General features: G+C 71.5%; 202 protein-coding genes, 4 tRNA genes, 2 pseudogenes and 2 riboswitches (2 of these 210 cut by a window edge). Of the genes and pseudogenes, 107 read left to right on the top strand and 101 right to left on the bottom strand.

Going from position 1 to position 226,498, the window contains the following annotated elements:
* Positions 1 to 573, bottom strand: partial view of a dCTP deaminase gene (gene dcd, locus ACIGEZ_RS07410; protein ID WP_365229171.1) — the 5' portion only. Its footprint begins 3 nt before the window's first position; only the first 573 of its 576 coding nucleotides appear in the window; it begins with the start codon at positions 571 to 573; its stop codon lies off the left edge, out of view.
* Between the two features lie 401 nt (positions 574 to 974).
* Between dcd and ACIGEZ_RS07405 the strand changes: the two genes are divergently transcribed.
* From ACIGEZ_RS07405 to ACIGEZ_RS07385, 5 genes are all read left to right on the top strand, one after another.
* Positions 975 to 1,045 (top strand) — tRNA-Gly (locus tag ACIGEZ_RS07405).
* 746 nt (positions 1,046 to 1,791) lie between these two features.
* Entirely contained in the window at positions 1,792 to 1,995 is a 204-nt protein-coding gene (locus ACIGEZ_RS07400; protein WP_392055214.1) for a cold-shock protein, read from the top strand.
* A 313-nt stretch (positions 1,996 to 2,308) separates the two neighbouring features.
* Complete coding sequence (locus tag ACIGEZ_RS07395) at positions 2,309 to 3,835, top strand: DEAD/DEAH box helicase (RefSeq protein ID WP_399826954.1); 1,527 nt, start codon at positions 2,309 to 2,311, stop codon at positions 3,833 to 3,835.
* 46 nt (positions 3,836 to 3,881) lie between these two features.
* Positions 3,882 to 4,286 carry a CBS domain-containing protein gene (locus ACIGEZ_RS07390; protein ID WP_399826952.1) on the top strand — a complete coding sequence of 135 codons (405 nt, stop codon included), beginning with the start codon at positions 3,882 to 3,884 and terminating at the stop codon, positions 4,284 to 4,286.
* 51 nt (positions 4,287 to 4,337) lie between these two features.
* Positions 4,338 to 4,649: an SCO5918 family protein gene (locus tag ACIGEZ_RS07385; RefSeq protein WP_399826950.1), complete on the top strand. Its 312-nt coding sequence runs from the start codon at positions 4,338 to 4,340 to the stop codon at positions 4,647 to 4,649.
* A 104-nt stretch (positions 4,650 to 4,753) separates the two neighbouring features.
* Here the strand turns inward: ACIGEZ_RS07385 and ACIGEZ_RS07380 are convergent, their stop codons facing one another.
* Positions 4,754 to 5,113 (bottom strand): hypothetical protein, encoded by a 360-nt coding sequence (locus ACIGEZ_RS07380; protein WP_399826947.1) that lies wholly within the window; start codon positions 5,111 to 5,113, stop codon positions 4,754 to 4,756.
* A gap of 902 nt (positions 5,114 to 6,015) precedes the next feature.
* On the opposite strand from ACIGEZ_RS07380, the gene ACIGEZ_RS07375 reads away from it, so the two are divergent.
* Positions 6,016 to 6,354, top strand: coding sequence for a MerR family transcriptional regulator (locus ACIGEZ_RS07375; protein ID WP_399826944.1), 339 nt, complete (start codon positions 6,016 to 6,018; stop codon positions 6,352 to 6,354).
* Positions 6,355 to 6,356: 2 nt separating this feature from the next.
* Here ACIGEZ_RS07375 and ACIGEZ_RS07370 read toward each other — a convergent pair whose 3' ends face one another.
* On the bottom strand, positions 6,357 to 6,497 hold the full coding sequence (locus tag ACIGEZ_RS07370) for a hypothetical protein (protein ID WP_399826942.1): 141 nt from the start codon (positions 6,495 to 6,497) through the stop codon (positions 6,357 to 6,359).
* A 419-nt stretch (positions 6,498 to 6,916) separates the two neighbouring features.
* Between ACIGEZ_RS07370 and ACIGEZ_RS07365 the strand changes: the two are divergent.
* Positions 6,917 to 7,493, top strand: a pseudogene (locus tag ACIGEZ_RS07365) (serine/threonine-protein phosphatase); the annotation flags it as partial.
* A gap of 51 nt (positions 7,494 to 7,544) precedes the next feature.
* On the opposite strand, the gene ACIGEZ_RS07360 reads toward ACIGEZ_RS07365, so the two are convergent.
* Both ACIGEZ_RS07360 and ACIGEZ_RS07355 read right to left on the bottom strand, forming a co-directional pair.
* Positions 7,545 to 7,799: a winged helix-turn-helix domain-containing protein gene (locus ACIGEZ_RS07360; RefSeq protein ID WP_399826939.1), complete on the bottom strand. Its 255-nt coding sequence runs from the start codon at positions 7,797 to 7,799 to the stop codon at positions 7,545 to 7,547.
* Between the two features lie 74 nt (positions 7,800 to 7,873).
* Positions 7,874 to 8,293, bottom strand: coding sequence for a hypothetical protein (locus ACIGEZ_RS07355; protein ID WP_399826936.1), 420 nt, complete (start codon positions 8,291 to 8,293; stop codon positions 7,874 to 7,876).
* 370 nt (positions 8,294 to 8,663) lie between these two features.
* On the opposite strand from ACIGEZ_RS07355, the gene ACIGEZ_RS07350 reads away from it, so the two are divergent.
* The 8 genes from ACIGEZ_RS07350 (at position 8,664) to ACIGEZ_RS07315 (ending at position 15,744) form a co-directional block, all read left to right on the top strand.
* The gene (locus ACIGEZ_RS07350) at positions 8,664 to 8,822 is read left to right on the top strand and encodes a hypothetical protein (RefSeq protein ID WP_399826934.1); all 159 of its coding nucleotides are present in this window, start codon (positions 8,664 to 8,666) and stop codon (positions 8,820 to 8,822) included.
* Positions 8,823 to 9,195: 373 nt separating this feature from the next.
* Positions 9,196 to 9,380: riboswitch (cobalamin riboswitch) on the top strand.
* A 229-nt stretch (positions 9,381 to 9,609) separates the two neighbouring features.
* Positions 9,610 to 10,845: an ABC transporter substrate-binding protein gene (locus ACIGEZ_RS07345; protein ID WP_399826932.1), complete on the top strand. Its 1,236-nt coding sequence runs from the start codon at positions 9,610 to 9,612 to the stop codon at positions 10,843 to 10,845.
* A gap of 8 nt (positions 10,846 to 10,853) precedes the next feature.
* The gene (locus tag ACIGEZ_RS07340) at positions 10,854 to 11,954 is read left to right on the top strand and encodes a FecCD family ABC transporter permease (RefSeq protein WP_399826929.1); all 1,101 of its coding nucleotides are present in this window, start codon (positions 10,854 to 10,856) and stop codon (positions 11,952 to 11,954) included.
* Complete coding sequence (locus tag ACIGEZ_RS07335; RefSeq protein ID WP_399826927.1) at positions 11,951 to 13,021, top strand: ABC transporter ATP-binding protein; 1,071 nt, start codon at positions 11,951 to 11,953, stop codon at positions 13,019 to 13,021. Before ACIGEZ_RS07340 ends, ACIGEZ_RS07335 begins: the two co-directional genes overlap by 4 nt.
* Complete coding sequence (locus tag ACIGEZ_RS07330; RefSeq protein ID WP_399826926.1) at positions 13,015 to 13,737, top strand: (2Fe-2S)-binding protein; 723 nt, start codon at positions 13,015 to 13,017, stop codon at positions 13,735 to 13,737. The genes ACIGEZ_RS07335 and ACIGEZ_RS07330 overlap by 7 nt, the downstream gene beginning before the upstream one ends.
* Complete coding sequence (locus ACIGEZ_RS07325; RefSeq protein ID WP_399826924.1) at positions 13,734 to 14,294, top strand: hypothetical protein; 561 nt, start codon at positions 13,734 to 13,736, stop codon at positions 14,292 to 14,294. Before ACIGEZ_RS07330 ends, ACIGEZ_RS07325 begins: the two co-directional genes overlap by 4 nt.
* 371 nt (positions 14,295 to 14,665) lie before the next feature.
* Positions 14,666 to 15,001, top strand: a complete 336-nt coding sequence (locus ACIGEZ_RS07320; protein ID WP_399826921.1) for an ArsR/SmtB family transcription factor — start codon at positions 14,666 to 14,668, stop codon at positions 14,999 to 15,001.
* Between the two features lie 2 nt (positions 15,002 to 15,003).
* The gene (locus ACIGEZ_RS07315) at positions 15,004 to 15,744 is read left to right on the top strand and encodes a cation transporter (RefSeq protein ID WP_399826918.1); all 741 of its coding nucleotides are present in this window, start codon (positions 15,004 to 15,006) and stop codon (positions 15,742 to 15,744) included.
* 358 nt (positions 15,745 to 16,102) lie between these two features.
* Here the strand turns inward: ACIGEZ_RS07315 and ACIGEZ_RS07310 are convergent, their stop codons facing one another.
* The 3 genes from ACIGEZ_RS07310 to ACIGEZ_RS07300 form a co-directional block, all read right to left on the bottom strand.
* Positions 16,103 to 17,377 carry a M23 family metallopeptidase gene (locus ACIGEZ_RS07310; RefSeq protein ID WP_399826915.1) on the bottom strand — a complete coding sequence of 425 codons (1,275 nt, stop codon included), beginning with the start codon at positions 17,375 to 17,377 and terminating at the stop codon, positions 16,103 to 16,105.
* 485 nt (positions 17,378 to 17,862) lie between these two features.
* Positions 17,863 to 18,462: a cation transporter gene (locus ACIGEZ_RS07305; RefSeq protein WP_399826912.1), complete on the bottom strand. Its 600-nt coding sequence runs from the start codon at positions 18,460 to 18,462 to the stop codon at positions 17,863 to 17,865.
* A 2-nt stretch (positions 18,463 to 18,464) separates the two neighbouring features.
* Positions 18,465 to 18,779, bottom strand: a complete 315-nt coding sequence (locus tag ACIGEZ_RS07300; protein WP_399826910.1) for an ArsR/SmtB family transcription factor — start codon at positions 18,777 to 18,779, stop codon at positions 18,465 to 18,467.
* Positions 18,780 to 19,293: 514 nt separating this feature from the next.
* Between ACIGEZ_RS07300 and ACIGEZ_RS07295 the strand changes: the two genes are divergently transcribed.
* Entirely contained in the window at positions 19,294 to 21,951 is a 2,658-nt protein-coding gene (locus ACIGEZ_RS07295) for an OmpL47-type beta-barrel domain-containing protein (RefSeq protein ID WP_399826907.1), read from the top strand.
* A gap of 104 nt (positions 21,952 to 22,055) precedes the next feature.
* Here the strand turns inward: ACIGEZ_RS07295 and ACIGEZ_RS07290 are convergent, their stop codons facing one another.
* Positions 22,056 to 22,571, bottom strand: coding sequence for a DinB family protein (locus tag ACIGEZ_RS07290; protein WP_399826905.1), 516 nt, complete (start codon positions 22,569 to 22,571; stop codon positions 22,056 to 22,058).
* A gap of 210 nt (positions 22,572 to 22,781) precedes the next feature.
* Entirely contained in the window at positions 22,782 to 23,633 is an 852-nt protein-coding gene (locus tag ACIGEZ_RS07285; RefSeq protein ID WP_399826902.1) for a helix-turn-helix transcriptional regulator, read from the bottom strand.
* A 169-nt stretch (positions 23,634 to 23,802) separates the two neighbouring features.
* Here ACIGEZ_RS07285 and ACIGEZ_RS07280 point away from each other — a divergent pair, with 169 nt between their 5' ends.
* Positions 23,803 to 24,594, top strand: a complete 792-nt coding sequence (locus ACIGEZ_RS07280) for an alpha/beta fold hydrolase (protein WP_399826900.1) — start codon at positions 23,803 to 23,805, stop codon at positions 24,592 to 24,594.
* A gap of 56 nt (positions 24,595 to 24,650) precedes the next feature.
* Here ACIGEZ_RS07280 and ACIGEZ_RS07275 read toward each other — a convergent pair whose 3' ends face one another.
* Entirely contained in the window at positions 24,651 to 25,037 is a 387-nt protein-coding gene (locus ACIGEZ_RS07275; RefSeq protein WP_399826897.1) for a DoxX family protein, read from the bottom strand.
* 65 nt (positions 25,038 to 25,102) lie between these two features.
* The gene (locus ACIGEZ_RS07270; RefSeq protein WP_399826894.1) at positions 25,103 to 25,576 is read right to left on the bottom strand and encodes a carboxymuconolactone decarboxylase family protein; all 474 of its coding nucleotides are present in this window, start codon (positions 25,574 to 25,576) and stop codon (positions 25,103 to 25,105) included.
* Positions 25,577 to 25,800: 224 nt separating this feature from the next.
* On the opposite strand from ACIGEZ_RS07270, the gene sigJ reads away from it, so the two are divergent.
* A complete protein-coding gene (gene sigJ / locus ACIGEZ_RS07265; RefSeq protein WP_399826892.1) occupies positions 25,801 to 26,736 on the top strand; it encodes an RNA polymerase sigma factor SigJ in 936 nt (311 codons plus the stop codon).
* A gap of 203 nt (positions 26,737 to 26,939) precedes the next feature.
* Here sigJ and ACIGEZ_RS07260 read toward each other — a convergent pair whose 3' ends face one another.
* Positions 26,940 to 27,452: a hypothetical protein gene (locus ACIGEZ_RS07260; RefSeq protein ID WP_399826889.1), complete on the bottom strand. Its 513-nt coding sequence runs from the start codon at positions 27,450 to 27,452 to the stop codon at positions 26,940 to 26,942.
* An 87-nt stretch (positions 27,453 to 27,539) separates the two neighbouring features.
* Positions 27,540 to 27,986 carry an MscL family protein gene (locus ACIGEZ_RS07255; RefSeq protein ID WP_399826887.1) on the bottom strand — a complete coding sequence of 149 codons (447 nt, stop codon included), beginning with the start codon at positions 27,984 to 27,986 and terminating at the stop codon, positions 27,540 to 27,542.
* A 519-nt stretch (positions 27,987 to 28,505) separates the two neighbouring features.
* On the opposite strand from ACIGEZ_RS07255, the gene ACIGEZ_RS07250 reads away from it, so the two are divergent.
* The 4 genes from ACIGEZ_RS07250 to ACIGEZ_RS07235 all read left to right on the top strand — a co-directional run bounded on the left by ACIGEZ_RS07250 (position 28,506) and on the right by ACIGEZ_RS07235 (position 33,676).
* A complete protein-coding gene (locus ACIGEZ_RS07250) occupies positions 28,506 to 29,330 on the top strand; it encodes an NAD(P)H-binding protein (RefSeq protein ID WP_399826885.1) in 825 nt (274 codons plus the stop codon).
* 293 nt (positions 29,331 to 29,623) lie between these two features.
* A complete protein-coding gene (locus ACIGEZ_RS07245; protein ID WP_399826884.1) occupies positions 29,624 to 31,843 on the top strand; it encodes an MMPL family transporter in 2,220 nt (739 codons plus the stop codon).
* Positions 31,844 to 31,848: 5 nt separating this feature from the next.
* Positions 31,849 to 33,030, top strand: a complete 1,182-nt coding sequence (locus ACIGEZ_RS07240) for a sensor histidine kinase (protein ID WP_399826881.1) — start codon at positions 31,849 to 31,851, stop codon at positions 33,028 to 33,030.
* A gap of 1 nt (position 33,031) precedes the next feature.
* Positions 33,032 to 33,676, top strand: a complete 645-nt coding sequence (locus ACIGEZ_RS07235) for a response regulator (protein WP_399826878.1) — start codon at positions 33,032 to 33,034, stop codon at positions 33,674 to 33,676.
* Positions 33,677 to 33,758: 82 nt separating this feature from the next.
* On the opposite strand, the gene ACIGEZ_RS07230 is transcribed toward ACIGEZ_RS07235, so the two are convergent.
* Complete coding sequence (locus ACIGEZ_RS07230; protein ID WP_399826875.1) at positions 33,759 to 34,325, bottom strand: TetR/AcrR family transcriptional regulator; 567 nt, start codon at positions 34,323 to 34,325, stop codon at positions 33,759 to 33,761.
* Positions 34,326 to 34,475: 150 nt separating this feature from the next.
* On the opposite strand from ACIGEZ_RS07230, the gene ACIGEZ_RS07225 reads away from it, so the two are divergent.
* On the top strand, positions 34,476 to 35,945 hold the full coding sequence (locus ACIGEZ_RS07225; protein WP_399826873.1) for an MFS transporter: 1,470 nt from the start codon (positions 34,476 to 34,478) through the stop codon (positions 35,943 to 35,945).
* A 4-nt stretch (positions 35,946 to 35,949) separates the two neighbouring features.
* Here ACIGEZ_RS07225 and ACIGEZ_RS07220 read toward each other — a convergent pair whose 3' ends face one another.
* Entirely contained in the window at positions 35,950 to 36,780 is an 831-nt protein-coding gene (locus ACIGEZ_RS07220) for a hypothetical protein (protein ID WP_399826871.1), read from the bottom strand.
* A gap of 168 nt (positions 36,781 to 36,948) precedes the next feature.
* Positions 36,949 to 39,777, bottom strand: coding sequence for an ATP-binding protein (locus ACIGEZ_RS07215; protein ID WP_399826869.1), 2,829 nt, complete (start codon positions 39,775 to 39,777; stop codon positions 36,949 to 36,951).
* Between the two features lie 127 nt (positions 39,778 to 39,904).
* On the opposite strand from ACIGEZ_RS07215, the gene ACIGEZ_RS07210 reads away from it, so the two are divergent.
* Together ACIGEZ_RS07210 and ACIGEZ_RS07205 are read left to right on the top strand one after the other, a co-directional pair.
* A complete protein-coding gene (locus tag ACIGEZ_RS07210; RefSeq protein ID WP_399826866.1) occupies positions 39,905 to 40,906 on the top strand; it encodes a GNAT family N-acetyltransferase in 1,002 nt (333 codons plus the stop codon).
* A gap of 38 nt (positions 40,907 to 40,944) precedes the next feature.
* Positions 40,945 to 42,171 carry a glycosyltransferase gene (locus tag ACIGEZ_RS07205; protein ID WP_399826863.1) on the top strand — a complete coding sequence of 409 codons (1,227 nt, stop codon included), beginning with the start codon at positions 40,945 to 40,947 and terminating at the stop codon, positions 42,169 to 42,171.
* A 58-nt stretch (positions 42,172 to 42,229) separates the two neighbouring features.
* Here ACIGEZ_RS07205 and ACIGEZ_RS07200 read toward each other — a convergent pair whose 3' ends face one another.
* Positions 42,230 to 42,421 (bottom strand): antitoxin, encoded by a 192-nt coding sequence (locus tag ACIGEZ_RS07200; RefSeq protein WP_399826861.1) that lies wholly within the window; start codon positions 42,419 to 42,421, stop codon positions 42,230 to 42,232.
* A 95-nt stretch (positions 42,422 to 42,516) separates the two neighbouring features.
* On the opposite strand from ACIGEZ_RS07200, the gene ACIGEZ_RS07195 reads away from it, so the two are divergent.
* Positions 42,517 to 42,978 (top strand): DUF5990 family protein, encoded by a 462-nt coding sequence (locus ACIGEZ_RS07195; RefSeq protein WP_399826859.1) that lies wholly within the window; start codon positions 42,517 to 42,519, stop codon positions 42,976 to 42,978.
* On the opposite strand, the gene ACIGEZ_RS07190 is transcribed toward ACIGEZ_RS07195, so the two are convergent.
* On the bottom strand, positions 42,979 to 44,247 hold the full coding sequence (locus ACIGEZ_RS07190) for an acyltransferase family protein (RefSeq protein ID WP_399826856.1): 1,269 nt from the start codon (positions 44,245 to 44,247) through the stop codon (positions 42,979 to 42,981).
* A 235-nt stretch (positions 44,248 to 44,482) separates the two neighbouring features.
* Here ACIGEZ_RS07190 and ACIGEZ_RS07185 point away from each other — a divergent pair, with 235 nt between their 5' ends.
* On the top strand, positions 44,483 to 45,442 hold the full coding sequence (locus tag ACIGEZ_RS07185) for a D-2-hydroxyacid dehydrogenase family protein (RefSeq protein ID WP_399826854.1): 960 nt from the start codon (positions 44,483 to 44,485) through the stop codon (positions 45,440 to 45,442).
* An 85-nt stretch (positions 45,443 to 45,527) separates the two neighbouring features.
* Here ACIGEZ_RS07185 and ACIGEZ_RS07180 read toward each other — a convergent pair whose 3' ends face one another.
* Together ACIGEZ_RS07180 and ACIGEZ_RS07175 are read right to left on the bottom strand one after the other, a co-directional pair.
* Positions 45,528 to 46,355, bottom strand: coding sequence for a CbtA family protein (locus ACIGEZ_RS07180; protein ID WP_399826852.1), 828 nt, complete (start codon positions 46,353 to 46,355; stop codon positions 45,528 to 45,530).
* A gap of 15 nt (positions 46,356 to 46,370) precedes the next feature.
* Complete coding sequence (locus ACIGEZ_RS07175; RefSeq protein ID WP_399826849.1) at positions 46,371 to 46,601, bottom strand: CbtB-domain containing protein; 231 nt, start codon at positions 46,599 to 46,601, stop codon at positions 46,371 to 46,373.
* A gap of 243 nt (positions 46,602 to 46,844) precedes the next feature.
* Between ACIGEZ_RS07175 and ACIGEZ_RS07170 the strand changes: the two genes are divergently transcribed.
* The 4 genes from ACIGEZ_RS07170 to ACIGEZ_RS07155 all read left to right on the top strand — a co-directional run bounded on the left by ACIGEZ_RS07170 (position 46,845) and on the right by ACIGEZ_RS07155 (position 50,635).
* Complete coding sequence (locus tag ACIGEZ_RS07170) at positions 46,845 to 47,402, top strand: histidine phosphatase family protein (protein ID WP_399826847.1); 558 nt, start codon at positions 46,845 to 46,847, stop codon at positions 47,400 to 47,402.
* 31 nt (positions 47,403 to 47,433) lie between these two features.
* Positions 47,434 to 48,411, top strand: coding sequence for a nucleoside hydrolase (locus ACIGEZ_RS07165; RefSeq protein WP_399826846.1), 978 nt, complete (start codon positions 47,434 to 47,436; stop codon positions 48,409 to 48,411).
* Between the two features lie 107 nt (positions 48,412 to 48,518).
* Positions 48,519 to 50,138 (top strand): ABC-F family ATP-binding cassette domain-containing protein, encoded by a 1,620-nt coding sequence (locus ACIGEZ_RS07160; RefSeq protein WP_399827587.1) that lies wholly within the window; start codon positions 48,519 to 48,521, stop codon positions 50,136 to 50,138.
* Positions 50,139 to 50,167: 29 nt separating this feature from the next.
* A complete protein-coding gene (locus ACIGEZ_RS07155) occupies positions 50,168 to 50,635 on the top strand; it encodes a hypothetical protein (RefSeq protein WP_399826843.1) in 468 nt (155 codons plus the stop codon).
* 1 nt (position 50,636) lies between these two features.
* Here ACIGEZ_RS07155 and cobN read toward each other — a convergent pair whose 3' ends face one another.
* Positions 50,637 to 54,272 carry a cobaltochelatase subunit CobN gene (gene cobN, locus ACIGEZ_RS07150; protein WP_399826840.1) on the bottom strand — a complete coding sequence of 1,212 codons (3,636 nt, stop codon included), beginning with the start codon at positions 54,270 to 54,272 and terminating at the stop codon, positions 50,637 to 50,639.
* Positions 54,273 to 54,312: 40 nt separating this feature from the next.
* Positions 54,313 to 54,447: riboswitch (cobalamin riboswitch) on the bottom strand.
* 161 nt (positions 54,448 to 54,608) lie between these two features.
* Here cobN and ACIGEZ_RS07145 point away from each other — a divergent pair.
* The 3 genes from ACIGEZ_RS07145 to ACIGEZ_RS07135 are packed head-to-tail and all read left to right on the top strand — an operon-like array spanning position 54,609 to position 57,975.
* On the top strand, positions 54,609 to 55,829 hold the full coding sequence (locus tag ACIGEZ_RS07145; RefSeq protein ID WP_399827584.1) for a cobalamin biosynthesis protein CobG: 1,221 nt from the start codon (positions 54,609 to 54,611) through the stop codon (positions 55,827 to 55,829).
* Positions 55,826 to 56,494 (top strand): precorrin-8X methylmutase, encoded by a 669-nt coding sequence (locus ACIGEZ_RS07140; RefSeq protein WP_399826837.1) that lies wholly within the window; start codon positions 55,826 to 55,828, stop codon positions 56,492 to 56,494. The genes ACIGEZ_RS07145 and ACIGEZ_RS07140 overlap by 4 nt, the downstream gene beginning before the upstream one ends.
* A complete protein-coding gene (locus tag ACIGEZ_RS07135) occupies positions 56,491 to 57,975 on the top strand; it encodes a precorrin-2 C(20)-methyltransferase (RefSeq protein WP_399826834.1) in 1,485 nt (494 codons plus the stop codon). Before ACIGEZ_RS07140 ends, ACIGEZ_RS07135 begins: the two co-directional genes overlap by 4 nt.
* A gap of 75 nt (positions 57,976 to 58,050) precedes the next feature.
* Here the strand turns inward: ACIGEZ_RS07135 and ACIGEZ_RS07130 are convergent, their stop codons facing one another.
* Positions 58,051 to 59,610, bottom strand: coding sequence for a serine hydrolase (locus ACIGEZ_RS07130; RefSeq protein WP_399826831.1), 1,560 nt, complete (start codon positions 59,608 to 59,610; stop codon positions 58,051 to 58,053).
* 67 nt (positions 59,611 to 59,677) lie between these two features.
* Complete coding sequence (locus ACIGEZ_RS07125) at positions 59,678 to 60,400, bottom strand: cobalt-precorrin-6A reductase (protein WP_399826828.1); 723 nt, start codon at positions 60,398 to 60,400, stop codon at positions 59,678 to 59,680.
* A gap of 12 nt (positions 60,401 to 60,412) precedes the next feature.
* Between ACIGEZ_RS07125 and ACIGEZ_RS07120 the strand changes: the two genes are divergently transcribed.
* From ACIGEZ_RS07120 to ACIGEZ_RS07110, 3 genes are all read left to right on the top strand, one after another.
* Positions 60,413 to 61,531 carry a cobalt-precorrin-5B (C(1))-methyltransferase gene (locus ACIGEZ_RS07120; RefSeq protein WP_399826826.1) on the top strand — a complete coding sequence of 373 codons (1,119 nt, stop codon included), beginning with the start codon at positions 60,413 to 60,415 and terminating at the stop codon, positions 61,529 to 61,531.
* A gap of 40 nt (positions 61,532 to 61,571) precedes the next feature.
* Positions 61,572 to 62,144 (top strand): GNAT family N-acetyltransferase, encoded by a 573-nt coding sequence (locus ACIGEZ_RS07115; protein WP_399826823.1) that lies wholly within the window; start codon positions 61,572 to 61,574, stop codon positions 62,142 to 62,144.
* Positions 62,145 to 62,286: 142 nt separating this feature from the next.
* The gene (locus ACIGEZ_RS07110; protein WP_391953216.1) at positions 62,287 to 62,361 is read left to right on the top strand and encodes a 50S ribosomal protein bL37; all 75 of its coding nucleotides are present in this window, start codon (positions 62,287 to 62,289) and stop codon (positions 62,359 to 62,361) included.
* 27 nt (positions 62,362 to 62,388) lie between these two features.
* Here ACIGEZ_RS07110 and cobM read toward each other — a convergent pair whose 3' ends face one another.
* The 3 genes from cobM to ACIGEZ_RS07095 are packed head-to-tail and all read right to left on the bottom strand — an operon-like array spanning position 62,389 to position 64,560.
* A complete protein-coding gene (cobM, locus tag ACIGEZ_RS07105; protein ID WP_399826821.1) occupies positions 62,389 to 63,138 on the bottom strand; it encodes a precorrin-4 C(11)-methyltransferase in 750 nt (249 codons plus the stop codon).
* The gene (cbiE, locus tag ACIGEZ_RS07100) at positions 63,135 to 64,376 is read right to left on the bottom strand and encodes a precorrin-6y C5,15-methyltransferase (decarboxylating) subunit CbiE (RefSeq protein WP_399826819.1); all 1,242 of its coding nucleotides are present in this window, start codon (positions 64,374 to 64,376) and stop codon (positions 63,135 to 63,137) included. Before cbiE ends, cobM begins: the two co-directional genes overlap by 4 nt.
* 43 nt (positions 64,377 to 64,419) lie before the next feature.
* Positions 64,420 to 64,560, bottom strand: a complete 141-nt coding sequence (locus ACIGEZ_RS07095; RefSeq protein WP_399826817.1) for a DUF6126 family protein — start codon at positions 64,558 to 64,560, stop codon at positions 64,420 to 64,422.
* A 99-nt stretch (positions 64,561 to 64,659) separates the two neighbouring features.
* Between ACIGEZ_RS07095 and ACIGEZ_RS07090 the strand changes: the two genes are divergently transcribed.
* The 3 genes from ACIGEZ_RS07090 (at position 64,660) to ACIGEZ_RS07080 (ending at position 66,888) form a co-directional block, all read left to right on the top strand.
* On the top strand, positions 64,660 to 65,739 hold the full coding sequence (locus ACIGEZ_RS07090; RefSeq protein ID WP_399826815.1) for an LLM class flavin-dependent oxidoreductase: 1,080 nt from the start codon (positions 64,660 to 64,662) through the stop codon (positions 65,737 to 65,739).
* A 3-nt stretch (positions 65,740 to 65,742) separates the two neighbouring features.
* Complete coding sequence (locus tag ACIGEZ_RS07085; RefSeq protein WP_399826812.1) at positions 65,743 to 66,453, top strand: FMN reductase; 711 nt, start codon at positions 65,743 to 65,745, stop codon at positions 66,451 to 66,453.
* A gap of 63 nt (positions 66,454 to 66,516) precedes the next feature.
* On the top strand, positions 66,517 to 66,888 hold the full coding sequence (locus tag ACIGEZ_RS07080) for a VOC family protein (protein WP_399826810.1): 372 nt from the start codon (positions 66,517 to 66,519) through the stop codon (positions 66,886 to 66,888).
* Between the two features lie 15 nt (positions 66,889 to 66,903).
* On the opposite strand, the gene ACIGEZ_RS07075 is transcribed toward ACIGEZ_RS07080, so the two are convergent.
* Together ACIGEZ_RS07075 and ACIGEZ_RS07070 are read right to left on the bottom strand one after the other, a co-directional pair.
* Positions 66,904 to 67,770, bottom strand: coding sequence for an ABC transporter permease (locus ACIGEZ_RS07075; RefSeq protein WP_399826807.1), 867 nt, complete (start codon positions 67,768 to 67,770; stop codon positions 66,904 to 66,906).
* Positions 67,767 to 68,735, bottom strand: coding sequence for an ATP-binding cassette domain-containing protein (locus tag ACIGEZ_RS07070; protein WP_399826804.1), 969 nt, complete (start codon positions 68,733 to 68,735; stop codon positions 67,767 to 67,769). The genes ACIGEZ_RS07075 and ACIGEZ_RS07070 overlap by 4 nt, the downstream gene beginning before the upstream one ends.
* A 153-nt stretch (positions 68,736 to 68,888) precedes the next feature.
* Between ACIGEZ_RS07070 and ACIGEZ_RS07065 the strand changes: the two genes are divergently transcribed.
* On the top strand, positions 68,889 to 69,380 hold the full coding sequence (locus ACIGEZ_RS07065) for a hypothetical protein (RefSeq protein WP_399826802.1): 492 nt from the start codon (positions 68,889 to 68,891) through the stop codon (positions 69,378 to 69,380).
* On the opposite strand, the gene ACIGEZ_RS07060 is transcribed toward ACIGEZ_RS07065, so the two are convergent.
* The 4 genes from ACIGEZ_RS07060 to ACIGEZ_RS07045 all read right to left on the bottom strand — a co-directional run bounded on the left by ACIGEZ_RS07060 (position 69,381) and on the right by ACIGEZ_RS07045 (position 72,341).
* Positions 69,381 to 69,785: a hypothetical protein gene (locus ACIGEZ_RS07060; RefSeq protein WP_399826800.1), complete on the bottom strand. Its 405-nt coding sequence runs from the start codon at positions 69,783 to 69,785 to the stop codon at positions 69,381 to 69,383. It lies immediately after the preceding gene.
* 73 nt (positions 69,786 to 69,858) lie between these two features.
* On the bottom strand, positions 69,859 to 70,278 hold the full coding sequence (locus ACIGEZ_RS07055; RefSeq protein WP_399826797.1) for a RidA family protein: 420 nt from the start codon (positions 70,276 to 70,278) through the stop codon (positions 69,859 to 69,861).
* Positions 70,279 to 70,430: 152 nt separating this feature from the next.
* The gene (locus tag ACIGEZ_RS07050) at positions 70,431 to 70,901 is read right to left on the bottom strand and encodes an RrF2 family transcriptional regulator (RefSeq protein WP_399827581.1); all 471 of its coding nucleotides are present in this window, start codon (positions 70,899 to 70,901) and stop codon (positions 70,431 to 70,433) included.
* Between the two features lie 105 nt (positions 70,902 to 71,006).
* Entirely contained in the window at positions 71,007 to 72,341 is a 1,335-nt protein-coding gene (locus tag ACIGEZ_RS07045; protein WP_399826795.1) for a PLP-dependent aminotransferase family protein, read from the bottom strand.
* Between the two features lie 124 nt (positions 72,342 to 72,465).
* Here ACIGEZ_RS07045 and ACIGEZ_RS07040 point away from each other — a divergent pair, with 124 nt between their 5' ends.
* From ACIGEZ_RS07040 to ACIGEZ_RS07005, 8 genes are all read left to right on the top strand, one after another.
* Positions 72,466 to 73,302, top strand: a complete 837-nt coding sequence (locus ACIGEZ_RS07040; RefSeq protein WP_399826793.1) for an alpha/beta fold hydrolase — start codon at positions 72,466 to 72,468, stop codon at positions 73,300 to 73,302.
* Positions 73,299 to 73,724 carry a hypothetical protein gene (locus tag ACIGEZ_RS07035; RefSeq protein ID WP_399826791.1) on the top strand — a complete coding sequence of 142 codons (426 nt, stop codon included), beginning with the start codon at positions 73,299 to 73,301 and terminating at the stop codon, positions 73,722 to 73,724. Before ACIGEZ_RS07040 ends, ACIGEZ_RS07035 begins: the two co-directional genes overlap by 4 nt.
* Positions 73,721 to 74,215, top strand: a complete 495-nt coding sequence (locus tag ACIGEZ_RS07030; RefSeq protein ID WP_399826789.1) for a hypothetical protein — start codon at positions 73,721 to 73,723, stop codon at positions 74,213 to 74,215. Before ACIGEZ_RS07035 ends, ACIGEZ_RS07030 begins: the two co-directional genes overlap by 4 nt.
* A gap of 5 nt (positions 74,216 to 74,220) precedes the next feature.
* Positions 74,221 to 75,204 carry an endonuclease/exonuclease/phosphatase family protein gene (locus ACIGEZ_RS07025; RefSeq protein WP_399826786.1) on the top strand — a complete coding sequence of 328 codons (984 nt, stop codon included), beginning with the start codon at positions 74,221 to 74,223 and terminating at the stop codon, positions 75,202 to 75,204.
* Positions 75,205 to 75,221: 17 nt separating this feature from the next.
* Entirely contained in the window at positions 75,222 to 75,458 is a 237-nt protein-coding gene (locus ACIGEZ_RS07020) for a DUF2630 family protein (protein WP_399826784.1), read from the top strand.
* A 91-nt stretch (positions 75,459 to 75,549) separates the two neighbouring features.
* A complete protein-coding gene (locus ACIGEZ_RS07015) occupies positions 75,550 to 77,493 on the top strand; it encodes an FUSC family protein (protein ID WP_399826781.1) in 1,944 nt (647 codons plus the stop codon).
* Positions 77,494 to 77,837: 344 nt separating this feature from the next.
* Entirely contained in the window at positions 77,838 to 79,313 is a 1,476-nt protein-coding gene (locus ACIGEZ_RS07010; protein WP_399826779.1) for an APC family permease, read from the top strand.
* A 27-nt stretch (positions 79,314 to 79,340) separates the two neighbouring features.
* Complete coding sequence (locus ACIGEZ_RS07005) at positions 79,341 to 80,360, top strand: hypothetical protein (protein ID WP_399826776.1); 1,020 nt, start codon at positions 79,341 to 79,343, stop codon at positions 80,358 to 80,360.
* Between the two features lie 35 nt (positions 80,361 to 80,395).
* On the opposite strand, the gene ACIGEZ_RS07000 is transcribed toward ACIGEZ_RS07005, so the two are convergent.
* Positions 80,396 to 82,462 carry a PhoX family protein gene (locus ACIGEZ_RS07000; RefSeq protein ID WP_399826774.1) on the bottom strand — a complete coding sequence of 689 codons (2,067 nt, stop codon included), beginning with the start codon at positions 82,460 to 82,462 and terminating at the stop codon, positions 80,396 to 80,398.
* A gap of 234 nt (positions 82,463 to 82,696) precedes the next feature.
* Between ACIGEZ_RS07000 and ACIGEZ_RS06995 the strand changes: the two genes are divergently transcribed.
* From ACIGEZ_RS06995 to ACIGEZ_RS06975, 5 genes are all read left to right on the top strand, one after another.
* A complete protein-coding gene (locus ACIGEZ_RS06995; RefSeq protein ID WP_399826771.1) occupies positions 82,697 to 84,580 on the top strand; it encodes a VWA domain-containing protein in 1,884 nt (627 codons plus the stop codon).
* A 99-nt stretch (positions 84,581 to 84,679) separates the two neighbouring features.
* Positions 84,680 to 86,287, top strand: a complete 1,608-nt coding sequence (metG, locus tag ACIGEZ_RS06990; protein ID WP_399826769.1) for a methionine--tRNA ligase — start codon at positions 84,680 to 84,682, stop codon at positions 86,285 to 86,287.
* A 156-nt stretch (positions 86,288 to 86,443) separates the two neighbouring features.
* Positions 86,444 to 86,932, top strand: coding sequence for an SseB family protein (locus ACIGEZ_RS06985; protein ID WP_399826767.1), 489 nt, complete (start codon positions 86,444 to 86,446; stop codon positions 86,930 to 86,932).
* Positions 86,929 to 87,576: a hypothetical protein gene (locus ACIGEZ_RS06980; RefSeq protein WP_399826765.1), complete on the top strand. Its 648-nt coding sequence runs from the start codon at positions 86,929 to 86,931 to the stop codon at positions 87,574 to 87,576. Before ACIGEZ_RS06985 ends, ACIGEZ_RS06980 begins: the two co-directional genes overlap by 4 nt.
* Positions 87,576 to 92,201 (top strand): putative T7SS-secreted protein, encoded by a 4,626-nt coding sequence (locus ACIGEZ_RS06975; protein WP_399826762.1) that lies wholly within the window; start codon positions 87,576 to 87,578, stop codon positions 92,199 to 92,201. Before ACIGEZ_RS06980 ends, ACIGEZ_RS06975 begins: the two co-directional genes overlap by 1 nt.
* A gap of 646 nt (positions 92,202 to 92,847) precedes the next feature.
* Here ACIGEZ_RS06975 and ACIGEZ_RS06970 read toward each other — a convergent pair.
* The 3 genes from ACIGEZ_RS06970 to ACIGEZ_RS06960 all read right to left on the bottom strand — a co-directional run bounded on the left by ACIGEZ_RS06970 (position 92,848) and on the right by ACIGEZ_RS06960 (position 94,968).
* Positions 92,848 to 93,813, bottom strand: a complete 966-nt coding sequence (locus ACIGEZ_RS06970) for an intradiol ring-cleavage dioxygenase (RefSeq protein ID WP_399826759.1) — start codon at positions 93,811 to 93,813, stop codon at positions 92,848 to 92,850.
* 73 nt (positions 93,814 to 93,886) lie between these two features.
* Positions 93,887 to 94,096, bottom strand: coding sequence for a DUF397 domain-containing protein (locus tag ACIGEZ_RS06965; protein WP_399826756.1), 210 nt, complete (start codon positions 94,094 to 94,096; stop codon positions 93,887 to 93,889).
* A complete protein-coding gene (locus ACIGEZ_RS06960; RefSeq protein WP_399826753.1) occupies positions 94,093 to 94,968 on the bottom strand; it encodes a helix-turn-helix domain-containing protein in 876 nt (291 codons plus the stop codon). Before ACIGEZ_RS06960 ends, ACIGEZ_RS06965 begins: the two co-directional genes overlap by 4 nt.
* A gap of 163 nt (positions 94,969 to 95,131) precedes the next feature.
* On the opposite strand from ACIGEZ_RS06960, the gene ACIGEZ_RS06955 reads away from it, so the two are divergent.
* Together ACIGEZ_RS06955 and ACIGEZ_RS06950 are read left to right on the top strand one after the other, a co-directional pair.
* Positions 95,132 to 95,584, top strand: a complete 453-nt coding sequence (locus ACIGEZ_RS06955; protein ID WP_399826751.1) for an ATP-binding protein — start codon at positions 95,132 to 95,134, stop codon at positions 95,582 to 95,584.
* 198 nt (positions 95,585 to 95,782) lie between these two features.
* Positions 95,783 to 96,808: a helix-turn-helix domain-containing protein gene (locus ACIGEZ_RS06950; RefSeq protein ID WP_399826749.1), complete on the top strand. Its 1,026-nt coding sequence runs from the start codon at positions 95,783 to 95,785 to the stop codon at positions 96,806 to 96,808.
* A 199-nt stretch (positions 96,809 to 97,007) separates the two neighbouring features.
* On the opposite strand, the gene aspS is transcribed toward ACIGEZ_RS06950, so the two are convergent.
* Positions 97,008 to 98,828, bottom strand: coding sequence for an aspartate--tRNA ligase (aspS, locus tag ACIGEZ_RS06945; RefSeq protein WP_399826747.1), 1,821 nt, complete (start codon positions 98,826 to 98,828; stop codon positions 97,008 to 97,010).
* A gap of 135 nt (positions 98,829 to 98,963) precedes the next feature.
* Between aspS and ACIGEZ_RS06940 the strand changes: the two genes are divergently transcribed.
* Both ACIGEZ_RS06940 and ACIGEZ_RS06935 read left to right on the top strand, forming a co-directional pair.
* On the top strand, positions 98,964 to 101,072 hold the full coding sequence (locus ACIGEZ_RS06940) for a SpoIIE family protein phosphatase (protein WP_399826745.1): 2,109 nt from the start codon (positions 98,964 to 98,966) through the stop codon (positions 101,070 to 101,072).
* 161 nt (positions 101,073 to 101,233) lie between these two features.
* Positions 101,234 to 102,052, top strand: a complete 819-nt coding sequence (locus ACIGEZ_RS06935) for an MBL fold metallo-hydrolase (RefSeq protein ID WP_399826742.1) — start codon at positions 101,234 to 101,236, stop codon at positions 102,050 to 102,052.
* 43 nt (positions 102,053 to 102,095) lie between these two features.
* Here the strand turns inward: ACIGEZ_RS06935 and ACIGEZ_RS06930 are convergent, their stop codons facing one another.
* The 3 genes from ACIGEZ_RS06930 to ACIGEZ_RS06920 all read right to left on the bottom strand — a co-directional run bounded on the left by ACIGEZ_RS06930 (position 102,096) and on the right by ACIGEZ_RS06920 (position 104,946).
* On the bottom strand, positions 102,096 to 103,148 hold the full coding sequence (locus tag ACIGEZ_RS06930) for an AI-2E family transporter (protein ID WP_399826741.1): 1,053 nt from the start codon (positions 103,146 to 103,148) through the stop codon (positions 102,096 to 102,098).
* A gap of 183 nt (positions 103,149 to 103,331) precedes the next feature.
* The gene (locus ACIGEZ_RS06925; protein WP_399826738.1) at positions 103,332 to 104,294 is read right to left on the bottom strand and encodes a pirin family protein; all 963 of its coding nucleotides are present in this window, start codon (positions 104,292 to 104,294) and stop codon (positions 103,332 to 103,334) included.
* Positions 104,295 to 104,421: 127 nt separating this feature from the next.
* On the bottom strand, positions 104,422 to 104,946 hold the full coding sequence (locus ACIGEZ_RS06920) for an SseB family protein (protein WP_399826736.1): 525 nt from the start codon (positions 104,944 to 104,946) through the stop codon (positions 104,422 to 104,424).
* Between the two features lie 114 nt (positions 104,947 to 105,060).
* Here ACIGEZ_RS06920 and ACIGEZ_RS06915 point away from each other — a divergent pair, with 114 nt between their 5' ends.
* The 5 genes from ACIGEZ_RS06915 (at position 105,061) to ACIGEZ_RS06895 (ending at position 111,384) form a co-directional block, all read left to right on the top strand.
* Positions 105,061 to 105,489, top strand: coding sequence for a hypothetical protein (locus tag ACIGEZ_RS06915; protein WP_399826733.1), 429 nt, complete (start codon positions 105,061 to 105,063; stop codon positions 105,487 to 105,489).
* A gap of 6 nt (positions 105,490 to 105,495) precedes the next feature.
* Positions 105,496 to 107,415, top strand: coding sequence for an alpha/beta hydrolase (locus ACIGEZ_RS06910; protein ID WP_399826731.1), 1,920 nt, complete (start codon positions 105,496 to 105,498; stop codon positions 107,413 to 107,415).
* The gene (locus ACIGEZ_RS06905) at positions 107,405 to 107,971 is read left to right on the top strand and encodes a hypothetical protein (protein ID WP_399826729.1); all 567 of its coding nucleotides are present in this window, start codon (positions 107,405 to 107,407) and stop codon (positions 107,969 to 107,971) included. Before ACIGEZ_RS06910 ends, ACIGEZ_RS06905 begins: the two co-directional genes overlap by 11 nt.
* 162 nt (positions 107,972 to 108,133) lie before the next feature.
* Positions 108,134 to 109,972 carry an acyl-CoA dehydrogenase gene (locus ACIGEZ_RS06900; protein ID WP_399827578.1) on the top strand — a complete coding sequence of 613 codons (1,839 nt, stop codon included), beginning with the start codon at positions 108,134 to 108,136 and terminating at the stop codon, positions 109,970 to 109,972.
* 119 nt (positions 109,973 to 110,091) lie between these two features.
* Positions 110,092 to 111,384 carry a M18 family aminopeptidase gene (locus ACIGEZ_RS06895; RefSeq protein ID WP_399826726.1) on the top strand — a complete coding sequence of 431 codons (1,293 nt, stop codon included), beginning with the start codon at positions 110,092 to 110,094 and terminating at the stop codon, positions 111,382 to 111,384.
* 10 nt (positions 111,385 to 111,394) lie between these two features.
* On the opposite strand, the gene ACIGEZ_RS06890 is transcribed toward ACIGEZ_RS06895, so the two are convergent.
* Positions 111,395 to 113,200, bottom strand: a complete 1,806-nt coding sequence (locus ACIGEZ_RS06890) for an NHL domain-containing thioredoxin family protein (RefSeq protein ID WP_399826724.1) — start codon at positions 113,198 to 113,200, stop codon at positions 111,395 to 111,397.
* Between the two features lie 133 nt (positions 113,201 to 113,333).
* Between ACIGEZ_RS06890 and ACIGEZ_RS06885 the strand changes: the two genes are divergently transcribed.
* Complete coding sequence (locus tag ACIGEZ_RS06885) at positions 113,334 to 113,825, top strand: LURP-one-related/scramblase family protein (RefSeq protein ID WP_399826722.1); 492 nt, start codon at positions 113,334 to 113,336, stop codon at positions 113,823 to 113,825.
* Positions 113,826 to 113,834: 9 nt separating this feature from the next.
* On the opposite strand, the gene ACIGEZ_RS06880 is transcribed toward ACIGEZ_RS06885, so the two are convergent.
* On the bottom strand, positions 113,835 to 115,043 hold the full coding sequence (locus ACIGEZ_RS06880; protein WP_399826720.1) for a trans-sulfuration enzyme family protein: 1,209 nt from the start codon (positions 115,041 to 115,043) through the stop codon (positions 113,835 to 113,837).
* Positions 115,044 to 115,107: 64 nt separating this feature from the next.
* Here ACIGEZ_RS06880 and ACIGEZ_RS06875 point away from each other — a divergent pair, with 64 nt between their 5' ends.
* Complete coding sequence (locus ACIGEZ_RS06875; RefSeq protein ID WP_399826717.1) at positions 115,108 to 116,589, top strand: PLP-dependent aminotransferase family protein; 1,482 nt, start codon at positions 115,108 to 115,110, stop codon at positions 116,587 to 116,589.
* Between the two features lie 31 nt (positions 116,590 to 116,620).
* Here ACIGEZ_RS06875 and ACIGEZ_RS06870 read toward each other — a convergent pair whose 3' ends face one another.
* Positions 116,621 to 117,409: a carbon-nitrogen family hydrolase gene (locus ACIGEZ_RS06870; protein ID WP_399826715.1), complete on the bottom strand. Its 789-nt coding sequence runs from the start codon at positions 117,407 to 117,409 to the stop codon at positions 116,621 to 116,623.
* 215 nt (positions 117,410 to 117,624) lie between these two features.
* Here ACIGEZ_RS06870 and ACIGEZ_RS06865 point away from each other — a divergent pair, with 215 nt between their 5' ends.
* The gene (locus ACIGEZ_RS06865; protein WP_399826713.1) at positions 117,625 to 118,452 is read left to right on the top strand and encodes a maleylpyruvate isomerase family mycothiol-dependent enzyme; all 828 of its coding nucleotides are present in this window, start codon (positions 117,625 to 117,627) and stop codon (positions 118,450 to 118,452) included.
* 11 nt (positions 118,453 to 118,463) lie between these two features.
* On the opposite strand, the gene ACIGEZ_RS06860 is transcribed toward ACIGEZ_RS06865, so the two are convergent.
* From ACIGEZ_RS06860 to pdhA (ACIGEZ_RS06840), 5 genes are all read right to left on the bottom strand, one after another.
* On the bottom strand, positions 118,464 to 119,774 hold the full coding sequence (locus ACIGEZ_RS06860) for a nitrate/nitrite transporter (RefSeq protein WP_399826710.1): 1,311 nt from the start codon (positions 119,772 to 119,774) through the stop codon (positions 118,464 to 118,466).
* A complete protein-coding gene (locus ACIGEZ_RS06855) occupies positions 119,771 to 120,412 on the bottom strand; it encodes a GntR family transcriptional regulator (RefSeq protein ID WP_399826707.1) in 642 nt (213 codons plus the stop codon). Before ACIGEZ_RS06855 ends, ACIGEZ_RS06860 begins: the two co-directional genes overlap by 4 nt.
* 117 nt (positions 120,413 to 120,529) lie before the next feature.
* The gene (locus tag ACIGEZ_RS06850; protein ID WP_399827576.1) at positions 120,530 to 121,918 is read right to left on the bottom strand and encodes a dihydrolipoamide acetyltransferase family protein; all 1,389 of its coding nucleotides are present in this window, start codon (positions 121,916 to 121,918) and stop codon (positions 120,530 to 120,532) included.
* A 31-nt stretch (positions 121,919 to 121,949) separates the two neighbouring features.
* The gene (locus tag ACIGEZ_RS06845; RefSeq protein WP_399826704.1) at positions 121,950 to 122,930 is read right to left on the bottom strand and encodes an alpha-ketoacid dehydrogenase subunit beta; all 981 of its coding nucleotides are present in this window, start codon (positions 122,928 to 122,930) and stop codon (positions 121,950 to 121,952) included.
* A 2-nt stretch (positions 122,931 to 122,932) separates the two neighbouring features.
* Positions 122,933 to 124,108: a pyruvate dehydrogenase (acetyl-transferring) E1 component subunit alpha gene (gene pdhA, locus ACIGEZ_RS06840; RefSeq protein ID WP_399826701.1), complete on the bottom strand. Its 1,176-nt coding sequence runs from the start codon at positions 124,106 to 124,108 to the stop codon at positions 122,933 to 122,935.
* A 339-nt stretch (positions 124,109 to 124,447) separates the two neighbouring features.
* Between pdhA (ACIGEZ_RS06840) and ACIGEZ_RS06835 the strand changes: the two genes are divergently transcribed.
* The 3 genes from ACIGEZ_RS06835 to ACIGEZ_RS06825 all read left to right on the top strand — a co-directional run bounded on the left by ACIGEZ_RS06835 (position 124,448) and on the right by ACIGEZ_RS06825 (position 126,737).
* On the top strand, positions 124,448 to 125,107 hold the full coding sequence (locus tag ACIGEZ_RS06835) for a response regulator (protein WP_399826698.1): 660 nt from the start codon (positions 124,448 to 124,450) through the stop codon (positions 125,105 to 125,107).
* 133 nt (positions 125,108 to 125,240) lie between these two features.
* Positions 125,241 to 125,693 carry a pyridoxamine 5'-phosphate oxidase family protein gene (locus tag ACIGEZ_RS06830; RefSeq protein ID WP_399826695.1) on the top strand — a complete coding sequence of 151 codons (453 nt, stop codon included), beginning with the start codon at positions 125,241 to 125,243 and terminating at the stop codon, positions 125,691 to 125,693.
* A 36-nt stretch (positions 125,694 to 125,729) separates the two neighbouring features.
* Positions 125,730 to 126,737: a phosphotransferase gene (locus ACIGEZ_RS06825; protein ID WP_399826692.1), complete on the top strand. Its 1,008-nt coding sequence runs from the start codon at positions 125,730 to 125,732 to the stop codon at positions 126,735 to 126,737.
* A gap of 15 nt (positions 126,738 to 126,752) precedes the next feature.
* Here ACIGEZ_RS06825 and ACIGEZ_RS06820 read toward each other — a convergent pair whose 3' ends face one another.
* The gene (locus tag ACIGEZ_RS06820) at positions 126,753 to 128,435 is read right to left on the bottom strand and encodes a protein kinase (protein WP_399826689.1); all 1,683 of its coding nucleotides are present in this window, start codon (positions 128,433 to 128,435) and stop codon (positions 126,753 to 126,755) included.
* Between the two features lie 274 nt (positions 128,436 to 128,709).
* Between ACIGEZ_RS06820 and ACIGEZ_RS06815 the strand changes: the two genes are divergently transcribed.
* From ACIGEZ_RS06815 to ACIGEZ_RS06790, 6 genes are all read left to right on the top strand, one after another.
* Complete coding sequence (locus ACIGEZ_RS06815) at positions 128,710 to 130,356, top strand: protein kinase (RefSeq protein ID WP_399826686.1); 1,647 nt, start codon at positions 128,710 to 128,712, stop codon at positions 130,354 to 130,356.
* Positions 130,357 to 130,468: 112 nt separating this feature from the next.
* Entirely contained in the window at positions 130,469 to 131,266 is a 798-nt protein-coding gene (locus ACIGEZ_RS06810) for a hypothetical protein (protein ID WP_399826684.1), read from the top strand.
* Between the two features lie 97 nt (positions 131,267 to 131,363).
* On the top strand, positions 131,364 to 131,990 hold the full coding sequence (locus ACIGEZ_RS06805; protein ID WP_399826681.1) for a PadR family transcriptional regulator: 627 nt from the start codon (positions 131,364 to 131,366) through the stop codon (positions 131,988 to 131,990).
* 109 nt (positions 131,991 to 132,099) lie between these two features.
* Positions 132,100 to 132,834, top strand: a complete 735-nt coding sequence (locus tag ACIGEZ_RS06800) for an ABC transporter ATP-binding protein (RefSeq protein WP_399826678.1) — start codon at positions 132,100 to 132,102, stop codon at positions 132,832 to 132,834.
* Entirely contained in the window at positions 132,831 to 135,689 is a 2,859-nt protein-coding gene (locus ACIGEZ_RS06795; protein WP_399826676.1) for an ABC transporter permease, read from the top strand. The genes ACIGEZ_RS06800 and ACIGEZ_RS06795 overlap by 4 nt, the downstream gene beginning before the upstream one ends.
* Positions 135,690 to 135,842: 153 nt before the next feature.
* Positions 135,843 to 136,397 carry a bacterial proteasome activator family protein gene (locus ACIGEZ_RS06790; RefSeq protein ID WP_399826673.1) on the top strand — a complete coding sequence of 185 codons (555 nt, stop codon included), beginning with the start codon at positions 135,843 to 135,845 and terminating at the stop codon, positions 136,395 to 136,397.
* 68 nt (positions 136,398 to 136,465) lie between these two features.
* Here the strand turns inward: ACIGEZ_RS06790 and ACIGEZ_RS06785 are convergent, their stop codons facing one another.
* The 7 genes from ACIGEZ_RS06785 to pdhA (ACIGEZ_RS06755) all read right to left on the bottom strand — a co-directional run bounded on the left by ACIGEZ_RS06785 (position 136,466) and on the right by pdhA (ACIGEZ_RS06755) (position 145,080).
* Positions 136,466 to 137,452, bottom strand: coding sequence for an NAD(P)H-quinone oxidoreductase (locus tag ACIGEZ_RS06785; RefSeq protein WP_399826670.1), 987 nt, complete (start codon positions 137,450 to 137,452; stop codon positions 136,466 to 136,468).
* Positions 137,453 to 137,523: 71 nt separating this feature from the next.
* Positions 137,524 to 138,609, bottom strand: coding sequence for a potassium channel family protein (locus ACIGEZ_RS06780; RefSeq protein ID WP_399826669.1), 1,086 nt, complete (start codon positions 138,607 to 138,609; stop codon positions 137,524 to 137,526).
* Entirely contained in the window at positions 138,606 to 140,252 is a 1,647-nt protein-coding gene (locus ACIGEZ_RS06775) for a molybdopterin molybdotransferase MoeA (protein ID WP_399826666.1), read from the bottom strand. Before ACIGEZ_RS06775 ends, ACIGEZ_RS06780 begins: the two co-directional genes overlap by 4 nt.
* Entirely contained in the window at positions 140,249 to 141,127 is an 879-nt protein-coding gene (locus tag ACIGEZ_RS06770; RefSeq protein WP_399826663.1) for a DUF6457 domain-containing protein, read from the bottom strand. Before ACIGEZ_RS06770 ends, ACIGEZ_RS06775 begins: the two co-directional genes overlap by 4 nt.
* 364 nt (positions 141,128 to 141,491) lie before the next feature.
* Positions 141,492 to 142,889, bottom strand: a complete 1,398-nt coding sequence (locus tag ACIGEZ_RS06765; protein ID WP_399826661.1) for a dihydrolipoamide acetyltransferase family protein — start codon at positions 142,887 to 142,889, stop codon at positions 141,492 to 141,494.
* Entirely contained in the window at positions 142,889 to 143,920 is a 1,032-nt protein-coding gene (locus tag ACIGEZ_RS06760; RefSeq protein WP_399826658.1) for an alpha-ketoacid dehydrogenase subunit beta, read from the bottom strand. Before ACIGEZ_RS06760 ends, ACIGEZ_RS06765 begins: the two co-directional genes overlap by 1 nt.
* Positions 143,917 to 145,080, bottom strand: coding sequence for a pyruvate dehydrogenase (acetyl-transferring) E1 component subunit alpha (pdhA, locus tag ACIGEZ_RS06755; protein WP_399826656.1), 1,164 nt, complete (start codon positions 145,078 to 145,080; stop codon positions 143,917 to 143,919). Before pdhA (ACIGEZ_RS06755) ends, ACIGEZ_RS06760 begins: the two co-directional genes overlap by 4 nt.
* Positions 145,081 to 145,273: 193 nt before the next feature.
* On the opposite strand from pdhA (ACIGEZ_RS06755), the gene ACIGEZ_RS06750 reads away from it, so the two are divergent.
* Positions 145,274 to 145,810: an Lrp/AsnC family transcriptional regulator gene (locus tag ACIGEZ_RS06750; RefSeq protein ID WP_399827574.1), complete on the top strand. Its 537-nt coding sequence runs from the start codon at positions 145,274 to 145,276 to the stop codon at positions 145,808 to 145,810.
* A gap of 233 nt (positions 145,811 to 146,043) precedes the next feature.
* On the opposite strand, the gene ACIGEZ_RS06745 is transcribed toward ACIGEZ_RS06750, so the two are convergent.
* Both ACIGEZ_RS06745 and ACIGEZ_RS06740 read right to left on the bottom strand, forming a co-directional pair.
* Positions 146,044 to 146,637, bottom strand: coding sequence for a TetR/AcrR family transcriptional regulator (locus ACIGEZ_RS06745; RefSeq protein WP_399826654.1), 594 nt, complete (start codon positions 146,635 to 146,637; stop codon positions 146,044 to 146,046).
* Positions 146,634 to 148,196 carry a 3-hydroxyacyl-CoA dehydrogenase gene (locus ACIGEZ_RS06740; RefSeq protein ID WP_399826651.1) on the bottom strand — a complete coding sequence of 521 codons (1,563 nt, stop codon included), beginning with the start codon at positions 148,194 to 148,196 and terminating at the stop codon, positions 146,634 to 146,636. The genes ACIGEZ_RS06745 and ACIGEZ_RS06740 overlap by 4 nt, the downstream gene beginning before the upstream one ends.
* 121 nt (positions 148,197 to 148,317) lie before the next feature.
* Here ACIGEZ_RS06740 and paaN point away from each other — a divergent pair, with 121 nt between their 5' ends.
* Positions 148,318 to 150,015: a phenylacetic acid degradation protein PaaN gene (gene paaN, locus ACIGEZ_RS06735; RefSeq protein ID WP_399826649.1), complete on the top strand. Its 1,698-nt coding sequence runs from the start codon at positions 148,318 to 148,320 to the stop codon at positions 150,013 to 150,015.
* A gap of 71 nt (positions 150,016 to 150,086) precedes the next feature.
* On the opposite strand, the gene ACIGEZ_RS06730 is transcribed toward paaN, so the two are convergent.
* The 3 genes from ACIGEZ_RS06730 to ACIGEZ_RS06720 are packed head-to-tail and all read right to left on the bottom strand — an operon-like array spanning position 150,087 to position 153,012.
* Positions 150,087 to 150,815, bottom strand: coding sequence for a TrmH family RNA methyltransferase (locus ACIGEZ_RS06730; RefSeq protein ID WP_399826646.1), 729 nt, complete (start codon positions 150,813 to 150,815; stop codon positions 150,087 to 150,089).
* Positions 150,812 to 152,047 carry an HTTM domain-containing protein gene (locus tag ACIGEZ_RS06725; protein ID WP_399826643.1) on the bottom strand — a complete coding sequence of 412 codons (1,236 nt, stop codon included), beginning with the start codon at positions 152,045 to 152,047 and terminating at the stop codon, positions 150,812 to 150,814. The genes ACIGEZ_RS06730 and ACIGEZ_RS06725 overlap by 4 nt, the downstream gene beginning before the upstream one ends.
* On the bottom strand, positions 152,044 to 153,012 hold the full coding sequence (locus ACIGEZ_RS06720; RefSeq protein ID WP_399826640.1) for a DUF5819 family protein: 969 nt from the start codon (positions 153,010 to 153,012) through the stop codon (positions 152,044 to 152,046). The genes ACIGEZ_RS06725 and ACIGEZ_RS06720 overlap by 4 nt, the downstream gene beginning before the upstream one ends.
* Positions 153,013 to 153,124: 112 nt before the next feature.
* Between ACIGEZ_RS06720 and paaA the strand changes: the two genes are divergently transcribed.
* The 6 genes from paaA to ACIGEZ_RS06690 all read left to right on the top strand — a co-directional run bounded on the left by paaA (position 153,125) and on the right by ACIGEZ_RS06690 (position 158,009).
* The gene (gene paaA / locus ACIGEZ_RS06715; protein WP_399826638.1) at positions 153,125 to 154,156 is read left to right on the top strand and encodes a 1,2-phenylacetyl-CoA epoxidase subunit PaaA; all 1,032 of its coding nucleotides are present in this window, start codon (positions 153,125 to 153,127) and stop codon (positions 154,154 to 154,156) included.
* On the top strand, positions 154,153 to 154,440 hold the full coding sequence (gene paaB / locus ACIGEZ_RS06710) for a 1,2-phenylacetyl-CoA epoxidase subunit PaaB (RefSeq protein WP_327375298.1): 288 nt from the start codon (positions 154,153 to 154,155) through the stop codon (positions 154,438 to 154,440). Before paaA ends, paaB begins: the two co-directional genes overlap by 4 nt.
* A complete protein-coding gene (gene paaC, locus ACIGEZ_RS06705) occupies positions 154,437 to 155,162 on the top strand; it encodes a 1,2-phenylacetyl-CoA epoxidase subunit PaaC (protein ID WP_399826635.1) in 726 nt (241 codons plus the stop codon). Before paaB ends, paaC begins: the two co-directional genes overlap by 4 nt.
* Entirely contained in the window at positions 155,156 to 155,695 is a 540-nt protein-coding gene (gene paaD, locus ACIGEZ_RS06700) for a 1,2-phenylacetyl-CoA epoxidase subunit PaaD (protein WP_399826633.1), read from the top strand. Before paaC ends, paaD begins: the two co-directional genes overlap by 7 nt.
* A complete protein-coding gene (locus tag ACIGEZ_RS06695) occupies positions 155,696 to 156,784 on the top strand; it encodes a 2Fe-2S iron-sulfur cluster-binding protein (RefSeq protein WP_399826630.1) in 1,089 nt (362 codons plus the stop codon).
* A gap of 91 nt (positions 156,785 to 156,875) precedes the next feature.
* The gene (locus ACIGEZ_RS06690) at positions 156,876 to 158,009 is read left to right on the top strand and encodes an acyl-CoA dehydrogenase family protein (protein ID WP_399826628.1); all 1,134 of its coding nucleotides are present in this window, start codon (positions 156,876 to 156,878) and stop codon (positions 158,007 to 158,009) included.
* Positions 158,010 to 158,037: 28 nt separating this feature from the next.
* Here ACIGEZ_RS06690 and ACIGEZ_RS06685 read toward each other — a convergent pair whose 3' ends face one another.
* From ACIGEZ_RS06685 to ACIGEZ_RS06670, 4 genes are all read right to left on the bottom strand, one after another.
* Positions 158,038 to 158,382, bottom strand: coding sequence for a rhodanese-like domain-containing protein (locus tag ACIGEZ_RS06685; RefSeq protein ID WP_399826625.1), 345 nt, complete (start codon positions 158,380 to 158,382; stop codon positions 158,038 to 158,040).
* Between the two features lie 86 nt (positions 158,383 to 158,468).
* A complete protein-coding gene (locus ACIGEZ_RS06680; RefSeq protein ID WP_399826622.1) occupies positions 158,469 to 159,332 on the bottom strand; it encodes a hypothetical protein in 864 nt (287 codons plus the stop codon).
* Positions 159,333 to 159,514: 182 nt separating this feature from the next.
* Positions 159,515 to 160,990, bottom strand: coding sequence for a DUF2252 domain-containing protein (locus ACIGEZ_RS06675; protein WP_399826620.1), 1,476 nt, complete (start codon positions 160,988 to 160,990; stop codon positions 159,515 to 159,517).
* A 125-nt stretch (positions 160,991 to 161,115) separates the two neighbouring features.
* On the bottom strand, positions 161,116 to 162,312 hold the full coding sequence (locus tag ACIGEZ_RS06670; RefSeq protein WP_399826619.1) for a hypothetical protein: 1,197 nt from the start codon (positions 162,310 to 162,312) through the stop codon (positions 161,116 to 161,118).
* A 94-nt stretch (positions 162,313 to 162,406) separates the two neighbouring features.
* On the opposite strand from ACIGEZ_RS06670, the gene ACIGEZ_RS06665 reads away from it, so the two are divergent.
* The gene (locus tag ACIGEZ_RS06665) at positions 162,407 to 162,877 is read left to right on the top strand and encodes a MarR family winged helix-turn-helix transcriptional regulator (protein WP_399826617.1); all 471 of its coding nucleotides are present in this window, start codon (positions 162,407 to 162,409) and stop codon (positions 162,875 to 162,877) included.
* A 152-nt stretch (positions 162,878 to 163,029) separates the two neighbouring features.
* Here the strand turns inward: ACIGEZ_RS06665 and ACIGEZ_RS06660 are convergent, their stop codons facing one another.
* The 3 genes from ACIGEZ_RS06660 to ACIGEZ_RS06650 form a co-directional block, all read right to left on the bottom strand.
* The gene (locus ACIGEZ_RS06660; RefSeq protein WP_399826614.1) at positions 163,030 to 163,689 is read right to left on the bottom strand and encodes a response regulator; all 660 of its coding nucleotides are present in this window, start codon (positions 163,687 to 163,689) and stop codon (positions 163,030 to 163,032) included.
* Positions 163,690 to 163,795: 106 nt separating this feature from the next.
* Entirely contained in the window at positions 163,796 to 165,679 is a 1,884-nt protein-coding gene (locus ACIGEZ_RS06655; RefSeq protein WP_399826612.1) for a sensor histidine kinase, read from the bottom strand.
* A gap of 276 nt (positions 165,680 to 165,955) precedes the next feature.
* Positions 165,956 to 166,039 (bottom strand) — tRNA-Leu (locus tag ACIGEZ_RS06650).
* A 388-nt stretch (positions 166,040 to 166,427) separates the two neighbouring features.
* Between ACIGEZ_RS06650 and ACIGEZ_RS06645 the strand changes: the two genes are divergently transcribed.
* The 6 genes from ACIGEZ_RS06645 (at position 166,428) to pknB (ending at position 174,579) form a co-directional block, all read left to right on the top strand.
* Positions 166,428 to 167,312, top strand: a complete 885-nt coding sequence (locus ACIGEZ_RS06645) for an FhaA domain-containing protein (protein ID WP_399826609.1) — start codon at positions 166,428 to 166,430, stop codon at positions 167,310 to 167,312.
* Positions 167,313 to 167,322: 10 nt separating this feature from the next.
* Entirely contained in the window at positions 167,323 to 167,847 is a 525-nt protein-coding gene (locus tag ACIGEZ_RS06640; RefSeq protein WP_399826607.1) for an FHA domain-containing protein, read from the top strand.
* Positions 167,848 to 168,032: 185 nt separating this feature from the next.
* Complete coding sequence (locus ACIGEZ_RS06635) at positions 168,033 to 169,523, top strand: Stp1/IreP family PP2C-type Ser/Thr phosphatase (protein WP_399826604.1); 1,491 nt, start codon at positions 168,033 to 168,035, stop codon at positions 169,521 to 169,523.
* A gap of 28 nt (positions 169,524 to 169,551) precedes the next feature.
* Entirely contained in the window at positions 169,552 to 170,994 is a 1,443-nt protein-coding gene (locus ACIGEZ_RS06630) for an FtsW/RodA/SpoVE family cell cycle protein (protein ID WP_399826602.1), read from the top strand.
* Positions 170,991 to 172,457 carry a peptidoglycan D,D-transpeptidase FtsI family protein gene (locus tag ACIGEZ_RS06625; protein WP_399826599.1) on the top strand — a complete coding sequence of 489 codons (1,467 nt, stop codon included), beginning with the start codon at positions 170,991 to 170,993 and terminating at the stop codon, positions 172,455 to 172,457. The genes ACIGEZ_RS06630 and ACIGEZ_RS06625 overlap by 4 nt, the downstream gene beginning before the upstream one ends.
* 169 nt (positions 172,458 to 172,626) lie before the next feature.
* Positions 172,627 to 174,579 carry a Stk1 family PASTA domain-containing Ser/Thr kinase gene (gene pknB, locus ACIGEZ_RS06620; protein WP_399826596.1) on the top strand — a complete coding sequence of 651 codons (1,953 nt, stop codon included), beginning with the start codon at positions 172,627 to 172,629 and terminating at the stop codon, positions 174,577 to 174,579.
* 145 nt (positions 174,580 to 174,724) lie between these two features.
* Here the strand turns inward: pknB and ACIGEZ_RS06615 are convergent, their stop codons facing one another.
* The 6 genes from ACIGEZ_RS06615 to ACIGEZ_RS06590 all read right to left on the bottom strand — a co-directional run bounded on the left by ACIGEZ_RS06615 (position 174,725) and on the right by ACIGEZ_RS06590 (position 178,978).
* Positions 174,725 to 175,402, bottom strand: coding sequence for a class E sortase (locus tag ACIGEZ_RS06615; protein WP_399826594.1), 678 nt, complete (start codon positions 175,400 to 175,402; stop codon positions 174,725 to 174,727).
* 39 nt (positions 175,403 to 175,441) lie between these two features.
* Positions 175,442 to 176,638, bottom strand: coding sequence for a class E sortase (locus ACIGEZ_RS06610; RefSeq protein WP_399826591.1), 1,197 nt, complete (start codon positions 176,636 to 176,638; stop codon positions 175,442 to 175,444).
* Positions 176,635 to 177,273 (bottom strand): aminodeoxychorismate/anthranilate synthase component II, encoded by a 639-nt coding sequence (locus ACIGEZ_RS06605; RefSeq protein ID WP_399826589.1) that lies wholly within the window; start codon positions 177,271 to 177,273, stop codon positions 176,635 to 176,637. The genes ACIGEZ_RS06610 and ACIGEZ_RS06605 overlap by 4 nt, the downstream gene beginning before the upstream one ends.
* On the bottom strand, positions 177,270 to 177,431 hold the full coding sequence (locus ACIGEZ_RS06600) for a hypothetical protein (RefSeq protein ID WP_383489672.1): 162 nt from the start codon (positions 177,429 to 177,431) through the stop codon (positions 177,270 to 177,272). The genes ACIGEZ_RS06605 and ACIGEZ_RS06600 overlap by 4 nt, the downstream gene beginning before the upstream one ends.
* Positions 177,432 to 177,494: 63 nt before the next feature.
* Positions 177,495 to 178,178, bottom strand: coding sequence for a class E sortase (locus tag ACIGEZ_RS06595; protein WP_399826585.1), 684 nt, complete (start codon positions 178,176 to 178,178; stop codon positions 177,495 to 177,497).
* Between the two features lie 32 nt (positions 178,179 to 178,210).
* A complete protein-coding gene (locus ACIGEZ_RS06590) occupies positions 178,211 to 178,978 on the bottom strand; it encodes a DUF881 domain-containing protein (protein ID WP_399826583.1) in 768 nt (255 codons plus the stop codon).
* A gap of 141 nt (positions 178,979 to 179,119) precedes the next feature.
* Between ACIGEZ_RS06590 and crgA the strand changes: the two genes are divergently transcribed.
* On the top strand, positions 179,120 to 179,377 hold the full coding sequence (gene crgA / locus ACIGEZ_RS06585; RefSeq protein ID WP_399826581.1) for a cell division protein CrgA: 258 nt from the start codon (positions 179,120 to 179,122) through the stop codon (positions 179,375 to 179,377).
* 283 nt (positions 179,378 to 179,660) lie between these two features.
* Here crgA and ACIGEZ_RS06580 read toward each other — a convergent pair whose 3' ends face one another.
* Positions 179,661 to 180,527 (bottom strand): rhomboid family intramembrane serine protease, encoded by an 867-nt coding sequence (locus ACIGEZ_RS06580; RefSeq protein WP_399826578.1) that lies wholly within the window; start codon positions 180,525 to 180,527, stop codon positions 179,661 to 179,663.
* Positions 180,528 to 180,683: 156 nt separating this feature from the next.
* Positions 180,684 to 181,211, bottom strand: a complete 528-nt coding sequence (locus ACIGEZ_RS06575; RefSeq protein WP_399826575.1) for a peptidylprolyl isomerase — start codon at positions 181,209 to 181,211, stop codon at positions 180,684 to 180,686.
* Between the two features lie 165 nt (positions 181,212 to 181,376).
* Between ACIGEZ_RS06575 and ACIGEZ_RS06570 the strand changes: the two genes are divergently transcribed.
* On the top strand, positions 181,377 to 182,042 hold the full coding sequence (locus ACIGEZ_RS06570; RefSeq protein WP_399826572.1) for a DUF5324 family protein: 666 nt from the start codon (positions 181,377 to 181,379) through the stop codon (positions 182,040 to 182,042).
* A gap of 152 nt (positions 182,043 to 182,194) precedes the next feature.
* On the opposite strand, the gene ACIGEZ_RS06565 is transcribed toward ACIGEZ_RS06570, so the two are convergent.
* Together ACIGEZ_RS06565 and ACIGEZ_RS06560 are read right to left on the bottom strand one after the other, a co-directional pair.
* Positions 182,195 to 182,608, bottom strand: a complete 414-nt coding sequence (locus ACIGEZ_RS06565; protein ID WP_399826569.1) for a DUF6344 domain-containing protein — start codon at positions 182,606 to 182,608, stop codon at positions 182,195 to 182,197.
* Positions 182,609 to 183,043: 435 nt separating this feature from the next.
* Positions 183,044 to 183,116: transfer RNA gene (locus tag ACIGEZ_RS06560), tRNA-Ala, on the bottom strand.
* Positions 183,117 to 183,245: 129 nt separating this feature from the next.
* Here ACIGEZ_RS06560 and ACIGEZ_RS06555 point away from each other — a divergent pair.
* A complete protein-coding gene (locus ACIGEZ_RS06555) occupies positions 183,246 to 183,794 on the top strand; it encodes a helix-turn-helix domain-containing protein (RefSeq protein ID WP_399826567.1) in 549 nt (182 codons plus the stop codon).
* Positions 183,795 to 183,848: 54 nt separating this feature from the next.
* Positions 183,849 to 185,180, top strand: coding sequence for a serine/threonine-protein kinase (locus ACIGEZ_RS06550; protein ID WP_399826566.1), 1,332 nt, complete (start codon positions 183,849 to 183,851; stop codon positions 185,178 to 185,180).
* Positions 185,181 to 185,187: 7 nt separating this feature from the next.
* Here the strand turns inward: ACIGEZ_RS06550 and ACIGEZ_RS06545 are convergent, their stop codons facing one another.
* The 3 genes from ACIGEZ_RS06545 to ACIGEZ_RS06535 form a co-directional block, all read right to left on the bottom strand.
* The gene (locus tag ACIGEZ_RS06545) at positions 185,188 to 186,480 is read right to left on the bottom strand and encodes a hypothetical protein (RefSeq protein WP_399826564.1); all 1,293 of its coding nucleotides are present in this window, start codon (positions 186,478 to 186,480) and stop codon (positions 185,188 to 185,190) included.
* A gap of 217 nt (positions 186,481 to 186,697) precedes the next feature.
* Positions 186,698 to 186,832 carry a DLW-39 family protein gene (locus ACIGEZ_RS06540; protein WP_003958712.1) on the bottom strand — a complete coding sequence of 45 codons (135 nt, stop codon included), beginning with the start codon at positions 186,830 to 186,832 and terminating at the stop codon, positions 186,698 to 186,700.
* Between the two features lie 359 nt (positions 186,833 to 187,191).
* Positions 187,192 to 188,022 carry an alpha/beta fold hydrolase gene (locus tag ACIGEZ_RS06535; protein WP_399826561.1) on the bottom strand — a complete coding sequence of 277 codons (831 nt, stop codon included), beginning with the start codon at positions 188,020 to 188,022 and terminating at the stop codon, positions 187,192 to 187,194.
* A 151-nt stretch (positions 188,023 to 188,173) separates the two neighbouring features.
* Here ACIGEZ_RS06535 and ACIGEZ_RS06530 point away from each other — a divergent pair.
* Positions 188,174 to 188,322 (top strand): annotated as a pseudogene (locus tag ACIGEZ_RS06530) (site-specific integrase); the annotation flags it as partial.
* A 55-nt stretch (positions 188,323 to 188,377) separates the two neighbouring features.
* On the opposite strand, the gene ACIGEZ_RS06525 reads toward ACIGEZ_RS06530, so the two are convergent.
* The 9 genes from ACIGEZ_RS06525 to dnaA form a co-directional block, all read right to left on the bottom strand.
* Positions 188,378 to 188,454: transfer RNA gene (locus ACIGEZ_RS06525), tRNA-Ile, on the bottom strand.
* A gap of 98 nt (positions 188,455 to 188,552) precedes the next feature.
* Entirely contained in the window at positions 188,553 to 189,152 is a 600-nt protein-coding gene (locus ACIGEZ_RS06520) for a DUF3566 domain-containing protein (protein ID WP_399826559.1), read from the bottom strand.
* Between the two features lie 96 nt (positions 189,153 to 189,248).
* Positions 189,249 to 191,858 carry a DNA gyrase subunit A gene (gyrA, locus tag ACIGEZ_RS06515; protein ID WP_399826556.1) on the bottom strand — a complete coding sequence of 870 codons (2,610 nt, stop codon included), beginning with the start codon at positions 191,856 to 191,858 and terminating at the stop codon, positions 189,249 to 189,251.
* 41 nt (positions 191,859 to 191,899) lie between these two features.
* Positions 191,900 to 193,930, bottom strand: a complete 2,031-nt coding sequence (gene gyrB / locus ACIGEZ_RS06510) for a DNA topoisomerase (ATP-hydrolyzing) subunit B (RefSeq protein WP_399826554.1) — start codon at positions 193,928 to 193,930, stop codon at positions 191,900 to 191,902.
* A gap of 475 nt (positions 193,931 to 194,405) precedes the next feature.
* Positions 194,406 to 194,969 carry a DUF721 domain-containing protein gene (locus ACIGEZ_RS06505; RefSeq protein WP_399826551.1) on the bottom strand — a complete coding sequence of 188 codons (564 nt, stop codon included), beginning with the start codon at positions 194,967 to 194,969 and terminating at the stop codon, positions 194,406 to 194,408.
* The gene (gene recF, locus ACIGEZ_RS06500; protein ID WP_399826549.1) at positions 194,966 to 196,087 is read right to left on the bottom strand and encodes a DNA replication/repair protein RecF; all 1,122 of its coding nucleotides are present in this window, start codon (positions 196,085 to 196,087) and stop codon (positions 194,966 to 194,968) included. The genes ACIGEZ_RS06505 and recF overlap by 4 nt, the downstream gene beginning before the upstream one ends.
* Positions 196,088 to 196,143: 56 nt before the next feature.
* Positions 196,144 to 197,022 (bottom strand): phosphogluconate dehydrogenase (NAD(+)-dependent, decarboxylating), encoded by an 879-nt coding sequence (gnd, locus tag ACIGEZ_RS06495; RefSeq protein WP_399826547.1) that lies wholly within the window; start codon positions 197,020 to 197,022, stop codon positions 196,144 to 196,146.
* Positions 197,023 to 197,121: 99 nt separating this feature from the next.
* On the bottom strand, positions 197,122 to 198,252 hold the full coding sequence (gene dnaN / locus ACIGEZ_RS06490) for a DNA polymerase III subunit beta (protein ID WP_399826544.1): 1,131 nt from the start codon (positions 198,250 to 198,252) through the stop codon (positions 197,122 to 197,124).
* A gap of 927 nt (positions 198,253 to 199,179) precedes the next feature.
* Positions 199,180 to 200,997: a chromosomal replication initiator protein DnaA gene (dnaA, locus tag ACIGEZ_RS06485; protein ID WP_399826542.1), complete on the bottom strand. Its 1,818-nt coding sequence runs from the start codon at positions 200,995 to 200,997 to the stop codon at positions 199,180 to 199,182.
* A gap of 381 nt (positions 200,998 to 201,378) precedes the next feature.
* On the opposite strand from dnaA, the gene rpmH reads away from it, so the two are divergent.
* The 9 genes from rpmH to ACIGEZ_RS06440 all read left to right on the top strand — a co-directional run bounded on the left by rpmH (position 201,379) and on the right by ACIGEZ_RS06440 (position 208,144).
* Entirely contained in the window at positions 201,379 to 201,516 is a 138-nt protein-coding gene (gene rpmH, locus ACIGEZ_RS06480; protein ID WP_005482975.1) for a 50S ribosomal protein L34, read from the top strand.
* 21 nt (positions 201,517 to 201,537) lie between these two features.
* Positions 201,538 to 201,909, top strand: a complete 372-nt coding sequence (rnpA, locus tag ACIGEZ_RS06475; RefSeq protein WP_399826540.1) for a ribonuclease P protein component — start codon at positions 201,538 to 201,540, stop codon at positions 201,907 to 201,909.
* Positions 201,906 to 202,232, top strand: coding sequence for a membrane protein insertion efficiency factor YidD (yidD, locus tag ACIGEZ_RS06470; protein ID WP_073908712.1), 327 nt, complete (start codon positions 201,906 to 201,908; stop codon positions 202,230 to 202,232). The genes rnpA and yidD overlap by 4 nt, the downstream gene beginning before the upstream one ends.
* 3 nt (positions 202,233 to 202,235) lie before the next feature.
* Complete coding sequence (gene yidC / locus ACIGEZ_RS06465; protein WP_399826536.1) at positions 202,236 to 203,561, top strand: membrane protein insertase YidC; 1,326 nt, start codon at positions 202,236 to 202,238, stop codon at positions 203,559 to 203,561.
* A 29-nt stretch (positions 203,562 to 203,590) separates the two neighbouring features.
* Complete coding sequence (locus ACIGEZ_RS06460; protein WP_399826533.1) at positions 203,591 to 204,100, top strand: protein jag; 510 nt, start codon at positions 203,591 to 203,593, stop codon at positions 204,098 to 204,100.
* A 120-nt stretch (positions 204,101 to 204,220) separates the two neighbouring features.
* The gene (gene rsmG / locus ACIGEZ_RS06455) at positions 204,221 to 204,934 is read left to right on the top strand and encodes a 16S rRNA (guanine(527)-N(7))-methyltransferase RsmG (protein ID WP_399827571.1); all 714 of its coding nucleotides are present in this window, start codon (positions 204,221 to 204,223) and stop codon (positions 204,932 to 204,934) included.
* Between the two features lie 259 nt (positions 204,935 to 205,193).
* The gene (locus tag ACIGEZ_RS06450) at positions 205,194 to 206,282 is read left to right on the top strand and encodes a ParA family protein (protein WP_399827569.1); all 1,089 of its coding nucleotides are present in this window, start codon (positions 205,194 to 205,196) and stop codon (positions 206,280 to 206,282) included.
* Complete coding sequence (locus ACIGEZ_RS06445; protein WP_399826531.1) at positions 206,279 to 207,370, top strand: ParB/RepB/Spo0J family partition protein; 1,092 nt, start codon at positions 206,279 to 206,281, stop codon at positions 207,368 to 207,370. The genes ACIGEZ_RS06450 and ACIGEZ_RS06445 overlap by 4 nt, the downstream gene beginning before the upstream one ends.
* Positions 207,371 to 207,526: 156 nt before the next feature.
* Positions 207,527 to 208,144 carry a GNAT family N-acetyltransferase gene (locus tag ACIGEZ_RS06440; protein ID WP_399826529.1) on the top strand — a complete coding sequence of 206 codons (618 nt, stop codon included), beginning with the start codon at positions 207,527 to 207,529 and terminating at the stop codon, positions 208,142 to 208,144.
* An 80-nt stretch (positions 208,145 to 208,224) separates the two neighbouring features.
* On the opposite strand, the gene trxA is transcribed toward ACIGEZ_RS06440, so the two are convergent.
* From trxA to ACIGEZ_RS06405, 7 genes are all read right to left on the bottom strand, one after another.
* Positions 208,225 to 208,560 carry a thioredoxin gene (trxA, locus tag ACIGEZ_RS06435; protein WP_399826526.1) on the bottom strand — a complete coding sequence of 112 codons (336 nt, stop codon included), beginning with the start codon at positions 208,558 to 208,560 and terminating at the stop codon, positions 208,225 to 208,227.
* A 45-nt stretch (positions 208,561 to 208,605) separates the two neighbouring features.
* Positions 208,606 to 209,571, bottom strand: coding sequence for a thioredoxin-disulfide reductase (gene trxB / locus ACIGEZ_RS06430; protein ID WP_399826524.1), 966 nt, complete (start codon positions 209,569 to 209,571; stop codon positions 208,606 to 208,608).
* A 130-nt stretch (positions 209,572 to 209,701) separates the two neighbouring features.
* Positions 209,702 to 210,595, bottom strand: a complete 894-nt coding sequence (locus ACIGEZ_RS06425) for a hypothetical protein (protein WP_399826521.1) — start codon at positions 210,593 to 210,595, stop codon at positions 209,702 to 209,704.
* Positions 210,592 to 211,296 (bottom strand): RNA polymerase sigma factor SigM, encoded by a 705-nt coding sequence (gene sigM, locus ACIGEZ_RS06420; protein WP_399826519.1) that lies wholly within the window; start codon positions 211,294 to 211,296, stop codon positions 210,592 to 210,594. Before sigM ends, ACIGEZ_RS06425 begins: the two co-directional genes overlap by 4 nt.
* A 25-nt stretch (positions 211,297 to 211,321) precedes the next feature.
* Positions 211,322 to 213,031 (bottom strand): serine/threonine protein kinase, encoded by a 1,710-nt coding sequence (locus ACIGEZ_RS06415; RefSeq protein ID WP_399826517.1) that lies wholly within the window; start codon positions 213,029 to 213,031, stop codon positions 211,322 to 211,324.
* Positions 213,032 to 213,148: 117 nt separating this feature from the next.
* Entirely contained in the window at positions 213,149 to 215,362 is a 2,214-nt protein-coding gene (murJ, locus tag ACIGEZ_RS06410) for a murein biosynthesis integral membrane protein MurJ (protein WP_399826514.1), read from the bottom strand.
* Between the two features lie 45 nt (positions 215,363 to 215,407).
* Positions 215,408 to 217,792 carry a DUF6049 family protein gene (locus ACIGEZ_RS06405; protein WP_399826512.1) on the bottom strand — a complete coding sequence of 795 codons (2,385 nt, stop codon included), beginning with the start codon at positions 217,790 to 217,792 and terminating at the stop codon, positions 215,408 to 215,410.
* A gap of 212 nt (positions 217,793 to 218,004) precedes the next feature.
* Here ACIGEZ_RS06405 and ACIGEZ_RS06400 point away from each other — a divergent pair, with 212 nt between their 5' ends.
* On the top strand, positions 218,005 to 219,450 hold the full coding sequence (locus ACIGEZ_RS06400) for a CCA tRNA nucleotidyltransferase (protein WP_399826510.1): 1,446 nt from the start codon (positions 218,005 to 218,007) through the stop codon (positions 219,448 to 219,450).
* 111 nt (positions 219,451 to 219,561) lie between these two features.
* Here ACIGEZ_RS06400 and ACIGEZ_RS06395 read toward each other — a convergent pair whose 3' ends face one another.
* The 3 genes from ACIGEZ_RS06395 to ACIGEZ_RS06385 form a co-directional block, all read right to left on the bottom strand.
* Entirely contained in the window at positions 219,562 to 220,821 is a 1,260-nt protein-coding gene (locus tag ACIGEZ_RS06395) for an MFS transporter (RefSeq protein ID WP_399826508.1), read from the bottom strand.
* A gap of 80 nt (positions 220,822 to 220,901) precedes the next feature.
* On the bottom strand, positions 220,902 to 221,984 hold the full coding sequence (locus ACIGEZ_RS06390; RefSeq protein ID WP_399826505.1) for an inositol-3-phosphate synthase: 1,083 nt from the start codon (positions 221,982 to 221,984) through the stop codon (positions 220,902 to 220,904).
* A gap of 47 nt (positions 221,985 to 222,031) precedes the next feature.
* A complete protein-coding gene (locus tag ACIGEZ_RS06385) occupies positions 222,032 to 222,712 on the bottom strand; it encodes a helix-turn-helix transcriptional regulator (RefSeq protein ID WP_399826503.1) in 681 nt (226 codons plus the stop codon).
* A gap of 392 nt (positions 222,713 to 223,104) precedes the next feature.
* Between ACIGEZ_RS06385 and ACIGEZ_RS06380 the strand changes: the two genes are divergently transcribed.
* Together ACIGEZ_RS06380 and ACIGEZ_RS06375 are read left to right on the top strand one after the other, a co-directional pair.
* Positions 223,105 to 225,849: a transglycosylase domain-containing protein gene (locus ACIGEZ_RS06380; protein WP_399826501.1), complete on the top strand. Its 2,745-nt coding sequence runs from the start codon at positions 223,105 to 223,107 to the stop codon at positions 225,847 to 225,849.
* A gap of 144 nt (positions 225,850 to 225,993) precedes the next feature.
* Positions 225,994 to 226,498: the start of a glycosyltransferase family 87 protein gene (locus tag ACIGEZ_RS06375; RefSeq protein WP_399826499.1), read on the top strand. Its footprint extends 1,052 nt past the window's final position; 505 of the gene's 1,557 nt are visible here — the first part of the coding sequence; the start codon lies at positions 225,994 to 225,996; the stop codon falls past the right edge of the window.

The following is a 226,498-nucleotide window of genomic DNA, read 5'->3' as shown; positions in this document are numbered from 1 at the left end:
CACCTGGGTCCGATGGAAGTTCATGTACGAGCGGGAGGCCGTCGGGCCCCGCTGGCCCTGGTACCGGGAGCCGTAGCGCTCGCTCCCGTACGGGAACTCGGCGGGCGAGCTGAGCCGGAACATGCACAGCTGCCCGATCTTCATGCCCGGCCACAGCTTGATCGGAAGGGTGGCGAGGTTCGACAGCTCGAGGGTCACGTGCCCGGAGAAACCGGGGTCGATGAACCCGGCGGTGGAGTGCGTGACCAGCCCCAGCCGCCCGAGCGAACTCTTGCCTTCGAGCCGCGAGGCGATGTCGTCCGGCAGCGAGATGACCTCGTAGGTCGAGGCGAGCACGAACTCGCCCGGATGCAGGATGAACGCCTCGTCGCCCTCGGGCTCGACCTCACGGGTGAGGTCCAGCTGTTCGACGGCGGGGTCGATGTGGGGGTAGCGGTGGTTCTCGAACACCCGGAAGAAGCGGTCAAGCCTCACGTCGATGCTCGAGGGCTGCACCATGGATTCGTCGTACGGGTCGATGCGCACCCGTCCGGCGTCGATCTCGGCCCGGATGTCCTTGTCTGAGAGAAGCACGCTCCCACGATACGCAGAGGGCGCGGAGCTGCCCCAATCGGGCAGACCCCGCGCCCGGACATCCGTCAGCGCCGCTCGAGCTCCACGGGCACGGCATGCCTCAGCCGCGCACACCGCGGACACCGAACGAGCCGCCCGGGCCCGATCCGCCCGGCATCGAGCTGCTGCAGCGGAAACGAAGCAGTACTGAACACGTGCCCTTCGGCACAACGGACGACGGTGCGCTCCATCGAACCCATCGAACCCATCAAGTCCCTTCCCCGACAAGTGGTGGACGAGACAGCCACATTAGGGGATCAACGGGACACGACTCCACGCGGCACTCCGCGAACCGACGCACGCTCGGCATGCGCGATGGGGTACAGTGTGCAACGATGCCGGATCGATCTTCGAGCGGCAATGCGGATGTAGTTTAATGGTAGAACATGAGCTTCCCAAGCTTATAGCGCGGGTTCGATTCCCGTCATCCGCTCTTGAACGAAGGCCCAGGTCAGCGACCTGGGCCTTCGTCATTGTCCAGACCTCTCCGCCCTTGCCGCGCCCTCCACGTGCCCCAACTCGCAGGAAGGCCCTGGCCGGAGCTGCCTTCGCGCCCCACTTCCACCTCACAGACCCTCCTCAGCGCCGCATCGCGTCAGCGCCGCATCGCGCGAGGCGTCCTTCATGACCTGCCTCACAGCCGACCCGGGCGGATGAATTCGCTTCCCCGAAGCGGCGGTTGACCCCGCCACTGCCCGCTCAGGGCCGGTGGGTACGTGGGGTGGCCCGGGCGGGGAAGGAAGCGCGAGGGAAAGATGGGGAGACCGGTCTGCCGGGTGCGAGACGCTGACCAGGCAGGGCGCTCCGGACCCGTCCACAGACCACGCTCCGATGAAGTGCCAACGTCCAGAATGGCGGATACCCGTCCCCTCGAAACACTGCACTCGGGGTGAGCCAATATCTGCCGCGGCGGTCTAAGAGTTTAACGGGCCCCGCAGGAAGAGTTTTCGCCGCACCGCACAGGGCGAGAATATTTAACACACGCAAGCCCCTGCAGCATGCTACTGTCGATCTCGGTTGCAGTTTTGGTACCCAAAAACTTCAAGCGCCTTCATCGGCCTCCGAGGCCATACGCAAGCGCTTTATATTCCCGGATCATTCTCCGGGCGGGGCATCATCGCGGCGACACGCCATCCGCACCATGCGGACGCTGGTGTACTGCCCCGAAGGAGATATGACATGGCTACTGGCACCGTCAAGTGGTTCAACGCGGCAAAGGGCTTCGGCTTCATCGAGCAGGACGGTGGCGGCGACGACGTCTTCGCCCACTTCTCGAACATCGCCGCCCAGGGCTTCCGCGAGCTGAGCGAAGGCCAGAAGGTCAGCTTCGACATCGCGCAGGGCCAGAAGGGCCCGACGGCCGAGAACATCGTTCCCGCCTGACACTGACGCGCATCTTGCAGCTGGGGCCCGCATCCCTCGGGGTGCGGGCCCCAGCTGCAGGCATTTCCCGCGGTGTGTCACCCGGAAGAAGCACGGAGGGGACGCGCCCTCCCCAAGGTCCACACCCGAGCAATTCTCGTGATGGCGCGCGTCCATACGACGCCACCCATTCCAGCGCCTGCGCCGCACCCCATGCAGTTTCTTCCGGGCCGGCCGCGCTATCGTATTCCATTCGGCCCGTTCTTGCGATTCTCTGCACTGCTCTTCTACTGCGGGAATTCCTTGGTACGTGCCGTATCAAGGAAGGTTCTGAATGAACCCCATCCGTACGAACAACCGCTCCGCTCGCACCCGCAGCCGTACCGGCGGCCCCGCTTTCGCCGCCGGCGCCGGATCGGAACGGGGCGGCCGCTTCGGGGCGCCCTCCGCGAGTCGCTCCGGGGGCCGTTCCGGCGGTCCGAGCCGTTCGGGCGGCTACGGCCGCCGGCCCGCCGCGGTGCGCGGTGAGTTCGCCCTGCCGAAGACGGTCACTCCGGCGCTGCCGCCTGTCGAGACCTTCGCCGCTCTGGACATGCCCGCCGAGCTGCTGGCCGCACTGCGTACGCAGGGTGTGACGGCGCCGTTCCCGATCCAGGGCGCGACGCTGCCGAACTCCCTCGCCGGCCGTGACGTACTCGGCCGCGGACGCACCGGCTCCGGCAAGACCCTCGCCTTCGGCCTCGCCCTGCTGGCTCGCACCGCCGGGCAGCGTGCCGAGCCCCGTCAGCCGCTCGCGCTGGTCCTGGTACCGACGCGTGAGCTGGCCCAGCAGGTGACCGACGCCCTCACCCCGTACGCCCGCTCGGTCAGGCTGCGGCTGGCCGCGGTCGTCGGCGGTATGCCCATCGGGCGGCAGGCCGGCGCGCTGCGCGGCGGTGCCGAGGTCGTCGTCGCCACCCCGGGACGGCTGAAGGACCTCATCGACCGTGGGGACTGCCGCCTGAACCAGGTCGCGATCACCGTCCTGGACGAGGCCGACCAGATGGCCGACATGGGCTTCATGCCGCAGGTCACGGCCCTGCTGGACCAGGTGCGTCCCGAGGGGCAGCGCATGCTGTTCTCCGCCACCCTGGACCGCAATGTCGACCTGCTGGTGCGCCGCTACCTCACCGACCCGGTCGTGCACTCGGTGGACCCGTCGGCGGGTGCGGTGACCTCGATGGAACACCACGTCCTGCACGTCCAAGGCGCCGACAAGCAGCGCCTGACGACCGAGATCGCGGCGCGCGAGGGCCGGGTGATCATGTTCCTGGACACCAAGCACGCCGTGGACCGCCTCACCCAAGACCTCCTCGACAGCGGGGTCCGCGCCGCCGCCCTCCACGGAGGCAAATCCCAGCCCCAACGGACCCGCACCCTGGCCCGGTTCAAGACCGGCCACGTCACCGCCCTGGTCGCCACCAACGTCGCCGCCCGCGGCATCCACGTCGACAACCTCGACCTCGTCGTGAACGTGGACCCGCCGACCGACCACAAGGACTACCTCCACCGTGGCGGGCGTACCGCCCGCGCGGGCGAGTCCGGCAGCGTCGTCACTCTGGTCACCGCCAACCAGCGCCGCGACATGACACGTCTCATGGCCGCCGCCGGCATCGTCCCCCAGACCACCCAGGTCCGATCCGGCGATGAGGCACTGAGCCGCATCACCGGCGCCCGAACGCCTTCCGGTATCCCCGTGACCATCACGGCGCCGATGTCCGAGCGGACCGAGCGCAGCGCCGCACCTCGCGGCCGGCGAAGCCCCGGATCAGCTGCCCGGCGCGGCAGCGGGCGGCGTTCGGCCTTCGGAGCGGCGGCCTGACAACCCCGTGATCAGGAAACTGACCCATATCTTCAGGAGGCACCTCGTGACGCTGGTACAGATGCAGCCCCGATCAACGAGGTCCGTGCCTGCGGCCCGGACCGTGGAGAAGGCCATGGGGGCGCCCGGGCCACAGGTCTGCGACGACATGACGGTCGAGGTGGCCCTGTCCGTCATGGCCAGTGCCCGTACCGGATATCTGCTCGTCTGTGACAACGACGGCCTGTGCGCCGGACTGGTCACCCAGGCCCGGCTCGCCGCCTTCCGCGACGGTGACGCGTATACGGACCGGGTCCGACTGCGCGACGTCCTCGGCGACCGAGGGCCGTTCGCCTCACCCATGACCATGATGGCCGAGGCCGAGCACGCGGCGCGCTACCGCCGGCTCGACGCCCTGCCCGTCGTCGATGAGCAGGGCACCGCTCTCGGCGTCCTGACCCTCGCCCGCTGAACGACCTCGGCACGCGGTCGGAGCAATCCCCTCTTCTCCTTGTGAGGCATCATGCGCTGCGTCATCGCCCGCTTCCCGTTCGACCTGACCAAAAGCGGCGTTCTGGAAGCAATGAAGGGCGTCAAGCCCGAGCAGGCCGCCGGTGAGTGCGTGATCATCGGGCGCCGTACCTACCCCGTCAAGCAGGTCGGCCAGGTCATCACCCGCCAGGACCGCCGTGACTTCAGCGCCGGTGAGGTCATCCGGGCCATGACCCGCCTCGGGTTCACCTGCCGCGGCCTTCCCGGGGCCGCAGCCCCCACGCGCGACCTCAGCCCGCTCCAGGAGGCATCCGACATGCTCGGGCATCCCGTCACCGTCTGACCGACGGCCCGGCGCGAGCCGACCCGCCCACAGCAACGAGGGCCCGACCTGCTCATGCCGGTCGGGCCCCTGCTGCGTCAGGACGCTCTCTGCGCGGCGCGGCGTCAGTGGTCCGAATAGCTGAAGTCGCCCACGGTCCAGGCGCTGACATCGGCGATCGAGACGCGGTACATCCCACCCGTCTCCGGGATCCCCACCGTTCCTTGCAGGATGCGGGCCACATGGAAGTGGAGGTGGGTGGGAGTCCCGTCCCGGCGGGGCGTGGCGGTGAAGGTGGTGGAGAACTCGGCCAGGCGGGCCGAGTCCGTCAGGACCTCCGACACCCGCTGCTTCCACACGGCTTCGGGAGCCAGGCGGCCGGTGATGACGGCACCACTGGTGACCACGGTCAAGGACATCTGGTTGCTCTGCCCGGACTCCACCAGAGCGGCGACATCAACGAGCAACTCGTCAGGCTTCGACATGGGAACCGATTCTATTCACGGGTCTCCACCCGCTCCAGCGGTCGCGCCACCGGGCGGGAAGTGCGCTCACCGTCCCGCCGGAGGCCCGTCGGGTGGCCGCGGTCGCTCAGGCGGGGCGGTTGGCCGCGGGCCGGCCGGACCACCCTGGGCAGCTCGTCGCGGCCGACGGGGTGTGGGGTGCCCGGAGCCGAATACCTCATCACTCGCCACGCGAAAATCTATCACGGCTGGAGTAGACATTGAGGTGCGGCATGGCTATGTTTTCTCTCGTAGCCCAGAGAGGAAATGAGGCCTGGCAGAGACGAACTGCCGGGCAGCGGTATCCGCAGTCGCAGTGCGCAGGACGGTCCGGTGGTGGAGTTCCGAAGCCAGGTTTGTGCAGGACGGCGACGGGGCTGGCGACCGGACCGGGTGGCCCGCAGTGTCAGGGGCCGCCTTGAGCAGTGCCCAGCAGTGGAGTACCGGGCAGGACCCCGGTGAAGGCGTCGGCTGCGGACGCGCGCACCGGGTGGTTCGGCAGTGGGATTCCAAGCCAGAGCAGACGCAGGACGGGCGACGGGGCCGGCTGCCGAATGGTGGCGCCGACAGAGGCCACCAGCAGTACAAGCAGTGAGTGCAGTATGCGCAGTGAGCTAGTTGATCACCGAGGGAAGAACGGAGGGGCCCAGCACCATCAGGATCGCCCGGGCGGAAGTCCGAGCCCGGGTACCGCAGGACATCGACTGTGAGGTGATCTACGGTCAAGCAACCGCGATCCCCGTATTCCCGGCAGCATCGTGACCGGGTTTGCGGAAACAGAAGGCCGGTGCAGGACTGGGGCCGGCAGATGGTGTAGTTGTTCCTTCGGGGCCCTGGTGCCATAGGCGCCAGGGCCCCTCCACGCGTTCCATGAGAGAGGTTCAGTGACAGCAGACGATTCGTTCGGCCGCCTCGACGACGACGACTACCCCGCCTACACGATGGGCCGGGCCGCCGAAATGCTCGGCACCACCCAGGGCTTCCTCCGCGCCATCGGCGAAGCCCGCCTCATCACCCCGCTGCGCTCGGCAGGCGGACACCGCCGCTACTCCCGCTACCAGCTGCGCATCGCCGCCCGGGCCCGGGAACTAGTCGACCAGGGCACGCCCATCGAGGCCGCCTGCCGCATCATCATCCTCGAAGACCAGCTCGAGGAAGCCCAGCGCATCAACGCGGAGTACCGCCGCGCCGCCGAGTCGTCCGACCCGTCGACCCCGGCCTGAGGTCAACGTGCCCGGCCGGTGGCCGCGAGCCGGAAGCCGGACACCGCAGACCGCGCACGGGTCAGCGGGACGGGCGGGGAGCGCCGCAGCCGCACGACGAGGTACACGACGTACAGGACGAGCACCGCGATACCGATGCCCAAGAGGAAGAACAGCCCGTCGGCCGTGGCACCGATGAGGCGAGGCCGAAGAGGAACGCGGCTGATCCTCTCCGGCAGAGCAAGGCCGGTGCCTTGGCCCGGGGCCGATGGCGCTTCCCCTCCGACCGGGGCGGCAGGCTGACAGCCTTCGCGAGAGCCGGCCATGTGGCGTACCCAGCAGCCGAAGAGCATGCTGGAGGCCACACCGCCAGTCCGGCCTCCTGTGTCCGCGGAAGGGCAGAACCACCGATGGACGCCGTGCCAGTGGGCGGCCTTCGCGCCCCGTCCGGTCGGGCTTGCCCTCCCCTGCTCGGCACGTCGCGTGCGGAGCCGTCGATGGCCGGTCACTGCGCAGGCTGCACGGACGTACGCGCCTGATGAGGGCCGTGTCGCCCGCCGGCCGGCCGGTTGGAGGCCACAGGATGACCGTCGGACGGCGCGGGGATCCGGACCGCTCCGAGAGCTTCGGGGAGGAGCTGCTGGGGGTGCTCCTGGACCGGGCCCACGAGCTCCCGCCCCATCTGGTCGGCCCGCTCGTCGCCGATACGGTGGCCCGGCTGGGGCCGCGACCTGCAGATCCTGCTTCAGGACTACGGGCAGCAGCAGCTGGTGCCCCTGCCCCGCGCGGGGCTGGCGGTCGGTGATCCGCAGCCCGTCGACCGGTCCGAAGCCGGCCGGTGCTTCCTCACGTCACGCCCGGTCGAGCTGGTGCTGGCCGACGGCGTACGGGTCCATCTGCCGCTGCTGGACGGCGGTGATCAGGTGGGCGTTCTCACCGTCACCTTGGACGGGGTCACTGACGACGATCGCCGCATCCTGCGCAGGATCGCGGGCTTGGTCGCCGACATAATGCAGACCAAGAACCGCTACACCGACCTCTTCTTCCGCACCCGCCGCCGCGAACCGATGGGCGTCGCCGCGGAGATCCAGTGGTCCCCGCTGCCGCGCGTCGCGGTCGCCGGAGTCCTGGAGCCCGCCTACGACGTGGCGGGGGACACGAAGGCACCTACACAGCCCTCTTGGGGCTCGCGTGCGTTCGCTTCTCCCGCGTCAGTGCAGTGGGCCCGCAATGGCGGCGAGAGCGACGAGGTGGCGCCGGTAGGCGGTCAGCCCTTCCTCGGTCAGGCGCAACCAGGTCCGCGGCCGGCGTCCCACCTGCCCCTTCTCAACCGCCACCCAGCCCGCTTCCTCCAAGCGCGAGACCTGTTTCGACAGCGCCGAGTCGGTGATCTCCACGAGATCCCGCACATAGGCGAACTCGGCCTTCTCCACGGCGGCAAGAGCCGCGACGATCGACAGGCGCACAGCCGACGCCAGAAGGGGTGCCAGATCATGTCGAGGGTGGGGATCCCGCCCCGCGCCCGCCGAGCCTTCCGCCATCACGCGGCACGTCCCCCCCGCCGAACCGCGGCGGCAGCGGCCGGCAGCGCGCACACGAGAGCAGCCGCGGCCGAGAAGGCGACACTGCCCACGAAGGCGGTGAAGCCGACCACGAGAGCGAGGACGTAGGCAACCGCCCAAGCACCGATCACCCTGAGGTGCCGGCCCGCGAAGCCACGAGGCACCACGGGCTGCCGCGCGGCGAACACGGACAACCCCATGACCATCAGGGCGTTCGCCAGCGTACTGACGATCACCCCTGTCGGTCCGCGCCACAGCAGCACCGCGGGAACGAGGATGAGCTGCCACGCCGCGAAGACCCACAGGTAGCCGACGTACCAGCCGCTGCGCCCCAGCGTGGTCGCCTCGATCCGGGCAACGCCCTCCAACGACGCGACCGCATCCGCCTGTTCACTCACCACTACTCCCCCTGTACAGCTTTGGACATCCATGAGCATGTCCAATCGGAAATTACTTTCCACCTTAGCAACTATTTGCCAAGGGTGGCAGCGCACGCTCTGCGGCTACGCCACCGCGCCGGTCCATGCCATCCCCCACCCGGCCGACGCCTCCCCCGGCGAGAATGATTCTGCGTCACCTCCCGGGGCGCACCCGAAGAACGCCGCGTGCGGGTGCACCTCTCGCCGGTGCCTACCCGCGGCCGACCTGCAGCGGCGGTAACCGGTCGGCAGAGTCCAGCAGGTACAGCAGCTGGGGCGGGTCCGATGGCGCGCCGACCCTGACCTGTGGCCGGACCGTCGCTGGTGGAGGCGCGCCCAAGCCGGTCTGATGACGCTCGGGCTCCTGGTGTCCGCCGCCGTGCTCTTCCGGGTGGGGCTGACGGACACCCTCAGAGCACTGACCTTCGGCGGGCGGGTCATGGGGGTGGTGTTCCTGGCCGGCGCGCTGGTGGAGACGGTCGCGGCGGCGGCAGTCTTCGACTACTGAGGCAAGCGGGCCACCCGGTACGCGGGGCAGTGCGTGCTGCTGGGGGTCGTCATCGTGGCCGTCACCAGTCTGATGTTCCTGATCCCGCAGTGGGAGGGCGGCTATCACGCAGGGCTGTTCCGACTCCGGGTCTGCCTGGTGGCGTGGTCCGTCTGGGCACTGTGGGAGGTGAGCCGGCACATGGTCTGGCGGGGGATTCCGCACCAGAAGCCCCCGCAGCGCCGGCACCCGCGCGGTGATCCGGGCCCGTGCAGGGGCATCGTGGGGACGTCATCACGCCCGCCTTCCTGTGCCGCATCCCGTTGGCGCGGGTCACCTCAAGGCGACACCTCGTGTGGCTGGTCGCACAGTTGTGGGTCTGGCGTGGCCGTGGCCGGTTCTGCGATGCTTCCGTCCGACCAGCGACGGCGGAACGAGGAAGCCGGTGAGATTCCGGCACGGTACCGCCACTGTGTAGGGGGAGCGACTCCGCCATGGCCACCGCCCCATCCGGGGGTGGGAAGGCCGGAGAAGCTTTGATCCCGAGTCAGGAGACTCACGCCGTCGCACCTCGATGTACGGGGCGGATTTCCCCAGGAGAGGCGGTGGCACCCGTGTGCCTGCGTACCCACGGCGGCAGCTCTGCGCTGCCCGAGGCCCTGTGGGGCCAACCTGCCCGGCTTGACGCACGAGCCCGCTCCCTCAGGGTCTGACGGCCTCCTCCCCCAGCGGGTCCTTCCCGTACGCCGCATCACGCGCGCCCCGGATTGCCGGTGCGCGCTGCCCACGTATGCCACCAGGAGTCACCTTGTCCGTACGATCCGTCATGCCCGGCCGTCGTCAGGCCGCCGCGGCAGCCTTCCTCACGGTCGCCCTCACGCTCACCGCGTGTGGCAGCGACGCCGGCCCGCCCGCCGACGCCAAGGCCCACGCCGCCGGGGAGGGCTGCGTCAAGGACTTCGACCCGGCCAAGGACTATTTCCCGGTCAAGTCGACGGTGAAGCACGCCAAGAACTTCACGCTCCGGTACGAGAAGAGCTACCAGGTCCTCACCGTCAACGAGCCCTATCCCAAGGGCAAGCCGGAGTCGTACGTGCTGGTCAAGTGCGGTGCGCCGAAGCCGGAGCTGACCGGTGAGCTGGCGTCCGCGCAGCAGGTCACCGTTCCCGTCAAGAGCCTGTACTCCGCCTCCACCACTCACCTGCCGCTGCTCACCGAGACCGGCACCCTGGACGTCCTGACGGGTGTCGCGAGCGTCGCGAACATCTCCTCCGCCCAGGTGATCGAACGGGCGAAGGCGGGCAAGGTCACCGAGTACGCCAAGGACCGCACCCTCAACGCCGAGACAGTGATCGGCGCCAAGCCGGACGTGCTGATGACCCAGGGCACCGACGACCCGCAGTACCCCAAGCTGCGTCAGGCCGGTATCGCCGTGGTCGCCAACGCCGAGTGGCTGGAGTCCAGTCCGCTCGGCCGCGCCGAGTGGGTCAAAGCGATGGCCGCGCTCACGGGAGCGGAGAAGCGCGCCGGCGAGGTGTTCGACACCGTCGAGGGCGACTACCGGAAGGTCGCCGAGAAGGGCGCGCAGGCAGTCGCGGCGGGCAAGCCCGTCGAGGTGCTGCCCGGCACGATGTACCAGGGCACCTGGTACATGCCCGCCGGCGGCAGCTACGCCGCCCAGCTGATCAAGGATGCGGGCGGCACCTACCCCTGGGCCGGTGAGGCGGGTACCGGCAACCTCCAGCTGAACTTCGAGGCCGTGTATGCCAAGGGCGGCGAGGCCCCGGTCTGGATCGCCGACCAGAAGTGGACGTCCACCGCCGACGCGGTCAAGGCCGACAACCGATACGGGCAGCTGAAGGCCCTCACCGGCGGTGCGGTCTGGACGAACACCAAGGCGCTCGGCCCCGGCGGCGGCAACGACTACTTCGAACGCGGCGTGCTGCGCCCCGACCTGGTTCTCGCCGACCTCTTCGCGCTGATCCACCCGGACCAGGCGAAGGACCATGCCTTCACCTTCTACACGCAGGTACCCAAGGCGTGACGACCCACATGGCAACCGCGCCGACCGCCTCGCCTGACGTCCCGGACGCCTCCCGGGCGCTGCGGCCGGGGCGGCGGCGCCTCGCTGTCGTCCTCGCCCTCGCCGCCGGCACGGCCGCGCTGTTCGTGCTCACCATCGCGACCGGCTCCCACCGGGTGCCGGTCGCGGACGTGGTCCGGGTCCTGTTCGGCGGCACCGCCACCGACCCGCGCTGGACGGTGATCGTCGAGCAGGTCCGGCTGCCGCGCGCGCTGACAGCCGCCGCCGTCGGCGCCGCCCTCGCGGTGGCCGGCGTGCAGATGCAGACGCTGTTCCGCAACGCGCTGGCCGATCCGTTCTCCCTCGGGGTGAGTTCGGGCGCCAGCATGGGCGTCGCCGCCGTGGTCGTCGGCACGGGCGGAGTCGCCGGAAGCTTCACCGGGAACCTGGCCGGCCTGGGGCGCCTGGGCGTCGTCCTCGCCGCCTCGCTCGGCGCCGCCGCCGTACTGGCCCTCGTCCTGCTCCTCGCGCGGTGGGTGCAGTCGGCCGTCACCCTGCTCGTCATCGGAGTCATGATCGGTTCGGCGGCCACCGCGGTGGTCGGAGTGATGCTCGTCTACGCCCGGCCCGAGCGCGCCCAGCAGTTCGTCATGTGGGGCCTGGGCAGCTTCAGCGCCACGACCTGGCCCGACCTCCAGGTCATGCTGCCCGTCATCGGCGCGGGCCTGCTGACCGCGCTGCTGACCGCCAAGCGTCTCAACGCCTTGCTGCTCGGCGAGGACTACGCCCGCACCATGGGCCTGAACGTCCGCCGCAGCCGAGATCTGGCGCTGTTCGGGACCTCGCTGCTGGCAGGCGCGGCCACCGCGTTCTGCGGCCCGGTCGCCTTCCTGGGCCTGGCCGTCCCGCATCTGACCCGGGTGGCGCTGGGGACTTCCGACCACCGGGCGCTGATCCCGGCGTCGATGCTCGCGGGAGCGTTTCTCGCGCTGTCGTGCGCGCTGCTGAGCCAGCCGCCCGGCACGGACTCCGTACTGCCGCTCAACGCCATCACCTCGCTGTTCGGCGCCCCCGTCGTCATCGCGTTCCTGATCCGCAGCCGCCGCGGCGTACAAGGAGTGGCCTCATGACCGACACCATGACCGAACCCGTCAAGGGCACGGCCGGCGGACCGGACCACCCCGGCGGCCTGGCCACCCAGGGGCTCGCCGTCGGCTACCGCACCCGGTCACCGCGCCGAAGGGGAGCCTGCCGGGCCGTGCTGTCCGGGCTCGACCTGGAGGCGCGGGCCGGTGAACTGACCGTACTGCTGGGGCCCAACGGCGCGGGCAAGTCCACGCTTCTACGGACCCTGTGCGGGCTCCTGCCGCCGCTCGGCGGCAGGATACGCATCGGCGGGGCCGACCTGGCGCACCAGCCGCCGGCCGCTCTCGCCCGACGGCTGGCCGTCGTCCTGACCGACCGGGTGGACCCCGGGCTGCTCTCCGTACGGGAACTGGCCGGGCTCGGCCGCCACCCGCACACCGGCTTCACCGGCCGCCTCACGGCCGCGGACCACACCGCCGTCGACTGGTCGCTGAAGGCGGTGGGCGCGGAACATCTGGCGGACCGGCCGGCCGCCGAACTCTCCGACGGCGAACGCCAACGCGTCCTGACCGCACGAGCCCTCGCCCAGGAGCCCGAGGTCGTCCTCCTCGACGAGCCGACCGCCTTCCTCGACGTCCCCTCACGCGTGGCCCTCACCGTGCTGCTCCGCGACCTCGCCCGGGACAAGGGCCTCACCGTCGTGGTCAGCACCCACGACCTGGAGCTGGCCCTGCGCGTGGCCGACGCCGTCTGGCTCGTCGACCGCGGCTCCCGCGTCCACGCGGGAGCGCCCGAGGACCTGATCCGCAGCGGAGCCGTCGCCGCCGCCTTCGACGCCGACCACCTGGCCTTCGATCCGGTCTCCGGCAGCTTCGGGCTGCGCCGCACCGCGCGGGCATCCGTAGCGGTGGATGCGGCACCCGATGTGCTCCCGCTCCTCGAACGGGCCTTGGCCCGGGAAGGACTGGCCGTCGCGGACCCGGGCGACCCGGACGTGCCCACGCGGGTGAGCTGCGACGGAGAGGACCGGCTCACCCTCACCGGACCGGACGGGCAGGTCGTCCGCACACGCAGCTTCCACGAGCTGACACGGACGGTACGGACATGGTGACCGCGGTCATCACCCCCGGCGTTCTGGCGCGGGTCTCCGGCATCGGGCCGTACTTCGCCGTGGCCACCGGGGCCCGTCCTGTGGGCGGCGGTTTCCGGCGGCTGGCGGAGCTGTACGGCGACTCGGACGCGCTGGCGGAGTGCCTACGGATCGTCGCCGAGCGGCTGGGCACCGACCAGCCCCGGGTGGCCGCGTCCACCCTGCACCTGGGCACCGCCTCCCGGCTCTGGTCGATCGCCCTGGCCTGCGCCGCGCTCACCGGCCGCGTACCCGACCTGGGACCCGACCGAACATGGTGGCGCCTGCCCGCCTCCGGCCCCCTCGACCTGTGGCTGCCCGACCCGCGGGAGGTGGACCAGGAGCCGCTCCCGGCCCTGCACCACACCGTCGCCGTCCAGAATCTGGCCCCCTGGGCCGAAGCCGTACGGCGGGTGTCCGGCGCCTCCCCACACACCCTTGGTGGCAACGCCGCATCCGCGCTGGTCGGAGCCCACCGCGTCCTGCTCGCCAGGGAGCCGCACACCCCGAACCCCGTTGTCCCCCTCGTCCGCGGACTGCTGGACCGCCCGCCGCTGGCGGGCGCCGGCACCTGCCGCACCACCACCCCCGACGGGCCGCTCGCCTTCCGCCGCCGCAACTGCTGCCTGTACTACCGCGTGCCGGGCGCGGGCACCTGCGGCGACTGCGTCCTCAACCTCAAGGAGAAGACCGCATGACCACCACCGAGCCGACCGTGATCGAGACCCCCGGCGGCGGCACCCAGCACGTCTGGCCCCTCCCGGTCGACGAGGCCACCCTCCTCGACCTCGTCACCACCGTCTTCACCGACCACTGGAAGCACATCCATTTCGGGCCCATCATCGAGGGCGCCGCCTGGGAGGTCGGCGCCCCCTGCGCCCCCACCGCCATCACCATGAACGACGGCTACGCCACCGTCGACTTCGGCGCCTGGCACTTCCACCTGTGCATCGGCGAGCACACCGCCTCCGGCCCCGAACTCGGCCGCATCCGCCGCTGCTCCCGTGCCGAGTTCTACCGCAGCCTCGGCTCCGACGGCGCCCCCGTCAGCTGGGGAGCCCGCCTCTTCAACGGCCGCGACGAGCAGATGATGACCATCCTGCTCCCCAACCCCTTCCTCACCGACCGCCAGGACATCCTCGACACCCCCGACTTCACCCGCCTCGCCGCCTGGGACACCCTCCGCGACCGCTTCCTCGGCCTCACCCCGGACCCCCTCGACCGCACCGGCAAGGGCTTCCGGCACAGCGCATGAAGTAGCGGCTGCCATCGCATCCACGGGCAGGGCGGGGAGCCGTGCCATAACGTGCCAGCAGAGGCGGTAGACAACGGTAAGCAAGGGGTCTGTCGAGCCACTTGCAACGGGACCACCGGCTAACGTTTTCGCAGGTCAGTGGCCATGCACAGGCCCGAGTGCCGGGTGATTCCCAAGCTTATAGCCCGGGTTCGATTCCCGTCATCCGCTCTTACAAGAAGGCCCAGGTCAGCGACCTGGGCCTTCTTCATTGTCTAGACCTCTCGGGACTCGCGTGCCATGCGTGTGCCAGGCGCGCCCTGACAACACATCAGAGCAGGTATCCAGAGTTCAGGATTCCCTGGATCCAGGAAGTGTTGTACCGTAGCCGCATGCTGACGCTCGCCACCGACCTCGCCGCCCTGACCCGGTTCGGCCGGGCGCTGGCCGACCCGATCCGCTGCCGCATCCTGCTCGCGCTGCGCGAGGCCCCCGCCTACCCCTCCGACCTCGCCGACGCCATCGAGGTCTCCCGTACCCGGCTCTCCAACCACCTGACCTGCCTGCGGGACTGCGGCCTGGTCGTCACCGTGCCCGACGGGCGCCGCACCCGCTACGAGCTCGCCGACGAACGCCTCGGCCACGCGCTGGACGACCTGCGCACCGCTGTCGTGGCCGTCGAGACCGACCGCACCTGCCCGGACGCCGCCGACAAGGGGTGCTGCTGACCATGACCGCGGAGATATCGATATCCCTCGGACCGTCCCCCGCCCGCCGTGACGCCCTCGCCAAGCGCATACGCCTGCTCGTCGCCGCCACCATCACCTACAACGTGATCGAGGCCGTCGTCGCGATCACCGCCGGCACCCTCGCCTCCTCCACCGCGCTGATCGGATTCGGCCTCGACTCGGTCATCGAGGTCTCCTCCGCCGCCGCGGTCGCCTGGCAGTTCTCCGCCCGCGAGCACGCCGTACGCGAAGCCCGCGAGAAGACCACGCTGCGGATCATCGCCGTCTCCTTCTTCGCGCTCGCCGCATACGTGACCGTCGACGCCGTCCGCGCCCTGACCGGCACGGGAGAGGCGGAGCGGTCCATCCCCGGCATCGTCATCGCCGCCCTGTCGCTGGCGGTCATGCCGTTCCTCTCCGCCGCCCAGCGCAAGGCCGGACGCGAACTCGGCTCCGCCAGCGCGGTCGCCGACTCCAAGCAGACCCTCCTGTGCACCTACCTCTCCGCCGTCCTCCTCGTCGGCCTGGTCCTCAACGCCACGCTCGGCTGGTCCTGGGCCGACCCCATCGCCGCCCTCGTCATCGCCGCCATCGCCGTCAAGGAAGGCCGCGACGCCTGGCAGGGCAAGGGCTGCTGCGCCCCCACCGCCTCCACCGCTGCCGCCTCCACCTCTGCCGCCTCCGTCGGCAACGCCGAGACGGACGCCTGCGACTGCAGGCCCGGCTGCGACTGCTGCGGCTGACCGCCTCTCAAGCGCGAAGAGGACCCCGGTGCTTACCGGGGCCCTCTTCGCAATCACTTGAACCATCGCGCGGCTGCCCCGCTCACCTCCACCGGAGGAACCCCACCTTGGAAATGCAATCCCTTTTCATCCAGCCCGCCCGCCTCACGGCACCGTCCGGCCCGGCCTGCCCGTCCCGACGAGCGCTTCTCGCCGCAGGCGGGCCCCAACGTGCCCCGTCGTCCGCTCGTGAACGAAGGCCCTGGTCGGAGACCAGGGCCTTCGTCGTTGTCACGGCCGCCTCAGGCGCCCAGGCACGGACTGCACACCACCCGCGCCCCTCGTCGGCCGGCCGGCCAGCGGCCCGGCCGGATTCGGGTCAGAACTTCAGCACCTCGCGGTCGAGCGGATAGCGCGCGCGGTGGAGTCCGTCGTACGGCGAGGGTGTGATCGGAAGGACGCCGGTCGGCTGCCGGCCGATGTTGTCGTCCCAGATCCGGGGTTCGACCTGTCCGACGACGCGGAACTTCCGGAAGGTGAACGGAGGGCTGTCGGTCGGGAAGAACTCGGGTGTGGTCATCACATGGAAGTGCAGGTGCGGCGTGGAGGAGTATCCGCTGTTGCCGATCTCCCCGAGGACCCGGCCGGGTTCGACATGGTCGCCTTCCCGGACCTTGAGCGAGCCGGGTTTCAGGTGGGCGTAGAGCAGAAAGCGGCCCGGCGCGACTTCCAGCGTGACGTGGTTGCCGACCGTCTCCTCGATCGGAGGGGCCGGCGGCGTGTCGGGGGGCGTGTTGTCCGGGAGTCCGTCCTGGACGTCCACCACTCTGCCGCCGGCCGAGGCCACGACCGGCTGACCGTAGGCCAGGTAGCTGGTGAGCTGTGCGGGGTCGCCTTCCCAGGTCTGGCCCTGCTCGCCGACCCGGTACCAGTCGATCCCGAAGCGCTGCGACACGTAGAAACGACCGTTGATCGGGCTCAGGCCGCGCCGATGGTGGGTGTTGCCGCAGCACGACTCACTGGCAAACCAGGTTCCGGGCCGGACCGGCAGGCCCAGGTTCAGCGGCGGAGTGTCGTCGGTCCGGGTGGTCTGCACCGTCTCCTCGAAGGCAGAGGAGCCGGAGGGGCTCTGGACGGCACCCGAGAGATGGTGTTCGAGGACCTTGGGCACCGGCTGACCGCGGTCGAGGACCAGGTCGAGCCAGATGACCCACTGCTGGGAGCCCGGGATGACGGTCGGCGTCGGCCCCGGGGGCGCCGGGGTGGAACCGTCCGCACCCGGGAGGGGGTCGCCCACCGGGTTGGCGGCGTCGGCCAGCGCCTGCCCTCTCAGCGAGCCGATGACCCGTTTGGTGCGGGCGTCTCGGACGTCGACACGGTCGAGCCGCACCGGCGTGCTGCTGGACAGGGCGTTCGTGGTGAGCAGTTCGTACGAGAGGTGCGTCTTGCCGTCCGTGGCGACGAACGGCGCCGGTTTGGTCATCACGGCCGCCGTCAACGGCGTGAACTGAGGGCCGGGCTCCGGAGTGGTCGGGCCCGTCCCGTAGCCGGGTGCCGTCGAAGCCGTCAGCAGGCCGACCGCGAGCACGGCGGCGGCGAGCCCGCGACGTAGCGGTCTGCGGCCGGTGCGGTTGCGAAATTGGCGCTCTGCCATGGTGCTCTTCCAGTCGTCAGGTCCGGGACCGTGATGGCACCGGCACGCCCCGCGCCGAGGCGCAGGCCCATGTAATCCGGCGAGCGGCACTCCCGCCGGACGGCGCCGGAGTCAGGGGCCGAACTACACCCGTCCAGCCGCACCCGCCCGGCGAGCCTCGCCTCGCGGACGTTTCGGGCCACTGTCGAGCGCCGTTCGACCACATGTGCCGTCCGGGCGTCGCCGGGTCGCTCCCGTCCCCACCGGTGTCCTCGGACCCGGCCGCCCTCAGCTTCCACCCTGTCCGCCGAGACGCCCGTGGGAGCAGTCCCGTCGGATGGCCGCGGACTCCGCCAGGGGGCCGGCACGTGCCCCGTCCGTGCCCTCCAGGACGGTGAACAGCGGTCACCACGAGTGGGAGCAGAGCCTCCCGGAAGGACCCGCGAAGAGGCTTGTCCACAGGTCAGAGGCCGTACGGACGGCCAAAGCAGCGGTGATTCCCAAGCCTATAGCGCGGGTTCGATTCCCGTCATCCGCTCTTGAACGAAGGCCCAGGACCAGCCGAGCGTGGCGTTGAGGACCAGGCCGAGCAGGAGCACGGCGGACAGGTACGTGCACAGGAGGGTCTGCTTGGAGTCGGCGACCGCGGAGGCGGAGCCGAGTTCACGGCCGGCACGGCGCTGGGCGGCTGACAGGAACGGCATGACGGCGAGGGAGAGGGCGGCGATGACGATGCCGGGGATGGAGCGTTCGGCTTCCCCGGTGCCGGTGAGCGCGCGGACGGCGTCGACGGTGACGTACGCGGCGAGTGCGAAGAAGGAGACGGCGATGATCCGCAGCGTGGTCTTCTCGCGGGCTTCGCGGACGGCGTGGTCGCGGGCGGAGAACTGCCAGGCGACCGCGGCGGCGGAGGAGACCTCGATGACCGAGTCGAGGCCGAATCCGATCAGCGCGGTGGAGGAGGCGAGGGTGGCGGCCGTGATGGCGACGATCGCCTCGACGACGTTGTAGGTGATCGTCGCGGCGACCAGCAGGCGTATCCGGCGGGTGAGTACGTCGCGGCGGGCCGGGGAGGTACCGAGGGATGTCGATATCTCGGCGGCCATGGTCAGCAGCAGCCCTTCTCGTCGGCGTCCGGGCAGGTGCGGTCGGTCTCGACGGCCACGACGGCAGTGCGCAGGTCGTCCAGCGCGTGGCCGAGCCGTTCGTCGGCGAGCTCGTACCGGGTACGGCGGCCGTCGGGGACGGTGACGACCAGGCCGCAGTCCCGCAGGCACGCGAGGTGATTCGACAGCCGGGTACGGGAAACGCCGATCGCGTCGGCGAGGTCGGCCGGGTAGGCCGGGGCCTCGCGGAGGGCGAGCAGGATGCGGCAGCGGATCGGATCGGCGAGAGCGCGGCTATCTCGGTGGAACAGGCGCACGAGGCGGTCCTGGATGCTCTCGCGACGCGAGCCGCTGCCATCGGGGAGCAGCGGTGAGTGCGGGTCTGCGCAGCGGTCAGGTCGCCGAGGCAGCCGGGGTGAACGTCCCGCTCTTGTAGAGAAGGCCCTGGTCAGAGACCGGGGCCTTCTTCGTTGTCCAGGCCTCCCGCCCGCAGCGTGCCCTCCGGGCACGCCGGCGCATAGGACGGCAGAGCACAGATAAACGATCAACTACTGGCGCGAGTCACTAGACCAGCAGGGGGAATTGAGGGGGACCAGACGGCGCCCCGCGACGTGGACGCGGCCCCTGAGCGCGCCCTTCCGATAGACACCACCCCATGATCATTGGCAACTGCAGCGGATCGGCGGTCCGCCGTCGATCCGTGCGCCGGGCGGGCTGTCCCTCGCGAGCGGAAGGGGGGAGCCCATGTCGTCGAGACCGTGTCTCCGAGTGAACCGACGTGTGCTGCGTGCAGCGCGAGAGTGGTCGCGAACGGCGGTCGTCGCACTCACCGTGACACTGACCATCGCCGCCACGGCCTCGGGGGCAGCCGCCGAGCCACAGCCCAACGTCCCACCCCGGGCCGGCAGCTCCTCGCAGCCAGCCCTCGACGGGCAGGAGGAGACGCGGGTACAGCCGGACGGTCAGGTGGACACGCGGACCCTGCCCAAGCCGCGGCGCGTCGCCGGAGAGGAAGCGAAGCCCCTCCTGCCCGCCCCGAAGCTCGCGCAGGCCGCGCAACACGTGCCGAGCGTGCCGGTCGCGACCTCGCGCCTGGTCCCGAAGGCAGCCACGGGCGCCGCGTCCCCGAAAGCGGTGCCGTCCACGGCCGTTCTCGAGCGCCTGAAGACCTTCCCGACTCTCGGGAACGTGAACAGCCGCATCCCCTCCGACACACAGCTCGCGGTGGGGCCCACGTACATCATCCAGATGGTCAACCGCAGCGCCCAGATCTACGACAAGGCCGGCAACACCGTGGGCAGCCCCTTCGACCTGGGCTCCTTCTTCGGCTTCGCGGCGAACTCGGGTACCGACCCGCGGGTGCACTACGACGCATCGGTCGGTCGCTTCTACGCTTCCTACGAGTCGAACGTGGCCGGCGGTGACGAGATCCAGCTCGCCGTCAGCGACGACGACGACCCCAACGGCACCTGGACCCGCTACAACGTCGGCAGCAACACCTCGAACGTCCAGCACGACCAGCCCAAGCTCGGCTACAGCAACAACAAGGTCACGCTGAGCTGGAACAACTACAACAAGGCCGACGACTCTTTCCAGGGCGTCGTCACCGTGGTCGTCAACAAGGCGGAGCTGGTGGCCCGCGGCTCGATCACCTTCACGACCTTCGCGCCCGACACGGGCAAGTTCCAGGTCGTCCCGGCCGTTTCGCTGTCCGGCATCGACGACCAGCTCGCCATGTGGCACGGCGAAAGCAGCACGGACGTGCACGTGGTCACGATCACCGGTGTGCCCGGCGATCCCATGCAGCCGGTCGGCCAGACCGACAACACCATCGCCATCGGGGCCGCCGACCCTCCGCCGATGGCTACCCAGCCGGCCGGCGGTGACGCCAACATCAACACCAACGACGGCCGGATGCTGTCGGTCGCCTGGCAGAACGACCACCTCTGGGGCGTCTTCAACGTTTCGTGCACGCCGCCCGGCGACACGGCCGCCCGCGCCTGCCAGCGCTTCCTCCACGTCTCGACCAGCGGGGGGCAGACCCTGGGGACCAACTTCAACCTCGGTCTCGTGGGCGGTCACATCTACTACGGGTCGGTGGCGCTGAACAACGAGGACGATCTGTTCTCCGGCTTCACCGCCTCCTCTCCGACCATGTTCCCGACCGCCGTCGCGATCGGAGTTCCGGGCGGCAACTTCCCCGGGACGACGGTCGGCGACTTCTACGCGGCGGGCACGCAGGCCTACTCCTCGGGATTCCGCTGGGGCGACTACTCGGGCATCGCCCGTGACCCCAGCCACCCCAAGGACGTCTGGACGGCCCAGCAGATCGGTGGCGTGGCCGGCGGCGACTGGGGCACCGCGATGGACCGCGTCACGCTGTCCCCGCCCACGGTCACTGGTGTCACCCCGAACCACGGGCCCGAACTGACGTCGTGCGTGAACACCGTGACGGTGCGGGGTACGGAGTTCCCGACGAGCGGCACCACCGTCAAGTTCGGCTCCGTATCCGCCTCGAACGTGAACGTCATCGGGCCGGAAGAGCTGACCGCGGAGGCACCGCCGCAGGCGCGGGGCACCGTGGACGTCACCGTGACCACCCCCAACGGCACCAGCCCGATCAGTGGCGCCGACCAGTACACGTACGACGCGGACACCTCCGCGCCGACCGTCTCCGCGAGCATCTCGCCGTCGCCGAACGCCGTCGGCTGGAACACCACGAGCCCGGCGACGGTCAACATCAGCGCCGGTGACGGATCCTGCGGCTCCGGCATCCAGAAGATCACCTACAGCGCGAGCGGCGCCCAGCCGATCGCCTCCACCGACGCGTCCGGTGCGAGCGCCGCCGTGCCGATCACGGTGAACGGCGTGACCACGGTGACGTACACCGCCACCGACAACGCCGGCAACGCCTCCGCGCCGCAGACGATCACCGTGCGGCTCGACACCGTGGCGCCGTCGATCACCATCGTCCGGCCGGCGGCCGGCACCTACCTGTACCGCCAGCCGGTCACCGCGTCCTACTCGTGCACGGACGCCACCTCCGGTGTGGCGAGCTGCGTCGGCACGGTTCCCAACAACAGCCCGATCGACACTTCGACCCTCGGCTCGCACACGTTCACGGTGAACGCCAAGGACGTCGCCACCAACCCGTCGACGAAGAGCGTCACCTACAACGTCGCGTACCGGATCTGCCTGCTCTACGACCCGATGCGGCCGGTCCACCTGCTCGGCCAGGTCGTGATCAGCCTGCGGATCTGCGACGCGAACGGCAACAACCTCTCCAGCTCGAACATCACGCTGACGGCCGTCCGGGTCACCGGCCCCGTCACGAGGCCGGTCACGGGCCGGTTCGTCTACAACGCACTGCTCCGTACCTACAGCCTCCCCGTCGGTACGAGGGGGCTCCCGAACGGCAACTACAACCTCGAGTTCACCATCAGCGGAGCGGACACCACGACCCACGTGGCACCCTTCACCCTGCGCTGAGACACATCGGACACCACCGGCCCGGACCCGACCTCGGGTCCGGGCCCTCGGCTTCCCTGGCCCGGCCAAGGGGGTGCAGGCAGTGAGTGATCCGCCGACGGGGACTACACGCCGGTTCGGCCGTCGACGAGCTCTCGCACGATGTCAAGATGCCCGTTGTGTCGGGAGATCTCTTCGATGAGGTGGAGGATCACCCAGCGGAGGTCCACGTGGCGGCCGTCGCTGATGGGGCGCTTGGCCCTTGAGCTCAAGTCTTGGTTGGACAGCAGGCGGCGGTAGCGGTCGCTCTGCTCGCCGTATTCGGCGAGCAGCTGGGGCAACGGAATGCCGACCGCGATCCGCATCTCGGGGTCGGGGTCATCGTCGCTCGCCCGCGTGAGCGGACCTGCGGGTTCCTCCCCCAGGAACATCACTTGGACCCAGTGGTACTCGACCCACCGCAGATGGCTGATCAGCCCAGACAGGGTCATCAGCGGTGAGCTCGGAAGCGGGGCTCTGCGGGCGTCCTCCGCGGAGGCGCCCTCGCACTTGGCTCGCGCCGTGTCACGGGCGTAGTCCAGGAAGGTGATCAGCTGCGTGCGCTCGTCCCAGGTGGGAGGCGTATCGGTTCGTTGCGTCATCGCGGGGATCTTCTCGCGGACCGGAGGGACGGTCGAGCCGTTTATGAACGGGATCCCGTCCAGTGCTGCCTCATCAGCCCTGGTCCGGCGACCTCGACGAGATCCGCCGGACAGGCCCTGGACCTGTCGGGGCCCGCGCGCCATTGCGTGCCGCAACCGGCCTCACGCGACGTCAGGCCGATGCGAGCGCCGGCAGAGGTGCGCTGACCGTCAGCCGGGCGCGGTGAACTGGCCGGTGCCCACGACCTTGAGGAGGGCGAGGCGTTCGGCGGTGTCGCTGCCGACGGGCGGGGTGTACAGGACCACCCGCTGGTCGCCCTCCGGGGCGAGCAGCACCTGGCAGTCCAGTTCGACCGGCCCGATCAGCGGGTGCAGGACCCGCATGCGCGACGCCCGGCGCACGGAGACCTCGTGCCGCTCCCACAGGGCGGTGAACTCCTCGCCGGTCCCCTTCAGCCGCTCCACCAGGCGTGCCGCGGCCGGGTCGCCCGCGCGCCGGCCGACGGCCGCCCGCAGGTCGGCGACGTGCAGCCGGCTGTCGTACTCGTGCTCCTCCGGCGGGTATGCGGCGCGCTGGGCCGGATCGGCGAACCAGCGCCAGACCACGTTGCGGCCGTGCTCGGACACCGTGCACACCCCGCCCAGCAGGGCCTCGGCCATCGGGTTCTGGGCGAGGACGTCACCGAGGTCGCCGAGCACCTGGACGGGTGTGCCGGGGAGCTGCTCCATGAGGTGCAGCAGTCCGGGGCCGACGTGGTCGCCCGAGGTCCGTGCGGCGGGCGGGCGGCGGCCGGCGAGGAGGTGGAGGTGGTCGCGTTCGTCCTCGGACAGGCGCAGGGCCCGCGCGAGGGCGGCGAGCATCTCCGGCGAGGGCTGCGGGCCGCGGGCCTGTTCGAGGCGGATGTAGTAGTCGGCCGACATGCCGGCCAGCTGGGCGACCTCTTCGCGGCGCAGGCCCGGCGTGCGCCGTCGGGGGCCGACCGGCAGGCCGGCGTCCTGGGGCCTCACCCGCTCGCGGGAGCGGCGCAGGAAATCGGCGAGTGCCGCACGGTCGATCTTCATACAGCCATCCTGCCGGACGGTCAGGTGCCCAGCCAGGGACTGCCGATCCCAGGGTAAGGAGGGCTCTCCCGGCCCCTTCCGGGCGGCGGCACCGTTGGTCCGGCCGGAGCGAGAACGCCCCGGCCGACACCGTCGACGCAGTCGACACCGCAGAGATCGGGAGCACTCCATGGCCATCGTCGACGTCAACGGCGCGCAGGTCCACTACGAGAAGACCGGCTCGGGCCCCGCCCTGGTCCTGGTCCACGGCAGCGGATCGGCCGGCTCCGCCGTCAACTGGGGCCGGACCGCGCCCCGGTTCACCCCGCACCACACCGTGATCACCCCCGATCTGTCCGGCACCGAGGCGACCGTGGACGACGGCGCCCCGCTCACCGCCGAAGGCCTCGCCGCGCAGGTCATCGCCGTCATCGAGGATGCGGTGGACGCGGCGGACGGACCGGTCGACCTGCTGGGCTTCTCCATGGGATCCACCGTCGCCGCCACCGTCGCCGCCTTGCGCCCCGACCTCGTACGACGCCTGATCCTGGTCGCCGGCTGGGCCCACACCGATGGCGACGAATACCTGCGCAACCTCTTCACCCTCTGGCAGGACCTCGGCACCTCCGACCCCGCCTCCTTCGGCCGGGCCGTGGCGATGACCGGCTTCAGCCGCGGCTTCCTGAACGTCATCGGCCGCGCGGCGTTCGAGGCCCTCATCCCCAACATGCCGCCCACCGAGGGCACTCTGCGCCACATCGCCTACGACCTGCGGGTGGACATCCGGCCGCTGCTGCCCCGCATCGAGGCCCCCACCCTGGTGATCGGCGGCACCCAGGACATCACGGTCCCGGTCGAGCACAGCCGGGCCCTGCGCGCCGCGATCACCAACAGCTCGTACGCCGAGATCGACGCGGGCCACGTGATGTTCTTCGAGCAGGAGGACACCTTCGTCAAGCTCGTGTCCGACTTCATCGCGTGATCCGTATGAACGGCCTGCGCCCTGTGCCCCTGCGCGGTGGCCCGGTGCCGCGGCGGTCAGCTGATGAAGGACTCGGGTCCGAAGCGACCCCAGGCCACGAAACCGGCCAGGACGAGGTAGATCAGGTCCACCACCAGGTAGGTGGTCTCGTGGCGGCGTATGCGGGTGATCGCAGCGCCCGCCATCATCAGTACCAGACCGAGCGCGGCGAGCGGCACCAGGACCGGGGCGATGTCGAGTACGGCGGGCAGGACCAGGCCCACTGCGGCCAGGACCTCCAGGGCTCCGATCACCTTCACGCCGCCTGCGCTGAAGTCGTCGACCCACCTCGCGCTGGGCCCGCTGGCGGCGATCTTGCCCTTCGGGGTGATCATCTTGAAGGCGCCGCCGAACAGGTAGGCGGCGGCGAGCAGGCCGGCGACGATCCACAGCGCGAGGTTCACGGGTTTGTCCCTGGAGAGTTGTAGGCGGGTCGGATGCGGCAGCCGCCGCGTCGGCGGTCGAGTGGTTATCCGTGCTGTCCGGGCTGGTAGTCGCCGGCAGGCTGCTGGATGGTCACATTCAGGCGGTTGAAGGCGTTGATGACGGAGATCTGGGTCACCAGAGCCGCGAGCTGCTCCTCGTCGTAGTGCTTGGCGGCGTTCGCCCAGACCTCGTCGGGGACGCCGCCGGCCGCGTCCGCGATGCGGGTGGCCTCTTCGGTCAGTTCCAGGGCGGCGCGTTCGGCTTCGGTGAAGACGGTGGCCTCGCGCCAGGCCGCGACCATGTGGAGGCGGACCTGGGTCTCGCCGGCGGCGGTGGCGTCCTTGGTGTGCATGTCGATGCACCCGGCGCATCCGTTGATCTGGCTGGCGCGCAGATTCACCAGCTCGCGCGTCGCGGCCGGCAGTGCCGAGTCCCCGAGCGCCTGGCCCGCCGCGATGATGTGCTTCCACGCCTTGGCCGCGACCGGACTGGCAAAGACGTTCAGGCGAGCGTTCATCGTGGACTCCCTTGTTGTTGTTCGCTGTTGCCCTCTAAGACAGGGCAACCTGGCGGCCTGTGACAACAAAGGATGTGACCTGCGTCTCCCTCGCTGGTGCCGCGGACATGCCGAGGGCCGGGTCGGCCGCCTCGGATACCTTGCCGACGTTCGTGTGGATCTCGGAACGGGCAGCCGCAGGCTCGCCCGAGTGTTGCAGTACGCGAGACAGGGGAGGACATTTCATGACAGGAACAAGGGGTGTGATGGACTCGGTCGCCTATCGGCCGCTGCTGTTCTCCATCGCCTACGGGATGACGGGATCGGTGAGCGACGCCGAAGACATCGTGCAGGACGCGTTCCTCGGCCTGACCCGGGCCCAGCAGGCAGGAACGGAGATCGCCACCCCGAAGGCGTATCTGACCACGTCGGTCACACGGCTGGGAATCAACCACCTCGGTTCGGCCCGCGCCCGGCGGGAGACCTACGTGGGGGAATGGCTGCCCGAACCGGTCGTCGTGACCGGCGATCGGCCCGGGCCGGCCGAGCACGCCGAGCTGGCCGACTCCCTGTCCATGGCGTTCCTCGTCCTGCTGGAGGCCCTCTCCCCCGTGGAGCGGGCGGTGTTCATGCTGCGCGAGGCCTTCGGGTACGACTACCAGGACGTGGCGAGGACCACCGGTAAGTCCGAGGCGAACTGCCGCCAGATCTTCGCCCGCGCCAGGAAGCGCATCGCCGCCGCAGGACAGGGGGCCGACAGCGCACCGCCCCTGGCGCGACGGACGGAGGGCGAGGAACTCGCCCGCAGGTTCTTCGAAGCCGCCGAGGGCGGCGACATGGACGCTCTGCTCGGCATGCTCGCGCCCGACGTGGTGTATCACGGGGACGGCGGCGGAAAGGCGCGGGCGACCAGGAACCCGGTGACCGAGCGTCAGCGCGTGGGACGACTGCTCGTCGGCGGGATCCGCCGGGTCCTTACGCTCGGCGCTGCCCTCCGCCCCGCCTGGGTCAACGGCCGGCCGGGCGCCGTGACGTACGACACCGCAAGGCACGTGGTCAGCGTGGTCGAGCTCGACATCGCCGACGGCGTGATCCGGGCGATCCACTCCGTGTCCAACCCCGACAAACTCGGCCACCTCGGCCCGGTGTCCGACATGGCACGACTGCCGGAGAACGGATGAGCCCTCACCCCGTCGGCCACTGCCCGTGGCCGGTTCCGATCACCACCGAGTCGTATGGCAACGGTCGGCTGCACGTGCGAAAGCGACTCGGGCCACGCCGGTCGGTTCCCGGTTGCTGCGCCCCAGGGGCTCAGGAAGCCGCATGGCCTCACCTGCTGCCGAGCGCGTGCCCCAGCCGTGCCCTTCAGGCCGGTGAACAGCGGTCACCACGGGCTCAGGCGGAACCTCGCGACGAGCCGGGCGAGCCGACGTATCTGCAGGTCAGAAGCCCTATCGACGGTTCGAGCGGCGTTGATTCCCAAGCCTATAGCGCGGGTTCGATTCCCGTCATCCGCTCTTGAACGAAGGCCCCAGGTCAGCGACCTGGGGCCTTCTTCGTCAGTTTCCAGGGGAGCAGGATTTCGCGGATCGTCGATGTCGACCGCGATTTCGAACCCCGCGGTCGAGCTGAAAGTACCGACGTTGCCGGACAGGACCACGGCGAGGAGGCGCGGCCTTGTCCGGGGTAGCGCCTGGGTCTCGAACCAACCGCCGGAAGGGAGCGTGTGGCGGCGAGCTGTACCAGGGGTGGGGTCGCCGAGTTCGGCCGGATCAATGCCGAGATTCGCAAGTTCGACGATCTGGTCGGCGACGGCTTTCACCTCGTCGCGGACGGCCTTCGGGTAGCCGACCTCGTCCTCGGCATGGAAGGCGTACTCCCACACGTCGATCCGCAACCCGCTCGGCCGCCCGACACCGAGCGTTCCATCATGCGCGGCGGGGCCTCGTGGAGTCGTACGCCGTGCCACAACGTGGCGCCCGGCCTAGGCAGTTGCTCCGGTGCGCGTGGTCGGGGGCTGCTCGGTGGCGCAGTGGAGGCACTTGCTCGCCGCCGCGGGCAGGTCTTCCGAGAGGCAGGCGGGGCAGGTCTTGACGGGGCCGGGTTCGCCGAACGCCTTGACGCCGCGGCGGGCCTGGTAGTGCTTGTACGGCACGATGATCACGAAGTAGATGACCGCCATGAAGATGATGAAGTAGATCAGGGCGGAGATGAACTGTCCCAGGTCGAGGTAGGTCGCCTGGTTGCCCTCGTCGCCGAGCTGCCACCCGAGCCCCAGGGACTCGCCGCCCTGGAAGCGGCTGACGATCGGGTTGATCACGAAGTCGGTGAACGCCTTGATCAGGGTCGAGAAGGCCAGCGCGATGACCAGCCCGACGGCGATGGTGATGAGGTCACCGCGCATGAGGAAGTTCTTGAAGCCTTTGAGCACTCTCCGCTTTTCCTTCCTGAGTGCCCGCATGCCCGGCGGGGGTGGGCGCAGCGGGAGCAGTTCTCAGCAGCTAATCGCAGGTCCGGAGGAAGGCAGGGGAGCCACGGCGCAGCGACACACGGACGGCCGCAGCCGCGCCGTCCCGCAGCTGACGACGGTCGAGCAGGGGTGCGCGCGGCCGAGGCCGGCGTCGACGTGACCGGGTACTCGCCTCCGGCGGCATCGCCGACGGCCCTGGAGCCGCGCACCGGTCGGCTCATCGCGCCAGGCACCGTCTGACCACCCTGCGGGCGGCCGTGTCACCTCGTCTCTGCGAGGGCCTTGCCGCGGGCGCTGATCGCCGGCCGTGGCAATGGAGTTGTCAGACCTGCCGGCAGCCGCAAGGGCCCCGTTGACGGTCGGATCGCGGACAAGATCCGACCTACATGCCACTTACTGTCGTCTGCGGCCGGCCAAGGGGAAGGTTCGGCCACCGCCCTGTGCGGTGCTCACCTCCGCAGACAGCAGCAAAGGAGCGACGTGACCATTCTGGTTACCGGTGCGACGGGAACCCTGGGGCGCCATGTGGTCGAGCGACTTCGCCAGGCCGGGCAGGCGGTTCGTGCACTCACCCGCACCCCGGACGACGCGACCGGTCTGCCCGACGACGTCGAAGTGGTGGGCGGCGACCTCACGAAGCCGCACACGTTGGCAGCGGCCCTCCACGGAGTCTCCGCCCTGCACCTGCTCGGAGCCACCGGGCACGACCACGCCCCGTTGCGTACGGGGCCACAGATCATGTCGATGGCCGCCGAGGCGGGTGTACGGCGGCTGACGGTCCTGTCGGCCGGCGAAGAAGGGGAGCTGCGCCAAGCCGTGCGGGACAGCGGCCTGGAGTGGACGTTCGTCTGGCCGATCGACCTCATGTCCAACGCGTTGGGATGGGCTGAAGCCATCCGCGATACGGCGGAGGTCCGAGAGCCGTACGCGCGTCGCCGGACCGCTTCGGCCGACGAGACGGACGTCGCCGAGGTCGTCGCCACCGTGCTTGCCGCGGGCGGCCACATGGGGAGGAGCCTCGTCGTGTCAGGGCCCGAAGCACTCACGCCGGCCGACAAGGTGGCAGCCATCGCGGCGGTGACCGGCCGTGAGATCCGCTTCACCGAGCTGACCGACGACCAGGCACGCCGGCAGTGGCGGGCCGAGGGCTGGCCCGAGGAGGGCATCGAGTTCATGCTGCGCATGTGGGCGACCGTGCCCGAGACGGTGGGCGGGGTGACGTCAGCGGTCGCGGACGTTCTCGGCCGTCCGCCGCGAACCTTCGCGCAATGGGCCGCCGCACACGCCGACGCCTTCCGCCCCTGACGGGAGTCCCGTGGCGAACCGCGCGGTCCGGGCGGCCCGCCCGGGGCCCCGGTACGGAGGCCTGGGCGATCGACTGGACAGGCGGGAGGAGCGGATCAGGTCCTTCCACTCGACGATCGGGCGGCCGTGGTTCTTCTCGATCGAGGGGAGGCAGCCGGCAAGGCGCTTCACCACCACCCGGGCGGGGACGCCGGTATCGGTCGTCCTTCCCCCGGGGTCCACCGACCGGTGGACCCGAGGTTCAGCCGGCCGGGCGTGTCGGGCCCCGCCCCACTCCGACCAGGATCACGGGTATGAGTCAACTCCCTGTACGGATAGCCCGATGGAGCGCCCGGCACGCATGGCGTGCGATCGCCGGCTGGTTCGTATTCGTCGTTCTGTGCCTCGGTGTCGGCATCGCGGTCGGCACCGACGAAGCCGCTGTCGAGGACTTCCGGGTCGGTGAGGCGGGGCGCGCCGAGGCCATGGCAGCCGAAGGGGGCCTGCAACGCAGACCCACCGAGCAGATCATGTTCTCCGCCAAGTCCGGCCCTCTGGACATGGAGGCAGCCGGCTCCGCGGCCCGGGACCTCACCGAGCGGATGCGGAAGCTGCCCGAGGTGGACAGCGTGGCCGCCCCGGTCCGCTCCGAGGACGGCACGGTCCTCAGGGTCTCGGTGGTCCTGAAGGGCCCCGAGCTGGAAGGCAGGAAGAACGTCGCCCCGCTCCTCGAACAGACGGCGAAGGTGCGCGACGACCACCCCGACCTCGTCGTGGAGGAGACCGGCTCCCCCTCGATCAGCAAGGGTGTCAATGACCAGCGCGGGAAGGACCTCGCGCTCTCCGAGCGCATCACGCTGCCGGTCACGCTCGTCACCCTGCTGATCGTCTTCGGATCGGTGGTGATGGCCGGTGTGCCGCTGCTGCTTGCGCTCTCCTCGATCGCCGCCGCCCTGGGGCTGTCCATGATCTCGTCCCATGTCCTGCCCGACCCCGGTGTCGGGACCAACATGATCCTCCTCATCGGCCTGGCGGTGGGAGTCGACTACACGCTCTTCTACCTCAAGCGGGAACGCGAGGAACGGGCCCGTGCCGGTGGCCGGCTCGCCCCGGAGGCCCTGGTGGAGCTGGCGGCGGCGACCGCGGGCCGGGCCATCGTGGTCTCCGGCCTCGCCGTGATCGTCTCCACCTCCACGCTGTATCTGGCCACGGACGTCATCTTCTCCTCGCTGGCGACGGGCACGATCCTGGTCGTGGCGGTCGCCATGGTCAGCTCCCTGACCGTGCTTCCCGCACTCCTCGTGACGATCGGCCACCGGACCGAGCGCCGTGCGGCCCGCAAGGCCGCCCGCCGGGCGAGCCGTGGCAAGCCGGTCCGCACGAAGCGGGCGGAGGCCGAAACGGGCCGGGTGTCCGGCGCCCTGCTGCGGCCCGCGCAGAAGCATCCCGCCCTCACACTGTGCGTATCGGCGCTGGTCATGCTCGCCCTGGCGGCGCCCGCGCTCGGCCTGAGACTCGTCGACCCGGGCAAGGACACCTTCTCCCGCGACATCCCGGCCATGCAGGTCTACGACCGGTTGAACGCGGCCTTCCCGGAGCTTCTGGTCAAGCACGAGATCGTCGCCCGCTCCACCCCGGACCGGGCCGCGGAGGTGAGGCGTGCTCTGGCGGACCTCGGGCGGCGGGCGCAGGCCGATCCCCTGTTCGCCGGGAACGCCGAGCCGAAGGTGCGTACGTCGGCCGACGGCCGGATCAGCGTGCTGGAGCTGGCCGTCCCGTTCCCCGCGCCCTCCGGCGAAGCGATCGAGTCGCTCGGCCATCTCCGGGAGGACTATCTGCCCACCACGGTCGGCCGGCTGCCCGGCGTGGAGACGGGGGTGAGCGGTGACGTGGCGCGGGGCCGCGACTACGTGGATCACGAGAACGGCAAGCTGCCGCTGGTCATCGGATTCCTGCTGCTGGTGACCTTCGTGATGACCGTGTGGGCGTTCCGCTCGGTGGTCATCGGCCTGATCGGCGTCGTACTCAATCTGTTGTCCGCCGGGGCCTCGCTCGGCCTGCTCGTCGTGTTCTTCCAGGGCACGTGGGCGGAGGACCTGCTGGCCTTCGACTCGCTCGGTGCGATCGCGTCCCGGGTACCGCTGTTCCTCTTCGTGATCCTCTTCGGCCTGTCGATGGACTACCAGGTGTTCGTGGTCAGCCGGATCCAGGAGGCCAGACAGAACGGGATGTCGGCCCGCGAGGCGGTGCTGGACGGCATCAGCCGGTCGGCCAAGGTGGTGACCAGCGCGGCGATCGTGATGGTGACGGTGTTCGGCGCCTTCGTCGCCCTGCACCTCACCGAGATGAAGCAGATGGGCTTCTGTCTGGCGGTGGCCGTGCTGCTGGACGCCGTGGTCATCCGGCTCATGGTCCTGCCGTCGCTCCTGCTGCTGCTCGGCGAGCGGGCATGGTGGCCGCTTCGGCCGGCGCGGCCGTCCCTTCCGGCGCCGACCGCCGCCTCAGCCGGCGTTCCGTTCGAGAACGTAGGCTGATGATCATGCTTCAACGGCCACAGCGCGGCGACCCGTTCTGGATCTGGATGCTCCACTGGTGGGACGTCATGTCCTGGACGATCACCGGACTGCTGGCCGTGATCACCGTCGTGGGAGACACCCCCGGCACGGCCAAGTACGGGTCGCTGGCACTGCTGACACTTCTCGGCACCTGTTACGGGGTCGTACGCAGACGCCCCGGCAACCCGGTGCGCGGCGCGTACTCCTATCTGGCCCTGCTGGTCCTCATCCTGGGCGGACTCGCCTACCTCCGCGAAGGCTTCGGGGTGCTCTACACGCTGACGCTTCCACAGTTCGTGATCTTCGCGAACAGCCTGCGGTCCGCGATCGTCTACAGCGGCCTCGGCGCCGTGGCCATCACGGTCGGCGGCAGTCTGCGGGAAGGCTGGAACACCGATGTCCTCACCACCAACACCATCTCCTCGCTCGCCGTCTACGCGGTGAGCATCCTGATCGCCGTACTGACGCCCCGGGCTCTCGGACTGCGCGACGAACGCGCCCAGCTGCGCGCCGAGTTGAAGAGCACCCAGCTGAGCCTGGCCGAGGCGCACCGGCTCCAGGGCGCAGCGGAGGAGCGCGAGCGCCTCGCGCGGGAGATCCACGACACCCTCGCCCAGGGCTTCGCCTCCATCGTCGCGCTGGCGGAGGCAGCCCGCTCCGGCCTCGAAACCGATACGGAGAAGAGCGCCCAGCAGTTGCGGTCCATCGAGCAGACCGCCCGCGAGAACCTCGCCGAGGCGCGCGTCCTCGTCGGCTCGGCCCCCCAGAGCGGCGTGGCCCCCGGCTCGGCGGCCAGAACCCTGCGCCGGACCCTGGACCGGTTCGCCGAGGACACCGGATTCACGGTCACCGCGGACCTGCCGGACATCGAGTGCGACCAGCAGACCCGGATCGCGCTGCTCCGCTGCACTCAGGAGTCCCTTGCCAACATCCGCAAGCACGCGGCGGCCTCCGCCGTCGACGTCGTCCTGGCACAGCAGGCGTTCGGCATCGAGCTGGAAATCATCGACGACGGACGGGGCTTCGTGGTCGAGGAGTCCCAAGGCTTCGGACTCAACGGCATGCGCAAACGCCTCGCCGAACTCGGCGGCGAACTCACCGTCACCAGCTCGGTCGGAGACGGCACCCGCGTCCTCGCCATGATTCCCACGAACGGTCAGGTGTGACATGACGACATCGGCAGACACGCTCCGCATCATCCTCGCCGACGACCATACGGTGATGCGCGCCGGCCTGGTCGCGCTGCTGGCCTCCGAGCCCACCATCGACATCGTCGGCGAAGCCGACGACGGCCGGGGGGCGGTCGAGCTGGTCAACCGCCTGAAGCCCGACCTGGCGCTGCTGGATCTGCGGATGCCGGTGCTCGACGGGGTGGGTGCCACCGCCGAGATCATCGCGGGCCATCCGGGCACTCGCGTGCTGATCCTGACCACCTACGACACCGACACCGAGATCGAGCATGCCGTGGAGGCGGGCGCGACCGGCTATCTCCTCAAGGACGCCACCCGCGAACAGCTCGTCGAAGCCATTCACTCGGCGTCCCGGGGAGAAACCGTCCTGGCCCCGCGCGTCGCACAGCGTCTGGTGGCCAAGATGCGGCAGCCCGCGCCGGTGACGCTCACCGCGCGCGAGGTGGATGTGCTGGATGCCGTCGCCGACGGCCTGTCCAATCCGGAGATCGGCAGGCGCCTCGTCATCGCCGAGGCCACGGTGAAAACCCATCTGCTCCGGATCTTCGCCAAGTTGAACGTCAGCGACCGCACCCGCGCGGTCGTGGTGGCCCTGGAGCAGGGCCTGCTGCACCGGCGTTGACGGCACCCGCGGAACACGCTCGTCACGGTGCCTTCTGCCGTGGCGCCGCGTCCGAGGGCTGCTCGCGGGAACGGGGTCGAGGTCACAGCAATCGGTCGACCAGCGCGTCGATGTAGTCCGGGGTGAGCGGGACCATGCCGAACAGGACGCGGATGTACATCGGGGCCAGGATGTGGTCCAGCACGCCGAGCGCGTCGGGCGCGTGCTCGCCACGCTCGCGGGCGCGATCGAGCATGGACTGCAGTTGCCGCATGCGTTCGTCGCGGATTTCGTCACCGGCCCGCATGCCCTGCCGCCCGCTGCTCGACAGGGCGACGGCCAGGCGCACCACCGCCAGACCGTCGGGTCCGGTGATCTCGCGGGCCACGTTGGCCGCGTACGTACGCAGGTCGCCGGCGAGGCTGCCGGTGTCGGGCATCGGCGACTGCGCGTTGAGGCGGGTGAGCGCCACGTCGGTGAGCAGGTTTTCCAGGTTGCCCCACCGGCGGTAGACGCTGCTGTCGGCCACGCCCGCGCGGGCTGCCACCTCGCCGACGGTGAAGTTGCCGTAGCCGCGCTCGCTGATCAGGTCGGTGACGGCCTGGTGCACCTGCTCGCCGATGCGGGCGCTGCGCCCGCCGGGCCGCCGGGCCCGCTGTCGCTCGTCCATACCTCCCACCTTAACGCAGGAGCCGCTTGCGTTTGTGAGTGGACCCTCCCTATAGTCACCTAACGCAGTGCCCGACTGCGTTAAAGCGCTCGGGTGTATCGCCGTCCGCGTCGACCGCGACCGGGCAACTGACGATGGAGAGGAGTCCCCATGGCTGCATCGCATGCGGCCGGAGGCAGTCGATCGAACCGGGCCGTGCTGCTCGCGGTGACCTGCCTCGGCCAGTTCATGGTCCTGCTCGACAACACGATCGTCGGAGCGGCGCTGCCCGACATGCAGCACCGGCTGCACACCGGGTTGACCGGTCTGCAGTGGATCGTCGACGCGTACGTCCTGCTGGTCGCCATGCTGCTGCTGTCCGGCGGCATCTTCGCCGACCGGTTCGGCCGCAAGCGGGTGTACCTGACCGGCGTGGCGGTCTTCACCGCCGCCTCGGTGGTGTGCAGCCTCGCGCCCTCGCTCAGCTGGCTGGTCGCCGGCCGGGTACTGCAGGGCATCGGAGCCGCGGCACTGAGCCCTGCCTCGCTCGCCCTGCTCGCCGCCGCCCATCCCGTACCGCAGGAACGCATCAAGGCGATCGGGCTGTGGGCCGGATTCAGCGGAATCGGTCTGGCCGCGGGCCCCGTGGCCGGCGGAGTGCTGACCGATGCCTTCGGCTGGCCCGCCATCTTCCTGGTCAATCTGCCCATCGGCGCGGTCCTGCTGCTGGTCGGCCTGCGCCACCTCGGCGAGTCCCGCAACCCGAGCGCCCCCGCGATCGACATCCCCGGCACCGTGCTGTCCGTTCTGGCGGTGGGGGCGCTGACCTACGGGCTGATCGAAGGTGGCGCCCGCGGCTGGACATCGCCGGCGATCCTGGGCAGCTTCACCGCCGCGGCGATCCTCCTCGCCGCCTTCGTCGCCGTCGAGGCGCGTCGCTCCGCACCGATGCTGCCGCTGCGGCTGTTCCGGCAGCGGCTGTTCACCGTGTCCAACACCGCCATGACCGTGGTGGGGTTCGCGCTGATGGGTTCGTCGTTCTTCTTCTCCCAGTTCTTCGTGTACGTCCAGGGCAGCTCGATCCTGCGCGCCGGCCTGCAGACCCTGCCGGTGTCCCTCGCCATGGTGATCGTCAGCCCGTACGCGGGCCGGCTCGCCGCCCGGTACGGCTTCCGCATCGTGGTCACCACCGGCCTGGCCCTGGCCGGCCTGGGCCTCCTCGCGCTCGGCACGGTGCACGCCGACACCGGTTACGGGAACGTGTGGTGGCGGCTGGGACTCGCCGGCATCGGCTTCGCCCTGACCCTGTCCCCGCTGACGGGAGCCGCCATCCAGGCGGTCAGCCCACAGGAAGGCGGCCTCGCGTCAGGCATCAGCAGCACCACCCGGCAGATCGGAGCGGTGCTCGGCGTGGCGGTGCTCGGAGCCGTCGTCCGCACCCGGCAATCCGGCGGCGCCTCCTTCGAGGCCGGCCTCGACAGCGCCTTCGTCGCGGCCGGCGCCATCACCTTGGCCACCGCCGTGCTCACCGGCCTGTGGCTGGCGAGGTCCGAACCCGCGGAAGGCTCCGCAGCCCCGCGCCGTTCCACCGATCCTGATGCGGTCACCACCCCGAACGTGGCACCCGTGAACAGCCGTTGACACGTCATGGCGTCGACCGATGTCGGTGACCCACCTCGCGCGCGAGATCCAGTCCGAGGACGCGGTCGAGAAAGGCGAACGTCTCGAACTTGGCACCTGCCGGCACGTCGGCGCGGGTCGCCAGGGTGACCAGCGCGTTCAGGACGGCGGGGACGTCGAGGTCGTCGGCCAGCGCGGCATGGGCGTCTCGCAGGACATCGGCGGGGATCGGCCTGGACGGCTCCTGTGCCCAGTCGGCCACCAGCTGCCGCCAGTCCCCCAGCATGCGCCGGGCCTCGCCGAGCGCCGTACCGGTGACCACGACCGGCGCGCGGTGGGCGTGGCCGAGCATCAGCATCCTGACGGCCAGCGGATCGGTCCCCTCCGGGGCGACCGCGTCCGGGAGCCCCGGGGCCAGGAAGTGGGCGCGGTCCGTGACGTCGCTCTCCCGGGATGCCGGGCCGACCTGGCCCACGTCGACGAGGACCCCGCCGACCGCGTCCTGTGCGGCGGTCCCGTACGCGTGGACGTGGACGTCGGCAGCGGCGCAGGGCGTTCCGTCCGCGTGGTGGACACCGACGGTGGCGGGCGGGTGGACACCGAGGGCGGACATGGCGCCCCCGAGCGCCTGGGCCTGCTCGTGCGGCAGGTCCGGCCGGCTGAGGTACGTGCGGGACTGCAGGCCGTGCAACTCCGCTGTGCGCGCCAGTACGTCACCGACCAGGAGCGCCCGCAGGTCCGCCAGGCCGATCCCGGCCTCGCCGGCCGGCAGGTGGACGCAGATGCTCAGCAGGTGGCGGCGTACGGGGGGAACCTCCACGAGCCGGCCGGTACGGGTGTCGACGATACGCAGCATGAGGCGAACCTAGTCGTGGAGACCGCCGGCGCCGGCGATTCCCGGGCTTGTCGGGTCACGTGGTCCAGGGCTGCATGTCCGCCCTGAGCCTCCTCGACCTGAGACGGGCGCCGGCCCGGCGCCCGCGCGCGGCCGCCGCGGCGTGACGGGTGCCCGGCACCCGTGGGTTCAGGAGCCCGGAGGACTGCCGAGGAGGGCCGCGAGGTCGTTGCGGGAGGTGATACCGAGTTTGGGGAAGGCCCGGTAGAGGTGGTGGCCTACCGTGCGGGGGCTCAGGAAGAGCTGGGTGGCTATCTGGCGGTTGGTGGCGCCTGTGGCGGCCAGGCGGACCACCTCGCGTTCCTGGGGGCTGAGGCGGCCCAGGAGCGCGTTCGCGCGGTCGTCGGGGGCGGCGAGGGTTTCGCCGCTGGCCTGGAGTTCGGTGCGGGCGCGGGACGCCCAGGGGTGGGCGGCGAGGTCCTCGAAGGTCTCCAGGGCGGCGCGCAGGTGGCGGCGGGCGTCGGTGCGACGGCGTTCGCGGCGGAGCCATTCGCCGTACAGCAGCTCGGTGCGGGCCCGTTCCAGCGGCTGGGCCGAGTCCGCCTCGGCGTGGTGGAGCAGGGCGGTCGTGAAGTGCCGCTCGGCCTCCGCGTCCGGGGCGGTCAGCGCCTCGCAGCGGCCGGCGAGGGCCAGGGCGGCGGGGTGCCGTGCCGCCTTCGCCCACTGGGCGAGCAGCGCTACGGGTTCCTCCGCGCGGTCCCGCCGGCCGGTGCGCAGCGCTGCCTCCACCAGGTCGGGGAGGAGGGAGGCCGCCAGAAGGGGGTGGCCAAGCCGGGCTCTCGCCGCCTCCAGGTGGGTGAGCGCGGTCTCGGCGTCGCCCAGGCCCAGGTCCAGGAGGCCCTGGGCCCGGTGGGCGTGGGCGGCGGCCAGTTCGATGCCGTGGGCGTCGGCGTGCGCCAGGGCGGCCTCGCTCATGGCGGCGCACTGCTCCTGGTCGCCCTGGAAGGCGGCCAGGGTCGCCAGGGTCGCGCGCAGGTACGTCGCCCGGTGATGGCGGCCGAACTGCTCGGCGACGGCCAGTCCCTCCGTGGCGGCCGCACGCGCCTCCTCGTACCGCCCCAGGGACAGTTGGGCCTCGGCCAGCAGGTGCAGCGCGGTGTGCAGCCAGCCGACCACGTCCTGCGCGCGGCAGTCGCGTACGCACGCGGTGGCCGTGTCGAGAGCGGTGCGGTGATCGGCGAAGAGGTGGGCGCGGGAGGCCGACAGGACGCGTTCGGCGAAGCCGCCGTCGGCTCCGGCCCCAGCCCCAGCCCCAGCTCCGGCTCCGGCTCCGGCTCCGGCTCCGGCCGGTGATCCCATGGTGGTCGCGGCGGCGGTCAGCCGCGCCGTCATCGCCCTCGCCGTCGCGTACTCCGGCGTCGCCGGTAGCCGGGTCTCGACCTCGGCCAACAGCTTCCCGTCGGCCGAGGACTGCGCCGTCTGCACCGCCTCGGTCAGGACCGGGGCCAGGTCGGCGGACGGGCCAAGGCGGTCCGCGCATTCGAGGAGGATGCGGGTGGCGCGGCTCGGTGATCCCCGGTCGAGCTCGACGATGGCCCGTACGCGGGCGAAGTCGGCGAGCATCCCCGGGTCCAGGGCGAGCGCGTTGATGCGGTCGGTGAGGGCCGCGGTGCGGTGGAACTGCCCGGCCTCCGCCGAGGTGAAGGCCGCCGCTGCCAGGAGCCGGGCGCGGCCGGCCGGGTCCGCGGTGAGCTGCGCGGCGCGTTCGTACGCGGCCGAGGCCGAGGCCGTACCCTGCCGGCCGCCCGCCCGTTGTGCGACGCCCACCATCTCGGCGGCGACGTCCTCGTCGGCTCCGGTCGTCGCGGCCGCCAGGTGCCAGGCCCTGCGGTCGGCGTGCTCCCCGCCGCCCGGCCCGCCGTCGAACGGGTCGGCCAGCGCGTCGGCCAGTGCCCGGTGGGCCGCGAGGCGGCGGGCCAGCGGGGCGTCCTGGTAGGTGGCCGACCTGATGAGGGGATGGCGGAAGGACAGGGCGTTCTCGGTCAGCAGGACGAGGGTGGCGTGTTCGGCCGGTTCCAGGTCCTCCAGCGTGGCGCCGTACCCGCTCGACGCCCGCAGCACCAGGTCGAGGTCCCCGGAGGCGTCGGCCGCGGCCACCAGGAGCATGCCCCTGGTGGTGTCGGGCAGCCGGCGGATCTGTGCCTGGAAGCTCTCCTGGATCCGGCTGGAGGTGGAGGACAGACCCGCGGGAAGCGTGACCGGATTCAGCTGGCCGGCCCGCTGTTCGGTGGTGAGCGCCGCGGGCAGTTCGAGCAGGGCGAGCGGGTTTCCCTGCGCCTGCTCGACGATCCGGTCCCGGGCGTACGGCGAGAGGTCGGCCACGCGGTCGGTGAGCAGGGCGTCGACGGCCGCGGGGTCGAGGCCGCGCAGCTCCAGCCGCGGCAGGCCGGTGATCTGGCCCCCGGGCACCCCGTCCCGTACGCCGAACAGCATCACCACGCCCTCGGTGTGGAGCCGGCGGGCCGCGAAGGTCAGGGCGTCCAGGGACGCCCTGTCCAGCCATTGCGCGTCGTCGATCAGGCAGAGGAGGGGAGCGACGGGCGTGGTCCGCGAGGCGTCGCCGTCCGCCGCCGCCTCCGACAGGAGCGTCAGGACCGCCGTCCCCAGGGTGAACCGGTCGCCCGCCGCCTCGCCGGACAGGCCGAACGCCGCGTTCAGGGCGGCGGCCTGGGGGCCGGGCAGCCGGTCCAGGTGGTCCGTGACGGGGCGCAGCAGCTGGTGCAGGCCGCCGAAGGCCAGCTCCATCTCCGACTCGATGCCCACGGTGCGCAGTACGCGCCCGGGGCCGTGCCGCGCGGCGAGCCCGGCCGCGTAATCCATCAGCGCCGTCTTGCCTATGCCGGCCTCGCCGTGGATCACCAGCGCCGCACTGCTCGCCGGCCCTCTGCTCGTTGCGTCACCGGCGCACGACAGCATCCGGTGTACCTGGTCCTGCTCGGTCCCCCGCCCGTACAACATGGCTTGAACATACCTAACGCTCCCGTCATCTTGATCACCGCGTTAAGTCATGGCGACCGATGTGCCGGTACGTCAGACCCCCATAGATTCCTGGCATTCGCTGAATCCGATCGCAGGAGTCCTCGCCTTGTCCCAGCAGGCCCACACCCCCCTCCACGTCACCCCGCTGCACCGCGTATCCGTCACCGAAGCCGCCGACTGGCACCGGGTCGTCGTCGCCTCGATGGCCCACGACCTGCCCGGAGTGCCGCCTCCCGGCCCCGGTCAGATCCACGCCCAGCTCACCAAGCCCACCCTGGACAGCCAGCGGCTGACCTGGATCGCCACCGGGGCGGACGGCGACACCGTCGGCGTCGCCGGCCTGCGGCTGTTCTCCTCCGCGGGGCGGGACCACCTGGCCGAGCTCGAACTCCACGTCGACCCGGCCCACCGGCGTCAGGGAGCGGGCTCGCTCCTGCTGGCGGCGGTCGTGGCGGCCTGCCGTACCGAGAGCCGGCGCAGCCTGATCGTCGCGGCGGCGGCCGACAGCCCGGGCGAGGCCTTCTCCGAACGGTGGGGGTTCCGCCGGGCGCTGAGCCTGGATCACCTGCTCCTGCGCCTCGACGAGGCCGGGGCCCTTCCCGCCGCCGATGCCGAGCACCCCGGCTACCGGCTGACCGGCTGGACCGGAACCGTCCCCGACGGCCTCGCCGACGCGTTCGCCGCCGCCAAGAACGCGATGAACGACATGCCCATGGGCGACCTGGACTACGGCAGCATCGCCTGGGACGCCGACCGCGTCCGTGCCATGGCCAAGGTGGTCGCCGAACGCGGCGACACGCTGCTGACCCTCGCCGCCCTCCACGACGACGGCACCATGGCGGGCTACACCGAGATCCTGCTCCCCCAGGGCTCCGGGCCGCGTGCCCAGCAGTACGACACGGCGGTCGTGCCCGCGCACCGCGGCCACGGGCTCGGCCTGTGGCTCAAGGCCGCCATGGTGCGCCGGCTGCGCGCCGAGCACCCGGGCGTCGTGGAGGTCGAGACGGACAACGCCGAGGACAACGTCCACATGCTGGCGGTCAACCACGCCCTGGGTTACCGCTCCTACCGCCGCACACGCGAGTTCCAGCTCGACGTGCCCGCATGAGCAGGAACCACGGAAACCACGGAGAAGAGGTTCACGAGATGCGCGTGTTGTTGATGGCGTACGGGTCGCGCGGAGACGTCGAACCGCTGGTCGGCGTCGCGGTCCGGTTGCGGGCGCTCGGCGTGGACGTACGGATGTGCACGCCACCGGACTTCGCGGAGCTGTTCGAGGCCGTCGGCCTCCCGCTGGTGCCGATCGGCGAGCCGGTGCGCGCGTTCGTGAAGGCCGCGGTGACCGGCAAGACGGCCGTGCCGGCGGAGGGGCTGCCCCAGCGGGCGGCCGCGATGACCGCCACCGCGTACGAGGCGGTCGCCGAGGCGGCCCAGGGCTGTGACGTGGTGTTGGCGACCGGTCTGCTGCCCGCGGTGGCCGGCGCGCGGTCGGCGGCCGAGCAACTGGGCATCCCCTACGTGTTCGTGGCCTACTTCCCGGCCTACCTGCCGTCGCCGCACCACCCGCCGTTCGAGCGGCCGGGCCGGCCGTTCCCGCCGGAGGTGACCGACAACCGGGAGCTGTGGGACCTGGACACCGAGACCATGAACGTCCTGTTCGGCACGGGGCTCAACGCCCACCGGGAGACGGTCGGCCTGCCGCCGGTGGACGACTTCCGCACGTACGTCCTCACCGACCGGCCGTGGCTTGCCACCGACCCGACGCTGAGTCCCTGGCTGGAGCCGGCGGAGCTCGACGTGGTGCAGACCGGCGCGTGGTTCCGGCCGGACGACCGCCCGCTCCCGGCCGACGTGGAGGCCTTCCTGGAGGCCGGCGAACCGCCGGTGTACGTGGGCTTCGGCAGCATCCCCCTGCGCGACGCGGACGACGTCGCCCGGGCCGCCGTCGAGGCGGTCCGCGCGCAGGGCCGCCGCGTCCTGCTCTCCCGCGGGTGGGCCGACCTGGCCCTGAAAGACGAACAGGACGACTGCCTCACCGTCGGCGAGGTCAACCACCACGCGCTGTTCCGCAGGGTGGCAGCCGTCGTGCACCACGGCGGCGCGGGTACGACGACCACGGCCGCCCGGGCCGGCGCGCCGCAGGTGGTGGTGCCGCAGCTGGCGGACCAGCCGTACTGGGCCGGGCGCGTGGCCGCCCTGGGGATCGGCGCGGCGCACGACGGCCCGCACCCGAGCTTCGAGTCCCTGTCGGCCGCGCTCAGGACGGCCCTGGCGCCCGAGACCGCCGCGCGCGCGACGGCCGTGGCCGCCGGGGTCCGGGGGGACGGGGCGGCGGTGGGCGCGAGGCTGCTGATCGACGCCGCCAGGGCGTAGCCGGCCTTACCGGCTCACCGACAGCGAAGGCCCAGGTCACCGACCTGGGCCTGCGTCGTCACCGCTGAGGAGGTTCTTCCGGCCGGTCCGCGCCGAGCTGCTCCCTGAGCTTGTCCTGGGCCGTGTCGACCTGGCCGCTGTACTTGCCCTGCGTCCTTTCGTCGACGTAGTCGCCGGCCTTGTCGACGCCCTTGCCGGCCTGGTCCTCGTGGCCCTTGAGCATCGCCTTGAGCTTGTCCATCACAGACATCGCGGTTCTCCTTGCCGTACCCCCCTGACCAGTCCAGGATCACGGACGACCACCGCGGCCGCATCCCGAGCCGTGTTCCGCCGAAGGGGTTCGTCATGCAGATCCGCATCGAGGCCACCGACCTGCCCGGCCGCACCTGCGCCGCCGCGCCGGGCTTCCCCGGCTACAGCGGCATCCATGTCGCGGTCCAGCGGCGCGGCCGCGGCGACGACCTGCTCGACCCGTACCCGGGGGACGCCCCGGAAGCGGTGTGGACGCTGGAGTGCACGGCGGCGCGCACCGAGGCGGGCGTCGATTTCAAGGGGCGGTGCGTGCAGGGGCGTCCGGGTGCGCGGTTCCTGTACCTGACCTGGGGCGCGGTCGACGAGGCCGGCACCTTCACCATGTTCCGGCGGGCCAAGCTGATGCTGGACGCCGTCGACCCGCAGACCGTCGAGGCCGCCCTGGAATCCGGGGTGCTGGTCGGGCGGTTGGGGCTCACCGACGCCAAGGGCCGGCCGCTGTGCGCGGCGGTGCGGCCACCGCGAATCCGGTGGGCGGCCGCTTCCGTGGCCTGATCAGGCAGTCTGCGAGGTCCCCGCGTACGCGCCCGTGGCCTGCTGCGGCGCCGGCTCGGCCCCGTTCCCGGCCTGACGCGGGATCCGGCCCGGCCCGCCGCTTCCGCCGTTGCCGCCCTTGCCGATGCGCAGGTCCTTCAGTCGCATGGCCTGCCGCTCGACGAGGTGCCAGGAGGTCACGGCGAGCAGCAGGGTGAAGGCGAAGGTGAGCGCCAGGTACGCGGGCAGGCCCCAGCGGGTGTAGCCGAGCAGGGCGAGGGCCTGCTGGACGAGGAAGCCGTAGATGTAGATGCCGTACGAGTAGTCGTGCTTGGCGCCGACGCGGCGGAACGCGGCCGGTAGCCGGATCGCCAGCCAGACCAGCACGTACGCGAAGGCCGGGATGCCGACGACGAACAGGTAGCCGTAGTGGAGGCTGCCCAGGAGTACGGCGAGGGCGGCAACGCCCAGCGGGTCGCTGACCGGGACGCGCTCCTTGTAGAGCTCGATGACCGCGCCCAGAGCGAAGGCGAAGCCGAGGTAGACCAGGAAGGCGGGGTTGATCTGGCCGAACGGCGGGAGCTGGAAGGTCGGCAGGATGTCGGCCGCGTACGGGCCGGTCCAGAAGGCCTTCGTGCTCGCCTGGCCGATCACGAGCCAGCCGAGGACGACGGTGATCAGGACGACCGCGCGGCGGGCCCGCGCCAGGACTCCGACGACCGCCAGCGTGGCCACGGCGAGGTAGCACAGGAACTCGTAGCGCAGGCTCCACAGCGCGCCGTTGAAGGCCCCGTTGTGGACGAGCCCGGCCGAGCGACCGTCCGCCATGATGCCCGATATGTCGAACTGGGCGGTCGCGACCGCCCAGTTCGACGTGAGGTAGTCGAGGGGGCCGTGGGCCCCGCCGAAACCGTCGAGCGTGGAGTGGAGCCGCCAGTACAGCAGAGGGGCGACGGCGAAGGCCGTGACTGCCAGGCAGACCCAGAACCCGGGGAGGATCCGAAGGATCCGGTGCCACAGGAAGCGGCCGAGCGACAGGCGCATACCGCTGCGGGTGACCAGGATCCCGGAGAGGACGAAGAAGCCGTAGACCGAGAGCTTGCCGAGGTCGGTCTGACCGCCGCTGAAACTGTGGAGGTACTCCTTGCCGCCGTAGCCCAGGATCCGGGCGTGCGAGACGACCACCGCCGAGGCCAGGACCAGCCTCAGAAGGCCGAGGCTGTTGTGACGGCCGGTGAGCAGCTCGGCGACGGTGCCATGTGACCATCGCAGCGCGGAACCGCGATGCATGAAGTAGTCCCTCGGTGTTCGACTGGTCGCAGTCGTGTTCGATCGAACCGTCAAACTATCCCGCTCGCGCCGGGTCGCCCTCGCCGAGGGGCGCGACTCGGCGGCCCACCTGCGGCGTACGCGTCTCCCTGTGTGCGATGTCACAGCCCCTTCGGCGGCTCGGGGGGACTTCGACGGGGACTTCGCCCGTCGGCCGGACTCCCGGCCGGACCCCCCATGCGCGATCATGAAGGGCATGAAGCTGCGCTGTGCCGTGCTCGACGACTACCAGGGCGTCGCCCTCTCCTCCGCCGACTGGAGTCGGCTCGACGGGCGGGTCGAGGTGCGTGTGCTGCGCGAGCACCTCGACGAGCGGGGCGAGCTCGTCGCCGCCGTCGGGGACTGCGAGATCCTCGTCGTGATGCGGGAGCGGACGCCCGTCGACGCCGCGCTCCTCAAGCGGCTGCCGCGGCTGCGGCTGCTGGTCACCTCCGGGCTGCGCAACGCGTCCATCGACCTCGCCGCCGCCCGCGCGCAGGGGGTCACCGTGTGCGGTACGGCGAGCAGTTCGGAGCCGCCGACCGAGCTGACCTGGGCGCTGATCCTCGGGCTCGCCCGGCAGGTGCACACCGAGAGCCGGGCGTTGCGGGAGGGCGGGCCCTGGCAGTCGACGGTCGGGGCGGATCTGGCCGGCCGGACGCTCGGTCTCGTCGGGCTCGGCAAGATCGGTGGGCGGGTGGCGCGGATCGGGGCCGCCTTCGGCATGGACGTGGTCGCCTGGAGCCCCAACCTGACCGACGAGCGGGCCGCCGAGCACGGCGTTCGGCGGGCCGGTTCGCTGCACGGGCTGCTGGGCGACAGTGATGTCGTCTCGCTGCACATGGTGCTCTCCGACCGCACCCGCGGGCTGCTCGGCGAGCCGGAGCTGCGGGCGATGCGCCCGGGCGCGTACCTGGTCAACACCTCGCGGGCGGGCCTGGTCGACGGCGCGGCGCTGCTGCGGGCGCTGCGCGAGGGGTGGATCGCGGGGGCGGGCCTCGACGTGTACGAGACGGAGCCGCTGCCCGCCGACGACCCGCTGCGCAGCCTCCCGAACGTGCTCGCGCTGCCGCACCTGGGGTACGTCACCGAGGGCAACTACGCCCGTTATTTCGGGCAGGCCGTCGAGGACATCGAGGCGTTCCTGGCGGGGGCGCCGGTCCGCGAGCTCGGCTAGCGAGCGCGGGAACGGCATCGGCCCCGTGACACCTCGCCAGGTGTACGGGGCCGACGGACGCGCTGGTGGACGCGCTACCGGAGGATCAGGCCGCCGGAGCCGCCTGGACCGCCTGCGCCGCGGCGGGCCTCGGTGCGAGCAGCCGGTCGGCGAGCAGGCCGAAGGCGAGCCCGAAGGCCACCCACAGGACGGCCTGGATGCCGAGGGTCGCGAGCCGGAAGTCCCACAGCACGGCGGCGGGGAACTCGGGCTTCACGGCGTCCTCGTTCGCGGGCAGGAACGCGCAGGCGATCCCGACCGCGGCGACGAAGCCGAGGCCGGCGACGACGGTCGCGTTCCAGTTGCCCAGCCGCGGCGCGAGGCGGCGGCCCGCGACGATCGCGGCGATGCCGAGCAGCACGCTCAGCAGGACCATCAGGAAGAAGAGCGTGGTGCGCTTCCCGATGGTGTCCGGGTTGCCGACGGCCGGCGGGGTGGCCGGGTACTTCAGGAACGGCACCAGGTAGACCGTGGTGAAGGCGGCCGCCGCGACGAGTGCCGCGGTCGCCTTCGGGGTGAACCGGCCCACCCGTCCGAGGACGAAGCAGAACGCCAGGGACGCGATGCCGCCGAGCGCGACGCCGTAGACGAGGACACCGGTGGCGAGACCCGCCGTGGACTGCAGGTCCCGGCTGACGATCTCCTCCTCCTCGGGATCCTCGGCCGCGGCGGCGTGGCCCGCGCCGTGGCTGTGCGCGGCGGCGTGCTCCGCCTTGGCGGCGGCCTCCTCGACGGCGATCGAGGCGTTGACGGACGGCTCACCGGCGACGTACGCGACGGCGAAGGCGAACAGCCCGGCGAGCAGGCCCGCGAGCATTCCGCGGACCAGAAGTCTGCCTACGAGCGTGCCCGTAGGAGCGGTGGTGGCTGACATGTGCGCGGATACCCCTCAGTGGCAGGGGAAGCCGAGCAGGTGGCGTCCGTCGTGGACCCACTCGTGCACGTCGCTGCCGGCGAACAGGGACGTGGCACCCTGCTCGGCGCCGACGAAGTACAGCGCGACGAGCATCAGGATCCCGACGAAAGCGGCCCACGGGAGCACGGCGCCGACCGGCAGCGAGACCGGGACGGCGACGGACGGGGTGGACGTGACGGCGGGCGACGCAATGGCCTCGGCCATGGTGGAACCTCCTCGGGAACGCGCGTCCCATACGGTGGTGCGCGACGACGGTCGTCGGGTCTGACTCCACCTCCCCCGGGGGCACCGGGGCAGGCTCACAGTGGCGCGACCGTGCCGGATTCGCACCGGACTTCCGTCTCGCCGTCGTCGTTCTGTGGAAATGTCGCCTGACCGTACCGCGCCGGTCACTTCGCGCCAAGGGCGCATGGACGGCCGCCCGATGAATTGAGGGATGTATCACCCATGACCGTTCGGCTCTCGCTCGTCGCCCCCGCCATGAGCACCGCCCTGCGCGAGGCCAGGTTCGACGACTCGGGTCCGGTCGAGCCGCTGCCGGAGGGTCTGCTGACGGTCGCGGCAGGGGTACGGGTGGTCGGCTCGCCGTCCGGCCGGTGCCGTGCGACGGCCGAGGCCCTGGGGCTGGCGCACGCGGTCCCCGTGGACGCGCTGGCGGGCTGCGCCATGGGCCGCTGGCGGGGCCGCAGCCTGGCCGAACTCGCCGCCGGGGAACCCGAGTCGCTGGGCGCCTGGCTCTCCGACCCGGACGCGGCCCCGCACGGCGGCGAGTCGCTGCGGGAGCTGCGTGAACGGGTCGGCGCCTGGCTGGACGCGCTGGAGTCGGGCGCCTACCTCGCCGTCGCCGAGCCGGACGTGATCCGCGCGGCCGCCGCCCATGCGCTCGACGCCCCCGCGGGCGCCTTCTGGCGCCTGGACGTGCGCCCCCTGAGCCGTACGGAGCTCAGCGGGCGCTCGGGCCGCTGGAACCTGCGCCTGGGCGGGCCGCTCCGCGCCGCCGGGTGACGCGGCGGCGGTGGTGTGGGACGGTGGGCGCATGCCGGTACCCGTGATCCTCGACTGCGATCCCGGACACGACGACGCCTTCAACATCCTGCTCGCCGCGGCCCATCCGGCCGTCGACCTGCTCGCCATCACCACCGTGGCGGGCAACCAGACGGTCGAGAAGACCACGCTCAACGCGCGCCGGGTGTGCGCCGTGGCCGGGATCCGGGACGTCCCCATCGCGGCCGGCCGGGACCGCCCGCTGCACGCCGACCCGTACGGCACCCCCCGCGTCGCCGAGAACATCCACGGTGACTCCGGCCTCGACGGCCCCGGCTGGTCCCGCTTCGGCGAGGGCGAACCGCCCGTGCCGCAGGACCCGCGCGACGCCCTCACCCTGATGCGGGACGTCCTCGACGCCCACCCGGCGCCGGTGACCCTGGTGCCGACCGGCCCGCTCACCAACGTCGCCGCGCTGCTGCTGGCCCACCCCGGACTGGGTTCGCGGATCGAGCGGATCGTGCTCATGGGCGGGTCGACGGGGCGGGGCAACACCACGCCGGCGGCCGAGTTCAACGTCCTCTGCGACCCGGAGGCCGCGGACCTGGTCTTCCGCAGCGGCATCCCGGTGACCATGTTCGGCCTGAACGTCACCCACCAGGTGCGCGCCACCCCCGACGTGCTGTCCCGCCTGGCCGCGCTCGGCACGCCGCTCGGCCGGCTGTGCGTCGAGCTCCTGACGTACTTCGCCGCGACCTACCGCGAGGTGTACGGCTTCGACGCGCCGCCCGTGCACGACCCCCTGACGGTGGCCCATCTGATCGATCCGTCGCTGGTCAGCCTGGTACAGGCGCCGGTGCGGGTGGAGCTGGCCGGCACGTACACGCGCGGGGCGACGGTGGTGGACCTGGACGGGGTGACCGGGCTGCCGGCCAACGCGGAGGTCGGCATGGAGGCGGACGCCGACCGCTTCTGGGACCTGGTGGTGGAAGCGGTGCGGGTGCTGGGGGAGAGGGCGGCGGCGGGCTGAGGCCCGGCCTCCTCGACCTGACGAGACGAAACGTCTTGCGGAGTGCCGCGGCACGTCGTAACGTAGATGCGAGACGAGACGTCTCGTCTCGCATCGTCTGGTCTCGCATCTACGGTCATCCCGCCTCAGGAAGGTCGCCCTTGTTCCGTGCCCAACTCACCGACGTCACCAAGCGCTACGACGACCGGCTCGTCCTCGACCGCGTCTCCCTCTCCGTCCGCGCCGGCGAACGCGTCGGCGTCGTCGGCGACAACGGCTCCGGCAAGTCCACCCTCCTCCGGCTCCTCGCCGGCCTGGAGGCCGCCGACAACGGCGCCCTCGCCGTCGAGTCCCCCGGCGGCACCGGCCACCTGGCGCAGACCCTGGACCTGCCGGGCACCGCGAGCGTCGGCGCCGCGATCGACCTCGCGCTCGCGGACGTACGGGAGCTGGAGCGGGCGATCCGCGCGGCGGAAGCCGCCCTCGACCGGACCGGCGACCTCGACGGATACGCCGCCCTGCTCGCCGCCTACGAGGCGCGCGGCGGCGCGGACGCCGACCGGCGCGTGGAGAGCGTGCTCCGGCGGCTCGGGGAGCGCGAACCGCTCGACCGGGCACGCCCCCTCGCCACGCTCTCCGGCGGCCGGCGCTCGCGCCTCGCGCTCGCCGCGACCCTCGCCGCCGACCCCGAGCTGCTGCTGCTCGACGAGCCCACCAACGACCTCGACGACGAGGCCGTCCGCTGGCTGGAGGAGCGGCTGCTCGCCCATCGGGGGACGGTCGTCACCGTCACCCACGACCGGGCCTTCCTCGACCGGGTCACCACCGCGGTCCTGGAGGTGGACCACGAGACCCGGACGGTACGGAGGTACGGCAACGGTTACGCCGGCTACCTGGCCGGCCGGGCCGCCGAACGGGCCCGCCGGGAGCGGGAGTACGAGGAGTGGAGGGCCGAGACGGCCCGCTACTCGGCGCTCGCGGACAGCACCATCGACCGCTTTTCCGCCATCCCCCGCAAGGCACCCGCCGCCTTCAGCGGCGCGGGCGCCTTCCGCGCGCGCTCCCGGGCGCACGGCGCGATGAGCCGCATCCGCTCGGCGCGCGAGCAGCTGCGGCGGCTCGCCGGACACCCGGCGCCGAAGCCCCCCGACCCACTGCGGTTCGCCGCCCGGATCGAGGGCCGGGCGGCGGCGGTCGACGTTTCCGGCGTACGGGTCGAGGGCCGGCTGCGGCTCGACGCCCTGCACCTCGACCCGGGCGAACGGCTCCTGGTCACCGGCCCGAACGGGGCCGGCAAGACCACCCTGCTCCGGCTGCTCGCCGGCGAACTCGCTCCGGACACGGGCACGGTGAGCGCCCCGGCCAGGGTGGGCCTGCTCCGTCAGGACACCGCGGGCCCCGACGACCCGCGCCCCCTGGCGGCGGCCTTCGGGCCGGACCGCGAGGAGGAGCTCCTGGCCCTCGGCCTGTTCGCCGCCTCCGACCTGACCACCCCCGTCCGGGACCTGTCCGCCGGGCAGCGCCGCAAACTGGAGCTCGCCCGCCTGGTCACCGCCCCCGCCGACCTGCTCCTCCTCGACGAACCCACCAACCACCTGGCCCCCGGCCTGGTGGAGGAGATCGAGGCGGCCCTCGCCCGGTACGAGGGCACGCTCGTGGTCGTCAGCCACGACCGACGCCTGCGGGCGGGGTTCCGGGGGCGGCGGGTGGAGCTCGAGCCGTGGGTCAGCGCACCGTGTCCGGCGTGAACGCCGGCACGTCGAAGGTGGGCGCCGGGATGACGAGGACGTCGTCGCCCGGCGTGTACGGCGGCGGCATCTCCGGGGTCGGCGACGGGCGCGGCGGGGCCGGTGGCGGGTTCGGGCCCGCGTACCGGTTCTGCGGCTCCGCCGCCGCCTTCTTGTCGACGCCGCCGCTCGACGCCGACCGGTACGGCTTCGGCGAACCCCCGCCGATGCCCGGCGTGATCCGGACCCTCGACGGCGTCGGGCTCGGGGTCGGCTCCTGGGGAGCGGACGGGGTGGCCGAGGGCGACGGAGTGGCCGGCGGGCTGGGCTTCGCCGACGGCGGCGGGGCCGTCGGCTTCGGGGGCGTACCGTCACCGGCCCCGCCCTCGCCCGAGCAGGCTCCCAAGGCCAGGCACAGGCCCAGCACCGCCGCCGTCACAGCTCCGCGGGCACGCATGCCCACCACCCCACCCCAGGTCACGTCCTCGATCCGCACGGATGTGCGGCCGGGATCGTAACTCAGGCGTCGTCCCCGTCCGCCGAACCCTCGAGGTCGCCCTCCGTCTCCAGGAAGACCTGGCGCAGCGCCGCCAGCGTCTCCGGGTCCGGCTTCTCCCACATGCCGCGGGACTCCGCCTCCAGGAGCCGCTCGGCGATGCCGTGCAGCGCCCACGGGTTGGCCTCCTTCAGGAAGGCCTGGTTCTCCGGGTCGAGGACGTACGCCTCGGTCAGCTTGTCGTACATCCAGTCGGCCACCACGCCCGTCGTGGCGTCGTAACCGAAGAGGTAGTCGACCGTCGCCGCCAGCTCGAACGCACCCTTGTAGCCGTGCCGGCGCATCGCCTCGATCCAGCGCGGGTTGACCACGCGGGCGCGGAAGACGCGCGAGGTCTCCTCGACCAGCGTGCGGGTGCGGACCGTCTCCGGGCGGGTGGAGTCGCCGATGTACGCCTCGGGCGCCGTGCCCTTCAGCGCGCGCACGGTCGCCACCATGCCGCCGTGGTACTGGAAGTAGTCGTCCGAGTCCGCGATGTCGTGCTCGCGCGTGTCCGTGTTCTTCGCCGCGACCGCGATCCGCTTGTACGCCGTCTCCATCTCGGCGCGCGCCGGGCGGCCTTCGAGTCCGCGGCCGTACGCGTAACCGCCCCACACCGTGTACACCTCGGCCAGGTCGGCGTCCGTACGCCAGTCGCGCGAGTCGATCAGCTGGAGCAGGCCCGCGCCGTACGTCCCCGGCCGCGAGCCGAAGATACGGGTCGTGGCGCGCCGCTCGTCACCGTGCTCCGCCAGGTCCGCCTGGGCGTGGGCGCGGACGAAGTTGTCCTGCGCCGACTCGCCCTCCAGACCCGCCACCAGACGTACGGCGTCGTCGAGCAGCCCGATCACGTGCGGGAACGCGTCGCGGAAGAAGCCCGAGATGCGCAGCGTCACGTCGATGCGCGGGCGGCCCAGCTCGGCGAGCGGGATCGACTCCAGGCCGTTCACGCGGCGCGAGGCGTCGTCCCACAGCGGGCGGACACCGAGCAGCGCCAGCGCCTCGGCGACGTCGTCGCCCGCGGTGCGCATCGCGCTCGTACCCCACAGGGACAGGCCGACCGAGGTCGGCCACTCGCCGTTGTCGGTGCGGTAGCGCTCCAGGAGCGAGTCGGCGAGTGCCTGGCCCGTCTCCCACGCCAGGCGGGACGGCACGGCCTTGGGGTCGACCGAGTAGAAGTTACGGCCGGTCGGCAGCACGTTGACCAGACCGCGCAGCGGCGAGCCGGACGGGCCGGCCGGGACGAAGCCGCCGTTCAGCGCGTGGACCGCGTGGGTGAGTTCGTCGGTCGTCGCGGCCAGGCGGGGGACGACCTGGGTCGCGGCGAAGTCGAGGACGTCCGCGACCGCCTGGGAGTGACCGGCGGCGACCGTCGCCACCGCGTCCCGGCTCCAGTCCGCCGCCTCCATCGCCTCGACCAGCTCGCGCGCCTTCGCCTCCGCCTCGTCGGCGGTCGTCCGGGTCGCCGCCGACTCGTCCAGGCCCAGCGCCTCGCGCAGACCCGGCAGCGCCTGGGTGCCGCCCCAGATCTGGCGGGCGCGCAGGATCGACAGGACCAGGTTCACCCGGGCCTCGCCGGCCGGGGCACCACCGAGGACGTGCAGACCGTCCCTGATCTGGGCGTCCTTGACCTCGCACAGCCAGCCGTCGACGTGCAGCAGGAAGTCGTCGAAGCCGTCGTCGTCCGGCCGGTCGGCGAGCCCCAGGTCGTGGTCCAGCTTCGCGGCCTGGATCAGCGTCCAGATCTGCGCCCGGATCGCCGGGAGCTTCGCCGGGTCCATCGAGCTGATCTGCGCGTACTCGTCGAGCAGCTGCTCCAGGCGCGCGATGTCGCCGTAGCTGTCGGCGCGGGCCATCGGCGGGACCAGGTGGTCCACCAGCGTCGCGTGCACCCGGCGCTTGGCCTGGGTGCCCTCGCCCGGGTCGTTGACCAGGAACGGGTAGACCAGGGGGATGTCGCCGAGCGCCGCGTCGGGGCCGCACGCGGCGGACAGGCCCGCGTTCTTGCCGGGCAGCCACTCCAGGTTGCCGTGCTTGCCCAGGTGCACCATCGCGTCCGCGCCGAACCCGCCGTCCTCGGCGCGGGCGGCGATCCAGCGGTAGGCCGCCAGGTAGTGGTGCGAGGGCGGCAGGTCCGGGTCGTGGTAGATCGCGATCGGGTTCTCGCCGAAGCCGCGCGGCGGCTGGATGAGGATCAGCAGGTTCCCGCGGCGCAGCGCCGCCAGGACGATGTCGCCCTCCGGGTTGCGCGACCGGTCCAGGAACATCTCGCCGGGCGCCGGGCCCCAGTGCTCCTCGACCTGCGCGCGCAGTTCGGCCGGCAGCTCGGCGTACCAGCGCTTGTAGTCGGCCGCGGGGATCCGGACCGGGTTGCGGGCCAGCTGCTCCTCGGTGAGCCAGTCCTGGTCGTGGCCGCCGGCCTCGATCAGGGCGTAGATCAGCTCGTCGCCGTCGCCGGACACCAGGCCCGGGATGTCCTCGACCGGGCCGAAGTCGTAGCCCTCCGCGATGAGCCGGTCGAGCAGCGCCACCGCGGAGGCGGGGGTGTCCAGACCGACCGCGTTGCCGATCCGCGAGTGCTTCGTCGGGTACGCGGACAGGACGAGCGCCAGCTTCTTCTCGGCGTTCGGGATGTGGCGCAGGCGGGCGTGCCGTACGGCGATGCCGGCGACGCGGGCGGCGCGCTCGGCGTCGGCGACGTATGCCGGGAGGCCGTCCTCGTCGATCTCCTTGAACGAGAACGGGACCGTGATCAGCCGGCCGTCGAACTCGGGGACGGCGACCTGGCTCGCCGCGTCCAGCGGCGACAGGCCCTCGTCGTTCTCCTCCCACGCGGCGCGCGAGCCCGTCAGGCACAGCGCCTGCAGGATCGGCACGTCGAGCGCGGCGAGCGCGCCCGCGTCCCAGGCCTCCTCGTCGCCGCCGGCCTGCGCCTCGGCGGGCTTGGTGCCGCCGGCGGCGAGGACGGTGGTCACGATCGCGTCGGCGCCGCGCAGCTCGTCGAGCAGCTCCGGCTCGGGGGCGCGCAGGGAGGCCACGTACAGCGCCTTGGCCCGGCCGCCGGCCTCCTCGACGGCGTCGCACAGGGCGCCGACGAAGGCGGTGTTGCCGCTCATGTGGTGGGCGCGGTAGTAGAGCACCGCGATGGTCGGGGCGCCGTCCGCGGCCTTGGAGACGCGCTCCAGCGGGCCCCAGGTGGGCGCGGGCGCCGGGGGCTCGAAGCCGTGACCGGTGAGCAGCACCGTGTCGGACAGGAACCGGGCCAGCTGCTCCAGGTTGCCCGGGCCGCCGTGCGCCAGGTAGGCGTGGGCCTCGGTGGCGACGCCGACGGGGACGGTGGACGCCTCCATCAGCTGGGCGTCGGGCGCCTGTTCGCCGCTGAGCACCACCACCGGCTTCCCGGCGGCCAGGACCGCGTCGAGGCCCTCCTGCCAGGACCGCAGCCCGCCGAGCAGGCGGACGACGACGAGCTCGGCGCCTTCGAGCAGGGCGGGCAGGTCGGCGAGCGGGAGCCGGGCGGGGTTGGCGAACCGGTACCGGACCGGGGAGTCGGGCGCGGCGGCGGTGGCCGCTCGGGCGCTGAGCAGGTCGGTGTCGGAGTGCGACAGCAGCAGGAGCATGGCGAGCTCAGGCCCTTCCTCGGGGTTGTCCGCGCCCCGGGTGGTCGTATGGACGGCGGGAGTTCCTGACTCACCGGCCCCGGAACACGGGACCGGCTCACAGTGGCGGGACCGCGCCGGATTCACACCGGGCTTCCTCCCCGGGGTCCTGGGACCCCATGCCGATCTGCATCCTAGATCGTGGCGCGGTCGGTGGGGCGGGGGCGGGGAGTCGGCCGGGTCACACCGCCGGGGGGCGGCGCCGCCGCGCCGGGCCCGCCGCGGCACCTCGCGTCCCCCGCGTCGCGCCCGTCACACCCGTCGTCCGAGCAGGTGGGAGCGGACGTGGCCGTGGGTATGCTCGCCGCCATGCCGGCCACCCCACGCACCTCGCCCGAACCGGGCGAACCTCTCATACGGGACCGCGGCGACGCCTGCCCGGGTGCGCTGCGCCTGCACTCCGCCGACGACGGCCGGCTGGCCCGACTGCGGCTGCCCGGCGGGCGGTTGACGGCGCATCAGGTCGAGGTCCTCGCCGACGCGGCGGAGTCGCTCGGCGACGGGTGCGTCAGCGTCACCTCGCGCGGGAACGTGGAGCTGCGCGGGCTCGGTGAGGGCTGTGGCGGTGCGCTGGCCGGCCTGCTCGACCGGGCCGGGCTGCTGCCCTCCCCCACCCACGAGCGGGCCCGCAACATCGTCGCCTCGCCGGCCGCGGGGCTGGACGGACTCGGGTACGCGGACGTGCAGTTGTGGGCCCGGGAGCTGGACGCCCTGCTGTGCGCCGAGCCCTGGACGGCGGCGCTCTCGGGGCGGTTCCTGTTCGTCCTGGACGACGGGCGGGGCGATGTCGCGGGGCTCGGCGGGGATGTGACCTTGCTCGCAGAAGGGCCGACGGTGCTGCTGCGCGTCGGCGGGCCGGTCCTCCGCATCGCCGCCGCCGACGCGCCCCGTGCCGCCCTCGCCGCCGCCGGGGCGTTCCTCGACGCCGCCCGGGCCGCGGGCAACGGGGCCTGGCGCGTGCGCGAGCTGCCCGAGGGGCACCGACCGGACCCGGCCGGCGCCCTGGCGCGCGCCGGGATCGGCGCCGAGCCCGTACCCGTACTCCCGCGGCCCGTACCCCCGCCGCTCCTCCCCGGACCCCTCGGACCCCGCGCCCTGCACGTCCTCGCGCCGCTCGGGCGGCTGACCGCCGCTCAGCTGCGGGCGCTGCTGCCGGCCGGCGAGGTGCGGTTCACGCCCTGGCGCGGGGTGGTCGTCGCCGCCGGGCACGGACGGCTCGCCGAGCTCGCCTCGTACGGGCTGATCACCCGCCCCGACGCGCCCTCCGTCGGCGTCAGCGCCTGCACCGGTCGCCCCGGCTGCGCCAAGTCGCTCGCCGACGTGCGGGCGGAGGCCGCGCGGGCGCCCCGGGGGGAGCTGCCCGTGCACTTCTCCGGGTGCGAGCGGCGCTGCGGACACCCACACGGCGCCTGGGTCGACGTCCTCGCCACCGGTGACGGCGACTACCTGGTGGACGGCGTCCCCACCCCCCGTACCTCCCTGACCGAAGCAGTAGCCACGGCCCGCACCACGAGATGAGCGAGAACAGGATGTTCGAGTACGAGAAGGACGGCACGGAGATCTACCGCCGGTCCTTTGCCACGATCCGCGCCGAGGCGGACCTCGCGGGCCTGCCCGCCGACGTCGCGCAGGTCGCGGTGCGGATGATCCACGCCTGCGGCATGACCGACCTCGTCCGGGACATCGCCTACTCGCCCGGCGTGGTGGCCGCGGCCCGCGCCGCCCTGCGCGCGGGCGCGCCCATCCTGTGCGACGCGCAGATGGTCGCGAGCGGGGTCACCCGCAAGCGGCTGCCCGCCGGCAACGACGTGGTCTGCACCCTGTCCGACCCGTCCGTCCCGGCGCTCGCCGCCGAGCTCGGCACCACGCGGTCGGCGGCGGCCATGGAGCTGTGGCGGGACCGGCTCGAAGGGTCGGTCGTGGCCATCGGCAACGCTCCGACGGCGCTGTTCCACCTCCTGGAGATGGTGGCGAAGGGCGCGGGCCGGCCCGCGGCCGTCCTCGGCATCCCGGTCGGCTTCATCGGCGCCGCCGAGTCGAAGGACGCCCTGGCGGCCCAGGAGCTGGGCCTCGAGTACCTGGTCGTGCGGGGCCGGCGCGGCGGCAGCGCCATGACCGCGGCCGCGATCAACGCGATCGCCCACGAGGCGGAGATCCAGGAGACCCGGGAGACCCAGGCATGAGCGGGAAGCTGTACGGGGTCGGGCTCGGGCCCGGCGACCCGAACCTGATGACGGTCGCCGCCGTGAAGGCGATCGCGGCCGCCGACGTGATCGCGTACCACTCGGCCCGCCACGGGCGGTCCATCGCCCGGTCGATCGCGGCCGAGCACCTCCGCGAGGACCACATCGAGGAGCGGCTGATGTACCCGCTCACGGTGGAGACCACCGACCACCCCGGCGGCTACCGCGGCGCCCTCGACGACTTCTACGAGGAGGCCTCGGAGCGGCTCGCCGCCCACCTCGACGCCGGGCGCACGGTCGCCGTGCTCGCCGAGGGCGACCCGCTGTTCTACGGCTCGTACCAGCACATGCACAAGCGGCTCGCGCACCGCTACGACACCGAGGTCATCCCCGGCGTCACGTCGGTGAGCGCGGCCGCGGCGCGGCTCGGGGAGCCGCTGTGCGAGGCGGAGGAGGTGCTGACGATCATCCCCGGCACGCTGCCGGAGGACGAGCTCACCGCGCGCCTCGCGGGCACCGACTCGGCCGTCGTGATGAAGCTTGGCCGGACCTTCCCGACCGTGCGGCGCGCCCTCGAGCGGGCGGGTCGCCTCGAGGACGCGCGGTACGTGGAGCGCGCCTTCATGGCGGGGGAGCGGACCGAGCGGCTCGACGAGGTGGACGCGTCCTCCGTGCCGTACTTCTCGGTGGCGGTGCTGCCCTCGCGGATCGACCGGACCCCGCCGGTACGGGAGCGGGGCGAGGTCGTCGTGGTCGGTACGGGGCCGGCCGGGGCGCCCTGGCTGACCCCCGAGTCGCGCGGCGCGCTCGTCAACGCCGACGACCTGGTCGGCTACACGACGTACCTCGACCGGGTCCCGGTGCTGCGCGCCGGGCAGCAGCGGCACGGCTCGGACAACAAGGTCGAGTCGGAGCGGGCCGAGTTCGCCCTCGACCTGGCCCGGCGGGGGCGGCGCGTGGCCGTCGTGTCAGGCGGGGACCCGGGGGTGTTCGCGATGGCCACGGCGGTCCTGGAGGTGGCGGCGGAGGAGCGGTACGCCGACGTGCCCGTACGGGTCCTGCCGGGCGTGACCGCGGCCAACGCGGCCGCCGCGGCCGCGGGCGCGCCCCTCGGGCACGACTACGCGACCATCTCGCTCTCCGACCGGCTCAAGCCGTGGGAGGTCATCGCCCGGCGGCTGCGCGCCGCCGCGGAGGCCGACCTGGTGCTCGCCCTCTACAACCCAGGCTCGAAGTCCCGCACCCACCAGGTGGCCGCGGCGCGCGAGCTCCTCCTGGAGGTGCGCTCGCCCGAGACGCCGGTGGTCGTCGCCCGTGACGTCGGCGGCCCGGAGCAGTCGGTGCGGGTGGTGACCCTGAAGACCCTGGAGCCGTCCGAGGTCGACATGCGCACGCTGCTGCTGATCGGCTCCTCGCAGACGCGGGTCACCGAGCGCGGCGACGGCCGGGCCGTCACCTGGACGCCACGCCGGTACGGCTGAGAGTGCACGGGGCCGCCTCCCGCTGTCGGGGGGCGGTCGCCACGGACAGCGATGATGACGCGTCCTCGGCCGCGGTCACGGAGTCGGGGACCCCGTCTGCCGGGTGAACGTGCCGAGCCCCTCGGTGTTGAGGTACTCGACGGTGAAGGACTTCCCGTCCGGGGTGAAGGTGACCCCGGTCGGGCCGACGGCGTTCTCGCCGGCGGTCTCGAAGCTGAACGTGTCGCCGTCGTAGTGCGTGAGCCGGTACGTCTGGGGCTTCGGCCCCAGACTCAGCGTCAGGGCGCCGTCCCCGCCGGCGACGACCTCCGCCCGCCCGTAGTAGTCGCTGTCGTACGTGCCCGCGTAGGTGTCGGCGGCCTTCGCGGGCTTGGCGCCGGACGGCGGGTGGGCGTAGTCGGTCATCGACCGGCCCGCGTCCGCCTCCTGCGCGTACAGCGCGTCCACGATGGGGATCCAGTCGCGGCTGATGTCACCGGTCTGCGCGATGTCGAAGAAGTCGAGGGCGACGGCGTCGGCGACACCGACCGGTGCGGTGTTGGTCAGGACGACGATGCCGAGCTGCTCGCCCGGCAGCATCGTCACGTTGGTGTGCGCGCCCTCGGCGAACGCTCCCGTGTGCGAGAGCCGGAGCCGGCCCTCGTCGTCGTAACTCACGTTCCAGCCGAGGCCGTAGAAGCCGGTCCTGGCGGCCGGGGCGTGGGGCGGGTTGGCGATCGACTCGGGCCAGTGGGTGCGCTGGAGGGCCTCGGCGTCGATGATCTGCCGGCCGTCGAGCTTGCCGTCGGCGAGCTGGAGGCGCAGCCAGGTCGCCATGTCACGGGCGGTGGAGCTGACACCGCCGGCGGGGGACTGGGCGTCCGGGTCCCGTACGAACTCGGCCTTCCAGGTTCCGTCGGCGGCCTTGACGTGCCCGTAGGCCCGGTCGGAGGCCTTCACGTAGTCCTCGAAGCGCGAGCTGGTGGAGTTCATGCCGGCCGGCTTGTAGAGGGTGTCGGCGGCGAGCTTCTCCCACGGCACGCCCTTCTCGTCGGCGACGGCCTGGGCGGCCGCCGTCAGGCCGAAGTTGGTGTAGGCGTAGCTCGCGCGGAACGGGGAGAGGGGCTCGTAGCGCAGGTGGGACAGGATGTACGCGCGGTCGTAGCCGAGGTCCTCGAGGAGGTCCCCGGCATGGTCGGGCAGGCCGCTGCGGTGCGAGAACAGGTCGGCGACCGTCACGTGGGAGGTGACCCACGGGTCCTTGAGGGCGAACTCCGGCAGGTCGGGGGCGACCGGCCTGGTCCAGCCCTCGGTGCCCACCGCTCCGGAGACGACGGTGGAGGCGATCGGCTTCGAGACGGAGGCGAGCTGGAAGACGGTGTCGGCGTCGACGGGGGCGCTCTCGCCCGCCTTGCGGACGCCGTACCCCTTCAGGTGGAGCACCTTGCCCTGGTACACGACGGCGACGGACACGCCCGGCACTCCGGTGCGCTTCATGGCCGACTCGACGACCCCGTCGATTCGGTCGACGGCCCGGTCCACGTCCGCCCGGTCGAGCTGGGGCGGCGGCTGGGCCGGGGGCGGCGTGGGTCCGGGGGCGGTGGCGCCGAGGAGCGCCGTCAGCCCGGCCGCGGCAAGCCATCGAACGGTGACCACGTCTTCCATTCAAAGCCCTGGGGTTCGCCCTGTCGCGCGGGCACCTCGTGAGCGCCCGGGAGCACGCTCAGCCCCGTAGCCAGGCGGCGGCCTCCTCCGGGGTCGCCGCCGTCCGCACCCCCTGCGGCACCGGGGGGCGGCGGACGACGACGACGGGGACGCCCGCCTCGCGGGCGGCCCGCAGCTTGGGGGCGGTCGCCGCGCCCCCGCTGTCCTTGGTCACCAGGACGTCGATCCGGTGCTCGGCGAGCAGCGTCCGCTCCCCTTCGAGGGTGAACGGGCCACGGTCCAGGAGCACTTCGGTACGGGCCGGGACCGGCCCCTCGGGCGGGTCGACGGAGCGGACCAGGAACCATTCGGGGCGGTCGGCGAAGGCGGCGAGGCCCATCCGGCCGGTCGTCAGGAACACCCTCTTCCCGAGGCCGTCGAGACGGTCCGCCGCCTCGGCCAGGGAGCCCGTCTCGTGCCAGCGGTCGCCCTTCACCGGGACCCAGCCGGGACGGCGCAGCGCGAGCAGGGGAACATGGGCGGTGGCGGCCGCGCCGGCCGCGTTGAAACTGATCCGCTCGGCGAAGGGATGGGTGGCGTCGATGACCGCGTCCACGTGGTGCTGCCGTATCCACCCGGCGAGTCCCTCGACCCCGCCGAACCCGCCGACCCGCACTTCGCCCGCCGGCAGCCGGGGCGCCGCGACCCGCCCGGCGAGGGAGCTGGTGACGCGGACGGTCCCGTGGAGCAGTCCGGCAAGGACCCTGGCCTCGGTCGTTCCCCCGAGGATGAGTACGTGCATGGGAGTCCATCCGTGAGTTCCGGCGGCGGGCGTGAGGCCCAACTCAAGCACACCGGTCTGCGCCCCGGCTGGACGACCGGTGCGTGCGCGACGGCGGCGACGACCGCCGCGTACACGGCGCTGCTGACGGGGGACTTCCCTGATCCGGTGACGATCACGCTGCCGAAGGGCCAGCGGCCGTCGTTCGCGCTGGCGTCCGAGGCGCTGACGGCGGACGCCGCGATGGCGGCGGTGGTGAAGGACGCGGGCGACGACCCCGACGTGACGCACGGGGCGGTGATCCGCTCGACGGTACGGCGGCTGCCGCTGGGCTCGGGCGTGGTGTTCCGGGCGGGCCCCGGCGTCGGCACCGTCACCCTGCCCGGGCTGCCCCTGGAGGTCGGCGAGCCGGCCGTCAACCCGGTCCCGCGGCAGATGATGCGCGACCACGTGGCCGAGGTGGCGGCGGCGCACGGCGGGAGCGGCGACGTGGAGATCACGATCTCCGTCGACAACGGCGCGGAGATCGCCCGCTCCACGTGGAACCCACGGATCGGCATCCTGGGCGGCCTGTCGATCCTGGGCACGACGGGCATCGTCGTCCCCTACTCGTGCTCGGCGTGGATCGACTCGATCCGCCGGGGCGTGGACGTGGCGAGGGCGGCGGGCCTGACGCACGTGGCGGGCTGCACGGGCTCCACATCGGAGAAGACGGTCGGGACCCTGTACGACCTCCCGGAGATCGCCCTGCTCGACATGGGCGACTTCGCGGGCGCGGTCCTCAAGTACGTCCGCCGCCACCCCGTGGACCGGCTGACGATCTGCGGCGGCTTCGCGAAGCTCTCCAAACTGGCCGCCGGCCACCTGGACCTCCACTCGGCCCGCTCCCAGGTCGACAAGCCCTTCCTGGCCGCCCTCGCCCGCACCGGCGGCGCCTCCGCCGCCCTCGCCACCGAGATCGCCGACGCCAACACGGGCCTCGCCGCCCTCCGCCTCTGCGAGTCCGCCGGCGTCCCCCTCGGCGACCTGGTCGCCACCCGCGCCCGCGAGGAGGCCCTGACGGTGCTGCGGGGCGCGCCGGTCGCGGTCGACGTGGTCTGCATCGACCGCGCGGGCACGGTGGTGGGCCGCTCGTCGGTGGCGGGGCCGTAAACCACGCGACGGGGCGCCGGCGAGGCCGCAGAATGCCGGGATGACCGACTTCCTCCACAAGCCCACGCTCGCCGGGGAGCTCGTCGTCCTGCGCCCCGTCACCGAGGACGACGTTCCCGCGTTGCGGCCGATGTTCGACGACCCCGAGATCGGCCGGCTGACCGGGCTGCACACCCGTTTCGACGACGCGGCCCTGCGGGCCTGGTACGGCTCCCGGGGCGCGCAGGACGACCGGCTCGACCTCGCCGTGGTGGAGCGGGCGACCGGGGCGGTCGTCGGGGAGGCGGTGCTCAACGAGTGGGACCCGGCCAACGAGAGCTGCGCGTTCCGGATCTGCCTCACCCCGGCCGGGATCGGCCGCGGGCTCGGCACGGAGGCGACGCGGCTGATCGTGGACCACGCCTTCGAGGGCCTCGGGCTCCACCGCGTATGGCTGGAGGTGTACGCGTTCAACCCGCGGGCCCGGCGCGCCTACGAGAAGGCCGGGTTCCGGGCGGAGGGCGTGCTGCGCGGGGCGCTGCTGTGGGAGGGGGAGCGGGTGGACGCGACGGTGATGGCGGTGCTCGCGCCGGAGTGGGCGGCGGCGGGCGGGGACACCGTCAGGGCCTCCTGAGCCCTCCGCGACGCCCTCGGCGACGGCCCTCGGCACGCCCCCCCCGTGACGCTCGTGCCCGGCCTCCGGCCCGAGGTGCGCCCCCCACCCCCCGAACCTAGGCTTACCAGGGCACAGGTCCCACCCCGGAGGGAGTACAGCCATGTCGAAGCGCGGTAACAAGCGCCGGGCCCGCAAGGGCAAGAAGGCCAATCACGGGAAGCGGCCGAACACCTGACACCCCCCAGGTTCGGGCCCGGGGCGGTCAGCAGGTGTGGCGGTCCCGGGCCGGGTCGTAGAGGTGGCTGTCGCGGAATTCCGAGGCGGCCAGGGTGCGGCCCACGATGATCACGGCGGTCTTGGTGATGCCGGCCGTCTTCACCTGGTCCGCGATGTCCTCCAGGGTGCCCCGCAGGACGAGCTCGTCGGGGCGGCTGGCCATGGCCACGACCGCGGCCGGGCAGTCGGTGCCGTAGTGGGGGGTCAGTTCCGACACGATGCGGTCCACGTAGCGGGCTCCCAGGTGCAGGACCAGGAGCGCGCCGCTGCGGCCCAGGGTGGCCAGGTCCTCGCCCTCCGGCATCGGGGTGGCCTGCTGGGCGATGCGGGTGAGGATGACCGTCTGGCCGACCGTCGGCACGGTCAGCTCCCGCTTCAGCGCCGCCGCGGCCGCCGCGAACGCCGGGACGCCGGGGACGACCTCGTACGGGATGTCCAGCGCGTCCAGGCGCCGCATCTGCTCCGCCACCGCGCTGAAGACGGACGGGTCGCCCGAGTGCAGGCGCGCCACGTCCTGGCCCGCCTCGTGCGCCGCGGCGATCTCCGCCACGATCTGGTCCAGGTCCATCCGGGCCGTGTCGATCAGCCGCGCGTCCTCGGGGCACTGCGCGAGGAGCTCGCGGGGGACGAGCGAGCCGGCGTAGAGGCAGACGCCGCAGGCGGCGAGGGTGCGGGCGCCCCGCACGGTGATCAGGTCGGCCGCGCCCGGGCCCGCGCCGATGAAGTAGACGGTCATGCTCCAGCTCCTGCTTTCGTTACGGACCACTGTGTGACCGGCATCGCCTGCCGCCATCCGGTGAAGCCGCCCACGGGCACGGCGGCGGCGACGGCGAGCCGTACGAGCTCCCCGCCGTGGCGGCGGTAGGCGTCCGCCAGCAGCGCCTCGGACTCCATGGTCACCGTGTTCGCGACCAGCCGGCCGCCGGCGGGCAGCGCCTCCCAGCAGGCCTCCAGCAGGCCCGGGGCGGTCAGGCCGCCGCCGATGAAGACGGCGTCGGGCGTGGGGAGGCCGGCGAGACCGCCGGGGGCGGCCGCGGTGACGACCCGCAGCGTCGGGACCCCGAGGGCGGTGGCGTTGCGTGCGATCCGGGCGGCCCGCTCGGGGTCCTTCTCGACGGCGATCGCCCGGCAGGAGCGATCGGTCCGCATCCACTCGATGCCGATGGAGCCGGAGCCGCCGCCGATGTCCCACAGCAGCTCGCCGGGGGCGGGCGCGAGGGCGGCGAGGGTCGCGGCGCGGACGTGGCGCTTGGTGAGCTGGCCGTCGTGCTCGTACGCCTCGTCCGGCAGGCCGGGGACGGCGCCGAGCCGCAGCGCCTCGGGCGCGCGCACGCAGTCGAGGGCGATCACGTTGAGGGCGTCGAGCCGCTCGTCGTCGGACCAGGTGGCGGCCGTGCCGTCGACGAGCCGTTCGTAGGGGCCGCCGAGCTGTTCGAGCACCCGCATCCTGCTGCCGCCGTACCCCTTCTCCCGCAGCAGAGCCGCGACCTGCGCCGGGGTGTGGCGGTTCGCGCTGAGCACCAGGAGCCGCACCCCGTCGTGGAGCGAGGCGGTGAGGGAGGCGAGCGGGCGGCCCACCAGGGAGACGGTCTCGACGGCTTCCAGGGGCCAGCCGAGGCGGGCGCAGGCGTACGAGACGGAGGACGGGTGCGGCAGGACGTGAAGGCGGTCGGCGCCGACGGTCTCGGCGAGGGTGCGGCCGATCCCGTAGAACGTCGGGTCGCCGCTGGCGAGGACCGCGATCCGGCGTCCCTCGTGGTCGGCGAGCAGTCCGGGGACGGCCGGGCGCAGGGGGGAGGGCCAGACGACGCGCTCGCCGGGGCAGCCGTCGACCCCGTGCAGCAGGGCGAGCTGGCGGCGGCCGCCGATGAGGACCTCGGCGTCGCGCAGGGCCCGGCGGGAGGCCTCGGGGAGCCCGTCCCAGCCGTCCGCGCCGATTCCGACGACCGACACCACCGATATCGCAGCGTTCACGTCCGGGACTCTACGTGAGGCGGGCCGAGGCCCTGCCGGACGGTCACTTCTGGGCGTTCTGCCCCACGTAGAAGAGCAGCCAGACGAAGCCCGCGAACGCGTGCGTCGCGAAGACGTACACGAAGACGCGGAGCATCACGCCCCGCTCCTTCCAGCGCTCGTTGTCGTGCGTGTCCTCGGCCATGCCCTCCAGGGTACGGGCGGAATAGCGGGGAGGGGTGCACCGTTGGACGTGATGGTTTAAGGTTCAACCATCAGTTCCGAAAGGCGAGAGGTGAGCACGATGCAGTTCGGGATCTTCACCGTCGGTGACGTGACGACCGACCCCACCACCGGCCGTACCCCCACCGAGCACGAGCGGATCAAGAACACCGTCGCCATCGCGCTCAAGGCCGAGGAGGTCGGCCTGGACGTCTTCGCGACCGGCGAGCACCACAACCCGCCGTTCGTCCCGTCCTCCCCCACCACCCTCCTCGGGCACATCGCCGCCCGCACCGAGAAGCTGATCCTGTCGACGTCCACGACCCTCATCACCACCAACGACCCGGTGAAGATCGCCGAGGACTACGCCACCCTCCAGCACCTCGCCGACGGCCGCGTCGACCTGATGATGGGCCGCGGCAACACCGGACCGGTCTACCCGTGGTTCGGCCAGGACATCCGCCAGGGCATCCCGCTCGCCATCGAGAACTACGCGCTCCTCCACAAGCTGTGGAGGGAGGACGTGGTCGACTGGGAGGGCAGGTTCCGCAGCGCGCTCCAGGGCTTCACGGCCACCCCGCGCCCGCTCGACGGCGTACCGCCGTTCGTCTGGCACGGCTCCATCCGCTCCCCCGAGATCGCCGAGCAGGCCGCCTACTACGGCGACGGCTTCTTCGCCAACCACATCTTCTGGCCCAAGCAGCACACCGAGAAGATGGTCCGCCTCTACCGGCAGCGGTACGCGCACTACGGCCACGGCACCGCCGAGCAGGCGATCGTCGGCCTCGGCGGCCAGGTCTTCCTGCGCAAGAACTCCCAGGACGCGGTACGCGAGTTCCGCCCGTACTTCGACAACGCCCCCGTCTACGGCCACGGCCCGTCCCTGGAGGAGTTCAGCCGCGAGACCCCGCTGACCGTCGGCTCGCCGCAGGAGGTCATCGAACGCACCCTGTCCTTCCGCGAGTACGTCGGCGACTACCAGCGCCAGCTCTTCCTCGTCGACCACGCCGGGCTGCCCCTGAAGACGGTCCTGGAGCAGCTCGACATCCTCGGCGAGGAGGTCGTGCCGGTGCTCCGCAAGGAGTTCGCCGGCCTGCGCCCGGCCGGCGTGCCGGAGACCGCACCGCTCCACCCCGCCGTGCGCGGCAACCAGGAGGCCTGAACCGTGCAGACCCTCAAGCTCGTCGCCGTCTCCGCCGGCCTCGGCTCACCCTCCTCCACCCGGCTGCTCGCCGACCGGCTCGCCCAGGCGGCCCGCTACCGGCTGGCCGAGCGCGAGTACGCCGTCGACGTCCAGGTGGTCGAACTGCGCGACCTCGCGGTCGACATCGCCCACAACTTCACGACCGGCTTCCCCTCCGGCCGCCTCCAGGAGGCCATCGACGCGGTGACCGGCGCGGACGGGGTGATCGCGGTGACCCCGGTGTTCACGGCCTCGTACAGCGGTCTGTTCAAGTCCTTCTTCGACCTGATCGACCCGGCCGCGCTGACCGGCACCCCGGTGCTGGTCGGGGCGACCGGCGGCACCGCCCGCCACTCGCTCGTGCTCGACCACGCGCTGCGGCCGCTCTTCGCCTACCTGCGGGCCCTCCTCGTCCCGACCGCCGTCTACGCGGCCTCCGAGGACTGGGGGACCGGCGGCGACGAGTACACCGAGGGGCTGCCGGACAGGATCACCCGGGCGGGGTACGAGCTCGCGGACACGGTCGCCGAGAAGGCCGCCGCCCGGCCCGCCCGGCCCGCCCGGCCTGACGACGCGAGCCAGGACGCTGACTCTGACCCTGGCTCTGCCCCTGGCTCTGCTCCTGACGCTGACCCTGACGCGTACGAGATCATCCCGTTCGAGCGACAGTTGGCCGGTCTGCGCCTCGCCTGACCCGCGCCGGCCGGAAGCGGCGTCCGCCATGCGCCCGGGGGGCTCCGGGCGCATGATGCCCCCATGGACATCAAGCTCGAACTGATCGGCGTGCCCGTCACCGACATCGACCGCGCCAAGGCCTTCTACGAGCGGGTCGGCTTCCACGCCGACCACGACGTGACCGTCAGCGACGACATCCGCTTCGTCCAGATGACCCCGCCCGGCTCGGCCTGCTCGATCGCCTTCGGCAAGGGCATCACCGAGATGACCCCGGGCTCCCTCGACAACATGCAGGTCGTCGTCACCGACATCGAGGAGGCGCACGCCGACCTGAAGGGCCGGGGCGTCGAGGTCACCGGGATCGACGACCAGCCGTGGGGTTCGTTCGTCTACTTCACCGACCCCGACGGCAACCGCTGGGCGGTCCAGCAGACCACCCCGCGCAACCGCTGACCGACTGCGGGTCGATCACTTGCGGTTGTAGAGGCGCATCGTCACCGCGCCGAAGACGAGCACGAACAGCGCCGACCACCCGAGCGACCAGCCGATGTCCGCCGCCGGCCGGTTGCCCGCCATCAACTCCCGTACCGCCGTGGCCAGATGCGTCACCGGGCTGTTGTTGACGAAGGCCTGGAGCCAGCCGGGCATGGTCTTCGGGTCGACGAAGACGTTGGACAGGAACGTCAGCGGGAAGATCACCATCATGCTGACGCCCATGACCGACTTCTCGCTGCGCAGCAGCAGCCCGAACATGGTCCAGATCCACGAGAACGCGAAGGAGAACACCAGCAGCAGCGCGACGCCGAGCAGCACGCCCACCACTCCGCCGTCCGGGCGGTAGCCGATGGCGATGCCGACCGTGAGCATGACGGCGGACGCGATCAGATAGCGCACGACGTCGCCGAGCAGATAGCCGACCATCGGTGCGGGACGCCAGATCGGCAGGGTGCGGAAGCGGTCGAAGACGCCCTTCTCGATGTCCGTGTTGACCGAGACCCCCGTGTACATGGTGATCATCACGACGCTCATCACCAGGATGCCGGGCAGCAGGAACTGGATGTACGCCGAGACCGAGCCGGCCAGCGCGCCCCCGAAGAGGTACGTGTACATCAGCACCATCATGATCGGGAACGCCGTCACGTCGAACAGCTGCTCCGGCACGTGCTTGATCTTGAGCATGGCCCGCCAGCCGAAGGTCAGCGAGGCGGAGAGGGCGCTGGGGCGCGGCGGGCGGGTGTGGCCGACGAGGAGCGCGGCGAGCTCGTCCGCCTTGGGCGCGACGAAGTCGAGGGTGTCGGTGTTCCGGGTGTCCTTGCCGGTGGTGACGGTCGTCATGCCGTCGTTCCTTTCCTGTCCGTCAGCGCCAGGAAGACCTCGTCCAGGCTGGGCTGGCCGAGCCCGAAGTTGTCGACCGTGATCCCGGCCCTGGTCAGCTCCGCGAGCGCCCGCGCGGCCTGCTGGGCGGCGCCGAGGTCGGTGCCGTGGCCGTCGACGGTGGCGGTGAGGGCGACCGGGTCCGGTTCGAGCTGGACGGCCGCGCCCAGGGCGGTGGCGAGGATCCGCTCGGCCTCCGGGCGCTGCTCCGGGTCCCGGAGCCGGACGTGCACCGAGCCGGAGCCGACGGAGGCCTTCAGCGCGCCCTTCGTGCCCTCCGCGATGACCCTGCCGTGGTCGATGACGGCGATACGGGAGGCCAGCTGGTCGGCCTCGTCCAGGTACTGGGTGGTCAGCAGGACGGTGGTGCCCTGGGCGACGACCGCGCGGACGATGTCCCAGACCTGGTTGCGGCTGCGCGGGTCGAGGCCGGTCGTCGGCTCGTCGAGGAAGAGCAGGTCGGGGGTGTTGAGGATGGACGCGGCGATGTCGATACGGCGCCGCATGCCGCCCGAGTAGTTCTTGATCTGCCGGTCGGCCGCGTCCGCGAGCCCGAACGCCTCCAGGAGCTGCGCGGAGCGCTCTCGGGCGGCGGCACGGCCGTGGCCGAGGAGCCGGCCGAGCAGGACCAGGTTCTCGGTGCCGGTGAGGTCCTCGTCGACGGAGGCGTACTGGCCGGTGAGGCTGACCCGGCCGCGTACGGTGTCGGCGTCCTTGACGACGTCCCTGCCGAAGACCCGGGCCTGGCCGCCGTCGGGGCGGAGCAGGGTGGCGAGCATCTTCACGACGGTGGTCTTGCCGGCACCGTTGGGTCCGAGGACGCCGTAGACGGTGCCGGCCGGGACCCTCAGGTCGATGCCGTCGACGGCCCGGTTGGAGCCGAAGACCTTGACCAGCCCTTCGGTCTCGATGGCGAGGTCGGTCATGCGCCTGTCCTCCGGGCCGGGAAGCTTTCGTCCAGTCTCCGACGGGCCCGGCGCGGATGCCAGGGGAGGGACGAGACCGTCTCCCCCGTGTGGTGGAGGCGGACCGGACGCCGGGGCGACGCCGCGGGGGGCGGCGGGCGGGAGGCTGAGCGCATGCTGAGGATCAAAACCCTTCCCGATGTGCCCCGTTGGGCGTCCGTCGCCGCACACGCCGTCCCGCTGGTCGTCCTGCCCGCGGGGCTCTGGCGGCTCGCGCTCGCCTTCGGGCTGCCGGTCGTCGTGTACTCCCCCTACAGCGATCCGAACGCGGGCCAGCTGACGTACATGATCGCCCTGACCGTCGGGGCCGAGCTGCTCGCCTTCCTCACGCTGGGCCTGGTCCGCTCCTGGGGCGAGGTCTTCCTCGGCCGCCGGGTGAATCCGCGCGTGGCGACGAACGCCGCCCTCGCCGGGGCGGTGGGGCTCTTCGCGGCGGGCGGCTGGTCCGCGTACGCGCAATGGGCGGGCCTGGCCGGCGACGACATGGTGCTGACCACCGCCCAGCAGGCCCTGTTCCTGGCCTGCTACGTGCCCCTGGTGGTGGTCTGGCCTGCCCTGCTGGCGGCGGTGGCGGTCGCGTACCACCGCCGCCGGGTCAGGTCCTGACTAATAGGGCGCGGGGCGGCCCGCCGCGTCCTCGTGGGTGTAGAAGAGGTAGTAGGCGGCGACGAAGGTGCACGCGCCGATGATCAGGCCGAGCATCGACGACGAGAACACGCTGTGGTCGGAGAGGCTGAAGAGGAAGCCGATCGCGCCGCCGGTGAGGACGGCCCAGGCGACCGCCCGCACCTCACGCCGCAGGGCCCGGCCGTAACGGCGCAGTGCGTAGATGGACACGGCGAGGGCGACGGCGCTGATCACGCCGAGCCAGAACTGCCCCCAGGACAGGGCTTCGCCGCGCCGGGCGATGACCGGGGCGTACAGACCGTAGGCGATGCCGATCGTGGCGGGCAGGCCCCAGCCGTGCGTACCGAGCTGGCGCCGGGCGGGTACCGCTGCGTGTGCGGCCATGGCAGGAGCTCCTTTCCCCGGACCGTTCCTGCACCCTCCAGGGCACACCCGCGCCCGGCGCGCCGCAAGTGGATCAGCCGGCGGGCCGTACCGCGACCGCGTCGATCTCGAAGAGCATGCCGGGCAGGGCGAGGGCCGCGACGCCGCTGAGGGTCTGGGCGGGCAGCCGGTCGCCGAAGGCGGCGTGCAGGTTCTTGCCGAGGACCTCCAGCTTGGCGAGGTCGTGCTCGACGATGTACGAGCCGAGCCGGACCACGTGCTCGAAGCCGAGGCCGGCGCCTTCGAGGGCGAGCCGGAGGTTGGTGAAGGACAGTTCGACCTGGGCGGCGAAGTCGCCGGGGGCGACGGCGCCGGTGCTGTCGGAGGCGTACTGGCCGCCGATGAAGACGAGTTCGCCGGGCGCGGAGGCGGCGTGGCTGTAACCGAAGGGGGTCGGGTCGTGCAGGGTGGCGGGGTTGGTGATCGTGCGCTGGTCGTTCGTCGTGACGCTCATGACGTCTTCCTCCCGTTGACGGAACCGATGACAGAACCGATGACTCGTTCGTGGATCTGGACATGTGATGTCCAGATTTTGCTCGCAGTGCGCCCCACACCCCCGGGGCGCCGTCAGCGCTTGCTTTCAGCGCTTGCTTTCAGCCGGTGCTTTCAGCCCGTGCCGAGCAGCCGGCGGACGCGGTCCGGCGCCGTCGGCGCCTGCCGTTCCGCCTGGATCCGCACGTCGTCCAGGGTCTGGGCGGCCAGCTCGCGCCGCCAGGCCAGTTCGGCCCGGCCCATCGCACCGGCGATGGCGCACTCGGCGTCGGGCTTCCCCGGCGCCGCGCCCGGCCCCTTGCCGCGGATCTCGGTGCAGCGGAAGGCGTCGTCCGGTCCCTCGATCGCGACGACCACGTCCATGACCGTGATCCGGTCCAGCGGCCTGGCCAGCCGGAAGCCGCCCTTGGGCCCGCAGACCGACGTCAGGATCCCGGCCCGTACGAGCGCCTGGAGCTGCTTGTTGAGGTAGGCCGAGGGCAGTTCGTGGTACGCGGCGAGCCGGGCCGCCGTGACGGCCTGCTCCTCCCCGACCCAGGCGAGGTTCAGGCAACTGTGCAGCGCCCACTCCACGCCCTCGTTCATCCTCATAACCTGGACACTACACATCCAGGATCACTCCACGCAAGCATGATCAACAAGCGGAATCCGCAAGTCCGGGCGGGTCACACAGCCGCCTTCCGCCCGGCTTCAGCAGCCCTCCGCCGCCAGGGCCGCCAGTCGTCCCAGCGCCTCGTCCAGGACCGGCACCGGCGGCGACGCGAGGCCCACGCGGACGGCGTCCGGGGCCGAGGCGGCGCCCACCGCGAAGGCGGTGCCCGGGGTGACCGCGACTCCGGCCCTGGCCGCGGCCGCCGCGGCGAAGGTCTCCGAGCGCCAGCCGGCGGGGAGGGTCCACCAGCAGTAGTGCGCGTGGGGCGAGGTGCGCAGGGTGTGGCCGGCGAGGCGGCGGCGTACCACGTCGGCGCGGGCCTCCGTGTCGGCGCGCTTGGCCGCGACGACGCGGGCGACCGTGCCGTCCTCCGTCCAGCGGGTCGCCGCGGCGAGGGCCAGGCCGCCCGCCGTCCACGCACCGGAGCGCAGCGCCTCGGCGACCGGGGCGCGCAGTCGTTCCGGTACGACGAGGTAGCCGACCGTCAGGCCGGGGGAGAGCCGCTTGGACAGGCTGTCGAGCAGCACCACCTGGTCCGGGGCGTACGCCGCGAGCGGGGGCGGGGCGGACGGGTCGAGGAAGGACCACGTGGCGTCTTCCACCGCGGGCAGGCCCGACTCCGTCAGGAACGCGGCCAGTTCGGCGCGCCGGGCCGGGCCCGCCGTCGCCGCCGTCGGGTTGTGCAGGGTCGGCTGGACGTACACCGCGGCGAGCGGCGCGGCCCGGTGGGCGGCCGCGAGGGCCTCGGGGCGGAGGCCCTCGGCATCGGTCGCGATCGGCACCAGGCGCACCCCGAGCCGCTCCGCGACCGCTTTGACCAGCGGATACGTCAGCGCCTCCACACCCAGTCGGCCGCCGGGCGGTACGAGGGCCGAGAGCGCGGCGGCGATGGCCTGGCGACCGTTGCCCGCGAAGAGGACCGCCTCCGCCGCCGGTTCCCAGCCGGCCCGGGCGAGGACCCGTACCGCCGCCGTACGCGCGGCCGGCGTCCCGGTCGCGGCGGCGGGGCGCGTGGTCGCCTCCGCGAAAACGTCGGGCCGGGTCAGGGCCGCGAGCGCGCCCGCCATCAGCTCCGACTGACCCTCCACCGAGGGGTAGTTGAGCTGGAGGTCGACCGGCGCGAGCCCGGTCGCCTCGGCGAGCGCGGGCCCCGGCAGCGGCGGCGCCGCCCGTACGAAGGTGCCGCGCCCGACCTCGCCGACGACCAGGCCCCGGCGGACCAGCTCGCCGTACACCCGTATCGCCGTCGAGCCCGCGATCCCGTGCCGGCGGGCGAACACCCGCTGCGGCGGCAGCCGGTCGCCGGGACGCAGCCGCCCGTCCGCGATCCGCTGTGCGATCCGGTCCGCGATCGCCCGGTAGTCGTCCGCCATGCCCACCCCCCTGCCCCCGCGCATGTCGCCGCCCAGGTGCCCAGCCCGTGCTCCCCTGCCCGGCATTGCACCGAGAGCAAAGATCTTATTGCACCGAGGAGTTGCGGCTGCCTAGCCTCTGACCATGCCTTCCGCAGAGATCAACGGAATCGTCGCCGCCTACGAGGACCGGGGCACGGGCCCCGCGCTCGTCCTCGTCCACGGCCACCCCTTCGACCGCACCATGTGGCGGCCGCAGCTCGACCGCTTCGCCGCCACCCACCGCGTGATCGCCCCCGACCTGCGCGGTTACGGTGCCACCACCGTCGTCCCCGGCCTCACCCCGCTCTCCGCGTACGCCGACGACCTCGCCGCCCTCCTCGACCACCTGGGCGTCGGTGAGTTCGTCCTCGGCGGGCTCTCCATGGGCGGCCAGATCGTCATGGAGTGCTACCGCCGCTTCCCCGGGCGGATCCGCGGCCTCGTCCTCGCCGACACCTTCCCCGCCGCCGAGACCGAGGAAGGCCGTGCCGCCCGCAACGCCACCGCCGACCGGCTGCTCGCCGAGGGCATGCGGGGGTACGCCGACGAGGTCCTGGACAAAATGGTCGCCCCGTACAACACCCACGCCGCGCCCCATGTGCACCGCATGATGTGCGCGACGGACCCGGCCGGCGCCGCGGCGGCCCTGCGCGGCCGCGCCGAGCGCCCGGACTACCGGGCGCTGCTCACCACCGTCTCCGTACCCGCCCTGGTCGTGGTCGGCCGGGACGACACGTACACGCCCGTCGCGGAGGCGGAGGCGATGCACGCGCTGCTGCCCGACGCCACGCTCGCGGTGATCGAGGGCGCGGCGCACCTGCCGAACCTGGAGCGGCCGGAGGAGTTCGACGCGGCCCTGGACGCCTTCCTGAGCTCGCTCACCCGATCGGCCCAGGTGAAGGTTCGGAACCGAACGGACGCTCCGACGATGGGTGCATGAGCCAGAACACCGCATCACCGCAGAAGTCGAGCACCAGTGGAGCCTGGGCCGCCGGCGGCACCCTCTTCGCCGGCTGCCTGATGATGATCACCGGCATCATCGACGTCCTCCAGGGCATCGCCGGAATCGCCGAGGACGACGTCTACGCGCGGGTCGGCGACTACGTCTTCAAGTTCAACCTGACGGCCTGGGGCTGGATCCACCTCTGCATCGGCGTCGTCGTCATCATCACCGCCTTCGGCATCCTGATGGCCAAGGAGTGGGGCCGGATCGCCGGTATCGCACTGGCCGGGCTGAACATCGTCGCCCAGTTCCTCTTCCTGCCCTACCAGCCGTGGTGGGCCCTGTTCTCCATGGCCGTCTCGATCTTCATCGTCTGGGCCCTGGCCACCAACGAGAACTACGGCCGCGAGTTCCTGTGACGCGCAACCCCGGCCGCACCGGCAGCCACACGCGCACCCGCAGCCGCACACGCACCCGCACCCGCTCCGTCAGCGCCGCCGCCGCGCTCCTCGCCCTCGGCCTCGGCCTCGTCCTCACCGGCTGCGACGAGGCCAAGGACACGGCAGGCGACATCGTCTCCTCCGCCACGGCGGCGGTCGCCTCGGCCGCCCAGGAGCAGATGAACAAGGTCAAGGACGGGGTGAACGCGACCGCGGACGTCAAGGCCGGAGCGACGTCCACGGACGGCGACCGGACCGTCGCCGAGATCACCGCGACCAACCCGCTGGACAAGACGGCCGACTACACCGTCATGGTCAACTTCCGTGACCAGGACGGCAATCTGCTCGACGTCGTCGTCCTGAACATCGACGACGTCGCCCCGGGGAAGTCCGCGTCGGGCACCGCGCGCAGCAACCGGACGCTGTCGGGCGACACGAAGGCGGAGGTCGCCCAGGCACTGCGACACTGACCCGTGTGGAACCCCCCGTACGACCCGCGGCCCGGCCCGGGCGGCGCGTCGCCGCCTGGGCCGCCTGGCTGCTGCTCGTCGTACCGACCCTGACGACGGGCTGCCGGCTCCTCGACTCCGACGGGTTCACGCCCGTACCGCAGTTCCTGTCCCTGCTGCCCTGGCTGACCGTCCCCGCCGGGCTCGCGCTGCTCCTGGCCGCCTTCGCCCGCCGCCGGGTGCTCGCCGCCTGGGCGGCGGTCGTCGTGGCCGTCACCGCCTGGTTCGTCCAGCCGTACGGGGCGGACGGGACGACCGCGCGCGGGCCTCTCGTCGCCCGGGTCCGGGTGCTCGCCTCCAACGTCGAGTTCGGGCAGGCGACGGAGGCGTTGATCGAGGCGGTACGGAAGGAACGGCCGCAGCTCGCGTACGTCTCCGAGTGCGACCCGGCCTGCGGGCGCGCCCTGGCCGCCGCCCTCGGGGCCGAGCTGCCGTACCGCACCGCCGTCGAGTCCACCGGGTCGCGTGGCTCGGTGCTGCTCAGCGCCCGCCCGCTGCGGAACCCGCGGGCCGTCCCCGGCCGGATGGGCATGCCCGGCGCCGACACGGAGCTCGGCGGCCGCACCGTCCATCTGCAACTCGCGCACCCCCTGCCTCCGGTGCCCCGCCAGGTGCACCTGTGGGAGCGGGAGAGCGCACGGATCCGGGACTACGCCGCCGCCCACCGCGACGCCGGGCCCGTGCTGCTCGCGGGCGACTTCAACGCCTCCCAGGACCACGCCGTCCTCCGCGCCGTCCTGGACGCCGGCCGCCTCCACGACGCCGCCCGCCTCGCCGGCCGGGCCCGCACCCCCACCTGGCCGCAGGGCTCGCCGGTGCCGCCTTACGTACAGATCGACCATGTGCTGGTCAGCGACGACTTCCGGGTCCGGGGCGTGCGGTTCCTGTCGCTCGCGGGCACGGACCACCGGGCGGTCCTCGCCGACCTCGACCTGCACGCCGCGCGCTGATCGGCCACGCTGAAGGCATGGACAACGACGAGATCCTGGAGAACATCGGCGCCCTCGTCGAGGAGGAGCGCGCCCTGCGGCAGCGCACCGGCGGTCTCCTGGACGAGGAACGCGGCCGCCTGGCCGACCTCGAGGTCCAGCTGGACCAGTGCTGGGACCTGCTGCGGCAGCGCCGCGCGAAGGCCGAGTACGGCGAGGACCCGGACACGGCGGCCGTACGGCCCGCGGCGGAGGTGGAGGGCTACCGGAGCTGACCGGAGCCGAACCGGCCGGAGCCGACCGAAGCCCAACCGGCCGGAGCCGAGCCGACCGGAACCGCCCCCGCCGCCCCCGTACGTTGGTCGCATGGCGAAACCCGCACGGCTCTCCCCGCCCGCCTGGCTCACCGCAGGGCTCCGGCCGCAGCCCACGCCCATCCCCTGGGCGGCCGTCCTGCGTGCGTCGGTGGCGCTCGCCGCGCCGCTCGCCGTAGGGCTCGCCCTCGACCAGCCCGCCTACGGCGCCCTCGTGTCCATGGGCGCCCTCTCCGGAGTCATCGGCGACACCGCCGACGCCTACCGGATGCGGGTCTTCAACATCGCCGTCCCCCAGCTCTTCGGCGCCCTCGGCGTCACCCTCGGCACCCTCGTCTTCGGGCAGGGCTGGCTCGCCGTCGCCGCGCTCACCCTGGTCGCGCTCGTCTCCGGGATGATCTCCTCGATCGGCGCCGTCGCCTCCGTCTCCGGACTGCTGCTCCTCCTCAACGCCGTGGTCGGCGCGGGCCTGCCCATGCCGAAGCCCTGGTGGACGGCGCCGCTGCTGCTCGCCGGCGGCGGGGTCGTCGTCCTCGTCCTCACCCTGCTCGGCTGGCCGCTGCGCCGCGCCGCGCCCGAACGCACCGCGGTCGCCGGCACCTACCGGGCCGTCGCCGAACTCTTCGAGGCCGCGGGCAGCGACACGTACGACGAGAAGCGGCAGGCCGTCACCGCCTCCCTCAACCAGTCCTACGACCTGGTCCTCGCCCGCCGGGCCCGCCAGCACGGCCGTGCGCCCACCCTGGTGCGGCTGCTGGCCCAGCTCAACGCGGTCATCCCGCTCCTGGAGGCCGCGCCCGCCGCCCACTTCGCCGCCCGCCGCTTCCACCGGCCGCTGCCGCCGCGGATCCCGGCCACCGTGCGCGAACTCGCCGCCTCCGTCGAGAAGGGCCGCACCGGCACCCCGGTCGTGGACCTGCCCGAGGCGCGCCGCCCGTCCGAGAAGGCCGTCGACGCGGCCGTACGGTACGCGGCGACGGTCGTCCACAGCGCGGAGCCCAACCCGTACAACGTGGACGACCGGCTCGGCCGGCCCGCCGCCCTGCGGGTCCGGGTCCGGCGCACCGCCCGCAGCGTGCTGCTGTCCGAGGCGTCCTGGCGGTACGGGCTGCGCCTCGCGCTGTGCATCGGCCTCGCGCAGGCGCTGGTCTCGCTGATCGCCGTACCCCGCTCGTACTGGGTCGCGCTCACCGTCACCTTCGTCATGAAGCCGGACTTCGGCTCGGTCTTCTCCCGTGCCGTGCTGCGCGCCCTCGGCACCGCCGGCGGACTGCTGCTCGCCGCGCCGCTGCTGGCCGCGGTGCCGCGCGGCTGGTGGGACGTGCCGGTGATGCTGGTGCTCGCGGCGCTGATCCCGGCGTTCTCGGCGAAGGGGTACGCCTTCCAGACCGCGGCCATCACCCCGGTCATCCTGCTCCTGTCCGACCTGCTCAACCACCAGGGATTCGGCCTCGTGCTGCCCCGGCTCTACGACTCGCTCATCGGCTGCGGCATCGCCCTGGTCGCCGGCTACCTGCTGTGGCCGGAGTCCTGGCACACCCGGGTCGCCGACCGGCTCGCCGACGCGGTCGCCGACACCGCCTCGTACGTGACCCTCGCGTTCGCGTCCGGCGCGGGCGGCGACCCCGGCGCCCGGCACCGGGCCCGCCGCAAGCTGTACCGGGACATGTCGACCGTACGGTCGGAGTTCCAGCGGGCCCTGACCGAACCGCCGCCCGCCGGGGACCTGGCCGCCGCGTGGTGGCCGCTGGCCATCGCCGTGGAGCGGATCGTGGACGCCACCACCGCCGCCCGCATCCGCGTCGACCACGGCGCCCCGGGGCCCGAACCGGCCGAGGTCGCCGCCGTGGAACGCCAGCTGCGGGAGCTCGCCGACGGACTGCGCTCCAGCGAGGTCCTGGTGGAGGTCCGCGCCGAACTGCTCGGCGACGAGGACGACGTGCTCGCGCCGCTGCGGCAGGAGGTACGGGCGGCACGCGCCATCGCGACGCCGTAAACCCGACCAAAGGGGCGTACGGAAGCCGTTACCGGCGGTTGCGGAACGGAACCCTCCCACTGCCGTTACCGGATCCCACGCGGGCGACTACGATGCGCACGAATTCACCGTGATCCGCGCCTCCCCTCCGGCCACAAGCGACCTGGTGGCGGGGTCACTTGCCGCCCGCCCCACCGCCCGCCGCACGTCCCCGCACCCCGCACGTCCCCGTACCTCCCCCGGTACGCCGCTTCACCCTCCCCTCGCACCACCCGCCGCACCCCCTCCCCTCCGCACCCCTCCCTCCCGGCACCCCCTCCCCCTCCCCTCCGCGCCCTGCGCCCCGCGTCCCCGAGGACATCGCCATGCGCACCACCCCCGGCAGAGGTCTCCAGCCCAATGCCCTCGGCACCTTCGACACCATCGTGATGGCCGTGGCCGGCAGTGCCCCCGCGTACTCGCTCGCCGCGACCACCGCCGTCCTCTTCGGCGCCGTCGGCCTCGCCGGGCCCGCCGCGCTGCTCTACTGCGCGATACCGATGCTCGGCATCGTCCTCGCGTACGCCCGCCTCGGCCGGATCGACGTCAACGCGGGCGCCGGGTACTCGTGGGTGGGCCGCACCCTCCACCCCTTCCTCGGCTTCCTCTCCGGCTGGGCCCTCGTCTTCGCCGCCACGGTCTTCATGGTGGCCGGATCACTGCCCGCCGGGTCCCTCACGCTCTCCCTGGTCGCCCCGGAGCACGCCGAGAACACCGCGCTGTCCTGCGCGGTCGGCGCCGGCTGGTTCCTGGTGATGCTGCTCGTCGTCCTGGGCGGCGCCCGGCTCACCGTGCGGGCCCAACTCCTCATGTCCGGCGTCGAATTGCTGATCCTCGTCGTGTTCGTCCTTGCCGCGCTCGCGCACCGCGGGCACGCCACCGCCTTCGACTGGTCGTGGTTCGGCCTCGGCCAGTTCGGCGGGGCCTCCGGCTTCGCGTCCGGCGCGCTGATCGCCGCCTTCTACTACTGGGGCTGGGACGTGACCAGCAACCTCAGCGAGGAGACCCGCGACAGCCGCCGCACCGCCGGACTCGCCGCGCTCGTCGGCGTCGGCGTGGTCTTCCTGCTCTTCGAGGCCTTCACCATCGCCGTCAACGTCCTGCTGAGCGCCGGGCAGATCAAGGCCGGCGGGGCCAACGTCCTGGCCGTCCTCGGGCAGGAGATCTGGCCCGGCGTCGGCGGCAAGCTGCTCGTCCTCGCGGTGCTGCTGTCCACGATCGCCACCCTGGAGACCACCCTCATCCAGGTCACCCGCTCCCTGTTCGCGATGGGCCGCGACCGCACCATGCCGGCCGCGCTCGGCACCGTCCACCGGCGCTGGAACACCCCGTGGGTGGCCATCGCGGCCGTCGGCGCCGCCGCGCTCGTGATGTTCGCGGCCGCGGCGGCCGCCGGGTCGATCGGGCAGGTCCTGGGCGACGCCGTCAGCGCCATCGGTCTGCAGATCGCCTTCTACTACAGCCTCGCGGGCCTCGCCGCCGTCGTCGCGTACAAGAAGCTGCTGCTGAGCTCCGTACGCGACTTCGTCCTGGGCGGCGTGTGGCCGCTGCTCGGCTCCGCGTTCATGCTGTGGGCCTTCGTCGAGTCGCTCGGCGAGCTCTCCCCTGCCGCCCTCGCCATCGGCCTCGGCGGGCTCGCCCTCGGCCTCGTACCGATGCTCGTGTACTGGAAGAAGGGCAGCTCCTACTACCGGCCCGCCCGGCTCGACGCGGCCCGCGCACTCGCCGCGGCCGAACGCTTCACCTCACCGGACTCGCCGCGCGCCCGCCGCGCCGACGAGTCGCTCGCCACCGACTTCTGACGGTCCGCCTTCGAGGGAGGTATCCGGATGGCCGCACTGCGCCGCCCATCGCGCTCGCCGCGTCCGTCACGCTCGTCCCGGCAGGGCCGGTTCGCCCCGGAATTCGACCCGGACTTCGGCGACCGGGCGCTCACCGAGGCCCGGCACGACATGGTCATCGGCCGCTGGCAGGGCGTACGGGACCTGTTGCGGGCCACCGGCGACGACTGGACCCGCCGCACCCACCGGCTGCGGCTCCTGTCGCACGCCGCCGCGGGCAGCTCCACCGTCGAGGCCTGGCGGGCCGCCGAACCGGACAACCCGGACGTGGCGGTGCTGCGGGCGGCGACCGAGGTGGTACGGGTCTTCGACACGGCCATCGCCGCCGGCCGGGGCACCGCCGTCGAACGTGGCCGGATCGACGCGGCCGTCGACGCCTGCCGCGCCGCCGCGCAGGCCGCACCCGCCGACCCGATGCCGTGGGTCTCGCTGCTCTCCGTCGCCCGGCTGTACGAGGGCGGGGTGCCGCGTCGCGAGCTACGGCACTGGTTCGACGAGTTGCGCCGCCGCGACCCGTACAACACCGAAGGCCACACCCAGGTGCTGCGCTACTGGTCGGCGCGCTGGCACGGCACGCACGGCGCCATGTACGACTTCGCGCGCGACGCGGCGGGCGTGGCACCGCCGGGCTCGCCGCTGCCGATCCTGGTGCAGATCGCGCGGGTCGAGGAGTACCGCTACATCGCGGACGGGGCGCTCGGCCGCGGCCCGGTGCGCGGCTTCGACCAGCACTGGAAGCACGAGCTCGCGGTGACGGAGGTGCGCCGCACCCACGCCCGCTGGATCGGCGGCCGCGAACCGGGCCGCCCGGTGGCCCCGGAGGAGGTGGCGGAGCTCAACTACCTGGCACACGCGGCGTGTTACGCGGGGCAGGTGGAGGTGGCACGGGAGGTGCTGACGCTGCTCGGGAAACGGGCGGCGTGGGTGCCGTGGGTGTACACGGGCGAGCCGGAGGAACAGTTCGTGCGGTTCAGGGAGGGCCTGGGAGTGGAGCAGGGGGCGGGCTGACGCCCGCCCCCTCACCCGGAGGCGTCCCGTCGGCGTCAGACGCCGATGTCGCCGCCGTCGGTGCGCCAGACGGCGACGACGGCCGGACGGACGATCTTGCCGGGGCCGTCGGGCCAGACGGAGGCCGGCTTCTCGACGGACGCGCCGTCGATCTCGCCCGGGTGCTGCACGGAGACCAGGACCCGGCGGTCCTGGACGAGCGGGCCGCACGTCTCGGCACCGCGCGGCACCGTCAGGAACTGCTTGAGCTCACCGCGCCGCTCGCCCTGCGTGGCCACACCGAGCAGGCCGTCGTGCGAACCGAGCTGGTTGCCGTCGGTCGAGATCCACAGGTTGCCGTGCGGGTCGAAGGCCACGTTGTCCGGGCAGGAGATCGGGGAGACCCTCTCCTTCGGGAAGCCCGCGAAGTAGGTGGCCGGGTCGTTCGGGTCGCCGGCGACCAGGAACAGGCGCCAGGCGAAACCGTCGGAGGCCGGGTCGTCCCAGTGCTCGGCGAGCTCCAGGATCTGGCCGTGCTTGTTGAGGTTGCGCGGGTTGGCCTCGTCGGCCGGGGCCTTGCCGGCCTTGCCGCGGTCGGTGTTGTTGGTGAGCGCGACGTAGACGCGGCCGGTGCGCGGGGAGGGCTCGACGTCCTCGGGGCGGTCCATCTTGGTGGCGCCGACCCTGTCACCGGCGAGGCGGGTGAAGACGTACACCTCCTCGGCGGTCATGCCGGGCACGTGCGAGACGGCGCCGTCCTTGCCGGCGGTGGCCAGCGGGATCCACACGCCGGAACCGTCGAACCCGCCGTCGGAGGGCAGCTTGCCGGTGCCGTCGATCTCGGCGGCCGGGGAGTCGCCGGTGAGCTTGGCGACGTAGAGGGTGCCCTCGTCGAGGAGCGTGAGGTTGTGCTCGCGCGCGGCGCGGGAGCTCCCCTTCTTCATCCGCTTGCTCGAGACGAACTTGTAGAAGTAGTCGAAGCGCTCGTCGTCGCCCATGTAGACGACCGGACGGCCGTCTGCGGTCAGACGGGGCTGCGCGGCCTCGTGCTTGAAGCGGCCGAGCGCGGTGCGCTTGCGGGGCGTGGAGTCCGGGTCGTACGGGTCGAGCTCGACGACCCAGCCGAAGCGGTGGGCCTCGTTGGGCTCCTGCCTGACGTCGAAACGCTTGTCGAACCGCTCCCACTTGCGCTCGGTGGCGGCGGCACCGATGCCGTAGCGCTTGTCGGTGGCGGAGGAGCCGTTGGCGAAGTACTGGTTGAAGTTCTCCTCGCCGTGGAGGGTGGAGCCCCACGGGGTGGTGCCGCCGGCGCAGTTGTTGAGCGTGCCGAGGACGGTGCGGCCCTCGGGGTCGGCGGAGGTCTTGACGAGCTCGCTGCCGGCGGCCGGGCCGGTCAGCTCGAACTCGCTGGTGGCGGTGAGGCGCCGGTTGAGCCGGTGCCGGCTGACGGGCGTGAGGCGGCCCGTGCGGTGCTCCTCCTGGACCACGACGACGGACAGGCCGTGCGCGGCCCAGGCGATCTCGACCTGCTCGCGGGTCGGGTTCGCGGGGTCGTAGCCCCGGAACATCAGGACCTCGTCGGTGTACTCGTGGTTGGCCACGAGGACCTGGCGGTGGTGCTCGCCGCGGAGCGGGAGCAGGGAGAGGAAGTCGTTGTTGTAGCCGAACTGGCCGGCCTGGGCCTTCGCCGACTGCTTCTCGGAGTCGAAGGCGGGGGCGCCGCGGAGGATGGGCTCGCCCCAGCGGATGACCACGTTCTGGGAGTAGCCGGCGGGGGTGGTGACCTGGTCGGCGGTGTTGGGCGCGACGGGGTCGAAGCGGAGGCCGCGGGCGCCGGTCGGCTTCGGCTTGTGGTGCGAGCCGTGCGAGCCGTGCGCTTCGGCGGCGGGGGCGTTGCCGAGGACCACGGCACCGCCCGCGGCGGAGGCGACGGTGACGACGGCGGCGGCGCGCATCACGGAACGGCGCGAGAGCGCACCGGCTATGACGTCGCCGACGTACTCGTTGTCGCTGGTGTTGGGCACCTCCTGGAAGCAGGCGTCCCCGCAACGGAACCGGCAGGTCATGGCGGAACGGCCGCCTCCGTGCGAGTGGTTGCTCAGCAGCGGCAGCAGTTTGCGCACTTGGTCCTCCTCCGGCGCATGCTGCGCCGACATGGTGTCGGGAATCCGTTCGGCGGTGACGATATGTGCGCACATCTGCACGGTGGGGTCTTAGGAGTGAACGCCGGATGAATGCGCGACGACCGGGGGCGCCCGGGTCGTAGGGACGGGGGGCCGTGGCCGCTAACCTTACGTGTCCGCCCTGGCCAGGGATGAAGGACGCATATCGCCCAACTCATGCGAAGGGGTTCGCCCATGGGTATTCGGAGCTTGCTGCGCAAGGTATTCGGCCGCGACCAGGCAAACGACGCCGAACACGGCCCGGCAACCTCCGTCCCGGCCCAGGCCGCGACCCCGCCGTCGGAAACCCCCGGCGACGACTCCGCCGCGGAACGCGCGGCGGCGGACCTGGTGGCGGCCGCCTTCGACAACCCCCAGATCCCACCGGCCCGAAGGGCGTCGTCGCCGACCACGGGGACGGGGCGTTCGGGCGGGACGGACGAGGTGGTTGTCGCAGAGGCCTCGGGCGGGGCGGACGAGGTAGTCGCGGCGGAGGATTCGGGCGCGGCGGACGGGGCAGCCGCTACGGAGCGTGCGGCCGAGGTAGCCGAGGCGGCGGCGGAGCTGACCGAGACGGCTGACGCGACGGAGACGGTGACCGCGGAGCCGACCGCGACGGCCGACGCCGAGGCGCAGCCGGAACCGGCCGCCGACGCCGACGCGCCTGCGGCGCAGGCGGCGACCGGCAACGCCCTCGACACCGCGCCGGAGGCGACCGGTACGCCGGCGAACGAGCCGGCCCAGGCCGACGCCGACGCGAGCGCTGCCGACTCGTCCGCCACAGCGGACGACGCCACGGAGCGGCCGGCGCCTACCGCGACGGCCGAAGAGCCCACCGCCGTCGACCCGGCCGAGGCGTCGGTCGTCACCGCGGAGCCGCAGCCCGCCGAAGCCGTCCTGTCGGCCGACGCGGAAAGCTCCACCACCGGTGAAGCGGAGGCGGAGCCGACCACGGCATCGGCCGACGAGGCCGGGTCCGTCGTGGCCGAGGCGGAGCCGGAGGCTGCGGCCACCACCGACGCCCCCGCGGGTGAGCCGGTCGCGGTGGCTTCGGCCACCGACGCCGACCCGGCGAAGCCGTCCGGGGCGGAGGCACCTGACACCGACCCGCAGCCGACCGCCGCAGTCGCCGACGCCGAAACCGACCCCGAGGCCGGGCCGGTCGCGGAGCCGCAGGCCGTGGCGCCCGAGGCCGGGCCGGTCGCGGAGCCGCAGGCCGCAACGCAGGAGCCGGCCCCGGCGGCAGCCGACGAGGCACCGGCCGAGGAGGTGCCGGCCGAGGAGGTGCCGGCCGGCGAGCCCGTCGCCGTGGCCGCCGCCGAGGCCCCCGTGGACGAGCCCGCCCCGGCCGCCGACGCGCCCGTGGCGCAGCCGCAGGAGCAGGACGGCGCCGAAGCCGCCACCCCCACCGGCACCGGCACCCCCGCCCTCACCCTCGCCACCGTCAAGGCGTCCGCTCCCCAGCTCGTCGACGCCTACAAGGCCGCCGGTGCCGTGCTCAAGAAGCAGGGGCTCACGGGCACCCGGGCGGCCGTGTACCTGGTCGTGGACCGGTCCGGGTCGATGCGGTCGTACTTCAAGGACGGGTCCGTGCAGCGGCTCGCCGAGCAGACGGTGGCGCTCGCCGCACACCTGTCCGAGGACGCCGCCGTCACCGCCGTCTTCTTCTCCACCGACATCGACGGCACCGCCGAACTCCGCCCCGCCGACCTCGACGGCCGCATCGACGCGGTCAACGCGACCCTCGGCCGGATGGGCCGGACGAACTACCACCGCGCCATCGAAGAGGTCCTCGCCCACCACGAGAAGAACGACCCCGACCGCCCCGCCCTGGTCGTGTTCCAGACCGACGGCGCGCCCGAGTCGCGGACGGCCGCCACGCAGGCGCTCGCCCAGGCGGCGGACCGGCCGGTGTACTGGAGGTTCACGGCGTGGGGCGAGGAGGACGGCAAGGCCTTCGACTACCTCCGTAAGCTCGCCGGCACCCCCCGTACAGGCGTCCACCTGGCCGGCCTCACCCCCGTCGAGACCCCGCACGCCGCCTTCTACCGCGGACTGCTCGACGGCTTCTCCCTCTGACCCGACAGGACACCGAAACCCGGGGCCCGGCGGCCTGACCGCCGGGCCCCGGGCTTAACCGTGTGAAGGCAGCTCCTCCCGGCCGTTAAAATTCGCACCATGGCGGCCACTGGATCCGAGAAGCAGGGCTCGAAGGCGTACTACGTCTCGACCCCCATCTACTACGTCAACGACGCTCCTCACCTGGGCCACGCCTACACGACCGTCGCAGGCGACGTGCTCACCCGCTGGCACCGCCAGCGTGGCGAGAAGGTGTGGTACCTCACCGGCACGGACGAGCACGGTCAGAAGATCATGCGCACCGCCGAGGCGAACGGGGTCACCCCCCAGGAGTGGTGCGACAAGCTCGTCGAGGAGGCCTGGAAGCCCCTCTGGGAGCACCTGAACATCGCGAACGACGACTTCATCCGCACCACCCAGAAGCGTCACACCGACCGCGTCCAGGAGTTCGTGCAGGACCTGTACGACAAGGGCGAGATCTACAAGGGCGGCTACGAGGGCCCGTACTGCGTGGGCTGCGAGGAGTACAAGCTCCCGGGCGATCTCATCGAGGCCGAGGACGGCACCAAGCTGTGCGCCGTCCACAAGAAGCCGGTGGAGATCCTCAAGGAGGAGAACTACTTCTTCAAGCTGAGCGAGTACGGCCCGAAGCTGCTCGAGTTCTACGAGGCCAACCCGGGCTTCATCCAGCCCGAGTCCGCCCGCAACGAGGTCGTGAACTTCGTCAAGCAGGGCCTGGAGGACCTCTCCATCTCGCGCTCCACGTTCGACTGGGGCGTCCCGGTCCCGTGGGACGACAAGCACGTCATCTACGTGTGGGTCGACGCGCTCCTGAACTACGCGACGGCGGTCGGCTACAACGAGAACCCGGCGAAGTTCGACGAGACCTTCCCGGCGGACGTCCACCTCATCGGCAAGGACATCCTCCGCTTCCACGCGGTGATCTGGCCGGCGATGCTGATGGCGCAGGGCCTGCCCGTGCCCGGCCGGGTCGCGGCGAACGGCTGGCTGATGGTCGGCGGCGAGAAGATGTCGAAGTCGAACCTGACCGGCATCAAGCCGCAGGACCTGACCTCGCACTTCGGCGTCGACGCGTACCGCTGGTACTTCCTGCGGGCGATCGCCTTCGGCCAGGACGGCTCGTTCTCGTGGGAGGACTTCTCCGCCCGCTACACCTCCGAGCTGGCCAACGACTACGGCAACCTCGCCTCCCGCGTGGCGGCGATGGTCGGCAAGTACTTCGGCGGCGAGCTCCCGGCGGCCACGGCCGACGGCGACGCGGAGAAGGCGATCCAGGAGGGCCTCGCCAAGGCGGTCACGACGGCCGACCAGAAGATCGGCGAGGAGCTGGACTTCCAGGCCGGCATCCTGGCGATCTTCGACTTCGTGAAGCAGGTCAACGGCTACATCACGGAGCAGGAGCCCTGGAAGGTCGCGAAGGACGAGTCGGAGGAGGGCCGGGCCCGCCTGGCGACCATCCTCTACACGGCCGCCGAGTCCCTCCGCGCGGTCGCGGTGCTCCTGAACCCGGTCATGCCGGAGACCTCCCAGCAGCTCTGGGACTCCCTCGGCGCCGAGCCCGCCCTGGGCGCCCTGCCCACCCAGCAGGTCCAGGACGCGGCCACGTGGGGCAGGCTCCCCGCCGGCGCGACGGTGACGAAGGGCGCGGTCCTCTTCCCGCGCCTGGAGGACCCGAAGAAGGACTGACGCCCTTCCTCACCCCCCGCAAACACGACGCAGCGGCCGCCGCCCCCTCTCAGGGACGGCGGCCGCTGTGTCATGCGGGGGCTGCTCGCCATCACGCATCACATGTCGTCCGAATGTTCGTTGCTCACGAAAATGCGCACATGAAAACATGAGCGAGTGACCGACAACGGGGATGTCGAGGCGAGGCCTCAAAGGATTTCGAGACTCACCGAGTTGGCGGCGACCTCCGCGCCGGTGGGGTCGTCATCGGGGGCGGCCGACGAGGAGCGGACCGACGAAGCGGCTTCTGCGCGCGGCGAGTTCGCGCGTTTGCTGGGCGCGTTCCGGCGTACGGCCGTGCTGGTGCCGTTCGACGAGTTCGGGAGTCTGTGGACGGCGGACTTCGACGGGGTGCGGTGGATCTGCGCGTTCTCGGACGAGGAGGCGCTGGCGCGGTTCGCGGTGGCGCGGGGTGAGGCGGGGCGCGAGTGGACCTACCGGACGGTTCTGGGTGCGCGGCTGCTTGACGTGATGGTGCCGATGCTGCCCGGTCCGGGCGGGGTGGCGCTGGATGCGGGCAGTGCGGACGGGACGGTGTTTCCGCCGGTGGCGGGGATCGTTCCGGACGAGGTGGCGGTGGATCTCGGGGGAACGGGGAAGCAGTGAGCGGGAACGAGCCTGATCTCGCGGCGCCGCCGGCGGCGCTGGCGGAGATAGCGAAGGGTATCGATCTGGCGCATTCCGAGCTGAAGGACCTCGGGATGACCGGCCAGGCGTCGACGGGACGGGGCTTTTCCGACCTGGCCCTCTCCGGGCTGGAGTTGGGCCATGGCGGCCTGGCGTCGGAGTTCGAGACGTTCTGCAACCGGTGGGAGTGGGGCGTACGGTCGCTGACCCTGCGCGGGAACGGGTTCGCGCAGGGGGTGGGCCTGTCGGCGGGCTCGTTCGCGGAGCAGGAGCAGTACATCAAGGACACGTTCAAGATCGGTGTGAACTCCCTGAACGGCAATCCGCACCTGTCCGAGGACGAGGTCAAGCAGATGCGCTGGGACACCGTCCGTGACCAGCACATGTGGGACGGCGCGGACTGGAGCCCGGAGTCGTTCTCCGAGGCCCACGAGGAGGTCGAGCAGACCTGGAGGAACACCGGCTACGACGTGATGGACGCGGAGCTGGACCAGATGGAGCGCTCCGGGCTGATCGACCCGGCGGACCGCGACCTCGTGGACGCGAAGCTCAAGGAGAAGCTCGCCCCTGATCAGACGACGATCGAACAGGCCGAGCAGCCGCGGTGGGGGGAGGGCCGCTGATGGTCGACTGGAAGGGGTGGGGCGACAAGATCGTCGACGGTGTCGACCGGGGCCTCGACAAGGGCAAGGAGCTCGTCGGCGAGGGCGTCGACGCCCTGACCGACAAGACCGGCCAGGTCCTGGACAAGGCCGGTGCGCACGACTGGGCGGACGCGGTCGAGGACTGGGGCGACGAGACCGCCTCCTCGCTGGGGGCGGAGGTCGGGGAGCAGCGGCTCGGGCAGACCGAGCAGGCGGACGAGCTGGTCCACGGCAAGCCGGACGAGATCGCGGCCGCGGTGAAGAACCTGCGGGACTTCCAGCGGGCCTTCGACCTGGTCGGCGGCGGGATGAAGAAGCTGGACTCCGAGCAATGGAAGGGCGCGGCGGCAGACGCCTTCCGGGAGAGGTTCCAGACCCTGCCGACGGACTGGCTGCACGCGGCGGACGCGATGGAGAACGCGGCCAAGGCGCTGGAGACGTACGCGCACGCGGTGACCAGCGCCCAGGGCAAGGCCCGCGAGGCGATCGCGCTGTACAAGGAGGGCGACAACGACACCAAGACGGCGGACAAGACGTACCGCGAGAAGACCGCGGCCTACGAAGCGGCCCGCGACAGCGACAGCCCGCTGCCCCACCCGGGCAAGTTCTCCGACCCCGGCGAGACGAAGCGGAAGCGCGCCCAGGAGATCCTCGACGACGCCCGCAAGACCCGTAACCAGGCGGGAGAGACCGCGAAGAGCGCGGTCCGCGCCGCGCTCGCGCACGCGCCGAAGGAGCCGACGGGGCTGGAGAAGGCCAAGCTCGAGCTGATGGACTACGGGGTGGGCCAGGGCTTCGAGCTGGCCCACTTCGGGGGCGGCATCGTCAAGGGCACGGCCGGCCTGCTCAACTTCGTCCGCTCGGTCAATCCGGTGGACCCGTACAACCTGACCCACCCGGCGGAGTACTACAAGGGCGTCAACACCACCCTCGCCGGCCTCGTCTCCACCGTCGCCAACCCGGACCGGGCCCTGAAGAACGCCTGGGACGCGGCGAAGGGCGACCCGTCGGAATTCCTCGGCCGACTCGTCCCGGAGCTGATCGGCACGAAGGGCGCGGGCGGCCTGAAGTCACTGACGCGGCTCAAGCACCTGGACGACGTGCCGGGAGGCGCCAAGCGCCCGTCACGTACCGCTCAGACGGAAGATCCTCACGGCGCCGGCCGTAGACCGGACGAGAAGTGCGAGTGCGGTGACCCCGTGGACATGGCCACGGGACGGGTCACCCTGCCGCAGACGGACGTCGCCCTGCCAGGCGCCCTGCCGCTGGTGCTCGGCCGGAACTACGAGTCCTCCTATCGCGCGGGCCGCTGGTTCGGACCGTCCTGGGCGAGCACGATCGACCAGCGTCTGGAGATCGACGTGGAGGGGGTGCTCCTGCTCGGCGAGGACGGCAGCCTCCTCGCCTACCCGCATCCGGCGCCCGGCGTCCCGGTGCTGCCGACCCACGGCACCCGCCGCTGGAGACTGGACCGGGACGCGTCGGACGCCACGTACACGGTGACGGACCCGGAGACGGGCACCGTACGCCACTTCGCCACCGTCGGCGACGGGGGCGAGGCCCTGCTCGTCCAGATCGACGACCGCAACGGCAACTGGATCACCTTCGGGTACGACGCCCAGGGCGCACCCACGGAGATCGCCCACCACGGCGGGTACCGGCTCCGCCTCACCACGGACGGCTCCCGGGTCACGGCCCTGCACCTGGGCGACCAGGAGCTCCGGCGCTACGGCTACACCGACGGCCACCTCACCTCCGTCGCCGACTCCGCGGGCCGCCGGCTGTGCTTCGGTTACGACGAGCACGGCCGGATGACGTCCTGGACCGACAGCAACGGCCACCGCTACGACTACGTCTACGACGCCCGTGACCGCTGTGTCTCCCAGTCGGGCCGCGACGGTGTCATGGCCGGCCGCTTCACCTGGGGCAACGGCGAGACGACCTACACGGACGCACTCGGCCGGACGACCCGCTTCGAGGTGAACGACCAGGCGAGGATCACCGCCGAGACGGCACCGGACGGCGCGACCACCCGTTCCACGTACGACGCCCGGGGCCGCCTGCTCTCCCGCACCGACCCCCTGGGCCACGCGACCCTCTTCGCCTATGACGAGGAGGGCCGGCTCACAGCCGTCACCCGCCCCGACGGACGGACCACGACGGCCGAGTACGACGCACTCGGCCTGCCGGTCAGGGTGAGGCGCCCGGACGGCACGACGGTCCACCAGACGTACGACGAGCGCGGCAACCGCACATCGGCGACGAGCCCCTCTGGCACGCGCACGGAGTTCGCGTATGACGACCGGGGCCGGCTCACGACGGTCACGGATCCACTCGGAGGGGTCAGCCGGATCCGCACCGACGGCGTGGGGCTCCCGGTCGCGGTCACCGACCCGCTGGGCGGAACGACGGAGTACGAGCGGGACGGCTTCGGACGTCAGGTCCGCGTCACGGACGCTCTGGGTGCCGAGACCCGACTGGAGTGGACGCCCGAGGGCCGGCTCAGCCGCCGGGTCGACCCGGACGGTGCCACCGAGTCATGGACGTACGACGGCGAGGGCAACTGCCTCACGCACACAGACGCCAACGGCGGCACGACGATCTTCACCTACGGGGACTTCGACGTCCTCGCGTCCCGGACCGACCCGGACGGGACGCACTACTCCTTCGCCCACGACGCGGCCCTGCAACTGACGGGCGTTACCAACCCTCAGGGTCTGACCTGGACGTACGCCTACGACGCGGCCGGTCGTACGGTGTCAGAGACGGACTTCGACGGCAGGACCCTGACCTACGCGCACGACGCGGCGGGTCGCCTGGAGTCCCGCACCAACGGCGCGGGCGAATCGGTCCGCTTCGAGCGGAACGAACTCGGCCGGCTGCTCCGCAAGGACGCGGGCGGCGCCGTCACGACGTATGAGTACGACATCTTCGACGAACTGGCGATGGCGGTGAGCCCGGACGCGACACTGACGCGTCTACGGGACCGGTACGGCCGCCTGACGTCGGAGACGGTCAACGGCCGTACGCTCGCCTTCTCCTACGACGAGCTGGGCCGGAGGACAGGGCGGACGACCCCGGGCGGGACGACGAGCTCGTGGCAGTACGACGCGGCGGGACGTCGCACGGAACTGACCACGTCCGGCCGGACGATGTCCTTCGTGTACGACGCTTCGGGCCGTGAACTGACCCGTACAGTAGGCGACTTCGCATCGCTGGCCTCGACCTTCGACGAGGTGGGACGGCTGACCGCGCACGAGGTGACGAGCCGCGGCCACCGCCTCCAGAAGCGGGAGTACCACTACCGCTCGGACGGCTACCTCATCGGCATCGACGACCACCTCGCCGGGCCGCGCCGCTTCGACCTGGACGCGGCGGGCCGGGTGACGGCGGTACGGGCCGACCGGTGGACGGAGCGGTACGCGTACGACGAGGCCGGCAACCAGACGGATGCCGGCTGGCCCGGCGGCACGGAGGCGACGGGCCCGCGCGCCTACACGGGCACCCGGATCAACCGCGCGGGCGCGGTCCGCTACGAACACGACGCGCAGGGCCGGACCGTCCTCCGGCAGAAGACCCGCCTGTCGAGGAAACCGGACACCTGGCGCTACACCTGGGACGCGGAAGACCGCCTGACGTCCGTCGTCACTCCCGACGGCACGGCATGGCGCTACGTCTACGACCCACTGGGCCGCCGCATCGCGAAGCACTCGCCCACGGAAACCGTCCACTTCACGTGGGACGGCACCACCCTGTGCGAGCAGTCGACGGAAACCCTCACCCTGACCTGGGACCACGCGGGCCTGCGCCCCCTGGCCCAGACGGAACGCCGGCACGACACCGACGAGACCCGCTTCTTCGCCATCGTCACCGACCTGATCGGCACACCGACCGAACTCGTCGACGAGACGGGCGAACTGGCCTGGCGCTCCCGCACCACCCTCTGGGGCACGACCTCCTGGACCAGGTCGGCCACGGCCTACACGCCACTCCGCTTCCCGGGCCAGTACTTCGACCCGGAGTCCGGCCTCCACTACAACTGCTTCCGCTACTACGACCCGGAACCGGCCCGCTACCTCTCCCAGGACCCGTTGGGCCTGGCACCGGCACCGAACCCGTCGACGTACGTCCACAACCCGCACACGTGGAGCGACCCGCTGGGGCTGGCACCGTGCCCCCCTAAGGGGGAGCATTCCAACCCATTCGACCGCCGAGAGGATGCGGAGCGAGCGGCTTTCGAGGCAGCCGGTGTGCCCTACGGCGAGACGCCCCTCGCCGAATGGAAGGTGGTCGGCGACGAGCGTCTCAAATATGAGCCGGGGTACATCTACGCCAAGGACGAGACGCATTGGGGACACTTCCGGCAGTATGAGACCGAACAAGGGTCCCGCGTGATCGTTGAGCACACTCACGACCCTGCCGGCACACATTTCCATGCCGGAATGCCGAAGAACCCGTCCGACAGGTCGTTCGTCAACTTCGGCTGGGACAACGCCAGAACCGTGGGCTCGGACGGCAAGCACAGATACCCCGAGAGCATGGAAAGATACCTCAAAATCAACAAGGAAGGCGGCGACCATCATTTCTTCTACACAGGCTCATGACGACGCCACACCGGAGTGGCAGAAGAAGTTGGAAGCCAGCGGCCTCACAGTGCTGGACCGAGAGGTCCCCCCCGACCTCCCTGCTGTCATGTCTGCGATCTACGCGGTCAACGGAGTAGAAGTCGAACCCACGGTATCCATCGCCGATTCACTGCCGGACGCCTCCGCACAACTGGACCACCAATGGGCAGATCAGGCCGCCGCCAACCACCTCCTCACAAAGAGAGGTGAATTCTATATTCTCACTTCCATTGCGCGTGGAGAAATTACCTGGATTCACGTGAGGGACCCTATCGGAGCCGCCCTCCCGTCCCGAATTCGCGCTGGCACCGGAAATGCTGAATTCTTGACGGTGTCGGAGGATGGCCGAGTGATGTGCGCGGTCTCGACGGAGGAATCAGAGACGTGGATCGTCACACATCGCTTCTCTTAGTCAGACCACCGGTTCGGCCACAGGGAGCCGGGCGAGCCAGGGCATCAGCCCTCGCACGTTCACGTGAGACCGTTTGACAACACAGGACGTGAACGAGTCGGCCGGCGCGCATGACGGCCGACGCTGCCTCCGCCACACTGCACGCCACGCCCCATCGCGCCATGGCTGAGGGGACGGCCGAAGTCCCAGGCGTCCACGCTGTGGATGCGGAAGTCAGGAGGTGGACGCCGAGGCCGACGCGCCCGGCTGGGCCGCGGCCTCCGTGCCCGTGTGGGTTTCGGCGGGGGCCATGCCCATCGTGAGGGTGGCGGGGACGCCCTTCGCTATGCGGCCCTTCCTGTACTTCAGGGTGAGGAGGCCGCCCGCCGTGCCGTTGTCCGGGTAGATCGTGTCCTCGTCGAGGGTCGTGCGCTCGGTGGTGCTGGTGGAGTACGGAGCGACCTTCGCCGCGTCCAGGACCGCGGACTCCGCGAAGAAGAGCTGGCCCGTATGGCAGGTGTGGCCGCCCTCGTAGCCGGCGGAGGTGAGCTTGCCGCCGACGTGGACCTTGGTGTGGACGTGGACGCACCGGCCCCGGTACCAGCCCGGGAAGACCGTCGTGAATTCGACGAAGCCTCCGCTGTCGGTCAGTTGCGTGCCGCGCAGGTAGCGCTTGTCGTCCGTCGGTTCCTCGTGGCCGCCACCGCCTCCACCGCCGCCGCCCGGGCCTCCGGTGGGCGGGGTGCCGGTCGGCTGGTCGGTGGGCGGCGGGCCCGTGGGAGGCGTATCCCCGCCGCCCGTGCTCAGGCTCTCGTAGCCCGAGTAGATGCCGAGCGCATCGCAGTGCCAGATGTCCACGGCCGCGTTCCGCAGCGGCTTGCACGTCTTCGCGTCGATCACCTTCAGACGGAGGGTCATCGGGATGCCCTCCCGGTCCTCGGTGATGTCCCTGCGGATCTTGTCCGCGTCGATGTAGTACGGGCCCTCGGTCGTCTCCGACGTGAGGACGTAACAGGCCTCCCCGGAAGCGCCCTTGCCCGCCGTCGCGCTCTTCTTCGCGCCCTCCGACGCCGAGGCGATCGCGCCCGCCCCGACGCCCGCCGCGACCACGACGCCGCCGCCCGCGAGGAGGGCCCGGCGCCGGGTCATGGTCCGGCGGTGCTTGCCGCCCTGACTCTCGTGGTTCTCGTTCTCGCTCATGAGCGAGGACGCTAGGCAGCCAGGCTGTCAGGGGACGTGGGTGGCGGCTGTGGATTGCTGTGTGCCGTGCGCGTCAGCGGCCCGAGGCGTACGACACGAAGCCCGCCCACGCGGCCGGCGCGAGCGCGAGCCGGGGGCCGTCGGCGACCTTGGAGTCGCGTACGTGGACCGTGCCGGGGGTGGTGGCGACCTCGATGCAGGAGTCGCCCTCGCTGCCGCTGCTGTAGCTGCTCTTGAACCACGCCGGTTCGGGGGCGTCTCCGGCCGAGGTGTTGCGGATCATGTCTCTCCCAGCAGTTGCTCGATGAGGGCCGTCGACTCCCGTGGCGTGAGAGCCTGGGCGCGGATGATGCCATAGCGCAACTCCAGGATATGCAGCTGCTTCCGCTCGGTCACGGGTCGGCCGTTGGCCACCACAGGAGAGCGCCCAACCGCCGATCCGTCCACGAACTTCAGCACCTCGATGCCACCGTCCACTCCGGCGTGCTCCTCGCGGTCCATCGGCATCACCTGCAGCTCGACGTTCCGCAGCCGTCCGACCTCCAGCAGGTGCTCCAACTGGGCTTGTAACAGGGCCCTTCCGCCCAGCGGCCGACGGAGCGTCCACTCCTCCAGGACGAAGCTGAGCTCCGGTGCGGGGTCGCGCTCGAACACCGACTTGCGGGCCATGCGGCCCGCCACCATCCGCTCCACCTCGTCCTGCGTGTACGCCGGGCGTCGCATCAGGAGCAGCCCGCGCGCGTACGCGGGGGTCTGCAGCAGGCCGTGGATGTTGAGCGGGTCGTAGAGCTGGATCTCGACCGCGCTCGCCTCCAGCTTCCCCAGCTCCCGCACCTTCTTCGGGTACCGGACCTTCGCCACATCCTCCTTCATGGCCGACAGCAGACCGCCCGCGTCCAGGACCTCGTCCGCCCTGTCCAGGAACTCGGGCCGCGGAATCCGTTTCCCGGACTCGATCTTGTAGACCATGTCCTCGCCGTAGCCGACGGTCACGCCGAAGTCGGCGGCGCGCATGCCCACCGCCTCCCGCCGCAGCCTCAACTGCCGTCCCACCGTGGCGACGACGGCCACTCCCCAGTCGTCGTCCGGATCCACCTCCCAACCCGGCTCGTCCTCCTCGGTCTTGAGCCGCCCTACCTCTTCGCCGACCGACATGCCGCGCCCTTCCCCTCGTCCGTGCGTGCGTGAGTGACGCAACGGCCCTACCCGCCGGCGCCGACCCGACAGCCCGGACAGCAGTGGACAAGCCCCGGACAGTCACCCTACGTATCGGCACAGTCACTGTGCACGGTAGCCAGGGGTCGCCACGCTCAGTGTCGTGAATCAGAAGAACTCCCTTGATTTCCGTGTCCAGTTGTCGCCAACCCCGCGTGGGGCCCGGCTCGCCCGGCTGCTCGCCGCCGAGTGGCTGGCGACCTGCGAGCTGCCGTACGGCGTGGGGGACGCGGCCACGCAGATCGTCGCCGAGCTCGCCACGAACGCCGTCACCCACGGGCGGGTGCCGGGCCGGGACTTCCTGGCGGCGCTCGCGGTGGACACGGGAACCCTTCGCATCAAGGTCACCGACACGCGCGACGACGCCCTCCCGCGCGTCGGGCGTGGGCTCGGGCTGCTGCTCGTCGTGGCGATGGCCGACCGGTGGGGCGTCGAGGTCGGGCCCGTACCCAGGAAGACGGTCTGGGCCGAGCTGGACCTCGGTTCACCGGAGCCCGGAAAACCGTGCGCCGGTGACTCGGGCGATCCCAAGTACCAAGGACCGGAGGGGAAATGACCCCACCAAACCCACCCTTCCCCTCCCGGCGCCGAAGCCATCACTCTTGCCAGTGAAATATGCCAACTTGGCTGGCGTGGTGCCCGGTTGCCTGATCTACGCTCGGCACGACCGACACCACCCGGACATGAGTCGGCCCCCGCCGGGACGGCAATCCCAGTGCGAGGGCCTGACCATCCAGGAAGTAGGAGCTTCCCGATGGATAGCCAGAACACTAGCGCGCGACCGTCCACTCCGTCCCGTAACGGCGGGAAGAACCACTCTCACCGGGGTACGAGCGGCGGCGTCATTCACGAGAACACCCGCCACACCGAGCGTTTCACCATCGTCGGCAACCACCTTCTCCAGCACGGAGAGCTGACGGGGCTGGCCATCGGCATCGGCAGCCACATCCAGTCGCTGCCCGAGGGCGCGCCCATCGACATCAAGAGCATCGCCAGGAATCTGCGCGAGGGCACCACCCGGACCGCGCGCGCCATGCGCGAGTTGGAGGCCCACGGCTACCTGCGACGCGAGCGCGTACGCCTGCCGAACGGGCGGATCGTGACGCGGACGGTGTTCTGCAACCAGCCGGACCGCGGCAGGACCAGCGCCGACACCCGAACCGCACGACCGGCGGCGCCGAAGCCGAAGTCGCAGCCCAAGCCCCGGCCCGAGCCGCGTCGCCGCGCCCTGCCCGCCGCGCCGGAGCCCGCACCCACACCCCGACCCGAGCCCCGTCGCCGCGCCCTGCCCGCCGCGCCGGAGCCCGCACCGACACCCCGACCCGAGCCCCGTCGCCGCGCCCTGCCCCCCGTGCCGAAACCCGCACCCACACCCCGGCCCGAGCCGCGTCGCCGCGCCCTGCCCGCCGTGCCGCAGCCGGGGTATCCCGCCCCTGACCTCCTGCTGACCGCCGCCGAGGTCCTCACCGGGCTCCGGCTCCGGGATCCCCGGCTGCTGCTCTCCGCCGCCGACACCGAGCACCTGGCCCCCGGTGTCGCCGCCTGGCTGGAGCGGGACGTCGCCCCGGACGCCGTACGGCATGCCCTGACCGCCGACCTCCCGGAACCCCTGTGGCGCCCCGCCGCCCTCCTGGCCCACCGGCTCGCCGCTCTGCTCCCGGCGCCGCCCCCGTTCCGGGCGCCCGCACCGCAACGCCATCCGCTGCAGAACTGCGACGTCTGTGACCGGGCGTACCGAGGGCCGGAACCGGGCCGCTGCGGGAGCTGCCGCCTACCATGAACGTGACGGAACCCGACGTGGAGGACCAACCCGAAGGCATCATGCGCCGCCCGGACCTCATGCTGATCGCCGAAGCCGACATGTCACCGTCGCCGGCTGGACCATCTCGACCGAGGACCTTCCGCGCTGCGAGAACGAGTGAGGCCCGGACCCGTCGGACGTACCGACGGATCCGGGCCCCCTATCAGCTCCGGCAGGCTTACCGCGCCGCGTCCGGGTGCACCGACTCGGTGACCGGGCGCTCCTCGGCCGGCTTGGTGGCCGCGACCGGCTTGCGGAGCTGGATGTTCAGCTCCTTCAGGCGCGACTCGTCCAGCTCGGTCGGCGCGCCCATCATCAGGTCCTGGGCGTTGCCGTTGAGCGGGAAGGCGATGGTCTCGCGGATGTTGGGCTCGTCGGCGAGGAGCATCACGATGCGGTCGACGCCCGGGGCGATGCCACCGTGCGGCGGGGCGCCGAACTGGAAGGCGCGCAGCATGCCCGCGAACTCGGTCTCGACGGTCTCGCGGCTGTAGCCGGCGATCTCGAAGGCCTTGAACATGATGGCGGGCTCGTGGTTCCGGATGGCGCCGGAGGAGAGCTCGATGCCGTTGCAGACGATGTCGTACTGCCAGCCGAGGACGTCCAGCGGGTCCTGGGTCTCCAGGGCCTCGAGGCCGCCCTGCGGCATGGAGAAGGGGTTGTGCGAGAAGTCGATCTTGCCGGTCTCCTCGTCCTTCTCGTACATCGGGAAGTCGACGATCCAGGCGAACCGGAAGACGTTCTCCTCGAACCGGCCGGCGCGCTTGGCGGCCTCGACCCGGACCGGGCCCATGATCTTGGAGACCTCGTCGAACTCGCCCGCGCCGAAGAACACGGCGTGGCCGGCGGCGAGGCCGAGGCGCTCGGTGAGGACCTTGACGTTCTCCTCGGTGAGGAACTTGGCGATGGGGCCGGTGAGGGCGCCCTCCTCGCCGACGCGCACCCAGGCCAGGCCCTTGGCGCCGAGGGAGACGGCGAAGTCGCCGAGGCCGTCGAAGAACTTGCGCGGCTGGTCACCGGTGTCCGGCACGGCGAGGGCGCGCACGTGCTTGCCCGCGAAGGCCTTGAACTCGGAGTTCTCGAAGACGTCGGTGATGTCGACGAGCTCCAGGTCGGTGCGCAGGTCCGGCTTGTCGTTGCCGTACTTGAGCATCGACTCGCGGAACGGGATCCGCGGGAACGGGGAGGTGACGTGGCGGCCGCCGCCGAACTCCTCGAAGAGCTCGGTCATGAGCTTCTCGATCGGCTGGAAGACGTCCTCCTGCTCGACGAAGCTCATCTCGACGTCGAGCTGGTAGAACTCGCCCGGCGAGCGGTCGGCGCGGGCGTCCTCGTCGCGGAAGCAGGGCGCGATCTGGAAGTAGCGGTCGAAGCCGGAGATCATCAGCAGCTGCTTGAACTGCTGCGGCGCCTGGGGCAGCGCGTAGAACTTGCCCGGGTTCAGGCGGGAGGGGACGACGAAGTCACGGGCGCCCTCGGGGGAGGTCGCGGTGAGGATCGGGGTCGCCATCTCGTTGAAGCCGAGGGCCACCATCTTGGAGCGGATGGCGGCGATGACGGCCGAGCGCAGCATGATGTTGCGGTGCATGCGCTCACGGCGCAGGTCGAGGAAGCGGTACTCGAGGCGCCGCTCCTCGTTGACGCCGTCGTCGGCGTTGATGGTGAAGGGGATCTGCTGGGCCGCGCCGAGCACCTCGATGTCGGCGGCCTCGATCTCGATCTCGCCGGTGGCGAGCTCGGGGTTCACGTTCTCCGCGCCACGGGAGACGACCTTGCCGTCGACGCGGACGACGGTCTCCTTGGTCAGCTTGTCGAGGACCTCGGCCGCGGCGGTGCCGGGGCGGGCGACGAGCTGGGTGATGCCGTAGTGGTCGCGCAGATCGATGAAGAGGATGCCGCCCAGGTCGCGCCGATTGTGCAGCCAGCCGCTCAGCCGGACGTCGGTGCCGACGTCAGAGGCGCGGAGCTCGCCGCAGGTGTGGGACCTGTACCGATGCATCGTCGTTCATCCAGTTCTTCGGGATCCGTGGGGCCGCTTGATATGTCAAGCCCACTCAGGGTACCGGGCCACCCAAGATCGCGATCCGAATACTCTCGGTGGCGACCTGCTGTCCGATCTTCATAAAGTGGGGCAATGCGCACCGAGGACGTCCTGGCCGCGATCGCGACCGGCATGTGGCGCTGGGACAACGCGTCCGGGGTCGTCACCCTCGACGCCGAGGCGGCCCGGCTGCTCGGGCTGCCCGCGGAACCCGTACAGCTCACCGAGGCGGCCGTGCGCTCCCGTTTTCATCCGGTCGACTGGAACGAGATCGACGGGGTGGTGAACCTCGCCGTCGCCGAGGGCACGCTCGCCGAGGCCCGGCTGCGGATCATGGACGGGAACGGCCGGGTGATCCGTACCGTACGGAGCAGGTCGAAGCCGCTGATCGAGGGGGACGACTACCAGCTGGTCGGCACCCTCCAGGAGGTCGCCGAGCAACCCCCCGGCACCGCCGCCCGCACCCCCGTCACGGGCGACTGGCGGCGCTCGCGCGAGGCGTTCCTGCTGGACGCGGGCCGGGCGCTGGCGGAGGCGCGGTCGACGGCCGAGGTGCTGCGGGTGGCCGCGTCGCTGTCCATGCCCGGCTTCTCGCCGGACGGGCTCGCGGTGTTCGGCGTGGCGGGCGACCGGCTGACGGTCATAGGGCACCACGGGCACGGCGAGGGCGACGAGGGGCCGTTCAGCTCGATGACGCTCGACACCGACTATCCGGCGGCCGAGGTGGTGCGGACCGGGCGGGCGATCTATCTGCCGACGCCGGAGGAGTACGGGCGCCGCTTCCCGATGACCTGGCCGCTGGCGCGGCCCTTCGGGCGCCGCTCGTGGGCCTTCGTGCCGCTGGTGGTGGCGGGGCGGACGATGGGCGCGTGGATGGCCGCGTTCAAGCATCCGGTGGCGTTCACCCCCGACGAGCGCTCGGTCCTGACGACGGTGGCGCGGATGCTGGCGCAGGCGCTCGCGCGCGCCGGGGTGGCCGAGTCGGAGCGGGAGCTGTCGCTCGGTCTGCAGCGGACGATGATGCCGGTCCTCGGGCCCGGCATCCCGGGGATCCAGGTGGCCGCGCGGTACGTGCCGACGGGCGGCGGGCTACAGGTGGGCGGCGACTGGTACGACATGATCCGGCTGCCGGGCGGGGCGGGCGCGGGGCGGATCGCCCTGGTCATCGGGGACGTACAGGGTCATGACGTACGCGCGGCCGGGCTGATGGGGCAGCTGCGGATCGCACTGCGGGCGTACGCCTCCGAGGGGCACCGCCCGGACGCGGTGCTCTCGCGCGCCTCGCGCTTTCTGTACGGGGTCAACGACGGCACCGACCGGGCCGACGCGGCCGACTGGGGGGACGGCGGCCCCCGGTTCGCGACCTGTCTGTACCTGGAGGTCGACCTGGACACGGGGACGGTGGAGATCGCCCGGGCCGGGCATCCCGATCCGGCGGTACGGATGACCGACGGAACGGTTCTGCTGAGGCCCACGGCCGGCGGGCTGCCGCTCGGCATCGACCCCGACACCGACTACCCCACCACCCGGCTCACCCTGGAGACCGGCGAGACCCTGATGATCTGCACGGACGGCCTCCTGGAGACCGGCGGCCACGACCTGGACAGCGGCTGGGAGCGGGTCAGGAAGCTTCTCGAGGCCGACGACGGCGAGGACCTGGAGGCGCTCGCCGACCGGCTCGTCGAGGCCGTCCACGGGCCCGGCTCGCACCACACCACGGGCCCGCTCGCCGACCGCCGCGAGGACGACATCGCGGTCCTGCTGCTGTCCCGCCAGGGCACGGCGGTACGGCCGGCCCCGCGCCGAACGATCATGACGGTCGCCCAGGCCGAGCCGGAACGGATCGCCACCGCCCGCGAGCAGCTGCGCCAGCTCCTGCACGACTGGTCGGACGACGACCAGGTCGACTCCGCGGTCCTGATGGTCTCCGAGATGGTCACCAACGTCCTCGTCCACACGGACGGCGACGCACTGCTGGTCGCGGAGATCGTCTGCCTGGAGAAGGCGCGCCGGCTGCGGGTCGAGGTCGCCGACACGAGCGACGAGCTGCCGCACAAGCGCCACCCGGGCGAGATGGCGTCCAGCGGGCGCGGGCTGCTCCTGATGGAGATGCTGGCGCACGCGTGGGGCGTGGACCCGCGCGGCGAGGGCAAGGCGATCTGGTTCGAGCTGCACGAGCCGCCGTCGGAGGCCAGGTCCTAGCGTCCCGACGTCCCGACGTCCCGGCGTCCCGGCGTTCCGGCGTCCCGGCGTCCCGGCGGGCACGCGGTGGTGGCACGCGGCGCCTGGCGGGCGGCCTTCGGGACGCCGGAGGAGACTGGTGGGGGTACGGCCCCGCCTGAGGGGGGACCACGGAGCGCGCCATGGACACCCACAAGGTCGGCAGCGACACCACCGTCCTCGCCGACAGCCTCGAAGTCCCGGGGATCGGCCACATCCCCGTCAACGCCTACGTCCTCACCGCCAGGGAACCCGTCGTCGTCGACACCGGGCTCTCCCTCTCCGACCGTGACTTCGTCGCGGCGATCGGCTCGGTCGTCGACCCCGCCGACATCGTCTGGATCTGGCTCACCCACCCCGACCGCGACCACACGGGCGGCATCTTCGACCTGCTCGTCGCCGCTCCGCGGGCGCGGGTCGTGACCACCTTCATCGGCGCCGGGATCATGTCCACCGAGCGCCCGCTGCCCATGGACCGCCTGTACTTCCTCAACCCCGGCCAGTCGCTCGACGTCGGCGACCGCGTGCTCGACGCCTTCCGGCCGCCGCTGTTCGACAACCCGGCCACCGTCGGCTTCTACGACGAGAAGACCCGGATCTGCTTCAGCTCCGACTGCCTCGGCGGCCCGATGCCGACCGCCGAGCTCGCCGAGAGCGGGCACGCCAACGACCTCAAGCCGGAGGAGCTGCGTGCCGCGCAGCTGCTGTGGGCGCAGGTGGACAGCCCGTGGGTGCAGATCGTGGACCGGTTGAAGTACGGGCTCTGGGTCGACGAGCTGCGGGAGATGAACCCGGAGATCGTGCTGAGCACGCATCTGCCGCCGGCCGTGCGGATGACCGGCGCGATGATCGAGACGCTCACGATGGCCCCCGAGGCGGATCCGTTCGTCGGCCCGGACCAGGCGGCCCTGGAGGAGATGCTGCGGTCCTTCGAGCCGGGCGGCCTGCCGGCGGCGACCTGACCCTCGGGCCGACTCCCCGGCCCGCAGACCGTCTCGCCGGCTCTCATGCCGTCTGCTCGCCCCCGTACCGCTCGCGCAGCACGCCGACCACCCCGAAGAACGCGGCCGTCAGGGGTACGGCGAGCAGCATGCCCAGGATCCCGGCGACGGAAGCCCCGGCGGTGATCGCCAGCATGACCACCGCCGGGTGCATCTGCACGGTCCGGCTCTGGACCATGGGCTGGAGCACGTGCCCCTCGATGACCTGGACCGCGAGGACCACCCCGAGCACCCACAGGGCGATGACGAAGCCCCGGTCGGCGAGCGCGACGAGGACGGCCACGGCGCCGGAGAGGAAGGCGCCGAGGTACGGGATGTAGGCGGTCACGAACACGAGCGCGGCGAGCCCCACCGCGCCCGGCACCTTCAGGACCAGCAGGCCGATGCCGATGAGGACCGCGTCGACGAGCGCGACGAACGTGGTGCCCCGCATGAAGCCCTCGACGCCCTCGAAGGCGCGCCGCCCCATGGCCTCCACCATGTCGCCGGTGGAGCGGGGCGCGAGCGAGCGCAGGACGCCGGCGGCCCGGTCGGAGTCGCGCAGGAAGAAGAAGATGAGGAGCAGGGCGAGGACGGCGGTGGCGAGCATCTGGCCGACCACGCTGAGCCCGGAGATCACTCCGGAGGCGGCGGTCCCGCCGAACTTCTCTAGGAGCTGCCGGGAGTTCCTGGCGAGGTCGTCGAGGGAGGTGCCGGCCGCGCCGAAGTGCCCGGCGATGTCCTCGGCGGCCTGCCGCAGCGAGGTGACGATCTGGTCGCCGGTCTCGATGAGCGCGGCGACGACGATGTACGTGGCGCCGCCGACGACCGCGAGGACGGCGAGCACCGTGAGCCCGGCGGCGAGCGAGCGCTGCACCCGCATCCGCACCAGCCGGCGGTGCAGGGGCCCGAGGAGGGCGGTGCCGAGGAGGGCGAGCAGGACGGGGGTGACGGCCGTCTTGAAGACGATGCACAGCCAGACGAAGACGGCCGCGACTCCGGCGACGAGGAGCATGACGGCGCACCAGGCGGCGGTGCGGCGGGCACCCTCGGGGAGCAGCGGTCGGTCGGTGGGCACGCGTCCACCGGACCACGCGCCGCGGCGTGTCGTCCTGCGGTACGGGACCGGACGGGTGACTGCCCGTCAGGAGCGGATACGGGTACGGGGCGGGCGGCCGCCCACGGGCACGGGTGCGAGGCGGCGACCCCGTACCCGTACCCGTACCCGTACCCGTACCGTCGAGGACTCGGCCTGCTCGGCCTACTCGCCCATCCCGTGCACCGCCGGGATCGTCCCGAGGCGGCCCGCCTGGAAGTCCTCGAAGGCCTGGCGGAGTTCGGCCTGGGTGTTCATGACGAACGGTCCGTAGTGGGCCATCGGCTCGCGGATCGGCTGTCCGCCGAGGACCACGACCTCCAGGTCGGGGGTGTTCCCGTCCTGCTTCTCGTCGGCCCGGATGGTGAGCGCGCCCCCCTTGCCGAAGACGGCGGTCTGGCCCATGTGGACCGGGCGCCGCTCCTCGCCGGCCGTGCCGCGGCCGGCCAGGACGTAGGCGAGGCCGTTGAAGTCCTCGCGCCACGGCAGGGTGATCCCGGCGCCGGGGCGCAGGGTGGCGTGGAGCATCGTGATGGGGGTGTGGGTGATGCCGGGGCCCTGGTGGCCGTCGAGCTCGCCGGCGATGACGCGGAGCAGCGCGCCGCCGTCGGGGGAGGTGAGCAGCTGGACCTGGCCGCCGCGGATGTCCTGGTAGCGGGGGGCCATCATCTTGTCGGACGCGGGCAGGTTCACCCAGAGCTGGAGCCCGTGGAAGAGGCCGCCGCTGAGGACGAGGGACTCCGGCGGGGCCTCGATGTGCAGGAGGCCGGAGCCGGCGGTCATCCACTGGGTGTCGCCGTTGGTGATGGTGCCGCCACCGCCGTTGGAGTCCTGGTGGTCGAAGACGCCGTCGATGATGTACGTGACGGTCTCGAAGCCGCGGTGGGGGTGCCAGGGGGTGCCCTTGGGCTCGCCCGGCGCGTACTCCACCTCTCCCATCTGGTCCATCATGATGAACGGGTCGAGGTACTGGTAGTTGATTCCGGCGAACGCGCGGCGGACCGGGAAGCCCTCGCCTTCGAAGCCGGAGGGCGCGGTGGTCACGGCGAGCACGGGGCGGGACACGGCCTCGGCGGGTGCGGCGACGCGCGGCAGGGTGAGCGGGTTCTCGACAGTCACGGCGGGCATGGCTGGCCTCCTTCGTACGACCACTTTAGTTGAAGACTGAACTTTCTGCCACCCGGAACGCGGAACGCCCGGGAGGAATTCCTCCCGGGCGCTCTCCCTGTCTCCAGGCTCCGTCTGCCAGCGTCGGTCAGCCGTACATCCGGCGCATCGCGTAGTCGACCATCTGCTCCACGGCCTTCGCGTCGAAGACCATCCGGTGGTCGCCCTCCATGTCGAGGACGAAGCCGTACCCGGTCGGCAGCAGGTCGATCACCTCGGCGCCCGTGATCACGAAGTACTTGGACTCCTTGCCCGCGTACCGCCGCAGCTCCTTGAGCGTGGTGAACATGGGGATCACCGGCTGCTGGGTGTTGTGCAGCGCCAGGAAGCCCGGGTTGTCGCCCCGCGGACAGTAGACCTTCGAGGTCGCGAAGATCTGCTGGAAGTCCTCGGCCGACAGCGTGCCGGTCGTGAAGGCGCGCACGGCGTCCGCGAGCGAGGGCGGCGACGGCTCCGGGTACAGCGGAGGCTGCTGGGCGTAGCCGCCCTGCATGCCGCCCTGCATGCCCCCGGGCATGCCGCTCTGCATACCCCCCTGCATGCCGCCCTGCATCGGCTGCTGCGGCGGGCCGTAATGCTGCCCGGCACCCGGATTCTGCTCGTAGCCGTACATGCGCCCAGACTATCGACCCGCGGGCGGCCACAGCACCGTTCGCACTCCTCTTCGCACCGCACCGGCACTCTTGCTAGGTTCGCGGAAGCAATCCGGCCACCACGGGGGTGACAGATGGCGTTGAACGCCAAATGGCAGGAACTGATCGGCGAACAGCCTGCCGCGATGACGCTCGCGGGCGTTCCGGCCGAAGGCGGCGGCGGGGGTACCGGGCCGGACCTCAAGGCCGACGTGGGCCCCTGGCACAGCGCCGGCGGCGCGGCCGGCGAGCTGCGCGTCTCCACGTCGACCTCGCTCACCGACCTCGACACGGCGAACGAGGGCGTCAGCGGCGGCACCGCCGGGTTCGCCTCCTCGGCCGCCCTCACCGAGATCATCGGCACCTGGAAGACCCGCCTCACCAACGTCCGCGAGGAGTGCGGCCGGCTCGAAGGCGCCCTCAAGGCCGCCGGACGCGACTTCGGCGAGCAGGAGGCGGACACCCAGCGCAGGGTCGCGAGCGAGGGCTCCCACCAGTCCGGCAGACAGAAGAAGGAGGACTGACCCGCCATGCCCACTTGGCAGCAGCTGCGCGACGTGAAGCTGAACGAGTACACGGACGCCGCCGACGGATGGGGCAAGGTCAGCTCCCGCTCGAACGCCGACAAGGACCGCGCGGACAACGGCATGTTCGCCAAGATCCACGACACCCAGAAGGGCGAGACCGCCGACAAGGCGACCGCCGACGTCCGCCAGCTCTCCCGCAACTACCAGTACCTGCACACCGAGTGCGGCCTGATACGCACGGCGCTCAACGGCCTCGCAGCCGAGCTGGCCGCGCCGCAGAAGAAGCTGAAGCAGGCGCTGGAGGACGCGGAGAACCTGAAGTTCACCGTGAAGCCCGACGGCTCGGTCGACTACCCGACCCAGTCGTTCGTCCTCGCACCCGGCACCAACACCGCCCACGACGGCGCGCCCGTGCCCTACGCCCCCGGCAAGGGCGAGGGCGTCGGATCCGCCGACGCCAACAAGGGCAAGGCCGAGGACATCGCCCAGCGCATCGGCGACGCCGTCCGCGAGGCCAACGAGATCGACGGCCGATACGCCGCCGCCCTGCGCGAGCTCAAGGCCGAACCGGGCCTCACCGTCAGCGACGCGACCCTCGCCGACGCCGCCAAGGACACCAAGGCGATGCAACAGGCGGCGGGGAAGTACGCCGACGACGACAAGATCCCCCACGGCAAGTCGCCCAAGGAGAACGCCGACTGGTGGAACGGCCTCACCCAGGAGCAGCGCGACGAGTACGCGACGCTCTACCCGGCCTCCATCGGCGCCATGGACGGCATCCCGTCCACCGTCCGCGACGACGCCAACCGGATGGTCCTGGCCGAGACCCGCGCCCAGACCCAGCTGGACCTCAACGCCATCCCGAAGCAGCCGCAGGAGTACATCCAGAACCCGAGCGGCCAGTACCCGGCGGTCATCAAGAACCCCGAGTACATCAAGTGGGACAAGGAGTACGGGGACCGGTACGAGGAGCTCAACGCCCGGAAGAAGGGGATGGACGCGATCCAGGCCCGCTTCGACCGCACCGGCCAGGTGGGCCGCGACGGCGAGCTTCCCACCCCCGAGGCCTACCTGCTCGGCTTCAGCAGTGAGGGCATCGGCCGCGCCATCGTCGCGAACGGCAACCCCGACACGGCCACCCACACCTCGGTGTTCGTCCCCGGCACCGGGACCAACCTGGAGGGGATCGGGGGCAACATCGAACGCATGGAACGGCTCTGGCGCACGAGCACGGCCATGTCCGACGGCGCCGGCGTCTCGACCATCACGTGGCTCGGCTACGACGCCCCGCAGAGCATCTTCACCGACGCGCCCAAGCGCGGGTACGCCGACGAGGGCGGTCCCCTCCTGAACGACTTCCTCGGCGGTCTGCGCACCTCGCACGAGGGCGACCCCGGCCACCTCACCGTCACGGGCCACAGCTACGGCAGCACGGTCGTCGGGTCCGCCGCCCGTCAGGGCACCCTGCCCGTCGACGACGTCTTCGTCATGGGCAGCCCGGGCATGCAGGTCGGCAGCGCCGGCGACCTGGACGTGTCCAAGGGCCATGTCTTCTCGGCGGAGGCGGACAGCAACCCGTACCTCAAGGGTCTGCGCCTGCCCGGCCCGCTCGACGCCCTCACCGACGACAAGTACGGCGGCTTCAACGTCCCCTTCGTCACCAGCGACCCGGTGCCGGACATCGGCGGCTGGGGCCACGCGCCGAAGAAGCTCGACATCGACGTCCTGCCCTCGTGGATCGACGGCGACGGGATGAGCGTCGTGAAGCCGCAGACGCCGACCAACCCCGACTTCGGAGCGACCATCGTCGACACCGACGGTTCCCGCGGCCACAGCGGCTACTGGGACGAGGGAACCGAGAGTCTGCTCAACCAGGCCCGCGTGACCGTGGGCAAGTACGGTCAGGTGACCCATGCCGATTAAGAAGATCCGCCGCGCGCTCACCGTGCCCGCCCTGCTGATCACCGCCCTCCTCACGACCGCGACAGGATGCTCATCCATGGACCAGGACGCACTCGACTACGAGCCGCAGAAGCTGTCGGTCGCCGCGGCCAAGGACCTGGTGCGCAGCCAGTCGAGCGTGATCTTCGACGCCTCCGGCCTGAAGGCGTCCGCCACGAACGGTGCGCCGCACGCCGCCCCCTGCGAGGGCGTGGAGCACGGCTACCGCGTCAAGCACTTCTGGAAGATCCAGGGCCCCTCCAAGGCCGAGCTGAGCGCGGCGCTGCGGCGGCTGCACGAGGAGCTTCCCAAGCGCGGCTGGAAGGTCTACCGCTTCGACAAGGCGGCGTCGAAGAACCAGCAGATGCAGCTGGAGGCGGAGGACACCAAGCAGCACCACACCGTCCTGATCGAGGAGGACTTCGTCCCGACCGGGCCGGATGTCTCGGAGTGGGAGAAGAAGGGGCGCGACGGGCTGTACGTGGCGCTCGACTCCCCGTGCTACGTGGACCCGGACTACACCGTGGGCGACCAGTAGCGGGTGCGGCCCGCGTCACAGATGTCCGGATAGGGGTTGCCCTTATTACCGGTGGGTAGCATCATCGTAGAGAGCGTGAGCTACTCACCGGTAGTACGTGACCGGTACGACGAGTACGCGTACGAGGAATCCGCCTCCCCGAGCCTTTACGGAGCCGTCGCCATGGGGCACTACAAGTCGAATCTCCGCGACATCGAGTTCAACCTCTTCGAGGTCCTCGGCCGCGACAAGGTGTACGGCACCGGTCCGTTCGAGGAGATGGACGTCGAGACCGCGAAGAGCATCCTCGACGAGATCCGCCGCCTCGCCGAGAACGAGCTGGCGGAGTCCTTCGCCGACGCCGACCGCAACCCGCCGGTCTTCGACCCGGAGACCAACACCGCGCCCGTCCCGGCCACCTTCAAGAAGTCGTACAACGCCTTCATGGAGTCCGAGTACTGGCGTCTGGGCATCCCGGAGGAGATCGGCGGCACCGTCTCCCCGCGCTCGCTCATCTGGGCCTACGCGGAGCTGCTGCTCGGCTCGAACCCGGCCATCTGGATGTACTCCTCCGGCCCGGCGTTCGCCGGCATCCTCTACAACGAGGGCAACGAGGCGCAGAAGAAGGTCGCGCAGATCGCCGTCGAGAAGCGCTGGGGCTCCACCATGGTGCTCACCGAGCCCGACGCGGGCTCGGACGTCGGCGCCGGCCGCACCAAGGCGGTCCAGCAGGAGGACGGCTCCTGGCACATCGAGGGCGTCAAGCGCTTCATCACCTCCGGTGAGCACGACATGGAGGAGAACATCCTCCACTACGTCCTCGCCCGCCCCGAGGGTGCCGGCCCCGGCACCAAGGGCCTGTCGCTCTTCCTCGTCCCGAAGTACGAGTTCGACTGGGAGACCGGCGAGCTCGGCGCCCGCAACGGCGTCTACGCCACCAACGTCGAGCACAAGATGGGCCTCAAGGCCTCCAACACGTGCGAGATGACCTTCGGCGACCAGCACCCCGCCAAGGGCTGGCTGATCGGCGACAAGCACGACGGCATCCGCCAGATGTTCCTCATCATCGAGTTCGCCCGCATGATGGTCGGCACGAAGGCGATCTCCACCCTCTCCACGGGCTACCTCAACGCCCTGGAGTACGCCAAGGAGCGCGTCCAGGGCACCGACCTGGCGAACTTCATGGACAAGGCCGCCCCCAAGGTCACCATCACGCACCACCCGGACGTCCGCCGCTCGCTGATGACGCAGAAGGCGTACGCCGAGGGCATGCGCTCCCTCGTCCTCTACACGGCCTCCGTGCAGGACGAGATCGCGATCAAGGAAGCGGCCGGTGAGGACGCGAAGGCCCTGCACGGCCTGAACGACCTGCTGCTCCCGATCGTCAAGGGCTACGGCTCCGAGAAGGGCTACGAGCAGCTCGCCCAGTCGCTGCAGACCTTCGGCGGCTCCGGCTTCCTGCAGGAGTACCCGATCGAGCAGTACATCCGGGACGCCAAGATCGACACCCTCTACGAGGGCACCACGGCCATCCAGGGCCAGGACTTCTTCTTCCGCAAGATCGTCCGTGACCAGGGCGCGTCCCTGAACGCGCTGGCCGAGGAGATCAAGAAGTTCCTCGCGGTCGGCACCGGCGGCGAGGAGCTGGCCGGCGCCCGCGACGCGCTCGCCAAGGCGGCCGTCGACCTGGAGGGCATCGTCGGCGCGATGCTCACCGACCTCACCGCCACCGGCGAGGACGTCAAGAACATCTACAAGGTCGGCCTCAACACCACCCGCCTGCTGCTGGCCTCCGGCGACGTCGTCGTCGGCTACCTGCTGCTGCGCGGCGCGGCCGTCGCCGCCGAGAAGCTGGCCGCCGGCGCGGCGGACAAGTCCGCCAAGGAAGCAGCCTTCTACCAGGGCAAGATCGCGGCCGCGAAGTTCTTCGCCGCCAACGTCCTGCCCGGCGTCTCCGCCGAGCGCCTGCTCGCGGAGGCCGTGGACGGCTCGCTGATGGACCTGGACGAGGCCGCGTTCTGACACGCGCCCGCGTTCACACGAGGAACGGCTCGCTCCCGGGGAGGGGAGCGGGCCGTTCCGCCTTTCCGGGCCCACCGGGGTCCGGTATCCGGACCACGCGCCCTGCGTAAGGTGAAGCCATGAGTAGCGCAGCTCCCCGGTTCGACCGCGGCCACACCGATGACCTCATGACCTTCCTCGCAGCCTCGCCCTCGCCGTACCACGCGGTGGCGAACACCGCCGAGCGGCTGGAGAAGGCGGGCTTCCGCAAGGTCGAGGAGACCGACGCCTGGGACGGGACGGCGGGCGGGAAGTACGTGATCCGCGGGGGCGCGATCATCGCCTGGTACGTGCCCGAGGGCGCCGCCCCGCACACCCCTTTCCGGATCGTCGGCGCCCACACCGACTCCCCCAACCTGCGGGTCAAGCCGCAGCCGGACTTCGGCCGCGAGGGCTGGCGCCAGGTCGCCGTCGAGATCTACGGCGGACCGCTGCTCAACAGCTGGCTCGACCGCGACCTCGGGCTCGCCGGCCGGCTCACCCTGCGCGACGGCAGCCGGCACCTGGTGAACGTGGACCGGCCCATGCTGCGCGTCCCGCAGCTCGCCATCCACCTGGACCGGCAGGTCAACGAGGGCATGAAGCTGGAGCGCCAGCGCCACATGCAGCCCATCTGGGGCCTCGGCGAGGTGCGCGAGGGCGACCTGATCGGCTTCGTCGCCGAGGAGGCGGGCGTCGCCGCCGAGGACGTGACCGGCTGGGACCTCATGGTCCACACCGTCGAGGCCCCCGCCTACCTGGGCCGCGACCGCGAGCTGCTCGCCGGCCCGCGGATGGACAACCTCATCTCCGTGCACGCCTGCGCCGCCGCCCTCGCCGCCGTGTCGGCGCTGCCGGACCTGCCGTACATCCCGGTCCTCGCCGCCTTCGACCACGAGGAGAACGGCTCCGAGGCCGACACCGGCGCCCAGGGCCCGCTGCTCGGCGGCGTCCTGGAGCGCTCGGTCTACGCCCGCGGCGGCGGCTACGAGGACAGGGCCCGCGCGTTCGCGGGCTCGGTCTGCCTCTCCTCCGACGTCGGCCACGCCGTGCACCCCAACTACAGCGAGCGCCACGACCCGACGCACCACCCGCGCCCCAACGGCGGCCCGATCCTCAAGGTGAACGTCAACCAGCGCTACGCCACCGACGGCGCCGGCCGGGCCGTGTTCGCCGCCGCCTGCGAGAAGGCGGGCGTGCCGTGGCAGTCGTTCGTCTCCAACAACGACATGCCCTGCGGCACCACGATCGGCCCGATCACCGCCGCCCGCCACGGCATCAGCACCGTCGACATCGGCGTCGCCTGCCTGTCGATGCACAGCGCCCGCGAGCTGTGCGGATCCGAGGACCCGCACCACCTCGCGAACGCGCTCGTCGCCTTCCTTGAGGGCTAGGCCAGGGCCGTCAGACCCCCTCGGCGTCCATCCCCGCGAGGATCAGCGGCAGACGGGTCACTCCGCCGTCGCCGATCCGGACCGGGACGCCCCAGTCCTGCTGGTGGACGTGGCAGGCGGGGTACTCGTTGTCCGGGTCGTCGTCGCAGGACGCGGCCATCGCCGAGACGTGCAGGACGCCCTCGGTGAGCTCCGGGTTCAGCTCCAGGTCCCGGAAGAGGTCCGTGCCCTTGCCCTCGCCGGCGAGCAGCAGCTCCGGCGGGGTCGAGGAGACCAGGAGCCGGGTCGAGGGGCCGTAGCGCTCGTCCAGCTTCTGGCCCTTCGGGGCCTGGAAGACCACGTCGAGGCGGAGCCCGCCCGGGGCGACCTCGGTGGCCTCGCGCTGGGTGCGGTGGGCGACCGACTCGACCTGGACGGCCTCCTCGGGCAGCCGCAGCCGGGTGAGCCGGTGCCGGGCCGACTCGACGACCACGACGTCCTCGCCGACCACGACCGCGTCGCTGGGCTCGCGCAGATCGGTGGCGAGGGTGGTGACCTCGCCGCTCGCCGGGTCGAAGCGGCGCAGGGCGTGGTTGTACGTGTCGCTCACGGCCACCGAACCGTCGGGCAGCGCGGTGACGCCGAGCGGGTGCTGGAGCAGCGCCTGATCCGCGGCGCCGTCACGGTGACCGAAGTCGAAGAGGCCGGTGCCGACGGCGGTGTGCACCTCGTACGTGTCGCCGTCGGTGCCGATCCACCGCAGGGCGCTCGTCTCGGAGTCCGCGATCCACAGCCGGTCCCCGGTGGCGGCGAGCCCGGACGGCTGCGCGAACCAGGCCTCGGCGGCGGGCCCGTCGACCAGGCCCTCGTTGGTCGTGCCGGCCGCGACCTGGACGGTGCCGGCCTCGGGGTCGTACGTCCAGATCTGGTGCACGCCGGCCATGGCGATCCACACCTTGCCCTGCCACCAGGCCACGTCCCACGGCGAGGACAGGTCGACCTCGAGGGCCGGCCCGGAATGGGGGGAGCCCTGCCACCACTGGCGGCCGGTGCCGGCGATCCGCTCGATCGCTCCGGTGGCCGGGTCGAACAGCTTCAGGGCGTGGTTGACCGTGTCGGCGACGACGACCTGCCCGGACGGCAGCAGCGCGAGGCCCTGCGGCTCGCGGAACTCCCCATCGCCACCGATCCGCCGCACCACCGTCTCGCCGTCCTGCTCCAGCTCGACGAGCTGGTGCCGGGTGGTGTCGGAGACCAGGAGGTTCCCGGAGGGCAGCAGGACCGCCTTGCCGGGAAAGCGCAGATCGGTCGCGACCGGCTCCGGCGGCACGTAGGGGCCGTCGCCGCGGCGCAGCGTCCCCTTGGCCTCGTGTTCGGCCTCCAGCTCCTCGACCAGGGTGCGCAGGGCGTTGGCGTGGCCCTCGCCCGCGTGCTGGGCGACGACGTAGCCCTCGGGGTCGATGACGACCAGGGTCGGCCAGGCCCTTACGGCGTACTGCTTCCAGGTCCCGAGCTCGGGGTCGTCGAGCACGGGGTGGTGCACCTCGTACCGCTCGACCGCGTCGACGACGGCCTGGTGCTCGGCCTCGTGCACGAACTTGGGCGAGTGCACCCCGATGATCACCAGGGTGTCGCGGTGCTTCTCCTCCAGCTCACGGAGCTCGTCGAGGACGTGCAGGCAGTTGATGCAGCAGAAGGTCCAGAAGTCGAGCAGAACGATCTTTCCCCTCAGGTCCATGAGGGTCAGATCGTCTCCGCCGGTGTTGAGCCAGCCACCCTTGCCGATCAGCTCGGGGGCACGGACACGGACGCGAGCGCGCGCGGAGTCGTCGTTCATGGTTCAAGGGTGCCGTACGTCCGGCACGGCGGAAGAACGAGGGGTCCCGGCCGGCCGGGACCGGCCGGCCGATCCGCGCGATCACCCTCCGCGCACCTGCTACTTCTCCGCGTGACGGGGAAGGCATCGCCCCATGAAATACCTCGTACGGGACAAGATCTTCGCCATCGGCGACGACTACTGGATCGAGGACGAGCGGGGCCGCCACGCCTTCCTCGTCGACGGCAAGGCGCTGCGGCTGCGCGACACCCTGGAGCTGAAGGACCCCGACGGCTCCGTCCTCGTCACGCTGCGGCAGAAGATGTTCAGCCTGCGCGACACGATGACGATCGAGCGGGACGACCGCCCGCTCGCCACGATCCGCCGCAAGCGGCTCTCGCTGCTGCGCAACCACTTCCGCGTCACCCTGGTCGAGGGGACCGGACTCGACGTCAGCGGGCGGATCCTGGACCGGGAGTTCACCGTCGAGTACGACGGCGAACTCCTGGCCCACATCTCCCGGCAGTGGTTCCACGTCCGCGAGACGTACGCCGTGAACGTGGTCCGCGAGGACGCCGACTCCGCGCTGCTCATCGCCGTCGCGGTGTGCGTGATCCGGATGGCGGAGCGGGAGCGGGAGGACTAGGGGCGTCTCCTAGAGGGCCTTGGTGAGGGCCTGCTCCAGGTCCTCCCAGAGGTCCTCGACGTGCTCGATGCCGACCGAGACCCGTACGGTGCCGGGTCCGATGCCCGCCGCCTCCAGGGCGTCGGCGTCCAGCTGCCGGTGCGAGGTGGAGGCCGGGTGCATGACCAGGGTCTTCACATCGCCGAGCGAGGCGCTGAGCGAGGCCACCCGGACCGCCTCGACGAAGGCCCGGCCGGCCTCGCGGCCGCCCGCCAGGTCGAAGGAGATCACCCCGCCGCCGCCCCGGGGCAGCAGCCGCGCGGCCACCTCGTGGTCGGGGTGGCCGGCCAGCGCGGGGTGGCGGACGGCGGCGACCGCCGGATGGTCGGCCAGGCGCGTGGCGAGCTCGGCGGCGTTGGCGCACTGGCGCTCGATGCGCAGCGGCAGCGTCTGGAGGCCGCGCAGGGTCAGCCAGGCGGCGAACGGGTCGGTGATGGCGCCCTGTTCGACCGCGTAGTGGCGGATCCGGCGGTACAGCTCCTCGTCCTTGAAGACGGCGATGCCGCCGAGGACGTCGGCGTGCCCGGCCAGGTACTTGGTCGCCGAGTGCACCACGATGTCGGCGCCGTACTCGATCGGCCGGCACAGCAGGGGCGAGGCGAAGGTGTTGTCCACGGCGGTCGGTACACCGGCCTCGTGGGCGGCGGCGATCAGGGCGGGCAGGTCGGAGACTCGGGTGGTGGGGTTGGCGATGGTCTCCAGGTAGAGCAGCCGGGTCTCGGGGCGCAGCGCGGCCCGCACCTCGTCCGGGTCGGTGCCGGAGACGTACGTGACCTGGACGCCCCAGCGCTCGGCGAGGTCGGTGAGGACGGCGTAGGTGCCGCCGTACAGGCAGCGCTGGGCGACGATGTGGCCGCCGCTGGTGAGCAGGCCGAGCAGGACGCCGTTGATGGCGCCCATGCCGGAGGCGTACGAGAGGGCGGCGGCGCCGCCCTCAAGGCGGGCGACGGCGGTCTCCAGGGCGCGGACGGTGGGGTTGCCCATGCGGCTGTAGACGAAGGTCTCGGTCGAGTGGAAGGCCTCGGCCATGGCGTCGGCGGTCTCGAAGGCGAAGACGTGCCCCTGGTGGAGCGGGACCCCGAGCGGCCTGCTGCCGTGGATCTCCGGCTGCGGGGAGTGGACGGCGAGGGTCTCGGGACGGCGGGCTGCGGCGGAAGGGTGCGTGGCGTCTGCGCTCATGACGTCCAGTCTGGGGACGGGGGGCTTGCGGTCACAGGACCAATCCCAGCAGATTGGTCCGCCGATGGAGCCAATACCTCTCTCCCCGGACGAACTCGTCGCCCGGCTCGGCCGCTGGTCGGCCGGCCGTGGCCCGCTGTACCTGCTGCTCGCGGCGCGGATACGGCAGTTGGCCGACGAGGGGCTGCTGCCACCCGGCACCCCGCTGCCGCCGGACCGCCGGCTCGCCGCCGCGCTCGCGGTGGGGCGTACGACGGTGGTGTCGGCGTACGAGACGCTGCGTCAGGAGGGGCGCCTGGTACGCCGTCAGGGCAGCGGTACGCGGGTGGCGCCGGCGGTGCTCGCGCCGGCGGAGCCGCGGGTGACCGAGACCTCGAACCCGATGTTCCTGCACCTGCTCGACCCGTCGGGCGAGGACGGGGTGATCCTGCTGAGCTGTGCGGCGCCGGCGGCCGCACCGCCCGAACTGGCCGAGGCGTACGCGGGACTCGTGCTGCCGGGCGACGACCTCGGCTACCACCCGGCCGGACTGCCCGCCCTGCGGGAGGCGGTCGCGCGACGCTACGAGCGGCGGGGCGTGCCGACCGAGGCGGCGCAGGTCCTGGTCACCACCGGCGCGCAGCAGGCGATCGCGCTGCTCACCCGGCTCCTGGTGGCGCCCGGCGACGGGGTGCTCGTGGAGGCGCCCACGTATCCGGGCGCGCTCGACCTGTTCCGGGAGGCGGCGGCCGTGCCGCATCCGGTGCCCGTCGGTCCCGACGGCCTCGACGTGACGGAGGCGGTGCGGGTGATGGAACGTCATCGTCCGTCCCTCGCCTATGTGATCCCGCGCTTCCAGAATCCGACGGGCACCGTGCTGCCGCCGCTGCCCGGGCGACGCCTGGTGGAGGCGGCGGGCGCGCACGGGGTGCCGCTGATCGAGGACGAGGTGCTGTCGGAGCTGGACTTCGGCGCCGGCTCCGGAACGCCGCCCCTCTCCTCGTACGGCTCCGATGTCATCGGCGTCGGGTCGCTCAGCAAGGCGGTCTGGGGCGGCCTGCGGATCGGCTGGGTCCGCGGCCCGGCCCCGCTGGTCGGCCGCCTGGCCCGGCTGAAGGCCCTGCACGACCTGGGCAGCGACGTTCCGGCGCAGCTGGCGGCGGTCCGCCTCCTGGACGGCTTCGCACCCCTGCTGCGCCGCCGGGTACGGGAGCTGCGCGCCGGCCACGACCGCCTGCGCGCCGACCTCGCCCGCCTGCTGCCCTCCTGGACCTGCTCGCCTGCCGCCGGCGGCCAGACCCTGTGGGTGCGCCTCCCGCACGGCGACGGGGTCTCCTTCGCGCAGGTCGCGCTGCGCCACGGGGTGGCCGTGCTGCCCGGCTCGACGATGGACGCCCTGGGCGGCAGCACCCGCATGCTGCGGCTGCCCTTCCTGCTCCCGCGGGACGTCCTGGCGGAGGGGGTGCGCAGACTTGCGGCGGCGTGGGCGGAGTACGCACCGGCCGGCGGGTCCGGCAGGTCCGGTGGCTCCGCCGGGTCCGGGGCCCTGAACGCCATCGCCGTCTGACGGCGAGAAGACGCCCCGACAGCCCCCGCTCCTACAGCACCCGGTCCTTCAGCACCCGGTCCTTCAGCGCCGGGAACTGCTCCCGGGTCGCGGTGACCTTCGCCGGGTCGAGGACCACCCGCAGGATCTCCTCGTCCGGGCCCGCTTCGGCGAGGACCTCGCCCCAGGGGTCGACGACGATCGAGTGGCCGGCCTGCTCGACGTCCGCGTGGGTGCCGGCGGTGCCGCAGGCGAGGACGTACGCCTGGTTCTCGACCGCGCGGGCCTGCGCGAGCAGCGTCCAGTGCGCGCGGCGGCGGGCCGGCCAGCCGGCCGGGATCACGAAGGCCTGGGCGCCGGCGTCGACGAGGCCGCGGAACAGTTCCGGGAAGCGCAGGTCGTAGCAGGTGGCGACGCCGACGGTGAGCTGCGGCAGGTCGACGGTGACCAGGTCCTCGCCGGCGGCCATCAGCACGGCCTCGCCCTTGTCGAAGCCGAATCGGTGGATCTTGCGGTAGGAGGCGGCGAGTTCGCCGTCCGGGGAGAAGAGCAGCGAGGTGTTGTAGAGGGCGCCCGAGGCGGCCTCGACGATCGAGCCCGCGTGCAGCCACACCTCGGCGTCGCGCGCGGCCGCGGCCATCGCCTCGTACGTGGGGCCCTTCAGCGGCTCGGCCTCGGCGGCGAAGGACTCGTAGGCGAAGGCGCCCACGGGCCACAGTTCGGGCAGGACCACGAGGTCGGCGGCGCCGCCTTCCTCCCGAACCAGGCGGGCCACGCGGGCCCGTCGGGTCTCGACCGGTTCGTCCGGTTCTACCGCGATCTGGATCAGCGAGGCGCGCACACTACCACCGTCCTGGCATTCGAGCCGTCAACACCGGCCTACGATCGTCACACGAAAGCACTGCCGGGGTGCCTTCGGGCAGCGTAACTTAGCGTCCGAGCCTCCCACGCAGTCATGTTTCAGCCCGCCAGCCCGCCGATCGCCGCCAGCCCGCCGACAGCCAGCCCGCCAGCCGCCAGCCGCTTTCGCGCACCGCAGAACCGCCGAGGGGTCCCGTGACCGTCCATCCCAGCCTCCAGAACTACGCCGACGCCTGGACCCACTCCATCGAAGCGATAGCCGAGCTGGTGCAGCCGCTCGTGGAGGGTGAGTGGAACCGCGCCACGCCGTGCCCGGGCTGGTCGGTCCGCGACATCGTGTCCCATGTCATCGGCATGGAGACCGAGATGCTCGGCGACCCGCGGCCGATCCACAGCCTGCCCCGCGATCTCTACCACGTGCGCAGCGACTTCGCCCGCTACATGGAGATGCAGGTGGACGTGCGGCGGCACCACACCGCGCCGGAGATGACCTCCGAGCTGGAGTACATCCTGATCCGCCGGGCCCGCCAGCTGCGCAACGAGAACCGGGAGCCCGACACCCTGATCCGCGCCCCGCTCGGTGCCGAGCAGACCCTGGAACTGGCCTACCGGATGCGCGCCTTCGACTGCTGGGTGCACGAGCAGGACCTGCGCGCCACGCTCGGCGTCCCGGGCAACCTGGACTCCCCCGGCGCGTACATCACCCGTGACGTGCTCCTGGAGGCGCTGCCGCACGTGGTGGCCAAGGAGGCGGGCGCGCCCGCGAGTTCGGCGGTCGTGTTCGACGTGAGCGGCCCGGTGGAGTTCCTGCGGACGGTACGGGTGGACGCCGAGGGCCGCGGTTCGGTCGACGGCGCCCCCTCCCTCGGGCCCGCGGCGACGCTGGCGACGGACTGGGAGACGTACGTCCGGCTGGCCTGCGGCCGGGTCCGGCCGGCCGAGGTGGCCGACCGGGTGAAGACCGAGGGCGACGAGGACCTGGCGCGGGCGATCCTGGACCACTTCGCGGTCACGCCGAACTGAGGCCGCTCCCCTCAGACGGGGACGTGGACGGCCTCGACCCGGCTCGCGACCAGCCGTTCCCGCTCCCTGCGGGCGGTGCGGGACGTGAGGCGGAGGATCTGCACGACGCCGAGCGCCTCCAGGACGAAGACGGAGGCGAAGGCGATCCGGTAGTTGTCGCCGGTGGCGTCGAGGAGGACGCCGACGGCGAAGAGGGTCGTCATCGAGGCGACGAAACCGCCCATGTTGACGATGCCCGAGGCGGTGCCCTGCCGCTCCGGCGGGTTGGCGGGGCGGGCGAAGTCGAAGCCGATCATCGAGGCGGGTCCGCAGGCGCCGAGGACGGTGCACAGGGTGACGAGCAGCCACATCGGCGCGTGGTCACCGGGGTAGACGAGGGTGGTCGCCCACAGAGTGGCGGTCGCGGCCACGGTGCCGAGCGCGAGCGGGGCGCGGGCCGCATGGTGCCGGGCGATGATCTGCCCGTAGACGAGCCCCACCACCATGTTGGAGGCCACCACCAGGGTGAGCAGCTCGCCGGCGGTCTCGCGGCTCAGCCCCTGCGCCTCGACGAGGAAGGGCACGCCCCACAGCAGCAGGAAGACCATGGCGGGGAACTGGGTGGTGAAGTGCACCCACATCCCGAGCCTGGTGCCGGGCTCGCGCCAGGACTCGGCGATCTGCCGGCGGACGAAGACGGCGCCCGCGTGCGAGGGGGGTGCCTCGTGGCCCTCGGGGTGGTCCTTCAGGAAGAGCAGCAGCAGGACGAGGACGACCACTCCGGCCGCGGCGCTGCCCGCGAAGGCGGCGGTCCAGCCGACGCCGTGCAGGAGCCGGGCGATGACGATCGTGGAGACGAGGTTGCCGGCCATCCCGACGAGTCCGGCGAGCTGGGCGATCATGGGGCCCCGGCGGGCCGGGAACCAGCGGCTGCCGAGCCGCAGCACGCTGATGAAGGTCATGGCGTCGCCGCAGCCGAGCAGGGCACGGGAGGCCAGGGCCATGCCGTACGAGGGGGACAGCGCGAAGCCCAGCTGCCCGAGGGTGAACAGCAGGACGCCGATGGTCAGCACCTTCTTGGTGCCGAGCCGGTCGACCATGAGGCCGACGGGTATCTGCATGCCGGCGTAGACCAGCAGCTGGAGTATGGAGAAGGTGGACAGCGCGGAGGCGTTGACCTCGAAGCGGTCGGCGGCGTCGAGCCCGGCGACCCCGAGCGAGGTGCGGAAGATGACGGCGACGAAGTAGACGGCGACCCCCACGCCCCACACGAGCGCGGCGCGAGGCCCGCCGGGCGGATCGCCGGGCAGGCTGACAGCCGCCCCGTACCCGTCCCGGCTCATCGCTCCTCACCCCGGACCAGGACCTTGACCCAGCTGAGGTGCCGGCGCACGCACTGGGCGGCGCCCTCGACATCGCCCTCCCGGATCCGCTCCAGGATCTCGGCGTGCTCGGTGATGTTCTTGGCGATCCGGTCGGGCTGCGACTGCATCACCGCCACGCCCATCCGCAGCTGACGGTCCCGCAGCTGGTCGTACAACCGCGCCAGGATCTGGTTCCCCGCGTGCTTGACGATCTCGGCGTGAAAACACCGGTCGGTGACGGCCACCTCGGCCAGGTCCCCCGCCCCGGCCCGCCGCTTCTGCTCCTCCAGGAGCTCCTCGAGCCGCGCGATCAGCGCCGGCGAGGCCGGCACGGCCCGGCGTACGGCGAACTCCTCGACGAGCAGCCGGGTCTCGACCACATCCGCGATCTCCTGGGCGGAGACGGCGAGCACGAGGGCGCCCTTCTTCGGATAGAGCTTGAGCAGCCCTTCCATCTCCAGCTTGAGCAGCGCCTCCCGCACGGGCGTCCGCGACACCCCGACGGCCTGCGCGAGCTCCCCCTCGGTGAGAAGGGTCCCTCCTTCGTACCGGCGGTCGAGTACCGCCTGCTTGACGTGCATGTAGACGCGGTCGGCGGCTGGGGGTGCGGGCGGCATGCACACAGCTTAGATACAACAGGGGTGCAACAGACAGGCCCGTCCGCATGACGGACGGGCCTGTTTCACGTGAAACGGTCACATCGGGGTGTTACGCCCCGGTGTTCATGCCCGGGCTCACGCCCAGGTGATGAGCCGCTTCGGCTGCTCCAGGACCGCGGCGACGTCGGCCAGGAACTTGGAGCCGAGTTCGCCGTCGACCAGGCGGTGGTCGAAGGACAGCGCCAGGGTCGTGACCTGACGCGGCTTCACCTTGCCCTTGTGGACCCACGGCTGGGGCTTGATCGCGCCGACCGCGAGGATCGCGGACTCACCCGGGTTGATGATCGGCGTACCGGTGTCGACGCCGAAGACGCCGACGTTGGTGATGGTGAAGGTGCCGCCCTGCATCGCCGCCGGGGTCGTCTTGCCCTCGCGGGCCGTGGCGACGAGATCGCTCAGGGACCGCGACAGCTCGGGCAGGGTCTGGGCGTGCGCGTCCTTGATGTTCGGCACGATCAGACCGCGCGGGGTGGCCGCGGCGATGCCCAGGTTGACGTAGTGCTTGAGCACGATCTCCTGGGCGGTCTCGTCCCAGGCCGCGTTGATCTCCGGGTTGCGCTTGACCGCGACCAGCACCGCCTTGGCGATGAGGAGCAGCGGGTTCACCCGCAGGCCCGCCATGTCCTTGTCGGACTTGAGCTCGTCCACCAGCTTCATGGTGCGCGTGATGTCGAAGGTGATGAACTCGGTGACGTGCGGCGCGGTGAAGGCCGAGCCGACCATCGCCGCCGCCGTGGCCTTCCGTACGCCCTTGATGGGGATACGGGTCTCCCGGGCGCCGGCCTCGACGACCGGGGCCGGCACGGCAGCCGGGGCCTCGACGGCCGGCGCCGGGGCCGCGACCGTGGCCGGGGCCTCGACCGCTGGGGCCGGGGCGGCCGCGCGGTGCACGTCCTCGCGGGTGATGATCCCGTCCGGACCGGTCGGGGTGACCGTGGTCAGGTCGACGCCCAGGTCCTTCGCGAGCTTGCGCACCGGCGGCTTGGCCAGCGGGCGGGCGCCCACCGGGCCGTGACCGTTCAGCTGCTCGGGTACGGAGACGGGGGCCGGAGCGGCGACCGGAGCGGCAGCGGCCGGAGCCGCGGCGACCGGGGCCTTGCGGGCCCGGCGCTTGGTGGAGGTCGCGGCCACGCCGTAACCGACGAGGACCGGCTGACGGCCCTCGGGCGCGACCTCGGCCTCCGGCTCCGGCGCGGCGACCGGCTCCTGCACGGGGGCGGCCGGGGCCGCGGGGGCCTCACCGCCGCCCACGTTCACCGAGATGATGACCTGGCCGACGTCGACCGTGGTGCCCTCGGGGAAGAGCAGCTCGTGGACCGTGCCGTCGAACGGGATCGGCAGCTCCACGGCCGCCTTCGCCGTCTCCACCTCGCACACGACCTGCCCGTCGGTGACCGTGTCACCGGGCTGGACGTACCACTTGAGGATCTCGGCCTCGGTCAGGCCCTCGCCCACGTCGGGCATCTTGAATTCGCGGATCGTCACGGTGCTCTCCTCAGAACGCCAGCGAGCGGTCGACGGCGTCGAGCACGCGGTCCAGGCCCGGCAGGTACTCCTCCTCCAGGCGCGCCGGCGGATACGGCGCGTGGTAGCCGCCGACCCGCAGGACGGGGGCCTCCAGGTGGTAGAAGCAGCGCTCGGTGATCCGGGCGGCGATCTCCGCGCCCGAGCCGAAGAAGACCGGGGCCTCGTGGACCACGACCAGGCGGCGGGTCTTCTCCACCGAGGTCTGGATGGTGTCGAAGTCGAGCGGGGAGACCGAACGCAGGTCCAGGACCTCGACCGACTTGCCCTCCTCGGCGGCGGCCGCGGCGGCCTCCAGACAGGTCTTCACCATCGGGCCGTACGCGGCGAGCGTGAGGTCCGTGCCCTCGCGGGCGACCCGGGCCTTGTGCAGCTCGCCCGGGATGGCCTCGGTGTCGACCTCGCCCTTGTCCCAGTAGCGGCGCTTGGGCTCGAAGAAGATGACCGGGTCGTCGCTCTGGATGGCCTGCTGGAGCATCCAGTAGGCGTCGGAGGAGTTCGACGGGGTGACGATCTTGAGGCCCGCGACGTGCGCGAAGAGCGCCTCGGGGGACTCGGAGTGGTGCTCGACCGCGCCGATGCCGCCGCCGTAGGGGATGCGGATGACGACCGGCATCTTCACGGTGCCGAGCGCGCGGGCGTGCATCTTGGCGAGCTGGGTGACGATCTGGTCGTACGCGGGGAAGACGAAGCCGTCGAACTGGATCTCCACGACCGGCCGGTAGCCGCGCAGCGCCAGACCGATCGCGGTGCCGACGATGCCGGACTCGGCGAGCGGGGTGTCGATGACCCGGTCCTCGCCGAAGTCCTTCTGCAGGCCGTCGGTGACGCGGAAGACACCGCCGAGCTTGCCGACGTCCTCGCCCATGATGAGGACCTTGGGGTCGGTCTCCAGGGCCTTGCGCAGCGACTCGTTGAGCGCCTTGGCCAGGGGAAGCTTCTGAACAGCCATGATTACTCGGCCTCTCCGTCCGCGAAGGACGCCTGGTAGGCGGCGAACTGCGCGCGCTCCTCGTCGACGAGCGCGTGCCCGTCCGCGTACACGTTGTCGAAGATCGCCATGTGCTCCGGGTCGGGCATGGCGCGGACGGCCTCGCGGACGCGCTTGCCCAGCGCCTCGCTCTCCGTCTCCAGCTCCTCGAAGAAGGCCGCGTCGGCGTGACCCTCTCGCTCCATGTACGCCTTGAGACGCAGGATCGGGTCCTTGACCTCCCAGGCCTCGCGCTCCTCGTCCCGGCGGTACTTCGTCGGGTCGTCGGAGGTGGTGTGGGCACCCATGCGGTAGGTGAAGGCCTCCACGAGGGTGGGGCCCTCGCCGCGCCGGGCGCGCTCGAGCGCGGAGCGGGTGACCGCGAGGCAGGCCAGGACGTCGTTGCCGTCGACGCGGACGCCGGGGAAGCCGAAGCCGGCCGCGCGCTGGTACAGCGGGACGCGGGTCTGCTTCTCGGTGGGCTCGGAGATGGCCCACTGGTTGTTCTGGCAGAAGAACACGACCGGGGCGTTGTAGACCGCGGAGAACGTAAACGCCTCGTTGACGTCGCCCTGGCTGGAGGCGCCGTCACCGAAGTACGCGATCACGGCCGAGTCCGCGCCGTCCTTGGCGATGCCCATGGCATAGCCGGTGGCGTGCAGAGTCTGCGAGCCGATGACGATCGTGTACAGGTGGAAGTTGTTGCTGTTGGGGTCCCAGCCACCGTTGTTCACCCCGCGGAACATGCCGAGGAGGTTGGCGGGGTCGACCCCGCGGCACCAGGCGACGCCGTGCTCGCGGTAGGTGGGGAAGACGTAGTCGTCGTCCCGCAGCGCGCGGGCGGAGCCGATCTGGGCGGCCTCCTGGCCGAGCAGCGAGGCCCACAGGCCCAGCTCGCCCTGCCGCTGCAGGGAGGTGGCCTCGGCGTCGAAGCGGCGGGTGAGAACCATGTCGCGGTAGAGCCCGCGCAGCTCCTCGGCGCTCAGGTCGATGTCGTACTCGGGGTGCTGGACGCGCTCCCCCTCGGGCGTCAGCAGCTGAACGAGCTCGGGCTCGGAGTTCGGTGAACCCTGTGCCTTCTTCGCGCTCGCGCTTGCGGTGCGCTTGGTGCCGCTGCTGCGTCGCGTCGTCTTGCGCGCGGCAGTGCTCTCCACGGTCACGTGCGTGCTCCTCCGTCGGTCCGGCCCCCGGGTTCGCCGGGCATGGCCAGTGCGGCTCCGCCTTATCCGTACCTTCGCACGGGGTGGGTGCGACGCGGCCGGGGTCGGGCGTGACAGGTGCCCCGGCGAACGCCGTCATAGGCACGTTACCCACAGCACAGCATTCCTGCGAAACCCCATTTGACCTGCGATTTTGCTTGGATTTCCAAGTAAATCGAGAAAAGCGGGACTCGCTGCTGGTCAGCGCGAGGACAACGGCCCGACGCCGTCGTCGGAACATGCGGCACGTTATCCCGCGCACCCCGGGCACGGGAAGAGCGAATATGTGAGACTGACCCCGTGCGCGAAGAGGGAAAAATCCGGGTATTTCTGCTGGACGACCACGAAGTCGTGCGGCGCGGTGTCCATGAGCTGCTCTCCGTGGAGGCCGACATCGAGGTGGTCGGCGAGGCCGGCACCGCCGCGGACGCGCTGGTCAGGATCCCCGCGACCCGCCCCGACGTGGCCGTGCTCGACGTCCGGCTCCCGGACGGCAGCGGCGTCGAGGTGTGCCGCGAGGTCCGCTCCCAGGACGATTCGATCAAGTGCCTGATGCTCACCTCGTACGCGGACGACGAGGCCCTCTTCGACGCGATCATGGCCGGAGCCTCCGGCTATGTCCTCAAGGCCATCCGCGGCAACGAGCTCCTGAGCGCGGTCCGCGACGTCGCGGCCGGCAAGTCGCTGCTCGACCCGGTGGCCACCGCGCGGGTCCTGGAGCGGCTGCGGGACGGCAACAGCCCCAAGGGCGACGACCGGCTCGCCAATCTCACCGAGCAGGAGCGCAAGATCCTCGATCTGATCGGCGAGGGCCTGACCAACCGGCTCATCGGCGAGCGGCTCCATCTCGCGGAGAAGACCATCAAGAACTACGTCTCCAGCCTGCTCTCGAAACTGGGCATGGAACGGCGTTCCCAGGCCGCCGCCTACGTGGCGAGAATGCAGGCCGAGCGCCACTGAGGACGGTGGGATTCCGGAGCCCGGGCGGTTCACCCGTACGGGGGTGGGCGGCCCGTATTCGGGACCTATGTCCCCGGACAACCGGGGCAGGGTCCCCTTTTCCGACCCGGGTCCGGTAGCGGAGAGTGGAACCATGCCCACCGAGGAGATCCGCGCCATCGAACTGCTGGACCGCGTGTCCTACGGCCGGGTGGCCACGAGCATGCGGGCGATGCCGTTCGTCGCCCCGGCCCGCCACATCGTGACCGACGGCCGCGTCCTGCTCCGGCTGCACCGGGGCCTCGGCTACCACCGGGCCTGCAACGGCAGCGTGGTCGCGTACGGCGCGGACAACCTCACCTCCGGCGAGGAGCACCTCTGGTCCGTGCAGTTCACCGGAACCGCGCGGATCGTCGAGCCGACCGACGAACAGGCGGCCGCCTTCGGGCCGGGGCCCCGGTCCGTGGACGGCGAGCCCTTCGACCCGGTCTACATGTGCGTCGAGCCCCAGTTCGTCACCGTGCACACGCTCGACTACACGATCGAGCAGGCCTCCCCGGCCGAGCCCGCTCCCTCCATCGAGCGACATCTCCACCACGTAGCGTGATCTAACATCTGGGGAGTGCCGCGCTCATCTGCACTCATGGCCCCTCCCTACGCCCCTCCCGTCGGCGCCCTGCTGCGCCGTTACGCGGACGCGGGCGAGCCGCTCTCCTGCGAACCCGTCGCCCAGGGCCTCCTCAACCGCGGCTACCGGCTCGCCACCACCCGCGGCTCGTACTTCCTCAAGCAGCATCTGGACGACCGCACCGCCGACCGGGACACCATCACCCGCCAGCACCGGGCCACCCTGCGCCTGCACGCCCTCGGCCTGCCCGTCGCCCCGCCGCTCGCCGACTCCGCCGGCCGCACCGTCGCCGTCATCGGCGGCCGCTGCTACGCCCTGCACCCCTGGGTCGAGGGCCGCCACCGCGACGGCGCCCAGCTCTCCACCGACGGCTCCCGCCGGCTCGGCACCCTCCTCGGGCACGTCCACACCTGCCTGGAGCACGTGATGGGCTCCCCACCACCCGACACCGGGCACGAGAGCGCCCGCCCCGAGGACACCCTCCGGCTCATCGACGACCTGCTGCGCCTGGTCCGCGCCCGTCGCCCCCGCGACGGCTTCGACGAGCTGGCCGAGCACCGGCTCAGGGAACGCCGGGTGCTGCTCCACCAGCACGCCCACCGCCGGCCGCCCGCCGCCGCCGCGGCCGGCTGGGTGCACGGCGACTTCCACCCGTTCAACCTGCTCTACCGGGGCGCCGAACCGGCCGCGATCGTCGACTGGGACCGGCTCGGCGTCCGCCCGCGCGCCGAGGAGGCGGTCCGGGCCGCCGCGATCTTCTTCGTACGGCCGGCCGGCGAGCTGGCCCTGGACAAGGTGCGGGCGTACGCGCGGGCCTACCGGCGGGCCGCCGGCGTGGACCGCGCGGAACTGGCGGCCGCGGTGGACCGGGTGTGGTGGGAGCGGCTCAACGACTTCTGGACGCTGCGCTGGCGCTACCAGCTGCACGACCGGAGGGCCGACCCGCAGTTTCCGGCGGTGTCGGCCCTGGTGGTGTGGTGGACCCGCGAGTACGAGGCGGTGCGCGACGCCTTCGCGGGGTGATCCGGCTTGCTGGGCTCAGCCGCCGGCGCCGGTCGAGGTGCCCGTCGTCGTGCCCGTACCGGTGGTGGTGCCGGCCGACGTGCCCGTCGTCGTCCCCGTACCCGTCGAGGTGCCCGTGGACGTCCCCGTCGAGGTGCCCGTGGACGTCCCCGTGGAGCTGCCCTCGGTCGTGCCCTCGGTGGTGCCCTCCGTGGTCCCCTCGGTCGTGCCCTCGGTGCTGCCCTCGGTGTCCGTACCGCCGTCGGTCGTGCCCGTCGGGTCCGTGGACGGCGTGTCCGTCGGCGTCGGCGGGTCCGTCGGCCGGTAGGTCGGGCGGTGGGTCGGCGTCCAGGGCTGCTGGTTGCCGCCGCTCGACGAGTCGGGGTCCTCGGTCTCCTGCGACGGCTCCTCGGACGGCGTCGGCGACTCGGCCTTCGTGGACGGCGAGTTGGTGACCGCCGGCGGCTTCGTGCCGCCGCCGTTCCCCTTGTCGCCGGCCTTGTCGATGGCGTAGGCGACACCCGCGACCATGGCGATCAGCGCGAGCGCCACGAACAGCAGCAGCTTGGCGCGCGAGCGCCTGCCGCCGCCCTGCGGGCCGTAGCCACCGTCCTGGCCGTAGCCCCCGTGGCCGCCGTCGTAACCCCCGTCGTCCGGGTTCATCGGCGGCAGGATCGGGCGCTGAGCGGTGTCGTGGTGCATCGGGTGGCCGAGCACGGCCGTCGCGCCGACGCCGCCGACACCCCCGACCGGCGTGTGCATGCCGTCGTGGATCTCCACCGGCCCGGTGTTCCACATGCCGGTGTGGCCGCCCTGCTCCTGGAGCATCTGGAGCCCGTACTGGATCAGGCCGCGCATCTCCTCCGCGCTCTGGAACCGGTCGTCCGGGTCCTTCGCGAGCGAGCGCATCACCAGGCCGTCGAGCTCCGGCGGCGCCCCCTGGGCGACGTCGGACGGCGGGACGGGGGTGTCCTGAACGTGCTGGTAGACCACTGACAACGGTGTCTCGCCAGTGAACGGTGGCCGCAGCGCGAGCAGTTCGTAGAGCAGACAGCCCGTCGCGTACAGGTCGGAGCGGTGGTCGACCGCCTTGCCGAGCGCCTGCTCGGGGGAGAGGTACTGCGGCGTGCCCATGACCATGCCGGTCTGGGTCATCGTCGACTGCGCGCCGTGCAGGGCGCGCGCGATGCCGAAGTCCATGACCTTGACCGCGCCGCCGTGGGTGATGATCACGTTCGCCGGCTTGATGTCCCGGTGCACGATGCCGTGCTGGTGGGAGTAGGCGAGCGCCTCCAGGACGCCGGAGACGATGATCAGGGCCTGCTCGGGGCCCGGCGCCTCGGCGCTGATCAGCAGCTCGCGGATGGTGCGGCCCTCGACCAGCTCCATCACGATGTACGGCACGGACTGGCCGTTCACCACGTCCTCGCCCGAGTCGTACACGGCGACGATCGCATGGTGGTTGAGCCCCGCGACGGACTGCGCCTCGCGCGTGAAGCGGGCCTTGGAGACCGGGTCCTCCGCGAGGTCGGCGCGCAGGAGCTTCACGGCGACCGTGCGCCCCAGGCGTACGTCCTCGGCCGCGAACACCTCGGCCATGCCGCCGCGTCCCAGACGGTGGGTCAGCCGGTAGCGGCCGTCGCCGACCACCCCGCCGACGCCGAAGGACTCGGCAGAAGCGTCCGGCAGACCGCCGCCTGCTCCGGATTCGGGTGCCATCAGTCCTCGCCGTCGTCTCTCGTGCCGTGTCCAGTCGTCACGCTACAGGCTCCGTACGACATCACGGTCCGCGATGACCGGTCATCCAACTCCCCGGACGTACGCCTGTGCAAATTCCCTGCCGTTCCTGTCACGCTCACCGGCCCTTTCCTGCGCGGAGGGTCACGGAACGGGCACCGAACGGGCGCCTGGCTTGACGTGTCACTGCCCTCGGGCAGACTTGGCCAGGAAATTCCGGATCAGCGCCGCCACGCGCGTATGGGGGAAGCACGAGATGAGCCAGGACGGCGCACAGGGCCGCTATGCGGGCGGTTCGGTCGCGAACGGCCGCTACCAGCTTCGCGACCTGCTCGGCGAGGGCGGCATGGCGTCGGTGTACCTGGCGTACGACAGCGCGCTCGACCGCCAGGTCGCCATCAAGACGCTGCACACCGAACTCGGCCGCGAACAGTCGTTCCGCGAACGGTTCCGGCGCGAGGCGCAGGCTGTAGCGAAGTTGTCGCACACGAACATCGTCTCGGTCTTCGACACCGGCGAGGACACCCTCGACGGCGCCGTCATGCCGTACATCGTCATGGAGTACGTGGAGGGCCAGCCGCTCGGCTCGGTGCTCGGCGCGGACATCCAGAGTTACGGGGCGATGCCGGCCGACAAGGCCCTGAAGGTGACCGCCGACGTGCTCGCCGCCCTCGAGACCAGCCACGAAATGGGGCTGGTCCACCGGGACATCAAGCCGGGCAACGTGATGATGACCAAGCGCGGCGTGGTCAAGGTCATGGACTTCGGCATCGCCCGCGCCATGCAGTCCGGGGTCACCTCCATGACCCAGACCGGCATGGTCGTCGGCACCCCGCAGTACCTCTCCCCCGAGCAGGCCCTGGGCCGCGGCGTGGACGCCCGCTCCGACCTGTACTCCGTCGGCATCATGCTGTTCCAGCTGCTGACGGGCCGTCTGCCGTTCGACGCGGACTCGCCGCTCGCCATCGCGTACGCGCACGTCCAGGAGGAGCCGGCCCTGCCGTCCTCCGTGAACCGCTCGGTGACCCCGGCGATGGACGCCCTGGTGGCCCGCGCCCTCAAGAAGAACCCGAACGAGCGCTTCCCCAGCGCCGCCGCGATGCGCGACGAGTGCCTGCGGGTGCTCTCCGCGGGCCAGACCGGTGCGCCGGTGATCGTCGCGGGCGGCCCGGTCCAGAGCGGTTCCGGTGTCGGCTCGGCCGTCTTCCCGCCGGTGGGCCAGACCCCGCCGCCGTCCGTGCACGGGGTCCAGACCCCGTACCAGCCGACGCCGCAGCCCAGTCCGTACGGCGTGACGACGCCGGCCCCCGCGCCGGCCCCTTCGTACGGCTACCCGCAGCAGACGCCGCCTCCGGCGCCCGTCTACCAGACCCCGGCGCCGCAGCCGGTGCCCTCGCCGTACACGATGCAGCAGCAGCCGGCCCCGGTCGGCGGGGGCGTCGGCGGCGGAGGCGGCTCGAATCGGAACATGCCGGTCCTGGTCGGTGCCATCGCGGTGGCCCTGATCGCGGTCGTGGGCGTGATCGTCGCGATCAACCTCAACAAGGACGACGACCCCGTCAAGAACGCGGGCGGCGACCCGAGCCAGAGCTCGAGCGTGGCCGCAGGCCACAAGGGTCCGGATCTCACGAAGACCATCGACCCCAAGAAGTGCACGGAGCCGACCGAGTCGAGCGACGACCCGGCGAAGTTCGAGATCCCGAACTTCACCTACAAGAACATCCAGTCGGTGAAGGACTGCATCCAGGCCGCCGGCTGGAAGATCACGACCCAGACCCCGGTGGACGAGAACACGTACGGCGAGGGCACGGTCCTGGAGCAGTACCCGCCGGCCGGTGAGGACGCGACCAAGGACGACGCCGAGTTCACCCTCAAGATCTCGACCGGCAACCCGCCCCAGTAGTCACGCGGTCCGGACCCCGTCCCCGTCCGGCTCCTCCGGGATGCCGGTGCCGATCGGGCATGTGACGCTGAGTTGAACAACTCGGCGGCTCGGCACGGGAGGGGGTCACCCGGTGACTCCAGGACTCCGCACGGCGAGGTCACGGGCGCTCGGTCCCGTGCTCGCCTGCTGTCTCACCTGCTGTCTCGCGCTCTGCGCGATGCCGGCCGCGTACGGGGCGGAGGTCACGCCCACCACGCCGCGGAGCACCGCCCCGCGCGGCGGCCCCGGAGATCCGGACGTGCGCGGCGGCCCCGGCGGGACGGACGCGCGCCGCGGCCCGGTCGGCGCGCCGGCGCCGTCGGCCGCCCCCCTGGTCCCGCAACCGTCGGCGACGCCTTCGGGCGGCCGGTCCCCGACCGTCTCGGGCGCGCCCGCGTCCACCCCCCCACCCGCTCCCGCACCCGCATCCGCGTCGAGCGGCTCGCCCGTGGGCGCCTCAGGGCCCGCCGCCGCGCATGCCTCGGGCTCCGCCTCCGCCTCCGCCGCGCCACCCGGGCCCGGCAGCTCCGCCTCCCTCGCGGGACGCCCGGCGGGGGAGGGCAGGGAACGCCCCGGGCGGCCCGCGGCCTCCCCCGCGCCGAGCTCGCCTGACCCCGCGAACCGGCCGGGGCGGCCCGCACGTACCAAAACGGCAACAGAGGACGAGTCCGCCGAGGAGGCGGAGGACGACCCCGGGGCCGTACCTGAGACGGACGCCCCGGCCGCCCGGCCCTCGGCCGCGGAGCTGCCGGCCGCCGCCCCCGCGATCGGCCCGGAGACCGCCACCACCCTCTCCGACCGGCGGATTCCGGTCCTGACGCTCGGCGTGGGGCTCGCCCTGATGGGCCTCGGGATCGGCTTCCTCGGGGTCCGGATGCGGCGCCGCTGAGCGCTGCCGCGAGGCCCGGGTCCCCCTTGAGACGTACCCGCGGGGTCCGTCTCAGGGCGCTTGGCCGGGGCGGACTTACTCGGTATACATACTCGGTATGTCGATCCGCCACGGGCTTCTCGCCCTCCTCGAACGCGGCCCGCGCTACGGCTCTCAGCTCCGTACGGAGTTCGAGTCCCGCACCGGCTCCACCTGGCCGCTCAACGTCGGCCAGGTCTACACGACCCTGAGCCGGCTCGAACGGGACGGCATGATCGCCCAGGACGGCGAGGACGAGGCCGGCCACGCGCTCTACGCGATCACCGACAACGGGCGCGCCGAGCTCCGCGCCTGGTTCGAGAACCCCGTCGACCGCACCAGCCCCGCCCGCGACGAGCTCGCCATCAAGCTCGCCATGGCGGTCGGGGCGCCCGGGGTCGACATCCGCGATGTCATCCAGTCCCAGCGCCGGCACACCGTGCAGGCCATGCAGGACTACACCCGGCTCAAGTCGCAGGCGATCCTCGCCGTCGAGAGCGGGGGCGCCCGCGAGCGCGACGACGTCGCCTGGCTGCTCGTCCTCGAACAGCTGATCTTCCAGACCGAGGCGGAGGCCCGCTGGCTGGACCACTGCGAGGCCCGGCTGATCCGGCTCTCGGCGGCGGCCGCCACGGAGCCGGCCCCGCCGCCCGCTCCAGCCGCCCAGGCCGTGCGGACGGCGCATGCCGTGCCCCACCGTTCTTAGGCGTGCCCCACCGCTCTCAGGACGTGTCCTGCACGCCCTGGCCGTATTGACCCGCACCGCTTCTCGTACCGCTTTCGACCGCTCCGCAAGCAACCCGGGGGATCCCGCCATGTCCACACAGCAGCCCGTGCTGCGTCTGCAGAACCTCACCCGCGTCCACGGCGCGGGCGCCACCGAAGTACACGCCCTGCGCGGTATCGACCTCGACGTCTACCCGGGCGAACTCGTCGCCGTCATGGGCCCCTCCGGCTCCGGCAAGTCGACCCTGCTCACCCTCGCCGGCGGCCTCGACATGCCCACCTCCGGCCAGGTGATCGTCGAGGACACCGACATCACCACCGCGAACCGCAAGCAGCTCGCCGCCCTGCGCCGCCGCAGCATCGGCTACGTCTTCCAGGACTACAACCTCATCCCGGCCCTCACCGCCGCCGAGAACGTGGCCCTGCCCCGCGAGCTGGACGGCATATCCGCCCGCAAGGCCCGCACCGAGGCCCTCGCCGCGCTGGCCGAGATGGACCTCGGCCACCTCGCCGACCGCTTCCCCGACGAGATGTCCGGCGGCCAGCAGCAGCGCGTGGCCATCGCCCGCGCCCTCGTCGGCGACCGCCGGCTCGTCCTCGCCGACGAGCCCACCGGCGCCCTCGACTCCGAGACCGGCGAGTCCGTGCTCGCCCTGCTCCGCTCCCGCTGTGACGCCGGGGCCGCCGGCGTCCTGGTCACCCACGAGCCGCGGTTCGCCGCCTGGGCGGACCGGGTCGTCTTCCTGCGGGACGGCTCCGTCGTCGACCAGACCGTACGCAGCGAGGCCGACTCGCTCCTGACCGGTCGGGCGGCACAGCAGTGAACAACTGGTTCCACTCCTGGCGTGCCGCGATCCGGATCGCCCGCCGTGACGCCTGGCGCTCCAAGGGCCGCAGCTTCCTCGTCCTCTCCATGATCGCCCTGCCGATCCTCGGCGTCAGCGCCTTCGACCTCACCCTGCGCAGCTCGGAGCTCTCCGCCGCGCAGCAGGTGGAGCGGTCCATCGGCGCCGCCGACGCCCGCTTCAGCGACCCCCAGGTCAACGGGGTGCCGATCTTCCAGGACCCCAAGGGCGAGATGCAGACGCCCGTCCAGGACTACGAGGACAAGCCCTGGCCCTCGGGCCCGACCGATGTCGCCAAGGCCGTCCCGGCCGGCTCGACCGTCCTCACCGACCGCTCGGGCACGGCCAAGCTCACCACCGAGCACGGCCTGCTCCAGACCGAGGTCCGCGAGCTGAAGGCCGCCGACCCCGTCACCCGCGGCATCATGCGGCTCCAGGACGGGCGCTTCCCCGCGAAGAACGACGAGATCGCCGCGAGCACCCACTTCCTGGAGGCCAGCGGCCTGTCCGTCGGCTCCACCCTCTCCGCCCGCGGCTTCGACCGTACGTATGTGATCACCGGTTCGTACGAGCTGCCCGACGACCTCAAGGCCGACCAGGTCAACGCCCTGCCGGGAGCCTTCCTCGACGCCTACGGCAAGGCCGTCGAGAAGGCCGGTCTGCAGGCACCCGACGTCTCCACCACGTATCTGGTGAAGAAGTCCGGCGGATTCACGTGGAACGCGGTCCAGCAGATCAACACCAAGGGTGTCGTGGTCGAGTCCCGCGCCGTGCTCCTCGACCCGCCGGCCGACTCCGAGGTGCCGCTCTACCAGAAGGAGGGCTGGCGCAACTACGAGTCCAGCACGGGCGCCAACGCCGCCGCCCTCGCCGCCGTGGGCACGGTGGTCGGCCTGGCGATGCTGGAGATCTGCCTGCTCGCCGGTCCCGCCTTCGCCGTCGGCGCCCGCCGCTCGCGCCGCCAGCTCGGTCTGGTCGGCGCCAACGGCGGTGCCCGCAACCACATCCGGGCCATCGTCCTGAGCGGCGGCCTCGTCATCGGCGTCGCCGCGGCCCTCGTCGGCACCGTCCTCGCCCTGATCCTGACCTTCGCGCTCCGCCCGGTCCTCGAGGACTACATGGGACAGCGGTTCGGCGGCTTCACCATCCGGCCGCTCGAACTCCTCGGCATCGCCGCCCTCGCCGTCCTGACCGGTCTGCTCTCCGCGATCGTCCCGGCCGTCACGGCCTCCCGGCAGACCGTGCTCGCCTCCCTGACGGGCCGTCGCGGCGTGCGCCGCAGCAGCAGGGTGCTGCCCCTGGTCGGCCTCGGCGCCGTCCTGCTCGGCGCCGCCATCGCCCTGTACGGATCGGTCTTCTCCGACCAGTTCATCCTGGTCGCGGGCGGCTCGGCCATCGCCGAACTCGGCGTGGTGGCCCTGACCCCGGCCCTGGTCGGCCTGTTCGGCCGCACCGGCCGCTGGCTGCCGCTCTCGCCGCGCCTCGCCCTGCGCGACGCGGTGCGCAACCGGGGTCGTACGGCACCCGCCGTAGCCGCGGTCCTGGCCGCCGTCGCGGGCACCGTCGCCGTCTCCACGTACGCCGCGAGCCGGGACGCCCAGGACCTCGCCGCGTACCGGGCGAGCCTGCCGCACGGGGCCGTCGCCGCCCTCGTCATGGAGGACGGCGGCCGGGACGCCCCCGCCGTCCGCGAGGCCGTGCAGCGCACGCTGCCCGTGGACGTCCGCGCCGACGTCTCCCGGATCTCCGTGGGCAAGCCCGGCTGCTCGCCCTACAGCGGCGCCAAGGGCTGCGGCCGGTTCGAGATCGTCATCCCCAAGGCCAACGAGTGCCCGCTGTGGCAGACGCTGCCGGACGGCTCCGACGCCTCGGAGCGGTACACCAAGGAACAGCGGCGCGCGCTCGGCAAGGACTGGCGCTGCAAGGAGAGCGACAGCCAGGGCATCTACGTGGACCAGGGCATGCTCATCGGCGACGCCCAGCTCCTGAAGGTCCTCGGCATCGACGACCCGGGCGCCGCCAAGGCCCTCGCCGAGGGCAAGGTCGTCAGCTTCGCCAAGCCGCAGGTCGACAAGAACGGCACCATCGGCATCAAGCTGATCACCGACACCGAGGCCGCCGACCGCGCCATGGAGCAGAACAAGCCGGTCCCCGGCGAGGTGAAGACGCTGCCCGCCTACCAGGTGCCCGGGGCGGCGAACGCGTACGGCGCGCAGAGCATCCTCAGCCCCGCCGCCGCCAAGGCGGCCGGACTGTCCACGGTCCCCATGGGCGCGTTCTTCTCCACCGACCGCATGCCCAGCGGCGAGCAGCGCCAGAAGCTCGACGGCGAGATCGCCAAGCTCGGCAGCAACGTCGAGCTGACCGTGGAACAGGGCTACGTCAGCCAGAACAGCATCGTGCTGCTCGCGCTGACCGTCTTCGCCGGACTGGTCACCATCGGCGCGGCCGGCATCGCCACCGGACTCGCCCAGGCCGACGCGGAGGCCGACCTGAAGACGCTCTCCGCGGTCGGCGCCCCGCCCCGGGTCCGCCGGACCCTCAGCGGCTTCCAGTGCGGTGTGGTCGCGGCCATGGGCGTGGTCCTCGGCTCCGCGGCCGGCGTGCTGCCCGCGATCGGGCTGCGGCTCACCGAGGAGCGCGAGCAGCTGCGCTACTACCAGGAGACCCTCGACAACGGCTGGGGCGGCGCGGACACCCCGCCGTACGTGCCGATCGTCGTCCCCTGGGAGACGCTCGCGGCCCTGCTGGTGGCCGTGCCGCTCGGCGCCGCCCTGCTGGCCGCCCTGGTCACCCGCTCCCGCGGGGCGCTGGCCCGCCGCGCCGCGCACTAGCCGGACGCGCGGGCGTCCACTGCCGGACGCACGCGGCCGCCCGCTCCCGGACGCACGGGCGTTCGTTGCCGGTCTGTGCCCCTGTACGAGGGTGGATCACCCTCGTACAGGGGCACACCGTGTGGTGAGGCATGCGTGCGAGAGAATGGCGGCATGGAGATGCCGAGGAATGACAGGTCGCAGGAGAGCCCCCAGGTCCTCATCGTGGGCCAGGACGGGATGGCGCTCGGCGGCACTCAGGGTGACGACGAATCCCGCGAGGTCCCGGTGACGGAAATGGTCGAGCAGCCTGCGAAGGTCATGCGCATCGGCAGCATGATCAAGCAGCTTCTGGAGGAGGTCAGGGCGGCACCTCTCGACGAGGCCAGCCGCGTCCGGCTCAAGGAGATCCACGCCAGCTCGGTCAAGGAGCTGGAGGACGGTCTCGCGCCGGAGCTGGTGGAGGAACTGGAACGCCTTTCCCTGCCGTTCACCGACGAGGCCATCCCCTCGGAGGCGGAACTGCGGATCGCCCAGGCCCAGTTGGTGGGCTGGCTGGAGGGCCTCTTCCACGGCATCCAGACGGCGCTGTTCGCCCAGCAGATGGCGGCCCGCGCCCAGTTGGAGCAGATGCGCCGGGCGCTGCCGCCGGGAGCGTCGCACGACGATGACGACGACGACCACGGCCCCGGCCGTGGGCGTGCGGTCGGCTCGGGGCCGTATCTGTAGGCGCGTTCGAAGGACCGGGGCCCGGCACGCGGTCAACGACCGTGTTCCGGGCCCTCGTTCGCGCTCTTCTAGGCGGTGGGCGCCAGCAGCAGCACCTTGCCGACGTGGGTGCCGGACTCCAGCGCCCGGTGGGCCTCCGCCGCGTCCGTCATCGCCACGGTGCGGTCGATGACCGGCGTGACCGTGCCGGCGCCGACCAGCGGCCAGACGTGCTCGCGGACCGCGGCGACCACGGCGGCCTTCTCGTTCAGCGGGCGGGAGCGCAGGGTGGTCGCCAGGACGGCGGCGCGCTTGGCCATGAGGGCGGCCAGGTTCAGCTCGCCCTTCACGCCGCCCTGCAGGCCGATGACGACCAGCCGGCCGCTCACGGCGAGCGCCTTGACGTTCCGCTCCAGGTACTTGGCGCCGACGATGTCGAGGATGACGTCCGCCCCGGCCCCGTCGGTCGCCTTGTGCAGCTCCTCGACGAAGTCCTGCTCGCGGTAGTCGATGAGGATGTCCGCGCCCAGCTCGGCGCAGCGGGCCAGCTTCTCGGGTCCGCCGGCCGTGACCGCGACCCGTGCGCCGATCGCCTTGGCCAGCTGGATGGCCATGGTGCCGATGCCGCTCGCCCCGCCGTGCACGAGCAGCGTCTCGCCGGGCCGCAGGTGGGCGAGCATGAAGACGTTCGACCAGACCGTGCAGGCCACCTCGGGCAGCGCGGCGGCCGTCACCAGGTCCACGCCCTCCGGCAGCGGCAGCAGCTGGCCCACCGGGACGGCGACCTTCTGCGCGTATCCGCCGCCGACCAGCAGCGCGCACACCTCGTCGCCCACCGACCAGCCGGACACCCCGGGGCCCAGCGCGACGATCCGGCCGGAGCACTCGAGACCGGGGTACGGGGAGCTGCCGGGCGGCGGGTCGTAGAAGCCCTGGCGCTGGAGCAGGTCGGCACGGTTGACGGCGCTGGCCGCCACCTCGACGAGGACCTCGCCCTCGGCGGGGACGGGGTCGGGGACCTCGGCCCAGATCAGCGCCTCGGGTCCGCCGGGTTCCGGAATCGTGATCGCATGCATGTCGGCGAGGCTACTCCCGGACTCCGGGTGAGGCCTTGGGCCGTGTCTTTCGGATCAGGGCCGGACGTACCCTAGTCGTCGGTCGGTGTGGTGAGCGGGGTGACCGGAGCGGCCCGCACGATGGTGATCACACGGTCCGTCAACTGCAGCGGGCTGGCCGCGGGATCGTCGTAACCGAGCAGCCGGTGGCCGCGCAGCACGCTCACCACCAGGTCGCCGGTCTCCCGTACGCTCCGGCCCGCCTCCGCCTTGGTGACCGGGCGTTCCACGAGGTCGAGCCCGGAGCCCTGCTGGATCAGGTCCTCCATCACCGTGCCCGCGCTCGGGCTGAGCACCGAAAGGCCGAGCAGCCGGCCGGCGGCGCTGGCGCTGGTGATGACCGCGTCGGCACCGGACTGGCGCAGCAGCGGCGCGTTCTCCTCCTCGCGGACCGCGGCGACGATCTTGGCACCGCGGTTGAGCTGGCGGGCCGTCAGGGTGACGAGGACCGCGGTGTCGTCGCGCTGGGTCGCGATGACGATCTGACGGGCCTTCTGCACCTCGGCGCGCAGCAGCACATCGCTGCGGGTCCCGTCGCCGATGACACCGGTGAAGCCATCGGCGTTGGCGGCCTCGATCACCTTGTCGGAGGGGTCGACGATGACGATCTGCTCCTTGCGCAGCCCCGTCGCGCAGAGCGTCTGGATCGCCGAACGACCCTTGGTGCCGAACCCGACGATGACGGTGTGCTCGCGCAAGGTGCTCCTCCAGCGGTTCAGCCGGAAGTCCTCCCGGGTCCGCTCCGTGAGGACCTCGAGGGTGGTGCCGACCAGGATGATCAGAAACAGCACGCGCAGCGGCGTGACCAGCAGGATGTTCGCAAGCCTGGCCGAGTCGCTGTACGGGACGATATCGCCGTAGCCCGTGGTGGAGAGGGTGACGGTCGCGTAGTAGACGCTGTCCAGGAAGTCGACGGTCCCGTCGGCGTTGTCGTGGTAGCCGCCGCGGTCGACGTAGACGATGAGGACGGTGAGGACCATCACGCCCAGCGCCATGAGGAGGCGTTTGCCCACCTGGCGCAGGGGCTTCTCGACCACACGCCGGGGCAGGCTGATCCGCGGTCCCGCCACCTTCTCGTCGGCCTGCCGGGCCATCACGTCGCGGCTGGGCAGTTTCACGTGAAACACGCGCCTTCGGCCGCCCCGTGGGCAGGGGGGGCCGACCAGGGGAGGTCGAGGACGTCGAGGAGCTGCCCGGGGCGGGCTCCGCCGGGCGGGACCACGGCCATGCCGTCGGCGGCGGCGATGCCCCGGAGCATCGCGGGGCCGTTGTAGTGCAGGGGGACGACCTGGTCGCCGCGGTGGACCACCGGGACGAGCCGGGTGTCGTACGGATGGCCGTGGATCTCCGCGCGCACGGGCACGCGGTACGGCTCCGGGGCCAGGGAAGGGTACGGGGCCACGGCCAGGGACGAGGCCGGGTACGGGGCCGGGGACGGGGCCGGGGACGGGGCCGAGGCCGGGTACGGGGCCGAGGCCGGGGACGAGGCCGGGGACGGGTTTCCGGCGAGGGCGCGGAGCAGCGGCTCGGCGAGCGTGAGGAGACCGGAGACGGCGGCCAGCGGATTGCCGGGCAGGCCCACCAGATAGCGGGCCCGGGCCGGATCCTCGCCGATCCGCGCGAGCAGCATGGGGTGGCCGGGGCGGACCTTCACCCCGTCGACGAGGAGGGTGGCACCGGCCCTGGCGAGCACCGGGTGGACGTGGTCCACCGGACCGGCGGCCGTCCCGCCGGTGGTGATCACCAGATCGGCGGCGGAGCCGGTGACGGCCGCGTGGAGCTCCTCGGCGTCGTCGCCGATCCGGCGGGTGCCGAGGACGTCGGCACCGAACGCGTGCAGCCAGGGGCCGAGCATCGGGCCGAGGGCGTCACGGATCAGGCCCTCGCGGGGGAGTCCGCCGGTGAGCAACTCGTCGCCGAGGACCAGTACCTCCACGCAGGGGCGCGGGCGCACGGTCAGCTCGTCGTAGCCGGCCGCGGCGGCCAGGCCAAGGACGGCGGGGGTCACCAGGCTCCCGGCGGGCAGCAGCCGGTCGCCGGTGCGGCACTCCTGGCCGCGCGGGCGGATGTCCTGGCCGTGGACGACCTCGCGCAGCGCGTGCAGACGTCCGGCCGGATCCGTACGGGAGTGCTCGCTGCGGACCACGGCGGTCGCCCCGGCGGGCACCCGGGCGCCGGTGGCGATCCGTACCGCGTCACCGTCGGCGAGCTCGGCGGCCGGGCCGTGCCCGGCGAGGACGGAGCCCTCGGGGTCGATCCGCCAGGGGCCTGGACCCGCGACCGCCCAGCCGTCCATGGCGGAGGTGTCGAAGGACGGCAGGTCGGTGAGCGCGCACAGCGGCTCGGCCAGGACGTGCCCGAGCGCCCGCCCCAGCAGCAGCCGGATGGATTCCCGGCCGGCCGCCGCGGCCGCCCCGGCCCGGGCGGCGACGGAGCGCGCCTCGGGCCAGGGGGTGGCGCGGTGGCGCTCGGTCCCGGTCTTGGCGTGGGGGCCGGTGTCGGTCTCGGCGTGGGGGCGGGTCCCGGTCTCGGCGTGGAGCCCGGTTTCGGTCGGGCCATGGGGGCGGCCGGTTCCGGTCGGGGCCTCGGCGTCGGCGTGGGGCCCGGATTCCGGCTCGCCACGGCGGCCCGTCCCCGACTCGGCGGCGGAGTGGGGCCGGGCGCGGTGGGAGTCCGTACGGGAGGAGTCCTCGCGGGGGCGCCCGACGAGGGCGAGGGCGTCGTCCACGCCGTCGTCGGGCACGCTCTCCTTCATGGTCATCCGGCCTCGTCCTGCTCGGCGGCCCAGCGCTGCGCGAGCGCGGCGGCCTTGCGGGCGGCCTCCGCCACGGCCTCGGGGCCGCTCCCGGGTCCGGCCTTGGCCGCCGCGTAACCGACCAGGAACGTGGTCAGCGGCGCGGCGGGCCTGGCGACGCCGTGAGCGGCGTCACGGGCCAGGTCGAGCAGCACGCCGGTGTCGACGTCCAGGTCGATGCCCAGTTCGTCCTTGACTGCGGTGATCCATTCGTCCAGCACGTTCCCATGCTCCCTGATCCGTGCCCGGGCCGTGGCGATGTCCTCCCAGGTGTCGCAGTCGAAGGAGGCCGAGGGGTCGGCCGTGACCCGGACGCCGCGCAGTCCCTTGGTGGCCAGCCGCAGGGGAAGACCGGCCAGGGTGCCGTGCCCGGCCGCGACGAGTTCCAGCTCCCGCCGCAGCGCCCCGGCCCGGTAGGCGGCGACGAGCGGCTGCTCGCGCCCGTCGGCGTCGACGGTCACCGCGGCCTCGGCCTCGGGTGCGGCGACGAGGGCGGCCACGAGCCGCTGCGCGGCGCGGGGATCGAAGAAGGGCAGGTCGGCGGAGAGGAGGAGGACGAGGGGGGCGGCCGTGGCGGCCGTGGTCGTGTCCTCGAGGCGCCGCAGGCCCGCGTCGAGCGCGGCCAGGGGCCCGCCGCCGGGCGGTTCCTCCCTGGCCCATGCCACGGGGCGGGCGGTGCTGCGCGGCTCGGCGACGACCACGGTGGTCCCGGCCTCGCGGCAGCCCGCCAGGACCCGGTCGAGCAGGGCCCGGCCGCCCACCTGTACCCCTGGCTTGTCGGCCCCGCCGAGGCGCCGGGCGGCGCCTCCGGCGAGCACGATGGCGTCGTACGCGGTCGTCATCCCAGCAGTATGGTCCGCGCCCGCGCGCGACCGCCCGGCCAGGGCCGGTTGTCTCACGAAGGGAGACGGCCCGGAGCCGCCGGGGGGCGGCCGGAGTGGCCGGGGTGCCGGAACGGCCCGCGGGCGGCCGGGTCGGCCGGAGCCGCAGGAGCCGCCGCAGCGGCCGGGGCCCTGCGGCCGGACCGGTTCGGACCGGCCCGACCACGTCGAACGCGTCCGGGACCCGGCGTGGGGTTGGGTCCCGGACGAACCGCCGGGAGCCGCCGGGGCCCGGTGCCCCGCCCGGCCTCCGCCCCGGCGGAGTCCTGTCGGTCCGCCAATCGGTCCGCGAGTCGATTCGCCAGTCGGTCCGTCAGTCGGTCCGTCAGAGCGTGCGCAGCAGCACCGCCGGGTTCTCGACGCAGTCCGCGACATAGCGGAGGAACCCGCCGGCCGCCCCGCCGTCGCAGACCCGGTGGTCGAAGGTCAGCGACAGCTGCACCACCTGACGTACCGCCAACTCGCCCTGGTGGACCCACGGCTTGGGCATGATCCGGCCCACGCCGAGCATCGCCGCCTCGGGGTGGTTGATGATCGGCGTGGAGCCGTCGACCCCGAACACCCCGTAGTTGTTCAGCGTGAACGTCCCGCCGGTCAGGTCCGCCGGCGTGAGCGTCCCCTGCCGCGCCGACTCCGTCAGCCGGGCGAACTCGGCGGTCAGCGACTCGGCAGTGCGCCCGCCCGCGTCCTTGACCACGGGGACGACCAGTCCCCGGTCGGTCTGGGCGGCGAAGCCGAGGTGCACGGACGGCAGCCGGACTATCTCCCGCGCGGCCGCGTCCACCGTGGAGTTGAGCTCCGGGTAGCGGGCCAGGGCGTGGGTGCAGATCCGGGCGAGCAGTGCGAGGACGGATATCTTCGGCCCGCCCGCCGCGTTCATCGCCGCCCGCGCGGCCATGAGTTCGGTCGCGTCGGCGTCGACCCAGCAGGTCGCGTCGGGGATCTCCGTACGGCTGCGGGACAGCTTGTCGGCCACGGCGCCCCGCACCCCGCGCAGCGGTATCCGCTCGGCCAGGGCGGCCGCGGCGGCCGGCGCCGACGCCGGCGCCGGGACCTGGGTGGCGGCGGGTGCCGGGGCGGGCCGCTCCCGTACCGCGAGGGCGTTCTCGACGTCCGCGCGCAGGATCAGCCCGTCGGGCCCCGAACCGCGCACCTCCCGCAGGTCGAGCCCCTTGTCCCGGGCGAGCTTGCGCACCAGCGGCGAGATGACGGGCACCGGCCCCAGCGCAGCCGGAGCCTCAGCCACAGCCGCGGGCGCGGCCACGGGAGCCGCCACCGGTGCGGGAGCGGCCGCGGGCGCGGGCGTCTCGTGCCGCACGCGGCGGCGCCGGGCGGCGGGCGCGGCGGTGCCGTAGCCGACCAGCACGTTGCCGGAGTGCTCCGAGGACTCAGCCGATGCTGCCGACCCCGCGGACCCTGCCTGGGCGCCACGGCCCGCCTGCGCCCCGGCGGGGGCCGCGTCCTCCGTCGCCGGCAGGCCGCCGACCGCGACGGTCAGCAGCGGTGCCCCGACCGGCAGTTCCGTCCCCTCGTCGCCGAAGCGAGCGGTGACCACGCCCCCGTACGGGCAGGGCACCTCCACCATCGCCTTGGCCGTCTCGACCTCGACGACGGGCTGGTCGATGGCGACGACATCGCCGACGTTCACCAGCCAGCGCACGATCTCCGCCTCGGTGAGTCCCTCACCGAGGTCGGGCAGCTTGAATTCGAGTACCTGGGCCATCAGCTCCCCGCCTCCCACTGGAGCCGTGCGACGGCGTCCAGGACCCGGTCCACGCCGGGCAGGTGGTGGCGCTCCAGCATCGGCGGCGGGTACGGGATGTCGAAGCCCGCGACCCGCAGCACCGGCGCCTCCAGGTGGTGGAAGCAGCGCTCGGTCACCCGCGCGGCGATCTCCCCGCCGGGCCCGCCGAAGCCGGTGGACTCGTGCACGACCACCGCGCGCCCCGTGCGCTTGACCGACGCGCACACCGTCTCGTCGTCGAACGGCACGAGCGAGCGCAGGTCGACGACCTCCAGGTCCCAGCCTTCGGTCTGTGCCGCCTCGGCGGCCTCCATGCAGACCGGCAGGGAGGGGCCGTAGGTGATCAGGGTGGCGCTGGTGCCGCGGCGGCGCACCACCGCCTTGCCGATCGGCTCCACCGCGGCAGGCGCCTCGGGCGACCAGTCGGACTTCGACCAGTAGAGCCGCTTGGGCTCCAGGAAGACCACCGGGTCGTCGGAGGCGATGGCGGCCCGCAGCAGCCCGTAGGCGTCCTCGACGGTCGCCGGGGTGACGACGTGGAGACCGGGGGTCGCCATGTAATACGCCTCGGAGGAGTCGCTGTGGTGCTCGACGCCGCCGATCCCGCCGCCGTACGGCACACGGACCACGATCGGCATCGGCATCGTGCCGCGGGTGCGGTTGCGCATCCGCGAGACATGGCTGATCAGCTGCTCGAACGCCGGGTAGGCGAACGCGTCGAACTGCATCTCCACGACCGGCCGCAGCCCGTACATCGCCATGCCGACGGCCGTACCGAGGATGCCCGCCTCGGCCAGCGGCGTGTCGGTGCAGCGGTCCTCGCCGAACTCCTTCGCCAGGCCGTCGGTGACCCGGAAGACCCCGCCGAGCGTGCCGACGTCCTCGCCCATCACATGGACGGTGGGGTCCTCGGCCATCGCGTCGCGCATGGCCCGCTGGAGCGCCTGCGCCATGGTGGCCGACTTGGCGGCCGTCTTCGCGGCGGGCCGCGCGGTCGCGTGGGTGGTCATGACGTCTCGCTCTCGGCGTCGAGCTCGGCCCGAAGCTGCGCCGCCTGCTCGCGCAGCTGCGCGGTCTTCTCGGCGTACACGTGGGCGAACAGGTCCATCGGCTCCAGCACGGGGTCGGCGTTCATCCGCTCGCGCAGCTGCGCCGCCATCGTCTCGGCGGCCTCGGCCGCCGCGCGCCTGCCGTCCTCGTCGAGAAGTCCGCGCTCGGTCAGCTCCCGCTCCAGAAGAAGGATCGGGTCGTGCGCCCGCCAGGTCTCGACCTCGCTGTTCCCGCGGTAGCGGGTGGCGTCGTCGGCGTTGGTGTGGGCGTCGATCCGATAGGTGACGGCCTCGACGAGGGTGGGCCCGCCGCCGCGCCGCGCGCGGGTCACGGCCTCGGTGAGCACCTGGTGGACGGCGACCGCGTCGTTGCCGTCGACGAGCCGGCCCGGCATGCCGTACCCGACCGCCTTGTGGGCCAGCGACGGGGCCGCGGTCTGCTTGGCGAGCGGCACGGAGATCGCGAAGCCGTTGTTCTGTACCAGGAAGACCACGGGGGCCTGCCAGACGGCCGCGAAGTTCAGCGCCTCGTGGAAGTCGCCCTCGCTGGTGCCGCCGTCGCCGACCATGGCGAGGGCGACGACGTCGTCGCCCTTCAGCCGTGCGGCGTGGGCGAGGCCCACCGCGTGGGGGAGCTGGGTGGCGAGCGGGGTGCACAGCGGGGCTATGCGGTGCTCGTGCGGGTCGTAGCCGGTGTGCCAGTCGCCGCGCAGCAGGGTCAGGGCCTGCACGGGGTCGAGGCCGCGGGCGACGGCCGCGAGGGTGTCGCGGTACGAGGGGAAGAGCCAGTCCCGCTCCTCCAGCGCCAGCGCGGCCGCGACCTCACAGGCCTCCTGGCCCGTGGTGGAGGGGTAGACGGCCAGCCGGCCCTGCTTGGTGAGGGCGGTCGCCTGCGCGTTGTACCGGCGGCCGCGCACGAGCTCGGCGTAGAGGCGGCGCAGCAGCTCCGGGTCGGCGTCGGCCACGGCGTCCGTGCCGAGCACGCGCAGCGGCTCGGTGTCCGGCAGCAGCGGGGCGGGATCGGTGCGCGGCTGCCACGCCGGCGGCGGGGTGGGCCGGTAGGCAAGGGCGGCACCGGGGGGCTCTTGGACTGTCGAACTGCGCTGTTGCAACGAGTCCACCTCCTCGTGGGAGCGGGCATAAGACCCGAAGGCGGGTGGCGCGAAATGTGGCGCGCCTCACCTACCGATTGTTCGGTCGTGGAGGCATTTTGGCTACAGGCACCTTCAGCCTGTGGACAAACGGTTCTCCACAGCTTGGGATGGGTGCAGGTCGTCCACGAGAGAGAGGCGGGGGGACATGGCGGATGAACAAATGGCCGACGTCGAGGAGCGCACGGGCACCGAGCCCCTGAACGCGCCCCCTGGCGCCATCGTCTCCCCGATACCTCCGGCCCGCCCGCTGGACGCGATCGACCGGGACATCCTGCGGCTGCTCCAGGCGGACGGCCGGGCCTCGGTCCGCTCGGTCGCCGAGCGGGTGCACGTCTCGCGCGCCAACGCGTACGCGCGGATCAACCGGCTCATCGACGACGGAGTGATCCGCGGTTTCAGCGCCCGCGTCAACCACGAGCGGGCGGGGCACGGCGCCTCCGCCTACATCACGCTCAAGATCGTCCAGAACTCGTGGCGCACGGTGCGCGAACAGCTCCAGGCCCTGCCGGGAGCCGCGCACATCGCCCTGGTCAGCGGCGATTTCGACGTCCTGCTGCTGGTCCACACCCCGGACAACCGGACCCTGCGGGAGCTGGTGCTCACCCGGCTCCAGTCGATCCCCGAGGTGCTCTCGACCCGCACGCTGCTGGTCTTCGAGGAGACCGACCTGGACCCGGACCCGGACGCCCGCGGCTGAACCACGCGGGCGCCGGACAACGGCGTGCGGGGCCGGACCAGGGCGGGCGGGCGCCGGCCCACGCGTGCGGGCGCCGGGCCACCGCGTGCAGGCGCTGGGCCACGGAGCACCAGAGCGGGCGCTCCGGAGCCGAGCCACAGCGCGCCGGAGCCACAGCACGCCGGAGCCGCGGCGTGCCGGAGCCGGGCCCCGGAGTCGGCCGCACCGCCCCCGGACCGGCCCCGCGAAGGCGCTCAGCCGGCCGCGCGCAGCCCGTCGAAGGCGAGGTGGACGACGGTCTCCGCCAGCTGCTCCCGCTCCTCCGGGGAGTCCGGGTGCGGCCGGTACCACTCGACCAGCGAGTTGATCATGCCGAAGAGCAGCCGGGTCGCCAGCCGGATGTCCAGGTCCGCCCGCAGGTCGCCGTCGGCGGCCGCCGCCTTCAGGAGTTCGGCCACCCGGTGGTCGAACTCGCGGCGGCGCTCCATGGCCCACCGCTCGGTCTTGGTGTTGCCCCGCACCCGCAGCAGCAGCGTCACGTACGGAAGCTCGGCGATCAGCACCTCCACGGTGCGCCGGGTCACGTACTCGACCCGCTCGACGGCCCGGCCGCGGCCCGCGCCCGGCTCGTCGAGGACGGCGAAGAGCCCGTCCAGCGCCCGGCTGACCGCGCGCCGCAGCAGCTCCTCCTTGCCCGCCACATGGTGGTAGATCGAGGACTTGGAGATCCCGGCCGCCTTGGACAGGTGCTCCATGGACGTGCCGTCGTAACCGCGCTCGTTGAAGACCCGGACGGCGACCGAAAGCAGCGTGTCGGGGGTGTACGTGTCGCGTCGCGCGGTGGTCATCGGCTCTCCTCGACCTGTTCGGCGTAACCGCGGCGCACGAGGCCGAGGCTCGGCGCGTACCGCCCGGTCGGGTACCGCTCGTGGAGCTCCCGCAGCAGTGAGCAGGTGCGCCGGGCCCCCAGCTTCGCCGCCCACTCCAGCGGACCCGCCGGATAGTTGACCCCGAGCCGCATCGCGGTGTCGACGTCCTCGGCGGAGGCGACGCCCCGGTCGACGGCGTCGACGGCGACGTCGGCGAGCATCGCGACCGTGCGGGCCACGATCATGCCGGGGACGTCCCCGATCACGGAGACCTGCTTGCCGAGCGCCTGGAAGAGGCCGATCGCCTCGCCGAGCGCGTCGGGCGAGATCCCTTCCCGGGCGGAGAGGACGATCCGGGTCGCCGCCGCGTAGTCGAGCGCCAGGTCGAAGTAGACGATCTCCTCGTCGGGGTACTCGAAGGAGGTCTCCCCGTCCGCGAGGCAGAGCCGAGCACCGCCCGGCAGCTCGATGGAGTCGTTCCCCTTCTTGCGGCGGACCGCGATCCCGGCCTCCTCGAAGAGGCCCACCAGCTGCTCGGCCGGCCCGAGGTCACCGCGGACGGTGATCCGCTCCGGCGCCTTCGCCGGCGCCGCCGTGTGCGGCTCCGGGCGCTCGGCACCCTCCGCGTACGAGAACCAGCCGTGCCCCGACTTGCGGCCCAGCCGCCCCGACTCCACCAGGCGCCGCTGTGCGAGCGACGGGGTGAACTTGGGGTCCTGGTGGAAGGAGTCCCAGACCGAGCGGGTCACGGCCTCGTTGACGTCCTGGCCGATGAGGTCGGTCAGCTCGAAGGGGCCCATCCGGAATCCGCCGGACTCGCGCAGTGCCGCGTCGATCGTCGCCGGGTCGGCGGCGCCCTCCTCGTAGATCCGCAGCGCCTCCGCGTAGAAGGGGCGGGCGACCCGGTTCACGATGAAGCCGGGCGTGTCGGCGCAGCGCACCGGCGTCTTGCCCCAGCTCTTCGCGGTCTCGTACGCGCGCGTGGCGGCGGCCGGCTCGGTCGCGAAGCCGCTGACGACCTCGACGAGCGGCAGCAGCGGCGCCGGGTTGAAGAAGTGCAGGCCGACGAAGCGGCCGGGCCGCCGCAGCCCTCCCGCGATGGCGGTGACGGAGAGCGAGGAGGTGTTCGTGGCGAGCACCGTGCCCTCGCCGACGATCTCCTCGAGGTCGGCGAAGAGCCGCTGCTTGACGTCGAGTTGCTCGACGATGGCCTCGACGACCAGGGCGGCGTCGGCCAGTTCGGCGAGCCCGTCCGCCGCGTGCAGCCGGGCGACCGCCGCATCGCGCTCCGCCGCGTCGAGCCGGCCCTTCTCGACCAGTCGGGCCAGCCGGCCCGCCACCGCGGCCACGGCCTCCCCGGCACGGCCGGGAGCGCTGTCGTAGAGGCGTACGGGATGGCCCGCGAGCAGGGCGACCTGGGCGATCCCCTGGCCCATGGTCCCCGTACCGACGACGGCGACGGTGCGGCTCGGATCGATGGGTCCGGCTCCGTCGGCCGACACCGCGTCGCTCCCCTGGACGTTCGTGTTGGCGGTCATAGGAGTGATCCTCCCCGATGGGTTTTCCACAGGATCGACGGACCCCCTTGTCCCGACCGATCGTTCGGTTACTCTAACTCCGTATGCCTGCCCCTGCCCAGCTCATTGAGGAGTTGCGCCCATGGCCGCCGCTCAGCTGACCACCGACCGTCTGGCCGACAAGCACCGGTCCACCCTCGACCAGGCCCTCGACACCATCCGCACGCGCGCGTACTGGTCGCCGTACCCGGAGCACCCCAAGGCGTACGGGGAGGACGGCTCGCTGGACGCCGCCGCCGGTCTCGCCGCCTATCAGGCCCTGCTGAACAACCGCTTCGAGCTCGACCAGCCCGGCACCGACGGCTGGGCCGGCGGCGAGACCTCGCCGTACGGACCGGCGCTCGGCATCGAGTACCCGCACGCCGACATCGACGTGCTGCTGCCCGCGATGCGCGCGGGCATGGCGGCCTGGCGCGACGCCGGCGCCGAGACCCGCGCCCTGGTCTGTCTGGAGATCCTCGCCCGGATCTCCGCCCGCACCCACGAGTTCGCGCACGCCGTCATGCACACCAGCGGCCAGGCCTTCATGATGGCCTTCCAGGCCGGCGGCCCGCACGCCCAGGACCGCGGCCTGGAGGCGGTGGCGTACGCGTACGCGGAGCAGACCCGCACCCCCGCCGGCCGCGCCGCCTGGTCCAAGCCCCAGGGCAAGCGCGACCCCCTGGAGCTGACCAAGGACTTCACCCCGGTCGGCCGCGGCATCGCGCTCGTCATCGGCTGCAACACCTTCCCGACGTGGAACGGCTACCCGGGCCTGTTCGCCTCCCTCGCCACCGGCAACCCGGTCCTGGTCAAGCCGCACCCGCGCGCGGTCCTCCCGCTGGCCCTCACCGTCCGCGTCGCCCGCGAGGTGCTCGGCGAGGCCGGCTTCGACCCGAACCTGGTGGCGCTGGCCGCCGAGCGGCCCGGCGAGGGCATCGCCAAGGCCCTGGCCGTCCGGCCCGAGATCCGGATCATCGACTACACCGGTTCGACCGCCTTCGGCGACTGGCTGGAGGCCAACGCCCGCCAGGCGCAGGTCTACACGGAGAAGGCCGGCGTCAACACAGTGGTCGTGGACTCCACCGACGACTACAAGGGCATGCTCTCCAACCTGGCCTTCTCCCTGTCCCTGTACAGCGGCCAGATGTGCACCACCCCGCAGAACCTGCTGATCCCCCGCGAGGGCATCACCACCGACCAGGGCCCGAAGTCGTACGACGAGGTGGTCGCCGACCTCGCCGCGTCGGTCGGCGGTCTGCTCGGCGACGACGCCCGGGCGAACGCGCTGCTCGGCGCCCTGGTCAACCCGGACGTGAAGGCGCGCCTGGAGGCCGCGGCGGGCCTGGGCGAGGTGGCGCTCGCCTCCCGTGAGGTGGCGAACCCGGACTTCCCGGAGGCCGTGGTCCGCACCCCGGTCATCGTGAAGCTGGACGGCTCCAAGCCGGACGCGGAGGCCGCGTACTTCTCGGAGTGCTTCGGCCCGGTCTCCTTCGCGGTTTCGGTCGACTCGACCGCCGACGCCCTGGAGCTGCTGCGGCGCACGGTCCGCGAGAAGGGCGCCATGACGGTCGGCGCGTACACGACCTCGGCCGACACGGAGCGGGCCGTGGAGGAGGTCTGCCTGGAGGAGTCGGCGCAGCTCTCGCTGAACCTGACGGGCGGGGTCTATGTGAACCAGACGGCCGCGTTCTCCGACTTCCACGGCTCGGGCGGCAACCCGGCGGCGAACGCGGCGCTGTGCGACGGCGCCTTCGTCTCCAACCGCTTCCGGGTGGTGGAGGTCCGCCGCCAGGCCTGAGCCCAGGCGCCTGGCCTCAGGCCTGAGGCCAGGGCGGTGCTACGGCCCTGTGGCCCCCGGACACCCGGGGGCTACGGGGCGCCGGGCCCAGGAACGGGGACGGGGACGGCGGAGACGTCCGGCACGTCGGCGTACCGCTGCACCCACGCGTGCATCGCGATGGCGGCCGCCGCCCCCGCGTTGATCGAGCGGGTCGAGCCGAACTGGGCGATCGAGCAGACCATCGCCGCGTGCTTCCGGGCCTCCTCGGTGAGGCCCGGCCCCTCCTGCCCGAACAGCAGCACACAGCGCCTCGGCAGCTCGGTCCGCTCCAGCGGCACTGCTCCCGGCAGGTTGTCGATGCCGATGATCGGCAGGCCCTCGGCCGCCGCCCACGCGGTCAGCGACTCGGTGTCCGGGTGGTGGCGCACGTGCTGGTAGCGGTCGGTGACCATCGCACCGCGCCGGTTCCAGCGCCGCCGGCCCACGATGTGGATCTCCTTCGCCAGGAAGGCGTTGGCGGTTCGCACCACCGAACCGATGTTGAAGTCGTGGCCCCAGTTCTCGACCGCCACATGGAAGTCGTGGCGGCGGGTGTCCAGGTCCTCGACGATCGCCTCGCGCGTCCAGTAGCGGTAGCGGTCGACGACATTGCGCCGGTCGCCGCCGGCCAGCAGCTCGGGGTCGTAGTGCCCGCCCCGCGGCCACGGCTGCGGATGCGGCCCGACGCCGACCTCGGGGCCGTACCCCTCGTCGTACTGGACCGGATCGGTCTGCGAGACGCTCTCGACCGGCTGGGACTGTTCTTCGGTGGTGCTCACCCGACGAGGGTACGGGGACGCTGCTCCGGCACCTTCGCGGCGGGAGCCCGCCGCAGCAGCCTGTCCCGGCCCCGCGACGCCCGCGCGCCCAGCCAGACCAGGAACGCGGTCGGCAGGAAGACGGCGTCCGCGGAGATCATCGCGAGCGAGAAGAACGGCAGCCCGAGCAGCAGCGCGATGCCGGCGTGCTCGAGGATCATCGCCGCCAGCAGCACGTTCTTGACCTTGCGGTTGAACAGCGTGAAGGGGAACGCGACCTGGACGATCACGGTGCCGTAGGTCAGCAGCAGCACCATCACCCCGCTCGTCCCCAGCACGTCGGAAAGGGCCGGCCAGGGGGTGAAGTAGTCCAGCTTGAGCGGGTAGTAGAGCGCGGTGCCGTCCTGCCAGCGCGAGCCCTGCACCTTGTACCAGCCGGCCGTGGCGTAGATCAGGCAGACCTCCGCCATGATCACGACGAGGGTGGCGTTGTGGGTGAGGTTGGCGAGCACGTCGAGCAGGGTGCGCGGCTCGTCGGCGGCGTAGCGGCACACCAGCCACCACAGCCCCTGCCCCAGCCACAGCACCCACAGCAGCACCACGAGCCATCCTTCGCCGGTGACCTCGGAGAAGTAGGTGGTGGCGAGCAGGAAACCGCCGAGCACCGTCCACAGCAGCGGCCCGGCGATGTCCCGGCGCGGCCCGGCCACCGCGGTCTCCGCGGGGTGCGCGGGCTGCGCGGCGGTGCGGGCGGCCCGGCGGGCGTCGAGCGACCAGACCTGGCCGCAGCGGGTGAGGACGAGGTACACGGCCATGAGGTGGACGACGTTGTCGCCGCCGTCGCCCATGAAGATGGACCGGTTCTGCAGGGACAGCACGCCGGCCATGAAGACCACCGACACGGCCCGGGTGTGCCAGCCGAGCAGCAGCAGCGCGGCGGAGAGCGCGGCGAGACCGTAGACGATCTCGAACCACAGCCGCCCGTCCGACCACATCAGGACGGAGAAGGAGTCGTTGTCGGCGATCAGCCGGCGGCCCATCTCCCAGGACCAGGGGCTGTCGGGCCCGTACAGCTCGAGGCGGTGGGGCCATTCGCGCAGCAGGAACAGCAGCCAGGTGAACGAGAAGCCGATCCGGACGATCGCCGTCTGGTACGGGCCGAGGGCCTGGGCGGTGACCTTCTGGACGCCGTGGGCGAGCCTGCGGTCGAAGGGGACACGGGGCTGCCGCGCGGGGGCGGGGGTGTGGCTCATCGGCCCGCCTCCGTACGGTTCGGCGCGAGGCCCCGGCTCTCGGCGCCGACGGCCGCGGCCGGCCGGTCGGCGTCGGTGATCTTCCACCACGGGTAGTCGCGGAAGGACGGCGCGGTGTCGATCTTCTCGCTGCTCCACGCGGGGGCCGGGACGGGCGTCGTCGAGGAGCGCAGCTGGATCCGCTCGACCGTGCCGCCGAGCCCGTGCGCGTCGAGCCGCAGCACCACGATCCGCCGCAGGTAGCGCTCGGAGAGCTGCCCGCGCAACCCGTTGGGGCGGTGGTCGTCGGTGTGCGAGTTGAGGTAGAAGTCCCAGGCCCGGCGCAGCTCGTTCTGCTCGGTGTGGCTGGGCAGGAGGCTGCCGCGGATCCGCTCGGCGTCCTCGGCGGACAGGTCGATCCAGTCGGTGGTCCTGCGGCTGCCGTCGGCCCCGGCGACCTCGGCGCGGGCCTGGACGGCGATGTTCTGCTGGAGCGGGTTGGGCGCGAAAAGCTTCCAGTTCTGTTCGAACTCGGGGTAGATCCAGTCGTCGACGGCCTCGCCGTGCTTCTTGGTCAGCGTGTTCGAGGGCGCGACGTGCAGGAACACCATCGCGAGGTGGACGCAGGCGAGGACGCCGATGACGGCGAGCGCGACGGCCGCGACCACCTGGTACGGCATGGGGAGCGCCGCGATGCCCGCGGCGGCCCGCTCGGTCGCCGGCTCGGCCGGCCCGGCCGGCTCGGTTGGCTGGGTCGGCTGGGTCGGCTGGGTCGGCTCGGTCGGCTCGGTCGGTACGGCCCACGCGCTCGGCCCGTCCGGCGCGGCCGGCCATTCGGGTGCCCCGGGCGTCTCGTGCACTCGACCGGCCGTCGGCTCGGGCGCGCGTTCGGGCGGGGGTGCGGCCGCCCGATCGGGCGCTCGTTCGGGTGGCGGGGCCTGCTGCGGTGCGGCCTCTTCCGCGCCCCCGTCGCCATACGCGTCCATCGCGCCCCGCTCCCCGATCGGCCTCAGCAGTTATCCACAGGGTTGACACCATACGGGCCGCCGAACGACCATTGAAGTCATTCAACCGAACGATCGGTCGGTAGGGGGTCCGATGACCGCAGGCACGACAGAGACGGCAGCGACGACAGGGACGATGGCGACCGAGGCCGCCCTCGAAGCGGTGTTCGACGCCGCCGTCGCCGCCGACGAGCGGATCGAGCCCCGCGACTGGATGCCCGACGCCTACCGGGCCGGCCTGGTCCGCCAGATCGCCCAGCACGCGCACTCCGAGATCATCGGCATGCAGCCCGAGGCGAACTGGATCACCCGCGCGCCCTCACTGCGCCGCAAGGCGATCCTCATGGCCAAGGTCCAGGACGAGGCCGGCCACGGCCTGTACCTGTACAGCGCGGCCGAAACCCTCGGCACCAGCCGCGACGAGCTCCTCGACAAGCTCCACTCCGGCCGCCAGAAGTACTCGTCGATCTTCAACTACCCCACGCTGACCTGGGCCGACGTCGGCGCCATCGGCTGGCTCGTGGACGGCGCCGCCATCACCAACCAGGTCCCCCTCTGCCGCTGCTCCTACGGGCCGTACGCACGCGCGATGGTCCGGGTCTGCAAGGAGGAGTCCTTCCACCAGCGCCAGGGTTACGAAGCCCTGCTCGCCCTCTCCCGCGGCACCGAGGCCCAGCACGCCATGGCCCAGGACGCCGTGAACCGCTGGTGGTGGCCGTCGCTGATGATGTTCGGCCCGCCGGACGACGAGTCGACCCACTCCGCACAGGCCATGGCCTGGAAGATCAAGCGGCACTCCAACGACGAACTGCGCCAGCGCTTCGTCGACATCGCCGCCCCCCAGGCCGAGGCCCTCGGCCTCACCCTGCCCGACCCCGACCTGAAGTGGAACGAGGAGCGCGGGCACCACGACTTCGGCCCCATCGACTGGACCGAGTTCTGGGACGTCCTCAAGGGCAACGGCCCCTGCAACGAGCAGCGGCTCACCAAGCGCCGCCAGGCGCACGAGGACGGCGCCTGGGTCAGGGACGCCGCCGCGGCCTACGCCGGCAAGCACCACAAGACCACCGGGCACGACACCGGCCAGGACGCCGGACCGCACACGGACGGGGAGGCACACGCATGACCACCGACGGATGGCCGCTGTGGGAGGTGTTCGTGCGCTCGCGCCGCGGACTGTCCCACACCCACGCGGGCAGCCTGCACGCGCCCGACGCCGAGATGGCCCTGCGCAACGCCCGCGACCTCTACACCCGGCGGAACGAAGGCGTGTCGATCTGGGTGGTCCCCTCCACCGCGATCACCGCCTCCTCCCCGGACGAGAAGGACCCCTTCTTCGAGCCCTCCGCGGACAAGCCCTACCGCCACCCGACCTTCTACGAGATCCCGGACGGGGTGAAGCACCTGTGACCACGCAGCCCACCGCCGCCCCCGCCGCCGCGCTCGCCCTCGGCGACGACGCCCTCGTCCTCGCCCAGCGCCTGGGCGAGTGGGCGGGCGGCGCCCCCGTCCTCGAAGAAGAGGTCGCCCTCGCCAACATCGCGCTCGACCTCCTCGGCCAGGCCCGCGTCCTGCTCTCCCTCGTCGGCGACGAGGACGAACTGGCCTACCTCCGCGAGGAGCGCGACTTCCGCAACTGCCAGCTCGTCGAACAGCCCAACGGCGACTTCGCCCACACCATCGCCCGCCAGCTGTACTTCTCCACCTACCAGCGGCTCCTCTACGGACAGCTGGCCGCGGGCGACGGCCCCCTCGCCGGACTCGCCGGCAAGGCCGTCAAGGAAGTCGCCTACCACCAGGACCACGCCGAACACTGGACCCTGCGCCTCGGCGACGGCACCGAAGAAAGCCACCGCCGCATGCAGCAGGCCTGCGACGCACTGTGGCGGTACACCGGCGAACTGTTCCAGCCCCACGAGGAGCTCGACGTGGACAGCGCCGCGATGGAGCGCGCCTGGCTCGACTCCGTCACCGCCGTCCTCGAAAAGGCCACCCTCACCGTCCCCGCCGGGCCGCGCACCGGCGCCTGGGCCGCCGGCGCCGGCCGCCAGGGCCTGCACACCGAACACTTCGGACGCATGATCGCCGAGATGCAGCACCTGCACCGCAGCCACCCGGGGGCGACATGGTGACCACCACCCCCATCGGACCGGCCGCGCCCACCACGCCGACCGCGCCGACCGCGCTCGAAGAGGACCTCGCCCGGATCGCCGGCGCCGTCCCCGACCCCGAGCTGCCCGTCCTCTCCCTCGCCGAACTCGGCGTCCTGCGCGGCGTCCACGTCCTCGGCCCCGGCCGGGTCGAGGTCGAACTCACCCCCACATACACCGGCTGCCCGGCCATCGAGGCGATGTCCTCCGACATCGAACACGCCCTCCACGAGCACGGAGTGCCCGAGGTCAACGTCATCACCGTCCTCAGCCCCGCCTGGTCGACCGACGACATCAGCGAGGAAGGACGCCGCAAACTCGCCGAGTTCGGCATCGCACCGCCCCGCCCCCAGGGCCCCGCCGGCGGACCGATACCCCTCACCCTGGCGATCCGCTGCCCCCACTGCGGCTCCACCGACACCGAGCTCCTCAGCCGGTTCTCCTCCACCGCGTGCAAGGCACTTCGCCGCTGCACGGCCTGCCGCGAACCGTTCGACCACTTCAAGGAGTTGTAGATGCTGCCCTCAAGCTCCGGACGGGCCGGGTTCCATCCGCTCCGGGTGAGCGAGGTCGAGCAGCTCACGGACGACTCGGTGGCCGTCACCTTCGCCGTCCCGCCCGAGCTGCGCGAGACCTACCGCCACACCCCCGGCCAGCACCTCGCCCTGCGCCGCACCAGCCCGCTCGGCGAGGAGATCCGCCGCACCTACTCCATCTGCGCCCCGGCCGCCGCCGACGGCGAGACGCCCGTGCTGAAGGTCGGCATCCGCCTGGTCGACGGCGGCGAGTTCTCCACCTACGCCCTCAAGGAGCTCGCCGTCGGCGACACCGTCGAGGTCATGGAGCCGATGGGCCGCTTCGTCCTCGCCCCCCGCCCCGGACACTTCGTGGCCGTGGTCGGCGGCAGCGGCATCACCCCGGTCCTGTCGATGGCCGCCACCCTGCTCGCCCGGGAACCCGAGGCCCGCTTCTGCCTGGTCCGCAGCGACCGCACCGCGGCCTCCACGATGTTCCTGGACGAGGTCGCCGACCTCAAGGACCGCTTCCCCGACCGCTTCCAGCTGGTCACCGTGCTCTCCCGCGAGGAACAGCAGTCCGGACTCCCCTCCGGCCGGCTCGACCACGACCGGCTCACCACCCTGCTGCCCGCACTCCTGCCGGTCGGCGACATCGACGGCTGGTTCCTGTGCGGCCCCTTCGGCCTCGTGCAGAGCGCCGAACGGGCCCTGCGCGGCCTCGGCGTCGAGCGCACCCGCGTCCACCAGGAGATCTTCCACGTCGACGACGGCTCCGCCCCCACCCCGGCCCCCGCGGCCGACGCCCCCGCGGACGCCACGCTGACCGCCACCCTGCACGGCCGCTCCGGCAACTGGCCCGTCCAGCAGGGCGAGACGCTCCTGGAGACCGTGCTCCGCGCCCGGGCGGACGCCCCGTACGCCTGCAAGGGCGGCGTGTGCGGCACCTGCCGCGCCTTCCTCGTCTCCGGCGAGGTCCGGATGGACCGCAACTTCGCCCTGGAGCCCGAGGAGACCGACGCCGGATACGTCCTGGCCTGCCAGTCCCACCCGGCCACCCCGGAAGTGGAGCTCGACTTCGACCGCTGACAGGCGCAGCCCGCCCGCCCATTCCCTTCCGGTAGAACCTGTTCTATCTTGACGATCCGTCAGATACGAGCGGGCCGGAAGGGACAGGGCAGTGGACTTCACCTTCACCGAAGAACAGCACGCGGCCATCGAGGCGGCCAGGGCCGTCTTCTCCGGCGTCACACCCGACGCCGTACCCAGCCCCGCCCTCACCCCCGGCGCGGTCGCCGACGACTACGACCGCCCCCTCTGGGCCCGCCTCGCCACCGCCGACCTCCTCGGCCTCACCCTCGACCCCGCACACGGCGGCGCCGGACTCGACCCCATCGCCCTCTGCCTCGTACTCCGCGAATCCGCCCGCGTCCTCGCCCGCGTACCGCTCCTCGAAACCAGCGCAGTCGCCCTCACCCTCCAGCGCTACGCCCCCACCGACACCGCCGCCACCCTGCTCCCGCGCGTCACCCGCGGCGAACTCGTCCTCACCGCCGCCGCCCACGGCCGCACCGGCCACGACCCGGCCCCCCTCGCCGTCACCGCACACCGCGACACCACCGGCTGGACCCTCGACGGCCACACCAGCACCGTCCCCTGGGCCCACCACGCCGACCACATCGCCGTCCCCGCCCACACCCCCGACGGCCGGACCGTCCTCGCACTGCTGCCCCGCACCCACGACGGCCTCACCCTGGCCGACCAGTACGGCACCCACGGCGAACGCCTCGCCGAACTCCACCTCGACGGCGTCCACCTCGACCCCACCGACGTCATCGACACCGAAGGCGCCTGGGAGTTCCTCCGCGACCTCCTCGCCACCGGAACCTGCGCCCTCGCCCTCGGCCTCGGCGAACAAGTCCTCACCATGACCAGCCAGTACACCGGCAAGCGGGAACAGTTCGGCCACCCCGTGGCCACCTTCCAGGCCGTCGCCGTCCAAACCGCAGACCGCTACATCGACCTACGCGCCATGGAAGTCACCCTCTGGCAGGCCGCCTGGCGCATCACCGCCGACGCCACCGGGCCACTCCCCGCCACCGGAGACATCGCCGTAGCCAAGATCTGGGCCTCTGAAGGCGTACGCCGCGTCGTCCAGACCGCCCAGCACCTGCACGGCGGCTTCGGCGCCGACACCGACTACCCCCTGCACCGCTACCACGCGTGGGCCAAGCACCTCGAACTCTCACTCGGCCCCGCCGCCGCCCACGAAGAAGAACTGGGCGACCTCCTGGCCGCCCACCCCCTCGCCTGACACCCGGAGCCCGGCCCGGCCCCGCGGACTACAGCACGTACGCGGGGCTGCCGTCGTCCGTCACCATCGGGCGCCCCGCACCCTCCCAGGCCAGCATGCCACCGTCCACGTTCACCGCGTCGATGCCCTGCTGCACCAGATACTGCGTGACCTGCGCCGACCGGCCACCCACCCGGCACACCACGAACGCGCGCCTCCCGTCCGCCACGGCCTCGGTCACCTCACCGAACCGCGCCACGAAGTCACTCATCGGCACATGCAGCGCACCCTCGACATGACCGGCCGCCCACTCGTCCTTCTCCCGGACGTCCAGGACCAGAGCATCGGCCGGCACGGAGGCCGCGTCCACCGACGGCAGCGGGGCGAAATTCATGGAACTGGCCTTCTCTCTGAAATCTCTGCGCCGAACACAGGCGCCGAACCATCGAAACCTACTGCACCAGCCCCACCGCACGAGCCCTACTGCACGAACCCCGCGAGCTCGGCCTCCCGCTCGGCGACCTGCGCGAGCAACTGCTCGGCGATCTCCTCGAGCAGCCGGTCCGGATCGTCCGGAGCCATCCGCAGCATCGCCCCGATCGCGCTGTCCTCCAGCTCACGCGCGGCCCCCGACAACATCTCCTTGCGCTGCGACAGCCACTCCAGCCGCGCGTACAGCTCCTCGCTCTCGCTCAGCCGCACCTCCGGCACCGGCCCGGCCGCCCACTCCTCGGACAGCTCCCGCAGCAGACCCTCGTCACCGCGGGCATAGGCCGCGTTCACCCGCGTGATGAACTCCTCACGCCGCCGGCGCTCGCCCTCTTCCCTGGCCAGATCCGGATGCGCCTTACGGGCCAGCTCACGGTAGAGCTTGCGCACCTCGTCGGACGGCCGGACCCGCTTCGGCGGCTGCACCGGCCGATCGGTCAGCATCGCCGCCGCCTCCGCCGACAGTCCGTCCGCGTCGACCCAGTCATGGAACAGCTCGTCCACCCCGGGCATCGGCATGACCGCCGCCCGAGCCTCCTGCGCCCGCCGCAGATCCTCCGGATCACCGCTCCGCGCCGCCCGCGCCTCCGCGATCTGCGCGTCCAGTTCGTCGAGCCGCGCGTACATCGGGCCCAGGCGCTGATGGTGCAGCCGGGAGAAGTTCTCCACCTCGACCCGGAAGGTCTCCACCGCGATCTCGAACTCGATCAGAGCCTGCTCGGCCACCCGCACAGCCTGCTCAAGGCGCGCCTCGGGCCGCTCACCCTCGGGCCGCTCACCCTCGGACCCGCCACTCACGCCCTGGTCCACGCTCACGTCCACGCCCGTCCACGTCCTCGTTCCGGCTCGTCCCATCCAGCCTACGGTCCCTCTCGGGGGGGTCCCCCTCCCTCCCCCCTCCCCTCCTCCCCACCCCCGTGAAAACCAGCCCCGAACCGCCCCGCGAAGCAGCGCGGCCCCAGGAAGCCCTCCTCGACAGCCACCCCCGGAAGGCACCTGGAAAGTGCCCCGGAAGGAACCCCGAGCAGGCCGCTCCCTCAGACGCCCAGTTCCGCCGCTATCCGGCCGGTGCGGATCGCCGACAGCAGGTCTTCGTGGTCGGCGGTGGAGCGGTCCGCGTAGGCGACGGCGAAGGAGGCTATGGCATCGTCGAGCTCCTCGTTCTTGCCGCAGTAGCCGGCGATGAGCCGCGGGTCCGCGCTATGGGCGTGGGCGCGGGCCAGCAGGGCGCCGGTCATACGGCCGTAGTCGTCGACCTGTTCGGCGGTGAGGGCGGCGGGGTCGACGCTCCCCTTGCGGTTACGGAACTGCCTGACCTGGAACGGCCGCCCCTCGACGGTGGTCCAGCCGAGCAGGATGTCGCTGACGACCTGCATCCGCTTCTGCCCGAGCACCACCCGCCGCCCTTCGTGTCCGGCGTCCGGCACGGTGAAGCCGGCCGCCGGGAGATAGGGCAGCAGTGCCGAGGGACGGGCCTCCTTGACCTGGAGCACCAGCGGCTCGCCCCGGTGGTCGAGGAGCAGCACCACATAGGAGCGGGTGCCGACGCTGCCGGTGCCGACGACGCGGAAGGCCACGTCGTGGATGGCGTACCGGGCGAGGAGCGGCAGCCGGTCTTCGGAGACGGTCCGCAGGTACTCGCCGAGGGAGGCGGCGACGGCCGCCGCCTCGGCGTCGGGGACCCGGCGCAGTACCGGCGGTGCGTCCACGAAGCGCCTGCCGCCGCCCTCGGCGTCGGCGACGGCCTCGGTCGAGCGGGCGGCGAACCGCGCGCTGGTGTTGTTGCGGGCCTTGGCCGAGACCCGCTCCAGGGTGCCTATGAGGTCGCGTGCGTCGGTGTGGGAGACCAGCTCCTCGTCCGCGATGGCGTTCCAGGCGTCGAGGGCGGGGAGGCGGGCAAGCAGCCGCATGGTGCGGCGGTAGGCGCCTACGGTGTCGAAGGCGGCGGCCCGGCACATGTCGTCGTCGGCGCCCACTTCCCGTCCGGCGAGGACGAGGGAGGTGGCGAGCCGCTTGAGGTCCCACTCCCAGGGGCCGACGACGGTCTCGTCGAAGTCGTTGAGGTCGATGACGAGCCGGCCGCGGGCGTCTCCGTAGAGCCCGAAGTTGGCGGCGTGGGCGTCGCCGCATATCTGGGCGGCGATGCCGGTGACGGGAGAGCCGACGAGGTCGTGGGCCATCAGTCCGGCGGAGCCGCGCAGGAACGCGAAGGGGCTGGCCGCCATCCTGCCGACCCGTATCGGCGTGAGGGCGGCGACGCGGCCCCGGCTGGAATCCTCGACGGCGCTGGTGGCGTCGGGCCGCCCGGCGTCGAGGGTGAGCGTGGCGTGCGCGGAGCGCGGGACGCTCAGGCGCAGCTCCTTGCCGTGCTGCTTGGCGGAGGTGGCGGCGGCGGTGCCGTCGGTGGTGCCGTCGGCCGCGCGCCGGGCGAATCCGGTCACGTGCGGCACGCGTGCGCCGCCGTTCGTCGTGTGATCGCGCTGTCCCGGTACCGCTGTCCTGGTCTCGTCCATCGGACGACCTCCCCCGCCAACCTTCGTCTTCCGGCCAACATCAACTTTGTCGACCGGGCATGACGGTACAGCCGGGGCCACCAGGCCGTCTGCCCCTGTGGACAACGGCCTGTGGATAACCGCGGTCAGACGCCGACCGCCTCCTCCATCTCCTCCTCGGCCTCGGCTTCGGCCCCTGTCTCTGCCTCTGCCTGGGCCCGTGTGCCCGACGGGCGAGCCGCCGGTGCCACCGGGGCCGCCGCAGCCGGGGCCACGGCGCGCCAGGCCTCGGCGGCTGCGGCGCGCCGGTCCTCGGTGGCTCCGGCGAGCACGGTCACGGCGACCCCGGCGAGGAACCAGAGCGCCAGGACGAGGACGTTGCCGCCGAGGGCGTGGCCGTCGAAGTAGACGTGGCTGCGGACGCCTTCGACGAAGCCGGCGCCGTTCCAGAAGGCGTGCAGGGAGCCGAAGAAGCCGGGCTGGAGTTCGGGCCGGTAGATGCCGCCGGAGCTGGTGAAGTTGAGCATCACGAACAGCACCATCACGCCGAGGGTGGTCCAGCGCCTGAGGAAGGTGTGCAGTCCGACGCCGACCAGGAGGATGCCGGCGCAGTACAGCCACGACAGCGCCCACAGGCCGCCTAGTCCCTCGTCGACGAGGTGGAAGAGGGGTCCGGCGAAGACGGTGCCGATGAGGCTGACGACCAGGGACATGCCTGCGGCGAGCAGGGCCCTGATCCGCATGGGCAGGACGGCGCCGGCACCGCCGATGACGGCGACGGAGGCGTACGAGCCGATGCTGAGGGCGACCAGGAGGAAGAAGACGCCCTGCCCGGTGGGGTCGCCGGAGGCGACGGGGGCGACGTCGGTGACCTTGAGCGGCGCACCCTGGGTGGCGGCGACCTTGGTGAAGACCTTCTCGACGGCCATGGCGCTGGTGTCGGATGAGGCGGAGGCCACGAGGAGTTCGGGCCGGGCGGGGGCAGCCGCGGCGGCGTCGCCTGCAGCAGTAGCCGTGGCCGTCGCCGTGGCAGCCGTAGCCCCCGGTAGGTACGCGCCGAAGCTGGACTGGTCGCGCAGGTCGGCGATGGCGGTGGCGCGGTCGGGGACGGTGCGGACGTCGAGGGCGCCGGCGCCCTTGTCCTGGAGGGTCTGCGCGAGGACCTGGGCCGGGGGTCCTGAGCCGACGATGTCGACGCGCAGGTCGTGGGGTTCGGGGGCGTGGAAGGCGCCCAGGTAGGCGAGGCCCATGCCGACGCACATCAGCAGGGGGGTGAGCAGATGCCCGAGGACGTGGCGCAACGCTCCCTTGGTGGTCGGTCCTTGGGACACCGCAACCTCCATGGTTGGCTTTTACAACTAGATAACCGTTGTACTATACAACTGAAGGGGAAGGTCCGGCCGGCGGGGCCCGGCCGACGGCAGCAAGGAGCGCACCATGAGCGGCGGCGCGCGGGAGACATCCCTCGACACGATCCAACGGGAACTGACCGCCTTCGCCCGCCGGGCGCGGGCCGCGGCGGCCCGGCTCCACCCGGAACTGCCGCTGGTCTCGTACACGCTCCTCGCCCACATCGACGACCAGCAGGGCTGCCGGGCCACGGACCTCGCCGCGCACTACCTCCTGGACAAGTCGACGGTGAGCCGCCAGGTCGCCGGCCTGGAGAAGCTCGGGCTGGTCGAGCGGCGGCCCGACCCGGACGACCACCGCGTCCAGGTGCTGCACCCGACCCGGGCGGGATCCGAGCTCCTCGCCTCGACCCAGGCCAGCCGGCTCGCCGCCTACGAGGAGCGCCTCAGGGACTGGTCGGCCGACGACCTCGCCCGCTTCGCCGGCTACCTCCTGCGCTACAACGCGGCGGGCGGCGCCGGCCTCCCCACAGACAAGCTGCAAGGAGACAAGCCGTAAGGACCGGACGAACACGACGGCCCCCGCCAGCCCCGGTCCACCGCCGTCAGCCCCGGCCCAGCCCAGTCCACCCCCTTCAGCCCCGGGTCCGCCCCCGTCGACCGCCGACGGCCCCGAAGAAACAGCTCCCGAAGGCCCCCGTCAGAACCCCGTCAGAGCCCCGCGTCCCGCGCGAGAAGTGCCGCCTGGACCCGGTTCTCGCAGCCCAGCTTGGCCAGGATGCGGCTCACGTACGTCTTCACGGTGGCCTCGCTCATGTGCAGCCGCCGCCCCGCGTCCGCATTGGAGAGCCCCTCCCCGAGCAGGGCGAGGACCTCGCGCTCCCGTTCGCTGAGGGCCGTCAGCCGGGACCGTGCCTGCTCCGCCCGGGCCGCCTCCCGCCCCGAGGCCAGCTGCTCGACGACGTGCCGGGTGGCGGCGGGGGAGAGATACGCGTCACCCGCGGCGGCCGCCCGAACGGCCCGGATCAGCTCGGCCGGCGCCGTGTCCTTGAGCAGGAACCCCGCGCCGCCGTGTTCCAGCGCCCGCAGCACGTTCTCCCGTTCGCCGAAGGTGGTCAGCACGATCACCCGAGTCGACGGCGCCGCGCGGCGCAGCTCCGGCAGGGCGGAGAGCCCGTCCAGTACGGGCATCTGGATGTCGAGCAGCACGACGTCGGCCGCGTGCGCGCGGGCCAGATCGACGGCCTCCCGGCCGTTCGCGGCCTCCGCGACGACCTCGATCTCCTGATCGGAGGTGAGGATCATCCGGATTCCGGCCCTGATCAAGGGCTCGTCATCGGCGATCACGACCCTGATGTGCTGCCCTGCCACAGCCACTCCCCAACGGCTAGCGATACGAACGGGCCTGCGCCCCCACACCCCGGGCACCCCCGGACCCTCCCGGGTGCTCCCGAGCGCCGGTCACCCCGGGGCAGGCTTAGCGCACGACGTCGTACGACTTCTTCTCGATCAGCTTGCCGTCCTTGAAGCAGAACCGGAAAACGGGCTCCCGCTCGACCTCGTCGGTCACCACCGAGCTCATCAGGACCAGGCACGAGGATCCTTCGGGCTCTTTGGGGCCCTTTCCGTGCAGGCCCGTGGTGGCGATCGTGTCGCCCGAAGGAAGTCGGTCGCGCACCTCCTGCTCGCTCTGTCCGACCTTCACCGCGTCGTACTCGCCGGGGTCGATCATCCCCTTCTCCACCGAGCCGATCAGGAACCAGACGCCGAAGCCCCCCGCCACCAGCAGCAGCACGAGCGCCGCCAGCGCGATCCCGCATCCCAGCGCGATCCCGCCGCCCGTGCTCCTGCCGCTGCCCGCCTTCATCGCCATCGCCAGCTCCCGTTCGGTCACCGTCCAGTCGGACGGTCCGACTGCGACCCGACCACCGTCGCGGGCGAGCGGCCGCTTCGACTGCTGCCGGAAGTCGTCGGCCACATCGACGAAAGACGCGGCGGGAAAGGCGCCCGGCAGCGGCCCGGCTAGCCCACCGGCCAGTCCACCGGCGAAACCCCCTGCGAATCCGCCGCCGAGTGCACCGGGAGGTGCGGCGAAGGGATCGCCGTCCGGGTCGACGTACGGCGCGGCCTCGACCACCCCGTAGGGCAGGACTCCCGCGACCCGGAAGCCGCCGCCGTCCGCCGGGCCGGCATGGACGATGCCGCCGACAAGACGGGCCCGCTCGTGCAGGCCGGTCAGGCCCTGGCCGCCGCTGACGACGCCCGCCGGCTCGGCGGCCGCCTCCTCGTTGAGGACCTCGACGACGAACGCGTCCGGTTCGTAGCGCACCTCGACGCTGATCCGGGCGCCCGGCGCGTACTTGTAGGCGTTTGTCAGGCCTTCCTGGACGATCCGGTACGCGGCGTGGTCGACGGCCGGCGCGAGCGCACGGGAGTCACCCAGCCGGGACAGCTCGATCGAGGTCCCGGCGGAGCGGGCCGATGTGACGAGTCCCTCGATGCCGGCGGTCCCCCGCGCCGCCCGCCCCGTCTCGTCGCCCGGCGGTGCCACCGGCGCTCCCCCGGTGTCGTCCGGGGCCCGCACGCCGTCCCGGAGGATGCCCACGACCTCGCGCAGCTCGTGCATGGCGTCCACGGACGCGTTCCGCAGCACGCCGACGGCCTCCCGCTGGCGGTCCGTCAGGTCGGGATCCACCTCCAGGGCGCCGGTGTGCACGGAGATCAGCGCCAGCTGGTGGCCGAGGCTGTCGTGCATGTCCTGGGCGATCCGCTGCCGCTCACGCAGCCTGGCCTGCCCGGCGACCATCGCCCGCTCCCTGATCAGCTGGGCGTTGCTGTGTTGCAGCGCGTGCAGCAGGGTCCGGCGCTGGGTCCAGTAGCGGTGGGCCAGGCCGGGGGCGAGCGTCGTCCCCAGGAAGTAGAGCGTCGTGACGAAGGCGAGGGTCAGCATCAGGTGCTGGTCCCAGGCCTCGACCAGCGTGGCCGCGATGTTCAGCACGTACGCGGCGGTGTACGCGGCGAGGGCCCGGCCGGCACCCGCGATGTAGCGCCCGGCCGACCAGCCGATCAGTATCAGCAGCGCGAGGAAGCCCGGTATGAAGGGCACGAGGAGCGAGGTGACGATGAGCACGCTCGCGGGTAGTCTGCGCCGCAGCACCGACAGCACGGCCGAGCCCAGGGCGACGCCGGCGAGCTCCCAGCCCTCGCCCCCGAGGACGTCGTGGGTGCCGGCGGCGAGCAGCGCCATGACGACGGCGAGGACCACCTCGCCGGCGGTCCTGCGCCGCGACCATTGCGCGGGCACCGCGAACCAGCGCCACCCGGCGCCGATCCAGTCCCTGATCTTCGTAGGAGCTTCCACGCCCGCACGATAGGCGCCGCCGCGGCCCGCCCGCGGTCCTCTTTCGTCTCTCCCCGCAGCGACGAACGTCGCGTCGGCGGGGCGCGCGGGCACAGCCCGCCTACCCCGGACCCAGCCCGAGCCGCGCGAACCCCGCCCGACCACGCGGGCACACCCAAGCGCGGACCCAACCCGACCACGAAGACGAAGCCCGGCCACGCGTCCACACCCGCGCCCACCGCCCGGCGGCAACGCAGAAGCCCCGTAGGTCTTCCGACCTACGGGGCTTCCGTCTTGTGCGCGAGGGGGGAGTTGAACCCCCACGCCCTTGCGGGCACTGGAACCTGAATCCAGCGCGTCTGCCTATTCCGCCACCCGCGCATTGGGTGGTCTCCCGGCTCCCTCACCTTTCGGTCCGTTCGCCTGGCGACATCTGAAGATTAGCACGTCGCAGACCGTGGATTCACATCCGTTGTTTCGACCGCCCCTCGGATGAGGAGGAGAGAGGAGGGAACAGGGAGCGAAGGAGAGGAGGGTGGGGAACAGCGGGGTGGATGAGGGACGGTTGACGCACGGGACCCTCCTGCTCCGCCCCCGGTGCGGGACACTGTCCACAGGCCGCCTCTACGATCCATGGGGAAAGGTCTGCGGAAGGTCTGTGAGAGGTGACACTCGTCCACAGGGCAGAGAAGGGGAACCAGCCGATTTCCCGACGCGTGGATACGATCAGTAAGCAGTACCAGGACGACAACGACGGAGGAGGTGCCCCATGGGAGTCCTGAAGCGGTTCGAGCAGCGACTCGAAGGTCTGGTCAACGGCACCTTCGCCAAGGTCTTCAAGTCCGAGGTCCAGCCCGTCGAGATCGCCGGCGCGCTCCAGCGCGAGTGCGACAACAACGCGACGATCTGGAACCGCGAGCGGACCGTCGTCCCCAACGACTTCATCGTGGAGCTGAGCGCGCCGGACTACGAGCGCCTCAGCCCCTACTCGGGCCAGCTCGGCGACGAGCTCGCCGGCCTGGTCAGGGACTACGCCAAGCAGCAGCGGTACACCTTCATGGGCCCGATCAAGGTCCATCTGGAGAAGGCCGACGACCTCGACACCGGTCTGTACCGGGTACGCAGCCGCACCCTCGCGTCGAGTTCGTCACAGCCGCAGCAGCCCGGTCCGGGCGCCCCCGGTGGTTTCCAGCAGGGGCCGCAGGGCGGTCAGCAGCAGCCGGCTCGCGGTGGCTACGGCTATCCGCCGGCCGGTGCTCCGCCGATGCCCGCGTCCCCGCCGCCCGGTGCCCCGGCCGTGCCCGGTCACCGTCCGACGGCTCCGGCCACCGCCCGTCCGGGCGGTGCGGCATCAGCGCCCGGCGGGGGCGGTCAGGTGCGCCGCTGGATCGAGATCAACGGCACCCGTCACCAGATTTCCCGCCCGACCCTGGTCCTCGGCCGCAGCACCGACGCGGACGTGAGGATCGACGATCCCGGCGTCTCGCGCCGGCACTGCGAGATCCGGACCGGAACGCCCTCGACGATCGCGGATCTCGGGTCCACCAACGGCATCGTGGTGGACGGGCAGCACACCACCCGCGCTACGCTCCGCGACGGCTCGCGGATCGTCGTGGGCAGCACCACCATCGTTTACCGGCAAGCCGAAGGGTGAAGCGGGGGCAATGTCAGAGCTGACCCTGACGGTCATGCGGTTGGGTTTCCTGGCCGTTCTGTGGCTGTTCGTGATCGTGGCCGTCCAGGTCATTCGTAGTGACCTGTTCGGCACGCGGGTCACCCAGCGCGGTTCGCGTCGCCAGGAGGCGCGTCCGCAGCAGCAGAACGCGCGCCAGGCGGCGCCCCCGCAGCAGCGTGGCCAGCAGCCGGCGGGCGGCGGTGGCCGCCAGCGCCGCGGCGCCCCGACCAAACTCGTCGTCTCCGAGGGCACCCTCACCGGCACGACGGTCGCCCTGCAGGGGCAGACCATCACGCTGGGCCGGGCCCACGACTCGACGATCGTGCTGGACGACGACTACGCGTCCAGCAGGCACGCCAGGATCTACCCGGACCGGGACGGCCAGTGGATCGTCGAGGATCTCGGGTCCACCAACGGCACGTATCTCGACCGGACCCGCCTGACCACCGCCACACCGATTCCGCTGGGCGCGCCGATCCGCATCGGCAAGACCGTCATCGAGCTGCGGAAGTAGTGCTACGTCATGTATGAGTGCGAGCGGAGCGAGCGCGCCGGGACGGTCCCCACGACGGGCCGTCTCCAGAGCCGCGCGGCAGCCCGGGCAGCGGGCCAGGGCGGGTACCGGCTCCCGACCGGAGGGTGGGCAGTGTGGCTCGAGACCGGCGGCACCCCGAGTCGGCGCCGACAGGGCAGGTGGGCATGAGTCTGTCACTGCGTTTCGCCGCGGGCTCGCACAAGGGCATGATCCGCGAGGGCAACGAGGACTCGGGTTACGCCGGTCCGCGGCTGCTCGCCATCGCCGACGGCATGGGCGGCCAGGCCGCCGGTGAGGTCGCCTCGTCCGAGGTGATCTCCACCCTGGTGACGCTCGACGACGACGTCCCCGGCTCCGACATCCTCACCTCGCTCGGTACGGCGGTGCAGCGCGCCAACGACCAGCTGCGGATGATGGTCGAGGAGGACCCGCAGCTGGAGGGCATGGGCACGACGCTCACCGCCCTGCTGTGGACGGGCCAGCGCCTCGGCCTGGTGCACGTCGGCGACTCGCGCGCCTATCTGCTGCGCGACGGCGTGCTCACGCAGATCACGCAGGACCACACCTGGGTGCAGCGGCTCGTCGACGAGGGCCGGATCACCGAGGAGGAGGCGACGACGCATCCGCAGCGTTCGCTGCTGATGCGGGCGCTGGGCAGCGGCGACCACGTCGAGCCCGATCTCTCCATCCGTGAGGTGCGGGCCGGCGACCGCTATCTGGTCTGTTCCGACGGCCTGTCGGGCGTGGTCTCGCACCAGACGCTCGAGGAGACCCTCGCCAGCTACCAGGGCCCGCAGGAGACCGTGCAGGAGCTGATCCAGCTCGCGCTGCGCGGCGGCGGCCCGGACAACATCACGGTGATCGTCGCCGACGTCCTCGACGTCGACGGCGGTGACACCCTGGCCGGTCACCTCAGCGACACCCCGGTGATCGTGGGCGCGGTCGCGGAGAACCAGGCGCAGCTGAACGACGGCGGTGCGATGCACACGCCGGCGGGCCGCGCGTCCGGGCTCGGCCGTCCGCCGCACCAGCAGCCGCCCACGGGCGGGTTCGGCCCGCCCGGCAGCGGTGACGACCACGGCTACGGCGGGATGCCCCCGCAGGGCTCCTTCGGTTCGTACGTGGACGACGACTTCGTGAAGCCGCGTTCGGCCGGCCGCAAGTGGCTGAAGCGGTCCTTCCTGCTCGTGCTCGCGCTCGCCGTGGTCGGTGGCGCGCTGTACGGCGGGTACCGCTGGACGCAGACGCAGTACTACGTGGGGTCGAAGGACGAGCACGTGGCGCTGTACCGGGGCATCAGCCAGGACCTGGCGTGGGTGAAGCTCTCGGAGGTCGAGAAGGACCACCCCGAGATCGAACTCAAGTACCTGCCGGCGTATCAGCGCAAGCAGGTCGAGGACACGATCGCCGGCGGCAACCTCGGCAAGGCGCAGACGAAGATCGCGGAGCTCTCCGTGCAGGCCTCGGCCTGCAAGAAGACCGAGGAGCGCCGCAAGGCCGCCGCGGACGCCGCGGACAAGGCGAGCACGCCGCCGCCGTCCGAGGGCACCGCGGGCTCCACCCCGAACTCCAAGCCCACCACAGCCGCACCGTCCCCGGGTCCGACCCTGTCCGCGGAGGAGCAGAAGCTGGCCTCGAACTGCGGCAAGCAGTAGGCAGACCCGTAGGGGGCCTTTCACCACCATGAGCGTTGTCACCAACACGACCACCATCGGCGCGATCGAGGCGCCGAGCCGCCGCAACACCGAGCTGGCGTTGCTCGCGTTCGCCGTCGTCATCCCGGTGTTCGCGTACCTCAACGTCGGTCTGGCGATCGACGGCAAGGTGCCGCCGGGCATGCTCGGGTACGGGCTGGGCCTCGGCCTGCTCGCGGGCGTCGCGCACCTGGTGGTGCGCAAGTTCGCCCCGTACGCGGATCCGCTGCTGCTGCCGCTGGGCACGCTGCTCAACGGGCTCGGCCTGGTGCTGATCTGGCGGCTCGACCAGTCGCCGCGGCTGATCCAGCGGGCGACGAACGCGTACGGCTCGTTCAGCCCGGACGCTCCGAAGCAGATGCTGTACTCGGCGATCGGCATCGCCATGTTCGTGGGTGTGCTGCTGATCCTGAAGGACCACCGGGTCCTGCAGCGCTACACGTACATCTCGATGGTGGCGGCGCTCGTCCTGCTGCTGCTGCCGCTGGTGCCGGGCCTCGGCTCGGACGTCTTCGGCGCGAAGATCTGGATCAACGTCGCCGGTTTCTCGATCCAGCCGGGCGAGTTCGCCAAGCTGGTCCTGGCCGTGTTCTTCTCCGGCTACCTCATGGTGAAGCGGGACGCGCTGGCGCTTGCGAGCCGCCGGTTCATGGGGCTCTATCTGCCGCGTGGCCGTGACCTCGGCCCGATCGTGACGATCTGGGCGGTCAGCCTCCTCATCCTGGTCTTCGAGAACGACCTCGGTACGTCGCTGCTGTTCTTCGGCATGTTCGTGATCATGCTGTACGTGGCGACGGAGCGGACCAGCTGGATCGTGATCGGTCTGCTGATGTCGGCGGGCGGCGCGGTGGTCGTCGGTTCGACCGCCAGCCACGTGCAGTCCCGTGTGGCGGCCTGGCTCGACCCGTTCGGCTGCCTGAAGACGGCCCCCGAGGCCTCGAACATGGCCAACGCCTGTGACCAGATGACGCAGGTGCTGATGTCGTTCGGCTCCGGCGGCATCCTCGGCACCGGCCTCGGCCAGGGCAACTCCGACCTGATCGGCTTCGCCGCCAACTCCGACTTCATCTTCGCCACCGTCGGCGAGGAGCTGGGTCTGGCCGGCGTCATGGTCTTCCTGCTGCTGTACGGCCTGATCATCGAGCGCGGTGTGCGCACCGCGCTCGCGGCCCGCGACCCGTTCGGCAAGCTGCTCGCGATGGGCCTGTCGGGCGCGTTCGCGCTGCAGGTGTTCGTCGTCGCCGGCGGTGTGATGGGGCTCATCCCGCTGACCGGTATGACGATGCCGTTCCTCGCCTACGGTGGTTCGTCCGTGATCGCCAACTGGGCGCTGATCGGTGTGCTCATCCGTATCAGCGACACCGCGCGCCGCCCCGCGCCCTCCCCCGCCCCGAATCCCGACGCCGAGATGACGCAGGTGGTCCGTCCGTGAACAAGCCGCTGCGCCGAGTCGCGATCTTCTGCGGCCTGCTGGTCCTCGCCCTGCTGCTGCGGGACAACTGGCTCCAGTACGTCCGCGCCGACGAGCTGAACGCCCACCCGAAGAACAAGCGGGTCACGATCGAGCGTTACTCCAACGAGCGGGGCAACATCATCGTCGACGGCAAGCCGATCACCGGCACCGTCGACTCGGGCGACACGTTCTACAAGTTCAAGCGGACGTACGTCGACGGCCCGATGTGGGCGCCGGTGACGGGCTACGCCTCGCAGGCCTTCGACGCCAACCAGATCGAGAAGATCGAGGACGGCATCCTCACCGGCAACGACGACCGGCTCTTCTTCGACCGTACGCTCGCCATGTTCACCGGGGAGAAGAAGAAGGGCGGCGACGTCGTCACCACCCTGAACGGGGCGGCGCAGAAGGCCGCGTTCAAGGGCCTCGGCAACAAGACGGGCGCGGTCGTCGCGATCGAGCCGTCGACGGGCAAGATCCTGGCGCTCGCCTCCACCCCGTCGTACGACCCGGGCTCCTTCGCCGGCTACCACGACAAGGACGCCAAGGCCTGGCAGGCGCTGGAGAGCGACAAGAACAAGCCGAAGCTGAACCGCGCGCTGCGCGAGATCTACCCGCCGGGTTCCGTCTTCAAGGTCGTCACGGCCGCGGCGGCGCTGGAGAGCGGCAAGGTCACGGACATCAACGCGGCGACGGAGACTCCCGAGGGCTGGAAGATCCCGCTGTCCTCGGTGCCGATGAAGAACCACGCGAACGGCTGTGCCAACGCCAGCCTGAACGAGGCGCTGCGGATCTCCTGCAACTCGGTCTTCGCCAAGCTCGGTGACGACGTCGGCCGGGACAAGATGGTCGAGATGGCCGAGAAGTTCGGTTTCAACGCCGAGCAGTTCACCCCGGTCCGCTCCGCCGCCTCCGTCTACGACAAGAATGCCGACCGCGGTGGAAACGCGCTGTCGTCGATCGGCCAGTTCAACACGGCGACCACACCGCTGCAGATGGCGATGGTGACGGCCGCGATCGCCAACGACGGCAAGCTGATGAAGCCGTACATGATCGACGAGCTGCGCGCGCCCAACGTGGACCTCATCAAGAAGAACGAGCCGGAGGAGCTCAGCCGCCCGGTCTCGCAGCGCACCGCCCAGCAGCTGCAGGAGATGATGGAGAACGTCGTCGAGAAGGGCACCGGTGGCAACGCCGACCTGAACATGGACGGCGTGAAGGTCGGCGGCAAGACGGGTACGGCCCAGCACGGCGAGAAGAACTCCAAGCGCCCCTACGCGTGGTTCATCTCATACGCCAAGACCTCCCAGGGCTCCCCGGTCGCCGTCGCGGTGATCGTCGAGGACTCGGAGGGCACCGACCGCGAGGACATCAGCGGTGGCGGCCTTGCGGCGCCTATCGCCAAGGCCGTGATGAAGGCGGTCATGAAGAGCAAGAGCTGATCTTCCGGCCCCGGCCTCCCGGTCGGGGGCGGCCGCATACCGGTCGGGTATCAGGTGGCGGTCGGCGGACGAAGCGGCTGCCCGCGGCCGGTAGCGTATGCGCGAACAGCACACACCGCCGGAGCACACACGGGTGCGGTCGGGACAGACGGAGAGGGCTGGAGAAGCTATGGAAGAGCCGCGTCGCCTCGGCGGCCGGTACGAGCTGGGCTCGGTGCTCGGCCGTGGTGGCATGGCCGAGGTCTACCTCGCCCACGACACCCGGCTCGGCCGCACCGTCGCCGTGAAGACGCTGCGGGCGGACCTCGCCCGTGACCCGTCCTTCCAGGCCCGGTTCCGCCGTGAGGCCCAGTCGGCCGCCTCGCTCAACCACCCGGCGATCGTCGCGGTCTACGACACCGGCGAGGACTACGTCGACGGGGTGTCCATCCCGTACATCGTGATGGAGTACGTCGACGGGTCGACCCTGCGTGAGCTGCTTCACTCCGGGCGCAAGCTGCTGCCCGAGCGCACGCTGGAGATGACCGTCGGCATCCTGCAGGCGCTGGAGTACTCGCACCGCGCCGGGATCGTGCACCGTGACATCAAGCCGGCGAACGTCATGCTGACGCGCACCGGCCAGGTCAAGGTCATGGACTTCGGCATCGCGCGCGCCATGGGCGACGCGGGCATGACCATGACGCAGACCGCCGCGGTGATCGGCACGGCCCAGTACCTCTCCCCGGAGCAGGCCAAGGGCGAGCAGGTCGACGCCCGCTCCGACCTGTACTCCACCGGCTGCCTGCTGTACGAGCTGCTGACCGTCCGGCCGCCGTTCGTCGGCGACTCGCCGGTCGCGGTGGCCTACCAGCACGTCCGGGAGGAGCCGCAGCCGCCGAGCGTGTACGACCCCGAGATCACGCCCGAGATGGACGCCATCGTCCTGAAGGCGCTGGTCAAGGACCCGGACTACCGCTACCAGTCCGCCGACGAGATGCGTGCGGACATCGAGGCCTGCCTCGACGGCCAGCCCGTCGCGGCGACCGCCGCCATGGGCGCGGTCGCGTACGGCGGTGGCTACGGCTACCCGCCGGAGGACCAGCCGACGACGGCCCTGCGCCAGGCGGACCCGGGCGGCCAGACCACGATGCTGCCGCCGATGAACCCGGACGACGGCGGCTACGGCTACGACGACCGGCCGGACCGCCGGCGGCAGAAGAAGTCCAACACCTCGACGATCCTGCTGATCCTGGCGGGCGTCCTGGTGCTGGTCGGCGCGATCCTGATCGGCCGCGCGGTGTTCGACACCAAGGACAGCGCGGAGCAGGTGGTCGTGCCGCAGTTCGTCGGCAAGACGCTGAAGGAGGCGGAGGCGCTCGCGCCGAACTCGCAGGTGAAGGTCGCGCAGACCGGCACCGAGCGCTGCGAGCAGCCGAAGGGCGCGATCTGCAGCCAGATGCCGGCGGCGGACGGCACGACGAAGATGGACGTCGGCGAGACGATCTCGGTGGTCGTCTCGGAGGGCGCCCCGCAGGTCGAGGTCCCCGACGTCGTCGAGAAGCAGCAGGCGAGCGCCGAGGAGCTGCTGCGCGGCAAGGGCTTCAAGGTCGTCGTGAAGACCGAGGAGTCCGACGAGGATCCCGGCCAGGTGCTGAGCCAGGAGCCCAAGGGCGGCTCGCAGGCCGAGAAGAACTCCGAGGTCACGATCACCGTGGCCAAGCAGGAGAAGTCGCAGCTGCCGGACGTGACGAACCGCACGTACGACCAGGCGGTGCAGCAGCTGGCCGCGCTCGGCTTCACGCAGGTCGCCCGTCAGGACGTCGACTCGGACCAGCCGCTCGGCACGGTCATCGGGCAGACCCCGAACGGCAACTCGGACCAGCCGAAGGACGTGCAGGTCACGCTGAAGGTCTCCAAGGGCCCGCAGCAGACGGCGCAGCCGGTCCCGCCGGTCACGGGCATGACCGTCGACCAGGCGAGGGCGACGCTCACGGCCTTCGGTTACCAGCTCGGCAGCATCGACGGCCCCAACGGCGGCGATGCTGTGATCAAGGAGCAGGACCCGCCGCCGGGCACGCAGGGCCAGCCGAACCAGGTGGTCAACGTGAAGACCGAGAAGAGGGGCGGCGGCTTCTTCGGTTGAAGACGCCCTCGTCACTGACGTGAGTAAGCCCCGGCATCCTGGATGCCGGGGCTTACTTCGTGCGGGGCCCGCGTCGTGGGCCGACGTCGTGGGCCGACGTCGTGGGGTGGGCCTACGTCGTGGGCCCGCGTCGTGCGGGTGGGGGTCAGCGGAGCTCCGCCGGCGGTGTCCTCTGCGCGTCGACCTTCTCGGTGCGGGCGAGTTCGCCCCAGACGATGTAGCGGTAGTCCGAGGTGTACATCGGGGTGCAGGTCGTCAGGGTGATGTAGCGGCCGGGCCTGGTCTTCCCGGACTCCTTGGGGACGGGCTGGAGGACGTCCACGTTGTACTTCGTCGTCTCCGGGAGGGTCTTGTAGACCTTGTAGACGTACCAGGTGTCCTTCGACTCGAAGACGATCGGGTCGCCGGTCTTCAACTTGTGGATGTTGTGGAACTTCGCCCCGTGCCCGTCCCGGTGCGCGGCGAGCGTGAAGTTGCCCTGCTTGTCCTGCGGCAGCGCCGACTTGATCGGGTCGCTGTAGTAGCCGGCGACGCCGTTGTTGAGGGTCTTGGTGTCGGTGCCCTTCTTCACGAGCACCTCGTCGTCGCCCATCGCCGGGACGTGGAGGAAGCCGATGCCGTCCTTGGTGTCGAGCGCGCCGGGGCCGCTGTCCGCCCAGTGGTTGCGGACCTGGTCGCCGTCCTTGTCGGCGGCGCGGTCGGCGAGGACGTTGGTCCACCACAGGGAGTAGACGACGAAGAGACCGAGCACCAGGCCCGCGGTGATGAGGAGTTCGCCGAAGACGCTGATGATCCCGGCGATCCGGTTGCGCGCACGTGCCACTAGGTCTTCCCGTCCGGAGGTGGGTGGTCTCAGTGGGGCTCAGCCTACGAGCGCTTGCGGCTTTCCCTTGCTGCGCGGGCGTTCCTCGACGAGCTTTCCCCACACGATCATGCGGTACGTGCTGGTGAACTCGGGCGTGCAGGTGGTCAGCGTGATGTACCGGCCGGGACCGGTGAAGCCGGATCCCTTCGGTACGGGGTCGATGACGGAGACGTTCGACGGCGAGGTCTGCGGCAGGATGCTCGCCATCTCGTACGTGTAGTAGGCGTCCTGGGTCTCGACGACGATCGGGTCGCCCGGCTTCAGCTGGTTGACGTAGCGGAACGGCTCGCCGTGGGTGTTGCGGTGGCCTGCGACGGCGAAGTTGCCCTGCTTGTCGGCGGGCATGGCGGTCTTGAGCTTGCCCTCGCCGTAGTGGCCGACCATGCCCTTGTCGAGGACCTTGGTCTTGCTGATGCCCTCGGCGACGGGGACGACCACGTCGAGCTTGGGGATGTACATGATGGCGAAGCCCTGGCCGGGCTCGAAGGCCTCCGGCTTGCTCTCGCCGTGCGACCAGGAGTTCTCGATCTCCGCCTTGGCCTTGTCGGTCTGCTGTCCGGCGCGGACGTTGGTCCACCACAGCTGGTAGGTCACGAAGAGCAGCATGACGACGCCGAAGGTGATGAACAGCTCGCCCACGACACGGCTGAGGACGACGCCGACGCTGTCCTTGGCGGCACGGGCGGCCCGGCGGGCCTCGACGCGGGAGAGCGGGGCGGCCGGCGCCTGCGCGGCGGCGGGCTCGGGGGCGCGCCCTTTGCGCTTGGCGGCACGCCGACGCTCGGCGCGACCGGGCCCGGGCAGGGTCGCGCCGCCGGCCTGCTCGACGGTGCGCAGCGCCATGGTCTCGTCGTGCCGCTCCCCGGCGGGGGCGGCGGTCTCGGGCACGGGCGCGGGCTCGTACGCGGGCTCGTAGGGGGCCTCGTAGGGCGGCTCGTACGACGCCGGCTGGCGCGGCGGCTCGTACGACGCCTCATAGGGCGGCTCGTACGGCGCCTGGTAGGCCTCCTGGGGCGTCTGGGGCGTCTGATGGCCCTGGTAGGCCTCCGATCCCGGTATCGGCTCGTAGACGGCCGTCTCGGGCTCGTACGGGGCCGCTGGCGGGGTCACGGGCCCCGGTACCGGTATCTGCTGGTGCTCGGGCTCGTCCTCCGGCAGGTTCGTCGCCCGGAACCACGGCGACCCGGCCGTCACGCGACGGCCTTGCCCACCACCGGCGCGAGTCCCGCCGACCGCGCGACGGCCCCCTTGTCGCCGCACTGCTCCAGCCAGTTGGCGAGCATCAGGTGGCCGTGCTCGGTGAGCACCGACTCGGGGTGGAACTGCACGCCCTCGACGGGAAGTTCGCGGTGGCGCAGCCCCATGATGATGCCGTCCTCGGTGCGCGCGGTGACCTCGAGCTCGGCCGGCAGCGCGGCGGGCTCGGCGGCCAGCGAGTGGTAGCGGGTCGCGGTGAACGGCGAGGGCAGCCCGGTGAAGACGCCCTTGCCCTCGTGCGAGACGAGGGAGGTCTTGCCGTGCAGCAGCTCGGGCGCGCGGTCGACGACCCCGCCGTACGCGACGGCCATCGACTGCATGCCGAGGCAGACGCCGAAGACGGGCACCCCGGTGGCGGCGCAGTGGCGCACCATGTCGATGCAGACCCCGGCCTGTTCGGGCGCGCCGGGCCCGGGCGAGAGCAGCACGCCGTCGAACCCGTCCTGGGCGTGACTCAGTTCGACCTCGTCGTTGCGCAGCACCTCGCACTCGGCGCCGAGCTGGTAGAGGTACTGAACGAGGTTGAAGACGAAGCTGTCGTAGTTGTCGACGACGAGAATTCGCGCGCTCACTGGCCGTCCACCGTCACATCGTTGAACGGAAGCAGCGGCTCCGCCCAGGGGAACACGTACTGGAAGAGGGCGTAGACGACCGCGAGGACGAGCACGACCGAGATCAGCGCCCGAACCCAGGCGTTGCCCGGCAGATGCCGCCAGATCCATCCGTACATGACGTCCGCTGCCCCTTCCGTTCGTTACGGCACCAGAGTACGGGGCGCCGGGGCGGTCGGGGGTCAGCTGTCCAAAGCCTGTGGACGACCGTCGGTCACGGGCTGGGCGGCGTCCAGATGCGCCCAGGCGATCAGCCGGTGGCTGCTGCCCCACTCGGGGTCGCAGGTGGTGAGGGTGAGGTAGCGGCCGGGCCCGTCGAAGCCCGACTTCCTCGGTACGGGGTCGATGACGCCGGTGTCGGTGGGCACGGTCCGGTAGGGCGGGCGGTCGACGCGGTACGTGTACCAGGTCGTCCCGTCGGTGAGGACGACGGCGTCGCCCTTGCGCAGCCGGGGGAAGTCCTTGAAGGGGTCGCCGTAGGTGCGGCGGTGTCCGGCGACGGCGAAGTTTCCGGTCCCGCCGAGGCGGGCGGTGCCGGCGTAGTGGCCGAGCCCCTTCTTCAGGGTGCCGGCCCTGGTGCCCTCCAGGACGGGCCACTCCCAGTCCTTGCCGAGGCGGGGTACGTACATGACGGCGAGGCCCTTGCCGTCGGTGTACGGCGCGGGGGCGGGCGGGGCGGCCTGCGGGGGCGCGGCCTCGACGGGCCGGTCGACCCATTCCCGCTGGAGCGTTTCGAGCTGTCCCGAGGTCGCGCTGTCCGCCTGCACGCCGGTCCAGTACAGGACGTAGACGACGAAGAGGACGATCAGCGCGCCGACGGTGATGCACAGCTCGCTGAGGCTCCGTACGACCAGTCGCACCGTCACCGCCCCGGCTCCCCCCGGATCAGCGCACCGGCTCAGCTCACCGGCTTCGCGTAGTGGAGGTCCACTGTGCCCGAGTAGCCGGGCAGAGTCACCGCCTTGTGCTCGTCGACTTTCCAGCCGAGGCCGTAGGCCTTCACGTACAGCTGGTAGTTCTGGATGGCGGGGGAGCCGGCGAGGGCCTTGGTCAGCCGGCCGCGGTCACCGACAGCGGTGATCTTGTAGGGCGGGGAGTAGACGCGGCCCTGGAGGATCAGCGTGTTTCCGACGCAGCGCACGGCGCTGGTGGAGATGAGCCGCTGGTCCATGACCTTGATGCCCTGGGCGCCGCCCTGCCACAGCGCGTTGACGACGGCCTGGAGGTCCTGCTGGTGGATGACCAGGTCGTTGGCCTGCGGCTCGGGGTAGCCCGGGGCGGCCTGGGCGTTGGGCGGGGCGTCGTTGAGGGTGACGGTGAGGCCGGGGCCCGAGGTCTCGGTGGTGCCCGCGGCGGCCTCCAGGGCCCGCAGCCGCGCGTCCTGCGCCTTGGTGGAGCCGTCGTCGCGGGCGGCGAGGCCGTCGACCTGGCGGCGCAGGGCGGCGGTGGACTCGTCGAGGCCGGCGTTCTTGTGGCTGCGCTCCTCGATCAGGTCGGAGAGCCTGAGGAGGGAGGCGTCGGTGCGGATGTTGGTGCCCTTGGCGGTGTTGAAGCTCGTGACGAAGATCAGCCCGGCGAGCGCGAAAACGGCAGCGGTGAGCACCCGGACGGGGCGCCACCTGACGGTTCGGCCCGGCCCTGTGGGAGTGTCGGCGGAATTGCTCAACGTACCCTGATCCCCTTCGGTGCCGCGGAACCACTACGCTAACGGACGCCCGGGGGACGCAGCGGTCCTCGTACGTCACATCCCGGCGCCAGCCACACGTTCCCTGCGCGGTCACGCAGCGCATCGACAGGAGAGTCCCTCGTGCCGAAGTCACGGATCCGCAAGAAGGCCGACTTCACGCCTCCGCCCGCCTCGAAGCAGGCAGCCTCCATCAAGCTGACCAACCGCAGCTGGGTGGCGCCCGTGATGCTGGCGCTGTTCGCCATCGGGCTGGTGTGGATCGTGGTCTTCTACGTCACCGACGGCACCCTGCCGGTCAAGTCCATCAACAACTGGAACATCGTGGTCGGCTTCGGCTTCATCGCCGCGGGCTTCGGCGTCTCGACGCAGTGGAAGTAGCGGCCCGCCCCGCTGCTCGTCAAGTTCTGCCCTGAGGTTATCCACAGCGTTGTGCACAGCACTGGATAACTTACGACGATCTGTGGATAACTCCCGCGGTGTTGACGCCGGTACGACCGCGCGTACTCCGCCCGGGGAACACTTCGCCCCCCGCCTCTGACAGAAAATGCCAGTTCAGAGGCGGGGGGCGTAGTCATGTCCAGACCAGCGCGACCGAGTCGGCACACGCTGTGGATAACTCTGGGGAAAGCTTTCCCAGAAGCTCGTCCACAGCCCTGCCCGCTCAGGTGAGCGCAGCGGTCCGGGCGAACACCATTCCCAGATCGATCAGCAGCACCAGTCCACAGACCGCGTACTGCACCAGCTCCCGCCGCGCCCTGGGCGCGTGCACCAGGCCGTACGTCACCAGCGCGCCCCCGACCAGACCGCCGATGTGGGCCTCCCAGGAGATCCCCGGCCGGGTGAACGTCAGCAGCAGGGACAGCGCCACGAACAGCAGCACCGGCCGCATGTCGTACCGCCGGCGCCGGGCGAGCACCACCCAGGAGCCGATGAGGCCGTAGACGATCCCTGAGGCGCCGAGCGAGGCCTGGTTCGGGGCGTCGAGCAGATAGACGAGCGCGGAGCCCGAGAGCCCGGAGAGCAGGCACAGGACGGCGTAGCGGACCCGGCCGAGCTCCGGCTCGACGATCCCGCCGATGACCCACAGTCCGATCATGTTGAAGAGGAAGTGCGGGATCTCCTGATGGAGGAAGGCGGAGGTGATCAGCCGGTACCACTCGCCGTCCGCGACCCCGACGACCTCGCCGAGCTGCGGGTTGTAGGCGTGGCCGATCATCACCAGCTGGTCCGTGAACCGGTCGCCGGCCACCTGGACCGCGATGAACAGGGCCAGGTTGACCGCGATGAGGATCTTGGTGACGAGCCGGTCGTCGTGGGCCACCCGACCGCCCGCGAGCGTCCTCGGCTGGTTGGCGTCAGGGGCGTGGCCGGTGCCGGAGCCGTTGCGCACACAGTCGGGGCACTGGAACCCGACCGACGCGGAGACCATGCACTGCGGGCAGATCGGCTTGTCGCAGCGGGTGCAGCGGATGCCGGTCTCCACATCCGGGTGGCGGTAGCAGCGCGGCAGGCCGGACTGCGGGTCCATGAGGCGTCCTCCCGAGGACAGGGCGGCTGGGGCGGGGATCAGCGGGGGTGATCAGCGGGGGGCGGGGATCAACAGACCGCCCCGCCCTCCTGACGGACGGGCGGGGCGCGAAGGTTCCCGTGCAGGCATCTGCGTACGGGTACGGACGGGCGAGGCTCAGCGGCTCTCGATCACGACGGTCTCGACGACGACGTCCTCGACCGGGCGCTCCGTACGCGGGTTGGTCTCGGCGGCCGCGATCGCGTCCACGACCTTCTTGCTCGCCTCGCCGACGACCTCGCCGAAGATCGTGTGCTTGCGGTTGAGCCAGGTCGTCGCGCCGACGGTGATGAAGAACTGCGAGCCGTTGGTGCCCGGGCCCGCGTTGGCCATCGCGAGCAGGTAGGGCTTGTCGAAGAAGAGCTCGGGATGGAACTCGTCGGCGAACTCGTAGCCGGGGCCGCCCGTGCCGTTCCCCAGCGGGTCGCCGCCCTGGATCATGAAGCCCTTGATCACCCGGTGGAAGACCGTGCCGTCGTAGAGCGGGTCCGAGGAGACCGTGCCGGTCGCCGGGTGCGTCCACTCGCGCTCGCCGCGGGCGAGCTCGACGAAGTTCCTGACCGTCTTCGGGGCGTGGAACGGCAGCAGCCGAATCTCGATGTCACCCTGGCTGGTCTTCAGAGTCGCGTACAGCTGCTCGGCCACGATCCGCCTTCCTCCACCTCTGCACCGGCGCGTCTGCGCCCGCGCGTCCGATCCTCGCATGCCCCGGATGCCCGCCCCGCATGCCGGACAGCGATCGGACAGGCATGATTCCGAAAAGGATGGAAAGGTGAAAAACCGACATCGCCACCGAGGAGGAGGAATCCTGTGACCCGCATGGACAGCGTGCGCGCCGCGACAGGTTCGGCGAAGGAGAGCGTCCTGCACGCCGCGGAAGTGGTGGCGCCGTACGCCGAGACGGCCAGGGACCAGGCCGTTCAGTATGCACAGGAGGCGCGCGTCAAGCTCGCCCCGAAAGTCTCGAAGGCCGCGTCGCAGGCCCGTGTTCAGGCGCGTCTGCAGTACGACAACCGGGTCGCACCGCACGTGCCACCGCGGGTCGACGAGGCCGCGCAACGCGCTGCGGCCGTGACCCGCAAGGCCGCGCGTCAGGCGACCGACTACACCGTTCCGCGTGTCGAGCACGCGGTCGCCGCGACCGGTCCGGTCCTCGATGAGGCCGGTTCGCGTTCGACTGCCGCCTGGGCCGCGCTACGCGGTCAGGTGACACCGAAGGACGTTCAGAAGATCGTGAGGAAGCACGAGCGTCGGGCCAGGGCCGGACGCCTCGCCAAGGGCCTCGTGGTCCTCGGCGTGCTGGTCTGCGGCGCGTTCGCCGCCTGGAAGTGGTGGGACAAGCAGGCCAATCCCGACTGGCTGGTCGAGCCGCCCGCTCCCACCGAGGTGGACGAGGAGGGTTCTCCCCTCGATCCCGAGGTGGCGGCCAAGAAGGCCGAGGCGGAGGCTGCGGACCGCGACGAGGAGCATCGCTGATCACCGGCCGGTCGTCGTGCGGTGCACGACGAGTGGAACACGGACAGGTGGAGCACGAACGGGTGGAGCACAAGCAAGTGGAGCACTGACAGGTGGAGCACGAACGGGTGAAGCGCTGAACGTGGGGGCGTGGCGGAGACTCCCGCCGCGCCCTACGCGGCCGCTGCGGCCTGCGCGTCCTTCTCGTCCTGGTCCGCCTTCGCCGCGAGCGCCGCGCCGGTCAGCTCGGCCTGGTCGGCGAGGTCCGTGTCGGCCGGGGTGTCCGCGCGCAGGTGGCGGACGGAGGGAGAGGAGCCGTGCGCCTCGGCGCGGATCCGCTGCTTGATGGTGGGCGGCAGGGCCCGCCCCTGTGCCGTGTGCCAGTCATGACTCCGCTGTGCCGGTACGGGGACGGCGGGACGCGCGGCTGCCGTGCCGGCGGCACCGGTGGCGGCCGGCTCCTCGCCCTGCTGGAGGGAGGGCTGCTGAGCGGCGGTGGCGGGAGTCGCGAGGCCGAGGGAGGCGAACAGGGCGAAAAAGACGGAGATGAAGGCGGTCCAGAACTGCTTGACCTTGGCGGTGGCCATGGCCCCTCACTTTCGTGACGTTACGGGCGTTCTCGGATGGTTCATTTCGGATTGCGGGTTTTTCGTACCTTCCTCATGATGGGGACGCACACCGGGAATCCCCGGAGCGACGCCACCGCCGTGCAGTTCTTCCGATGAACACCACCCGTCCGGCTCAGTGCGCGCAGAGCTCCGAGACCGTCCAGCCGGGCGCCGAGGTCCGCTCCACGATCCACAGCGGCAGAGCCAGAGGCCGCCGAGCACGGCGTCGACGGCGAGCCCGGCGATCGAGTCGACGCCCGCGCGAGAGCGAGTCCCGCGCCCGATCCGGGCGGCGGAGAGGCCGGCGGTCCGGGAGGAACAGAGCGCCGCGGTCACGTGGAGCAGAAGACGAAAAAACCCCTCCGGGCCAGCGTATTCGCAGGTCAGGAGGGGTTTTCTGGTGATCTTCCGGAGTGGAGCCTAGGGGAGTCGAACCCCTGACATCTGCCATGCAAAGACAGCGCTCTACCAACTGAGCTAAGGCCCCGGAACGACAACAGACTACCGGGTCACCCCCCGTATCCCGCAAAAGGATTGGGACTCCCCGTCGGCGACCACTCTCCGTAAGATGCTGATCGGGGTTCGCAGTGGCGAACCCAAGGGATGGGGAGAAGTAATGGATACAGCGCAGCAGGAAGCCACGGCCAGAGCCAGGGAGCTTCAGCGCAGTTGGTACGGAGAGCCGTTGGGGGCGCTCTTCCGTCGGCTGATCGACGATCTCGGGTTGAACCAGGCCAGGCTGGCGGCCGTGCTGGGCCTCTCGGCGCCCATGCTCTCCCAGCTGATGAGCGGCCAGCGGGCCAAGATCGGTAACCCGGCCGTCGTCCAGCGTGTCCAGGCCCTCCAGGAGCTCGCCGGCCAGGTCGCCGACGGCAGCGTCAGCGCCGCAGAGGCCACCGACCGGATGGACGAGATCAAGAAGTCCCAGGGCGGCTCCGTCCTCACCTCCAGCGGCCAGTCCACCACCGGCGCCGGTGCGCCGACCGTGCGCCGCGTGGTCCGCGAGATCCAGTCGCTGCTGCGCTCCGTGGCCGCGGCGGGCGACATCATCGATGCCGCGGACTCCCTCGCCCCGGCCCACCCGGAACTGGCAGAGTTCCTCCGGGTGTACGGCGCCGGGCGCACCGCGGACGCGGTCGCGCACTACGAGGCGCACCAGAACTGACGCCTCCGGCGCAGGGACGGCACGATCCAGGACACGGGGAGCGGGCGCAGGGCAATGGGTGAGGTCTTCGCCGGTCGGTACGAGCTGATCGATCCCATCGGTCGCGGCGGGGTCGGCGCGGTATGGCGCGCCTGGGACCACCGGCGGCGGCGCTATGTGGCCGCCAAGGTGCTCCAGCAGAGCGACGCCCACACCCTGCTGCGCTTCGTGCGCGAGCAGGCGCTCAGGATCGACCACCCGCACGTCCTCGCCCCGGCCAGCTGGGCCGCGGACGACGACAAGGTCCTTTTCACCATGGACCTCGTGGCGGGTGGTTCGCTGGCCCACGTCATCGGGGACTACGGCGCGCTGCCGCCCCGTTTCGTGTGCACCCTGCTCGACCAGCTGCTGTCCGGACTTGCCGCGGTGCACGCGGAGGGGGTCGTGCACCGCGACATCAAGCCGGCCAACATCCTGATGGAGGTCACCGGAACCGGGCGGCCGCATCTGCGGCTGTCCGATTTCGGCATCTCGATGCGCAAGGGCGAGCCCCGGCTCACCGAGACCAACTACGTGGTGGGGACGCCCGGTTACTTCGCGCCCGAGCAACTGATGGGCGCCGAGCCGGACTTCACCGCCGACCTGTTCGCCGTCGGCCTGGTCGCGCTCTATCTGCTCCAGGGGCGCAAGCCGGACTCCCAGGCCCTGGTGGAGCACTTCGTGACGTACGGCACCCCGGGCGCCCCGCAGGGCATCCCGGAGCCCTTGTGGCAGGTCCTGGCGGGCCTGCTTCAGCCCGACCCGCAGGCCCGCTTCCGGACGGCCACGGGCGCGCGCAAGGCGCTGCACGCGGCGGCGGAGCTGCTGCCCGAGCCGGGCCCGGGCGAGGAGCCCGTCGAGGTCTTCGACCAGATCGGCCCGCTGCCGGCCGGCTTCGGCCCGATCGGCCCCGAGTCCGTGCAGCCCGTACAGTCCGCGCAGCCCGTACCCCCCGCACAGCCCGCAGAGGCCGCGCAGCCCGCCCAGCAGGAGCCGAAGCAGCTGCCGGGCCCGTCCGAGACCGGCAGCTTCCACCTGCCTCCGCCGCCCCGGACGCCCACGCAGCCGGTCGCCGTCCCGCCGTCCCCGGCACACGCCCCGGCACAGGCCCCGGCGTACGCTCCGGCCCCCGGCCCGGCCCCGGCCCCCGGCCAGGCCCTCACGTCCCCCGTGCATTCCCCCGCCTCCTTCGCCCAGGCCCCCACGTCCGCGGTGCCGTACGAGCAGCTCTCTACTCGTGAATACACCGGACAGGCGGTTCAGGTTCCCGCGCGCCGGCCGGGACCACCCGCGAAGGTGGCGGTCCCGGTGCTGTTCGCGGCCGTGGTCTGCTTCGCCGTGGGCATCTGGGCGCTTCTCCAGGCGTAGACCGGGCTCACCCGGGCGTGGGCCCCGAGCCCGCCGCGCGCCGGGCGAGCAGCCACCAGGCGCCCAGACCCAGGACGAGTACGGTCCCGACGCCGATGCCCGTCACGCCGACCACCCGCAGGGTGCCGCTGCGCGTCGCCTGAGGCCCGCTCTGGCCGCTGGCGGCCGCGTCCCGGTCGTCCTCGGTGACCGTGAAGGGCCCGGCGGCCCCGTCGTAGGCAGGACCGGGCTTGGCCTGCCCGGTGACGTTCACCCGCAGCGTCAGGGGCAGCGGCTTGTTCCCGTACGCCTCGGCGATCTCCGGGTTGAGCGTGGCCGACAGGTAGTACCAGCCGGCGAACCGCAGGGCACTGGTGGAGTCGTCCGAGGAGAAGCGGTTCTCGAAGGCCACCGGCCGCTGCGGGTCCAGTGCCGTGGTGGCCGGGTCTCCGTCGTAGCTCATGGAGTCCTGCCGGTCGACGTGGCCGCCGGCCCGGTTCTCCAGGGAGAGCACGAGCGCGTTGCCGACGTAGTCGTCCGAGGCCGGGCTGCTGCCCAGCTCGGCGCTGGCGAAGAGCTGCTGGCCCCAGTCGACGGGAACCCGGTAGAAGACCGTCTGGCCCGGCTTGATGTCGGTGCGCCACTCGCCCTGGCGCAGCGAGGTCGCGCCGGCCAACCCGGTGCCGCCGTCGCGCCGTTGCGGCCCGCCGGCGGGCGGCTGGGGCGTGCCCGAGGCCCAGTTGTCCGGCAGCGCCGTGGGCCCCGTCTTCTTCACGCCCGGCTCGGTGAGGTAGCGGATCTCCAGGTCCCAGTCCGCGGTGTCGGACTCGGAGGTCCGCTCCACGAGGACGTAGTACGCGCCGGCCTGCTGGCAGCTGGAGGACCCCGGTTCGATCGTGCGGTGGGTGTAGGCGGCGATGGGCCGGGTGAACGCGGAGGATCCGAAGGTGGTGGTCTGGTAGCCGCAGTCCGTGCCGGAGCCGTCCTGCATGCTCACCTTGATGCCGTCGCCGTACGAGGCCTTCGCGGCCCCCTTGGGGACGGCGACGACGGAGACGTAGGCGTTCTGCTTCGTGTCGAGGTCGACGCGGTAGTACTGCTTGCCGTTCGTCTTGATGGAGTCCCGATAGCTCTGCCCGGCCTTCAGCTGTTCGGCGTCCAGATTGGAGACGGCGCCCTTCACCCGCTGGGCGGTCCCGTCGAAGCCGTACGAGCCGTCCTCACCGGCCGCCCACGCCCCGCCCGGCAGCAGCACGGCGGCCATGCACACCGCAGCCGCCAGCACGCCTGCCGTACGGCCGCTACCCCGTTGCCTCGTCAACGCGCTTCCCCTCGTCGTGTCCGTGCCGGCCCATCCTGCCCGCCCGCTTGACCGCGACCCAACAAATTTGCAAGAGCAAGCCATCTATTCGCTCAGGCGAACGACCTACAGGGTCCGTACACGGGGGCGACACGCGGACACCGGTCCACCACCCCCGGACAGCACGAGGCCCCGACCGCTCACCGCGGCCGGGGCCTCGCACACAGACGGTTTCGTCTCACACACCCGAACCTGCGGGCACGGAGTCGGTCGCCTCCGTCCACAGATCCTGCTCGGCGCGATCCGCCTGGATCTGGCGGTACACGAGGAGCCCGCCGATGGCGGCCAGTGCGACCAGGAGAAGCTTCTTCACCGCGCGACCTCGTCTTTCGTTGACGTAGGAGACTTCTGACGCCCACTCTACACACCGACCGATACCGATCGGTGACCTAGGTCGACAACGCGTCCGACAAAGCAATCGGCCCGGACGGGTGAACCGTCCGGGCCGATCTTCGATGTGGGGCTGACGGGATTTGAACCTGTGGCCTCATCCTTATCAGGTCGATCACGGGGGACCGTCGAAGTCGACCCGACGGCCACGAGCCCTGGTCGATCGTCCACAGCGGTCCGGCCCCGACCGCCACTGTCCGCGCTAGTTGCGCCAGCCGCTGATGTCAGCCGCCGCGGCCGACCTTGACGGACTACCCTGCCGCCGTGCAGCCCGGCAGCCGGTCAGGAACGGATGAACGCGAGGATGTCCGGGTTGAGGACCTCCGGGTGCGTCGACAGCATCCCGTGCGGGTAGCCCTCGTAGGACTTGAGGGTCCCGTTCTTCAGAAGCTTGACCGTCAGGGGTGCCGAGTCGTCGTACGGGACGACCTGGTCGTCGGTTCCGTGCGCGACGAGGACGGGCACCTTGATCTGCTGCAAGTCCTCAGTGAAGTCGGTCTCGGAGAACGCGGCAACGCACTCATAGTGCGCGTTCGCCGCGCCCATCATGCCCTGGCGCCACCAGTTGTCGATCAAACCCTGCGACACCTGCGCTCCGGGACGGTTGAAGCCGTAGAACGGCCCCGAGGGAATATCGATGAACGACTGAGCCCGGTTGCCGGCAACGCCCTCACGGAAGCCGTCGAAGACCTCCATCGGCAGGCCGCCCGGGTTGGCCTCCGTCTTCAGCATCAGCGGTGGCACCGCGCCCACCAGGACCGCCTTCGAGACACGGCCGGGCTTGGCGCGGGCGACGTAGCGGGCGACCTCGCCGCCGCCGGTGGAGTGGCCGATGTGCACGGCACCCCGCAGGTCGAGTGCATCGGTCAGGGCGGTCACGTCCGCGGAGTAGGTGTCCATGTCGTGGCCGGTCGCGGTCTGGGTGGAACGTCCGTGGCCACGGCGGTCGTGGGCGATGACGCGGTAGCCCTGCGCCAGGAAGAACAACATCTGGTTGTCCCAGTCGTCGGCACTCAGCGGCCACCCGTGGTGGAAGACGATCGGCTCCCCCTCCCGAGGACCCCAGTCTTTGTAGAAGATCGTGGTGCCGTCGTCGGTCGTGACTGTACCCATCGCAGATCCTCCGCTCGTCCAGGCGCACCCCAGCCACGGAGGAATCGGTGGGGGGCACGCGGGACTTCACGCCCAGCGGGCGCGGTCCGGATACGTGGCCCACATTACGCCCTGCCCCTGCGGGCCACATCCGCAGCTTGCCGACGTCCGCCTGAAGGTGCACCCCAAGGTCGCTCAGGCGATCCTGCGACACAACCAGATCAGCATGACGATGGATGTCTATACACACGCTGTGGGCGACGGCGAGCGGGAAGCCGTGGCCATGCTCGCTAGCTTCTGGAAGACCCGCTGATCGGCTGATGCCAGCCGCAGATGTCAAAGACCCCCAGCCGCGATTGGCTGGGGGTCTTCGTGCTGGTGGGGCTAACAGGATTTGAACCTGTGGCCTCATCCTTATCAGGGATGCGCTCTAACCAACTGAGCTATAGCCCCGCCGCGCTCTGCGGTGTGTGTCCCGCGCGCTGACTCCTGAAGATTAGCGCACGTGGGGGCCAGTCCCAAAATCGGTTCCTGGGCGGCCCCCGCGCAGGTCACTCGTCCTCGGCGAGCGTCAGCTCGACACCGCCCACGAAACCGGCGGACAGGTTGTAGATGAACGCGCCCAGGGTGGCCAGAGCGGTCATCAGGACGACGTCGATCACCGCGATCACCGAGGTGAACATCAGCACCCGCGGCAGCGACAGGAACGACTGCAGGTCGAAGCCGTTCGACTCGTTGGAGCCGGTGGCCTCGCTGATGGTGCCGCCCACGGTCGAGAAGACGCCCATGGCGTCCATGACCATCCACAGCACCGCGGCGGCCACGACCGTGCAGACGCCGAGCGCGATGGAGAGCAGGAAGCTGACCTTCATCACCGACCACGGGTCGGCCTTGGCCACCCGCAGCCGCGCCTTGCGGGTACGCGGAGTGGTCCGCGCCCCCGTCCGCGCCTTGCGCATCGCCGCCGCGCTCTGCCCGGCCGGCCCGCCCTGCGACTGGCCGCCCTGCGTCGCCGGGCCGCCCTGCGCGGGAGCGCCGTAAGCCTGCGGCGGATGGTAGGGACCGCCCTGCGGCTGCGTCCCCGCGCGCTCACCGGGCAGTGGCCCGTTGTACGCGTCGTACGAGGGCCGCTGCCCCCGAGTGTCCGTCACCGTAACCCCCTGGGAGTCCGTGGCGGAGCCACGGGCACCGCTCGATCCTGCGGTCCGGCCGTCGGCCGGACCGGCGCCCGTGGCTCCACTCACGCTCTACTCCTCGTGCTCCCCGGTCGCGGGCTCCGTGCCCTCGACCGCCTCAACCGTCTCCGTCGTCTCGACTGCCTCGGCCGTCTCGACAGCGTCGTCGGCGTCCTCGTCCTCACCGCCGGCTTCGGCGTTGCGGGCGATACCGACGACGGCATCGCGCTTGCCCAGGTTGATCAGCTGGACGCCCATGGTGTCACGGCCGGTCTCCCTGACTTCGTTGACTCGCGTACGGATCACACCGCCGGACAGCGTGATGGCGAGGATCTCGTCGGTCTCCTCGACCACCAGCGCGCCCACGAGCGAGCCGCGGTCCTCCACGATCTTGGCGGCCTTGATGCCGAGGCCGCCGCGGCCCTGGACGCGGTACTCGTCGACCGGGGTGCGCTTGGCGTAGCCACCGTCGGTCGCGGTGAAGACGAACGTACCCGGCCGGACGACATTCATCGAGAGCAGCTCGTCGTCCTCGCGGAAACTCATCCCCTTGACGCCGGAAGTCGCTCGTCCCATCGGGCGCAGCGCGTCGTCCGTCGCGGTGAAGCGGATCGACTGCGCCTTCCTGCTGACGAGCAGCAGATCGTCGTCCGCCGACACCAGCTCGGCGCCGATCAGCTCGTCGGCCGTGCCTTCGGCGCCGTCCCGCTCGCGCAGGTTGATCGCGATGACACCGCCCGAACGCGGCGAGTCGTAGTCCTTCAGCGCGGTCTTCTTCACCAGGCCGGCCTTGGTGGCGAGCACCAGGTACGGCGCGGCCTCGTAGTCGCGGATCGCCAGGATCTGGGCGATCTGCTCGTCCGGCTGGAAGGCCAGCAGGTTGGCCACGTGCTGGCCGCGGGCGTCCCGGCCGGCGTCCGGCAGCTCGTACGCCTTGGCCCGGTAGACCCGGCCCTTGTTGGTGAAGAAGAGCAGCCAGTTGTGCGTGGTGGTGACGAAGAAGTGGTCGACGATGTCGTCCTGCTTCAGCTTCGTGCCGCGCACACCCTTGCCGCCGCGCTTCTGCGAGCGGTAGTCCTCGGTCTTCGTCCGCTTCACATAGCCGCCACGCGTGATGGTGACGACGATGTCCTCCTCGGCGATCAGGTCCTCGATGGACATGTCGCCGTCGAAGGGCACGAGCTGGCTGCGGCGGTCGTCGCCGAACTTCTCGACCAGCGCCGCGAGCTCCTCGCTGACGATCGTCCGCTGCTTCTCGGGCGAGGCCAGGATCGCGTTGTACTCGTTGATCTTCGCCTGGAGCTCGTCGTGCTCCGCGACGATCTTCTGGCGCTCCAGGGCGGCGAGCCGGCGCAGCTGCATCTCGAGGATGGCGTTGGCCTGGATCTCGTCGATCTCCAGGAGGCCCATCAGGCCCTCGCGGGCGACGTCGACGGTGTCACTGCGCCGGATGAGGGCGATGACCTCGTCGATCGCGTCGAGCGCCTTGAGCAGACCGCGCAGGATGTGGGCGCGCTCCTCGGCCTTGCGCAGCCGGAACTTCGTCCGGCGCACGATGACCTCGATCTGGTGCGCCACCCAGTGCCGGATGAACGCGTCGAGGGAGAGCGTGCGCGGCACCCCGTCGACGAGCGCCAGCATGTTGGCGCCGAAGTTCGTCTGGAGGTCGGTGTGCTTGTAGAGGTTGTTCAGGACGACCTTGGCGACCGCGTCCCGCTTGAGCACGATGACCAGGCGCTGGCCGGTGCGCGAGGAGGTCTCGTCGCGGACGTCGGCGATGCCGCCGACCTTGCCGTCCTTGACCAGGTCGGCGATCTTCTGCGCGAGGTTGTCCGGGTTGACCTGGTAGGGCAGCTCGGTGACCACCAGGCACTGGCGGTTCTGGATCTCCTCGACCTCGACGACCGCGCGCATGGTGATCGAGCCGCGACCCGTGCGGTACGCCTCCTCGATGCCCTTGCGGCCGACGACGAGCGCGCCGGTGGGGAAGTCGGGGCCCTTGATGCGCTCGATGAGCGCGTCGAGGAGCTCCTCGTGGCTGGCCTCGGGGTGGTCCAGGTACCACTGGGCGCCGGAGGCGACCTCGCGCAGGTTGTGCGGCGGGATGTTGGTCGCCATGCCGACCGCGATACCGGCGGAGCCGTTGATCAGCAGGTTCGGGAAGCGGGCGGGCAGGACGGTCGGCTCCTGGGAGCGGCCGTCGTAGTTGTCCGTGAAGTCGACGGTCTCCTCGTCGATGTCGCGGACCATCTCCATCGACAGCGGCGCCAGCTTGCACTCGGTGTAGCGCATGGCGGCGGCCGGGTCGTTGCCCGGGGAGCCGAAGTTGCCGTTGGAGTCCACCAGCGGCATCCGCATGGCCCAGGGCTGGGCGAGCCGGACGAGCGCGTCGTAGATCGAGGAGTCGCCGTGCGGGTGGTAGTTACCCATGACGTCGCCGACGACGCGGGCGCACTTGTAGAAGCCCTTCTCGGGCCGGTATCCGCCGTCGTACATCGCGTACAGCACACGGCGGTGCACCGGCTTGAGGCCGTCACGGACGTCGGGCAGCGCGCGGGACACGATGACGGACATCGCGTAGTCGAGGTACGAGCGCTGCATCTCGGTCTCGAGACCGACGGGCTCGATCCGCAGCTGCGGTTCTTCTTCGGGGGTCTCGGTGGTGATGTTTTCGTCGGCCATTGCTGGTCGTCAGTCCTTTCGTACGGTCAGCTGAGACCGACTCAGATGTCGAGGAAGCGAACGTCCTTGGCGTTGCGCTGGATGAACGAGCGCCGCGCCTCGACGTCCTCGCCCATCAGCACCGAGAACAGGTCGTCGGCCTGTGCCGCGTCGTCCAGGGTGACCTGGCCGAGCACCCGGTGCTCGACGTCCATCGTGGTGACCCGCAGCTCCTCGGCGTTCATCTCGCCGAGACCCTTGAAGCGCTGGATCGAGTCTTCCCTGATCCGCTTGCCGTTCTGCTTGCCCAGCTCGACCAGCGCGTCGCGCTCCCGGTCCGAGTACGCGTACTCGAAGTCGTCCCGGCCCCACTTGATCTTGTAGAGCGGCGGGCGGGAGAGGTAGACGTGCCCGGCCTCGACCAGCGGCCGCATGAAGCGGAAGAGGAAGGTCAGGAGCAGGGTGTTGATGTGCTGACCGTCGACGTCGGCGTCCGCCATCAGGATGATCTTGTGATAGCGGAGCTTCTCGATGTCGAAGTCCTCGTGCACACCGGTGCCGAAGGCGGAGATCAGCGCCTGGACCTCGGTGTTCTGCAGGATCTTGTCGATCCGGGCCTTCTCGACGTTCAGGATCTTGCCGCGGATCGGCAGGATGGCCTGGTACATCGGGTTGCGGCCGGACTTGGCCGAGCCGCCGGCGGAGTCACCCTCGACGATGAAGATCTCGCACTTGGTGGGGTCGTTCGACTGGCAGTCGGAGAGCTTGCCCGGGAGGGAGGCCGACTCCAGGAGGCCCTTGCGGCGGGTCAGGTCGCGCGCCTTGCGCGCGGCGACGCGCGCGGTGGCGGCGGTGATGCCCTTGCGGATGATGTCCGCGGCCTCGACCGGGTTGCGGTCGAACCAGTCCGTGAGGTGCTCGTGCACGACCTTCTGCACGAAGGTCTTCGCCTCGGTGTTGCCGAGCTTGGTCTTGGTCTGGCCCTCGAACTGCGGCTCGCCGAGCTTGATCGAGATGATCGCCGTCAGACCCTCGCGGATGTCGTCGCCCGTGAGGTTGTCGTCCTTCTCGCGGAGCAGCTTCTTGTCGCGCGCGTACTTGTTGACGAGGGTCGTCAACGCGGCGCGGAAGCCCTCCTCGTGCGTACCGCCCTCGTGGGTGTGGATCGTGTTCGCGAAGGAGTACACGCCCTCGCTGTACGAGGAGTTCCACTGCATCGCGATCTCGACCGAGAGCATGCGCTCCTTGTCCTCGGCCTCGACGTCGATGACGGTGGGGTGGATCAGCTCGCCCTTGCGCGAGTTGAGGTACTTCACGAAGTCGACGATGCCGCCCTCGTAGTGGTACTTCACCGTGCGCGCGACGGGCTCGGCGGCGGCCTCGGCGTCCGGGTCGTCGGCGCCGACCGTGGCCTTCGCGGACTCGCGCTCGTCGGTGAGCGTGATGGTGAGGCCCTTGTTGAGGAAGGCCATCTCCTGGAAGCGGCGCGAGAGCGTCTCGAAGGAGTACTCGGTCGTCTCGAAGATGTCCGGGTCGGACCAGAACGTGACCGAGGTGCCGGTCTCGTCGGTCGCCTCGTGCTGGGCGAGGGGCGCGGTCGCAGCGCCCATCTTGTAGTCCTGCGTCCAGCGGTGGCCGTCGGTCTTGACCTCGACGGCGACCTTCGTGGACAGGGCGTTCACGACGGAGACGCCGACGCCGTGCAGACCACCGGAGACCGCGTAGCCGCCGCCGCCGAACTTGCCTCCCGCGTGCAGCACGGTCAGCACGACCTCGACGGCCGGCTTGCCCTCGGACGGGACGATGCCCACCGGGATGCCACGGCCGTTGTCGACGACACGCACGCCGCCGTCGGCCAGGATCGTGACGTCGATGGTGTCCGCGTGGCCCGCCAGGGCCTCGTCGACGGAGTTGTCGACGACCTCCTGCACCATGTGGTGCAGACCGCGCTCACCGGTCGAGCCGATGTACATGCCGGGGCGCTTGCGCACCGCATCCAGACCCTCGAGTACCTGGATGTTGCTGGCGGTGTACTGGTTGTTCTCGTTGGGGTTGCCGGAATCGGCCACGAAGCGCCCTTTCTGGCACAGCACAGGCCGTTCTCCGGGCATACGGGAGCGGCTGCGTCGTTCGACATGTTCCGCAGGGTGGCGGGATTGTCTCCCAGTCTACCGGTACCACTGACACTCATGGGGGTTTGCCGGTACCTGAATGCTCATGTGCCGCCCTCGGCGGGCGCGAGACGACTCCCCATATCCGGGGAGGGGCTCCAGACGCCTCTGGTGGCCACCTAGCGCTTCGGGCGGTGACGGCGAGTGGGCGGAGTCGCGGGCATGCCGTCCCCACCGGTTGTGGGCAGTCGTTCCGCTGGGGCCACCCTTGGACGCAGTCCTTGGGAGGGGAACGGGTGGGGACGACGCCCACGCGCGCGCCCGCGCCCCTTTTCCTGGCCGCGCGCCACCACCGGCCGCCCGGCCGCCCGGCCGCCGGACCGCCGGACGCCGGACCGCCGGACCGCCGGCTCAGTGCCCCGCGCCCCCACCGGCCGCCGGACGCCGGACCGCCGGCTCAGCCGTACGTGTCCCCCGGGCCCGTCGACCCCGGCGCCCGCAACGGCCCGTACCCCCGGCGCGGCGCACCGGGACCCAGGACCTTGATCACCCGCACCGTCCCGTGCCCCAGGTCCTCGTTCAGCCGCGCGACGAGCCGCGGCGCCAGCAGCCGCAGCTGTGTGGCCCACGCCGTGGAGTCGCACTGCACGGTGAGCACCCGCTCCTCCGGCTCCTCGTCGTACTTCAGCGGTACGCAGTGCTTGGCCAGGTCCTCGCCCACGATCTGCGGCCAGCGCCCCATGACCCCGCCGACCGCCGCCGGCGTCTCCCAGCCCCGCTCGGTGATCAGCCGGTTGATCGCGGCGCCGAGCTCCATCGGATCGCGCCCGTCGGCGCGCGCGCCGGAGCGCAGCCCGCCCCCGCGCCGGGCCTGCTTCTTCTGCTGCGCCGCCGCGCCCCGCGCCTTCGCCTGCTCCTTGGCGGCGCGCAGCGCGACCCGGGCGAGGTCGACCCCGGAGACCTCCGGCGTGGCCGGAGCCGTCGACTTGTCCACAGGCTGGGGAGAGAACTGCTCGCTCATACCCGCTCCACCTCTCCGCCGGCCACGGCGTACCGCGTCCCCGCGAGCACCCCCGGCACGTCGTCGTCCACCGCCGCCGTCACCAGCACCTGCTCGCCAGGCGCCACCAGCTCGGCCAGCCGTTCCCGCCGCCGCGCGTCAAGCTCGGCGAACACGTCGTCGAGGACGAGCACCGGCTCGTTGCCCTCGGCGCGCAGCAGGTCGTACGAGGCGAGCCGCAGCGCCAGCGCGTACGACCAGGACTCGCCGTGGCTCGCATACCCCTTGGCCGGCAGGTCGCCGAGCTTGAGCAGCAGGTCGTCGCGGTGCGGCCCGACGAGCGTGACGCCCCGCTCGATCTCCTGCTTGCGTACGTCGGCGAGCGCGGCGATCAGCTGCCCGTACAGCTCCTCGCGGGTGTGCCCGGAGCCGGGCGCGGACGACCGGTACTCCAGGTGGACCGGTCCGCCCCCGGGCGCCAGCTGCTCGTACGCCTTGTCGGCCAGCGGGCGCAGCATCCCGATGAGGTCCAGTCGCTGGGCGAGCAGTTCGGCGCCGGCGCGGGCCAGGTGCTGGTCCCAGACGTCGAGGGTGGACAGGTCCATGCCGCGGCCGCCGTGCCGCCGGGCCATGGCCGCGGACTTCAGGAGGGTGTTGCGCTGCTTGAGCACCCGCTCGTAGTCGGAGCGCACGCCCGCCATGCGCGGCGCGCGCGCCGTGATCAGCTCGTCGAGGAAGCGCCGGCGCTCGCCGGGGTCGCCCTTGATCAGCGCGAGGTCTTCCGGAGCGAAGAGCACCGTCCGTACGATGCCCAGCACGTCACGTGGCTTGACCTGCGAGGACCTGTTGATACGGGCACGATTGGCGCGGCCCGGGTTGAGTTCGAGCTCGACGAGCTGGGAGCGCTCGCCCTGGGTGACGGCGGCCCGGATGACCGCCCGCTCCGCTCCCATGCGGACCAGCGGGGCGTCGGAGGCGACCCGGTGGCTGCCGAGGGTCGCCAGATAGCCGACCGCCTCGACGAGGTTCGTCTTGCCCTGCCCGTTCGCCCCCACGAAAGCGGTGACGCCCGGATCGAGCGGGACCTCGACCCGGGCGTACGAGCGGAAGTCGGCCAGCGACAGATGCGTGACATGCATGGTGGGCGCCGACCTTCCCCCGGCTGCTGTGCACCGCGGGGTGCACAGCCTGTGGATTACTTCTTCGTCTCGACCGCGTGGCCGCCGAACTGGTTGCGCAGCGCGGCGATCATCTTCATCTGCGGCGAGTCGTCCTGACGCGACGCGAACCGCGCGAACAGCGACGCGGTGATCGCCGGCAGCGGTACGGCGTTGTCGATGGCGGCCTCGACGGTCCACCGGCCCTCGCCGGAGTCCGACGCGTAGCCGCGCAGCTTGTCCAGGTGCTCGTCCTCGTCGAGGGCGTTGACCGCGAGGTCGAGCAGCCAGGAGCGGATGACGGTGCCCTCCTGCCAGGAGCGGAAGACCTCGCGCACGTCGGTGACGGAGTCGACCTTCTCCAGGAGCTCCCAGCCCTCGGCGTAGGCCTGCATCATCGCGTACTCGATGCCGTTGTGGACCATCTTCGCGAAGTGACCGGCGCCGACCTTGCCCGCGTGGACCGAGCCGAACTCGCCCTCGGGCTTGAGGGCGTCGAAGATCGGCTGGACGCGCGCCACGTGCTCGGCGTCGCCGCCGTACATCAGCGCGTAGCCGTTCTCCAGGCCCCACACGCCGCCGGAGACGCCGCAGTCGACGAAGCCGATGCCCTTGGCCGCCAGCTCCTCGGCGTGCTTCTCGTCGTCCGTCCAGCGGGAGTTGCCGCCGTCCACGACGATGTCGCCGGGGGAGAGCAGGTTCGCCAGCTCGTCGATCGTGGACTGGGTCGCGGCACCCGCAGGGACCATGACCCACACGACGCGCGGACCCTTCAGCTTGCCCACGAGCTCTTCGAGGCTGGGGACATCGGCGAGGTCCGGATTGCGGTCGTATCCGATGACGGTGTGGCCTGCGCGGCGGATGCGCTCACGCATGTTGCCGCCCATCTTGCCGAGACCGACGAGACCAAGCTCCATCAGAGATTCCTTAAGCGTCGTGTGCGGTTCGTACCCGGGTCCGAGCCTACGCCCGGACCCCCGTGCACACCTGTGGGGTCAGCCGCTCAGTCGACGCCGTCAGCCGCTCAGTCGGACCGGCATGATCAGGTACTTGTACGCCTCGTCCGCCTCGGCGTCCACGGCCGGCCTGCCGCTCAGCAGCGCCGGCTTGGTGGAGGTCGTGAAGGAGAGCTGGGCGACCGGGGAGTCGATCGCGCTCAGACCGTCCAGGAGGAAGGTCGGGTTGAAGGCGATCGAGATGTCGTCGCCGTCCAGCTGCGCGTCCACCCGCTCCACAGCCTGTGCATCGTCGCTGGAGCCGGCCTCCAGGATGAGCACACCCTGCTCGAAGCTGAGCCGGACCGGGGTGTTCCGCTCGGCCACCAGGGCCACACGCTTGACGGCCTCGACGAAGGGAGCGGTCTCGATGACCGCGACCGAGTTGAACTCGGTGGGGAAGAGCGTCCGGTACTTCGGCAGGTCGCCCTCGAGCAGGCGGGTGGTGGTGCGGCGGCCCGCGCCCTCGAAGCCGATCAGGCCCTCGCCCTTGCCGGAGCCGGAGAGCGCCAGGGTGACCGTGTCGCCACTGGTGAGCGCCTTGGCGGTGTCCAGGAGGGTCTTCGCGGGCACCAGGGCGACCGCGGAGGCGTCCGGGGACTCCGGCTTCCACAGGAACTCGCGGACGGCGAAGCGGTAGCGGTCGGTGGAGGCCAGGGTGACGGTGTCGCCCTCGATCTCGATGCGCACACCGGTGAGGACGGGCAGCGTGTCGTCACGGCCGGCGGCGATGGCCACCTGGGCGGCGGCGGAGGCGAAGACCTCACCGGGGACGGTGCCGGTCGCGGTGGGCATCTCCGGCAGCGCCGGGTACTCCTCCACAGGCAGGGTGTGGAGAGTGAAGCGGGAGGAGCCGCAGACCACGGTCGCCCGTACACCGTCTGTGGAGATCTCCACGGGGCGATTGGGGAGGGCGCGGCAGATGTCGGCGAGCAGGCGGCCGGAGACGAGGACGGTGCCGTCCTCCTCGACCTCCGCCTCGACGGAGACCCGGGCCGAGACCTCGTAGTCGAAGCTGGAGAAGCTCAGCGCGCCGTCCTCGGCCTTCAGCAGAAGGCCAGCGAGCACGGGCGCCGGCGGACGGGCCGGAAGGCTGCGAGCCACCCACGCCACCGCCTCCGCGAGTACATCGCGCTCCACCCGGATCTTCACCGGAACCGCCTCCTGCTTGTTGCTGGCTCTTCGTCGACTGCGGGAACCAGTCTGACGTACGCCACCGACACTCGGTGCGGCTCGGGGTCAAGTCGCGACAAGAGGTCGCCGAGGCTCCGGGCTCGAGTTGTGCACAGGCCCCGCTTCGAAGCGGATTCCGGGCTAACTCTATGTGGGAGTAGTAGTAGGGGTTGTGGAAACCGTGGATAACGTCGTTTCCGCAGGTCACTGCCTGTTTTTTGTCCACCGAGCCTGTGGGTGGAGCCCGTGGAAAACCGGGGTGCTCTGTGGACACGCGAAAGTTCTGCACACCCGATGCACAGGACAGGGGGACTTCTCCCCAGTGCTGTCCCCAGCTTTACCCAGGTTCCCCACAGCCCAATCGTCTCCCTTGGTGTGACGGCTTTCACTCCGGGCGGTGAGACCGCGTGTTTCGTTGCCGAACAGTGGACAGCGGTGTGGAGAAGCTGTGGGCAACCGACCCCACCCTGTGGGTTGCCGGTGGACAACGGAGCGGGGCACCTGTGGACGGATCTTTCGTCCACAGGCTGTGGAGATCGTTTGCCAACAATTCCACACCCCTCTGACCTGGTGTGATGAGCTGTCAGCAGCGGGGCCTGTGGAAGCAATCCGGATAACTTCGCAGTCCCCACCCTGTGGACGGGAGATCATCCCCCAATCTGTGGAGAACCCGCCACCGGAACGGAGTAATCGAACAGCGCACTCGCCGCGGCACCGGCGCGGACCCCTGGCGGACCGTCCCCGGGACCGTCGGCGGACCAGCACGGGACCGCCGCGGGACCGCCGACGGGCCGCCGCGGAGCCTCGTACACAGGCGCCCACCGGCCTCCGGGCCGGCCCGGGAACGCCGAAGGGCGCCCCGGGAGGTGTCCCTGGGCGCCCTTCGGAGGGGTCCGCTGCGGTGGCTCAGCCGTTCTTGATGCGGTTGGTGAGCTCGGTGACCTGGTTGTAGATGGAGCGCCGCTCGGCCATCAGCGCGCGGATCTTGCGGTCCGCGTGCATGACCGTGGTGTGGTCGCGACCGCCGAACTGAGCGCCGATCTTCGGCAGCGACAGATCCGTGAGCTCCCGGCACAGGTACATGGCGATCTGCCGGGCGGTGACCAGGACCCGGCTGCGCGAGGAGCCGCACAGGTCCTCCACCGTCAGACCGAAGTAGTCCGCCGTGGCCGCCATGATCGCGCCGGCGGTGATCTCGGGCGCCGAGTCCTCGCCGCCCGGGATCAGGTCCTTGAGGACGATCTCGGTGAGCCCGAGGTCCACAGGCTGACGGTTGAGGCTCGCGAACGCGGTCACCCGGATCAGCGCGCCCTCCAGCTCACGGATGTTCCGCGAGATCCGGGAGGCGATGAACTCCAGCACCTCCGGCGGGGCGTTGAGCTGCTCCTGGACCGCCTTCTTGCGCAGGATCGCGATACGGGTCTCCAGCTCCGGCGGCTGCACATCGGTGGTCAGACCCCACTCGAAGCGGTTGCGGAGCCGGTCCTCCAGGGTCATCAGCTGCTTGGGGGGCCGGTCCGAGGAGAGCACGATCTGCTTGTTGGCGTTGTGCAGCGTGTTGAAGGTGTGGAAGAACTCCTCCTGCGTCGACTCCTTGCTCGCGAGGAACTGGATGTCGTCGACCAGCAGGATGTCCACGTCCCGGTAGCGCTTGCGGAACGCGTCGCCCTTGCCGTCGCGGATCGAGTTGATGAACTCGTTGGTGAACTCCTCGGAGCTCACGTACCGCACCCGCGTACCGGGATAGAGGCTGCGGGCGTAGTGACCGATCGCGTGCAGCAGATGGGTCTTGCCGAGCCCCGACTCCCCGTAGATGAAGAGCGGGTTGTACGCCTTCGCCGGCGCCTCGGCCACCGCGACGGCGGCCGCGTGCGCGAAGCGGTTCGAGGAACCGATGACGAAGGTGTCGAAGAGGTACTTGGGGTTCAGTCGCGCGTGCTGCTCGCCGGGCGCGCCGGAGCCGGCACCCTGCCCGGACGAGGAACCGCCCATGCCGGGGCCGCCGGTGGGTCCGGTGCCCATCCGGCCGGGCATGGGACCGCCCGGGCGACCCGGACCGCCGCCGGGACCCTGCGGGTCGGGCAGCTCGCCGCGCTCGGGCCGCTGCGGCTGCTGCTCGTACGCCGGGGGCCGCTCGTCGTACCGCGGCTGGGGCTGCTGCGGGCGGGGCGACGCGTACGGGTCGCGCTCCTGGAAGCCGCCGAGCCGCTGCTGCTGCCAGGAGAGGTCCTCCTGGGCGCGCGGCCAGGAGCCCGGGTCGGGGCGCTGCTGCTGGTACTCGGGGTAGGCGGGGCGGGCGGTCGGCAGACCGTCGTCCGGCATCGGACGCCCGTAGTCGTCGTACTTCTCGTACTTCTCGTAGCCGCCGTACGGCTCCGCCTGCGGCCGCTCGTCATAGCGCTGCTGCTGGGGCTGCGTCGGCCGGGCGGGGGACGTGGGCGGGGCCGGCTCGCCGACCGAGTCGTCGACGGTGATCGCGATCCGGATCGGGCGGCCGCAGGCGTGGCTGAGGGCCTCGCTGATGAGCGGGGCGAGCCGGCCCTCGAGGACCTGCTTGCCGTACTCGTTGGGGACGGCAAGGAGCGCGGTGTCGGCCACCAGTGCCAGCGGCTGGCAGCGCTCGATCCACTGCTTGTCCTTGGGCTCGATGCCCTGGCCTTCGCCGAGGAGCTGTTCCAGCACGCGTGGCCACACTGCGGCAAGATCGGCAGGTACGTCAGCCACGGGGCACGCTTCCTCGCAGGTCCCACGAATGTGTGGTTCTCGGGACGGTGGGTCGAAGTCCGTAAGGACAGGTAAGGACAGAACGGAAAAGATTGCGGAGTCCAGCCAAGGTAGTCGGGGCGGCTGACGTGGTTCAAGTTGTTGTCCACAGCCTGTGCACAATGGACCCCGGTGACCGGTCGGTTTGACCGGATGGCGTAGCCGCGCGTACCGTAACCAGGTCGAGTTGTCGATGGCTGCTGCCGCCTGCCTCCGATGGGCAAAGATCACCATATGTGATCGCGAAAGCGGTGCACTCGGGCGTATTGCGAGCTACTCGTGGGCGCACGGTGACAGCCAGGCGATGTCCCGCCATCTACGAATCATTTCTGGAGCCCCCGAGTGAGCAAGCGCACCTTCCAGCCGAACAACCGTCGTCGCGCCAAGACCCACGGCTTCCGCCTGCGGATGCGTACGCGTGCCGGCCGCGCCATCCTGGCGAACCGCCGTTCCAAGGGTCGCGCGAGCCTGTCCGCCTGATCCGCTTAAACAGGTCATGACGTGCTGCCTACCGAGAATCGGCTGAGGCGGCGCGAGGACTTCGCAACCGCGGTACGCCGAGGGCGCCGGGCCGGTCGCCCGCTCCTCGTCGTCCACCTACGCAGCGGTGCAACGGACCCGCACGCGCCTGGGGAGAGCGCTCCCCCGACGCGTGCGGGTTTCGTCGTGAGCAAGGCCGTGGGCGGTGCCGTCGTACGCAACCAGGTGAAGCGACGCCTGCGCCATCTCGTCCGCGAACGACTGTCCGAGCTGCCCCCCGGTAGCCTGGTGGTCGTACGGGCGTTGCCCGGAGCCGGCGACGCCGACCATGCACAGCTGGCCCGAGACCTGGACGCCGCTCTCCAGCGGTTGCTGGGAGGGGGCACGCGATGAAGTACCCGCTGCTGGCCCTCATCAAGCTGTACCAGTGGACGATCAGCCCGCTCCTGGGCCCCGTCTGCCGGTACTACCCGTCGTGTTCCCACTACGGATTCACGGCCATAGACCGGCATGGCGCGATCAAGGGCACAGCCCTGACCGCCTGGCGCATCCTGCGGTGCAATCCGTGGTCGCCGGGCGGCGTGGACCATGTTCCTCCGCGTAAGCGTCCGCGCTGGCACGAGATGCTCAGGAACGCGCTGCGCGGCGACAAGGGCGGGAGCTCCGCCGAGACGAGCCCGGCCGCAGAGACCTCGCCCAATGCTCAAGGAGCCTGATTAGTGGACACGATTGCCAGTCTGTTCAGCTTCATCACCTGGCCCGTTTCCTGGGTCATCGTCCAGTTCCACAAGGTGTACGGGGCGATCTTCGGCCCGGACACGGGCTGGGCCTGGGGCCTGTCGATCGTGTCCCTGGTGGTGCTGATCCGGATCTGCCTGATCCCGCTGTTCGTCAAGCAGATCAAGTCGACCCGCAACATGCAGGCGCTCCAGCCGAAGATGAAGGCGATCCAGGAGCGCTACAAGAGCGACAAGCAGCGTCAGTCCGAAGAGATGATGAAGCTGTACAAGGAGACGGGTACCAACCCGCTCTCCTCGTGCCTTCCCATCCTGGCGCAGTCGCCGTTCTTCTTCGCCCTGTACCACGTGCTCTCCAGCATCGCCTCGGGCAAGACCATCGGGGTCATCGACGACTCGCTGCTCGCGAGCGCCCGTCAGGCGCACATCTTCGGCGCCCCGCTGGCCGCGAAGTTCACGGACAGCGCCGCTGAGGTCGCCGCTCTCGACGCCTCGCTGACCTCGGTCCGCATCGTCACCGCGGTCATGATCGTCATGATGTCGGCCTCGCAGTTCTTCACCCAGCGCCAGCTGATGATGAAGAACGTCGACCTCTCGGTGAAGACCCCGTACATGCAGCAGCAGAAGATGCTCATGTACATCTTCCCGCTGATCTTCGCCGTCATGGGCATCAACTTCCCCGTCGGTGTCCTCGTCTACTGGCTGACCACCAACGTGTGGACCATGGGCCAGCAGATGTACGTGATCAACCAGAACCCGACCCCGGGCAGCAAGGCCCAGGACGCTTACCTGCAGCGCCTGCTCAAGAGCGTCACGCAGCACGACGAGGTCCGCGGCCGCCGCCGCAAGAACATCGTCAAGGTGATCGTCGCCAAGGGCAGCGACCGCAACGAGAACGAGCGCCGCTTCTTCGCGGGCCTGGCCAAGGCCGGTTTCGCCGCCCAGGCCGACGGCACCGTGATCAAGAGCGACAGCGTCTCCGTCGAGGCGGAGGGCGGTGCCGCCACCCGGCGCCAGCAGCCCAAGCGCCAGACCAAGGCCCAGCGCCAGTCCGGCAGCGGTCAGCACCCGGTGAAGGACGCCGAGGAGTCGGCGGCCGCCGAGCCGGCTGCCGAGGCCGACGAGAAGGCCGCTCCCTCGCTGGAGAAGAAGCCGCAGTCTCCGGCCAAGGGCGCCAAGGCCGGGTCCCAGGAAGCGGAAGACAAGCCGGCGCGGCCGAGCCGGGCCAACTCCGGCGGCTCCCGCCAGGCCAAGTCCGGCCAGCGCAAGGGCCAGCAGCGGCCCAAGCACCCCTCTTCCAAGAAGTAAGCCTCCACGAAGCAAGAAGGAGTCCATCCGTGACGGAAGGCACCACCTCCGCCGCCGAGGGTGGCGACACCCTGACCCGCCTGGAGCAGGAGGGTGAGATCGCGGCCGACTACCTCGAGGGCCTGCTCGACATCGCCGATCTCGACGGCGACATCGACATGGACGTCGAGGCGGACCGGGCCTCGGTCTCGATCATCAGCGACTCCGGCGGTCGCGACCTGCAGAAGCTGGTCGGGCGCGACGGCGAGGTGCTGGAGGCCCTTCAGGAGCTCACGCGACTGGCGGTGCACCGGGAGACCGGCGACCGCAGCCGTCTGATGCTCGACATCGCCGGCTTCCGTGCCCAGAAGCGCTCCGAGCTCGCGCAGCTCGGTGCCAAGGCCGCGGACGAGGTCAAGGCGTCCGGCAAGCCGGTCAAGCTGGACCCGATGACCCCGTTCGAGCGCAAGGTCGTGCACGACGCGGTCGCCGCCGCCGGTCTGCGCAGCGAGTCCGAGGGCGAGGAGCCGCAGCGCTTCGTCGTCGTGCTCCCTGCCTGAACCCTCCCGTAGTGTCGGCCCCGTCTGTTCGCAGGCGGGGCCGAATTTTGTCAGCCTGATAGTCATCCACACCGTGCGCCCGCACGGTACGCGTGCGGTACGGAAGGACGGTTCCCCGTGATGGAGGCAGCGGAGCTTCCCCAGGCGCCGGAGCAGGCACGGACAGTCTTCGGCGAGTACTTCCCGGAGGCGGTCCGGTACGCGGAGCTCCTTGCGGACGCGGGGGTCAAGCGTGGTCTCATCGGCCCGCGTGAGGTGCCCCGGCTGTGGGAGCGCCACCTGCTGAACTGCGCCGTGCTCTCCGAGGTCGTCCCCGAGGGCGTCACGGTGTGCGATGTCGGCTCCGGTGCCGGCCTGCCCGGTATCCCGCTGGCCCTGGTCCGCCGGGATCTGAAGATCACGCTTCTCGAGCCCCTGCTGCGCCGGACGAACTTCCTCCAGGAGGCCGTCGAGCTGCTCGGCCTCGATCACGTGACCGTGGTTCGCGGCCGCGCCGAGGAAATGCTGGGCAAGCTCCCGCCCGTGCATGTCGTGACGGCCCGCGCCGTGGCGCCGCTCGACCGGCTGGCCGGCTGGGGTGTGCCGCTGCTCCGTCCCTACGGCGAGATGCTGGCCCTCAAGGGCGACACCGCCGAGGAGGAGATCAACGGTGCTCGTGCCGCGCTCTCCAAGCTCGGTGTGGTGGGAACCTCCGTGCTGCATGTCGGCGAGGGGATCGTCGACCCGCTGTCCACCGTGGTCCGTGTCGAGGTCGGCGAGAGCCCGGGCGGTGTGAGGTTCGCCGCGAAGCGGGCCAAGGCGGCCAGGGCGAGCCGACCCCGACGCGGCCGCTGACCCCTGCCCACTGATCCGTACAAGCTGCGATACGTACAGATTTCGGAGTGTCGAGCGGTCCCGGCCCCGCGGCGCGTGCATCGTGTTTCACGTGAAACGTCGCTCACTGCTGCAGGGGATCATCAGCCGCGGCCGCGCGGCTGCCACGCCCCGGGACCGTAAGCCCCCGGTGAAACCCCCCGTGAGGGTTAAGGGATTGTCCACAGAGGTGGATTCATCCACAGAACCACGGGCCTCGCTGGTTCACGACCCCGAAAGCATGGCAGGCTCTGTTCATCGCGAGCCTGAAGCCGAGGAGAGTGAATCCTTGCGGTCCGACGCCAACATCGCGGGACCGATGACCGATCCGGTCCCCGGTCCCCGAACCGAATCGGTGGGGGAGGATGTTTCACGTGAAACACCGCCCCCGATGGACGACACCCCCATTGGTCGTGCTGCCCAGCTGGCCGTAGAGGCCCTGGGCCGCGCTGGTGAGGGGCTTCCCCGGCCTGCCCAGACCCGCGTGATGGTGGTCGCCAATCAGAAGGGCGGGGTAGGCAAGACGACCACGACGGTCAACCTTGCTGCCTCCCTGGCGCTGCACGGTGCTCGTGTCCTGGTCATCGACCTCGACCCGCAGGGCAACGCCTCCACGGCACTGGGCATCGACCACCATGCCGAGGTCCCCTCGATCTATGACGTCCTGGTGGAGAGCAAGCCGCTCGCCGAGGTCGTCCAGCCCGTCCAGGACGTCGAAGGACTCTTCTGCGCCCCCGCCACGATCGATCTCGCAGGTGCGGAGATCGAGCTGGTGTCCCTGGTGGCGAGGGAGAGCCGACTGCAGCGAGCGATCCAGGCGTACGAGCAGCCTCTGGACTACATCCTGATCGACTGCCCGCCGTCGCTCGGTCTGCTCACCGTCAACGCCCTCGTGGCGGGCGCCGAGGTGCTGATCCCCATCCAGTGCGAGTACTACGCGCTGGAGGGCCTGGGCCAGCTCCTGCGGAACGTCGACCTGGTGCGGGGCCACCTCAACCCCACGCTGCATGTGTCGACGATCCTGCTCACCATGTACGACGGCCGGACGAGGCTCGCCTCGCAGGTCGCCGACGAGGTGCGCAGCCACTTCGGCGACGAGGTGCTGCGGACCAGCATCCCGAGATCCGTGCGAATCTCGGAGGCGCCGAGCTACGGCCAGACCGTGCTCACCTACGATCCGGGCTCCAGCGGTGCCCTGTCGTACCTCGAAGCGGCGCGGGAGATCGCCCTGCGCGGTGTCGATCTCCACTACGACGCCACGCACGCCCATGTCGGATACCAGGGCATGGGCCACCAGAACAGTCAGCGAATGTCGGAGGGGATGCAGTGAGTGAGCGACGTAGGGGGCTGGGGCGCGGGCTCGGTGCGCTGATCCCCGCTGCTCCCCAGGAGCGACAGGTGCCGGCCGGCGGGGTGGGTACGGCCTCGGCCACGACCTCTCCCGGAGCCGTTCCGGCGCTCGGCTCGGACCGGGGGGTGGCGGCCGCGAAGCTGGCGACCCTGCCCTCCAGCCCGCAGTCGCCCGATTCCGTGGTCCCGGTGAGCGAGCCAGAGGCCCTGCCGGAGTCCCCCGCCGGGGCGCACTTCGCCGAGCTGCCGCTGGACTTCATCACCCCGAACCCGCGCCAGCCGCGCGAGGTGTTTGACGAGGACGCCCTCGCCGAGCTGATCACCTCCATCAAGGAGGTCGGTCTGCTCCAGCCGGTCGTCGTCCGGCAGCTGGGTCCCGAGCGCTACGAGCTCATCATGGGCGAGCGGCGCTGGCGGGCCTGCCGTGAGGCCGGCCTGGAGGCCATTCCGGCCATCGTCCGGGCCACCGAGGACGAGAAGCTTCTGCTCGACGCCCTCCTGGAGAACCTGCACCGGGCGCAGCTGAACCCGCTGGAAGAGGCCGCGGCCTACGACCAGCTCCTGAAGGACTTCAACTGCACGCACGACCAGCTGGCGGACCGGATCGGGCGTTCGCGTCCCCAGGTCTCCAACACGCTGCGACTGCTGCGGCTCTCGCCGCCCGTGCAGCGGCGGGTCGCCGCGGGCGTCCTGTCCGCCGGTCACGCCCGGGCTCTGCTCTCGGTGGAGGACCCGGAGACGCAGGACAAGCTCGCGTACCGGATCGTGGCCGAGGGGCTGTCGGTGCGGGCCGTCGAGGAGATCGTGACGCTGATGGGCTCGGAGCCCTCGTCGTCGGTCAAGCCCAAGGGCCCGCGGGCGGGGGCGCGCGTCTCCCCGTCTCTCCGGGATCTGGCGACCCGTCTGTCGGACCGCTTCGAGACCCGGGTGAAGGTCGACCTGGGGCAGAAGAAGGGCAAGATCGTCGTCGAGTTCGCCTCGATAGAGGATCTGGACCGGATCCTGTCGACGATGGCCCCGGGCGAGGGCCGCGTCATGGACCAGGGGACCTCTGACTCCGAGGACTGAGCCATCTCGATGTCCTCAAGGGCGGGGCGTGTACCGGCAACCACCGGAACACGCCCCGCCTTTGCCTGTGCGCGGTATCGCCCCGATCGTCCCGTCGTTACGATTCTTGAGAGGCGTATTCGTACAGCGATGGCCGAGGGGAAGTGAGGATCAGCCGTGGGGCGTCGGCTCGTACCGCTCACGCTGGACAACCTTCCGGATCTCCCCAAGCGATGTCGCTCCTGTGTGTTCTGGGAGCTGGATCCGGTGAGCGGGGAGGCCGCGGTGAAGGCCGGCCGGCCGGAGCTGGAGAAAGAGGCGTGGATCTCCGCGGTCCTCCTGGAATGGGGGTCCTGCGGGCGGGTGGTCTATGTCGACGATGTGCCGGTCGGGTTCGTGCTGTACGCGCCCCCGGCGTATGTGCCCCGCTCCACCGCCTTTCCCACGAGCCCGGTCGCGGCTGACGCCGTCCAGTTGATGACGGGCTGGATCATGCCGGGGTATCAGGGACAGGGACTGGGCCGGACGATGGTGCAGACCGTCGCCAAGGATCTGCTGCGGCGCGGCTTCAAGGCGATCGAGGCGTTCGGTGACGCCCGCTGGAAGGAGCCGGCCTGTGTCCTGCCGGCCGACCACCTGCTGGCCGTGGGCTTCAAGACCGTGCGGCCCCATCCGACGTTTCCCCGGCTGAGGCTGGAGCTGAGGACGACGCTCTCCTGGAAGGAGGACGTCGAGCTGGCCCTCGACCGGCTGTTGGGGGCCGTACAGAAGGAGCCCGCTCTCCGGCCTCTCTGACATTGCACCGGAGACGACAGGGGCCCGCCCCCTCGGAAGGGGGGCGGGCCGCTGCTGTTTCACGTGAAACAGCGGGAGCGTCAGGCCTGCGGCTGGACGAAGCCCTCCAGGTCGCGCAGGAGCGCGGCCTTCGGCTTGGCGCCGACGATCGTCTTCACGACCTCGCCGTTCTGGTAGACGTTCAGCGTCGGGATGGACATGACGCCGTACTTGGCAGCCGTGGCCGGGTTCTCGTCGATGTTGATCTTCACGATCTCGATCTCGCTGTGCTCCTTGGCGATCGCCTCGAGCGACGGGGCGATCTGGCGGCACGGGCCGCACCACTCGGCCCAGAAGTCCACCAGGACGGGCTTGTCGCTCTTGAGGACGTCCTCGTCGAAGGAAGCGTCGGTCACGATCTTCAGGGCGCCGGCCACGGCGACCTCCTTATGTTGCGGGGTGTGGGGTGATGGCTGGTGGGGTCAGACCGCGGGGGTCTCGGCGAGCTTCTCGCTGTCGGCGAGGGCGGCCAGGAAGCGCTCCGCGTCGAGCGCGGCCGAGCAGCCGGTGCCCGCGGCGGTGATCGCCTGACGGTAGGTGTGGTCGACGACGTCGCCCGCACCGAAGACACCCGGGACGTTGGTCCGCGTGGAGGGGGCGTCGACCTTCAGGTAGCCCTCCGCGTCCAGCTCCAGCTGGCCCTTGAAGAGCTCGGTGCGCGGGTCGTGGCCCACGGCGATGAAGAGGCCCGTGACCGGGAGCTCGCTCGTCTCGCCGGTCTTGGTGTTGCGTAGGGTCAGACCGCTGAGCTTCTGCTCGCCGTGGATCTCGGCGACCTCGCTGTCCCAGGCGAACTTGATCTTCGGGTCGGCGAAGGCGCGCTCCTGCATCGCCTTGGAGGCGCGCAGCGAGTCACGGCGGTGGACGATGGTGACCGACTTGGCGAAGCGCGAGAGGAAGGTGGCCTCCTCCATCGCGGTGTCGCCGCCGCCGATGACGGCGATGTCCTGGTCCTTGAAGAAGAAACCGTCGCAGGTGGCGCACCACGAGACACCGCGGCCCGAAAGGGTGTCCTCGTTCGGCAGGCCGAGCTTGCGGTGCTGGGAGCCGGTCGTGACGATGACGGCCTTGGCGCGGTACACGGTGCCGGCGGTGTCCGTCACGGTCTTGATCTCGCCGGTGAGGTCCACGGCGACGATGTCGTCCGGAACGAGCTCGGCGCCGAAGCGCTCCGCCTGGGCACGCATGTTGTCCATCAGGTCCGGGCCCATGATGCCGTCACGGAAGCCCGGGAAGTTCTCCACGTCGGTCGTGTTCATCAGGGCGCCACCGGCGGTGACGGCACCTTCGAACACGAGCGGCTTCAGCGACGCGCGGGCCGTGTAGAGCGCAGCGGTGTAACCCGCGGGCCCGGAGCCGATGATGATCACGTTACGGACGTCGCTCACGGATGTCTTCCTCGTCTCTGCAGACTGCTGACTGCCTACGGGGGGCCGGTCGGATCGGTCACTCTCACCCCACCCAACCGATCCTAAGGGGCGTGCATTCCCCAGACCGCCGCTCGGCACGTCGCGGAGTTCAGGAGCGCGGAACGGATTCCTGCAGCAGCACCTCGGCCTTGGCGTTCCTGCCGCCGGCGGCGCATGAGGCGTCGAGCACATAGACCTGGACCCGGGTGCTGTCGGCGGTGTCCGGCAGGACGACGAGATAGGCGGGCGTCCCCTGGTAGTCGCCCTGCCGGAAGCCGAGAACCGCGTCCGCGCGCTGGGTGCCTGCCTTGACGCAGTCGGGCAGGGTGCCGTCGACGGACCGTTCCTTGGCGCCGTTGTTCTCGGCGGAGAGCGATTCCGGGCTGGCGTCCTGGGGTGCCCTGAAGGTCCCGCCCTCGTTCAGGAGGGCCTGCACGGTCGTGTCGACCGGCTGCCCGTCGAAGCGGGCGGTCGCGGCAGCGCTGGCGGCGGTGTCGGACTTGGTGTCGGCCCCGCCGGCGCCGAGGTCGAGCCCCGACTGGACGAAGAACAGGCTCAGCCCCAGGGCCGCGGCCCCGAAGGCCGCTCCCAGGACGGCGACGCGGCGGCGCCGGGGTTTGCGGGGCCGGCCGGGTCCGGTGGTGGCCGAGGAGTGTCCCGCGGGCCGCTCGGGGGCGGTCGGCGCGGTCGTGGCGGGACGGCTGCGCGGTGTTTCACGTGAAACATGGGCGTTGGGGTCCGGTGCGGTGGCGTTCAGAAGGGCCTCCGCGGCCAGCGCGGCGTCGATCCGTCCGGCGATCTCGGCGGGCATCCGGGGCGGCCCCGGCAGGGTGCCCAGCAGGCCCCGGATCTCCTCCAGGGAGGTCCGCACGTCCGCGCAGAGGGGACAGGCGTCGAGGTGCCCGCGCACGGCAGCGCTACGGGACGGCGAGAGCAGGCCTTCGGTGAGGTCGGAGATCTCCGAGACGTCCGGGTGCTGAGTCGTGTCGGCCGTGGAAGTCACGCGCGCCCACCTCCGCCCTTCACAGCAGTCGGATTGCTCGGTCCGGTATCCGTCGGTCCCGACACCGGTGGGACGGATGCCCCCGGCGTCCGGTTCCTTCCCCGGTCCGAGCCGTGGTTACCCACCGTGTCGTCGCGCAGATGAGTGAGCATCGGCAGGAGTCTGGCCCGCCCGCGCGCACAGCGGCTCTTCACGGTTCCGGTGGGGACATCGAGGATACGAGCGGCCTCGGCGACCGGGTATCCCTGCATGTCGACGAGGACGAGCGCGGCTCGCTGATCCGCGGGCAGAGTGGCGAGCGCGGCGAGGAGCTCACGGTGGAGGTCCTGGCGCTCCGCGGGGGCCTCGGCGGACTCGTGCGGTTCGAGGAGCTGCTCGAAGCGGGCGGTGTCGTCCACCGGGGAGGTCTTGCGCGAGGCCGTCTTGCGGGCACGGTCGAGACAGGCGTTCACGGTGATGCGGTGGAGCCAGGTCGTGACGGCCGACTGGCCCCGGAAGGTGTGGGCGGCCCGGAAGGCCGACACGAGGGCGTCCTGGACGGCGTCAGCGGCCTCCTCGCGGTCGCCGAGTGTCCGCAGAGCCACTGCCCACAGTCGGTCCCGGTGGCGGCGTACGAGCTCACCGAAGGCGTCCTGATCGCCGGCCACATGGCAGGCCAGGAGTTCCTGATCGCTGCGCTCGTCGCGTATGGCGTCGTCCAACGGTGAGCCCCTCCCCCCGGTGCCGTCAGCTGATGATCTTGATGTCCGCGATCTGACCGCGGTAACCGCCTCCGTCGCTCGGCAGGTCGGTCAGCCAGACGAGCACGTAGCGCGTCTTCACCGGCTTGTCCGGAGTGAGAGCCACCTTGGTTCCCGACTCCGAGGCCTGTGTGGCGTAATCGCCGGGCTGACCGGGTTCGGACGAGGCGCTCTCGGGCGCCGTCCGCAGCTCGACCGAGGTCTTCCCCTGGAAGGTGATCTCGACCTTGGCGACCTGCTGGACCTTGCCGAGGTCCAGGACGATGCCGACACCGTCCTTGAGCCTGCCGAAGTTCGAGTAGCCGTAGTAGTTGCTCGTCGACCACGTGGTGCCGGGGTCGCCGTCGTAGGCGTTCTGTATCTCCCTGGCGTTCTCGGAGCCGTCGCCCAGCGGGTCGAAGTCGCGCGCGCCGACGATCGCGACGGGCTTGCCGCTCGGCTTGTCCTTCTCGTCGTCGCCGTTGTTCTGCGGCTGGGTGTTCTGAGGCGTCTCGGTGTTCTTGTTCTGGTCGAGCAGCCGGTCCGCGATCTGCCAGCTGCCCAGGCCGAGGGCGGCGATCAGCAGGGCCGAGACGGCCCACTTCAGCGCCTTGCCGGTACGGCTCTGCAGCGGGGGTGGCGGGGCCACGACCGGCTGGGTGACCGCGGGGTGCTGCTGGGGGCGCCCGTAGGTGCCCTGCTGGTATGTGGTGCGCTGGTACTCGGGTGGCGTCGGGAGCGGGAACTCGGGCTCCGGCGGGCGGATGCGTGGCATCGCCGCCACGGCCTTGGCGAGCTCGTCCGGGGTGGTGCAGGGCGGCTCCTGGCGCGAGGCGGTGGCCCCGTCGTTCGCCAGGGCGCGCATGGCGATCTCGGAGAGCCCGCGGTGGACGCCCGCGCGGACCTGGTCCGGCGGGAGCAGCCCGACGCCCTTGGGGAGCCCGGAGAGGCCGTAGGCGTCGCTGTCGTACGGCCAGCGCTGGGTGAGCGCCGCGTAGAGCAAGGCGCCGATCGCCTCGGTGTCCGTGCGCTGCGGGCGCTCGGCGCTGATGCCGCGCAGGGCGGCGTTCACGGCGAGGCCCCGGATGCGGTACTGGCCGGTGGAGCTGCGCAGTACGGCGCTCGGGGTGAGCCGCAGGTGCGAGAGGCCCTCGCGGTGAGCGGCGGCCATGGCCTGGGAGACCTGGCTGACGAGCTGGTAGGCGTCGTGCGGCTCCATCGGGCCGGCCGCGAGCAGGGCGGTCAGCTCGGTGGAGTCGGGCAGCCACTCGTGCACGACGTACACGAGGTCGTTCTCCTCGACGGCGTCGAGGACCTGGACGAACCGGGGGTCGCCGAGGAGCGCCGCGGATCGGGCCGCGGCGAGCACCGAGCGGCCCCGTGGGTGGTCGGCGGGCAGGATGTGCACCCCGACGGCCCGGCGGAGTTTCTCGTCCACGGCACGCCAGCTGCTGAATCCGTCCAGACGGGTGACGCACTCCTCCAACCGGTAGCGTCTCGCCAGCTTGTGGCCGCTGTGCAGCTCCGGTGCCGTGATGGAGGGCTGTTCGCCGCTCTGTCGTTCGACCGCCTTGTTCTCCGTGGCCTCGGCGGACTCGTCCGCCTTCTTCTTCGCTTCCGCCACCCCGTCGGTCGCGGCCTTGTCCGCCTTGGCGGTCAGCGGGTCGTCACCGCTGTTGTCGGCCACGTCGACGGCAGCCGTGCTACGTTCCGCCACCGTCGTTCCTGCCTCCCCATCCGTTGCGCCACATCCAACAGCCATGCCAATTGTGCCCACAGTCCGACGCTATGCACGACACGCGTCGGCAGGCGATGGTTGTGCGAACCCTGTTCGTCAGCGTCCCAGACGCCCGCGGACCATGCCCACCATGGAGTTGAGCTCCGCGATCCGCATCCGCTTGGCCGCGACGAAGAAGACGCCGAGCAGGACCGCTCCGCCCACGATGAGGGCCACGAGGGAGCCGAGGGCCCCTTCGCCGAGCACCTTCAGGAGGGCGAAGCCCACCGCTCCCGCGACGACCGCGGCCGGCAGGGAGGCCAGGCACAGCCGGGCGTAGGTGCGCATCACGTGGACACCGTCCAGGTCGCCGCCGAGGCGGTTGCGCAGCCGTCGCCAGGCGACGCCGACGCCCACGGCGTAGGCGAGTCCGTAGGAGCCGGCCATGCCGACCACGGCCCACTGGGCGGGCAGCACGACGTAACAGACCGCCGAGGCGGCCGCGTTGACCGCGGCGACGATGACGGTGTTGTAGAAGGGCGTGCGGGTGTCCTCGTAGGCGTAGAAGCCGCGGAGCACGACGTACTGGACGGAGTAGGGGATCAGACCGAGGCCGAAGGCCATCAGGATGAAGCCCATGCCCTGGGCGGCCTGGACGCCGCTGGAGGCGTAGAGCAGGGTGCACATCGGAACGCCGAGCGCCAGGAAGGCGAAGGCCACCGGGACGATCGCCACGGCCGAGTTGCGCAGCCCCTGCGAGATGTCGTCGCGGACGGCGCCCGGGTCGTCGTCGGACGCGGCGCGCGAGATGCGGGGCAGCAGCGCGGCCATGACGGAGACGGTGATGATGGCCTGTGGCATGCCCCAGATCAACTGGGCGTTGGAGTAGGCGAGGAAGCCGGCACCGTCCTTGCCCGACTCCTCACCGGCCGCGGTGGCGAGCTGGGTGACGACCAGGACACCGGCCTGGTTGGCGAGCACGAAGAGCACGGTCCACTTGGCCAGCCTGACCGTCTTGCCGAGGCCGTGGCCCTTCCAGTCGAAGCGGGGGCGGAAGCGGAAGCCGGTCTCGCGCAGGTACGGGATCATCGCCAGGGCCTGGACGACCAGGCCGAGCAGCGTGCCGAGGCCGAGCAGCCTGATGCCCTCGTCCGGGATGGTCTGGACACCCATGTGGGACTCGGCGGACGTGCCGTAGACCCAGATGAACAGGCCGAACGTGGTGATCATGACGATGTTGTTGAGGACCGGGGTCCACATCATCGCGCCGAACTTGCCGCGGGCGTTGAGGATCTGACCCATCACCACGTGCACACCCATGAAGAAGATCGTGGGCAGGCAGTAGCGGGCGAAGGTGACGGCGACGCTGTTGGCGGCCGCGTCGTCGGCGATCGTGTTCGACATCAGCCGGATCAGCAGCGGAGCCGCGAACACGGCGATGGCGACGATCGCGCCGAGCGCCACCATGACCAGGGTCAGCAGCCGGTTGGCGTAGGCCTCGCCGCCGTCCTCGTCGTTCTTCATCGAGCGGACCAGCTGCGGGACGAAGACCGAGTTGAGGCCACCGCCCACGGTGAGGATGTAGATCATCGTCGGCAGGGTGTAGGCGACGGTGAAGGTGTCACCGAGCAGTGCGGCGCCGAGGGCACCGGTGATCACCAGGCTGCGGACGAAGCCGGTGAGGCGGGAGACGAGGGTGCCGGCGGCCATCACGGCGCTCGACTTGAGCAGCCCGGAGGCACGGCCGGCCTTCTTGGGGGCGGGCGCGGGCATGGGGTTCGGCTCCGGGGAGGGCGGAGGCACCTGGCCGGGCGTCTGCTGGTCCCGGTAGAGGTGCGCGAAGGCGTCCGTCTCCGGCTCCTCCTCCCCCGCCCGGGTGACCAGGTCGTCGACGCCGGTGAACTGCACCGTGCGGGCGTCGTCGCCGTACGGCAGGTGGCGGGAGGGGCCGTCGGGCTCGGGCGCCGGGGTCTGCGCCCACACCCTCGGGTCCGGCGCGTGCGGGGGCACGGCGGGCTGCTGGTAGAGCGGCTGCGGCTCCGCGTAGGTGCCCGGCGGTGGAGGCGGGTGCGCGGCGCGGTCGTAGAGCGCCTCGGTCACCGGGTCCTGGGCGGACAGGTCCTGCGCCTGGTAGGGGTCCTGGGCGTAGGCGTCCTGGACGTACGGGTCCTGGGCGTAGGGGGTGTCCGGGGCGGGTGCGTACGGGTCCGGGGCGGGCTGCTGCGGCGGCGGGACCGGCGCGTGGCCGGGTGCCGGGGCAGCGGGCGTCCCACCGGACGGCGCGTTGCCGCCCGCGCCCTGGCCGCGGTCACCGTCGTACGGCGCGTTCATGGTTACCCCACCTCATCGTCCCCGGCCGACCGGCCACGACATCGCTCAACGGTCCACTTTCTCACCCGGGCCCGACGGGTCGCCGCTTTCGGGACCGGTGTCCGGCGTCAGGTCACTCGGCTGCCCGGGATCGGCGTCCTCGGTGTCCCCGACGGCCCGGGTCTCCGTGCTCTGCGGCTCGGTCCCGGTCTCGCCCCGCGCCTCGTTCTCCGCCTCGCTCTGCGTCGCGGCGCCGGCCTCGGCTTCCGCCTCGGCGGTGCGGGCCGCGGCGCGCTTGCGCGAGGAGTACATCCGGGCGCCGGCGAGGACGAGCAGGAGCACACCGCCGGCGATCACGAGCATCACCGTGGGGGTGATCTCGGAGACCTTCACGGTGAACCTCATCGGCGCGCCGTAGGGCGTGCCGTCCTCGGTGTAGAGCTGGGCGACCATCGGCACGGGTCCGTTGGCGTTGGCCGAGGCGGGGAACTTCACCGACTGGCTGTGGCCGCCGTCGATCTTCACCGGCAGCTCGGCGATGGCGTCGTGGTCGTTCAGCTTCAGACGGGTCTTGTTGCCGGAGGTCAGCCGCAGCACCAGGTGGTCCACACCCTGGAGCAGCTTGTTCTGCACGGTCACCGGGATGGTGGCGCTGCGGCCGGACAGGAGGAGGTCCGACTTCTCGATCAGCTGCACCTCTTTGGTGAGGCTCTGCAGATAGTCGAGGACTTCCTTGCGGTAGAGCGCGGCCGAGGCCCGCTCACCGCGCCACGAGGTGGACATCTCCCGGCTGATCGCGTTGGAGAAGGGGGGCACCACGCGGTCCGGGGCGGTCAGGATGACCTTGAAGTCGTCCAGCTGGTCCCGGGTGTCCTTCATCTGCTCGAACGCCTCGGTGTCGAGCTCCTGGGCGCGCAGGTTCTTCGGGTAGGCGCGGCTGCCCGGCACGCGGTCCGACGCGTCCGGGTCGGGCGTCTCGGCCGCGGCGGCCAGCAGGTCCTGGGGCTGGGTCCAGCGCTGGGGGGACAGCCCCTGCAGCGCCGTCGCCATCGTCTGCGCCTGGGCGGCGGTGGGCATGCGCTGCGGGGCGACCACGACGCTGCGCTGGTCCTCCGGCTGCTCGAGCGTGACCGCGAGCGACTGGGCGAGGAAGGCCTGGATGGCGAGGGTGGAGTTCTCGGCCCTGATCAGGTCGCCCTGGAAGGCCTTCGACAGGCCGGCGTCGCTGACGACCGCGGTCGTGCCGCCGCCGACGGCGCGGGCCGCGGTCGGCGTGTACGGGAGGTCGTCGCGGAAGCTGTCGCTGCGGGCGATCACGTTGTGCGCGCCGGCGGATGTGGCGACGGACATGATCGAGGGGTCGACGGCGCCGTCGACGGGCCAGGAGAAGTCGGTGGACGCCTTCACGTGGAGGACGGTCTCGACCGTGGTCGCGGCCAGCGCGGTCGCCTGCTGGAGGTGGCTCAGGGAGCCGGGGACGCTCTTGCCGTGGTGGGCGAGGGAGGCGAGGTCGGGGTCGGAGAAGGGCAGGGCGACGACCTTCTTGCCCTGGACGGCCTTCTCCAGTGCGTCCAGCCACGCCTCGGCGACGGCCTGGTTCTTCCCGGCGACCTCGGTCGTGCCGCTCTTCACCCGGTAGGGCATGGTCATGGCGTCGACACTGGCCAGCAGGTCGGGGTCGATCACCCAGGTGACCGGGAGATCCTTGCCGAGCGTCACCATCTGGTGGAGCCGGCCGCCGGGAGCGAGCTCGGCGGCGAGGTCGTCGTTCTCGAAGACCGGGGTCTGCTGGAGGTCCGGGCCGGTCTCCGCGGAGACGTGAGCGGTGGAGATCAGCGGCCACAGGTAGGTGAGCTCGGTCCGCTTCTCCGCCTGCTCGGGCTGGTACGGAAGGAAGGTCCGCTCGATGCCGAGCACCCGGTCGAAGGACTGGCTCGCGGTCTGCCCGGTGAGCGAGACCCCCAGCTGGTAGACGCCGGGGTCGTCGATTTCGAGCTTGGCGACGGGGACGGAGAGGGTGAAGTCCCGGCTGAGCCCCGCGCCCAGGTCGGGGATCTTGACGGTGTAGGCGTCGTCGATCGGGGCCGGGTCGTAGCCGTCCCGGTAGCCGCGGCGGCCGGCGACCGAGTCGATCTCGCTGCGGCTGGTCATCTGCGGGCCGACGCGGAGATCCACCGTGGCGTGGGTCACCGTCTGCTTGCTCTGGTTGGTGACCGTCCCCGTGATGGTGAGGGTGTCGCCCTCCACCGGGGCGCTCGGCGCCACTGTGTCGACCGACACATCGACGGTCGACGAGCCGTTCGCGCTCTCGGCGGCCTCGGAGGCGACGGCGGGCGCGCTCTGGAGGAATCCGGCCAGTAGTGGGGCCGCGACGGCGAGTGAGGCCGTGCGCCGTAGCCAGCGGCGGGCAGGTGAGGGAACGGTCCCCTGGATATCTGCCGCCTCGGCCACGCGTCGCCCGTCCTCGTCGTTGTCTGTGGTGTCAGTGGTGTCGGTGGTTCCCGGTTGCTGTGTCCAGGCATGGTAACGAGGCACGCCGTGGCCAAGTGCCGGGGACTGCTCCAGCCGATGGGAGCGCGCGGGGCTGCGAACGCCGGGGAACCGTGGTGCGCGCGGGAAAACGGGGACGTTACGGGGAGCCGGGGCACGTACCCTTTTCTGTTGTGCCGAACGCCAACGAAGACACCCCGACTGCACTGAGCCAGGTGCAACACCGCGCGGTCAGTGAACTGCTGCGTGTGTCCCCTGTCGCCGACGACCTCGCCCGCCGCTTCAAGGAGGCCGGGTTCAGCCTCGCGCTGGTCGGCGGCTCGGTCCGCGATGCGCTGCTTGGCCGTCTCGGCAACGACCTGGACTTCACCACCGACGCCCGCCCCGAGGACGTACTGAAGATCGTTCGTCCGTGGGCCGACGCCGTCTGGGAGGTCGGGATCGCCTTCGGCACCGTCGGGTGCCAGAAGGACGGGTACCAGGTGGAGGTCACCACCTATCGCTCGGAGGCGTACGACCGCACCTCGCGCAAGCCCGAGGTCTCCTACGGCGACTCCATCGAGGAGGACCTGGTCCGGCGCGACTTCACCGTCAACGCCATGGCCGTGGCGCTCCCGGAGAAGGAGTTCGTCGACCCCCACGGCGGTCTGGAGGACCTGGCCGCACGGGTACTGCGGACCCCGGGGACGCCCGAGGAGTCCTTCTCCGACGACCCGCTGCGCATGATGCGGGCCGCGCGGTTCGCCGCCCAGCTGGACTTCGAGGTGGCCCCCGAGGTCGTCACCGCGATGACGGAGATGGCCGGCCGGCTCGAGATCGTCTCCGCCGAGCGGGTCCGTGACGAGCTCAACAAGCTGCTGCTCTCCGTGCACCCCCGGAAGGGCCTGGGCCTCCTCGTCGGGACGGGCCTCGCCGCCTTTGTGCTGCCGGAGCTCCCGTCGCTGCGGCTGGAGAGCGACGAGCACCACCGGCACAAGGACGTCTACGAGCATTCGCTGACCGTTCTCGACCAGGCCATCGACCTGGAGGAGGACGGCCCGGACCTGGTGCTGCGCCTCGCGGCCCTGCTGCACGACATCGGCAAGCCGCGCACGCGTCGTTTCGAGAAGGACGGGCGGGTCTCCTTCCACCACCACGAGGTGGTCGGCGCGAAGATGACCAAGAAGCGTATGACCGCGCTCAAGTACTCCAACGAAATGATCAAGGACGTCTCGCGTCTGGTGGAGCTGCATCTGCGCTTCCACGGCTACGGCATGGGCGAGTGGACCGACTCGGCCGTCCGTCGTTATGTACGGGACGCGGGACCGCTGCTCTCCCGGCTCCACAAGCTGACCCGCTCCGACTGCACCACGCGTAACAAGCGCAAGGCCGCCGCCCTCTCGCGCGCGTACGACGGTCTGGAGGAGCGCATCGCGCAGCTCCAGGAGCAGGAGGAGCTGGACTCGATCCGCCCCGATCTCGACGGCAACCAGATCCAGGAACTCCTGGGCATCCGTCCCGGGCCGGCCGTGGGTCGTGCGTACAAGTTCCTGCTTGAGCTGAGGCTGGAGAACGGGCCGATGGAGCACGACGCGGCCGTGGCCGCGCTCAAGGAGTGGTGGGCGACTCAGAGCGACTGATCCCGTGCGCGCCTGTGTTTCACGATCGATGTTTCACGTGAAACACGGGCAGGGCCGACGCCGGGCGCCGTGAAGGGGCGATGTTTCACGTGAAACATCGCCCCTTCGCCGTCACACCCTCCGGGCCTTCCGGCCCAGGGCCAGTGCGACGAGGGCATAGAGAACGGCCACCAGGATCACGAGCATGACGGACCGGCCGTCGGCGGGGAGCATGAGCGCCGCGACCCCGGCCGCGCCGACGAAGGCGACATTGAAGAGGACGTCGTAGAGCGAGAAGACCCGCCCGCGGTAGGCGTCGTCCACGGAGGTCTGGACGACCGTGTCGGTCGCGATCTTCGCTCCTTGGGTGATCAGGCCGAGAACGAACGCCGCCACGAGGAAGGGAGTCCGGGCGAAGGCGAGCCCGAGGGCCGGGGTGAGGACGGCTGCCGCTCCTGAACAGAGGGTCATCCAGCCGAACGGCCCCAGCCTGCCGACCGCCCACGGCGAGAGGACCGCCGCGGCGAAGAAGCCGGCCCCGGAGGCGGCGACGGCGAGCCCGAGCACGGCCAGCCCCTCCGACTCCGTGGTGCTCCACTCGTACCGGCTGAGCATGAGCACGGTCACGAACAGGGCGCCGTAGCAGAAGCGCATCAGCGTCACGGCGGCGAGCGCCCGGGCGGCGGGCCGCCTCTCGGAGAGGTGGCGCAGTCCGCTCGCAAGCCCCTGGGCGGTGGATCGCAGCGCCGTGACAAGCCGGGGCTGGACGAGTTCCGGGTCCGGCCCGAGGAGCTCGCGGGACATCCGTAGCGAGGCGAGTGCGGAGCAGAGGTAGAGGACGGCGCCAAGGAGCACCACGGCGGCGTTGGAGTCGTCGGAGATCAGTCGCACTCCGAAGGCCAGTCCGCCGCCGAGTGTCGCGGCGAGGGTGCCGGCGGTCGGGGAGAGCGAGTTGGCGATGACCAGCCGCTCGTCGTCGACCACGCGCGGCAGCGCGGCCGACAGGCCCGCCAGGACGAAGCGGTTGACGGCCGTGACGGAGAGGGCGGAGGCGTAGAAGAGCCAGTCGGGCACGGAGGCCAGCATCAGCACCGCGGTGCCGCAGGCGAGGACGGCCCGCAGCAGGTTGCCGTAGAGGAAGACCTGGCGCCGCCGCCAGCGGTCGAGGAGGACGCCGGCGAAGGGTCCGACGACGGAGTACGGGAGCAGCAGGACCGCCATGGCGGAAGCGATCGCCCCGGGGGTGGTCTGCTTCTCGGGGGAGAAGACGACGTACGTGGCCAGGGCGACCTGGTAGACGCCGTCGGCACACTGGGAGAGCAGGCGCACGGCAAGCAGGCGGCGGAAGTTGCGCAGACGCAGAAGGACGCGCAGATCACCCACGACAGACATGGGAGCAAGACTCACACAAGCGGAGGGCCCCCGGGCAGTGCCACGGGGACCCTCCGTCATCGAGCCGCAGGACCGTCAGGTCAGCGCTCGACCTCGCCCTTGATGAACTTCTCGACGTTGGCGAAGGCCTCGTCGTCGAAGTACTGCACCGGCGGGGACTTCATGAAGTACGAGGAGGCCGAGAGGATCGGGCCACCGATGCCGCGGTCCTTGGCGATCTTCGCGGCACGCAGGGCGTCGATGATGACACCCGCGGAGTTCGGGGAGTCCCACACCTCGAGCTTGTACTCCAGGTTCAGCGGAACGTCACCGAAGGCGCGACCCTCGAGACGGACGTACGCCCACTTGCGGTCGTCCAGCCAGGCCACGTAGTCCGAGGGGCCGATGTGGACGTTCTTCTCGCCGAGCTCCCGGTCGGGGATCTGCGAGGTGACGGCCTGCGTCTTGGAGATCTTCTTGGACTCGAGGCGGTCGCGCTCGAGCATGTTCTTGAAGTCCATGTTGCCGCCGACGTTGAGCTGCATGGTGCGCTCGAGACGGACACCGCGGTCCTCGAACAGCTTGGCCATCACGCGGTGCGTGATGGTGGCGCCGACCTGGGACTTGATGTCGTCACCGACGATCGGGACACCGGCCTCGGTGAACTTGTCCGCCCACTCCTTGGTGCCGGCGATGAAGACCGGGAGGGCGTTGACGAAGGCGACCTTGGCGTCGATGGCGCACTGCGCGTAGAACTTCGCGGCGGCCTCGGAGCCCACGGGGAGGTAGCAGACGAGCACGTCGACCTGCTGGTCCTTGAGGACCTGGACGACGTCGACCGGCGCCTCGGCGGACTCCTCGATGGTCATGCGGTAGTACTTGCCGAGACCGTCGAGCGTGTGACCGCGCTGGACCGTGACGCCCTTGTTCGGGACGTCGCAGATCTTGATCGTGTTGTTCTCGCTGGCGCCGATGGCGTCCGACAGGTCGAGGCCGACCTTCTTCGCGTCCACGTCGAACGCGGCCACGAACTCCACGTCACGGACGTGGTAATCGCCGAACTGGACGTGCATCAGGCCGGGCACCTTGGACGCCGGGTCGGCGTCCTTGTAGTACTCGACGCCCTGCACCAGCGAGGCGGCGCAGTTGCCCACGCCGACGATGGCTACGCGAACCGAACCCATTTCCGGTTGCTCCCTGTGTGTCATGGAAGCCCTGCTGACGCAGGGTTTCACTTGGCGGTGTCGTCGGACGGATCCGGCCGGGTACTGCCCCCGTGCCGGGGCAGGCCGCCCGTTTCTCCAGAATCGTTGTCGTGCTGAGCGGGGGCGTCCTGGCCGGATCGCTGATCCCGCCCCGCCCGCTCGCTCTCGATGAGCTCGTTCAGCCAGCGCACTTCGCGCTCCACGGACTCCATTCCGTGGCGCTGCAGCTCAAGCGTGTAGTCGTCGAGGCGCTCGCGGGTCCGGGCCAGAGAGGCGCGCATCTTCTCCAGACGCTCCTCCAGCCGGCTGCGGCGGCCTTCGAGCACCCGCATCCGCACCTCACGCTCGGTCTGGCCGAAGAACGCGAAGCGGGCGGCGAAGTGCTCGTCCTCCCAGGCGTCGGGGCCGGTGTGGGAGAGGAGCTCCTCGAAGTGCTCCTTACCTTCGGCCGTCAACCGGTAGACGATCTTGGCGCGGCGTCCTGCGAGTGAAGCGGCCATGGCTTCCTCGGGGGCGCTGCCCGGCTCCTCGATCAACCAGCCGTTGGCGACCAGCGTCTTGAGGCAGGGGTACAGGGTCCCGTAGCTGAAGGCACGGAAGATCCCCAGCGAGGTGTTGAGCCGCTTGCGCAGCTCGTAACCGTGCATCGGGGCTTCACGGAGCAGGCCGAGCACGGCGAACTCAAGGATTCCTGAGCGCCTGCTCATCCGCTGCCTCCTCCGCTGTCGGGACACTGGGAAAACCGATATGCCGAGTCGATGTGCCGTGCTGATGTATCGACTCGATACATCCTGACGATAGAACGGGGCTTCTGTTGCGACAAGTGGGACGCGAGTGACCGGCGTCACATCGTCAATTCACAGGGATCGACTTGCCGGATTTGGGGTGAAGTTCGGCCCTAGGCAGGTTTTGACCGTGCGTAGTCTGTGCGGCATGCAGACCACCGGGAACCGAGAGATGCCGCTAAGCGTCAGTGAAGCGGGTGACCGGCTGCGGCACGGAAGGGCCTTTTCCGAGGTCCGGCCGTGTGCATTTCGGGGGGACCGGAACTCAACTGCCGCTTCCAGGCGTACGCGCCTGCCCGAGGAGTAGTCGTTCGATGAGCGAGCATCGTCGCAAAATGCCGCAGCAGCAGCCGCCGAGTGGCGGTCGTGCTGCGGCCCGGCGCGCCGCCCAGCAGCCGATGGGCCGCAGGTCGGCTCACGGCCGTGATGTCAGTACGGGGTCGCCTTCGGACTCCTACGGACAGCCGTCAGCCTATGGGGAGGAGCAGCGCCCCTACGGGGGGCGTGCCGAAGCCCGGCGGGCCGCTCAGCGGGGCGGCCGCAGGCGCGCGCCCGAGAGCGGTGGCCCTGGTGGCCCCGGCGGCCCTGGCGGCGGCGGCAGGCGCGGCGGAGGCGGAGGCAACGGCGGCGGTCCCGGACGCGGCCGCGGTGGGCGCCCGCCCGGCAAGAAGAAGATCATCGACTACCCGCGGTACGGGAAGTACGGCTGGCGGCGCTGGATGCCCTCGTGGAAGCTCACGACGGGCCTGTTCCTGACGTTCATCGGCGGCCTCCTGGGTGCGGCGACGATCGGGTACGCCATGGTGGGCATCCCGAACGAGGACCTGAGCGCCAAGGCGCAGAACAACGTCTACTACTGGTCCGACGGCACGGTGATGGCCGCGACCGGTGGTGAGGTCAACCGGCAGATCATCGGGATCGAGCAGATCCCGCTCGCCATGCAGAACGCGGTGGTGTCGGCCGAGAACAAGACCTTCTGGACGGACTCGGGCATCGACCCCATGGGCATCGGCCGGGCCGTGTGGAACATGGCCAAGGGTGGCGAGACCCAGGGTGGCTCGACCATCACTCAGCAGTACGTCAAGAACAACCGGCTGAACGACCAGTCGCAGACGCTGACCCGCAAGGTGCAGGAGCTCTTCATCTCCATCCGGGTCGGCAACGAGCTGGACAAGCGCGACATCATGGCCGGCTACCTCAACACCTCGTACTACGGACGCGGCGCCTACGGCATCCAGGCCGCTGCCCGTACGTACTTCGGCAAGAACGCGAGGGAGCTCAACGCCAGCGAGTCCGCCTTCCTGGCCTCGCTGCTCAAGGGCGCCACCTACTACGACCCGGCGGGCTATCCCGAGATCGACCCGGCGGCCACGGCGGAGGCGAACCGCAAGCGCGCCGAGGAACGCTGGAAGTGGATCCTCGACGAGATGGCCAAGGACGGGAAGCTGCCGGCTGCCGAGCGGGCGAAGTACACCCAGTTCCCCGAGGTGAAGAAGCGGACGCCGGGCGCGCAGCTGGGCGGCCAGGTCGGCTATCTGGTGCGGACGGCCGAGGCGAACTTCCTCAACAAGAACGACCGGAACGTCGACGCGCAGAAGCTCGCCCAGGGCGGCTACGAGATCCACACAACCTTCGACAAGAAGAAGGTCAGCGCGCTCGAGAAGGCCGTCAAGAACGTCTACGACGAGCACATCAAGCCGGAGAAGCGTCCCAGGACCGACACCCACGTCCAGTTCGGCGGCGCCTCGATCGACCCGAAGACGGGCGCGATCAAGGCGATCTACGGTGGCGCCGACGCCACCAAGCACTTCACCAACAACGCCGACCAGACCGGTGCCCAGGTCGGATCGACCTTCAAGCCCTTCGTGCTCGCCGCCGCGATGCGCGACGGTGTGCGGGACAGGAAGATGGGCCCGACGCAGGACGCCTCCACGCGCAGGATCGTCGATCCCGACAAGAGCATCTACAACGGCCAGAACAAGCTGAGGATCAAGAACTACGACGGCACGATCTGGCACGACGAGAACGGCAACGAGTGGCTCCAGACCAATGACGACGGCGCCAGCTACAAGAACATGACGCTGCGCGAAGCGATGCAGAAGTCCGCGAACTCGCCGTACGTGCAGCTCGGCATGGACGTGGGCATCGACCAGGTCCGCCAGTCGGCCGTCGACGCCGGTCTGCTCGAATCGTCGCTGATCAAGGCCAACGTGCCCTCGTTCTCCCTCGGTATCTCCTCCCCGAGCGCGATCCGCATGGCCGGCGCCTACGCGACCTTCGCGAACAACGGCGAGCGCAACGACCCCTACTCGGTCACCAAGGTCGTCCAGCGGGGCCAGGTCATCTACCAGCACGAGGCCGCGCCCAAGCGCGCGTTCTCCACGGCCGTCGCCAGCAACGTCACCGACGTGCTCAAGGACGTCGTCAAGAAGGGCACCGGTAAGAAGGCCGCGCTCGACGACCGCGAGGCGGCCGGCAAGACGGGTACGACCGACGGCAACAACTCGGCCTGGTTCGTGGGCTACACCCCGCAGCTGTCGACCGCCATCGACATGTACCGCTTCGCCGACGACGAGACGCTCAAGGACCGTAAGTTCGAGTCCATGTTCGGTACGGGTGCCCAGCCGAAGATCCACGGTTCGTCGTTCCCGTCGCAGATCTGGCACGACTACATGACCGACGCGCTGGACGGCACCGAGCCGGTGGACTTCCCGGAGCCCGAGGACCTGGACGCCGAGGCGGTCTTCGGCGGCGGCGCCGTGAGCCCGACGCCGACGCCGACGGAGACCCCGTCGCAGACGCCGTCCATGACCCCCTCCACGCAGACGCCCACCACGAAGCCGACCAAGACGGCCGACCCGGGCAAGACCTGCAGCGTGTGGGACTGGCCGTGCGACGACCAGAACGGCGGCACCAGCAAGGGCACCGACAACGGCGGCGCCAGCGGAGGGTCCACCACGTCACCTCCGCCGACCCCGACCGGCACCGCCACCACCGACCCGGCCGGCGGCGCAGGAAAGCCCGCCGGCGGCAGCACCTGGGGAAACCTGGGCGGCTGACCCGCCAAGGCCCCGGCGGCCGACCCGCCCGGCCGGCCGCCACCGAGTGACCCGAGGGCCGCCGCGCCCGCTCCGTACCCCGCGTACGGAACGAGTGCGGTGGCCCTCACCGTTTTCCCAGGCCGGTACGGCAGGATGTCCCCCATGCCGAGCCTCCAGAAGTCGAGCCCTCCGCAGCAACCGGCGGTGGTCTGCCCCACGCGCACCGACGACGTGGCCGCCGCGGGCAGCGCACTGATCGGCGGACCGGTCGGCCGCCGGGCGCTGCTCGGCGCCGGGCAGCTCACCCCTGTGCGCGTCATCGCCTTGGTGGCCATCGGCATGTTCGCGCTCGGCATGGTGCAGAAGCTGCCCTGTTACAACTGGGCCTGGTTCCGGGGCTCCACCTCCCAGTACACCCACGCCTGCTATTCCGACATCCCGCACCTCTTCGCGGGACGCGGCTTCGCGGACGGGCTGGTGCCCTACTTCGACCGGATCGGTGGCGACATACCGTTCCTGGAGTACCCCGTCCTGACCGGGCTGTTCATGGAGGTCGCGGCCTGGCTCACGCCCGGCGGCGGCACCCTGCCGGAGCGCGAGCAGACGTACTGGATGGTCAACGCGGGTCTGCTGATGGTGTGCACCGCCGTCCTCGCGGTCTGCGTGG

The sequence above is a fragment of the Streptomyces sp. NPDC085481 genome (assembly GCF_044541845.1).
Classification (GTDB): Bacteria; Actinomycetota; Actinomycetes; order Streptomycetales; family Streptomycetaceae; genus Streptomyces.
This window is presented reverse-complemented; position numbering and strand designations above follow the sequence as displayed.

Bases quoted from the DNA above. Each gene is read 5' to 3' on its own strand.
- ACIGEZ_RS06925 (WP_399826738.1), bottom strand. From the start codon at position 104,294: ATGCCCGCCGTGACTGTCGAGAACCCGCTCACCCTGCCGCGCGTCGCC.
- ACIGEZ_RS06910 (WP_399826731.1), top strand. From the start codon at position 105,496: ATGCCCACTTGGCAGCAGCTGCGCGACGTGAAGCTGAACGAGTACACG.
- metG (WP_399826769.1), top strand. From the start codon at position 84,680: ATGGCGGCCACTGGATCCGAGAAGCAGGGCTCGAAGGCGTACTACGTC.
- ACIGEZ_RS07185 (WP_399826854.1), top strand. From the start codon at position 44,483: ATGAAGCTGCGCTGTGCCGTGCTCGACGACTACCAGGGCGTCGCCCTC.
- ACIGEZ_RS07220 (WP_399826871.1), bottom strand. From the start codon at position 36,780: ATGCTGCGTATCGTCGACACCCGTACCGGCCGGCTCGTGGAGGTTCCC.
- ACIGEZ_RS06675 (WP_399826620.1), bottom strand. From the start codon at position 160,990: ATGGACGAGACCAGGACAGCGGTACCGGGACAGCGCGATCACACGACG.
- ACIGEZ_RS06900 (WP_399827578.1), top strand. From the start codon at position 108,134: ATGGGGCACTACAAGTCGAATCTCCGCGACATCGAGTTCAACCTCTTC.
- ACIGEZ_RS06890 (WP_399826724.1), bottom strand. From the start codon at position 113,200: ATGAACGACGACTCCGCGCGCGCTCGCGTCCGTGTCCGTGCCCCCGAG.
- ACIGEZ_RS07060 (WP_399826800.1), bottom strand. From the start codon at position 69,785: ATGGCCGCACACGCAGCGGTACCCGCCCGGCGCCAGCTCGGTACGCAC.
- ACIGEZ_RS06670 (WP_399826619.1), bottom strand. From the start codon at position 162,312: ATGGAGGTTGCGGTGTCCCAAGGACCGACCACCAAGGGAGCGTTGCGC.
- paaD (WP_399826633.1), top strand. From the start codon at position 155,156: ATGGTGACCACCACCCCCATCGGACCGGCCGCGCCCACCACGCCGACC.
- ACIGEZ_RS07380 (WP_399826947.1), bottom strand. From the start codon at position 5,113: ATGTCGAAGCCTGACGAGTTGCTCGTTGATGTCGCCGCTCTGGTGGAG.
- ACIGEZ_RS06785 (WP_399826670.1), bottom strand. From the start codon at position 137,452: ATGCATGCGATCACGATTCCGGAACCCGGCGGACCCGAGGCGCTGATC.
- ACIGEZ_RS06695 (WP_399826630.1), top strand. From the start codon at position 155,696: ATGCTGCCCTCAAGCTCCGGACGGGCCGGGTTCCATCCGCTCCGGGTG.
- paaA (WP_399826638.1), top strand. From the start codon at position 153,125: ATGACCGCAGGCACGACAGAGACGGCAGCGACGACAGGGACGATGGCG.
- ACIGEZ_RS06950 (WP_399826749.1), top strand. From the start codon at position 95,783: ATGGATAGCCAGAACACTAGCGCGCGACCGTCCACTCCGTCCCGTAAC.
- ACIGEZ_RS07015 (WP_399826781.1), top strand. From the start codon at position 75,550: ATGGCGAAACCCGCACGGCTCTCCCCGCCCGCCTGGCTCACCGCAGGG.
- ACIGEZ_RS07095 (WP_399826817.1), bottom strand. From the start codon at position 64,560: ATGGCCGAGGACACGCACGACAACGAGCGCTGGAAGGAGCGGGGCGTG.
- ACIGEZ_RS06975 (WP_399826762.1), top strand. From the start codon at position 87,576: ATGGTCGACTGGAAGGGGTGGGGCGACAAGATCGTCGACGGTGTCGAC.
- ACIGEZ_RS06845 (WP_399826704.1), bottom strand. From the start codon at position 122,930: ATGGCTGTTCAGAAGCTTCCCCTGGCCAAGGCGCTCAACGAGTCGCTG.
- ACIGEZ_RS06935 (WP_399826742.1), top strand. From the start codon at position 101,234: ATGGACACCCACAAGGTCGGCAGCGACACCACCGTCCTCGCCGACAGC.
- ACIGEZ_RS06815 (WP_399826686.1), top strand. From the start codon at position 128,710: ATGAGCCAGGACGGCGCACAGGGCCGCTATGCGGGCGGTTCGGTCGCG.
- ACIGEZ_RS07070 (WP_399826804.1), bottom strand. From the start codon at position 68,735: ATGACCGACCTCGCCATCGAGACCGAAGGGCTGGTCAAGGTCTTCGGC.
- ACIGEZ_RS07290 (WP_399826905.1), bottom strand. From the start codon at position 22,571: ATGACGCAACGAACCGATACGCCTCCCACCTGGGACGAGCGCACGCAG.
- ACIGEZ_RS07280 (WP_399826900.1), top strand. From the start codon at position 23,803: ATGGCCATCGTCGACGTCAACGGCGCGCAGGTCCACTACGAGAAGACC.
- ACIGEZ_RS07315 (WP_399826918.1), top strand. From the start codon at position 15,004: ATGACCGCGGAGATATCGATATCCCTCGGACCGTCCCCCGCCCGCCGT.
- ACIGEZ_RS06825 (WP_399826692.1), top strand. From the start codon at position 125,730: ATGGCCCCTCCCTACGCCCCTCCCGTCGGCGCCCTGCTGCGCCGTTAC.
- ACIGEZ_RS07005 (WP_399826776.1), top strand. From the start codon at position 79,341: ATGGCCGCACTGCGCCGCCCATCGCGCTCGCCGCGTCCGTCACGCTCG.
- ACIGEZ_RS06390 (WP_399826505.1), bottom strand. From the start codon at position 221,984: ATGGGTTCGGTTCGCGTAGCCATCGTCGGCGTGGGCAACTGCGCCGCC.
- ACIGEZ_RS07180 (WP_399826852.1), bottom strand. From the start codon at position 46,355: ATGTCAGCCACCACCGCTCCTACGGGCACGCTCGTAGGCAGACTTCTG.
- ACIGEZ_RS06855 (WP_399826707.1), bottom strand. From the start codon at position 120,412: ATGCCGCCCGCACCCCCAGCCGCCGACCGCGTCTACATGCACGTCAAG.
- ACIGEZ_RS07385 (WP_399826950.1), top strand. From the start codon at position 4,338: ATGCGCTGCGTCATCGCCCGCTTCCCGTTCGACCTGACCAAAAGCGGC.
- ACIGEZ_RS06830 (WP_399826695.1), top strand. From the start codon at position 125,241: ATGCCCACCGAGGAGATCCGCGCCATCGAACTGCTGGACCGCGTGTCC.
- ACIGEZ_RS06920 (WP_399826736.1), bottom strand. From the start codon at position 104,946: ATGTACGGCTACGAGCAGAATCCGGGTGCCGGGCAGCATTACGGCCCG.
- ACIGEZ_RS06685 (WP_399826625.1), bottom strand. From the start codon at position 158,382: ATGAATTTCGCCCCGCTGCCGTCGGTGGACGCGGCCTCCGTGCCGGCC.
- ACIGEZ_RS07115 (WP_399826823.1), top strand. From the start codon at position 61,572: ATGACCGACTTCCTCCACAAGCCCACGCTCGCCGGGGAGCTCGTCGTC.
- ACIGEZ_RS06965 (WP_399826756.1), bottom strand. From the start codon at position 94,096: ATGATCCGCAACACCTCGGCCGGAGACGCCCCCGAACCGGCGTGGTTC.
- ACIGEZ_RS07215 (WP_399826869.1), bottom strand. From the start codon at position 39,777: ATGTTGTACGGGCGGGGGACCGAGCAGGACCAGGTACACCGGATGCTG.
- ACIGEZ_RS06960 (WP_399826753.1), bottom strand. From the start codon at position 94,968: ATGTCGGTCGGCGAAGAGGTAGGGCGGCTCAAGACCGAGGAGGACGAG.
- ACIGEZ_RS07125 (WP_399826828.1), bottom strand. From the start codon at position 60,400: ATGCACGTACTCATCCTCGGGGGAACGACCGAGGCCAGGGTCCTTGCC.
- paaN (WP_399826649.1), top strand. From the start codon at position 148,318: ATGGCCGCCGCTCAGCTGACCACCGACCGTCTGGCCGACAAGCACCGG.
- yidD (WP_073908712.1), top strand. From the start codon at position 201,906: ATGAAGTACCCGCTGCTGGCCCTCATCAAGCTGTACCAGTGGACGATC.
- ACIGEZ_RS06555 (WP_399826567.1), top strand. From the start codon at position 183,246: ATGGATACAGCGCAGCAGGAAGCCACGGCCAGAGCCAGGGAGCTTCAG.
- ACIGEZ_RS06995 (WP_399826771.1), top strand. From the start codon at position 82,697: ATGGGTATTCGGAGCTTGCTGCGCAAGGTATTCGGCCGCGACCAGGCA.
- ACIGEZ_RS07270 (WP_399826894.1), bottom strand. From the start codon at position 25,576: ATGAACGCTCGCCTGAACGTCTTTGCCAGTCCGGTCGCGGCCAAGGCG.
- gyrA (WP_399826556.1), bottom strand. From the start codon at position 191,858: ATGGCCGACGAAAACATCACCACCGAGACCCCCGAAGAAGAACCGCAG.
- ACIGEZ_RS06635 (WP_399826604.1), top strand. From the start codon at position 168,033: ATGAGTCTGTCACTGCGTTTCGCCGCGGGCTCGCACAAGGGCATGATC.
- ACIGEZ_RS07090 (WP_399826815.1), top strand. From the start codon at position 64,660: ATGCAGTTCGGGATCTTCACCGTCGGTGACGTGACGACCGACCCCACC.
- ACIGEZ_RS06535 (WP_399826561.1), bottom strand. From the start codon at position 188,022: ATGGGTACAGTCACGACCGACGACGGCACCACGATCTTCTACAAAGAC.
- ACIGEZ_RS07325 (WP_399826924.1), top strand. From the start codon at position 13,734: ATGACCACCACCGAGCCGACCGTGATCGAGACCCCCGGCGGCGGCACC.
- ACIGEZ_RS07395 (WP_399826954.1), top strand. From the start codon at position 2,309: ATGAACCCCATCCGTACGAACAACCGCTCCGCTCGCACCCGCAGCCGT.
- ACIGEZ_RS07235 (WP_399826878.1), top strand. From the start codon at position 33,032: ATGACGACATCGGCAGACACGCTCCGCATCATCCTCGCCGACGACCAT.
- sigJ (WP_399826892.1), top strand. From the start codon at position 25,801: ATGACAGGAACAAGGGGTGTGATGGACTCGGTCGCCTATCGGCCGCTG.
- ACIGEZ_RS07170 (WP_399826847.1), top strand. From the start codon at position 46,845: ATGACCGTTCGGCTCTCGCTCGTCGCCCCCGCCATGAGCACCGCCCTG.
- ACIGEZ_RS07240 (WP_399826881.1), top strand. From the start codon at position 31,849: ATGCTTCAACGGCCACAGCGCGGCGACCCGTTCTGGATCTGGATGCTC.
- ACIGEZ_RS07140 (WP_399826837.1), top strand. From the start codon at position 55,826: ATGAGCGAGAACAGGATGTTCGAGTACGAGAAGGACGGCACGGAGATC.
- ACIGEZ_RS07330 (WP_399826926.1), top strand. From the start codon at position 13,015: ATGGTGACCGCGGTCATCACCCCCGGCGTTCTGGCGCGGGTCTCCGGC.
- ACIGEZ_RS06850 (WP_399827576.1), bottom strand. From the start codon at position 121,918: ATGCCCGACGTGGGCGAGGGCCTGACCGAGGCCGAGATCCTCAAGTGG.
- ACIGEZ_RS07055 (WP_399826797.1), bottom strand. From the start codon at position 70,278: ATGAGCGTCACGACGAACGACCAGCGCACGATCACCAACCCCGCCACC.
- ACIGEZ_RS06760 (WP_399826658.1), bottom strand. From the start codon at position 143,920: ATGACCACCCACGCGACCGCGCGGCCCGCCGCGAAGACGGCCGCCAAG.
- cobN (WP_399826840.1), bottom strand. From the start codon at position 54,272: ATGCTCCTGCTGCTGTCGCACTCCGACACCGACCTGCTCAGCGCCCGA.
- ACIGEZ_RS06395 (WP_399826508.1), bottom strand. From the start codon at position 220,821: ATGTCTGTCGTGGGTGATCTGCGCGTCCTTCTGCGTCTGCGCAACTTC.
- ACIGEZ_RS06970 (WP_399826759.1), bottom strand. From the start codon at position 93,813: ATGAGCGAGAACGAGAACCACGAGAGTCAGGGCGGCAAGCACCGCCGG.
- ACIGEZ_RS07245 (WP_399826884.1), top strand. From the start codon at position 29,624: ATGAGTCAACTCCCTGTACGGATAGCCCGATGGAGCGCCCGGCACGCA.
- ACIGEZ_RS06725 (WP_399826643.1), bottom strand. From the start codon at position 152,047: ATGAGCCACACCCCCGCCCCCGCGCGGCAGCCCCGTGTCCCCTTCGAC.
- ACIGEZ_RS06565 (WP_399826569.1), bottom strand. From the start codon at position 182,608: ATGGCCACCGCCAAGGTCAAGCAGTTCTGGACCGCCTTCATCTCCGTC.
- ACIGEZ_RS06905 (WP_399826729.1), top strand. From the start codon at position 107,405: ATGCCGATTAAGAAGATCCGCCGCGCGCTCACCGTGCCCGCCCTGCTG.
- ACIGEZ_RS07175 (WP_399826849.1), bottom strand. From the start codon at position 46,601: ATGGCCGAGGCCATTGCGTCGCCCGCCGTCACGTCCACCCCGTCCGTC.
- ACIGEZ_RS06740 (WP_399826651.1), bottom strand. From the start codon at position 148,196: ATGACCGCCAACACGAACGTCCAGGGGAGCGACGCGGTGTCGGCCGAC.
- ACIGEZ_RS07020 (WP_399826784.1), top strand. From the start codon at position 75,222: ATGGACAACGACGAGATCCTGGAGAACATCGGCGCCCTCGTCGAGGAG.
- ACIGEZ_RS06665 (WP_399826617.1), top strand. From the start codon at position 162,407: ATGAGCGGCGGCGCGCGGGAGACATCCCTCGACACGATCCAACGGGAA.
- ACIGEZ_RS06385 (WP_399826503.1), bottom strand. From the start codon at position 222,712: ATGAGCAGGCGCTCAGGAATCCTTGAGTTCGCCGTGCTCGGCCTGCTC.
- ACIGEZ_RS07335 (WP_399826927.1), top strand. From the start codon at position 11,951: ATGACCGACACCATGACCGAACCCGTCAAGGGCACGGCCGGCGGACCG.
- ACIGEZ_RS07045 (WP_399826795.1), bottom strand. From the start codon at position 72,341: ATGGCGGACGACTACCGGGCGATCGCGGACCGGATCGCACAGCGGATC.
- ACIGEZ_RS07040 (WP_399826793.1), top strand. From the start codon at position 72,466: ATGCCTTCCGCAGAGATCAACGGAATCGTCGCCGCCTACGAGGACCGG.
- ACIGEZ_RS07320 (WP_399826921.1), top strand. From the start codon at position 14,666: ATGCTGACGCTCGCCACCGACCTCGCCGCCCTGACCCGGTTCGGCCGG.
- ACIGEZ_RS07165 (WP_399826846.1), top strand. From the start codon at position 47,434: ATGCCGGTACCCGTGATCCTCGACTGCGATCCCGGACACGACGACGCC.
- ACIGEZ_RS07135 (WP_399826834.1), top strand. From the start codon at position 56,491: ATGAGCGGGAAGCTGTACGGGGTCGGGCTCGGGCCCGGCGACCCGAAC.
- ACIGEZ_RS06820 (WP_399826689.1), bottom strand. From the start codon at position 128,435: ATGGCACCCGAATCCGGAGCAGGCGGCGGTCTGCCGGACGCTTCTGCC.
- ACIGEZ_RS07200 (WP_399826861.1), bottom strand. From the start codon at position 42,421: ATGTCTGTGATGGACAAGCTCAAGGCGATGCTCAAGGGCCACGAGGAC.
- ACIGEZ_RS06805 (WP_399826681.1), top strand. From the start codon at position 131,364: ATGTCGATCCGCCACGGGCTTCTCGCCCTCCTCGAACGCGGCCCGCGC.
- aspS (WP_399826747.1), bottom strand. From the start codon at position 98,828: ATGCATCGGTACAGGTCCCACACCTGCGGCGAGCTCCGCGCCTCTGAC.
- ACIGEZ_RS07050 (WP_399827581.1), bottom strand. From the start codon at position 70,901: ATGAACGAGGGCGTGGAGTGGGCGCTGCACAGTTGCCTGAACCTCGCC.
- ACIGEZ_RS06720 (WP_399826640.1), bottom strand. From the start codon at position 153,012: ATGGACGCGTATGGCGACGGGGGCGCGGAAGAGGCCGCACCGCAGCAG.
- ACIGEZ_RS06790 (WP_399826673.1), top strand. From the start codon at position 135,843: ATGGAGATGCCGAGGAATGACAGGTCGCAGGAGAGCCCCCAGGTCCTC.
- ACIGEZ_RS06680 (WP_399826622.1), bottom strand. From the start codon at position 159,332: ATGGGACGAGCCGGAACGAGGACGTGGACGGGCGTGGACGTGAGCGTG.
- ACIGEZ_RS07010 (WP_399826779.1), top strand. From the start codon at position 77,838: ATGCGCACCACCCCCGGCAGAGGTCTCCAGCCCAATGCCCTCGGCACC.
- ACIGEZ_RS06750 (WP_399827574.1), top strand. From the start codon at position 145,274: ATGGCCGACGTCGAGGAGCGCACGGGCACCGAGCCCCTGAACGCGCCC.
- ACIGEZ_RS07065 (WP_399826802.1), top strand. From the start codon at position 68,889: ATGCTGAGGATCAAAACCCTTCCCGATGTGCCCCGTTGGGCGTCCGTC.
- ACIGEZ_RS07195 (WP_399826859.1), top strand. From the start codon at position 42,517: ATGCAGATCCGCATCGAGGCCACCGACCTGCCCGGCCGCACCTGCGCC.
- pknB (WP_399826596.1), top strand. From the start codon at position 172,627: ATGGAAGAGCCGCGTCGCCTCGGCGGCCGGTACGAGCTGGGCTCGGTG.
- ACIGEZ_RS06580 (WP_399826578.1), bottom strand. From the start codon at position 180,527: ATGGACCCGCAGTCCGGCCTGCCGCGCTGCTACCGCCACCCGGATGTG.
- ACIGEZ_RS07285 (WP_399826902.1), bottom strand. From the start codon at position 23,633: ATGAAGATCGACCGTGCGGCACTCGCCGATTTCCTGCGCCGCTCCCGC.
- ACIGEZ_RS07190 (WP_399826856.1), bottom strand. From the start codon at position 44,247: ATGCATCGCGGTTCCGCGCTGCGATGGTCACATGGCACCGTCGCCGAG.
- ACIGEZ_RS07145 (WP_399827584.1), top strand. From the start codon at position 54,609: ATGCTCGCCGCCATGCCGGCCACCCCACGCACCTCGCCCGAACCGGGC.
- ACIGEZ_RS07400 (WP_392055214.1), top strand. From the start codon at position 1,792: ATGGCTACTGGCACCGTCAAGTGGTTCAACGCGGCAAAGGGCTTCGGC.
- ACIGEZ_RS06895 (WP_399826726.1), top strand. From the start codon at position 110,092: ATGAGTAGCGCAGCTCCCCGGTTCGACCGCGGCCACACCGATGACCTC.
- ACIGEZ_RS07340 (WP_399826929.1), top strand. From the start codon at position 10,854: ATGGCAACCGCGCCGACCGCCTCGCCTGACGTCCCGGACGCCTCCCGG.
- ACIGEZ_RS06770 (WP_399826663.1), bottom strand. From the start codon at position 141,127: ATGACGACCGCGTACGACGCCATCGTGCTCGCCGGAGGCGCCGCCCGG.
- murJ (WP_399826514.1), bottom strand. From the start codon at position 215,362: ATGAACGCGCCGTACGACGGTGACCGCGGCCAGGGCGCGGGCGGCAAC.
- ACIGEZ_RS06800 (WP_399826678.1), top strand. From the start codon at position 132,100: ATGTCCACACAGCAGCCCGTGCTGCGTCTGCAGAACCTCACCCGCGTC.
- ACIGEZ_RS06940 (WP_399826745.1), top strand. From the start codon at position 98,964: ATGCGCACCGAGGACGTCCTGGCCGCGATCGCGACCGGCATGTGGCGC.
- ACIGEZ_RS06640 (WP_399826607.1), top strand. From the start codon at position 167,323: ATGTCAGAGCTGACCCTGACGGTCATGCGGTTGGGTTTCCTGGCCGTT.
- paaB (WP_327375298.1), top strand. From the start codon at position 154,153: ATGACCACCGACGGATGGCCGCTGTGGGAGGTGTTCGTGCGCTCGCGC.
- gnd (WP_399826547.1), bottom strand. From the start codon at position 197,022: ATGGAGCTTGGTCTCGTCGGTCTCGGCAAGATGGGCGGCAACATGCGT.
- ACIGEZ_RS06880 (WP_399826720.1), bottom strand. From the start codon at position 115,043: ATGAGCGCAGACGCCACGCACCCTTCCGCCGCAGCCCGCCGTCCCGAG.
- ACIGEZ_RS07035 (WP_399826791.1), top strand. From the start codon at position 73,299: ATGAGCCAGAACACCGCATCACCGCAGAAGTCGAGCACCAGTGGAGCC.
- ACIGEZ_RS07225 (WP_399826873.1), top strand. From the start codon at position 34,476: ATGGCTGCATCGCATGCGGCCGGAGGCAGTCGATCGAACCGGGCCGTG.
- ACIGEZ_RS07205 (WP_399826863.1), top strand. From the start codon at position 40,945: ATGCGCGTGTTGTTGATGGCGTACGGGTCGCGCGGAGACGTCGAACCG.
- rsmG (WP_399827571.1), top strand. From the start codon at position 204,221: ATGGAGGCAGCGGAGCTTCCCCAGGCGCCGGAGCAGGCACGGACAGTC.
- ACIGEZ_RS06745 (WP_399826654.1), bottom strand. From the start codon at position 146,637: ATGACCACCGCGCGACGCGACACGTACACCCCCGACACGCTGCTTTCG.
- cobM (WP_399826821.1), bottom strand. From the start codon at position 63,138: ATGACCGTCTACTTCATCGGCGCGGGCCCGGGCGCGGCCGACCTGATC.
- ACIGEZ_RS07155 (WP_399826843.1), top strand. From the start codon at position 50,168: ATGACGAGGACGTCGTCGCCCGGCGTGTACGGCGGCGGCATCTCCGGG.
- ACIGEZ_RS07350 (WP_399826934.1), top strand. From the start codon at position 8,664: ATGACGCTCGGGCTCCTGGTGTCCGCCGCCGTGCTCTTCCGGGTGGGG.
- ACIGEZ_RS06765 (WP_399826661.1), bottom strand. From the start codon at position 142,889: ATGGCCCAGGTACTCGAATTCAAGCTGCCCGACCTCGGTGAGGGACTC.
- ACIGEZ_RS06875 (WP_399826717.1), top strand. From the start codon at position 115,108: ATGGAGCCAATACCTCTCTCCCCGGACGAACTCGTCGCCCGGCTCGGC.
- ACIGEZ_RS06915 (WP_399826733.1), top strand. From the start codon at position 105,061: ATGGCGTTGAACGCCAAATGGCAGGAACTGATCGGCGAACAGCCTGCC.
- ACIGEZ_RS06630 (WP_399826602.1), top strand. From the start codon at position 169,552: ATGAGCGTTGTCACCAACACGACCACCATCGGCGCGATCGAGGCGCCG.
- ACIGEZ_RS06860 (WP_399826710.1), bottom strand. From the start codon at position 119,774: ATGAGCCGGGACGGGTACGGGGCGGCTGTCAGCCTGCCCGGCGATCCG.
- ACIGEZ_RS07080 (WP_399826810.1), top strand. From the start codon at position 66,517: ATGGACATCAAGCTCGAACTGATCGGCGTGCCCGTCACCGACATCGAC.
- ACIGEZ_RS07075 (WP_399826807.1), bottom strand. From the start codon at position 67,770: ATGACGACCGTCACCACCGGCAAGGACACCCGGAACACCGACACCCTC.
- ACIGEZ_RS07305 (WP_399826912.1), bottom strand. From the start codon at position 18,462: ATGGCCGCCGAGATATCGACATCCCTCGGTACCTCCCCGGCCCGCCGC.
- ACIGEZ_RS06505 (WP_399826551.1), bottom strand. From the start codon at position 194,969: ATGAGCGAGCAGTTCTCTCCCCAGCCTGTGGACAAGTCGACGGCTCCG.
- recF (WP_399826549.1), bottom strand. From the start codon at position 196,087: ATGCATGTCACGCATCTGTCGCTGGCCGACTTCCGCTCGTACGCCCGG.
- ACIGEZ_RS06645 (WP_399826609.1), top strand. From the start codon at position 166,428: ATGGGAGTCCTGAAGCGGTTCGAGCAGCGACTCGAAGGTCTGGTCAAC.
- ACIGEZ_RS06550 (WP_399826566.1), top strand. From the start codon at position 183,849: ATGGGTGAGGTCTTCGCCGGTCGGTACGAGCTGATCGATCCCATCGGT.
- ACIGEZ_RS06450 (WP_399827569.1), top strand. From the start codon at position 205,194: ATGGCAGGCTCTGTTCATCGCGAGCCTGAAGCCGAGGAGAGTGAATCC.
- ACIGEZ_RS06775 (WP_399826666.1), bottom strand. From the start codon at position 140,252: ATGACCATGAAGGAGAGCGTGCCCGACGACGGCGTGGACGACGCCCTC.
- ACIGEZ_RS06600 (WP_383489672.1), bottom strand. From the start codon at position 177,431: ATGTACGGATGGATCTGGCGGCATCTGCCGGGCAACGCCTGGGTTCGG.
- ACIGEZ_RS07310 (WP_399826915.1), bottom strand. From the start codon at position 17,377: ATGGCAGAGCGCCAATTTCGCAACCGCACCGGCCGCAGACCGCTACGT.
- ACIGEZ_RS06885 (WP_399826722.1), top strand. From the start codon at position 113,334: ATGAAATACCTCGTACGGGACAAGATCTTCGCCATCGGCGACGACTAC.
- ACIGEZ_RS06380 (WP_399826501.1), top strand. From the start codon at position 223,105: ATGAGCGAGCATCGTCGCAAAATGCCGCAGCAGCAGCCGCCGAGTGGC.
- ACIGEZ_RS07230 (WP_399826875.1), bottom strand. From the start codon at position 34,325: ATGGACGAGCGACAGCGGGCCCGGCGGCCCGGCGGGCGCAGCGCCCGC.